At 72.1% G+C, this 213,325-nt stretch carries 227 protein-coding genes and 54 pseudogenes (2 of these 281 cut by a window edge); 125 read left to right on the top strand and 156 right to left on the bottom strand.

Features of this window, described 5'->3' with window-relative positions; genetic code table 11:
- The 3 genes from ACQ86J_RS25230 to ACQ86J_RS25220 form a co-directional block, all read left to right on the top strand.
- Positions 1 to 257: the 3' portion of a hypothetical protein gene (locus tag ACQ86J_RS25230; protein ID WP_431267686.1), read on the top strand. It extends 37 nt beyond the left edge of the window; the window shows 257 of its 294 coding nt (coding positions 38–294); its start codon lies beyond the left edge, outside the window; it ends in the stop codon at positions 255 to 257.
- Positions 254 to 835 carry a helix-turn-helix domain-containing protein gene (locus ACQ86J_RS25225; RefSeq protein WP_431267685.1) on the top strand — a complete coding sequence of 194 codons (582 nt, stop codon included), beginning with the start codon at positions 254 to 256 and terminating at the stop codon, positions 833 to 835. Before ACQ86J_RS25230 ends, ACQ86J_RS25225 begins: the two co-directional genes overlap by 4 nt.
- A 145-nt stretch (positions 836 to 980) precedes the next feature.
- Positions 981 to 1,949, top strand: a complete 969-nt coding sequence (locus ACQ86J_RS25220) for a helix-turn-helix domain-containing protein (RefSeq protein WP_431267684.1) — start codon at positions 981 to 983, stop codon at positions 1,947 to 1,949.
- Positions 1,950 to 1,959: 10 nt separating this feature from the next.
- On the opposite strand, the gene ACQ86J_RS25215 is transcribed toward ACQ86J_RS25220, so the two are convergent.
- The 3 genes and pseudogenes from ACQ86J_RS25215 to ACQ86J_RS25205 all read right to left on the bottom strand — a co-directional run bounded on the left by ACQ86J_RS25215 (position 1,960) and on the right by ACQ86J_RS25205 (position 4,390).
- Positions 1,960 to 2,508 (bottom strand): AI-2E family transporter, encoded by a 549-nt coding sequence (locus ACQ86J_RS25215; protein ID WP_431272527.1) that lies wholly within the window; start codon positions 2,506 to 2,508, stop codon positions 1,960 to 1,962.
- A gap of 707 nt (positions 2,509 to 3,215) precedes the next feature.
- A pseudogene (locus ACQ86J_RS25210) lies at positions 3,216 to 3,773 on the bottom strand (3-oxoacid CoA-transferase subunit B); the annotation flags it as partial.
- Between the two features lie 2 nt (positions 3,774 to 3,775).
- Positions 3,776 to 4,390, bottom strand: a complete 615-nt coding sequence (locus tag ACQ86J_RS25205) for a CoA transferase subunit A (RefSeq protein WP_431267683.1) — start codon at positions 4,388 to 4,390, stop codon at positions 3,776 to 3,778.
- A gap of 431 nt (positions 4,391 to 4,821) precedes the next feature.
- On the opposite strand from ACQ86J_RS25205, the gene ACQ86J_RS25200 reads away from it, so the two are divergent.
- The 12 genes and pseudogenes from ACQ86J_RS25200 to ACQ86J_RS25145 all read left to right on the top strand — a co-directional run bounded on the left by ACQ86J_RS25200 (position 4,822) and on the right by ACQ86J_RS25145 (position 16,631).
- Positions 4,822 to 6,204, top strand: coding sequence for a bifunctional enoyl-CoA hydratase/phosphate acetyltransferase (locus ACQ86J_RS25200; protein WP_431267682.1), 1,383 nt, complete (start codon positions 4,822 to 4,824; stop codon positions 6,202 to 6,204).
- 5 nt (positions 6,205 to 6,209) lie between these two features.
- Positions 6,210 to 7,379: an acetate/propionate family kinase gene (locus ACQ86J_RS25195; RefSeq protein WP_431272526.1), complete on the top strand. Its 1,170-nt coding sequence runs from the start codon at positions 6,210 to 6,212 to the stop codon at positions 7,377 to 7,379.
- A gap of 10 nt (positions 7,380 to 7,389) precedes the next feature.
- Entirely contained in the window at positions 7,390 to 8,187 is a 798-nt protein-coding gene (gene fabI / locus ACQ86J_RS25190) for an enoyl-ACP reductase FabI (protein WP_431267681.1), read from the top strand.
- 30 nt (positions 8,188 to 8,217) lie between these two features.
- Positions 8,218 to 8,679 (top strand): hypothetical protein, encoded by a 462-nt coding sequence (locus ACQ86J_RS25185; protein WP_431267680.1) that lies wholly within the window; start codon positions 8,218 to 8,220, stop codon positions 8,677 to 8,679.
- Positions 8,679 to 9,589, top strand: a pseudogene (locus ACQ86J_RS25180) (DUF3141 domain-containing protein). The gene ACQ86J_RS25185 and the pseudogene ACQ86J_RS25180 overlap by 1 nt, the downstream one beginning before the upstream one ends.
- 7 nt (positions 9,590 to 9,596) lie before the next feature.
- A complete protein-coding gene (locus ACQ86J_RS25175; RefSeq protein ID WP_431267679.1) occupies positions 9,597 to 10,811 on the top strand; it encodes a DUF3141 domain-containing protein in 1,215 nt (404 codons plus the stop codon).
- Positions 10,808 to 12,324, top strand: a pseudogene (locus ACQ86J_RS25170) (pyruvate formate lyase family protein). Before ACQ86J_RS25175 ends, ACQ86J_RS25170 begins: the two are co-directional and overlap by 4 nt.
- A gap of 7 nt (positions 12,325 to 12,331) precedes the next feature.
- Positions 12,332 to 12,851 (top strand): annotated as a pseudogene (locus tag ACQ86J_RS25165) (pyruvate formate lyase family protein); the annotation flags it as partial.
- A 73-nt stretch (positions 12,852 to 12,924) separates the two neighbouring features.
- Positions 12,925 to 13,395: a glycine radical domain-containing protein gene (locus ACQ86J_RS25160; RefSeq protein ID WP_431267678.1), complete on the top strand. Its 471-nt coding sequence runs from the start codon at positions 12,925 to 12,927 to the stop codon at positions 13,393 to 13,395.
- On the top strand, positions 13,395 to 14,996 hold the full coding sequence (locus ACQ86J_RS25155) for a radical SAM protein (protein WP_431267677.1): 1,602 nt from the start codon (positions 13,395 to 13,397) through the stop codon (positions 14,994 to 14,996). Before ACQ86J_RS25160 ends, ACQ86J_RS25155 begins: the two co-directional genes overlap by 1 nt.
- Positions 14,984 to 15,835: a TrkA C-terminal domain-containing protein gene (locus tag ACQ86J_RS25150; RefSeq protein WP_431267676.1), complete on the top strand. Its 852-nt coding sequence runs from the start codon at positions 14,984 to 14,986 to the stop codon at positions 15,833 to 15,835. Before ACQ86J_RS25155 ends, ACQ86J_RS25150 begins: the two co-directional genes overlap by 13 nt.
- A gap of 10 nt (positions 15,836 to 15,845) precedes the next feature.
- A complete protein-coding gene (locus ACQ86J_RS25145) occupies positions 15,846 to 16,631 on the top strand; it encodes a formate/nitrite transporter family protein (protein ID WP_431267675.1) in 786 nt (261 codons plus the stop codon).
- A 141-nt stretch (positions 16,632 to 16,772) separates the two neighbouring features.
- Here ACQ86J_RS25145 and ACQ86J_RS25140 read toward each other — a convergent pair.
- Positions 16,773 to 17,546: pseudogene (locus ACQ86J_RS25140) on the bottom strand (IS5 family transposase).
- 183 nt (positions 17,547 to 17,729) lie between these two features.
- Positions 17,730 to 18,804: pseudogene (locus ACQ86J_RS25135) on the bottom strand (IS3 family transposase); the annotation flags it as partial.
- 281 nt (positions 18,805 to 19,085) lie between these two features.
- Here ACQ86J_RS25135 and ACQ86J_RS25130 point away from each other — a divergent pair.
- The 7 genes and pseudogenes from ACQ86J_RS25130 to ACQ86J_RS25100 form a co-directional block, all read left to right on the top strand.
- Positions 19,086 to 19,766 carry a hypothetical protein gene (locus ACQ86J_RS25130; RefSeq protein ID WP_431267674.1) on the top strand — a complete coding sequence of 227 codons (681 nt, stop codon included), beginning with the start codon at positions 19,086 to 19,088 and terminating at the stop codon, positions 19,764 to 19,766.
- 270 nt (positions 19,767 to 20,036) lie between these two features.
- Positions 20,037 to 20,195 (top strand): helix-turn-helix domain-containing protein, encoded by a 159-nt coding sequence (locus ACQ86J_RS25125; RefSeq protein WP_431267673.1) that lies wholly within the window; start codon positions 20,037 to 20,039, stop codon positions 20,193 to 20,195.
- A 212-nt stretch (positions 20,196 to 20,407) separates the two neighbouring features.
- Positions 20,408 to 20,986, top strand: a complete 579-nt coding sequence (locus ACQ86J_RS25120) for a hypothetical protein (RefSeq protein WP_431267672.1) — start codon at positions 20,408 to 20,410, stop codon at positions 20,984 to 20,986.
- A gap of 258 nt (positions 20,987 to 21,244) precedes the next feature.
- Positions 21,245 to 22,030: a tyrosine-type recombinase/integrase gene (locus tag ACQ86J_RS25115; RefSeq protein ID WP_431267671.1), complete on the top strand. Its 786-nt coding sequence runs from the start codon at positions 21,245 to 21,247 to the stop codon at positions 22,028 to 22,030.
- Positions 22,027 to 22,860, top strand: coding sequence for a hypothetical protein (locus tag ACQ86J_RS25110; protein WP_431267670.1), 834 nt, complete (start codon positions 22,027 to 22,029; stop codon positions 22,858 to 22,860). The genes ACQ86J_RS25115 and ACQ86J_RS25110 overlap by 4 nt, the downstream gene beginning before the upstream one ends.
- Positions 22,847 to 23,128 carry a hypothetical protein gene (locus tag ACQ86J_RS25105; protein ID WP_431267669.1) on the top strand — a complete coding sequence of 94 codons (282 nt, stop codon included), beginning with the start codon at positions 22,847 to 22,849 and terminating at the stop codon, positions 23,126 to 23,128. Before ACQ86J_RS25110 ends, ACQ86J_RS25105 begins: the two co-directional genes overlap by 14 nt.
- Positions 23,128 to 23,928: pseudogene (locus tag ACQ86J_RS25100) on the top strand (recombinase family protein); the annotation flags it as partial. The gene ACQ86J_RS25105 and the pseudogene ACQ86J_RS25100, both read left to right, overlap by 1 nt.
- Before the next feature lie 849 nt (positions 23,929 to 24,777).
- Here the strand turns inward: ACQ86J_RS25100 and ACQ86J_RS25095 are convergent.
- The 3 genes and pseudogenes from ACQ86J_RS25095 to ACQ86J_RS25085 all read right to left on the bottom strand — a co-directional run.
- Positions 24,778 to 25,317 carry a TspO/MBR family protein gene (locus ACQ86J_RS25095; RefSeq protein WP_431272525.1) on the bottom strand — a complete coding sequence of 180 codons (540 nt, stop codon included), beginning with the start codon at positions 25,315 to 25,317 and terminating at the stop codon, positions 24,778 to 24,780.
- A 56-nt stretch (positions 25,318 to 25,373) separates the two neighbouring features.
- Positions 25,374 to 25,898, bottom strand: coding sequence for a phytoene/squalene synthase family protein (locus tag ACQ86J_RS25090; protein WP_431267668.1), 525 nt, complete (start codon positions 25,896 to 25,898; stop codon positions 25,374 to 25,376).
- Positions 25,899 to 25,953: 55 nt separating this feature from the next.
- Positions 25,954 to 26,424, bottom strand: a pseudogene (locus ACQ86J_RS25085) (phytoene/squalene synthase family protein); the annotation flags it as partial.
- A gap of 326 nt (positions 26,425 to 26,750) precedes the next feature.
- Between ACQ86J_RS25085 and ACQ86J_RS25080 the strand changes: the two are divergent.
- The 4 genes from ACQ86J_RS25080 (at position 26,751) to ACQ86J_RS25065 (ending at position 30,004) form a co-directional block, all read left to right on the top strand.
- Positions 26,751 to 27,695 carry a hypothetical protein gene (locus ACQ86J_RS25080; protein ID WP_431272524.1) on the top strand — a complete coding sequence of 315 codons (945 nt, stop codon included), beginning with the start codon at positions 26,751 to 26,753 and terminating at the stop codon, positions 27,693 to 27,695.
- A gap of 795 nt (positions 27,696 to 28,490) precedes the next feature.
- Complete coding sequence (locus ACQ86J_RS25075; protein WP_431267667.1) at positions 28,491 to 29,063, top strand: methyltransferase domain-containing protein; 573 nt, start codon at positions 28,491 to 28,493, stop codon at positions 29,061 to 29,063.
- Positions 29,038 to 29,328, top strand: a complete 291-nt coding sequence (locus ACQ86J_RS25070) for a hypothetical protein (RefSeq protein ID WP_431267666.1) — start codon at positions 29,038 to 29,040, stop codon at positions 29,326 to 29,328. Before ACQ86J_RS25075 ends, ACQ86J_RS25070 begins: the two co-directional genes overlap by 26 nt.
- 181 nt (positions 29,329 to 29,509) lie before the next feature.
- The gene (locus tag ACQ86J_RS25065) at positions 29,510 to 30,004 is read left to right on the top strand and encodes a (R)-mandelonitrile lyase (RefSeq protein WP_431267665.1); all 495 of its coding nucleotides are present in this window, start codon (positions 29,510 to 29,512) and stop codon (positions 30,002 to 30,004) included.
- A gap of 233 nt (positions 30,005 to 30,237) precedes the next feature.
- On the opposite strand, the gene ACQ86J_RS25060 is transcribed toward ACQ86J_RS25065, so the two are convergent.
- The 22 genes and pseudogenes from ACQ86J_RS25060 to ACQ86J_RS24955 all read right to left on the bottom strand — a co-directional run.
- A complete protein-coding gene (locus ACQ86J_RS25060; protein ID WP_431267664.1) occupies positions 30,238 to 31,281 on the bottom strand; it encodes a DUF3422 family protein in 1,044 nt (347 codons plus the stop codon).
- Between the two features lie 73 nt (positions 31,282 to 31,354).
- A pseudogene (locus tag ACQ86J_RS25055) lies at positions 31,355 to 31,477 on the bottom strand (hypothetical protein); the annotation flags it as partial.
- 68 nt (positions 31,478 to 31,545) lie between these two features.
- Positions 31,546 to 32,418 carry an alpha/beta fold hydrolase BchO gene (bchO, locus tag ACQ86J_RS25050; RefSeq protein WP_431267663.1) on the bottom strand — a complete coding sequence of 291 codons (873 nt, stop codon included), beginning with the start codon at positions 32,416 to 32,418 and terminating at the stop codon, positions 31,546 to 31,548.
- 79 nt (positions 32,419 to 32,497) lie between these two features.
- Positions 32,498 to 34,237, bottom strand: a complete 1,740-nt coding sequence (locus tag ACQ86J_RS25045) for a magnesium chelatase subunit D (RefSeq protein ID WP_431267662.1) — start codon at positions 34,235 to 34,237, stop codon at positions 32,498 to 32,500.
- The gene (locus ACQ86J_RS25040; RefSeq protein ID WP_431267661.1) at positions 34,234 to 34,611 is read right to left on the bottom strand and encodes a hypothetical protein; all 378 of its coding nucleotides are present in this window, start codon (positions 34,609 to 34,611) and stop codon (positions 34,234 to 34,236) included. Before ACQ86J_RS25040 ends, ACQ86J_RS25045 begins: the two co-directional genes overlap by 4 nt.
- Entirely contained in the window at positions 34,595 to 35,266 is a 672-nt protein-coding gene (locus ACQ86J_RS25035) for an ATP-binding protein (protein ID WP_431267660.1), read from the bottom strand. Before ACQ86J_RS25035 ends, ACQ86J_RS25040 begins: the two co-directional genes overlap by 17 nt.
- Before the next feature lie 77 nt (positions 35,267 to 35,343).
- Entirely contained in the window at positions 35,344 to 35,700 is a 357-nt protein-coding gene (locus ACQ86J_RS25030; protein ID WP_431267659.1) for a high-potential iron-sulfur protein, read from the bottom strand.
- Between the two features lie 16 nt (positions 35,701 to 35,716).
- Complete coding sequence (gene hemA, locus ACQ86J_RS25025; RefSeq protein ID WP_431267658.1) at positions 35,717 to 36,928, bottom strand: 5-aminolevulinate synthase; 1,212 nt, start codon at positions 36,926 to 36,928, stop codon at positions 35,717 to 35,719.
- Between the two features lie 77 nt (positions 36,929 to 37,005).
- Positions 37,006 to 37,833 (bottom strand): putative photosynthetic complex assembly protein PuhE, encoded by an 828-nt coding sequence (gene puhE, locus ACQ86J_RS25020; protein WP_431267657.1) that lies wholly within the window; start codon positions 37,831 to 37,833, stop codon positions 37,006 to 37,008.
- A gap of 1 nt (position 37,834) precedes the next feature.
- Entirely contained in the window at positions 37,835 to 38,902 is a 1,068-nt protein-coding gene (gene acsF, locus ACQ86J_RS25015; protein WP_431267656.1) for a magnesium-protoporphyrin IX monomethyl ester (oxidative) cyclase, read from the bottom strand.
- The gene (locus ACQ86J_RS25010; protein WP_431267655.1) at positions 38,899 to 39,207 is read right to left on the bottom strand and encodes a hypothetical protein; all 309 of its coding nucleotides are present in this window, start codon (positions 39,205 to 39,207) and stop codon (positions 38,899 to 38,901) included. Before ACQ86J_RS25010 ends, acsF begins: the two co-directional genes overlap by 4 nt.
- Positions 39,207 to 39,656, bottom strand: a complete 450-nt coding sequence (gene puhC / locus ACQ86J_RS25005; protein WP_431267654.1) for a photosynthetic complex assembly protein PuhC — start codon at positions 39,654 to 39,656, stop codon at positions 39,207 to 39,209. Before puhC ends, ACQ86J_RS25010 begins: the two co-directional genes overlap by 1 nt.
- Before the next feature lie 16 nt (positions 39,657 to 39,672).
- On the bottom strand, positions 39,673 to 40,215 hold the full coding sequence (gene puhB / locus ACQ86J_RS25000) for a photosynthetic complex putative assembly protein PuhB (RefSeq protein WP_431272523.1): 543 nt from the start codon (positions 40,213 to 40,215) through the stop codon (positions 39,673 to 39,675).
- Positions 40,149 to 40,328 (bottom strand): hypothetical protein, encoded by a 180-nt coding sequence (locus ACQ86J_RS24995; protein ID WP_431272744.1) that lies wholly within the window; start codon positions 40,326 to 40,328, stop codon positions 40,149 to 40,151. Before ACQ86J_RS24995 ends, puhB begins: the two co-directional genes overlap by 67 nt.
- Positions 40,325 to 41,097: pseudogene (gene puhA, locus ACQ86J_RS24990) on the bottom strand (photosynthetic reaction center subunit H). The gene ACQ86J_RS24995 and the pseudogene puhA overlap by 4 nt, the downstream one beginning before the upstream one ends.
- 18 nt (positions 41,098 to 41,115) lie before the next feature.
- Entirely contained in the window at positions 41,116 to 42,543 is a 1,428-nt protein-coding gene (locus ACQ86J_RS24985; RefSeq protein ID WP_431267653.1) for an MFS transporter, read from the bottom strand.
- A 4-nt stretch (positions 42,544 to 42,547) separates the two neighbouring features.
- Positions 42,548 to 43,462, bottom strand: coding sequence for a ferredoxin:protochlorophyllide reductase (ATP-dependent) iron-sulfur ATP-binding protein (bchL, locus tag ACQ86J_RS24980; RefSeq protein WP_431267652.1), 915 nt, complete (start codon positions 43,460 to 43,462; stop codon positions 42,548 to 42,550).
- A gap of 9 nt (positions 43,463 to 43,471) precedes the next feature.
- Entirely contained in the window at positions 43,472 to 44,677 is a 1,206-nt protein-coding gene (locus tag ACQ86J_RS24975; RefSeq protein WP_431267651.1) for a nitrogenase component 1, read from the bottom strand.
- 164 nt (positions 44,678 to 44,841) lie between these two features.
- Positions 44,842 to 44,943 (bottom strand): annotated as a pseudogene (locus ACQ86J_RS24970) (hypothetical protein); the annotation flags it as partial.
- A gap of 70 nt (positions 44,944 to 45,013) precedes the next feature.
- Positions 45,014 to 46,306 (bottom strand): ferredoxin:protochlorophyllide reductase (ATP-dependent) subunit N, encoded by a 1,293-nt coding sequence (locus ACQ86J_RS24965; RefSeq protein ID WP_431272522.1) that lies wholly within the window; start codon positions 46,304 to 46,306, stop codon positions 45,014 to 45,016.
- The gene (gene bchF / locus ACQ86J_RS24960) at positions 46,303 to 46,683 is read right to left on the bottom strand and encodes a 2-vinyl bacteriochlorophyllide hydratase (protein WP_431272521.1); all 381 of its coding nucleotides are present in this window, start codon (positions 46,681 to 46,683) and stop codon (positions 46,303 to 46,305) included. Before bchF ends, ACQ86J_RS24965 begins: the two co-directional genes overlap by 4 nt.
- A 64-nt stretch (positions 46,684 to 46,747) precedes the next feature.
- Positions 46,748 to 46,897, bottom strand: a pseudogene (locus ACQ86J_RS24955) (2-vinyl bacteriochlorophyllide hydratase); the annotation flags it as partial.
- Between the two features lie 392 nt (positions 46,898 to 47,289).
- Between ACQ86J_RS24955 and ACQ86J_RS24950 the strand changes: the two are divergent.
- The 17 genes and pseudogenes from ACQ86J_RS24950 (at position 47,290) to ACQ86J_RS24870 (ending at position 57,449) form a co-directional block, all read left to right on the top strand.
- Complete coding sequence (locus ACQ86J_RS24950; RefSeq protein ID WP_431267650.1) at positions 47,290 to 47,823, top strand: hypothetical protein; 534 nt, start codon at positions 47,290 to 47,292, stop codon at positions 47,821 to 47,823.
- Positions 47,718 to 48,053, top strand: coding sequence for a cobalamin-dependent protein (locus tag ACQ86J_RS24945; RefSeq protein WP_431267649.1), 336 nt, complete (start codon positions 47,718 to 47,720; stop codon positions 48,051 to 48,053). Before ACQ86J_RS24950 ends, ACQ86J_RS24945 begins: the two co-directional genes overlap by 106 nt.
- A gap of 60 nt (positions 48,054 to 48,113) precedes the next feature.
- The gene (locus ACQ86J_RS24940) at positions 48,114 to 48,458 is read left to right on the top strand and encodes a hypothetical protein (RefSeq protein WP_431267648.1); all 345 of its coding nucleotides are present in this window, start codon (positions 48,114 to 48,116) and stop codon (positions 48,456 to 48,458) included.
- A complete protein-coding gene (locus ACQ86J_RS24935; RefSeq protein ID WP_431267647.1) occupies positions 48,394 to 48,798 on the top strand; it encodes a hypothetical protein in 405 nt (134 codons plus the stop codon). Before ACQ86J_RS24940 ends, ACQ86J_RS24935 begins: the two co-directional genes overlap by 65 nt.
- 84 nt (positions 48,799 to 48,882) lie before the next feature.
- Positions 48,883 to 49,545 (top strand): helix-turn-helix domain-containing protein, encoded by a 663-nt coding sequence (locus ACQ86J_RS24930; protein WP_431267646.1) that lies wholly within the window; start codon positions 48,883 to 48,885, stop codon positions 49,543 to 49,545.
- Positions 49,546 to 49,547: 2 nt separating this feature from the next.
- Positions 49,548 to 49,883 (top strand): annotated as a pseudogene (locus ACQ86J_RS24925) (UbiA family prenyltransferase); the annotation flags it as partial.
- A gap of 49 nt (positions 49,884 to 49,932) precedes the next feature.
- Complete coding sequence (locus ACQ86J_RS24920; protein ID WP_431272520.1) at positions 49,933 to 50,436, top strand: UbiA family prenyltransferase; 504 nt, start codon at positions 49,933 to 49,935, stop codon at positions 50,434 to 50,436.
- Positions 50,433 to 50,723 carry a PucC family protein gene (locus ACQ86J_RS24915; protein WP_431272519.1) on the top strand — a complete coding sequence of 97 codons (291 nt, stop codon included), beginning with the start codon at positions 50,433 to 50,435 and terminating at the stop codon, positions 50,721 to 50,723. The genes ACQ86J_RS24920 and ACQ86J_RS24915 overlap by 4 nt, the downstream gene beginning before the upstream one ends.
- On the top strand, positions 50,675 to 51,823 hold the full coding sequence (locus tag ACQ86J_RS24910; RefSeq protein WP_431267645.1) for an MFS transporter: 1,149 nt from the start codon (positions 50,675 to 50,677) through the stop codon (positions 51,821 to 51,823). The genes ACQ86J_RS24915 and ACQ86J_RS24910 overlap by 49 nt, the downstream gene beginning before the upstream one ends.
- Positions 51,756 to 52,526 carry a geranylgeranyl reductase family protein gene (locus ACQ86J_RS24905; protein WP_431267644.1) on the top strand — a complete coding sequence of 257 codons (771 nt, stop codon included), beginning with the start codon at positions 51,756 to 51,758 and terminating at the stop codon, positions 52,524 to 52,526. Before ACQ86J_RS24910 ends, ACQ86J_RS24905 begins: the two co-directional genes overlap by 68 nt.
- Positions 52,496 to 52,942 carry a hypothetical protein gene (locus ACQ86J_RS24900; RefSeq protein WP_431267643.1) on the top strand — a complete coding sequence of 149 codons (447 nt, stop codon included), beginning with the start codon at positions 52,496 to 52,498 and terminating at the stop codon, positions 52,940 to 52,942. The genes ACQ86J_RS24905 and ACQ86J_RS24900 overlap by 31 nt, the downstream gene beginning before the upstream one ends.
- 27 nt (positions 52,943 to 52,969) lie before the next feature.
- Positions 52,970 to 53,971: a hydroxymethylbilane synthase gene (hemC, locus tag ACQ86J_RS24895; protein ID WP_431267642.1), complete on the top strand. Its 1,002-nt coding sequence runs from the start codon at positions 52,970 to 52,972 to the stop codon at positions 53,969 to 53,971.
- Between the two features lie 75 nt (positions 53,972 to 54,046).
- Complete coding sequence (locus ACQ86J_RS24890) at positions 54,047 to 54,745, top strand: substrate-binding periplasmic protein (protein ID WP_431267641.1); 699 nt, start codon at positions 54,047 to 54,049, stop codon at positions 54,743 to 54,745.
- A complete protein-coding gene (locus tag ACQ86J_RS24885; RefSeq protein WP_431267640.1) occupies positions 54,730 to 54,894 on the top strand; it encodes a hypothetical protein in 165 nt (54 codons plus the stop codon). The genes ACQ86J_RS24890 and ACQ86J_RS24885 overlap by 16 nt, the downstream gene beginning before the upstream one ends.
- A gap of 3 nt (positions 54,895 to 54,897) precedes the next feature.
- Positions 54,898 to 55,569 (top strand): amino acid ABC transporter permease, encoded by a 672-nt coding sequence (locus ACQ86J_RS24880; RefSeq protein WP_431267639.1) that lies wholly within the window; start codon positions 54,898 to 54,900, stop codon positions 55,567 to 55,569.
- Positions 55,570 to 55,650: 81 nt separating this feature from the next.
- Positions 55,651 to 57,165 carry an SDR family NAD(P)-dependent oxidoreductase gene (locus ACQ86J_RS24875; protein WP_431267638.1) on the top strand — a complete coding sequence of 505 codons (1,515 nt, stop codon included), beginning with the start codon at positions 55,651 to 55,653 and terminating at the stop codon, positions 57,163 to 57,165.
- Positions 57,114 to 57,449 (top strand): putative quinol monooxygenase, encoded by a 336-nt coding sequence (locus tag ACQ86J_RS24870; protein WP_431267637.1) that lies wholly within the window; start codon positions 57,114 to 57,116, stop codon positions 57,447 to 57,449. Before ACQ86J_RS24875 ends, ACQ86J_RS24870 begins: the two co-directional genes overlap by 52 nt.
- Here the strand turns inward: ACQ86J_RS24870 and ACQ86J_RS24865 are convergent.
- The 6 genes and pseudogenes from ACQ86J_RS24865 to ACQ86J_RS24840 all read right to left on the bottom strand — a co-directional run bounded on the left by ACQ86J_RS24865 (position 57,436) and on the right by ACQ86J_RS24840 (position 63,114).
- Positions 57,436 to 58,326, bottom strand: coding sequence for a polysaccharide deacetylase family protein (locus ACQ86J_RS24865; protein ID WP_431267636.1), 891 nt, complete (start codon positions 58,324 to 58,326; stop codon positions 57,436 to 57,438). The genes ACQ86J_RS24870 and ACQ86J_RS24865 overlap by 14 nt on opposite strands.
- A 49-nt stretch (positions 58,327 to 58,375) precedes the next feature.
- Positions 58,376 to 58,981 (bottom strand): glutathione S-transferase family protein, encoded by a 606-nt coding sequence (locus tag ACQ86J_RS24860; protein ID WP_431267635.1) that lies wholly within the window; start codon positions 58,979 to 58,981, stop codon positions 58,376 to 58,378.
- Between the two features lie 10 nt (positions 58,982 to 58,991).
- Positions 58,992 to 59,417 carry a DbpA RNA binding domain-containing protein gene (locus tag ACQ86J_RS24855; RefSeq protein ID WP_431267634.1) on the bottom strand — a complete coding sequence of 142 codons (426 nt, stop codon included), beginning with the start codon at positions 59,415 to 59,417 and terminating at the stop codon, positions 58,992 to 58,994.
- A complete protein-coding gene (locus tag ACQ86J_RS24850; protein ID WP_431267633.1) occupies positions 59,414 to 60,463 on the bottom strand; it encodes a DEAD/DEAH box helicase in 1,050 nt (349 codons plus the stop codon). Before ACQ86J_RS24850 ends, ACQ86J_RS24855 begins: the two co-directional genes overlap by 4 nt.
- A 61-nt stretch (positions 60,464 to 60,524) precedes the next feature.
- A pseudogene (locus ACQ86J_RS24845) lies at positions 60,525 to 60,728 on the bottom strand (DEAD/DEAH box helicase); the annotation flags it as partial.
- 73 nt (positions 60,729 to 60,801) lie between these two features.
- A pseudogene (locus tag ACQ86J_RS24840) lies at positions 60,802 to 63,114 on the bottom strand (helicase-related protein).
- Positions 63,115 to 63,420: 306 nt separating this feature from the next.
- On the opposite strand from ACQ86J_RS24840, the gene ACQ86J_RS24835 reads away from it, so the two are divergent.
- Complete coding sequence (locus ACQ86J_RS24835; protein WP_431267632.1) at positions 63,421 to 64,332, top strand: DMT family transporter; 912 nt, start codon at positions 63,421 to 63,423, stop codon at positions 64,330 to 64,332.
- A 146-nt stretch (positions 64,333 to 64,478) separates the two neighbouring features.
- Here the strand turns inward: ACQ86J_RS24835 and ACQ86J_RS24830 are convergent, their stop codons facing one another.
- Positions 64,479 to 65,192 (bottom strand): metallophosphoesterase, encoded by a 714-nt coding sequence (locus tag ACQ86J_RS24830; protein ID WP_431267631.1) that lies wholly within the window; start codon positions 65,190 to 65,192, stop codon positions 64,479 to 64,481.
- Positions 65,193 to 65,279: 87 nt separating this feature from the next.
- Between ACQ86J_RS24830 and ACQ86J_RS24825 the strand changes: the two genes are divergently transcribed.
- The 4 genes from ACQ86J_RS24825 (at position 65,280) to ACQ86J_RS24810 (ending at position 68,169) form a co-directional block, all read left to right on the top strand.
- Positions 65,280 to 65,735: a MaoC family dehydratase gene (locus ACQ86J_RS24825; protein ID WP_431267630.1), complete on the top strand. Its 456-nt coding sequence runs from the start codon at positions 65,280 to 65,282 to the stop codon at positions 65,733 to 65,735.
- On the top strand, positions 65,732 to 67,582 hold the full coding sequence (argH, locus tag ACQ86J_RS24820) for an argininosuccinate lyase (protein WP_431267629.1): 1,851 nt from the start codon (positions 65,732 to 65,734) through the stop codon (positions 67,580 to 67,582). Before ACQ86J_RS24825 ends, argH begins: the two co-directional genes overlap by 4 nt.
- Positions 67,583 to 67,694: 112 nt before the next feature.
- Positions 67,695 to 67,898: a GFA family protein gene (locus tag ACQ86J_RS24815; protein ID WP_431267628.1), complete on the top strand. Its 204-nt coding sequence runs from the start codon at positions 67,695 to 67,697 to the stop codon at positions 67,896 to 67,898.
- A gap of 7 nt (positions 67,899 to 67,905) precedes the next feature.
- A complete protein-coding gene (locus ACQ86J_RS24810) occupies positions 67,906 to 68,169 on the top strand; it encodes a GFA family protein (RefSeq protein WP_431267627.1) in 264 nt (87 codons plus the stop codon).
- Here the strand turns inward: ACQ86J_RS24810 and ACQ86J_RS24805 are convergent.
- The 17 genes and pseudogenes from ACQ86J_RS24805 to ACQ86J_RS24725 form a co-directional block, all read right to left on the bottom strand.
- Complete coding sequence (locus tag ACQ86J_RS24805; protein ID WP_431267626.1) at positions 68,156 to 69,118, bottom strand: Bug family tripartite tricarboxylate transporter substrate binding protein; 963 nt, start codon at positions 69,116 to 69,118, stop codon at positions 68,156 to 68,158. The genes ACQ86J_RS24810 and ACQ86J_RS24805 overlap by 14 nt on opposite strands.
- 16 nt (positions 69,119 to 69,134) lie before the next feature.
- Complete coding sequence (locus ACQ86J_RS24800) at positions 69,135 to 70,178, bottom strand: Ldh family oxidoreductase (protein WP_431267625.1); 1,044 nt, start codon at positions 70,176 to 70,178, stop codon at positions 69,135 to 69,137.
- Between the two features lie 53 nt (positions 70,179 to 70,231).
- Entirely contained in the window at positions 70,232 to 70,420 is a 189-nt protein-coding gene (locus tag ACQ86J_RS24795) for a hypothetical protein (RefSeq protein ID WP_431267624.1), read from the bottom strand.
- A 225-nt stretch (positions 70,421 to 70,645) separates the two neighbouring features.
- Entirely contained in the window at positions 70,646 to 71,011 is a 366-nt protein-coding gene (locus ACQ86J_RS24790) for a nuclear transport factor 2 family protein (protein WP_431267623.1), read from the bottom strand.
- Between the two features lie 75 nt (positions 71,012 to 71,086).
- Positions 71,087 to 72,292 (bottom strand): lactonase family protein, encoded by a 1,206-nt coding sequence (locus ACQ86J_RS24785; RefSeq protein ID WP_431267622.1) that lies wholly within the window; start codon positions 72,290 to 72,292, stop codon positions 71,087 to 71,089.
- 71 nt (positions 72,293 to 72,363) lie between these two features.
- Positions 72,364 to 73,473 carry a CaiB/BaiF CoA transferase family protein gene (locus ACQ86J_RS24780; RefSeq protein WP_431267621.1) on the bottom strand — a complete coding sequence of 370 codons (1,110 nt, stop codon included), beginning with the start codon at positions 73,471 to 73,473 and terminating at the stop codon, positions 72,364 to 72,366.
- Positions 73,470 to 74,747 (bottom strand): fumarylacetoacetase, encoded by a 1,278-nt coding sequence (fahA, locus tag ACQ86J_RS24775; protein ID WP_431267620.1) that lies wholly within the window; start codon positions 74,745 to 74,747, stop codon positions 73,470 to 73,472. Before fahA ends, ACQ86J_RS24780 begins: the two co-directional genes overlap by 4 nt.
- A gap of 13 nt (positions 74,748 to 74,760) precedes the next feature.
- The gene (locus ACQ86J_RS24770; protein ID WP_431267619.1) at positions 74,761 to 75,405 is read right to left on the bottom strand and encodes an HpcH/HpaI aldolase/citrate lyase family protein; all 645 of its coding nucleotides are present in this window, start codon (positions 75,403 to 75,405) and stop codon (positions 74,761 to 74,763) included.
- Positions 75,386 to 75,622: an aldolase/citrate lyase family protein gene (locus tag ACQ86J_RS24765; RefSeq protein WP_431267618.1), complete on the bottom strand. Its 237-nt coding sequence runs from the start codon at positions 75,620 to 75,622 to the stop codon at positions 75,386 to 75,388. The genes ACQ86J_RS24770 and ACQ86J_RS24765 overlap by 20 nt, the downstream gene beginning before the upstream one ends.
- A gap of 11 nt (positions 75,623 to 75,633) precedes the next feature.
- A complete protein-coding gene (locus ACQ86J_RS24760) occupies positions 75,634 to 76,803 on the bottom strand; it encodes a CaiB/BaiF CoA transferase family protein (RefSeq protein ID WP_431267617.1) in 1,170 nt (389 codons plus the stop codon).
- A gap of 23 nt (positions 76,804 to 76,826) precedes the next feature.
- Positions 76,827 to 77,687 (bottom strand): FAS1-like dehydratase domain-containing protein, encoded by an 861-nt coding sequence (locus ACQ86J_RS24755; RefSeq protein ID WP_431267616.1) that lies wholly within the window; start codon positions 77,685 to 77,687, stop codon positions 76,827 to 76,829.
- A 6-nt stretch (positions 77,688 to 77,693) separates the two neighbouring features.
- The gene (locus tag ACQ86J_RS24750) at positions 77,694 to 78,665 is read right to left on the bottom strand and encodes a Bug family tripartite tricarboxylate transporter substrate binding protein (RefSeq protein WP_431267615.1); all 972 of its coding nucleotides are present in this window, start codon (positions 78,663 to 78,665) and stop codon (positions 77,694 to 77,696) included.
- A gap of 115 nt (positions 78,666 to 78,780) precedes the next feature.
- A pseudogene (locus ACQ86J_RS24745) lies at positions 78,781 to 79,967 on the bottom strand (TRAP transporter large permease); the annotation flags it as partial.
- Positions 79,964 to 80,461: a TRAP transporter small permease gene (locus ACQ86J_RS24740; protein WP_431267614.1), complete on the bottom strand. Its 498-nt coding sequence runs from the start codon at positions 80,459 to 80,461 to the stop codon at positions 79,964 to 79,966. The pseudogene ACQ86J_RS24745 and the gene ACQ86J_RS24740, both read right to left, overlap by 4 nt.
- Complete coding sequence (locus ACQ86J_RS24735) at positions 80,462 to 81,457, bottom strand: TRAP transporter substrate-binding protein (RefSeq protein ID WP_431267613.1); 996 nt, start codon at positions 81,455 to 81,457, stop codon at positions 80,462 to 80,464. It abuts the gene before it with no gap.
- Between the two features lie 88 nt (positions 81,458 to 81,545).
- Complete coding sequence (locus ACQ86J_RS24730; RefSeq protein ID WP_431267612.1) at positions 81,546 to 82,313, bottom strand: maleate cis-trans isomerase family protein; 768 nt, start codon at positions 82,311 to 82,313, stop codon at positions 81,546 to 81,548.
- On the bottom strand, positions 82,310 to 83,209 hold the full coding sequence (locus tag ACQ86J_RS24725) for an ABC transporter substrate-binding protein (RefSeq protein ID WP_431267611.1): 900 nt from the start codon (positions 83,207 to 83,209) through the stop codon (positions 82,310 to 82,312). Before ACQ86J_RS24725 ends, ACQ86J_RS24730 begins: the two co-directional genes overlap by 4 nt.
- A gap of 39 nt (positions 83,210 to 83,248) precedes the next feature.
- Here ACQ86J_RS24725 and ACQ86J_RS24720 point away from each other — a divergent pair, with 39 nt between their 5' ends.
- A complete protein-coding gene (locus ACQ86J_RS24720) occupies positions 83,249 to 84,085 on the top strand; it encodes a DUF1932 domain-containing protein (protein WP_431267610.1) in 837 nt (278 codons plus the stop codon).
- 136 nt (positions 84,086 to 84,221) lie between these two features.
- Here the strand turns inward: ACQ86J_RS24720 and ACQ86J_RS24715 are convergent, their stop codons facing one another.
- From ACQ86J_RS24715 to ACQ86J_RS24705, 3 genes are read right to left on the bottom strand one after another with little or no spacing between them, the layout of a single operon-like run.
- Positions 84,222 to 85,187: a tripartite tricarboxylate transporter substrate-binding protein gene (locus ACQ86J_RS24715; protein ID WP_431267609.1), complete on the bottom strand. Its 966-nt coding sequence runs from the start codon at positions 85,185 to 85,187 to the stop codon at positions 84,222 to 84,224.
- 2 nt (positions 85,188 to 85,189) lie between these two features.
- Entirely contained in the window at positions 85,190 to 85,981 is a 792-nt protein-coding gene (locus ACQ86J_RS24710) for an enoyl-CoA hydratase/isomerase family protein (protein ID WP_431267608.1), read from the bottom strand.
- A gap of 42 nt (positions 85,982 to 86,023) precedes the next feature.
- A complete protein-coding gene (locus ACQ86J_RS24705; RefSeq protein ID WP_431267607.1) occupies positions 86,024 to 86,446 on the bottom strand; it encodes a VOC family protein in 423 nt (140 codons plus the stop codon).
- Between ACQ86J_RS24705 and ACQ86J_RS24700 the strand changes: the two genes are divergently transcribed.
- The 5 genes from ACQ86J_RS24700 to ACQ86J_RS24680 all read left to right on the top strand — a co-directional run bounded on the left by ACQ86J_RS24700 (position 86,445) and on the right by ACQ86J_RS24680 (position 89,049).
- Positions 86,445 to 86,774 carry a hypothetical protein gene (locus ACQ86J_RS24700; protein ID WP_431267606.1) on the top strand — a complete coding sequence of 110 codons (330 nt, stop codon included), beginning with the start codon at positions 86,445 to 86,447 and terminating at the stop codon, positions 86,772 to 86,774. The two genes, ACQ86J_RS24705 and ACQ86J_RS24700, sit on opposite strands and share 2 nt — an antisense overlap.
- 34 nt (positions 86,775 to 86,808) lie before the next feature.
- Positions 86,809 to 87,597 carry an aldolase gene (locus ACQ86J_RS24695; protein WP_431267605.1) on the top strand — a complete coding sequence of 263 codons (789 nt, stop codon included), beginning with the start codon at positions 86,809 to 86,811 and terminating at the stop codon, positions 87,595 to 87,597.
- 39 nt (positions 87,598 to 87,636) lie between these two features.
- Positions 87,637 to 88,140 carry an alpha/beta fold hydrolase gene (locus ACQ86J_RS24690; protein ID WP_431267604.1) on the top strand — a complete coding sequence of 168 codons (504 nt, stop codon included), beginning with the start codon at positions 87,637 to 87,639 and terminating at the stop codon, positions 88,138 to 88,140.
- Positions 88,119 to 88,586, top strand: coding sequence for an alpha/beta fold hydrolase (locus ACQ86J_RS24685; protein WP_431267603.1), 468 nt, complete (start codon positions 88,119 to 88,121; stop codon positions 88,584 to 88,586). The genes ACQ86J_RS24690 and ACQ86J_RS24685 overlap by 22 nt, the downstream gene beginning before the upstream one ends.
- Before the next feature lie 91 nt (positions 88,587 to 88,677).
- A complete protein-coding gene (locus ACQ86J_RS24680) occupies positions 88,678 to 89,049 on the top strand; it encodes a hypothetical protein (protein ID WP_431267602.1) in 372 nt (123 codons plus the stop codon).
- Between the two features lie 9 nt (positions 89,050 to 89,058).
- Here the strand turns inward: ACQ86J_RS24680 and ACQ86J_RS24675 are convergent, their stop codons facing one another.
- The gene (locus ACQ86J_RS24675) at positions 89,059 to 89,586 is read right to left on the bottom strand and encodes an NUDIX hydrolase (RefSeq protein WP_431267601.1); all 528 of its coding nucleotides are present in this window, start codon (positions 89,584 to 89,586) and stop codon (positions 89,059 to 89,061) included.
- 1,012 nt (positions 89,587 to 90,598) lie between these two features.
- On the opposite strand from ACQ86J_RS24675, the gene ACQ86J_RS24670 reads away from it, so the two are divergent.
- The 3 genes from ACQ86J_RS24670 to ACQ86J_RS24660 are packed head-to-tail and all read left to right on the top strand — an operon-like array spanning position 90,599 to position 92,983.
- Positions 90,599 to 91,117: a hypothetical protein gene (locus tag ACQ86J_RS24670; protein ID WP_431267600.1), complete on the top strand. Its 519-nt coding sequence runs from the start codon at positions 90,599 to 90,601 to the stop codon at positions 91,115 to 91,117.
- Between the two features lie 26 nt (positions 91,118 to 91,143).
- A complete protein-coding gene (locus ACQ86J_RS24665; protein WP_431267599.1) occupies positions 91,144 to 92,184 on the top strand; it encodes a patatin-like phospholipase family protein in 1,041 nt (346 codons plus the stop codon).
- 4 nt (positions 92,185 to 92,188) lie between these two features.
- Positions 92,189 to 92,983, top strand: a complete 795-nt coding sequence (locus ACQ86J_RS24660) for a hypothetical protein (RefSeq protein ID WP_431267598.1) — start codon at positions 92,189 to 92,191, stop codon at positions 92,981 to 92,983.
- Positions 92,984 to 93,689: 706 nt separating this feature from the next.
- On the opposite strand, the gene ACQ86J_RS24655 is transcribed toward ACQ86J_RS24660, so the two are convergent.
- Positions 93,690 to 94,736, bottom strand: a complete 1,047-nt coding sequence (locus ACQ86J_RS24655; RefSeq protein ID WP_431267597.1) for an AI-2E family transporter — start codon at positions 94,734 to 94,736, stop codon at positions 93,690 to 93,692.
- Between the two features lie 115 nt (positions 94,737 to 94,851).
- Between ACQ86J_RS24655 and ACQ86J_RS24650 the strand changes: the two genes are divergently transcribed.
- The 13 genes and pseudogenes from ACQ86J_RS24650 to ACQ86J_RS24590 all read left to right on the top strand — a co-directional run bounded on the left by ACQ86J_RS24650 (position 94,852) and on the right by ACQ86J_RS24590 (position 106,066).
- A complete protein-coding gene (locus ACQ86J_RS24650; protein WP_431267596.1) occupies positions 94,852 to 96,312 on the top strand; it encodes an alpha/beta hydrolase in 1,461 nt (486 codons plus the stop codon).
- Between the two features lie 331 nt (positions 96,313 to 96,643).
- Positions 96,644 to 97,585 carry an efflux RND transporter periplasmic adaptor subunit gene (locus tag ACQ86J_RS24645; RefSeq protein ID WP_431272518.1) on the top strand — a complete coding sequence of 314 codons (942 nt, stop codon included), beginning with the start codon at positions 96,644 to 96,646 and terminating at the stop codon, positions 97,583 to 97,585.
- Positions 97,582 to 98,469: pseudogene (locus tag ACQ86J_RS24640) on the top strand (efflux RND transporter permease subunit); the annotation flags it as partial. The gene ACQ86J_RS24645 and the pseudogene ACQ86J_RS24640, both read left to right, overlap by 4 nt.
- Positions 98,459 to 99,319 (top strand): annotated as a pseudogene (locus tag ACQ86J_RS24635) (efflux RND transporter permease subunit); the annotation flags it as partial. The pseudogenes ACQ86J_RS24640 and ACQ86J_RS24635, both read left to right, overlap by 11 nt.
- 343 nt (positions 99,320 to 99,662) lie before the next feature.
- Positions 99,663 to 100,661: an efflux RND transporter permease subunit gene (locus ACQ86J_RS24630; RefSeq protein WP_431267595.1), complete on the top strand. Its 999-nt coding sequence runs from the start codon at positions 99,663 to 99,665 to the stop codon at positions 100,659 to 100,661.
- Positions 100,658 to 101,140 carry a Na+/H+ antiporter subunit E gene (locus tag ACQ86J_RS24625; protein WP_431272517.1) on the top strand — a complete coding sequence of 161 codons (483 nt, stop codon included), beginning with the start codon at positions 100,658 to 100,660 and terminating at the stop codon, positions 101,138 to 101,140. The genes ACQ86J_RS24630 and ACQ86J_RS24625 overlap by 4 nt, the downstream gene beginning before the upstream one ends.
- Positions 101,133 to 101,687, top strand: a complete 555-nt coding sequence (locus ACQ86J_RS24620; protein ID WP_431267594.1) for a monovalent cation/H(+) antiporter subunit G — start codon at positions 101,133 to 101,135, stop codon at positions 101,685 to 101,687. The genes ACQ86J_RS24625 and ACQ86J_RS24620 overlap by 8 nt, the downstream gene beginning before the upstream one ends.
- Positions 101,684 to 102,625, top strand: coding sequence for a hydrogenase subunit MbhD domain-containing protein (locus ACQ86J_RS24615; RefSeq protein ID WP_431267593.1), 942 nt, complete (start codon positions 101,684 to 101,686; stop codon positions 102,623 to 102,625). Before ACQ86J_RS24620 ends, ACQ86J_RS24615 begins: the two co-directional genes overlap by 4 nt.
- Complete coding sequence (locus ACQ86J_RS24610; protein ID WP_431267592.1) at positions 102,622 to 102,945, top strand: NADH-quinone oxidoreductase subunit K; 324 nt, start codon at positions 102,622 to 102,624, stop codon at positions 102,943 to 102,945. The genes ACQ86J_RS24615 and ACQ86J_RS24610 overlap by 4 nt, the downstream gene beginning before the upstream one ends.
- A complete protein-coding gene (locus ACQ86J_RS24605) occupies positions 102,942 to 104,438 on the top strand; it encodes a complex I subunit 5 family protein (RefSeq protein WP_431267591.1) in 1,497 nt (498 codons plus the stop codon). The genes ACQ86J_RS24610 and ACQ86J_RS24605 overlap by 4 nt, the downstream gene beginning before the upstream one ends.
- 147 nt (positions 104,439 to 104,585) lie before the next feature.
- Positions 104,586 to 105,035: pseudogene (locus tag ACQ86J_RS24600) on the top strand (proton-conducting transporter membrane subunit); the annotation flags it as partial.
- 91 nt (positions 105,036 to 105,126) lie between these two features.
- A complete protein-coding gene (locus ACQ86J_RS24595; protein ID WP_431267590.1) occupies positions 105,127 to 105,792 on the top strand; it encodes a proton-conducting transporter membrane subunit in 666 nt (221 codons plus the stop codon).
- Positions 105,793 to 105,883: 91 nt separating this feature from the next.
- On the top strand, positions 105,884 to 106,066 hold the full coding sequence (locus ACQ86J_RS24590) for a hypothetical protein (RefSeq protein ID WP_431267589.1): 183 nt from the start codon (positions 105,884 to 105,886) through the stop codon (positions 106,064 to 106,066).
- Positions 106,067 to 106,130: 64 nt separating this feature from the next.
- Here the strand turns inward: ACQ86J_RS24590 and ACQ86J_RS24585 are convergent, their stop codons facing one another.
- The 8 genes and pseudogenes from ACQ86J_RS24585 to ACQ86J_RS24550 all read right to left on the bottom strand — a co-directional run bounded on the left by ACQ86J_RS24585 (position 106,131) and on the right by ACQ86J_RS24550 (position 110,245).
- Positions 106,131 to 106,520 (bottom strand): lipid A-modifier LpxR family protein, encoded by a 390-nt coding sequence (locus ACQ86J_RS24585; RefSeq protein ID WP_431267588.1) that lies wholly within the window; start codon positions 106,518 to 106,520, stop codon positions 106,131 to 106,133.
- Positions 106,521 to 106,608: 88 nt separating this feature from the next.
- A pseudogene (locus ACQ86J_RS24580) lies at positions 106,609 to 106,917 on the bottom strand (lipid A-modifier LpxR family protein); the annotation flags it as partial.
- A 5-nt stretch (positions 106,918 to 106,922) separates the two neighbouring features.
- A complete protein-coding gene (locus tag ACQ86J_RS24575) occupies positions 106,923 to 107,183 on the bottom strand; it encodes a lipid A-modifier LpxR family protein (RefSeq protein WP_431267587.1) in 261 nt (86 codons plus the stop codon).
- Between the two features lie 5 nt (positions 107,184 to 107,188).
- Positions 107,189 to 107,698, bottom strand: a complete 510-nt coding sequence (locus ACQ86J_RS24570; protein ID WP_431267586.1) for a DUF1269 domain-containing protein — start codon at positions 107,696 to 107,698, stop codon at positions 107,189 to 107,191.
- A 13-nt stretch (positions 107,699 to 107,711) separates the two neighbouring features.
- Positions 107,712 to 108,065 carry a hypothetical protein gene (locus ACQ86J_RS24565; protein ID WP_431267585.1) on the bottom strand — a complete coding sequence of 118 codons (354 nt, stop codon included), beginning with the start codon at positions 108,063 to 108,065 and terminating at the stop codon, positions 107,712 to 107,714.
- A 127-nt stretch (positions 108,066 to 108,192) separates the two neighbouring features.
- A pseudogene (locus ACQ86J_RS24560) lies at positions 108,193 to 108,357 on the bottom strand (asparaginase domain-containing protein); the annotation flags it as partial.
- Between the two features lie 25 nt (positions 108,358 to 108,382).
- Positions 108,383 to 108,664 (bottom strand): annotated as a pseudogene (locus tag ACQ86J_RS24555) (asparaginase domain-containing protein); the annotation flags it as partial.
- A gap of 93 nt (positions 108,665 to 108,757) precedes the next feature.
- A complete protein-coding gene (locus tag ACQ86J_RS24550) occupies positions 108,758 to 110,245 on the bottom strand; it encodes an MFS transporter (RefSeq protein ID WP_431267584.1) in 1,488 nt (495 codons plus the stop codon).
- 30 nt (positions 110,246 to 110,275) lie between these two features.
- Between ACQ86J_RS24550 and ACQ86J_RS24545 the strand changes: the two genes are divergently transcribed.
- Positions 110,276 to 110,410, top strand: coding sequence for a hypothetical protein (locus ACQ86J_RS24545; RefSeq protein WP_431267583.1), 135 nt, complete (start codon positions 110,276 to 110,278; stop codon positions 110,408 to 110,410).
- Here the strand turns inward: ACQ86J_RS24545 and ACQ86J_RS24540 are convergent, their stop codons facing one another.
- From ACQ86J_RS24540 to ACQ86J_RS24530, 3 genes are read right to left on the bottom strand one after another with little or no spacing between them, the layout of a single operon-like run.
- The gene (locus ACQ86J_RS24540; RefSeq protein ID WP_431267582.1) at positions 110,411 to 111,049 is read right to left on the bottom strand and encodes a glutaminase; all 639 of its coding nucleotides are present in this window, start codon (positions 111,047 to 111,049) and stop codon (positions 110,411 to 110,413) included.
- Positions 111,034 to 111,411 carry a glutaminase gene (locus ACQ86J_RS24535; RefSeq protein WP_431267581.1) on the bottom strand — a complete coding sequence of 126 codons (378 nt, stop codon included), beginning with the start codon at positions 111,409 to 111,411 and terminating at the stop codon, positions 111,034 to 111,036. Before ACQ86J_RS24535 ends, ACQ86J_RS24540 begins: the two co-directional genes overlap by 16 nt.
- 53 nt (positions 111,412 to 111,464) lie before the next feature.
- Positions 111,465 to 112,058, bottom strand: coding sequence for a hypothetical protein (locus ACQ86J_RS24530; RefSeq protein ID WP_431267580.1), 594 nt, complete (start codon positions 112,056 to 112,058; stop codon positions 111,465 to 111,467).
- 349 nt (positions 112,059 to 112,407) lie between these two features.
- Here ACQ86J_RS24530 and ACQ86J_RS24525 point away from each other — a divergent pair, with 349 nt between their 5' ends.
- A complete protein-coding gene (locus tag ACQ86J_RS24525) occupies positions 112,408 to 113,187 on the top strand; it encodes a helix-turn-helix transcriptional regulator (RefSeq protein WP_431267579.1) in 780 nt (259 codons plus the stop codon).
- A gap of 21 nt (positions 113,188 to 113,208) precedes the next feature.
- Here ACQ86J_RS24525 and ACQ86J_RS24520 read toward each other — a convergent pair whose 3' ends face one another.
- The 15 genes and pseudogenes from ACQ86J_RS24520 to ACQ86J_RS24450 form a co-directional block, all read right to left on the bottom strand.
- Positions 113,209 to 113,559 carry an SLC13 family permease gene (locus ACQ86J_RS24520; protein WP_431267578.1) on the bottom strand — a complete coding sequence of 117 codons (351 nt, stop codon included), beginning with the start codon at positions 113,557 to 113,559 and terminating at the stop codon, positions 113,209 to 113,211.
- Complete coding sequence (locus tag ACQ86J_RS24515; protein WP_431267577.1) at positions 113,451 to 114,065, bottom strand: SLC13 family permease; 615 nt, start codon at positions 114,063 to 114,065, stop codon at positions 113,451 to 113,453. The genes ACQ86J_RS24520 and ACQ86J_RS24515 overlap by 109 nt, the downstream gene beginning before the upstream one ends.
- The gene (locus ACQ86J_RS24510) at positions 114,062 to 115,042 is read right to left on the bottom strand and encodes an SLC13 family permease (protein WP_431267576.1); all 981 of its coding nucleotides are present in this window, start codon (positions 115,040 to 115,042) and stop codon (positions 114,062 to 114,064) included. Before ACQ86J_RS24510 ends, ACQ86J_RS24515 begins: the two co-directional genes overlap by 4 nt.
- A gap of 40 nt (positions 115,043 to 115,082) precedes the next feature.
- On the bottom strand, positions 115,083 to 115,775 hold the full coding sequence (locus ACQ86J_RS24505; RefSeq protein WP_431267575.1) for a MarC family protein: 693 nt from the start codon (positions 115,773 to 115,775) through the stop codon (positions 115,083 to 115,085).
- Positions 115,776 to 115,812: 37 nt separating this feature from the next.
- Positions 115,813 to 116,277 (bottom strand): hypothetical protein, encoded by a 465-nt coding sequence (locus tag ACQ86J_RS24500; RefSeq protein ID WP_431267574.1) that lies wholly within the window; start codon positions 116,275 to 116,277, stop codon positions 115,813 to 115,815.
- A gap of 179 nt (positions 116,278 to 116,456) precedes the next feature.
- A pseudogene (locus ACQ86J_RS24495) lies at positions 116,457 to 117,805 on the bottom strand (AbgT family transporter).
- A 150-nt stretch (positions 117,806 to 117,955) separates the two neighbouring features.
- On the bottom strand, positions 117,956 to 118,987 hold the full coding sequence (locus ACQ86J_RS24490) for a M20/M25/M40 family metallo-hydrolase (protein WP_431272516.1): 1,032 nt from the start codon (positions 118,985 to 118,987) through the stop codon (positions 117,956 to 117,958).
- Positions 118,948 to 119,337, bottom strand: a complete 390-nt coding sequence (locus ACQ86J_RS24485; RefSeq protein WP_431267573.1) for a hypothetical protein — start codon at positions 119,335 to 119,337, stop codon at positions 118,948 to 118,950. Before ACQ86J_RS24485 ends, ACQ86J_RS24490 begins: the two co-directional genes overlap by 40 nt.
- A gap of 286 nt (positions 119,338 to 119,623) precedes the next feature.
- Entirely contained in the window at positions 119,624 to 120,844 is a 1,221-nt protein-coding gene (locus ACQ86J_RS24480) for a patatin-like phospholipase family protein (protein WP_431267572.1), read from the bottom strand.
- Positions 120,845 to 120,860: 16 nt separating this feature from the next.
- Complete coding sequence (locus tag ACQ86J_RS24475) at positions 120,861 to 121,229, bottom strand: hypothetical protein (RefSeq protein WP_431267571.1); 369 nt, start codon at positions 121,227 to 121,229, stop codon at positions 120,861 to 120,863.
- Positions 121,226 to 121,807 (bottom strand): hypothetical protein, encoded by a 582-nt coding sequence (locus tag ACQ86J_RS24470; protein ID WP_431267570.1) that lies wholly within the window; start codon positions 121,805 to 121,807, stop codon positions 121,226 to 121,228. The genes ACQ86J_RS24475 and ACQ86J_RS24470 overlap by 4 nt, the downstream gene beginning before the upstream one ends.
- Positions 121,808 to 121,930: 123 nt before the next feature.
- Positions 121,931 to 122,584, bottom strand: a complete 654-nt coding sequence (locus ACQ86J_RS24465) for a hypothetical protein (protein ID WP_431267569.1) — start codon at positions 122,582 to 122,584, stop codon at positions 121,931 to 121,933.
- 14 nt (positions 122,585 to 122,598) lie between these two features.
- Positions 122,599 to 122,748, bottom strand: a complete 150-nt coding sequence (locus ACQ86J_RS24460) for a hypothetical protein (protein ID WP_431267568.1) — start codon at positions 122,746 to 122,748, stop codon at positions 122,599 to 122,601.
- Positions 122,749 to 122,756: 8 nt separating this feature from the next.
- Entirely contained in the window at positions 122,757 to 122,885 is a 129-nt protein-coding gene (locus ACQ86J_RS24455) for a hypothetical protein (RefSeq protein ID WP_431267567.1), read from the bottom strand.
- 16 nt (positions 122,886 to 122,901) lie between these two features.
- Positions 122,902 to 123,306, bottom strand: coding sequence for a Rap1a/Tai family immunity protein (locus tag ACQ86J_RS24450; protein ID WP_431267566.1), 405 nt, complete (start codon positions 123,304 to 123,306; stop codon positions 122,902 to 122,904).
- A gap of 280 nt (positions 123,307 to 123,586) precedes the next feature.
- Between ACQ86J_RS24450 and ACQ86J_RS24445 the strand changes: the two are divergent.
- Both ACQ86J_RS24445 and ACQ86J_RS24440 read left to right on the top strand, forming a co-directional pair.
- A pseudogene (locus ACQ86J_RS24445) lies at positions 123,587 to 124,105 on the top strand (MYG1 family protein); the annotation flags it as partial.
- Between the two features lie 101 nt (positions 124,106 to 124,206).
- Positions 124,207 to 124,575 carry an MYG1 family protein gene (locus ACQ86J_RS24440; RefSeq protein WP_431272515.1) on the top strand — a complete coding sequence of 123 codons (369 nt, stop codon included), beginning with the start codon at positions 124,207 to 124,209 and terminating at the stop codon, positions 124,573 to 124,575.
- Positions 124,576 to 124,780: 205 nt separating this feature from the next.
- Here the strand turns inward: ACQ86J_RS24440 and ACQ86J_RS24435 are convergent.
- A pseudogene (locus tag ACQ86J_RS24435) lies at positions 124,781 to 124,963 on the bottom strand (septal ring lytic transglycosylase RlpA family protein); the annotation flags it as partial.
- Positions 124,964 to 125,778: 815 nt separating this feature from the next.
- Here ACQ86J_RS24435 and ACQ86J_RS24430 point away from each other — a divergent pair.
- The 5 genes and pseudogenes from ACQ86J_RS24430 (at position 125,779) to ACQ86J_RS24410 (ending at position 129,252) form a co-directional block, all read left to right on the top strand.
- Positions 125,779 to 127,660, top strand: a pseudogene (locus ACQ86J_RS24430) (ABCB family ABC transporter ATP-binding protein/permease).
- Positions 127,661 to 127,756: 96 nt separating this feature from the next.
- Positions 127,757 to 128,023: a hypothetical protein gene (locus ACQ86J_RS24425; protein ID WP_431267565.1), complete on the top strand. Its 267-nt coding sequence runs from the start codon at positions 127,757 to 127,759 to the stop codon at positions 128,021 to 128,023.
- A gap of 110 nt (positions 128,024 to 128,133) precedes the next feature.
- Positions 128,134 to 128,439: a 50S ribosomal protein L28 gene (rpmB, locus tag ACQ86J_RS24420; RefSeq protein ID WP_431267564.1), complete on the top strand. Its 306-nt coding sequence runs from the start codon at positions 128,134 to 128,136 to the stop codon at positions 128,437 to 128,439.
- Between the two features lie 304 nt (positions 128,440 to 128,743).
- Positions 128,744 to 129,028, top strand: coding sequence for a hypothetical protein (locus ACQ86J_RS24415; protein WP_431267563.1), 285 nt, complete (start codon positions 128,744 to 128,746; stop codon positions 129,026 to 129,028).
- Complete coding sequence (locus tag ACQ86J_RS24410; RefSeq protein WP_431267562.1) at positions 129,025 to 129,252, top strand: ATP-binding protein; 228 nt, start codon at positions 129,025 to 129,027, stop codon at positions 129,250 to 129,252. The genes ACQ86J_RS24415 and ACQ86J_RS24410 overlap by 4 nt, the downstream gene beginning before the upstream one ends.
- Positions 129,253 to 129,282: 30 nt before the next feature.
- Here ACQ86J_RS24410 and ACQ86J_RS24405 read toward each other — a convergent pair whose 3' ends face one another.
- The 10 genes and pseudogenes from ACQ86J_RS24405 to ACQ86J_RS24360 form a co-directional block, all read right to left on the bottom strand.
- The gene (locus tag ACQ86J_RS24405; RefSeq protein ID WP_431267561.1) at positions 129,283 to 129,717 is read right to left on the bottom strand and encodes a hypothetical protein; all 435 of its coding nucleotides are present in this window, start codon (positions 129,715 to 129,717) and stop codon (positions 129,283 to 129,285) included.
- Positions 129,657 to 130,607, bottom strand: coding sequence for a DUF6212 domain-containing protein (locus tag ACQ86J_RS24400; protein WP_431267560.1), 951 nt, complete (start codon positions 130,605 to 130,607; stop codon positions 129,657 to 129,659). Before ACQ86J_RS24400 ends, ACQ86J_RS24405 begins: the two co-directional genes overlap by 61 nt.
- A 22-nt stretch (positions 130,608 to 130,629) precedes the next feature.
- Positions 130,630 to 130,917, bottom strand: a pseudogene (locus ACQ86J_RS24395) (hypothetical protein); the annotation flags it as partial.
- 60 nt (positions 130,918 to 130,977) lie between these two features.
- Positions 130,978 to 131,271, bottom strand: coding sequence for a hypothetical protein (locus tag ACQ86J_RS24390; protein ID WP_431267559.1), 294 nt, complete (start codon positions 131,269 to 131,271; stop codon positions 130,978 to 130,980).
- A complete protein-coding gene (locus ACQ86J_RS24385; protein ID WP_431267558.1) occupies positions 131,268 to 131,756 on the bottom strand; it encodes a glycosyltransferase in 489 nt (162 codons plus the stop codon). Before ACQ86J_RS24385 ends, ACQ86J_RS24390 begins: the two co-directional genes overlap by 4 nt.
- 276 nt (positions 131,757 to 132,032) lie before the next feature.
- A complete protein-coding gene (locus tag ACQ86J_RS24380; protein WP_431267557.1) occupies positions 132,033 to 132,959 on the bottom strand; it encodes a hypothetical protein in 927 nt (308 codons plus the stop codon).
- A gap of 1,017 nt (positions 132,960 to 133,976) precedes the next feature.
- The gene (locus ACQ86J_RS24375; protein WP_431267556.1) at positions 133,977 to 135,029 is read right to left on the bottom strand and encodes a hypothetical protein; all 1,053 of its coding nucleotides are present in this window, start codon (positions 135,027 to 135,029) and stop codon (positions 133,977 to 133,979) included.
- Between the two features lie 82 nt (positions 135,030 to 135,111).
- Positions 135,112 to 135,668: pseudogene (gene rsmD, locus ACQ86J_RS24370) on the bottom strand (16S rRNA (guanine(966)-N(2))-methyltransferase RsmD).
- A 43-nt stretch (positions 135,669 to 135,711) separates the two neighbouring features.
- Positions 135,712 to 136,555: pseudogene (locus ACQ86J_RS24365) on the bottom strand (pseudouridine synthase).
- Positions 136,548 to 137,202 (bottom strand): annotated as a pseudogene (locus ACQ86J_RS24360) (gamma-glutamyl-gamma-aminobutyrate hydrolase family protein). The pseudogenes ACQ86J_RS24365 and ACQ86J_RS24360 overlap by 8 nt, the downstream one beginning before the upstream one ends.
- Before the next feature lie 110 nt (positions 137,203 to 137,312).
- Between ACQ86J_RS24360 and ACQ86J_RS24355 the strand changes: the two are divergent.
- From ACQ86J_RS24355 to ACQ86J_RS24340, 4 genes and pseudogenes are all read left to right on the top strand, one after another.
- On the top strand, positions 137,313 to 137,756 hold the full coding sequence (locus ACQ86J_RS24355) for a nucleoside deaminase (protein ID WP_431267555.1): 444 nt from the start codon (positions 137,313 to 137,315) through the stop codon (positions 137,754 to 137,756).
- Positions 137,757 to 137,990: 234 nt separating this feature from the next.
- The gene (locus ACQ86J_RS24350) at positions 137,991 to 138,212 is read left to right on the top strand and encodes a hypothetical protein (RefSeq protein WP_431267554.1); all 222 of its coding nucleotides are present in this window, start codon (positions 137,991 to 137,993) and stop codon (positions 138,210 to 138,212) included.
- A pseudogene (locus ACQ86J_RS24345) lies at positions 138,209 to 138,685 on the top strand (Bug family tripartite tricarboxylate transporter substrate binding protein); the annotation flags it as partial. The gene ACQ86J_RS24350 and the pseudogene ACQ86J_RS24345, both read left to right, overlap by 4 nt.
- 16 nt (positions 138,686 to 138,701) lie before the next feature.
- A complete protein-coding gene (locus tag ACQ86J_RS24340) occupies positions 138,702 to 139,349 on the top strand; it encodes a tripartite tricarboxylate transporter substrate-binding protein (RefSeq protein WP_431272514.1) in 648 nt (215 codons plus the stop codon).
- 317 nt (positions 139,350 to 139,666) lie between these two features.
- Here ACQ86J_RS24340 and ACQ86J_RS24335 read toward each other — a convergent pair.
- From ACQ86J_RS24335 to ACQ86J_RS24325, 3 genes and pseudogenes are all read right to left on the bottom strand, one after another.
- Positions 139,667 to 140,126 (bottom strand): annotated as a pseudogene (locus tag ACQ86J_RS24335) (DNA polymerase III subunit chi).
- Positions 140,127 to 140,157: 31 nt separating this feature from the next.
- The gene (locus ACQ86J_RS24330; RefSeq protein ID WP_431267553.1) at positions 140,158 to 140,652 is read right to left on the bottom strand and encodes an ankyrin repeat domain-containing protein; all 495 of its coding nucleotides are present in this window, start codon (positions 140,650 to 140,652) and stop codon (positions 140,158 to 140,160) included.
- Positions 140,653 to 140,749: 97 nt separating this feature from the next.
- Positions 140,750 to 142,252, bottom strand: coding sequence for a leucyl aminopeptidase (locus ACQ86J_RS24325; protein WP_431267552.1), 1,503 nt, complete (start codon positions 142,250 to 142,252; stop codon positions 140,750 to 140,752).
- A 112-nt stretch (positions 142,253 to 142,364) separates the two neighbouring features.
- On the opposite strand from ACQ86J_RS24325, the gene cysQ reads away from it, so the two are divergent.
- The 6 genes and pseudogenes from cysQ to ACQ86J_RS24295 all read left to right on the top strand — a co-directional run bounded on the left by cysQ (position 142,365) and on the right by ACQ86J_RS24295 (position 147,767).
- Positions 142,365 to 143,132 (top strand): 3'(2'),5'-bisphosphate nucleotidase CysQ, encoded by a 768-nt coding sequence (gene cysQ, locus ACQ86J_RS24320; RefSeq protein WP_431267551.1) that lies wholly within the window; start codon positions 142,365 to 142,367, stop codon positions 143,130 to 143,132.
- Positions 143,129 to 144,103: an L-threonylcarbamoyladenylate synthase gene (locus ACQ86J_RS24315; RefSeq protein ID WP_431267550.1), complete on the top strand. Its 975-nt coding sequence runs from the start codon at positions 143,129 to 143,131 to the stop codon at positions 144,101 to 144,103. The genes cysQ and ACQ86J_RS24315 overlap by 4 nt, the downstream gene beginning before the upstream one ends.
- 69 nt (positions 144,104 to 144,172) lie before the next feature.
- A pseudogene (locus tag ACQ86J_RS24310) lies at positions 144,173 to 144,655 on the top strand (acyltransferase family protein); the annotation flags it as partial.
- A gap of 74 nt (positions 144,656 to 144,729) precedes the next feature.
- Positions 144,730 to 145,386, top strand: a complete 657-nt coding sequence (locus ACQ86J_RS24305; protein ID WP_431267549.1) for a hypothetical protein — start codon at positions 144,730 to 144,732, stop codon at positions 145,384 to 145,386.
- A gap of 52 nt (positions 145,387 to 145,438) precedes the next feature.
- Positions 145,439 to 146,662, top strand: a complete 1,224-nt coding sequence (locus ACQ86J_RS24300) for an ABC transporter substrate-binding protein (RefSeq protein WP_431267548.1) — start codon at positions 145,439 to 145,441, stop codon at positions 146,660 to 146,662.
- 28 nt (positions 146,663 to 146,690) lie between these two features.
- On the top strand, positions 146,691 to 147,767 hold the full coding sequence (locus ACQ86J_RS24295) for an NAD(P)-dependent oxidoreductase (protein WP_431267547.1): 1,077 nt from the start codon (positions 146,691 to 146,693) through the stop codon (positions 147,765 to 147,767).
- Here ACQ86J_RS24295 and ACQ86J_RS24290 read toward each other — a convergent pair.
- From ACQ86J_RS24290 to ACQ86J_RS24275, 4 genes are all read right to left on the bottom strand, one after another.
- Positions 147,650 to 148,276: a calcium-binding protein gene (locus ACQ86J_RS24290; RefSeq protein ID WP_431267546.1), complete on the bottom strand. Its 627-nt coding sequence runs from the start codon at positions 148,274 to 148,276 to the stop codon at positions 147,650 to 147,652. The two genes, ACQ86J_RS24295 and ACQ86J_RS24290, sit on opposite strands and share 118 nt — an antisense overlap.
- 174 nt (positions 148,277 to 148,450) lie before the next feature.
- On the bottom strand, positions 148,451 to 148,786 hold the full coding sequence (locus ACQ86J_RS24285; RefSeq protein WP_431267545.1) for a YdhR family protein: 336 nt from the start codon (positions 148,784 to 148,786) through the stop codon (positions 148,451 to 148,453).
- Between the two features lie 29 nt (positions 148,787 to 148,815).
- Positions 148,816 to 149,070: a VOC family protein gene (locus ACQ86J_RS24280; RefSeq protein ID WP_431267544.1), complete on the bottom strand. Its 255-nt coding sequence runs from the start codon at positions 149,068 to 149,070 to the stop codon at positions 148,816 to 148,818.
- Complete coding sequence (locus tag ACQ86J_RS24275; RefSeq protein WP_431267543.1) at positions 149,067 to 149,198, bottom strand: VOC family protein; 132 nt, start codon at positions 149,196 to 149,198, stop codon at positions 149,067 to 149,069. The genes ACQ86J_RS24280 and ACQ86J_RS24275 overlap by 4 nt, the downstream gene beginning before the upstream one ends.
- 105 nt (positions 149,199 to 149,303) lie before the next feature.
- On the opposite strand from ACQ86J_RS24275, the gene ACQ86J_RS24270 reads away from it, so the two are divergent.
- The 9 genes and pseudogenes from ACQ86J_RS24270 to ACQ86J_RS24230 all read left to right on the top strand — a co-directional run.
- Positions 149,304 to 149,651 (top strand): tripartite tricarboxylate transporter substrate-binding protein, encoded by a 348-nt coding sequence (locus tag ACQ86J_RS24270; protein ID WP_431267542.1) that lies wholly within the window; start codon positions 149,304 to 149,306, stop codon positions 149,649 to 149,651.
- Positions 149,652 to 149,715: 64 nt separating this feature from the next.
- On the top strand, positions 149,716 to 150,480 hold the full coding sequence (locus ACQ86J_RS24265; protein WP_431272513.1) for a tripartite tricarboxylate transporter substrate-binding protein: 765 nt from the start codon (positions 149,716 to 149,718) through the stop codon (positions 150,478 to 150,480).
- Between the two features lie 70 nt (positions 150,481 to 150,550).
- A pseudogene (locus ACQ86J_RS24260) lies at positions 150,551 to 150,646 on the top strand (hypothetical protein); the annotation flags it as partial.
- Positions 150,636 to 150,869: pseudogene (locus ACQ86J_RS24255) on the top strand (hypothetical protein); the annotation flags it as partial. The pseudogenes ACQ86J_RS24260 and ACQ86J_RS24255, both read left to right, overlap by 11 nt.
- A 76-nt stretch (positions 150,870 to 150,945) precedes the next feature.
- Positions 150,946 to 151,533, top strand: a complete 588-nt coding sequence (locus tag ACQ86J_RS24250) for a DUF7168 domain-containing protein (RefSeq protein ID WP_431267541.1) — start codon at positions 150,946 to 150,948, stop codon at positions 151,531 to 151,533.
- 10 nt (positions 151,534 to 151,543) lie between these two features.
- Positions 151,544 to 151,975 (top strand): hypothetical protein, encoded by a 432-nt coding sequence (locus ACQ86J_RS24245; RefSeq protein WP_431267540.1) that lies wholly within the window; start codon positions 151,544 to 151,546, stop codon positions 151,973 to 151,975.
- Between the two features lie 43 nt (positions 151,976 to 152,018).
- Entirely contained in the window at positions 152,019 to 152,222 is a 204-nt protein-coding gene (locus ACQ86J_RS24240; RefSeq protein ID WP_431267539.1) for a ketopantoate reductase family protein, read from the top strand.
- Position 152,223: 1 nt separating this feature from the next.
- Positions 152,224 to 152,415: pseudogene (locus ACQ86J_RS24235) on the top strand (ketopantoate reductase family protein); the annotation flags it as partial.
- Positions 152,416 to 152,458: 43 nt separating this feature from the next.
- Positions 152,459 to 152,959, top strand: a pseudogene (locus ACQ86J_RS24230) (ketopantoate reductase C-terminal domain-containing protein); the annotation flags it as partial.
- Between the two features lie 219 nt (positions 152,960 to 153,178).
- Here ACQ86J_RS24230 and ACQ86J_RS24225 read toward each other — a convergent pair.
- A complete protein-coding gene (locus tag ACQ86J_RS24225) occupies positions 153,179 to 153,754 on the bottom strand; it encodes a pyridoxamine 5'-phosphate oxidase family protein (RefSeq protein WP_431267538.1) in 576 nt (191 codons plus the stop codon).
- Positions 153,755 to 153,942: 188 nt separating this feature from the next.
- On the opposite strand from ACQ86J_RS24225, the pseudogene gpmI reads away from it, so the two are divergent.
- The 8 genes and pseudogenes from gpmI (at position 153,943) to ACQ86J_RS24185 (ending at position 160,205) form a co-directional block, all read left to right on the top strand.
- A pseudogene (gene gpmI / locus ACQ86J_RS24220) lies at positions 153,943 to 155,480 on the top strand (2,3-bisphosphoglycerate-independent phosphoglycerate mutase).
- 31 nt (positions 155,481 to 155,511) lie between these two features.
- Positions 155,512 to 156,651: a hypothetical protein gene (locus tag ACQ86J_RS24215; RefSeq protein ID WP_431272743.1), complete on the top strand. Its 1,140-nt coding sequence runs from the start codon at positions 155,512 to 155,514 to the stop codon at positions 156,649 to 156,651.
- Entirely contained in the window at positions 156,539 to 156,808 is a 270-nt protein-coding gene (locus ACQ86J_RS24210; RefSeq protein WP_431272512.1) for a murein hydrolase activator EnvC family protein, read from the top strand. Before ACQ86J_RS24215 ends, ACQ86J_RS24210 begins: the two co-directional genes overlap by 113 nt.
- A gap of 86 nt (positions 156,809 to 156,894) precedes the next feature.
- Positions 156,895 to 157,434, top strand: a complete 540-nt coding sequence (locus ACQ86J_RS24205; protein WP_431267537.1) for a S41 family peptidase — start codon at positions 156,895 to 156,897, stop codon at positions 157,432 to 157,434.
- Positions 157,435 to 157,442: 8 nt separating this feature from the next.
- Complete coding sequence (locus ACQ86J_RS24200; protein WP_431267536.1) at positions 157,443 to 158,276, top strand: S41 family peptidase; 834 nt, start codon at positions 157,443 to 157,445, stop codon at positions 158,274 to 158,276.
- 40 nt (positions 158,277 to 158,316) lie between these two features.
- Positions 158,317 to 159,057: pseudogene (locus ACQ86J_RS24195) on the top strand (divergent polysaccharide deacetylase family protein); the annotation flags it as partial.
- Positions 159,058 to 159,170: 113 nt separating this feature from the next.
- Positions 159,171 to 159,398, top strand: coding sequence for a divergent polysaccharide deacetylase family protein (locus tag ACQ86J_RS24190; protein ID WP_431267535.1), 228 nt, complete (start codon positions 159,171 to 159,173; stop codon positions 159,396 to 159,398).
- Positions 159,399 to 159,701: 303 nt separating this feature from the next.
- Complete coding sequence (locus ACQ86J_RS24185; protein ID WP_431267534.1) at positions 159,702 to 160,205, top strand: RNA pyrophosphohydrolase; 504 nt, start codon at positions 159,702 to 159,704, stop codon at positions 160,203 to 160,205.
- Positions 160,206 to 160,779: 574 nt separating this feature from the next.
- Here the strand turns inward: ACQ86J_RS24185 and ACQ86J_RS24180 are convergent.
- From ACQ86J_RS24180 to ACQ86J_RS24160, 5 genes and pseudogenes are all read right to left on the bottom strand, one after another.
- The gene (locus tag ACQ86J_RS24180; protein ID WP_431272511.1) at positions 160,780 to 160,959 is read right to left on the bottom strand and encodes a hypothetical protein; all 180 of its coding nucleotides are present in this window, start codon (positions 160,957 to 160,959) and stop codon (positions 160,780 to 160,782) included.
- 153 nt (positions 160,960 to 161,112) lie between these two features.
- A pseudogene (locus ACQ86J_RS24175) lies at positions 161,113 to 161,924 on the bottom strand (molybdopterin molybdotransferase MoeA); the annotation flags it as partial.
- A 108-nt stretch (positions 161,925 to 162,032) separates the two neighbouring features.
- Positions 162,033 to 162,541: pseudogene (gene mobB, locus ACQ86J_RS24170) on the bottom strand (molybdopterin-guanine dinucleotide biosynthesis protein B).
- A gap of 73 nt (positions 162,542 to 162,614) precedes the next feature.
- Positions 162,615 to 163,649: a formate dehydrogenase subunit gamma gene (locus ACQ86J_RS24165; protein WP_431267533.1), complete on the bottom strand. Its 1,035-nt coding sequence runs from the start codon at positions 163,647 to 163,649 to the stop codon at positions 162,615 to 162,617.
- On the bottom strand, positions 163,646 to 163,897 hold the full coding sequence (locus tag ACQ86J_RS24160; RefSeq protein WP_431267532.1) for a hypothetical protein: 252 nt from the start codon (positions 163,895 to 163,897) through the stop codon (positions 163,646 to 163,648). Before ACQ86J_RS24160 ends, ACQ86J_RS24165 begins: the two co-directional genes overlap by 4 nt.
- 188 nt (positions 163,898 to 164,085) lie before the next feature.
- On the opposite strand from ACQ86J_RS24160, the gene ACQ86J_RS24155 reads away from it, so the two are divergent.
- The gene (locus tag ACQ86J_RS24155; protein ID WP_431267531.1) at positions 164,086 to 164,259 is read left to right on the top strand and encodes a hypothetical protein; all 174 of its coding nucleotides are present in this window, start codon (positions 164,086 to 164,088) and stop codon (positions 164,257 to 164,259) included.
- Here the strand turns inward: ACQ86J_RS24155 and ACQ86J_RS24150 are convergent.
- The 11 genes and pseudogenes from ACQ86J_RS24150 to ACQ86J_RS24100 all read right to left on the bottom strand — a co-directional run bounded on the left by ACQ86J_RS24150 (position 164,246) and on the right by ACQ86J_RS24100 (position 171,670).
- Entirely contained in the window at positions 164,246 to 166,069 is a 1,824-nt protein-coding gene (locus ACQ86J_RS24150; RefSeq protein WP_431267530.1) for a formate dehydrogenase subunit alpha, read from the bottom strand. The two genes, ACQ86J_RS24155 and ACQ86J_RS24150, sit on opposite strands and share 14 nt — an antisense overlap.
- Before the next feature lie 296 nt (positions 166,070 to 166,365).
- A pseudogene (locus ACQ86J_RS24145) lies at positions 166,366 to 167,184 on the bottom strand (molybdopterin-dependent oxidoreductase); the annotation flags it as partial.
- Between the two features lie 4 nt (positions 167,185 to 167,188).
- Positions 167,189 to 167,419 (bottom strand): hypothetical protein, encoded by a 231-nt coding sequence (locus ACQ86J_RS24140; protein ID WP_431272742.1) that lies wholly within the window; start codon positions 167,417 to 167,419, stop codon positions 167,189 to 167,191.
- 29 nt (positions 167,420 to 167,448) lie between these two features.
- Complete coding sequence (locus ACQ86J_RS24135) at positions 167,449 to 168,009, bottom strand: TorD/DmsD family molecular chaperone (RefSeq protein WP_431267529.1); 561 nt, start codon at positions 168,007 to 168,009, stop codon at positions 167,449 to 167,451.
- A 550-nt stretch (positions 168,010 to 168,559) separates the two neighbouring features.
- A pseudogene (locus tag ACQ86J_RS24130) lies at positions 168,560 to 168,613 on the bottom strand (hypothetical protein); the annotation flags it as partial.
- A gap of 193 nt (positions 168,614 to 168,806) precedes the next feature.
- Complete coding sequence (locus ACQ86J_RS24125; RefSeq protein WP_431267528.1) at positions 168,807 to 168,953, bottom strand: hypothetical protein; 147 nt, start codon at positions 168,951 to 168,953, stop codon at positions 168,807 to 168,809.
- Positions 168,929 to 169,336, bottom strand: coding sequence for a DUF3305 domain-containing protein (locus tag ACQ86J_RS24120; protein WP_431267527.1), 408 nt, complete (start codon positions 169,334 to 169,336; stop codon positions 168,929 to 168,931). Before ACQ86J_RS24120 ends, ACQ86J_RS24125 begins: the two co-directional genes overlap by 25 nt.
- Positions 169,333 to 170,004: a DUF6352 family protein gene (locus tag ACQ86J_RS24115; protein WP_431267526.1), complete on the bottom strand. Its 672-nt coding sequence runs from the start codon at positions 170,002 to 170,004 to the stop codon at positions 169,333 to 169,335. The genes ACQ86J_RS24120 and ACQ86J_RS24115 overlap by 4 nt, the downstream gene beginning before the upstream one ends.
- A complete protein-coding gene (locus ACQ86J_RS24110) occupies positions 169,998 to 170,351 on the bottom strand; it encodes a DUF6352 family protein (RefSeq protein WP_431267525.1) in 354 nt (117 codons plus the stop codon). The genes ACQ86J_RS24115 and ACQ86J_RS24110 overlap by 7 nt, the downstream gene beginning before the upstream one ends.
- Positions 170,344 to 170,880: a DUF6505 family protein gene (locus tag ACQ86J_RS24105; RefSeq protein WP_431267524.1), complete on the bottom strand. Its 537-nt coding sequence runs from the start codon at positions 170,878 to 170,880 to the stop codon at positions 170,344 to 170,346. The genes ACQ86J_RS24110 and ACQ86J_RS24105 overlap by 8 nt, the downstream gene beginning before the upstream one ends.
- A gap of 166 nt (positions 170,881 to 171,046) precedes the next feature.
- Positions 171,047 to 171,670 carry a biotin/lipoate--protein ligase family protein gene (locus ACQ86J_RS24100; protein ID WP_431267523.1) on the bottom strand — a complete coding sequence of 208 codons (624 nt, stop codon included), beginning with the start codon at positions 171,668 to 171,670 and terminating at the stop codon, positions 171,047 to 171,049.
- Positions 171,671 to 171,892: 222 nt separating this feature from the next.
- Here ACQ86J_RS24100 and ACQ86J_RS24095 point away from each other — a divergent pair, with 222 nt between their 5' ends.
- From ACQ86J_RS24095 to ACQ86J_RS24080, 4 genes and pseudogenes are all read left to right on the top strand, one after another.
- The gene (locus ACQ86J_RS24095; protein ID WP_431267522.1) at positions 171,893 to 172,258 is read left to right on the top strand and encodes a hypothetical protein; all 366 of its coding nucleotides are present in this window, start codon (positions 171,893 to 171,895) and stop codon (positions 172,256 to 172,258) included.
- Positions 172,183 to 172,830, top strand: a pseudogene (locus tag ACQ86J_RS24090) (DUF362 domain-containing protein); the annotation flags it as partial. The gene ACQ86J_RS24095 and the pseudogene ACQ86J_RS24090, both read left to right, overlap by 76 nt.
- Positions 172,831 to 172,861: 31 nt before the next feature.
- Positions 172,862 to 173,560 (top strand): annotated as a pseudogene (locus ACQ86J_RS24085) (4Fe-4S dicluster domain-containing protein); the annotation flags it as partial.
- A gap of 73 nt (positions 173,561 to 173,633) precedes the next feature.
- Positions 173,634 to 173,918 carry a hypothetical protein gene (locus tag ACQ86J_RS24080; RefSeq protein WP_431267521.1) on the top strand — a complete coding sequence of 95 codons (285 nt, stop codon included), beginning with the start codon at positions 173,634 to 173,636 and terminating at the stop codon, positions 173,916 to 173,918.
- A gap of 2 nt (positions 173,919 to 173,920) precedes the next feature.
- Here ACQ86J_RS24080 and ACQ86J_RS24075 read toward each other — a convergent pair whose 3' ends face one another.
- Positions 173,921 to 174,349 carry a GFA family protein gene (locus ACQ86J_RS24075; RefSeq protein ID WP_431267520.1) on the bottom strand — a complete coding sequence of 143 codons (429 nt, stop codon included), beginning with the start codon at positions 174,347 to 174,349 and terminating at the stop codon, positions 173,921 to 173,923.
- A 180-nt stretch (positions 174,350 to 174,529) separates the two neighbouring features.
- On the bottom strand, positions 174,530 to 175,858 hold the full coding sequence (locus tag ACQ86J_RS24070; RefSeq protein WP_431267519.1) for a dihydroorotase: 1,329 nt from the start codon (positions 175,856 to 175,858) through the stop codon (positions 174,530 to 174,532).
- 169 nt (positions 175,859 to 176,027) lie between these two features.
- On the opposite strand from ACQ86J_RS24070, the gene ACQ86J_RS24065 reads away from it, so the two are divergent.
- Complete coding sequence (locus ACQ86J_RS24065; protein WP_431267518.1) at positions 176,028 to 176,159, top strand: hypothetical protein; 132 nt, start codon at positions 176,028 to 176,030, stop codon at positions 176,157 to 176,159.
- Here the strand turns inward: ACQ86J_RS24065 and asnB are convergent.
- The 5 genes and pseudogenes from asnB to ACQ86J_RS24040 all read right to left on the bottom strand — a co-directional run bounded on the left by asnB (position 176,156) and on the right by ACQ86J_RS24040 (position 181,705).
- Positions 176,156 to 177,912 (bottom strand): annotated as a pseudogene (gene asnB, locus ACQ86J_RS24060) (asparagine synthase (glutamine-hydrolyzing)). The gene ACQ86J_RS24065 and the pseudogene asnB overlap by 4 nt on opposite strands.
- Positions 177,912 to 178,965, bottom strand: a pseudogene (locus ACQ86J_RS24055) (glycosyltransferase). Before ACQ86J_RS24055 ends, asnB begins: the two co-directional pseudogenes overlap by 1 nt.
- The gene (locus ACQ86J_RS24050) at positions 178,962 to 179,978 is read right to left on the bottom strand and encodes a glycosyltransferase (RefSeq protein WP_431267517.1); all 1,017 of its coding nucleotides are present in this window, start codon (positions 179,976 to 179,978) and stop codon (positions 178,962 to 178,964) included. The pseudogene ACQ86J_RS24055 and the gene ACQ86J_RS24050 overlap by 4 nt, the downstream one beginning before the upstream one ends.
- A 25-nt stretch (positions 179,979 to 180,003) precedes the next feature.
- Entirely contained in the window at positions 180,004 to 180,789 is a 786-nt protein-coding gene (locus ACQ86J_RS24045) for a glycosyltransferase family 2 protein (RefSeq protein WP_431267516.1), read from the bottom strand.
- A pseudogene (locus ACQ86J_RS24040) lies at positions 180,786 to 181,705 on the bottom strand (glycosyltransferase family 9 protein). Before ACQ86J_RS24040 ends, ACQ86J_RS24045 begins: the two are co-directional and overlap by 4 nt.
- A gap of 76 nt (positions 181,706 to 181,781) precedes the next feature.
- Between ACQ86J_RS24040 and ACQ86J_RS24035 the strand changes: the two are divergent.
- The 4 genes from ACQ86J_RS24035 to ACQ86J_RS24020 all read left to right on the top strand — a co-directional run bounded on the left by ACQ86J_RS24035 (position 181,782) and on the right by ACQ86J_RS24020 (position 183,535).
- The gene (locus tag ACQ86J_RS24035; RefSeq protein WP_431267515.1) at positions 181,782 to 182,120 is read left to right on the top strand and encodes a hypothetical protein; all 339 of its coding nucleotides are present in this window, start codon (positions 181,782 to 181,784) and stop codon (positions 182,118 to 182,120) included.
- On the top strand, positions 182,003 to 182,554 hold the full coding sequence (locus ACQ86J_RS24030) for a YgfZ/GcvT domain-containing protein (protein ID WP_431267514.1): 552 nt from the start codon (positions 182,003 to 182,005) through the stop codon (positions 182,552 to 182,554). The genes ACQ86J_RS24035 and ACQ86J_RS24030 overlap by 118 nt, the downstream gene beginning before the upstream one ends.
- A gap of 77 nt (positions 182,555 to 182,631) precedes the next feature.
- Entirely contained in the window at positions 182,632 to 183,069 is a 438-nt protein-coding gene (locus tag ACQ86J_RS24025; RefSeq protein ID WP_431267513.1) for a DsrE family protein, read from the top strand.
- A 97-nt stretch (positions 183,070 to 183,166) separates the two neighbouring features.
- Complete coding sequence (locus ACQ86J_RS24020) at positions 183,167 to 183,535, top strand: methyltransferase family protein (protein WP_431267512.1); 369 nt, start codon at positions 183,167 to 183,169, stop codon at positions 183,533 to 183,535.
- A gap of 172 nt (positions 183,536 to 183,707) precedes the next feature.
- On the opposite strand, the gene ACQ86J_RS24015 is transcribed toward ACQ86J_RS24020, so the two are convergent.
- The 7 genes and pseudogenes from ACQ86J_RS24015 to ACQ86J_RS23985 all read right to left on the bottom strand — a co-directional run bounded on the left by ACQ86J_RS24015 (position 183,708) and on the right by ACQ86J_RS23985 (position 191,173).
- Entirely contained in the window at positions 183,708 to 183,887 is a 180-nt protein-coding gene (locus tag ACQ86J_RS24015) for an SDR family oxidoreductase (RefSeq protein ID WP_431272510.1), read from the bottom strand.
- Positions 183,887 to 184,582, bottom strand: coding sequence for an SDR family NAD(P)-dependent oxidoreductase (locus tag ACQ86J_RS24010; RefSeq protein ID WP_431267511.1), 696 nt, complete (start codon positions 184,580 to 184,582; stop codon positions 183,887 to 183,889). The genes ACQ86J_RS24015 and ACQ86J_RS24010 overlap by 1 nt, the downstream gene beginning before the upstream one ends.
- A 110-nt stretch (positions 184,583 to 184,692) precedes the next feature.
- Positions 184,693 to 187,363 (bottom strand): annotated as a pseudogene (gene ppdK, locus ACQ86J_RS24005) (pyruvate, phosphate dikinase).
- Between the two features lie 82 nt (positions 187,364 to 187,445).
- Positions 187,446 to 189,599, bottom strand: a pseudogene (glyS, locus tag ACQ86J_RS24000) (glycine--tRNA ligase subunit beta).
- Positions 189,592 to 189,993 carry a type II toxin-antitoxin system VapC family toxin gene (locus ACQ86J_RS23995; protein ID WP_431267510.1) on the bottom strand — a complete coding sequence of 134 codons (402 nt, stop codon included), beginning with the start codon at positions 189,991 to 189,993 and terminating at the stop codon, positions 189,592 to 189,594. The pseudogene glyS and the gene ACQ86J_RS23995 overlap by 8 nt, the downstream one beginning before the upstream one ends.
- Complete coding sequence (locus ACQ86J_RS23990) at positions 189,990 to 190,250, bottom strand: type II toxin-antitoxin system VapB family antitoxin (RefSeq protein ID WP_431267509.1); 261 nt, start codon at positions 190,248 to 190,250, stop codon at positions 189,990 to 189,992. The genes ACQ86J_RS23995 and ACQ86J_RS23990 overlap by 4 nt, the downstream gene beginning before the upstream one ends.
- A gap of 38 nt (positions 190,251 to 190,288) precedes the next feature.
- The gene (locus tag ACQ86J_RS23985) at positions 190,289 to 191,173 is read right to left on the bottom strand and encodes a glycine--tRNA ligase subunit alpha (RefSeq protein WP_431267508.1); all 885 of its coding nucleotides are present in this window, start codon (positions 191,171 to 191,173) and stop codon (positions 190,289 to 190,291) included.
- A gap of 72 nt (positions 191,174 to 191,245) precedes the next feature.
- On the opposite strand from ACQ86J_RS23985, the gene ACQ86J_RS23980 reads away from it, so the two are divergent.
- Positions 191,246 to 191,650, top strand: a complete 405-nt coding sequence (locus ACQ86J_RS23980) for a ketosteroid isomerase-related protein (protein WP_431267507.1) — start codon at positions 191,246 to 191,248, stop codon at positions 191,648 to 191,650.
- Positions 191,651 to 191,818: 168 nt separating this feature from the next.
- Here ACQ86J_RS23980 and ACQ86J_RS23975 read toward each other — a convergent pair whose 3' ends face one another.
- Positions 191,819 to 192,625 carry a S49 family peptidase gene (locus tag ACQ86J_RS23975; protein WP_431267506.1) on the bottom strand — a complete coding sequence of 269 codons (807 nt, stop codon included), beginning with the start codon at positions 192,623 to 192,625 and terminating at the stop codon, positions 191,819 to 191,821.
- Positions 192,626 to 192,727: 102 nt separating this feature from the next.
- On the opposite strand from ACQ86J_RS23975, the gene ACQ86J_RS23970 reads away from it, so the two are divergent.
- Together ACQ86J_RS23970 and ACQ86J_RS23965 are read left to right on the top strand one after the other, a co-directional pair.
- Complete coding sequence (locus ACQ86J_RS23970) at positions 192,728 to 193,357, top strand: isochorismatase family protein (RefSeq protein WP_431267505.1); 630 nt, start codon at positions 192,728 to 192,730, stop codon at positions 193,355 to 193,357.
- Positions 193,358 to 193,371: 14 nt separating this feature from the next.
- The gene (locus ACQ86J_RS23965) at positions 193,372 to 194,115 is read left to right on the top strand and encodes an SDR family NAD(P)-dependent oxidoreductase (RefSeq protein ID WP_431267504.1); all 744 of its coding nucleotides are present in this window, start codon (positions 193,372 to 193,374) and stop codon (positions 194,113 to 194,115) included.
- 20 nt (positions 194,116 to 194,135) lie between these two features.
- Here ACQ86J_RS23965 and ACQ86J_RS23960 read toward each other — a convergent pair whose 3' ends face one another.
- From ACQ86J_RS23960 to ACQ86J_RS23915, 10 genes are all read right to left on the bottom strand, one after another.
- Positions 194,136 to 194,432: a DUF1330 domain-containing protein gene (locus ACQ86J_RS23960; RefSeq protein WP_431267503.1), complete on the bottom strand. Its 297-nt coding sequence runs from the start codon at positions 194,430 to 194,432 to the stop codon at positions 194,136 to 194,138.
- Positions 194,433 to 194,450: 18 nt separating this feature from the next.
- Positions 194,451 to 194,744, bottom strand: coding sequence for a DUF1330 domain-containing protein (locus ACQ86J_RS23955; protein ID WP_431267502.1), 294 nt, complete (start codon positions 194,742 to 194,744; stop codon positions 194,451 to 194,453).
- An 87-nt stretch (positions 194,745 to 194,831) separates the two neighbouring features.
- On the bottom strand, positions 194,832 to 195,950 hold the full coding sequence (locus ACQ86J_RS23950; RefSeq protein ID WP_431267501.1) for an NADH:flavin oxidoreductase/NADH oxidase: 1,119 nt from the start codon (positions 195,948 to 195,950) through the stop codon (positions 194,832 to 194,834).
- The gene (locus ACQ86J_RS23945; RefSeq protein WP_431267500.1) at positions 195,947 to 196,507 is read right to left on the bottom strand and encodes a DUF2272 domain-containing protein; all 561 of its coding nucleotides are present in this window, start codon (positions 196,505 to 196,507) and stop codon (positions 195,947 to 195,949) included. The genes ACQ86J_RS23950 and ACQ86J_RS23945 overlap by 4 nt, the downstream gene beginning before the upstream one ends.
- Complete coding sequence (locus ACQ86J_RS23940; RefSeq protein WP_431267499.1) at positions 196,477 to 196,668, bottom strand: hypothetical protein; 192 nt, start codon at positions 196,666 to 196,668, stop codon at positions 196,477 to 196,479. The genes ACQ86J_RS23945 and ACQ86J_RS23940 overlap by 31 nt, the downstream gene beginning before the upstream one ends.
- Positions 196,669 to 197,191: 523 nt before the next feature.
- A complete protein-coding gene (locus tag ACQ86J_RS23935; RefSeq protein WP_431267498.1) occupies positions 197,192 to 197,530 on the bottom strand; it encodes a hypothetical protein in 339 nt (112 codons plus the stop codon).
- Entirely contained in the window at positions 197,464 to 198,363 is a 900-nt protein-coding gene (locus ACQ86J_RS23930; RefSeq protein ID WP_431267497.1) for an MFS transporter, read from the bottom strand. The genes ACQ86J_RS23935 and ACQ86J_RS23930 overlap by 67 nt, the downstream gene beginning before the upstream one ends.
- 279 nt (positions 198,364 to 198,642) lie before the next feature.
- Positions 198,643 to 199,245, bottom strand: a complete 603-nt coding sequence (locus ACQ86J_RS23925) for a nitrile hydratase subunit alpha (RefSeq protein ID WP_431267496.1) — start codon at positions 199,243 to 199,245, stop codon at positions 198,643 to 198,645.
- Positions 199,242 to 199,514 carry an SH3-like domain-containing protein gene (locus ACQ86J_RS23920; protein WP_431267495.1) on the bottom strand — a complete coding sequence of 91 codons (273 nt, stop codon included), beginning with the start codon at positions 199,512 to 199,514 and terminating at the stop codon, positions 199,242 to 199,244. Before ACQ86J_RS23920 ends, ACQ86J_RS23925 begins: the two co-directional genes overlap by 4 nt.
- Before the next feature lie 93 nt (positions 199,515 to 199,607).
- Positions 199,608 to 199,907, bottom strand: coding sequence for a nitrile hydratase (locus ACQ86J_RS23915; protein ID WP_431267494.1), 300 nt, complete (start codon positions 199,905 to 199,907; stop codon positions 199,608 to 199,610).
- 395 nt (positions 199,908 to 200,302) lie between these two features.
- Here ACQ86J_RS23915 and ACQ86J_RS23910 point away from each other — a divergent pair, with 395 nt between their 5' ends.
- Positions 200,303 to 200,590: a hypothetical protein gene (locus ACQ86J_RS23910; protein WP_431267493.1), complete on the top strand. Its 288-nt coding sequence runs from the start codon at positions 200,303 to 200,305 to the stop codon at positions 200,588 to 200,590.
- Here the strand turns inward: ACQ86J_RS23910 and ACQ86J_RS23905 are convergent.
- The 4 genes and pseudogenes from ACQ86J_RS23905 to ACQ86J_RS23890 form a co-directional block, all read right to left on the bottom strand.
- Complete coding sequence (locus tag ACQ86J_RS23905) at positions 200,541 to 201,023, bottom strand: hypothetical protein (RefSeq protein WP_431267492.1); 483 nt, start codon at positions 201,021 to 201,023, stop codon at positions 200,541 to 200,543. The two genes, ACQ86J_RS23910 and ACQ86J_RS23905, sit on opposite strands and share 50 nt — an antisense overlap.
- A 53-nt stretch (positions 201,024 to 201,076) precedes the next feature.
- A pseudogene (locus tag ACQ86J_RS23900) lies at positions 201,077 to 201,895 on the bottom strand (GNAT family N-acetyltransferase).
- 6 nt (positions 201,896 to 201,901) lie between these two features.
- Positions 201,902 to 202,394 (bottom strand): annotated as a pseudogene (locus ACQ86J_RS23895) (Fur family transcriptional regulator); the annotation flags it as partial.
- 199 nt (positions 202,395 to 202,593) lie between these two features.
- A pseudogene (locus ACQ86J_RS23890) lies at positions 202,594 to 203,069 on the bottom strand (MucR family transcriptional regulator).
- A 16-nt stretch (positions 203,070 to 203,085) separates the two neighbouring features.
- On the opposite strand from ACQ86J_RS23890, the gene ACQ86J_RS23885 reads away from it, so the two are divergent.
- On the top strand, positions 203,086 to 203,415 hold the full coding sequence (locus ACQ86J_RS23885) for a sulfurtransferase TusA family protein (protein ID WP_431272741.1): 330 nt from the start codon (positions 203,086 to 203,088) through the stop codon (positions 203,413 to 203,415).
- Between the two features lie 96 nt (positions 203,416 to 203,511).
- On the opposite strand, the gene ACQ86J_RS23880 is transcribed toward ACQ86J_RS23885, so the two are convergent.
- The 6 genes from ACQ86J_RS23880 to ACQ86J_RS23855 form a co-directional block, all read right to left on the bottom strand.
- Positions 203,512 to 203,682, bottom strand: a complete 171-nt coding sequence (locus ACQ86J_RS23880; RefSeq protein ID WP_431272740.1) for a hypothetical protein — start codon at positions 203,680 to 203,682, stop codon at positions 203,512 to 203,514.
- A 286-nt stretch (positions 203,683 to 203,968) separates the two neighbouring features.
- Positions 203,969 to 204,622 (bottom strand): tRNA (adenosine(37)-N6)-threonylcarbamoyltransferase complex dimerization subunit type 1 TsaB, encoded by a 654-nt coding sequence (gene tsaB, locus ACQ86J_RS23875; protein WP_431267491.1) that lies wholly within the window; start codon positions 204,620 to 204,622, stop codon positions 203,969 to 203,971.
- Positions 204,623 to 204,824: 202 nt separating this feature from the next.
- Positions 204,825 to 205,607 (bottom strand): endonuclease/exonuclease/phosphatase family protein, encoded by a 783-nt coding sequence (locus tag ACQ86J_RS23870; protein ID WP_431267490.1) that lies wholly within the window; start codon positions 205,605 to 205,607, stop codon positions 204,825 to 204,827.
- A 129-nt stretch (positions 205,608 to 205,736) separates the two neighbouring features.
- A complete protein-coding gene (locus ACQ86J_RS23865; protein WP_431267489.1) occupies positions 205,737 to 206,411 on the bottom strand; it encodes a fumarylacetoacetate hydrolase family protein in 675 nt (224 codons plus the stop codon).
- A 417-nt stretch (positions 206,412 to 206,828) separates the two neighbouring features.
- The gene (locus ACQ86J_RS23860; protein WP_431267488.1) at positions 206,829 to 207,635 is read right to left on the bottom strand and encodes a gamma-glutamyl-gamma-aminobutyrate hydrolase family protein; all 807 of its coding nucleotides are present in this window, start codon (positions 207,633 to 207,635) and stop codon (positions 206,829 to 206,831) included.
- A 109-nt stretch (positions 207,636 to 207,744) separates the two neighbouring features.
- A complete protein-coding gene (locus tag ACQ86J_RS23855; protein WP_431267487.1) occupies positions 207,745 to 208,398 on the bottom strand; it encodes a LolA family protein in 654 nt (217 codons plus the stop codon).
- Positions 208,399 to 208,593: 195 nt separating this feature from the next.
- On the opposite strand from ACQ86J_RS23855, the gene ACQ86J_RS23850 reads away from it, so the two are divergent.
- The 4 genes and pseudogenes from ACQ86J_RS23850 (at position 208,594) to ACQ86J_RS23835 (ending at position 212,763) form a co-directional block, all read left to right on the top strand.
- Complete coding sequence (locus tag ACQ86J_RS23850) at positions 208,594 to 209,730, top strand: hypothetical protein (protein ID WP_431267486.1); 1,137 nt, start codon at positions 208,594 to 208,596, stop codon at positions 209,728 to 209,730.
- 261 nt (positions 209,731 to 209,991) lie between these two features.
- Positions 209,992 to 211,089 (top strand): hypothetical protein, encoded by a 1,098-nt coding sequence (locus tag ACQ86J_RS23845; protein WP_431267485.1) that lies wholly within the window; start codon positions 209,992 to 209,994, stop codon positions 211,087 to 211,089.
- Positions 211,008 to 211,292, top strand: a pseudogene (locus tag ACQ86J_RS23840) (PAS domain-containing protein); the annotation flags it as partial. The gene ACQ86J_RS23845 and the pseudogene ACQ86J_RS23840, both read left to right, overlap by 82 nt.
- A 238-nt stretch (positions 211,293 to 211,530) precedes the next feature.
- Entirely contained in the window at positions 211,531 to 212,763 is a 1,233-nt protein-coding gene (locus ACQ86J_RS23835) for an HWE histidine kinase domain-containing protein (protein WP_431267484.1), read from the top strand.
- A 92-nt stretch (positions 212,764 to 212,855) separates the two neighbouring features.
- Here ACQ86J_RS23835 and ACQ86J_RS23830 read toward each other — a convergent pair whose 3' ends face one another.
- On the bottom strand, positions 212,856 to 213,325 hold the 3' portion of the coding sequence (locus ACQ86J_RS23830; protein ID WP_431267483.1) for a DUF4412 domain-containing protein. Its footprint extends 130 nt past the window's final position; the window shows 470 of its 600 coding nt (coding positions 131–600); its start codon lies off the right edge, out of view — the gene reads right to left on this strand; its stop codon occupies positions 212,856 to 212,858.

Genomic DNA, 213,325 nt, shown 5'->3' with positions numbered 1-213,325 from the left:
GCCGTGTGTCGCCGGTGTTGCTGCACGGCGTGGTTCCCGTCGACCGGGTTTGCGCCGTGTTCCCGATTACACCTTTCTTGATCAACGGTCGCTCCGCTGCGCCGCCCATGCTGGCGGTGCTCGGCGGAGGCGCAGTTTTGGACTGCACCAGCCACTCGGAGGCGGGTTTGGCCGTGGTGTCGCTGCATGTCGAACTCGCGCAGCGCACGCTCGAACTGCCGGGCCGATCCCCCGTCCCGGGCCCGGGGATGAGGTGATTCTTGCCTGCGATCCGGAACTTTGGTCTCAATCGATCCAACTGATGCAGTCGGCAGCCGAGGTGGCGGCCGAGGATGCGGCGGTGTTCGAGGTTGCAGAGGCACGACGCTCGCTAAGGTCCTCCGTCCTGGAAATGCTGCAGGATCTGCTGGGCGGTTTGTCGGGTGGTACGCGCCCGCGTGTTCTGCGCGCACCGGCCGAGCAGCACCGGCTGGTCGATGCGGTCGAAAACCTCCTAGGCGCCGATCCGGCGCAAGTGCCGACAGCGATCGGTTTGGCGGCAGCCCTCGGGATGTCCGTGCCGCGCCTGCGGCGCGTCATCCGCGCGCGCTACGGGATGAGTCTGCAGCGCCTTCTTCTGCTCCGTCGGCTGATACGGTTCGCCAAGGCGCTGCGTTCAGCCGGCCCAAGTGGCCCAACGTTGCAGCAGATCGCGTCGACCCACGGTTTCTCGGACCTCAGGGAACTCGAACGGGAATATCGGAAGGTCTTCTCCGCGGGATTCGAGCAGTTCGACAGGGATAGATGTGCACCGGGCACGGGGTGTGCGGCTATGCTGTCGCTTGCAGCAGACTGACTGAAGCGGCAACGGATGCGCTATGACTGAATAGTGATAGCGCTGCATTGATGCACGTCAATAAGGTACAGATGAGAGTGCGTCACTGACGCCGCAGGGCTGCGATATGGAGACGATGCAGTCTTCCCTTCCTTAGGAGACGGCCATGCTCCACGATGCCGTTCATACTCATTTGTTCAGCGAACCGCAGGCTGTCCAGGCGGCACAGCCTGGGCTTGATCTCCAGATCGTACCGCTGGGCGGCGGTCCCTTTACGGTCGAACTAACAACAATGGAACTCGGCGACATTTCCCTGCACGTCGGGCACGCTTCGCCCTTCTTGGGATTTGCCAAGACCAAGGCAGACTGCGCTTTGTTGCAGGTGCCAGTCGGTAACCTCGAGACGCTGCTGCTCAACGGTGTCGTCTGCAATCCGAAAATCGTGGGCATCTACGCTTGTGACACCGAACTATTGCGATCCAACTCACAGTCGAACATTTTCACATCGCTGATCCTACCCTTCGGATCGGTCGAGCGACTCCTGGAGCCACCGCCTCGATCGAAGTTTCTCCGTCCGGGCAACTATGCCCTGCTTCAGGCTGAATCGGGCATCCGGGCGCGCTACGAACGTATGGTGCTCGCCGCACGTGAAGCGGCACGCTCTCTCCCGGATATCTTCAAGCTCGAGCAATCACGGCTTGCGTTGCGTGAAGCCTTGGTGCAGGCGGCGCGTGACCTGATCAACCCGGACCATGCTTCGGAAGCCCGCATGCCGCGTAACTGTCGGGCCTTGCGGCGCATCGTGGTCGCGGCTGACGAGTATCTGCGTCTGCATATGGACAGGCCGATCTACACCGAGGAACTCTGCGACGCGCTTGCCGTCTCGGCATCGAGCCTGGCGGACGCGTTTCGGGCCGCTTTCATGGTCAGCCCACACCGCTTCCTGAAGTTGCGTCGGATGAGCATGGTGCGGGCGGCGTTGCAGTCGCGCGACGGGCCGATACCGCTGGTCAAGTCCGTTGCCCTCGGGCATGGCTTCTGGCACCTGGGACAATTCGCGCACGACTACCGCGCGACCTTCGGCGAGTCGCCCTCCGAAACACTGGAGCGTGCGCACGGTCGGCAAGGCGCCTGACAGCATCCTATCACGTGTCGGGCCCTGCCGCCGCACCGCGCCAGGCGCGGACCAGGGTGAAGGCGATCGCCAAAAGCGCCGGCCCGACGAACAGGCCAAGGAAGCCGAAGGAGAGGAAGCCACCGAAGACACCGAGGATCACCAGCGTCAAGGGCATCTCCATGCCGCGGCTGATCAGCCATGGCCGGATCAGGTTGTCGCTTAGGGTGACAAATAGGAGGCCCCAGGCGAGCATAAAAATGCCCCAGCCCTGGTCGCCCTGGTGGAACAGCCACCAGGCAGCGCCGCCCCAGACCAACGGCAACAGCACCGCACCGATCTGGCTGATGGCGAGCAGCAGCACGAGAAAGCCGAGCGCGACCGGTGCAGGAACACCGGCGATGCGGGCGCCGAAAGCCATCAGGATCGCCTGGATGAAGGCCGTGCCTACGACTCCATAAGCAACGCTGCGCAATGCGCTGCCGGCAGCCTCAAGCGCCTCGGCGGCGGTGCCTCCACCCAGGCGCCGCACCATGTCTTGCATGGTCGCCGCGAGCGCTTCACCTTTGGCCCAGAACACTCCAGCGATGATGATCGCCAACAGGAATGCAGCGCGCTGTCCGCCAGCGCATGCGCCGCGGCCAGGATGCTCCCGCGCAGCCAGTCCGCATAGGGTTCGAGCAAAGCGTGCAGGCTGCCTCCAGCGGCGGCCGCCTGGCTCCACAGGCCGGTCAGCGGCACGCCGACCAGGGGTATCCGGGCGGCCCAGTCCGGCGGAACGCTGGGTAATGCGATCAGGGCGGCTTCAGCGCCACGTGCCACCTCGGCAAGCCGCGCTGCAAGCCGCGGTGCGATGGCAAGCATCGGCAGGCCGATCGCCATCACCCCGCCGAGCGACAGCAGCGTGGCGGCGAGCCTGGGCGACAGCCCTGCACGCACCAGCAACTGGCGGAGCGGCCAGGTGGCGACCGCCAGGATGAGGGCGAAGAGGATCGCCGTGCCAAACGGCCGCAGGACGAGCGCGACACCGAGCAGCAGCAGGCCGACGAGCAGCAGAAGCACCGACCGCTCGACCAGCATGGTGGTGTTCGTGGCGGCTGACGGCTCCACGGCGGTCCTGCGTCTCCAGGAATTTCGTTCCGCGTCCATGTTGCTGCCCCTTGCCGTCAGCCGGCTGGCGCAGGCAATGCAGCACCGAGGTCGCATCTCCGGCACGCTGCCTGCGACCCGCAGCGGCGCGCCGGTGGCGGCGAGGATCGCCTCGACCGTGACGCCGGAGGCGCGCTCACGCAGTACCAGCCCGTCGTCGGTCGGCTCGATCACCGCCATGTCGGTCACGACGAGCGTGACGCGCCGCACGGCCGTGGCGGGCAAGGTGAGCTCGCGGACGATCTTGGGCCCACCCCGCGCGGTATGCTGCATGGCGATCACCACGCGCCGTGCCCCGGCGACCAGGTCCATCGCGCCGCCCATGCCGGCGACCATCCGACCGGGCACCATCCAATTCGCCAGCCGTCCCCCGGCATCCACCTGCAACCCGCCCAGCACCGTCATGTCCAGATGGCCGCCGCGGGTCAGGGCGCAGGAGGTGACGCTGTCAAAGCTCCAGGCACCGGGAAGCGCGGAGACGAAGCCGCCACCGGCATCGGTGAGATAAGGGTCCTCCATGCCCTCCGGCGGTCGGGCGCCGAAGCCGACGATCCCGTTCTCGCTCTGAAAGGCAACGCGGATCCTCGGCGGGACATGGCTGGCCACCAGCGTCGGCAGCCCGATACCCAGATTGACCAGCGTGCGGTCGTGCAGTTCAAAGGCTACCCGGCGGGCGATGATTTCCTTGGCGTCCATCCTCATCGCCTCCTCTCTACCAGGTGGTCCACCAGGATGCCGGAGGTGCGGACGGCATCCGGCGGGATGACGCCGACCGGCACGACCTCCTCCGCCTCCGCAATCACGCACTCTGCCGCCATAGCCATGATGGGGTTGAAGTTCGTGGCCGTCAGCCTGTAGGTGAGATTGAAGAGATGGTCGGCCTCGTGCGCATGGACTAGCGCGACATCAGCGCGCAGCGGCAGCTCAAGCAGGTAATCGCGCTCCTCGACCGTGATCACCCGCTTACCGTCGGCGACGATCGTACCGACCCCGGTCGGCGTCGGGATTCCGCCGAGCCCGGCCCCACCGGCGCGGATACGCTCCGCCAAGGTGCCCTGCGGCACGAGGTCCACCGTCATCGAGCCGTCCAGCATCCTACGCTGCACGACCGGGTTCGTACCGATATGCGAGACGATCACGCGGGTGACGCAGCCTGCATCGATCAGCCGGCCGATGCCGAGGTCGGGCCTCGCCGTGTCATTGGCGATCACCGTCAGGTTGCGCGCGATCCGGGCGACCAGCGCATCCAGTAATCGTTCCGGCGTCCCGACACCCAGGAAACCGCCGATCATCACGCTGGCGCCGTCCGGCATCAGTCGCGCTGCGTCCTCCGCCCTGATCGCCGATCGCATGCTGACTGCCGCCATGAACCGTGATCCCGATCGCTGCCGAGGATTGCGCAGGGGTGCCGCCCGTTCGGAGGCCGGCCTTCGTCGCGGGGCGTCAGGCTAGGTCTTCGGGCCGCCCAAGTCCCAGGCGAAAGCTATCGAAAACCACGCTATTCCACCCGGAATGCCTGGGCCGCCGAACGGCGGTTTTTTGACATTGGCTTCGCTTGCCGCACCGCGAAGCACTCCTGATGCTGCACGGCAACACGAGCCCACCGGTCATCTCCGCGACCCGGCAGAACGGATACGGACGCGCTTCCGTCACAACGCGACGGTCCCTGCATTGCGACGCGTCAGGCTTGCTCAGGGACACCATCAACGCCGGTCCCACGGGTAGATAACGGGAGCTGAAATTCGTGAACACCGACATCCGTGACGCGGAACAGCTTATCGGCCTGACGCGCGACAACATCGCCATCGGCATGACTGCCAGCATCGAGCATGTGTTGCAGGAGCGCAGCTTCGACCTCGTCGCGGCGCTGTTTGGCGTACCCAATCCGGCCCGCGACCTGCTGCCGGACGCGGCCAACGCCCTGCTCGTGCAGGGCATCCTGCTGGACTTCACCGCCCGGTGCATGCCTGGCCCGGGCTGCGATATCCTGTCGCAGGAATTGCGCTTCGTGGTCGACCCCTTGCCGGGCGATCGCATCACGGTGCAGGGCACGGTCACCGCCCGACCGAGCCAGGACAGTGCGATCATCGCCCTCCTGCTCGAATGCCAGCGCGGCCGCATCGCCGAGGGCAGCGTGACCGTCCGGCTGCCGGCCGAACAAATCGCGCTGCCGCTGGGACCTCGGCCCGACATCATCCTGCACCGCCACAAGCACCTGGAGACCCTGCTGCGGCGCAGCGCCGAGGCCGCGCCGCTGACCGCCGCCGTGGCCTGGCCTTGCGACCGGGACAGCCTGCTCGGCCCCCTGCAGGCGCGGGAACTAGGCGCCATGCGGCCCATCCTGGTCGGGCCGCGTGCCGCCATCGAGGCGGTGGCGGCAGCCGCCGATGCGCGCCTCGGGGATTGCGAGCTGATCGAGGCCGAGACGCCCCATGCCGCGGCGGCTGCCGCGGTGCGGCTCTGCCGCGAGGGTCGCGCCGGCGCGCTGATGAAGGGCAGCCTGCACACCGACGACCTGATGGCGGCGGTGGTGGCGCGCGATGGCGGCCTGCGCGGGGCGCGCCGCATCAGCCATGTCTTCGCCCTGGATGTCCCGTCCTACCACAAGGCGCTGTTCATCACCGACGCCGCGATCAACATCGAGCCGGACCTGATCACCAAGGCGGACATCATCCAGAACGCCGTGGAGATGCTGCATGCGCTCGGCAATGCCGCGCCGAAGGTCGCCATCCTCTCGGCGGTCGAGACGGTGAACCCGAAGATCCCCGGCACGCTCGATGCCGCGGCGCTTTGCAAGATGGCCGACCGCGGGCAGATCACCGGCGCGCTGCTGGATGGGCCGCTGGCCTTCGACAACGCCATCAGCCGTGCCGCCGCCGCCATCAAGAAGATCACCTCGCCGGTCGCCGGCGACGCCGACATCCTGGTCGCGCCGAACCTCGAGGCGGGCAACATGATCGCCAAGCAGCTCAGTTATCTCGCCGGTGCAGACAGCGCCGGCATCGTGCTCGGCGCCCGCGTCCCCGTCATCCTCACCAGCCGGGCGGACAGCGTTACCTCGCGGCTCGCCTCCATCGCCCTGGCGCGCCTGCTCCCGGCCGCCAACCAGCGGGAGGCGCAAGCATGAGCAACATGGCCGGCGTGGTTGGGGTGGTGAATGCCGGCTCCTCGTCGCTGAAATTCTCGCTGTTCGATGGCGACCACTGCTTCCTCGACGGCCAGGTGGATGGCATCGGCGTCCGGGTGGGGTTCCGGGCCAAGGATGCTGCCGGTGCCGTGGTCGCGGGCCCAGACCTGTCCTGGCCGGCTCCAAAGAGCCCGGCCGAGGCCTTGATGACGTTGCTGCCTTGGCTGCGCGAACGGCTCGAAGGCCGGCCGCTGACAGGGCTAGGGCACCGTGTGGTCCATGGCGGCGCCACGCATGAGCGGCCGGAGCGCGTGACGCCGGCGCTGCTGGAGGAACTCGGGCGGCTCTCGCCCCTGGCGCCGCTGCATCAACCGCACAACCTGGCGCCGATCCGAACCGCCCTGGAGAATGCGCCGGGCCTGCCGCAGGTCGCATGCTTCGACACGGCCTTCCACCACACCATGCCGCCGGTGGTGCAGGCCTATGCCATCCCGTCCCGCTTGGCCGCGAAGGGCATCCGGCGCTACGGCTTCCACGGGCTGTCCTATGAATACATCGCCTCCGCCTTGCCGAAGGCCGCGCCGGGGATCGCCGAGGGGCGCGTGGTCGTCGCGCATCTCGGCAATGGCGCCTCGCTTTGTGGCCTGCGGGCCGGGCGCAGCATTGCCACCACGATGGGGTTCTCGGCGCTCGACGGCCTGCCGATGGGCACGCGGTGCGGCGAGCTGGACCCGGCGGTGGTCCTGCACCTGCTGAACCAGGAAGGCATGACCATCTCGGAGGTGGAGGACCTGCTCTACCGTCGGTCCGGCATGCTCGGCCTGTCCGGCATCTCCTCAGACTTCCGCGGATTGCTGGCAAGCCGTGAGCCGGCGGCGCGCTTCGCCATCGAGGTCTTCATCCATCGCGTTGCGCGCGGCATAGGCTCGCTCGCGGCGGCGCTCGGCGGGCTGGATGGCCTGGTCTTCACCGCCGGCGTCGGAGAGAACGCGGCGCCGGTGCGGGCGATGGTCTGCGAGGCCTGTGCCTGGCTCGGCATCGAGCTCGATCCCGAGGCCAATGCCTCGCATGCCGGCCGCATCACCACCGCCGGCAGCCGCATCCCGGCCCATGTCGTGCCGACCAACGAGAACCTGATGATCGCACGGCACACACGTGCCGCATTGAGCGCCTGAGGAGGACAGCATGGCGGACGCCAAGCAGCAGCACGAACGGCTCCCGCCGGTCCTGACCGGGAAGAAGGCGCTGATCGTCGGCGTCGCCAACGAGCATTCGATCGCCTGGGGCTGCGCCCAGGCCATGCGACGTGCCGGCGCCGAGATCGCCATGACCTACCTGAACGACCGTGCGAGGCCGCATGTAGAACCACTGGCGAGGGCGCTCGACGTGGAGATCTTCCTGCCGCTCGAGGTCAGGGATCTCACGCAAGTCGACGGGCTCTTCGCCAGCATCGCCGAACGCTGGGGCGGGCTCGACATCCTGGTTCATTCCATCGCCTTTGCGCCACGGGATGCGCTGCAGGGGCGTGTCGTGGACTGTCCGCGCGATGGGTTCCTGGCCGCGATGGAAGTCTCCTGCTGGTCGTTCCTCGACCAGGCGCATCGGGCGGAACCCCTGATGCGGCAGGGCGGGACGATGATGACGATGTCCTATCTCGGCGCCAACGAGGTGGTGGACAACTACGGTGTCATGGGACCGGTCAAGGCCGCGCTGGAATCGTCCGTGCGCTACGTCGCGACGGAATTGGGCCCGAAGGGGATCCGGGTTCATGCCGTAAGCCCCGGGCCGCTGGCCACCCGCGCCGCCTCTGGCATCAAGGACTTCGACGACCTGATGACCAGGGTTTCGGCACGGGCACCGGCGCGGCGGCTCGTCACCATCGAGGAGGTCGGCGCCGCCTGCGTCTTTCTCGCCTCCGACTATGCCGCCGCCATGACCGGAGAGACCCTCTACGTCGATGGTGGCTACCACATCCTCGGTTGAGCCCTGGAAACCGGATCGGGAGAGCCTGACATGAACATCACCGGCAGCACCCTGAGCGCCGATGCCGTGCGCGCCTACCTGCATTCGAAGAAGGCGGAGGAGGAGGCCAAGCAGCGGGCCTTCGAGGCCTCGACCAAGATCGAGCTCGACAAGCTGCATGAGTCCTTCAATCAGCGCGAGGTGCAGCCGGAGGCGATGGACCGCATTGCCACACTGGTGCGGAAGACCATCGACATGGGGGAGAAGCAGGCGCTGGTGCTGCGTTTCCCATCCGACTGGCTGCCGGACCAGGGCCGCGCGATCACCAACCACGACAAGGATTGGCACACTAAGCTCGACGGCTTCCCGAAGCGTGCCTACGACTTCTTCAAGCGCGAGCTGGAACCGCGCGGCTTCCAAATCCGCGCGGAGATTCTTGAACTGGCCGGGCGGAATGCCCGGAGAGGTCGGGTTCTTCCTCCAATGGAAAGCGGCGGAGGAGACCTAGCGTGATGACCCGTGTACCGGTCTTCTCCGACTTCTTCGAATACGCGGTCGATGCCACGCAGCGCAGCCTGCTGTTCTGGGACACGCTCCGGGAGCGCGGCAACGAGTATCTGCGGCACGAGGCTGCGGGCAAGCCGCCGCTGCTGACCTTCGGCCGCGAGATGCTGCTCGACGGCCGCACGCTCGAGACGCCCTGCAATTACGCCCTGCTTCGCATCCTGCCCGGTGACGACGACCTGCCGACCGACCCGGCTCTTCGACCCTTCGTCGTCGTCGATCCGCGCGCCGGGCATGGTCCCGGGATCGGCGGCTTCAAGGCGGACAGCGAGATCGGCAATGCGCTGAAGCTCGGTCATCCCGTCTACTTCGTCACCTTCTTCCCGGAACCCGTGCCGGGGCAGCGGCTGGTCGACGTGATGCTGGCGGAGGCACGCTTCCTGGAATGGTGCGGGGACCGCCACCCGGATGCGCCGGGCGGTCCTTGTGTCATCGGCAATTGCCAAGCGGGGTGGGCCATCATGGGCCTCGCCGCGGTGCGGCCGAGCTGCCCGGCCCAATCCTGATCGCCGGCTCGCCGCTGTCCTATTGGGCCGGTGCGCCAGGGCTGAACCCGATGCGCTACACCGGTGGCCTGCTGGGTGGCAGCTGGCTGACGCATCTTGTCAGTGACCTCGGGAATGGCCGGTTCGATGGGGCCAATCTCGTGCTCAATTTCGAAGCGTTGAATCCGGCGAACACCTGGTGGTCGAAATACTACAACCTGCTTGACAAGGCTGATACCGAGCCGCCGCGCTTCCTCGAATTCGAGCGGTGGTGGGGCGGCTATTTCCTCATGAACCGCGAGGAAATCACCGCTATCGTCGACCAGCTCTTCGTCGGCAACAAGCTGGCGCGAGGCGAGGGTCACCTCGCATGACGGGACGATGCGGGTCGACCTCCGGAACATCCGCTCCCCGATCTGCGTCCTCTGTTCCTGGGGCGATGACATCACTCCGCCGCAGCAGGCGCTCAACTGGATCCTCGATCTCTATGCCTCGGATGACGACCTGGTCGCGCAGGCCCAGACGATCGTCTATTGCGTGCATCCCAAGGTCGGGCATCTCGGCATCTTCGTGTCTGGCGCTATCGCTCGGAAGGAGCATGCCGGATTCGTCGAGCTCCTCGATCTCATCGAGGCGCTGCCACCCGGCCTCTATGAGATGCTGATCGACGACAAGAAGCCGGGCATGCGGGCCGAGGCGCTGGTGACCGATCGCTACGTCACCCGCTTCGAGCAACGCAGCATCACCGACATCGCCGCGCTGTGCGGCGACCGTGAGGGCGAGCGTCCGTTCGAAGTGGTCAGGAAACTGTCCGAGGTGAATGCGGGGTTGTACGAGCAGCTGGCCGCTCCGGCAGTCCAGGCACTCTCGTCCGAACCCATGGCTGCCGCGGGGCGGCGCCTGCATCCGCTGCGGGTGCAACGCTGGGCGATGTCCGACTTGAATCCGATGGTCTGGCCTATTGCCGCAGCCGCGGCGATGGTCCGGGGCAGCCGGCGGGCTTGCGCCGAGGACAACCCCTTCCGGGCCATGGAACGCGACATGGCCCAGGGGGTTGAGCGGGCCATCGAGAATGCCTCGAACGCCCGGCACAAGGCGGTGGAGCAGGTTTTCGGCCTGCTTTACGACACGCCGCTGGCGCGGGCGGCGACGGGGCTTGCCGCTCAGTCGGCGCCGGTGCCGCTCGGCGCCGATCCATTGCGGCGCGACCTGGCGCGGCGTGAGGTGGAGGCGCTCAGGGCCGGCGCCGAAAAGGGTACGCTGCAGGACGGCATCGTCCGCATCCTGCTGTTGATGATGAACGAGAAGGGCGCCATCGACGAACGGACCTACCGGGCGCTGCAGGCCGTACGGAATGAGCTGCCCACGCGGCACAGGCCGACACCGGCGGAAGTGCATGAGGTCGCCCGGCGCCAGGCGCTTCTGCTGCGGACCGATCGTGCCGCCGCGGTGCGTGGCTTGTCGGAAATCTTCGCCGCGCCGAAAGACCGCCGAGCTGGCCGAGACGGTCTTGCGGAAGGCTGCCGCGCTGGTCGGCATGCGCATCGACGCAACTTCGCACGGACCGATGGCCGTGCTGTTGCACCGGGGCGATGATCCGCCTGCTGCGGAGCGGCCGACCGCGCGACGCGCCATCGATCCGGCCGCCTAGCGCGTCTAACCTTGCGCGCCCCGCAGGCAGGGAAAGACGAACCGGAGCGCGGCACTGGTCTGGTACGAGACCATTGCCAGGCAGTGTCTTTGTCTGCCGCATTCCTCTCCCCGACAAGCAACGAAGACGGGTTTTCTTGATAGAGTTGTTGCGCCTCTCCACCCGGCCAGGGCCTAACCTTGCTTCGTGGCGGCCCACCCGACCGGGTGTGCAGCCGTCAAGAAGACTGGCAATGCCAAGGGGTGGAAGCGACATGGAAGGCGTGAACCTGACGCCTGCCGAGCACGGCGGGCGATGCTGGCACGGCTTTGAGGGCGGCCGCTGGCAGCGAGCGATCGACGTGCGCGACTTCATCCAGCGCAACGTCACCTCCTATACCGGCGACGAGGCCTTCGTGGTCGGCCCGACGGCCCGCACCCAGGCGGTCTGGGCGAAGCTGCAGCCATACTTCCAGGAGGAGCAACGCAAGGGTGTGCTGGATGTCGACGCGGCAGCGCCATCCACGCTGCTGGCGCATGCGCCGGGCTACATCGACCGCGACAACGAGGTGATCGTTGGGCTGCAGACCGACAAGCCGTTCCGCCGTGCCATCTTCCCGGCCGGCGGCCTGCGGATGGTCGAATCAGGCCTGAAGGCAGCCGGGTTCGAGGCTGATGCAGCGGTGCATGATGCCTTCACCAAATACCGGAAGACACATAACGACGGAGTCTTCGACGCCTATACGCCCGAGATCATGCGCTGCCGGAAATCCGGCATCATCACCGGCCTGCCCGACTCCTATGGCCGCGGCCGCATCATCGGCGATTACCGGCGCGTCGCGCTGTACGGCACCGATCGGTTGCTTGCGGCCAAGCGCGAGGAGCGGGCGCAGCTCGACGATATGTGGCCGAATGACGAGGTGATCCGCAGCCGCGAAGAACTTGCCGAGCAGATGCGCGCGCTGGCCGATCTGGCCGAGATGGGCCGACGCTATGGCTGCGATCTCGCCCGGCCGGCGGAGACTGCGCGCGAGGCGGCGCAATGGACCTACCTCGCCTATCTCGGCGCCATCAAGGAGGCGAATGGCGCGGCCATGTCGATCGGCCGCATTTCGACCTTCCTCGACATCTATATCGAGCGCGATCTGCGCAGCGGCACCTGGATGAATCAGGCGCGCAGGAACTCATCGATCAGCTGGTGCAGAAGCTGCGCATCGTCCGCTTCCTGCGGACGCCGGATTATGATGCGCTGTTCAGTGGCGACCCGTATTGGGCGACGGAATGCATCGGCGGCATGGACCTGGGCGGCCGCACGCTGGTGACGCGGAGCAGCTACCGGATGCTGCACAGCCTCACCAATCTCGGCCCCGCGCCTGAGCCCAACATCACGGTGCTCTGGTCGAAGAACCTTCCCGCGTCCTTCAAGCGCTACTGTCCTCCGCGTCAGCCGCGACACGTCGTCCCTGCAATACGAGAATGACGACCTGATGCGGCCCTACTGGGGCGACGATTACGGCATCGCCTGCTGCGTCTCCGCCATGCGGCTGGGAAGCCAGATGCAGTTCTTCGGGGCTCGGGTCAACCTGGCCAAGACGATGCTGTATGCGATCAACGGCGGGCGTGACGAGGTGACTGGCGAGCAGGTGGCGCCGCCCACCAGGCCGGTCACGTCCGAGATCCTGGACTACGAGGAGGTGTTCGGGGAATTCGACGCCATGATGGAGTGGCTCGCGCGCACCTATGTGCATGCGATGAACTGCATCCACTACATGCATGACAAATACTTCTATGAGCGCCTGGAGATGGCGCTGCACGACCGCGATGTCCTGCGGACCATGGCCTTCGAGGATCGCCGGGCTCTCGGTCGTGGCGGACAGCCTCTCGGCCATCAAGCATGCGAAGGTGCATGTCATCAGGGACGACACCGGGCTTGCGGTCGATTACCGCGTCGAGGGCGACTTCCCGAAATACGGCAATGCCGATAGCCGGGTTGACCAGATCGCCGCAGACCTAGTCTCGCGCTTCATGGCCAACATGGCGCAAGCACCCGACCTATCGCAACGCCAAGCACACGCAGTCCGTGCTGACCATCACCTCCAACGTGGTCTACGGCAAGGCGACCGGCAACACGCCCGACGGCCGCCGCAAGGGCGAGCCGTTTGGCCCCGGCGCGAACCCGATGCATGGGCGGGACAGTCATGGTTGGCTGGCCTCCTGTCTCTCGGTTGCCCGATTGCCCTATGCCGATGCCCAGGACGGCATCAGCTACACCGTCTCCGTCGCACCGAGCATCGCGCGCAAGGATGCCGAGGGCTCGCTGGACAATGCGGTGAAGGCCTTCGACATGTATTTCGGCCAGGGCGGCTTCCATATGAACCTCAACGTCCTCTCCAAGGAGACGCTGGAGGATGCCATGGAGCACCCGGAGAAGTACCCGCAGCTTCACGATCCGCGTTTCCGGCTATGCGGTGAACTTCGTCCGGCTGACGCGGGAGCAGCAGCTCGACGTGATCCGCCGGACCTTCCACGCATCCTATTAGGGAGGCGGTGATGCTGGAGGACGGCATGGTGGAGGTCGGCTGCCGGTACGACCTCCGGACCAGCAAATCGCCCGACGCCCCGCCTACCGAGGGCTACGAAGGGACGGGGGCGACACATGGCTGGGTGCACTCCTACGAGACCGGCTCCACGGTCGACGGTCCGGGCGTGCGGCTCATGCTTTTCATGTCGGGCTGCTTCCTGCGGTGCCAGTTCTGCCACAACCCGGACACCTGGCACCTGAAGGATGGCACGCGGATCGAGTTGGCGCACGCCGCGCGCAGGCTCGGCGATTTCGCGCCGGCGTTGCGCGCCATGGGCGGCGGCCTCACCATCTCCGGCGGAGAGCCGCTGGTCCAGCTTGGCTTCACCCGTGGCGTCTACGCCGCGGCGAAGGAGATGGGGCTGCACACGGCCCTCGACACGTCGGGCTTCCTCGGCCACCGCGCCGACGACGACTACCTCAGGAATGTCGACCTGGTGCTGCTGGACATCAAGAGCGGCGATCCGGACACCTATCGCCGGGTGACCGGCGTCGAATTGAAGCCGACGCTCCGCTTCGCCGAGCGCCTCGCCACCATGGGGAAGGCGGTCTGGGTCCGCTTCGTGCTGGTGCCGGGCCTCACCGATGATCCCGAGAATATCGCGAAGGGTGGCGCGCTTCGTCGCGCCGATGAAGAACGTGGAATGGGTGGAGGTGCTGCCCTTCCACCAGATGGGCGCCTTCAAATGGAAGGCGCTCGGGCTCGACTACAGGCTCGCCGATACCCCGGTTCCGACGGAGCAGCAGGTCCACGCGGCGCTGGATATCTTCCGTGCTGCCGGTTGCCGCGCGCGCTAGGGAGGGTAGGTATCATGCTCGCCGCCATCAGCGACCTGATCGGCACCCAGCCCATCCTCGCTTTGTTCCTTGCGATCGGTGTCGGCTACGCGGTGGGGCAGGTCAACATACTCGGCTTCTCGCTCGGCGTCGGCGCCGTGCTATTCGTCGGCCTGTTCCTCGGGGCGATCGCACCCAAGGCACAGGTCGCCGGCCCGATCGGCCTGGTCGGGCTGATCATGTTCCTCTACGGCATCGGCATCCTGTATGGCCGGCAGTTCTTCGAAGGCCTTTCGGGCGTCGGGCGGGTCTACAACCTTCTGGCCTTCGTCGCGGTGGTCTCCGGGCTGGTGGTGGCACTCGGCCTCGGCGCGATCTTCGACGTGAAGCTGGGCCACACCCTCGGCATCTTCGCGGGGTCGATGACCAGCACGGCCACGCTGCAGGCGGCGCTCGACACCATCGGCAACCGCGAGCCCTCGATCGGCTACTCCGTCGCCTATCCCTTCGGCGTCATCGGCCCGATCCTCTGCTTCTACTTCCTGACGCGGCGGGTGAAGCCGGTCTTCCCGCCCAAGCCCGCGCGCTTCCACATGGGGGAGGTGACGATCGAACGCCTGCCGGACGCTGGCGCAACGCTCGGCGCGGTCATGGCCACGTTGCCGGAAGGTGTGCAGGTCGCAGGCGTCCGGCAGGAGCACCACAATCGGCTGCCGGACCCGGAGAGCTCGAGCTGCATCCCGGCGATGCGCTCCTCGTCGCCGCGGATCGCGCAACGGCGGTGGACGAGGTAGCGACCGCGCTTGGCCGTATCGATCCGGGGCGGATCGGCAAGGACCGGGGCGACCTCAGCTATCAGCGGTTCTTCGTGTCCAAGCCTGCGCTCACCGGCAAGACGCTGGCCGAATTGCCAATGCCGGAGGACGTGCCGATCCATGTGCTGCATGTCCGCCGCTACGATGTGGATCTGGTGCCTTCGCCGGACCTGATGCTGGAGATCGGCGACCGCGTCGGCGTGCTCGTCGCGCCGGGGCAGGTGGCCGTGGCGCGGGCGCATTTCGGTGATACAGTGAAAGCCGCCGCGGACTTCAGTTATGTCTCGATCGGCCTTGGCATGGTCATGGGTGTGCTGCTGGGCCTGGTGCCCGTCCCGGTGCCGGGGGTCGGCACGGTCACGCTCGGCATCGGTGGCGGCCCGCTGATTGTCGCGCTGATCTTCGGGCGTCTCCGGCGCACCGGACCGCTGAGCTGGGTCATGCCGCTGCCGGCCAATATCGTGCTGCGGAATTTCGGCCTGACGCTGTTCCTGGCAACGGTCGGGATCAACTCCGGCCAGGCCTTCGTGACCACCGTGGCACAGACCGGGCCGCTCATGCTTCTGATCGGTGCCGCGGTGCTGCTGACGACGGTGGCGATCGTCCTTCTGGTCGGCTTCTACCTGCTGAAGATTCCTTCGACGACCTGCTCGGCATCGCCTCCGGCGCCACGGGCAACCCGGCCATCGTGGTCTATGCCAGCCGCATGGCGCCGACGGAGCGCCCGGATGTTGGCTATGCCGATGATCTTTCCTTCGGCGACGATCGTGAAGGTCATCGCGGTCCAGGTCGTCGGCCTGCTCGCGCTCGGCGGCTGACAGGTTCGGGATGGAGCCGGAACCGAAGGTGCTGGCGGGGATCGAGGGCAGGCTGCCGCCCGCGATCGCCGCCAAGGCGGAGGCGGACGGCGTCGCCAAGGCCGGGCAGGACGCCATCACCTTGCTGACCTTGGGGGTGCTGGGTGGCGCCTTCATCGCCTTCGGCGCGGTCTTCTCCAATGTTGCGCTGACCGGTGCCGAGGTCCTGCCTTTCGGCCTCGCCCGGGTTATCGCCGGCCTGGTCTTTACGGTCGGCCTCGCGCTGGTGCTGGTGGGCGGCGCGCAGATCTTCACCGGCGACGTGCTGATGGTCATGGCCTGGGCCAGCGGCAGGCTCGGCGGGCTTCGCGTGTTGCGTGCCTGGGGCTTGGTGTGGATCGGCAACCTCGCCGGGGCGCTTGGGACGGCCTCGCTGCTGCTGCTGGCAGGGCACCACCTGTTCGGCAGCGGCCAGGTCGGTGTGACCGCCCTTCGAACGGCGGAGGCCACGGCGGCGCTGCCTTTCGACCGGGCGTTCATCCTCGGCGTGCTCTGCAACACGCTGGTCTGCCTGGCCGTCTGGCTGTCGCTGTCCAGTCGCCAGCCGGCTCACCGCGTGCTCGTGATTCTGCTGCCAATCGCAGCCTTTGTTGCTGCCGGCTTCGAGCACGCGGTGGCTAACATGTACTTTATTGGCTACGGGCTTCTGGTTGATCAATCTCGCAAATACGGAGTTCCTGGCGTCTGGCACAGTCGACGCCAGACGCATACCCCAACCTTGGCCTCGCTAGCTTTGTGCGCAACCTTTTGGCGGTGACGCTCGGTAACGTCGCTGGAGGAGCCGTGCTGGTCGCAGGTGTCTATTGGCTGCTCTATCGGCGCCCGCAAGAGCTTACTATGCGGGGCTTCTGGTGATTGCGGTAAATGGGTATGGCCATTGCCGGAGACCTAGGCCTCGTTAGCGCCTGAGCCAGTCGGCGGTGGCGGCGAGGCAGAGCACGCCGAGGAAGGATGCGGCGGTCTTCTCGTAGCGGGTGGCGACTGCGCGCCACTCTTTCAGCCTCGCCCAGAGGCGCTCGACGCGGTTGCGGTTGTTGTAGATCGGCGCTGGGCAGGCGACTGGAGCCTCGTTGATCTTCGGCGGGATGGCGGGCCGCGTCCCGAGGTCCCAGAGGTGCTGGCGGAAGGCGTGGCTGCTGTAGCCTCGGTCGGCCACTACCCAGACCGGCACGCCGGGAAGGCGCGCGAGCAGCGGGATGGCATGGGGCAGTTCGTGCGCCTGGCCGGGTGCAAGAGCAAGAGGCAACCGCGCGGCCTGTCCCGTCGGCGATCACGCAGGCCTTGGTGCCATAGCCGCCGCGAGAACGGCCAAGCGCCTCACCTGCGCCCCGCTGCGCCGAAGTGTCGGCTTTTTGGCCGCCCCTGCCGCCTTCTGGTGAGCGCGGATCGAGGTGCCGTCGAGGAAGGCCATGCCGAGTTCGACGCCGCGTGCCTGCGCCACGGCGAGCAGTCGCTCCCACACGCCAAGGCGCGACCAGCGAATGAAGGTCTGCGCCGCCATCCACCACGGCCCGAACGCCTCAGGCACGGCGCGCCACTTCGCCCCGTTCGTGTGCCGCCCGATGATGGCCGAGAGTGTCCGCCGCAGGTTGCTCGGCGGGACCTTCGCGTGCGGGCGGCACGCCTCCACCAGCGGCTTCAGCACAGCCCATTGCTCATCTGTCAGAACCACTGCCGCCCCTTCACAAAGGCGGCACAACGCCAACACCGTCACAGCGTTCAAGTGCTAACGGGGCCTAACACGCTACGGAATGAGGTGGCCCCATCGGTCGAACAGTTCGACGGCCTGAATAAGCTCGGTCCTCGTCGTCAGGCGGCCAGTTTCTCTGCCTCGTCCGCCCCACAGGCCTCGCTGGGGCTTCGTCCCGCCAGCGCTATTTGGGCGTCCAGCATTATTATAGCCGATCCACTTTGACAACCCGGGCCGCACCTCCGAGCCGATTTTGAATGTATGCAGGTAGACGCACTCCTGTCCAAGGTTGCGCCACAACCGTTTAATGAAGACACCGTCCATACAGCGGCCGCGGCTGTTCATCGAGATGTGCACCCTGGCCCGCTGCAGCACACCGATGAACTGCGGCGAGGTGAACTGACTGCCTCTGGTTGGTATTGAGGATTTCCGGCTTCCCGAACTGCGCGAAGGCCTCCTCCAAGGCTTCAAGGCGGAACTCAACGTCCATGGTATTCGAAACTCGCCAGCACAGAATTTGAGCGTCGCCCATTCCATCACCGCGACCAGCTAGAGATAGCCGTGGCGCGAGGGCAGGTAGGTAACGTGGGCGCACCAGACCTGGTTCGACACCGTCGTTCGTGGCCGCTGTTAGATCGTCGCCAGGCCAAGCTTCGCGATGAGCCGCTGGATGCGCTTGTGGCACTCACGCCGGACGTGTCGTGCCATCTGCCGCGCGCCGTACCAGGGTGCTTACAGGAACTGCGCATCGATCAGCCCCATTAGCTCCAGGTTCAGCGGCGTCTCCCCAGCCGGGCGATGGTAAAACCCTGGCTGGCTGATCGAAACTAGCTCGCACTACTGTATGATAGATCACCGCTGACGCGCCGGCCCGATCATCTGATGCCGCTGATCAAGGCTCATCGACCGAAGGTTGGCCAAGAAATCCCGCTCCACCAGCCGCTGCCCGATTTTGGCATGCAGCTTGTCGACATCCGCCCCGGCCGCCTTGGCGCTCTCCTGCACCGCCGACTTGTCTGAGAACACCGGAGTCGACCCTTCCATGGCCTGTCGCTTCCACTCGCTGACCATCGTCTGGTGAATGCCGTGCTTTGCTGCCAGTTGCGCCGTCGTCAGCTTCACCCCGCAGCGCCTCCAGCGCCATCTTCGCGTTGAAGTCCGCCAAGTGCCGCGTCCGCTTGCCCGGTATCCGGGTCCGTCCTTCTCGCGGGCGATCCAAGCTTAAGCGCCTGCCCGACATCGGGGGTCCACCTCAGTTCCGGGTGGTGCCGGCGTCGCGGTCAACCTTCCACTACCAAGACCAGCTGTTTGTCGGCCGGCGGGCTTGGGTGCTGACTATTACCGAGCTTCAAACCGCCGCTACTGAGGCGAGCTCCATGATTCCCCGACCCTATTGTCCTCGGTCCTGCATACTTCGTCTATGTACCCGCTATCGTCACCTCAGCTGTCACTGTTGACTTGGCCCGCCACTGGCATCGAGACATACCGCAGCGGCCGCCTGTTGCCGAGGTGGAGACGCTTTTGCTCCAAGCATTCTGGCGCGGCGAGCTGGAGGCGACACTGCCCGGTGTGGCTGGTGCGCGCGACAGCGATCCGCGCGTGCGGGTGCTGAACAGCTGCCGGCATACGCCCCAGGATGCGGGATTGGTCGTAGTCGACCGGCCGGAGGACCTCCCACCTGCTGATGCCATCGAACAGCCAGACGGCTCGGCCGTGGTCGATCTCCGTCGGCGTGTCGTCTGGCCGGCCGATCCGACGCGGCAAACTCCGGAACTGCTGGCGACGGCCTGCGCCGTACTGGCCGAGGCGGAGTGGGACGACTACCACGACCTGACCAAGCCGGTGCTCGCCATGCTGGAGGTCGGCCGGGATGCCTTCGGCACGTTCCGCAGCGAGGCCGGCTTCACGCTGCCGCCTTTCTGGTTCAAGCCCGACACACAGCCTGCAACGGTCCAAGCACAAAACGCATGCCGCCTATGGCTGCGGGCCAAGGTCGCTGCGGGCGACAAGCAATACGGCAAGGCCGGCTACTTTCGGGAGGCCAAAAGGCGATCCCGCGGCTCTCCGTGCGCGCCTTCAATGACGCCTGGGCCGAGGAGACCCCGTCCAGTTGGCGCCAAGCGGGTACCCTGGCGAAGGCATCGAAATCGCGTCAGTGACATTGGGCTGCCGGCCGCAAACCCGCGGCCGGCTTGGCTTTGAATCGAATCACTGCACCTCCTGCAGTGTGCTGAGTATTGGGCGGCTGCGCTTTCGGTCATCTCGGGGTCGTGACCCATCTGCCCCGCCCCGCCCCGATTACCGAACAGACCTGCCCAGTCGAGCCGGCTGACACGCTGCGCCGGCTGGCCCGCGCCCTAGCGCGGCAGGCTGCGGCTGAGCTGTTCGCCGAGGTGCGTGCGGTGGCCAACCCGGAGCCAGCCGATGTCGCACAAACCACCGAGCCTCACTCACCCCAAGCCCGCGCACCCCTTGCTGACCGTCGCCCAGGTGGCCGGCCACTGCCAGGTCGCCGTGCGCACCGTACGCCGCTGGATCGCCGCTGATGAACTGCCAGTCCTGCAGCTCGGCCGCGCTATCCGTATAGTCGAGAGCGACCTCGAGCACTTCCTGCGCAAAGCCCAGCGATAATGTGCCGGCGTATCCGGCAGACAGTGCATGTCACTGTAAGTACCGCATCTTCCAATGCCTCGTGATTACTTATAAACCCCAGAGCGCGTTCATTTGTCATGCTAGATAATCACGATCCGATACTGCATCCGTCATGCGTCATCACGAGGACCCCCATGTCACCCCAACCCGCTTCACCAGCCCCTCGCACCCTCGCGGACCTGATCCAGTTCGTGGCGTCCGCGCCCGACCTCTCGGCCCGCCGCCGCCAAGAACTGCTCTCGGCGCTACGCACCATTGCCAAGCTGCTCGGCAGCGAGCCAGCGCTGATCCCGCTAGATCCGCGGCTGCTGGTCGCGCGCTTGGCCGAAATCGCGCCGGCGGCGCACGGCCTCAGCCGTGGCCGCTGGAACAACATCCGCAGCCTGCTTCGGGCAGCCCTCGACCTGGCTGAGCCCATGATGCCCGGCCGGCACCTCGAGGATCTGATGCCTGCGTGGCAGGTGTTGCTGGACGCGCTGCCTACCCGCCGTCAGCGCGCCATCCTCACCCGCTTCCTGCACCACTGCAGCGCCGCCGGCATCGCTCCGGAGATGGTGGACGAGGCGGTGATGGCGCGCTTCGGGGCGGCGCTCCAGCGAAGCCTGCTCAGCTCGCCCTCCACGCAGCTGCGCGATACGCGGGGCGCCTGGAACCGCGCCTGCCGGGAATGCCCGGGCTGGCCGGATTGGCCGGTCGATCCGGTCCTGCGCCCTGAAGGGTACATCCCGGCTTGGTCCGCCCTGGCGCCGAGCCTGGCGGCGGATGCCTAGGCCTACCTGGACCGGCTGGCCGGACGCGATCCTCTGGAGGAGCTGCCCTTCCGTCCGGTCAAGCCGGGGACGGTCGTCGCGCGCGATCACCAGATCCGTGTCGTCGCTTCGGCCCTCGTCCACCGCGGGCGCGATCCGGCCGCACTGCGCAGCCTCGCCGACCTGGTCGAGATCGACGCCCTCAAGGAGGCGCTCCGCTACTTACTCGACCGGCGCGGCGGTCAGAGCAGCAGCGCCATCGCCGACCTGCTCTCGACCGTGAAGGCCATTGCCCGGCACTGGGTCAAAGTGACCCCGGCGCATCTCGAGCAGATCAGCGCCCTGCAGCGCCGGCTCGAGGTGCGCAGCCGCACCCTGACCGAGACCAACCGGGCACGGCTGCGCCAGTTCGACGATCCGGGCAATATCCGCGCGCTGCTCGGCCTGCCGGCCCGGCTGCTCGCGCTCGCCGAGCGCATCCCGGCGCGGCAGCAACACCGCGCCGCGCTGCTGGTGCAGAGCGCAGTCGCCATCGAGCTACTGCTCATGACGCCTGTGCGGATCGACAACCTCGCCGCGCTCGACCTCGACCGGCACCTGCTGCGGCCGAACCGGCGCGGGGCCGGCCTGCACCTCGTCATTCCCGGCACCGCGGTCAAGAACCGTCAGGATCTCGAGTTCCCGCTGCCGGCCGAGAGCATCGCCCTGCTCGAGTGCTACCTGGAGGGCTACCGACCCGTACTGGCCACGGCCACCTGCCGGGCACTCTTTCCGGGGCGGGACGGCGGCCGCAAGGCGCGCGCCGTTTTGGGCCGCCAGATTAGCAGGGCGGTGTTCCAGCACACCGGCCTGCAGCTCCACCCGCACCTCTTCCGGCACATCACCGCCAAGCTCTACCTCGATGCCAATCCCGGCAGCTACGAGGTGGTCCGCCGCGTGCTCGGCCACCGCTCGATCGAGACCACCACCAGCTATTACACCGGCCTCGAGACCGCGGCCGCGGTGCGGCACTTCGATGCTACCATCCTCAAGCTGCGCAAACCGAATGGCGGGGACCGGACATGACCCGGCGCCTCGCCCGAGACCCGGCTCGACGCTGCCTCACGCTCGCCGAGTGGCCGCCCGTTGACCGGGAGCGCTGGCTGGCAGCGCTCCAGCCCGGCGATCTTCTCGAGCCTGGCGGCAGCCGGGCGCACTTCCGCCCGGCGACGAACCACAAGGTCAGCATCGGTTATGGCCGCTGGCTGGCTGGGCTGCAGCACCGCGGCGCGCTCGATGCCGCCGCCGAGCCCGGCTCGCGCATCACCCCTGCCGCGGTCGGCGCCTGGCTGGCCGAAATGCAGCAGGTCAACAGCACCCTGACGCAGATCTCGCGGCTGGAGGAGCTCTACCAGGCCGCCCGGGTCATGGGCCCCAGCACCGATTGGGGCTGGCTGCGCCGGCTTGCCGGCCGGGTCCGGGCCCGGCACCAGCCCGCCCGCGACAAGCGGGTGCGGCTGGTCGGGGCCGAGGACCTCTTTGCCCTCGGCTGCGACCTGATAGCCAAGGCCAGCGGCACGCCCCGGCAGAGGGCTGTGCAGTTCCGCGACGGCCTGGCCATCGCGCTGCTGGCCGCCCGGCCACTCCGCCGGCGCAATCTGGCCGGGCTCACGCTCGGCACCAGCCTGGTGCAGCGGGGCGGCGTGTGGTGGATCGTGCTCGAGGCCGCCGAGACCAAGACCCATGCCCCGCTCGAGATGCCCTGGCCGGAGGCGCTCATCCCGATGCTCGAGACCTGGCTCGCCGTGCACCGGCCAGCTCCTGTCCGGCCAGCGGGGGCGCTGGCACCGGGCGGCGGGCGCAGCCCTCTGGCTCTCGGCCGATGGCTCGCCGATGACAGGCATGGCGCTCTATGACCGTATCGTCGCGGCCACCAAGGCTGCCTTCGGCCAGGGCATCAACCCGCATCTCTTCCGCGACTGCGCCGCGACCTCCGTCGCCGTCGACGATCCTGCCCAGATCGGCATTGCCAGCCAGCTGCTCGGCCACCGCAGCCAGGCCACCACCGAGCGCTACTACAACCAGGCACACAGCCTCGAGGCGGCGCGCAGCATGCAGGCCAACTTGGTCCGCCTGCGGCATGGCCCTAGGCTGCCGCTCGATACGGTCGAGGACCCTGGTTGATGCGCTGCGCCCTCTACGCCCGCTACAGCTCGGACCAGCAGCGCGAGGCCTCGATCGAGGACCAGCTCCGCATCTGCCGGGTGCGCGCCGAGCGCGAGGGCTGGACCGTGGTCGAGGTCTTCACCGACGCCGCCATCTCCGGCGCCACCGCGCTTCGCCCCGGCTTCCAGGCGCTGCTCGCCGCCATGCGGGCCGGCACCGTCGACCTCGTCTTGGCCGAGAGCCTCGATCGCTTCAGCCGCGACCAGGAGCATATCGCCGGCTTCTACAAGCAGGCCCGCTTCGCCGGGGTGCAGGTGGTCACCCTGGCCGAGGGCGAGATCTCCGAACTGCATATCGGCCTCAAGGGCACCATGGGCGCCCTCTACCTCAAGGACCTCGCCGACAAGACCCGGCGCGGCCTGGAAGGGCGGATCAGGGCGGGTCGCGCGGTGGGTGAAATCCCCTATGGCTATCGAAAGGTGATCCGCCTCGGGGCCGACGGCGAGCCCGAGCGCGGCCTGCGCGAGATCGATGCGGCCGAGGCGGTCATCATCCGCCGTATCTTCACCGAGTACGCGGCCGGCCACAGCCCGCGCGCCATCGCCATCACGCTGAATGCCGAGGGCGTCACGGCGCCCAGTGGCGGCATCTGGTATAACAGCTCCATCCGGGGTCGGCCGCGTCGCGGCGACGGCCTGCTGCGGAACCAGCTCTATGCAGGCCGCCTGGTCTGGAACCGCCGACGCTCCCTCAAGGACCCGAACACGGGCAAGCAGCAGCGCCGCAACAACAGCTCATCCGACTTCGTGATCCAGCCGGTCCCGGATCTACAGATCGTCGACGATGCGCTCTGGGAGCGCGTGCAGACCCGCCTGGCGGCCGACGCAGATCTCCTGCTGGCCCATCCGGCAAGCCGGCCTACTGGCTGCAGCGGCGGCCGCAGCACCTCCTCTCGGGCAAGGTGGTCTGCGGCAGCTGCGGCGCCCTCTTCGAGCTACCTGGGGTGCCGCCATGCCCACCAGGGCGCCTGCGGCAACCGCGACACCGTCCGCCGGACACCACTGGAGCAGCGGGTCTGCGAGGCGCTCGGGCGGCAGCTGATGCAGCCCGAGCTGGTGGCCGACTTCGTCGCCGAGTTCACCGCCGAATGGAACAGGATGACGGCCGAGGCCGGGGCGGCTGCGGAAGGTCACCGCCGCGAGCTGCGAGGTATCGAACGGCAGATCGCCAACCTGGTCGATGCGATTGCTGACGGGCTCGCGTCGGCTGGCCTTCGGGCGAAGCTGAATGGTCTTCAGGCCAGAAAGGCGGAACTGGCGCGGCTGATGGCTGCCGCGCCGCATTCCGTCCCAGCGCTGCACCCGAACTTGGCCGAGGTCTACCGCAAGCGGATCGCGACACACCATGACGCCCTGAACGCCGGCGATGCGCCCGATGCCCTGGAGGCGGCCCGCGCCCTGGTGGACCGCGTTGTCATCCACCCGCCAGGAGACGGCGGCGGACCATCAGGGGTGGAGCTGATCGGCGATCTTCTCGCCATGCTGCGGGCCGGTGGCCTCGGCGAAGCGGGAGATCTGGACGCACACGCCACCGGCGTCCTCGTCATGTTCGCCAGTTCGGTAAAAGAGGGCCAGGGAGGATACCTCCTCCTGGCCTTTCCTTCGCCCCTACCGGTTCCGCCGCCACAACTCCTCCGACAGCAGCGCCGCAAAGCCGATCCAGGCGGCATAGGGCACCGCCAGCCAGGCCGCCGGCGGGTCCACCTTGCGCGCCGTCTCCACATAGGCCGCGGCATTCACCACCGTCGCCGCCGCCTCCAGAGTCGCCGCGCCGCGGAGACGCTTGCCGAAGCCGAGCCACATCCAGAAGGCGTTCAGCCCCTGGATGCCCCACCAATGCGCCAGCGCGCGGCTGCGTGCCGGGCTCGGCCGGGCATTCCACAGCCGCGCGCCGGAGACGGTCAGCGCGGCATAGAGCGGGCCCCAGATGGCGAAGGCGGCATCCGGCGGGTTGAAGGGCGGCTTCTCCAGGCGCTCGTAGTCCGCCGGCCGATCCGCCCATGCGCCGGGGAAGGCGACCAGCGCGCCGACAGCAGCGCCGAGGTCAGCACCGCGCCGCCGCAGACCACCAGCGCCGTGGCGATGTCGGCATCGCCGACCCGCCGCGGCGCCAGCGCCGCGCGCCGTCTCGACCAGGGATTGATCCATGCCACCCGCCTCCGCCGCCTCGACCGGCAGCGGAACGCGGCGCCAGGCGCGGAAGTTTAGCGCATGCCGCCGTTCAACGGCCGCTCCTGCTCCAGCCGGAGCATCAAGTCGAGCATCCAGCCGACCTGCTCGCCCAAGCGCCGCGCCGGCACCGGCGCATGGCCGCGGCGCGGCTCGGCCGCCACCGCCTCGACCAGGAAGCGCGTCTCGGCCAGGCAGGGCGCGTCGGTCGTGCCGGCCGGCAGGGCGATGGCGCCGAGGCTGCGCGCCAGCAGCGCCGCCTTGCGCCGCCCGGACACCACGGCGCGGCGGGAGACGCTGTCGAAGCCCTGCCGCGCGACCTGATGGCCGATCTCGGCATAGATCCACCGCGCGGCGCCGATGCCTGGGCGGCAGGCCAGCGGCAGCCGGGCGATCCCCGCCTCGGAGCGGCGGTAGAGCGCCGCCGCCTCCCCCAGCAGCCGCTGCACCACGCCGGCGAGGCGGGCGTCGAAGACCGGCGCGGCCAGCCAGGAATCCGGGTCGAGCCCCGCCTCCCGCATCCATGCGAGCGGCAGGTAGAGCCGCCCGGCGCCTTGCATCCTCGCCCACGTCGCGGGCGATGTTGGAAAACTGCATGGCGACGCCGAGGTCGCAGGCGCGGGCCAGCACCGCCGGCCGGCGCTCCTCCATCAGAAGCGCCATCATGGCGCCCACCGTCCCGGCGACCCGGGCGGCATAGGCGGTGAGGTCGGCCAGCGTCTCGTAGCGCCGCCCCGCGCGGTCCCAGGCGAAGCCTTCCAGCAGCGCCTCCGGCACCGCGCGGGGGATGCCGTAGCGGGCGATGACCGAGGCCAGTGCCCGGTCGGCGGCCATGGCAAGCGGCCGGCCCTCATAGGCCCGCTGCAGCCGGTCCTGCAGCTCGGCGAGCGCGGCGGGGCCGGGGTCGAGGTCGATGACGTCGTCGGCGACCCGGCAGAAGGCATAGAGCGCGGTGGCCGGCTCGGCGACCCGCCGCGGCAGCAGGCGGGAGGCGGCGTGGAAGCTCTTGGACCCGCCGGCCAGCAGCGCCCGGCAGGCGGCGAGGTCTTCGGGGCTGAGCACGGGCTCGGCACGGGACAGGCGCATCTTGGACCCCATCTGGAGGCGCGCGGTCTGCGCCGCGGCTGTCGGAAACCCGTTTCCGCGCTACCGTAAAGCCAGCCTGACAGTTGTGACCAGGGCAAAACGTCAAAGAATGAGGACAATCGGGTGCGACGCCTTGCCCTGACCTTGGTGGCCCTCCTGGCCCTCGCTGCCATCGCGCTCGGCCTCGGCGGCTGCGCGCGCCGCTGGACGGGCTGGCGGTGGCGCCGCTGGCGGTGGAGGAAATCCCCGTCACCCTCTACCGCCCCGCCGCCAGCGGCGCGGCGCCGGTGGTCGTCATCGCGCATGGCTTCGCCGGCTCGCAGCAGATGATGCAGCCCTTTGCCACCAGCCTGGCCCAGGCCGGCTTCATCGCCGTCACCTTCGACTTCCCCGGGCATGGCCGGAACCCCACGCCGCTCGCCGGCGGGCTGTCCGGACGACAAGGCGGCCTCGGGCGTGCTGCTGGAGGCGCTGGGCCGGGTGGTGGCGGCGGCGCGGCCGCTCGGCGACGGTCGCGTGGCGCTGCTCGGCCATTCCATGGCGGCCGACATCGTCATCCGCTGGGCCTTCGCCCGGCCGGAGGTGGCGGCGACCGTCGCCTTCTCCGGCTTCGGGCCCGAGGTGACGGCGACGCAGCCGCGCAACCTGCTGGTCGCGGCCGGGGCCTGGGAGCCGGCATTCCTTCAGGATGCGGCACGGCGGATCGTGGCGCTGGCCTCGCCCGGCCCGCCAGTGCCCGAGACGACCTATGGCGACTTCGCCGCCGGCACCGCGCGCCGCCTGGTGCTGGTGCAGGGGGTCGAGCATATCGGCATCCTCTATGCCCGGCAGAGCCTGGCCGAGGCCCGGGCCTGGCTGAACGCCGCCTTCGGCCGCAGCGGCGAGGGGATGCTGGATGCACGAGGCGGCGCGATCGGCCTGCTGCTCGGCGGAGCTGCTGGCGCTGGCCTGGCCGCTGTCCCGGCTGCTGCCGCGCGCCGCGGCGGCGCCGACGGGGGCGGCCTGCCCTGGCGGCGCTTCTGGCCGGTGGCGGTGCTGCCGGCCATCGCCACGCCGCTGCTGCTGCGGCCGCTGCCCACGCATTTCCTGCCCATCCTGCTCGGCGACTACCTGACGGTGCATTGCGCCGTGTACGGGGTGCTGACTGCGGCGGCGCTCTGGTGGGCGCGGCGGGGCGAGGCGCCGGGGCCGCGCGCGGCCCCGCTGGCCGTCGCCGCGGCGGCGCTGGCGATCGCCGCCTATGCGGTGCTCGGCCTCGGCTTGGCGCTTGACCGCTACGTGCTGTCCTTCCTGCCGGCGCCGCACCGCGCCTGGCTGGTGCCGCTGGTCCTGTTCGGCACCCTGCCCTGGTTCCTGGCCGATGAAATGGCGGTGCGCGGGGCCGGCGCGGCGCGGCTGGCCGCGCCGGCGACCAAGGCGCTGTTCCTGCTCTCGCTGCTCGGCGCCGTGGCGCTGGACCCGCCGCGGCTGTTCTTCCTGGTCATCATCGTGCCGGTGATGCTGGTGTTCCTCGTGGTCTTCGGGCTGTTCGGGCGGTGGAGCTTCCGGGCCACGGGATCGCCGCTGCCGGCAGCGCTGGCCAATGCGCTGGCGCTGGCCGTGGCCATCGCGGCGACGTTTCCGGTGGTGCCGGGGTAGAGCCGCGCGGGCGCGACGGGTGCTACCCGTGCCACTTTCGTACCGATGGGCGACCGACTTGTGGCCGGTTGCGACCGTGCCGAGCAGTGGCCACCGCGATAGGGAGGTGTACCGGCGCTCTCGACCCTGACCGGACATTCGCACTGGAGTTCTGCACCGCGTAAGCCACTGGCCTACAGGTATCCGGCCGGTGGTGCGAAAGTCTCGATTTCTGCAGCATGGCGGGAAGGTATGGTGCGCCATATCGTCGCCCGCGCAGCTTAGGGTCAAGCCTGCTCGCAGTGATACGAAGCTGACTGCCAGTGCACCGCGTTGTTCGATCCTCGCAGGCGTCTTGAAGAAGGGTGCGCGGTTCTGCTCAATCTGGTCGGAGCAGCACTCTTGGCGTGATCAAAAACAAAAAATGTCCCGATAAAAGGAAGCGCGAGATGAACGATGCCAAATCGAAGATCATCAATCACTACACGACAGACGGGCTACTTGAACGAATCGAAACAGCTCTACGAGCAGACGGTGCAGATCCAACGCATCCAACAGTCGACGCATTAGCACCGTACGATCATTTTCACGGCCGGGGGTTGGAAGCAACAAAGGACATGGCCGCACTGGTAGCTATACAGCCGACCGATCATTTGCTCGATGTTGGTAGCGGGCTTGGTGGGCCGGCACGCTGGTTCTCGGCACGTTTCGGTTGTTATGTCACCGGCATTGACTTGACGCCAGAGTTCTGCGCGATCGCGGAACACTTGACACACCTTATGGGCTTGCAAACTCATGTGCGTTTTCAGGTTGGCAACGCGCTTGCAATGCCTTTTGGAAATGGAATGTTTGAGGGAGCGTACTCCATGTTCGTTTCGATGAATATTCCCGACAAAATGCAGCTCTTATCGCGAGATTCACCGCGTGCTGAAGCCGGGTGGGTGGCTTGTGCTGTCGGAGATTGCCCGGAGCGGAGACGGCGAAGTCATGTTTCCCATGCCATGGGCTGCGACGGCGGCTGAAAGCTTCCTTTCAACAGTCGACGATACGCAGGAAATACTGAGAAGCGCAGGTTTCGAAGTCGAGCAAATTAAGAACGACCTTCAGCGTGCGTTCGAATCTGGAGCCCGATCGCGGGCAATGGTCGATCGCGGCGAAAAGCCGCCCTATCGGGCTAACGCGTTGATTCATGGTGACATTGCAGGCGCGACACTCGCGAATGTCGCTCGCGCTTATCAAGATGGCAGTCTTTTGCCGATCGAGATCGTCGCAAGCAAGCCATCATGATCGTTGTTGCGTCAGCGACGAAAGGTGGTTGAAGGCAAAGCCTCAGCCGATTCTCGCTGCATAGATCTTGAGCTTTCGCGCCAGCGACGGCCTTCTCGGCCTACCGCATGCGATGTCCGGTTTCCGCCCAGTGCAGACCTTTCGATCTCGTCTGGCGGCGCGCTCGTGACCCCCCTCCCCGTTGCGACACTCGCCTCCCGAATGGCAGGATGGGGTCTGGAGCGGGAACGCGTACCCCTCCCCGGCCTTGCTGTGCCAACACGACACAGGAACGCAGCCATGGACATCACCCGCGCGGGCACCCAGCCCTCCGGCCGCGGCCCCTCCGACTGGTTCACCGGCACCGTCCGGATCGACCCGCTGTTCAGCCCGCCTCGACCCCGCCCGGGCCGCCGGCGCCCTGGTCACCTTCGAGCCCGGCGCCCGCACCGCCTGGCATACCCACCCGCTCGGCCAGACCCTGGTGGTCACCGCCGGCTGCGGCCGGGTGCAGCGGGAGGGCGGGCCAGTCGAGGAGATCCGCCCCGGCGACGTCATCTGGTTCCCGCCCGGGGAGAAGCACTGGCATGGCGCCGCCCCCACCACCGCCATGTCCCACATCGCCATCCAGGAGAGGCTGGACGGCAAGGCGGTGGAGTGGCTGGAGCAGGTCACGGACGCGCAGTACGGCGGCTAACGGCGGCCGGGCGCGGCAGTATGCCGTTGCCATCGCGGCCCGATGCGTGCGATAGGAATATCGTCAACCCCAGAAGCATGTCCGGGATTCGGGCTTTGTCCGAAAGCCGCGTTCGGCATCGGCGGACAGACCGCTCAATTGCCTCAAGACCTCAACCCGGCCGCCGGGACCTGAGGCAGTCCGCGGCTTTCCCGGCGAAAGGCCCGGCCCGGCCTCAACCGATTTGAGGCAATTTATTCGCCCGCACGGCTCTTCCGCCGGCGCTTGAGGAAGCGCCGCACCTGCCGCAGCCCGAGCGCGACGACCACCGCGACCACCGGAATGGCGATGCCCGTCACCAGGTCGGGGTCGATCTTCCCCCACCTGCCTTGATGCCCTTCGCCACGTAGCCGACCAGCCCGACGACGTAGTAGGTCACCGCCGCGATCGACAGCCCCTCCACCGTCTCCTGCAGCTTCAGCTGCCGCTGCGCCCGCCGGTTCATCGAGGCGAGCACTTCCTGGTTCTGCCGCTCGCGCGTTAGGTCCACCCGGGTGGAGAGCAGCGCCGTCGCCCGGGCCACGCGGCGGGACAGCGCTCTCCTGCCGCGCCGCGACGGCCCGGCAGGTGTTCATCGCCGGGGCCAGGCGGCGCTCGGTGAACTCCTGCAGGGTCTGCACGCCTTCGATCCGCACCTCGCGCAGCTCGGCGATGCGGCGCTGGACCAGCTCGTAATAGGCATCCGCCGCGCTGAACCGGTACAGCGACTCGGCTTCGCGGCTCTCGACCTCGGCGGCCAGCCGGGTCAGCCGTTCCAGCAGATCGGGCTCGTCATGCTCGCCGGCCTGGACCAGGGCATTGGTGACCCGGGCAAGCTCCTGCTCCGACCGGGTCAGGAAGGGGCCGATCTCCCGCGCCAGCGGCAGGGCCAGCAGCGCCAGCATCCGGTAGGTGTCGATCTCCAGCAGCCGCTGCACCACCCGCCCGGCCTGGCGCGGCGCCATGCCGTGGTCCTGCACCAGGATGCGGCTGAAGCCGCCAGCGGGACCGACATTATGGATGCGGAAATCGGTGAAGGCATGCGCCATGCCGCCGGAGACCTGGCCGCCCGCCAGCACGTTGCCGGCGAAGAGCCGCTCGGAGATGGCGTCGAGGTCGGGCGGCGCCGCGGCGCGGACCAGCCCGACATGCGCCGCCACCATCAGCCGGCCGGGCAGCGCCGCCACCCAGTCGGCCGGTACGGTGGCGATGGCCGGCTCGGCGAAGGGGTCGTCCCCGGCCAGCGGCGTGAAGACCATGATGCGGTGGAATCTCGGTGTGGCTCTCCCATTTCAGCCGGAAGGGGCCGAAATCGGCGCTGAAATGGCTGGCGCCGGGCAGTGGCGGGGCGACCGCCATGCGCTGCGCCAGCTCCACCACCGCCTGCCAGGGCGCGTCGCGCCGCGCCGGGTCGCTCAGCAGCGCGAGGTAGGAGATGCGCAGCGGCGGCCCCATCGCCTCCGGCGGGCGGGCATGCACCTCGTCGTTGAGCTCGAGCCGCTGCGGGTGGGAATCGGGCAGGATCATGCGGTCACCGGCGCCAGCAGCCCGGCCTCCTCGGCCACGCGCAGCAGGATGCCGGCAAGCTCGGCCGGCCGCTCCTCATGCGCGAGGTGGCCGAGCGCCGGCAGGTCGATGATGCGGGTGCCCGGCACCGCCGCCCGGATGCGCCGCGCGTCGGAGGGCGGCACGGTGCGGTCATGCCCGCCCACCACCAGCACCAGGGGCACGGTGAGCGTCTTCAGGTCACGCAGCAGCGGCCGCAGCTTCCAATGCGCCATCATGCCGAGCGCCGCGGCGACATGCCCGGGCTGCCGCACCAGCCGGCCGTAGAGCTCGACCCCGCGCGCATCGAGGCTGGAGCCGGTGTCGCGCAGCAGGCGCTCCACCAGGCCGCGGTCGCCGGCCCGCCAGGCGAAGAACCAGGGCACCGCGGGGACGCCGGAGAGCAGCCGGGCGATCGGGGAGAAGATCTGCCCGGCCAGCCCCTCGAAGGGCAGCAATGCGGCGTTGAGCCCGACCAGCGCCCTTGGTGCCATGCCGCCATCGAGCGTCATCCGGGCGATCACCGCGGCGCCGGCGGAATGCCCGGCGGCGAGGTCGGGCCGCAGGCCGAGCGCGCGCAGCAGCGCGGTGACGCCGCGCGCCATGCCGGGCAAGGACAGCCCCTCGGCGCGCGGCCGCTGGGTGAAGCCATGGCCGGGCAGGTCGGGCGCGACCACGGTGAAATGCCGGGCGAGCAGCGGCAGCAGGTCGCGCCAGGAATGCGTCGCGGCGCCGGTGCCGTGGACCAGCAGCAGCACCGGGCCGGACCCGGCGACCTGGACGTGCCAGCGCAGGCCGCCGGCGGTGATCAGCCTGCTGGAAGTCCGGTTCGGCCAGTCGGGCGGAATCATGGGCCTTCGCAGGGGCTTTGCCCCCTGGACCCCCACCGGGGACCGGGTCGGTCCCCGGACCCCGACCTGGGCTCGCCGCTCATGCCGCCTCGGCCTTCACGGCACGCGAAAGCGTGGCGGCGTCGGCATAGGGGAGCGCGAGATACTTCGCGCCCATCTCGGCGGCCAGCCGGCGGCCGGCCTCGGCCGGGCGCGGGGAGACATCGACCAGGATGCTGGCGACGCGGGCGGCACGCAGCGCACGGGCGGCCTCCAGCGCCTCGGCCTCGGCCCGGGCACGGCCGCCGGCGCGGTCGCGCGCGACATTGGCGCGGCCATCGGTCAGCATGACCAGCAGCGGGGTCTGGCCCTTGCGCCGCACCGCATCGGCGAGCGCCAGCGCCGCATCTAGCGCCGCCGCGACCGGCGTCCCGCCGCCGCCGGGCAGCCCGGCCAGGCTGCGCTTGGCCCGCACCAGGGAACTGGTCGGCGGCAGCAGCAGCTTGGCCGCGGTGCCGCGGAAGGCGAGCAGCGCCACCTTGTCGCGGCGCACGTAGCAACCGGCCAGAAGCAGCTCGACCGCGCCCTTCGCCTCGCCCAGCCGGTGCAGCGCGGCGGAGCCGGAGGCATCGACCGCGAAGATCGTCGCCGTCTCCGACCGCTGGCGGAAGCGGCGGATGCGGAGGTCTTCCTTGCGAACCTCGATCCGTGCCCCGGACCGTCCGCGCAGCCGCTGCCAGGGCGCCGCCGCCCGCAGGGTCTCGACAAGGGCGAGGCGTGCGCCGCCGCGCGGCTCCCCGGCGCGGGTGCCGATCGGCCGACCGCGCCGCGGCGAGGCCTTCTGCGCCCCGGCCTTGCCCGGGGTGCGGGACCGCGCCGCCTCGGCCAGCTTGAGCCCGTCCAGCAGGTGGGCCGGCACCGCCGCCGCGGCGGCGGCGAGGATCATGTCCTGCAGCGCCTGCGGGTCGGGCAGGTCGTCCTCATCGCCCGGGTCGGGCGGCGGCTCGGGCGCCGGCTCCTCGGACTCGGCCTGCGGCTCCTCAGGGGCCGGCGCCTCGGCCGGCAGCACCAGCGCCCGCGGGCCCAGCACCAGCCGGGCGGCGAGCGCGGCGTCCTCTTCGGTGACCGCATCCCGCCCGGCCAGCGCCGCCGCGGCCCTGGCCGCTCGCAGCGCCAGCACCGGCGCCCGCAGCGTGCCGATGCCAAGCGCCAGCGCGGTGCCGCACAGCGCTTCGAGGATGTCGTCGCCGGCGGTGACGGCAGGCAGCAGCGCCCACGCTGCGGCCAGGTCCGGCACCTTGCCCACCGCGTCGCGCGGCGGGACGGCATGCAGGTCGAGCCGGAAGGCCAAGCGTTCCAGCAGCGCGGCGGGCGGCGCCTCCTCCGGCGCCAGGCCCTCGTCCAGCGCCACCACGGCCAGCCGCGCCGGGGCGCGCAGCGCCAGGCCGTCGCGTTCCGCCACCGCCTCCCCGGTGTCGAGCGCCATGGCGAGGTGGGCGGCGGTATTGGCAGTGACCCGCTCGGCCATGGCCAGCAGCAGCACGCCGCCATCCGCCTCGGCCAGCAGGCCGCGCTCGGCCACCGGCCGTCCTGCCGAAAGGGTGGCGGTCAGGTCGAGCCCACCGAGCAGCCGGCTGTCGCCGACCGCGAGCGGCACGCGGCGCCAGGGCGCGCCGGGCGGCAGCATGCCGCGCAGCAGGGCCAGCCAGGCGTCGCGCACCGGCCCCGGCATGGCGCGCAGCGAGGCGCCGCCGAGCCCGGCCGGGTCGATCGCCAGCAGCGCGGCGGCCTGCATGGCCTCCGCCCAAGGGGCCGGGTCGTCGGGCCCCGGCGTGGTCACGGGCCGAACAGCTCGGCGATGGCGCGCTCGACGCGGGTGCCGGCCACCGCCTCGTCCAACGGGTTGCGGCGCAGGCGGTGGCGCAGCGCCGGCGGGGCGACGCGGCGAAGCTCGGCATCGCCGACCGCGGCGCTGCCCTCGAGCGCCGCCAGCGCCCGGGCGGCGCGGATCAGGGTCAGCTCGCCGCGCAAGCCATCGGTCCCGAGCGCCATGCAGAGCTGCGCCGCGCGTTCGTAGGCCGCGTCGGGCACCGCAACCCGCGGCAGCGCCTCGCGCGCCGCCAGGATTCGGCCGCGCAATCCGGCCTCGGCGCCGCCCCATTGCGCGGCGAAGCCGGCGGGGTCGCGGTCATAGGCGTCACGGCGGCGGATCACCTCGATCCGGCTCGGCAGGTCGCCGGGGGTGCGGACCTCGACCGAAAGGCCGAAGCGGTCGAGCAGCTGCGGCCGCAGCTTCGCCCTCCTCGGGGTTGCCGGAGCCGACCAGGACGAAGCGGGCGGGGTGGCGGATGGAAAGCCCCTCGCGCTCCACCACGTTCTCGCCCGAGGCGGCGACGTCGAGCAGGAGGTCGACCAGGTGGTCCTCCAGCAGGTTCGCCTCGTCGATATAGAGGAAGCCGCGATTGGCCCGGGCCAAGAGGCCGGGCTCGAAGGCCTTCTCGCCATCGGCCAGCGCCCGCTGGATGTCGAGCGCGCCGACCACCCGGTCCTCGGTCGCGCCGAGCGGCAGGTCGACCACGGGAACGGGCGCCATGCGGGTCCGCAGCGGCCCCTTCGCCTGGCGGGCGCGGCAATCGTCGCAGAGCGCGCGCGCATCGGCGGGGTCGCAGCGATAGGGGCAGCCCTCGACCACGGGGATGTCGGGCAGGAGGGCGGCAAGCGCGCGGATGGCGGTGGACTTCCCGGTGCCGCGGTCGCCGAAGGCGAGCACGCCGCCGATCCCGGGGTCGACCGCCGCGACCAGGATGGCCAGTTTCATCTCGTCCTGGCCGACGATGGCGGAAAAGGGGAAGGGGACGCGCTGGCTCATGGGGCCCCATCCGGACGTCTAGGCTGCATAGTGGCTCCGGCGCGGCCATGGGGGCCGCGCCGGACCTAGTCTCAGCCTCAGGGCTTCGCCGCCCAAACCGCGCACCAACCTTCGGGGTTGATATTGCCGGCAACGATGGCGCAGGCATTCGGCGGCTGGAAATGCAGGCAGCCGCCGCACTTCTGGCCGTCTTTCGGCTTGTCCTGGTACATGACCATCGAGCCCTGCAGCTTGTCCTGCGCCTTGGCGGGGCGAATGGCGACCGGCGCCAGCGCGGCCAGGCCGGCAGCCTGCAGGACGGCGCGGCGGGCTTTCGGGGTCTTGTTGTCTGACGTCACCCTGGGAATCTCCTCTGGTGTCTCCGGCATCCGACAGTTTGGTGCGGATCTCGGCATTTGCAATCCATCCAGTCGCTGCTGGACGGGCGGCGGCAAGCCTCCCGCGCCGAACTCAGGCCGCCCGTTGCAGGCTGTAGCGCGACCAGATCTCGCCGAGGGCGAAGACCAGGTGGTCGATATCGGCGTCGGAATGGAGCGGCCCGGGAGTCAGGCGCAGCCTTTCCGTCCCGCGCGGGACGGTCGGGTAGTTGATCGGCTGCACGTAGATCCCGTACTGGTCGAGCAGCAGGTCACTGATGTCCTTGCAGATCACGGGGTCGCGCACCATCACCGGGACGATGTGGCTGGGGTTGTCGAGATGCGGCACCCCGATCGCGTCCAGCCGGCGGCGGACGGTCGCGGCACGCTCCTGCAAGGCGTCGCGCTCGGCATTGCTGGCCTTCAGGTGGCGGATGCTGGCCAGCACGCCGGCGGCGACCGCGGGCGGGATGGCGGTGGTGAAGATGAAGCCCGAGGCATAGCTGCGGACGAAGTCGCACATCGCCGCCGACCCCGCGATATAGCCGCCGACCACGCCGAAGGCCTTGGCCAGCGTGCCCTCGATGACGGTCAGCCGGTGGGCGACGCCGTCGCGCTCGGTGATGCCGCCGCCGCGCTTGCCGTAGAGGCCGACCGCATGGACCTCGTCCACATAGGTCATGGCGCCGTATTCGTCGGCCACATCGCAGAGTTCGGCGATCGGGGCGATGTCGCCGTCCATCGAGTAGACGCTCTCGAAGGCGACCAGCTTCGGCGTCTCCGGGTTCAGGTCGGCCAGCTTGCGGCGGAGATCCTCGGGGTCGTTATGGGCGAAGACCCGGCGCTCGGCGCGGCTGTGGCGGATGCCCTCGATCATCGAGGCATGGTTCAGTTCGTCGGACACGATCACGCAGCCCGGCATGCGCCCGGCGAGCGTGGACAGGCTGGCCCAGTTCGACATGTAGCCGCTGTTGAACAGCAGCGCGGCCTCCGTGCCGTGCAGGTCGGCGAGTTCCTGTTCGAGCAGCACGTGGTAGTGGTTGGTGCCGCCGATGTTGCGGGTGCCGCCGGCCCCGGCGCCGCACTTGTCCAGCGCCTCGTGCATCGCCTCGAGCACCTTCGGGTGCTGGCCCATGCCGAGATAGTCGTTCGAGCACCAGACGGTCACGTCCTGCGCGCCGCGCGGGCGGTGGTGGACGGCGCGCGGATAGGCGCCGGCCTGGCGTTCGAGGTCGGCGAAGACCCGGTAGCGGCCCTCGCGGTGCAGGGCGCCGATCTGCTTCTTGAAGAATGCCTCGTAGTTCATGCTACCTCCCCCTGGCCTCACCGGGCCTACTGGCAGGGCATCGACGACCGCACCGATGCTGGACACGCGGGCGCCGTTCATGCGGCGGGCGCCGGACCGGCGCGGAAGCGCGCCGGGTGGAGTTCGGGCTGCGCCGGCTTCGGCGCCTCCCGCGAGCGAAGGCCCCAATCCCACAGCGCCTCGGCCGGGATGGGGAGGACCAGGAACCAATGCTCCAGCGTCGCCAGCGCCGCGAGGGTGCCGAGGAAGGTGAAGCCGGCGGCCTGGAAATCGGTGGCGCCGGGCGCCAGGGCGCGATGGAAGAGCAGCGCGGTCAGCAAGGTCGCCAGGGTCACCGCGAAGGGGAAGAGCAGGTTCATCGGCCGGCGCAGGAAGAAGCTGCCGAGGTAGCGCAGGTGCGGCGGCAGGAAATTCTCGTTCAGGTTGCGCGCGCCGAGAAAGACATTGAGCTTGGCACTCTGCCGCATCCCCCAGATCAGCAGGTAGGTCCAGGTGCCAATCTGGTTCGGCTGGTCCCAGGTGGCGGCAACGACGGCGACCGCGCCGGCGATGATCGCCAGCTCGTGGTAGAGGATCGCCCGCAGCGCCAGGGTGAAGCGGCGCCAGCCCGTGGTATCCGGCGGACAGGGCGCCCGGGAGGGGCCGGTGGCATAGCCCATCAGGAAGGCCATTTCCTGCCAGGCCCAGGCAAGGAGCCCGCAGGAAAAGGCGCAGTAGGCGCCGAGCACGGAGGGATCCGCGGCGCTGGCGGACAGGCCCCAGAGCGCCGCGGCGAGGACCAGCGTCGCGCCGGCCATGCTGATGCGATAGGTCCGCGCCGGCAGCCCGTCCAGCCACAGGATCGCGCCGGTGCTGAACCACCAGATGAACAGCGCGAAGAGGGCGGGAAGGGCGAAGTCGGCCATGCTACCAGGCCGGCGCCATGCGGACATCGGCCGGCAGCGCCGCATGCTTGCCGGGTAGCAGGTAGAGCCGGGCGAAGGTCGCGCCGGCCGAGAGCTTGAGCCCGGTGCGGCGGAGCGAGGCGCCGAGGCCCGTCTGGCCCTTCAGCGCGCCGAGCTTCTCGGTGATCCCGAACAGCCGGTCGAGGCCGCGCCGGAAGGCCGGGCGGTCGGTATCGAGCGTGACCGGGAAGACCTGGGTGCAGATCGCCGTGCAGGTGCGGAAGACCCGGTGGTCGTATTCCGTCGGCGACATCCCCAGCGCCTTGTGGAATTCCGGCCGGGCATGGTCGCGCACGTACATTGTCGCGTAGACGGCCAGCTGGAAGAACTTGACCCAGAGCTTGTTGCGGCCTTCCAGCAGATGCGGGTTGGCGCGCATCAGCAGGGCGAAGGCCTCGCCGTGGCGGAACTCGTCGTTGCACCACTTCTCGAACCACATGAAGATCGGGTGGAAGCGCAGCTCGGGGTGCTTCTCGAACTGCCGGAAGATGGTGATGTAGCGGGCGTAGCCGATCTTCTCCGACAGGTAGGTCGCGTAGAAGATGAACTTCGGGGAGAAGTAGTGGTACTTCTTCGCCTTGGTCAGGAAGCCCAGGTCGACGCCGATCCCGATATCCTTCAGCGCGTCGTTGATGAAGCCGGCATGGCGCGCCTCGTCGCGGCTCATCACCCCGAAAAGGTCCTTCATATCGGGGTTCTTCACCCGCTTGCGGATCTCGGCGTACAGCACGCAGCCGCTGAACTCGGCGGTGACCGAGCTCACCAGGAATTCCATCAGCTCCTTCTGCAGCGGCTCCGGCAGGTCCGCCATGCGGAATTCGTCGAAGGCCTCGGAGCGGACGAAATGGCCCTTGTTGGGGTCCGACTTGAACTCCGCCATCAGCGCGTCCCATTGCGGGCGGATGCTGCTGACGTCGATGCGGTCCATCGCGTCGAAATCGGTGGTGTAGAAGCGCGGCGTCAGCACCGTGTCGGTGGTGGCCATGCGCGTGGAGTCGTTGAGCGCCCGCTTCGGGGTGACGGCGTTCATGGCGTTTCCCTCGGCTCGAATCCGCAGTGATACAGCTCGGTCAGTTCCAGGATGGCCGAGGCCTCGGTCCAGATCCGCTGCAGCCAGCCGGCGCGGTAGACCGTGGCGCGGCAGGTGAAGCTGATGGCCTGGCCATAGGGAATGCCGGCCGGGGCGCCATGCACCACCACGCGGTCGCCGGGGCGCAGCGCGATGCCCTCCGGGATGGCATGGGCATGCAGGCTGTCGAAGCTCTGCTCGATATCGACCGTGCAGGGCACCTCGACGGTGCGGCCGCCGGTCAGCCAGGCGAGGGCGCCGTTCATTACTTGATCTCCGGGGCGGTCAGCAGGCGGAGGAAGACGTCCTTGTTGGTCTCGCCGAAGGCGTTCAGCTCGACCTCGCGGCCCGTCGCGGTATCGGTCAGCATCACCCGCCCGTCGCGCCAGGCGGCCAGGCGGAACGGGACGTCACGGCCGAGATCGGCCTGCCGCCTGCCGCGCGCGAGCGCCCGCAGCGCGCCGCGGACGAAGCCGTTGGTTCCGGGATCGAAGACCATGACCTCGGCACCGGTCGCGGCCTCCCGGGCGACGATGGCACCGTCGGCGCGATCCTCGAAGCGCAGCGTGCGCTCGATCGCCGGGGCGGAGGTCGAGGCGCCGGCGCCGCCGACCAGGCCGAACAGGTCGGTGACGGCCAGGGTGAAGGCAAGCAGGCCGAGCCCGATCAGCAGCGGGGCGCGGGGGATCGAACGGACTGGACTGCGCACCGGCATGCTCCCCTCCCCTCGCTCAGGCCGCCTGCGGCTGCGGCAGGTCGGCATTGTCCGGCCTGGCGCTGGCGGGCGCCATGGCCTGCACCGGGACCGACGCGGCCCCGGCGAGGGCGCGGGCCAGGATCTGCGCCACAGCGCCGGCATCGGCGATGCCGCGCAAGGTCGGCTGCGGCCGCAGCAGGTGCCAGGGCCGCGCATGCGGCCAGAAGAACAGGTAGGACACGCGATGCGGCTTCAGCAAAGCGAGGCTGATATCGCCCGAGCCATCCGCGTGCAGCTTCGCCGCGGCCGAGGCGACGAGCGCATAGGGCAGGTTCACCGTCATCGACAGCGCGATGCCGAAACGCATCACCACGCGACGGTTGGTGATGGTGTAGGCGGTGGTCCGCACCACGCCCCAGGCGAAGACCAGGGCGATGCCGATCACCAGCATCGACGGCACGACGAACCAGAGCGCGTCCATTGCCGTGACGGGCAGCGAGGCGCCGGCCATCAGCACCGAGACGATGCGGGCGGCGACCAGCACGGCGAAATAGGTGGCAAGCCCCGGCAGGTGCAGCGCCCGCCGCGCGAAGGTCCGCGGGTCGGGCCGTCCCTGCCAGAGGATGACCTCCCCTCCGGCAGCTTCTCCGGCAGGCCCCAGACCGGCTCGTAGTCGTGTTCCTTGATCACAGCGCCGGCTCCTGCCGGTTCGGGGTGGCATACATGTAGCCGCCGGCGAAATAGGCGCTGACCTTGTCTTCCTCGAGCAGGGTGATCTGGTCGGGGTTCTTCAACGCCGGCGCGGCGAGGAACTGGTCGGCCAGCAGCGCGCTGGTATACGCCTCCCCCTTGCGGGCGTCGAAATTCACCAGGCCGATCGGGAAGACCACGCTGCGGGCATTCGCGCCGGGAACCGCGACCTCGATATAGCGAAGGATCACGTCGGAACGGTCGACCCAGAGATCCTTCACCGTGCCGACCACGCGCTTGTCGGCGGTCAGCATGTACCAGCCGCGCGGATCGATATCCTCATGCGCGATGCGATAATCCGGCGCGGCGCGCAGCGGGACGATCTTCGGCAGACTGGCATCGAAGGTCAGGTCGGGCACATCGGCGCGCAGCGCATAGGCCGCAGGGCCGACGCCATCGGCCAGCGGGTTGCCGAGCGGCAGCCGCGGCGCGCCGGGCACCTTGGCGGTCGGGGTCAGCAGACCGGTCAGGTCGCGCTCCTCGCGCCCAGCAACGGTCGGGCCGCCATGCGCCAGGTTCCAGATCTTCGGCTTCGGCGCGCTGCGCGGGTTGACCACGACCAACTCGCCGTTCTGCTCATGCACCAGGGGAAGCCTTCCCGCCTGTCCTCGTTGCGGAGATACATGACCAGGATGATGAAAGCGACGTAGAAGGCATACAGCGAGAAGAGCGCTGCGTCGAACTGCGTGGAATAGGCGATGTAGGTCATGACGCTTTTCTCCTCGCGCTAGGATGCGCCGCGCGGACCGGCCGTGAGGCCGAGCTGCACGTCTTCGGGTTGCAGGCTATTGCCCACCGGCCGCACCAGCGGGCCGATGGCGATGATGGTGGCGAACAGCAGGGCGATCTCGACCAGGTAGACCAGGCCGTAGCCGGTGACCGGGCCGGCCAGTGCCTCACCCAGCGCGCCGCGCATGGCGAAGCCGGAGATGGCGTCGCGCAGCAGGCCGCCGACCGCGATCGCGCTGCCGGCGAAGGTCGCCTGCACCGCGCCCCAGCTGCCGAGCGCCAGGCCGATCTGCGCCGGCGGGGCGGCGCGCATGCAGGCGGTCAGCGTAGCATGCGCGAAGAGCCCGCCGCCGAAGCCGATCAGCCCGGTGCCGAGCGCGAAGACGAAGCCGCTGCCGAGCGGCGCCGCGGCGATGACCGTGGTGAAGGCGAAGGCGCCGCAGAGCGCGCCGTTCGCCGCCACCCGGTGCGCGTCGCCGCCATCCGAGATGCGCCGCGCCGCGCGGATGAAGCCGACGATGCCCCCTGCCGCGAAGCCCGCCGTCAGCAACGTGGTCTGCGATACCGAGAGGCCGAGGATCTGCCCGCCATAGGGTTCCAGCAGCACGTCCTGCATGGCAAAGGCAAAGCTGCCGAGACCGGTCGCGGTCAGCCGGCGGACCCATTGGTCGGTCCGGCGCAGTTCGTCCCAGGCGGCCTGGAAGGCCGGCCGCTCGCGGTCCGGCCGCGTCGCCTCGGGGTTCCGCACCTCCTGCTTCCAGACGGCGACGAGGTTGAGCACGATGCTGACCACCGCGGCGCCCTGGATCACCTGGATCAGCCGCAGCTGGCTGAAATCCGCCAGCAGCGCACCGAAGATCAGCGCGCTCAACAGCATCCCCAGCAGCAGCATGACCGAGAGCATGGCGACGACCCGCGGCTGCTGCTCGACCGGCGAGAGGTCGGTGGCCAGCGCCAGGCCGACGGTCTGCACGGTGTGCATGCCAGCGCCAACGCAGAGGAAGGCGATGCCGGCGGCGACCTGGCCGACGATCGGCGGCGCGAAGGTGTCGCCCGAGAGGATGATCAGCGCGAAGGGCATCATCGCCAGCCCGCCGAAAATCCAGACCGAGCCGAGCCACACATAGGGCACCCGCTTCCAGCCCAGCACCGACTTGTACTGGTCCGAGCGGAAGCCGATCAGCGCGCGGAAGGGCGCGAAGACCAGCGGCAGGGAGACCATGACCGCGACCATCCAGGTCGGCACGCCGAGTTCGACGATCATCACCCGGTTCAGCGTGCCGATCAGCAGCACCGCGACCATGCCGACCGAGACCTGGAACAGCGAGAGCCGCAGCAGCCGGTCGAGCGGCAGCGTCTCGGACGCCGCATCCGCGAAGGGCAGCAGGTCCGGGCTCAGCTTCATCCAGGTGCGGGAAATCTTCATGGGATCAGTCGAACCCCAGCAGGTCGAAGATGTCGCGGTCCTTCATCGGCGAGGCCTCGAGCGCCGGCGTGCCGGCCCAGAGGCTTGCGGCGAGGCGGAGGTATTCGAGCTTCACCGCCTCCAGCTCCGGCGTGCTGTCCATCTCGAACAGAGTCGCCTTCTTGAGCCGGGAGCGGCGGATGACGTCGAGGTTGGGGAAATGCGCCAGGCTCCGCATGCCGGTCGCGGCGTTGAACTTGTCGATCTGGTCGGTGTCGTCGCTGCGGTTGACGATGACGCCGCCGAGCCGGACGTCGTAGTTCTTCGACTTCGCCTTGATCGCGGCGATGATGCGGTTCATCGCGAAGATGCTATCGAAGTCGTTGGCGGCGACGATGATGCCGCGGTCGGCATGCTGCAGCGGCGCCGCGAAGCCGCCGCAGACCACGTCGCCGAGCACGTCGAAGATGACGACGTCGGTCTCCTCCAGCAGGTGGTGCTCCTTCAGCAGCTTCACAGTCTGCCCCACCACGTAGCCGCCGCAGCCGGTGCCGGCCGGCGGGCCGCCGGCCTCCACGCACATGACACCGTTGTAGCCCTGGAAGACGAAGTCCTCGGGCCGCGATTCCTCGGCGTGGAACTGCACGGATTCCAGCACGTCGATGACCGTCGGGATCAGCGACTTCGTCAGGGTGAAGGTGCTGTCGTGCTTCGGGTCGCAGCCGATCTGCAGCACCCGCTTGCCGAGCTTGCTGAAGGCGACCGAGAGGTTGGAGCTGGTGGTACTCTTGCCGATCCCGCCCTTGCCGTAGACCGAGAAGACCTTGGCGGTGCCGATGGTCATGTTCGGGTCGAGATGCACCTGCACGCTGCCCTCCCCGTCCAGGCGAGAGGGGGCGCGGCCCCGATGCAGCGCGGCATGCGGCGTCTCGATCCTCATGCGGCCTCCTCAGCGGGAAAAATGGGCTTTGGCATCGTACAAGGTCTCCAGCGTGATGCTGGCGAGGCCACGCTCCCCGGCGAAGCGCTCGGTGTTGCGCCTTGCCTTGCCACGGACGAAGAACGGGATCTTCTTCAGCTCGGCCTCGGCCTCGGCAGTCCAGCCGGCAGGGCCAGCGGGCGCCTCGACCACGGCCGCGGGGGCCGGCGCCGCGGCGCCGCCGAGATGGGACGGTGCGGCTTCGGCGTGGAATTCGAAATCCTCGCGGAACATGCCTAGCAGGTGTTCCTCGAGCCCCATCATCAGCGGGTGGACCCAGGTGTCGAAGAGGACATTCGCCCCCTCGAAGCCCATCTGCGGCGAATAGCGCGCGGGGTAGTCCTGTACATGCACCGGCGCCGAGATCACCGCGCAGGGGATGCCCAGGCGCTTGGCGATGTGGCGTTCCATCTGGGTGCCGAGGATGAGCTCCGGCTGCGCCGCCTGGATCGCCGCCTCCACCTCGAGGTAGTCCTCGCCGATCAGCGGCTCGACGTCGTAGAGAGCAGCCGCCGCGCGGATGTCGCGGGCGAGGTCGCGGCTGTAGGTGCCGAGGCCGACGACCTTGAAGCCCATCTCCTCGGCCGCGACGCGCGCCGCGGCGACCGCATGCGTCGCGTCGCCGAAGACGAAGACCCGCTTGCCCGTCAGGTAGTTGCTGTCGACCGAGCGCGCGTACCAGGCGGCGCGCGCCTCCTCGGCGGCAAGCACCGGTACGGCGTCGATGCCCGCCAGCGCGGCCACTTCCTCGACAAAGGCGCGGGTCCCATTGGTGCCGATCGGGATGCTGCGCGTCGCCTTCTGGCCGAAGGTCCGAGTGAGCCAGGACGCCGCCTGCCCGGCGACCTCCGGATAGAGCAGCACGTTGAAGTCGGCCTCGCCCAGCCGCGCCAGGTCGGAAGGCCGCGCGCCCATCGGCGCGGTCACCCGCACCTCGATCCCCATGCGGCCGAGGAGGCCGGTGATCTCCCGCACGTCGTCGCGGTGGCGGAAGCCGAGCGCGGTGGGGCCGAGGATGTTGCAGACGCGGCCCGGGCCGCGTTGGGTGCCGGGCGGCGGCGCATGCGGCCCGGCCAGGGCGCGGACCAGCTGGTAGAAGGTCTCGGACGCGCCCCAGTTCTCCTTCTTGGAGTAGGAGGGCAGTTCCAGCGCCACCACCGGGATCGGCAGCCGCAAGGACCTTGGCCAGCCCGCCCGGATCGTCCTGGATCAGCTCGGCGGTGCAGGAGGAGCCGACGATCATCGCTTCCGGCTTGAAGCGCTCGTACCGCGTCCAGCGCCGCGGTCTTGAACAGCTCGGCGGTGTCGCCGCCGAGGTCGCGCGCCTGGAAGGTGGTGTAGGTGACGGGCGGGCGCGCGCTGCGCCGCTCGATCATGGTGAAGAGCAGGTCGGCATAGGTGTCGCCCTGCGGGGCGTGCAGGACGTAGTGCAGCCCCTCCATCCCGGTGGCGACGCGCATCGCCCCGACATGCGGCGGTCCCTCATAGGTCCAGACGGCGAGCTGCATCGCCCTAGACCTTCAGCTTCTGGCGCCGCACCAGCGGCCGCGCGAAGAGCTCGGCGAGATCGCCGGCCTGCTCGTAACCCTGGATCGGCGTGAAGACGAGCTCGATCGACCACTTGGTGGCGAAGCCCTCGGCTTCCAGCGGATTGGCCAGCCCGAGGCCGCAGACCACCAGGTCAGGCTTCTCGTCGCGGCAGCGGTCGAGCTGCCGGTCGACATCCTGGCCCTCGGACAGCAGAACGTCACGCGGCAGCAGCAGCAGCTCCGCCGCCAGATGCGCGCGGTGCAGATAGGGCGTGCCGATCTCGACCGGCCGCATGTCCAACTCGCGCGCCAGGAAGCGCGCCAGCGGAATCTCCAGGTGGCTGTCGGGAAAGAAAAAGATGCGGCGGCCGGCCAACGTTTCCCGGTGGCGGTCGAGCGCGATGCGTGCGCGCTGCTCGCCGGCCTCTGTCACCGCGCGGAAGCGTTCGGCCGGGACGCCCCAGGCCTCCGCCGCGGCGCGCAGCCAGCCGGTGGTGCCCTCGGCGCCCAGCGGAAAGGGCGCGGGCAGGTGGACGGCGCCGCGGGCTTCCAGCGCCCGGGCGGTATCCGCCAGGAAGGGCTGGGCCAGCAGCATGCGGGTATTGGGCCCGACCGCTGGCAGCTCCCGCGCCCGGCGGGGCGGCAGGAAGTCGACCGGGCCGATGCCGAGCGCGGCGAACAAGCGCCGCATCTGGTCCTCCACCACCTCGGCCAGCGCGCCGACCACAAGCAGCGCCGGCGCGGTGGCGATGGCATCCGGCATCTCCGGCACCAGCGCGGCGAGGCAGGCATCCTCGCCCTGGGTGAAGGTCGTCTCGATGCCGCTGCCGGAGTAGTTCAGCACCCGCACATCCGGCGAATGAGTGCGGTTCAGCCGCTGCGCCGCGCGGGAGAGGTCGAGCTTGATGACCTCGGACGGGCAGGAGCCGACGAGGAAGAGCAGCCGGATGTCGGGACGGCGTGCCAGCAGCTGGCCGACCACGCGGTCCAGCTCCTCATTGGCGTCGGCCAGCCCGGCCAGGTCGCGCTCATCGATGATGGCGGTGGCGAAGCGCGGCTCGGCGAAGATCATCACGCCGGCGGCGGACTGGATCAGGTGGGCGCAGGTGCGCGAGCCCACGACGAGGAAGAAGGCGTCCTGGATCTTGCGATGCAGCCAGATGATGCCGGTGAGGCCGCAGAAGACCTCGCGCTGGCCGCGCTCCCGCAGGACGGGGGCCTCGGTGCAGCCCGCCTGGTCGGCAGGCGACCGGCCGAGGGCTGCGAGGCTGCTCACTTCGAATAGCCCAGCGCGCCGGCATCGGCCTCGGCGCCGCGCCAGCCGCGCTCGTCGCGCCGGGCGGCCCGCAGCTTCATGACGAACTGCATGGCGTTGACGACATAGGCGGCATAGGCGGCGAGCGCGAGGAACATCAGCCCCTGGGCATCGCCGGTGCCGGTCAGCAGCAGGGCGAGGTAGGCGGTGTGCAGCCCCAGCACGAGCATGCTGAAGACGTCTTCCCAGAAGAAGGCACGGGCGAAGAGCCAGCGGCCAAACACCACCTTCTCCCAGATCGAGCCGGTGACCATGATGACGTAGAGCACGACTGTCTTGACCACGACCGAGGCGGTGGCGACCGCATAGCCCTCCCCCGTCGCCAGGAAGTTCAGCACCAGGCCGAAGCTGACCAGGAAGACCGCGAGATTGCAGCGGGGCGAGCACGCCCTGCACCAGGGTCCAGCGGGTAGCGTCGCGGCGCCGCCTTTCCTCCTGCGTATACAGCGGCCGGCGGGCCGGGGCGTGCCGAGCGTGACGGCCCGCGACAGTGCCCCAGGGGCAGGAATCGATCGGGGCAGTGAGCTTTGCCAGCACACCAGACGTAAACATCGCTTGACAACCCTCTGTCCCGAAGGTCCGCTCAGTCGTCGGTCCTGGGCCGGCCAACGCGACGCCCCTCTCCGCAGAGAGCCGGCAATCCCCTGGCAGATCCTTCCGGCGTTCCGGCATCCCTCCCGCAGCGACGATCTCGCTGTCAGGAAGGCTAGGTCGAGGCGTTCAGGAGTGTCAAGGTCGATTGACGTAAGCAGTGATTGACACCCAGTTCGCGGTCGGTCGATAAACTCCGCAACGGGGAGAGGCCCAATGGTGCCCTTGGGAGAGATCGTCGCATCCAGGCACCGGGCCGAGGCACCCTCGCCGGCCGGATGCATGCCGCCCGACGACGCGCGAAGCCTCTGGATCCTGCCCGAGCCGGGCCGCGCGAAGCCCAGCGCAATGCATTGTCCCGGGCGATCGAGGACACGGTCCTGCCGCGGCTGCTGCTGACCCGCGGCACCGCCACGCCCCGCACCGACCTGGACGCGGTCTATGGCGCCGCGCCGACCGCGGCGGATGTCGAATCCCTCTGCGCCCTGCTGGTGGTCGACGACCAGGCCGCCGCCCTGGCGCTGGTCGAGGGGCTGCGCGGGCGCGGCGTGACGCTGCCGCGCATCTACCTGGACCTGCTGGCCCCGGCGGCGCGCTGGCTCGGCGAGGCCTGGGAGGATGACCGGGCGGATTTCTCCACCGTCACCCTCGGCCTGATGCGGCTGCAGCACATGGTGCGGGACTACGACGATGCGCTGACCCGCGGGGTCCGGCCGCAATCCCGCACCCGCCGCGTATTGCTGCTGAACCCTCCGGGGAGCAGCACAGCTTCGGCCGCGACATGCTGGCCGCCTTCTTCCGCCAGGCGGGCTGGGATGTCTGGGACCCGCCGCCGCGGACCGCCCCGGAATTCGCTACGCTCATGCGGCGCGAGAGCTTCCAGGTGATCGGCCTCTCCGCCGCCTCCGAGGACCGGCTGGAGGCGATCGCCGCCTGCATCCGCGTGGTGCGCAAGAGCGTCCGCAACCGCGGCGCCGGCGTGATGGTGGGCGGTCCGGTCTTCAACGCCAACCCGCAATACGTCGCGCTGGTCGGCGCCGATGCGACCGCGACCGACGGCGAGCAGGCCACCCTGCAGGCGGAGCGGATGCTGTCGCTGATGGCCCATTGGGACTGAGCCGAATGGAGGTAGAAAGGGGGAGGACTGCGCTCCCAGCCGTGAAGGATATTGGCGCCCGTGAAGGCATTCAAAGCCCCGAAGACATCGCTGGGCGACCTGGATGCGGAAGCCGCGGCGCTTCTGATCACGGCAGCCGCGGACATCGCCATCATCGTCGATGCATCCGGCGCGGTCCGCGACGTCGCCTTCAACAGCGAAGGCCTGGGCGAGGAGTTGGCGGGCCAGGACTCCTGGCTCGGCCGGCCCTGGACCGAGACGGTCGCGCCGGACAGCCGGGCCAAGGTCGAGTCGCTGCTGGCCGAGTCCGGACGCTGTGGCGGGCCGGCAATGGCGGCACGTGAACCTGCTCTCGGCCCGCGGCGCCTCCGTCCCCATCCTGTTCTCCGCGGTGCGGATCGGTGATGGCAGCCGTGCCGTCGCCTTCGGGCGCGACCTCCGCCAGCTCTCGGCGCTGCAACAGCGCCTGCTCGAGGCGCAGCAGTCGCTCGACCGCGACTATTCCCGGCTGCGGCATGCCGAGACGCGCTACCGCATGCTGTTCCAGCTCTGGTCCGACCCGGTGCTGATCCTCGACCCCCAGGCCCAGAAAGTCACCGAGACCAACCAGGCGGCCGACCGGCTGCTCGGCCGCACGCCGCGCCGGCCGGCCGGGCGCGACTTCCTCGAGATCTTCGACCCCAAGGGCCGCGAGATCGGTCGAGCTCCTGCTGTCCGGCGTCCGCGCCACCGGCCGCGCCGATGAGGTCCGGGTGCAGCTGGAGGAGGACCAGAAGGACATCATCGTCTCCGCCTCCCCTTCCGGCAGGAGAGCACGACCTACCTGCTGGTGCGGCTCGGCATCCCGGTCGCCGATGCCAATGCGATCGTGCTGCCCAAGGCCAAGACCAAGCTGCTGAAGCTGGTCGAGAACGTGCCGGACGCCTTCGTCGTCACCGGCCATGACGGCCGGATCATGACCGCCAACGCCGCCTTCCTCGACATGGCGCAGCTGGCGAACGAGGACCAGGCGCTGGGCGAGCCGCTGGAGCGATGGCTGGGCCAGCCGGGCGTCGAGCTGGAAGTCCTGACCGCCAGCCTGCGCCAGCGCGGCCCGGTGCGCCTGTTTGCCACCACCATGCGCGGCGAGTATGGCGCCACGACCGAGGTCGAGATCTCTGCGGTCTCCGTCATGAACGGCGTCGGCCCCTGCTATGGCTTCGCCATCCGCGATGTCGGCCCGCGCGTCACCGCGCCGGCCCGCGCCTCCACCCGCACCCCGCGCTCCGTCGAGCAACTCACCGAGCTGATCGGCCAGGTGCCGCTGAAGGACCTGGTGCGGGAGGCGACGGACGTGATCGAGCGGCTCTGCATCGAGGCCGCCCTCGAACTCACCGGGGACAACCGCGCCTCGGCCGCCGAGATGCTCGGGCTCAGCCGGCAGAGCCTCTACGTCAAGCTGCGGCGCTACGGGCTCGGCGACCTGCCGGCCGACGGCTCCGAACAGGGATAGCCATGACCGCCACCGTCGCGCGACCGGCCCTGTCCGCCTGCCTCGAGCTGCTGAAGCCGGTGACCTGGTTCGCGCCGATGTGGGCCTATTCCTGCGGCATCGTCTCCTCCGGCCTCGGCGGCAACGGACGCTGGCACCTGATCGTCGCCGGCCTCCTGCTGACCGGACCGCTGGTCTGCGGCACCAGTCAGGCGATCAACGACTGGTACGACCGGCACGTGGACGCGATCAACGAGCCGCACCGGCCGATCCCCTCCGGCCGGATCCCAGGCGACTGGGGCTTCCGGATCGCCGTCATGTGGACCGCGCTGTCGCTGGCCGTCGCCACCATCCTCGGCCCCTGGGGCTTCGCCGCGACGGTGCTGGGGCTGGCGCTGGCCTGGGCCTATTCCGCGCCCCCTGCGACTCAAGCGGGATGGGTGGCTCGGCGGCACCGCCTGCGCCGCCTGCTACGAGGGCCTGCCCTGGATCACCGGCGCCGCGGTCATGAGCGCCGGCGCGCCAGATGCGCGGGTGCTGCTGATGGCCGGGCTCTACAGCATCGGCGCTATCGGCATCATGACGCTGAACGACTTCAAGGCGGTCGAGGGCGACCGCCGTACCGGCATCAACTCCCTGCCCGTCACGCTGGGTGTCGAGCGCGCGGCGCAGATCGCCTGCGCGCTGATGGCGGCGCCGCAGGTGGTGGTGGTCGGGCTGCTGCTGTCCTGGGGCGCGCCCTGGCACGCCGCGGCGATCGCCGCCTCCCTGCTGGCGCAGGTGGCGCTGATGCGCGTGCTGCTGGCGAGCCCGCGGGAGAAGGCGCCCTGGTACAACGGCACGGGCACCACACTGTACGTGCTGGGCATGCTGGTGACGGCCTTCGCGCTGCGGCCGGTGGTGCTGCCATGAAAAATCTTGGCTGGCTCGGCATCCTCCGGCTGGGGCTGGTGCAGACCGCGCTCGGCGCCGTCGTCGTGCTGACCACCTCGGCCATCAACCGCGTCATGGTGGTGGAACTCGCGCTGCCCGCGACCATCCCCGGCCTGCTGGTGGCGCTGCACTACGCCGTCCAAGCTCTCCCGCCCGGCGATGGGCCCATGGCTCCGACCGCGGCGGGCGGCGGACGCCCTGGATCATCGGCGGCATCATGGTGCTGGCGCTCGGCGGCTTCGCCGCCGCGGCGGCGACGGCCTTGATGGCGGAGAGCCTGGCGCTCGGCATCGGCCTCGCGGTGCTCGCCTTCCTCGCGGTCGGCGCCGGGGTGGGCGCGGCGGGCACCTCGCTGCTCGCCCTGCTGGCGACGCGGGTGGCGCCGAACCGGCGGGCGCCGGCGGCGACCATCGTCTGGCTGATGATGATCTTCGGCTTCATCGTCACCACGGCGCTGGCCGGCCGCTTCCTCGACCCCTATGCGCCGCAGCGGCTGCTGGCGGTGACCGGCACGGTCTGCGGCCTCGCGGTGCTGCTGGCGGCGGCCGCGCTCTGGCGCATGGAGCCGGCCGCGCCGGCGGCCGAGGCGCGGCCGGCGCCGCAGAGCCGCTTCCGCGACGCGCTGGCCGAGGTCTGGGCGGAGCCGGAGGCGCGGCGCTTCACCATCTTCGTCTTCGTCTCGATGCTGGCCTACTCGGCGCAGGACCTGATCCTCGAGCCCTTCGGCGGCCAGGTCTTCGGCCTCTCGCTCGGCGAGACCACGAAGCTCGCCTCGGCCCAGCACATGGGCGTCTTCGGCGGCATGATCCTGGCGGCGCTGGCCGGCGCCCTGGGCGGCGAGCGCCTCGGCTCGCTGCGTGCCTGGACCATCGGCGGCTGCCTCGCCTCGGGCCTTGCACTGGCCGCTTTGGCCTTCGCCGGCACGGTCGGCCCCGGCTTCCCGCTGCGGGCGGCCTATGTCGCGCTCGGCCTGGCCAACGGCGCCTTCGCCGCCGCCGCCATCGCCACGATGATGCAGTTGGCCAGCCGCGGCCGCGCCAGGCGCGAAGGCATGCGGGTCGGGCTCTGGGGCGCGGCGCAGGCGGTGGCCTTCGGGCTCGGCGGCCTGGCCGGCGCGGCGGCCAGCGACCTCGCCCGCAGCCTCATCGCCTCTCCCGGCTTGGCCTATGGCGCGGTCTTCGCGGGGAGGCGCTGCTCTTCCTGGCCTCCGCCCTGCTTGCCGCACGCATCGGCCGCCCGGCCGCGGCGACAGGCGATTTCGGCGCGCTCGCGCCATCCAGACCCTAGGGAGACGCTCCATGACGACCGAGATCTGGGACGTGGTGGTGGTGGGCGGCGGGCCTTCGGGCGCCACCGCGGCGCATGACCTGGCGCGCAGCGGCCGGCAGGTCGCGCTGCTCGACAAGGCCGGGCGCATCAAGCCCTGCGGCGGCGCCATCCCGCCGCGGGCGATCCGCGACTTCGACATCCCCGACAGCATCATCGTCGCCCGGGTCAATGCCGCCCGCATGATCGCCCCATCCAACCGCGAGGTGGACATGCCGATCGACGGCAATGGCTATGTCGCCATGGTGGACCGCGAGCATTTCGACGAGTTCCTGCGGGTCCGCGCGGCGGAAGCCGGGGCCGAGCGCCACACCGGCAGCTACGAGCGGATCGAGCGCGACGCCGACGGCGTGGCGGTCGTGGTCTATGCGACCAAGGCGGGAGAGGAGGTGCGGCTTCGCGCCCGCACCGTCATCGGCGCCGATGGGGCGAAGTCGAAGGTCGCCAGGCAGGAAGTGCCGATCGCCGCCACGGTGCCCTGCGTCTTCGCCTATCACGAGATCATCGAGGCGCCGCGGCCCGGCACCGGCAGCTACGATGCCAGGCGCTGCGACGTCTTCTACCAGGGCAAGCACTCGCCCGACTTCTATTCCTGGATCTTCCCGCATGGCGACACCGCCAGCATCGGCACCGGCTCGGCGGTGAAGGGTTTCCGCTGCGCGGCTCGATCGCCGAGCTGCGGAAGTCCACCGGCCTGGAAGGCGCCCGCACCTTGCGGCACGAAGGCGCGCCGATCCCGATGAAGCCGGCCAAGCGCTGGGACAACGGCCGCGACGTGGTGCTGGCGGGCGATGCCGCCGGGGTCGTCGCCCCGGCCTCGGGCGAGGGCATCTACTATGCTATGCTGGGCGGAAGGCTGGCGGCGGAGGCGGTGGAGGAATGCCTCGCCACTGGCCGCGCCACCGCACTCGGCCTCGCCCGCAAGCGCTTCATGAAGGCGCATGGCCGGGTCTTCTGGATTCTCGGGATCATGCAGTACTTCTGGTACTCGTCGGAGAAGCGGCGGGAGAAGTTCGTCTCCATCTGCCAGGACAAGGACGTGCAGCGCCTGACCTGGGAAAGCTACATGAACAAGGAGCTCGTCCGCCGCGACCCGATGGCGCATGTGCGGATCTTCTTCAAGGACCTCGCCCACCTGTTCGGCCTGGCGCGCGCCTGAGCCTGCCTTGACCGCCGGAGCCCGACAATGAGCCGCCTTCTTAGCCTCGATGCCCCCGCCGCCGGCCGCCACGGCCAGGGCCGCACCCTGCCCTTGCGCGTCGGCACCCGCGGCTCGCCGCTGGCGCTCTGGCAGACCCGGCATTTCCTCTCGATCATCAGCGGCTTCTGCCCGGTGCTGCGCGACGCCAAGGCCTTCGAGGAACACGTCATCAGCACCGAGGGCGACCGGGTGCAGGACCGGCCGCTGGCGGATATCGGCGGCAAGGGCCTCTTCGCCAAGGAGATCCACGAGGCGCTGCTGGACGGCCAGGTGGACTTCGCCGTGCACAGCCTGAAGGACCTGGAGACCGAGCTGCCGCCCGGCATCGTGCTGGCCTGCATGCTGCAACGCGAGGACCCGCGCGACGCCATCATCCTCGGCCCGGTCTGCGGCGCGCCCGACCGCGACGACCCGCTCGCCTGCATCCCGCATGGCGCGCTGGTCGGCACCGCTTCCGTCCGCCGCCAGTCCCAGGTGCTGGCGATGCGCCCGGACCTGCGCTGCGAGGTGATCCGCGGCAACATCCAGACCCGGCTCGGCCGCGTCCGCAACGGCGACTTCGCGGCGTCCTTCCTGGCACTGGCCGGGCTGCGGCGGATGGGGCTGGAACGCGAGGCCGGCGTGCTGCTCGACCCCGGCATGATGGTGCCCGCCGCCGGCCAGGGCATCGTCGGCGTCACGGTGCGCGCCGCGGATGTCGAGCTGCATGAGCTGCTCTCGGCCATCGAATGCCGCACCGCCCGCGCCGTCGCCACCGCGGAACGCGCCCTGCTCGGCGCGCTCGACGGGTCCTGCCGCACGCCGATCGGCGCCTTTGCGACATTGCGGCCGGACAATACCCTGCATCTCACCGGGCTGATCGCCCGGCCGGATGGCAGCTTCGTGCTGCGGCAGGTGATCGAGGGCCCGGCCGCCGATGCCGCGCGGCTGGGCAGGGAATTGGGCGATCGGCTGCGGCGGGAGGCACCGGCCGACATCCTGGGCTGATCCGCGCCTCCCCGCGGCTTGACGGCGGCCGCCAGCGTCCCGACGCTGGCGCATCGCTGCCCGATGGAGACCCGCGTGCCAAGACGCCTGCTGCTGGCTGCCGCCCTCGCCTTCCTTCCGCTTGCCGCGACCGCGCAGGAGGCGGACCACCCGGCCGCGAAGCCGATGGTCGTCGGCTCCGACTTCGGCGTCGCGCCCTGGATGGTGCGCGGCGCCAGCGGGCCCGAGGGCTTCGGCGTCGACCTGATGACCGAGATCGCGAAGCGCCTCGGCCGCCCCGGCGTCGAGATCGTCGACGTCAACTTCTCCGGCCTGTTCGCCGCGCTCTTCGCCAAGCGCTTCGAGTTCACCGCCAACCCGCTGAACATCACCGAGGAGCGTGCGACGCGCATGCTCTACACCGAGCCCTTCTTCGCCACCGGCAACGGCTTCATCGCCCGGCGCGGCGAGACGATGACCACGCTCGAGGAGCTGAAGGGCAAGGCGATCGCGGTCAACCGCGGCACCATCAGCGATACCTGGGCGACGGCGAATGCCGAGAAATACGGTTTCGAGGTGCAGCGCTACGACACCTTCCCCGACAGCGTGCAGGCGGTGCTGACCCGGCGCGCCTTCGCCGCGATCAACGAGATCCCGACGACGGTCTATGCCGCCAGCCAGAACCGGCAGATCACCGTCGCCTTCAAGGATTATACCGGCCGCACTTCGGCATCGCCTTCCGCCCCGAAAGCAAGGAGTACCGCAACAAGGTCGAGGAGGTGCTGGAATGCATGAAGCAGGACGGCTTCCTGGCGAAGCTGCATGAGAAATGGTACGGCGCGCCGCCCGATGCCGGCTCCTCCCTGACCACGGTCTTCCCCGGCTATGGCCCGCCCGGCCTGCCGGGCTTCGAGGACACGCCGCACACGCCGCACTGCAACTGAGCCGTGGACCGGCTCGCCGAGCACTACTTCAACCTCGAGGTCCTGGCGACCTACGGGCCGACCATCCTCGGCGGCCTGTGGGTGACGCTCGGGACCGCGGTGGCGGTGGTCGGGCTCGGCATCGGCTTCGGCCTGCTGCTGGCGGTGGTGCTGGCGGCGCGGCTGCCGGTGCTGCGGCAGCTGGTGACGGTGTGGGTCGAGCTGTTCCGCACCCTGCCGCAACTCGCCGTCATCATCGTGCTCTATTTCGGCCTGCCCTATGCCGGGCTCACGCTGTCGCCCTTCTGGGCGACGGTCATCGCGCTCGGCGCCGTGCTCTCGGCCTTCGCCGCCGAGATCTTTCGCAGCTCCATCCAGGCGCTGCCGGCGGGGCAATGGGATGCCGCCAAGGCGCTCGGCTTCCGCTTCACCGGCACCTTCTTCCTGGTGATCCTGCCGCAGGCGGTGCGGCTGGCAGTGCCGCTGCTGACCAACCGCGCCATCGCCATCACCAAGGGCACCGCGCTCGGCACCGCCGTCTCCCTGCCGGAGCTGCTGGGGCGGGCGCAGAGCGCCATGGCGATCGCCGCCAACCCCTCGCCGCTCACCCTCGCCGCGGCGCTCTACCTCGTGCTGTTCCTGCCCCTGGTGATCGCCAGCCGCTGGCTGGAGACGACGCGGGTGACGCCGCGATGATGCTGCAGGACCTGATCGACAATTTCCGCCGACTGGGCCTCTCTGGTCAAAGTCTGGCCGCTGCTGGCGCAGGGGCTGCTGGTGACGGTGGAGCTCTCCGCCGTGGCGCTGCCGCTCGGCCTCGGCTTCGGCCTGCTGATCGGGCTCGGCTGCGCCCTCGGCGGCCGCGCCGCGCGGATCGCGCTGCTCTGCTGGATCGACCTGTTCCGCGCCTTCCCGGTGCTGGTGCTGTTGATCCTGATCACCTATGCCCTGCCCTTCCTCGGGCTGACGCTGCCCACCTTCGCCGCCGCGGTCGCCGCGCTGGTGCTGAACAATTCCGGCTATTACGGCGAGATCTTCCGCGCCGGCCTGGCCAGCGTGCCGCATGGGCAGCGGGAAGCCGCGGCGGCGCTCGGCCTCTCTCCCTTCCGCGCCATGCTGCTGGTGGTGCTGCCGCAGGCGCTGCGGGCGGTCCTCGCCCCGCTCGCCTCGAACAGCCTGGAACTGGTGAAGGCGACCTCGGTCGCCGCCATGGTCTCCCTGCCGGAGCTGCTGCGCAGCGCCCGGGTGGCGCAGGAGCAGACCTACAACCCGACGCCGCTGATGGCGGCGGCGGTGCTCTATGTCGTGCTGCTTCTGGCCCTTCGCGCATCTGGTGGCGCGGCTGGAACGGCGCATGCTGCGCGGGAGGGTGCGATGAGCGGCAGGCTGGCAGGGCGCGTGGCGCTGGTGACCGGCGGCGCCTCCGGCATCGGCCGGGCGATCGCCGTACGCTTCGCACGGGAAGGCGCGGCGGTGGTGATCGCCGACATCACGGAGCAGGTGCGCGAAGGCGGCGCGCCCACGCATGCGATGCTGGCGGCGGAGGGCCTGCCGGTGAGCCAGGTCGCCGCCGATGTCTCGAACGAAGCGGATTGCGAGGCCGCCGTCGCCGCCACCCTCGCCCGCCACGGCCGGCTCGACATCCTAGTTAACGACGCGGCGATCGGCCTCGGCAAGCCGTTGCTCGACTGCTCGCGGGCGGACTGGGACCGCGTGCTGGCGGTGAACCTGACCGGCTGCTTCCTGATGTGCCGCGCCGCGGTGCGGCAGATGGTGACGGCAGGCGCCGCCGGCGGCTGGCCCGCCCGACGTGCGCGGGCGGATCGTCAACATCTCCTCGCAGCACGGCATGGTCGCCTCGCCGGAGGACATCGCCTATGGCACGTCCAAGGCCGGCGTCGCCTACCTGACGCGGCAGGTGGCGGTGGACTATGCGGCGCAGGGCATCCTCTGCAATGCGGTGGCGCCGGGCAAGATCCTGACCGGAAAGACCGGCCGGGCGGTGGAGCAGCGCTGGCTCGACTACTCGCAGTCCCGCACGCCCTGGCCACGGCTGGGACGGCCGGAGGACGTCGCGGGCGCCGCCCTCTTCCTCGCCTCGGACGACGCGCAATACGTCACCGGCGAGAACCTGATGGTGGATGGCGGCTGGATGGCCTTCTGAAGCCGATTACCCGCGAGGTCATCGATCCCGTGCCCCGCCCATGCTCCCCTGCGCGCCTCGCCGCAGGAGACGCGCCATGTCGGATGCCAGCCCGGAGCCTTTCACCGTCCTCATCACCCTGCAGGTGAAGCCGGGGCGGGAGGCGGAATTCCTCGGCCTGCTCGCGCCCGTGCTGAATGCGATGCGGCACGAGCCGAGCTTCCTCAACACCATCCTGCACCAGGATCCGGCCGATCCCTGCCGCTTCCTGCTCTACGAGACCTGGACCGACCGCCGCGACCTGGTCGAGGTGCAGATGCACCGTCCCTATCGCGCGGCCTTCGAGGCGCGCCTGCCGGCGCTGCTGGAGCGGCCCCGCCAGGTGGAGGTCTGGCAGAGTCTCCGCGCCGACTACGCCTTCAGGTCCGGCTGAGCCTGGCCTGTTCGCCGCGGTACCAGTCGAGCAGTTGCACGCCGTTCCAGTGCAGCACACCGGTCTTCTGTGCGACGTAATCGTAGAAGGCCTCGAGGTACTTGATGCGGTGCGGCTGGCCGGAGATGTAGGGGTGGATGGCGATCGACAGGATTTTCGCCCGCTCGGCGCCTTCCTCGTAGAGCCGGTCGAACTGGTCGATGGCGCGCTTGAGCAGATAGTCGCTCTCGTGGTGCTGCACGATCATCATCGGGATGTCGTTCAGCTCGACCGTATAGGGCAGCGTGACCAGCGGACCCTTGTCGGTGCGGATCGTGGTCGGCTCGTCGTCATAGACCCAGTCGCCGATGTATTGCACGCCGGCCTCGGCCAGCAGCTTCGGCGTCTCCCAGGTCTGGGTCAGCCCGGGGCCGAGCCAGCCGACGGGGCGCTTGCCCGTGAACGCCTCCAGCCGGTCCATCGAGCGGTGGATCATCGCCCGCTGGTCCGCCTCCTTGTGGATCGGGCCCTGTTCCCAGCTATGGCCCATGAACTCCCAGCCGGCCTCGCGCGCCTGCGCCGCGACGCGCTCGTAGTCCTCGACCACGCGGGCGTTGATCGACAGGGTCGGCGCGATGCCGAGCTTCTCGTAGAGCTTGAAGAAGCGCCAGACGCCGACGCGCATGCCGTATTCGTGCCAGGACCAGTTCGGCACGTCCGGCGACAGCACCTGGCCGGTCGGCGCCGGCAGCACCTGGCGGGCCATGGGCTTGTTGATGTCCCAGACCTCGAGGTTGACGATGGTCCAGACCGCGACGCGGGCGCCGCCGGGCAGCTTCAGCGCCGGGCGGTCGACGATGGCGGAATAGGGGACGCGCTCGCGCGGCTGCATGGCCATGCCTGGACCCTCCGGTGTTGCCGGGAGTCTGCCGTCGCCCCGGCCGATGTCAAATCCCGCTGACGGGCGGGATGGTGGCGGCGAAGCTGGGCCGCGCCGCCAGCCGGTCGAACCAGGCCGACAAAGCCGGCCGCCCCTCCCGCCAGGGCCAGGCGCGGTGGCGCCTCTCGGCATAGCCGAGCAGGCAACCGAGGGTGATCCGCGGCGCGTCGGGCGGCGCGCCGAGCGCCCAGCCGCCGGCGGCGACCTCGGCCTCCAGCGCATCGGCGACACGGTTGGTGCGGGTGGTCTCCAGTGCGATGACGCCAGGGGAGCGCTCGCCAGGCGGCCGGCGGAGCTCGCGGTTCCAGACCGCCATGCCGTCCATCGCCCCGAGCACGCGGCCGAAATCGGCCAGCGCCGCGCGCGGCACCAGCGGATAGGCGCCGCCGAGCGTGTCGAGGAAGGGCAGGATCAGCGCCGTCTCGGTCAGCGCCGTGCCGTCCGGCAGGACCAGGGTCGGCACCCGGCCGACCGGGTCGTGCGGCAGCAGGGTGGAGGCCGGGTCGCGGAGGGTGGTCTCCACCTCCTCGACCCGGTCGATCAGCCCGGTCTCGCGCAGCGCGACGCGCACCGCGCGGGCGAAGGGGGAGCCGGTGGAGTAGAAGAGGCGCATGCGCCGGAGGCTACGCGCAGACGCGCCCCCGGCACCATCCCTGCTCCGTCAGCGCACCGCGCGGCGGCGGATCTGCTCCAGCGCCGGCCGCGGGCCGCGCGCCGGCGGGCGGCGCAGCGGCGATTCTGATCACCGCGCCGCCCTGCAGCGGGAAGATGCGGATATGCGCATCCTCCTCGTCGCCCGGGCGCTGCGCCGCGGCGGCGAAGCGCTCGGCCACCCAGGGGGCGACCTCGAACTGCGTCTCGCGGTCCTGCACCTTGATCCGGCCGATCTCCTGCCGCGTCACATGGCCGCGGCGGCAGAGGAAGGGCAGCACCCAGCGCGGGTCGGCATTGCCGTTGGCCCGGCCGAGATTCATCCGGAACCAGACGCCTTCCTGCTGCGGGCCGGATTCGCGCGGCACCCGCGGCCCGGCGGGGCCACGATCGGTCACCGCGGCCAGCTCCTCGGGCGCCGCCAGCGGCGCGCAGCGCCTGGATCAGCGCCGCGGCCACGGCCTCGGGCGCGCGGTCCTCCAGCAGCTTGCGGGCCAGGGCCAGGTCGCCGTCGCCGGCATCCTCCCCGGTCTTCTCCAGCGCCTGCACCAGGATGCGGGCATCGTCCTGGGCGTGGATCGCCTCGGCCGAGGGCGCCGGGCCCCAGGTGGCGCGCAGCCGCGCGTCCATCAGCAGGCGCTCGGCGGCGCGGCGGCGGTTGTGCGGGACGAGCAGCACCGAGGTGCTCCTTGCGCCCGGCGCGGCCGGTGCGGCCGGACCGGTGCAGCAGCGTCTCCGGGTCGGTCGGCAGGTCGGCATGGATGACCAGGCCGAGATCCGGCAGGTCGATGCCGCGCGCGGCGACGTCGGTGGCGACGCAGACCCGGGCGCGGCCGTCGCGCAGCCCCTGCAGGGCGCGGTTGCGCTCGGCCTGGGACAGCTCGCCGGACAGGGCCACGGCGGCGAAGCCGCGCTCGGCGAGGTTGCCGTGCAGCCGGGTGACGGTGGCGCGGGTGCGGCAGAAGACCAGCGAGGCACGCGCCTCGAAGAAGCGCAGCGCATTGACCACGGCGCGCTCGGTCTCGTGCGGGGCGATCAGCAGGGCGCGGTAGTCGATGTCGCCATGCTGCGCGCCCTCGTCGCCGGCCGAGATCCGCAGCGCGTCGCGCTGGTACTGCTTGGCGAGCTGGGCGATGCCGCGCGGCACCGTCGCCGAGAACAGCAGGGTCCGGCGCTCGGCGGGCGTGGTCTCGAGGATCGCCTCGAGCTCCTCCTTGAAGCCCATGTCGAGCATCTCGTCCGCCTCGTCGAGGATGACGGCGCGGATCGCGCTCGGGTCGATGTTGCCGCGCTCCAGATGGTCGCGCAGCCGCCCCGGCGTGCCGGCGACGATATGCGCGCCGCGGGCCAGCGCCCGGCGCTCGGCGACCGGGTCGGTGCCGCCGACGCCGGAGACGACGCGGCCGCCGGCCGGGCCATAGAGCCAGGTCAGCTCGGCCTGCACTTCGCAGGGCCAGCTCGCGCGTCGGCGCGACGACTAGGGCGAGCGGCGCGCCGGCGGGCGGCAGGCGCTCGGCCTCGCCCATCAGCTCGGCGGCCATGGCGAGGCCGAAGGCGACGGTCTTGCCAGAGCCGGTCTGGGCCGAGACCAGCAGGTCGCGGCCGGCGGTCTCCGGCTGCAGCACGGCGGCCTGGACGGGGGTGGGCTTGGCAGAGCCGCGCTCGGTCAGCGCGGCGAGGAGCGTGGCGGGAAGGGCAGGAAAGGGCATCAGTGCGGTACTCGGCTCGGGGCGACGAGCGGCCCCTCGAAACGGAAGAAAGAAAAGGCGGGTGCGGGATGCATCAGGCGACCAGCTTCGAGCGGCGCTGCTGGCGCAGCACGTCCTCGATCCAGCGGTCCAGCCGCTCGGTCTCGCCATTGGCCTCGTCGCGCGCGACATAGGCCTGCGGGAAGCGCAGCGCCAGCCAGCGCCAGGCGACCAGCCGCTTGTGGGTCTTTCAGCGCGCTCCAGCTCGTCCCGGCTGGCGCGTTCCGGCGCCGGCAGGCGGCCGGCGGAGGGCGGCGAGACGGGCCGTCCGGCGCCGTGCTCGATCGCCCAGCGGGCGAGGCGCGCGGTGCCGTTGTCGCGTTCGTCCACCGGGCACATGGCGTAGGTCCAGCGCTCCAGCAGGGTCAGGCCGGCAACGCCGTCGATGGCGCCGGCGACCGCCATGGCCTGGGTCAGGTCGGCCAGACGGTAGTTCGGGTCGTCCGGCCGCAGCACGGCGCGCTTGATCCGCGCCAGCACGCCGAAGAGGCTGTCGGAGCCGATCTCCTGCGCCACGTTGGCGATGATGTCGGCATCCGGCTGGACCAGCGGGCGCGCATCCTCGGGCGGCAGCGGCGCGGCGTCCAGCATGCTGCGGATGAACTCGGGGCCGCCGCCGCCGGCCAGCACCGCCACGACGCCTTCCTCGAAGCGGCCGTAGCGACCGGCGCGGCCGCCGATCTGCTTGACCTCCTGGGTGTTCAGCTCGCGGCGCTGCTCGCCGTCGAACTTGCGGAGCGTCGAGAAGATCACCCGGCGGATCGGCAGGTTGAGCCCCATGCCGATGGCGTCGGTCGCCACCAGGATATCCGCATCGCCGTCGCGGAAGCGGGCCGCCTCGGCGCGCCGCACCTCGGGGCTGAGCGCGCCATAGACCACCGCGACGCGGCGGCCGCGGCGGACCAGCTCGGCCCGCATGTCGAGCACGTCGCGGCGCGAGAAGGCGACGATGGCATCGCCGGTCTGCAGGTCGCCGAGCGGAATGGGCGTCTTCGACGCGGTCAGCGGCCCCTTCCGCTTCAGGCTGATCTCCTCCATCGGGTCGCCGCAGAGCGCGGCGATCCGCCGCACCTGCGTCGCCGCCTCGGGCGCGCCGAGCACGAAGACGTCACGCGCCGGGGCGCCCATGATGGCGGCGGTCCAGGCGGCGCCGCGGTCGCGATCGGCCAGCATCTGCGCCTCGTCGATCAGCGCCACGTCCACCGGCAGGTGGAAGGGGCACATCTCGACGGTCGCGGCCAGGTGCCTGGCGCCAGCGACCGGCATGCGCTCCTCCCCGGTCGAGAGCGAGGTGGGCACGCCGCGGCTTTGCAGCGCGTCGCGGAATTCGTGCGCCAGCAGCCGCAGCGGGGCCAGTGCCATGCCGTTCTCCGCCTTGGCCAGGCGGTCGAGCGCAGTGTGGCTCTTGCCCGAATTGGTCGGGCCGGTGATCAGCGTGATGCGCCGGTTCAGCGCCCGCGCGGTGGCGAAGTGGCCGGCATAGCGATCCAGCGCCGCGACACGGGCGATGGCGGCGCTGGCGCCGCGACCGAGCTTGATCGGCGGCGCCGAGACGCCGGTGCGGCGCTTGGCGTCAAGGGCGGTCCTGTCGGCCTCCCGCCATTGCGGGACCAGGGCGCGCAGGGTGGCCAGCTCGGCGGGATCGAACTCCCACTTCTCCCGCCCGCCCTGACCCTTTTGGGGGATGCGGCGGGCGACCGGAACCAGCCCGGCGGCGACCCAGCGCAGCGCCTCCTTCTCACCGCAGCCGAGCAGGCCGGAGACGTCGCGGAACTCGACGAGGCTCTTCTCCCAGGTGCGGAGGCGCTGGACCTCCTCCCGGCGTTTGGCACGGGCGGCCGTCTCGGCCTCGCGCACCTCGCGGCGGCGGCGGGCTTCGGCGGCGCCGACCGATTCCAGGAAGGGCAGTGAGTCGTCGCCCTGCAGCCCGAAGGCGGCGGCAACCTCGCGCGCCAGCATGGCGTGGCGGTCGGGCGCCAGGGTGCCGGCGGCGACGCCGCTCGCCGTCTCGGACAGCTCGGCCACCAGGGCGTCGAGCGTCGCCTCGGGCGTCGGACCGAGCGCGCGGAAGCGGTGGCCGAGCGCCAGGTCGAGCGCGGCGAGCAGGGTCTCGTCGTCGGGCGTCAGCTCGGTGACCGTGGCGGCTGCGGCCTCGGCATCGGCGCGGCGGACCCAGGCGCGCCCGGCCTTGCTGGCCAGGTGGTTCAGCCGCGAGATCCAGTTGCGGCGGCGCACCTCGCGCAGCGCAGCGCAGACGGCAGCGGCATCGGCCGGCAGCCGCCGCTCGACGCGGCGGATCAGCGCGGGGCAGCTCACGCGCCTCGACCTCGAGGCCGGAGGCGATGATCGCCGCCTCGGCCGGCGAGACGGCATGCGGGGAGCTTCGTCCGGCGCATCCGCCAGATCGAGGGTAACATCATAGGGTGTGGTCAAACGTGGGACTCTCCGCGACCCCCTTGGGGGTTGCGCCATGAAACGGGCCAGACGGGCTGCCGGATGCAAGCCGTAGGCCGTTCATGGGCCTGTTTGGCGTATTAGGGGCGCAACACACCCCAGCCGGCATGCCGCTTATATAGTGTTCCTTCCCGGCGTTGCCAGGAAAAGCGTCACGCTGCATCGTGTGCAGCCATGCAATAAGCGGGCAGCAGAGCGCGTGAACGAGGATTCCAGGCCACCCCAGGTGGCCAGGGCCGCCACCTACCCGGCCCAGCGCATCCTGCTTGGGATAATTTTCATGTGTGCCTCGGGCCTGCTCTTCCCGGTGATGAGCAGCTTCGCCAAGCTGCTGGGCGCCGAGTATTCCAGCCTGCAGGTCTCCTGGGCCCGGGCCTTCGGCCATATCCTGTTCCTGCTGGCGGCCTTCCTGCCGCGCCACGGAATCGGCGTGCTGCGGACCCGGCGGCCGGGGGTGCAGTTCCTGCGCTCCTCGATGCTGTTCACCTCCAACCTCTGTCATTTCTTCGCCATCACCTTCATCCCGATCGCCAAGGCCGCCGCCATCAGCCTGACCGCGCCGCTGATCGTGGCGCTGCTGGCCTGGCCGATGCTGGGGGAGCGGACGACGCCGGGCCGGGTGGCGGCGCTGGGCTGCGGGTTCCTCGGCGTGCTGATCGTGATCCGGCCGGGGACGGCGCTGTTCCACTGGGCCTCGCTGCTCGTGGTCGGCAGCGCCTGTTGCTACGCGATGTACCAGATCCTGACCCGACGGGTGGCCGGGGTGGACAGCCCGGAGACCTCGGCGTTGTTCGAGCTGGTCGTTGGCGCCTTCGGGATGCTGCTGGTGCTGCCCTTTGTCTGGCAGACGCCGCAGGGCTGGGCCGACATCGCCATGTTCTGCGGCATGGGCGTGCTGGGGGCGACCGGGCATTACTGCGTCGCCAAGGCGCTGGGCTATGCGCCGGCCAACATCATCTCGCCCTTCCAGTACTTCCAGCTCATCGGCTCGGTCCTGGTCGGCTGGTTCATCTTCGGCGACTGGCCGGATGCGGGGGTGTGGATCGGCGCCGCGGTGATCATGGCGGCGGGGCTGTGGATCGGCTGGAGCCAGACGCGGAAGCGCGGGTAAGGCGGAGAGAAGGTATTCTCCTTCCGGCGCGGTGCGCCCGACCCCTCGTTAAGTTCTTGAAGACTGGTACTCGCCGCGCGGCGGGTGACAGACTCACGAAAGGAACTGGTGGGATTTGGGGAGGAACACCCTTCCCTCCCCAACCTTCAAGCCTGCAAGAATGCCAGCCGCTCATCCTCCAGCACCAGGCAGGTCAGCTCCCGCCCGAAGACCGCGCCAGTGTCGATCCCGATCCGGTTCGGCCGGACCACCGGGCCGCGGGTCGGCGAATGGCCATGCACCACCACGGCACCGAAATCTGCCTCGGAGTTCAGGAAGGCGTGGCGGATGCGTAGGAGATCGTCGGGCGACTGATCCTCCAGCGCCAGGCCAGGCCGCAGCCCGGCATGGACGAAGAGGTAGCCACCGAGCCGGTGATGCAGCGCGAGGCCCCGCACGAAGTCCAGATGCGCTGCGGGGATGGCGGCGGCCCAAAGCGCGGGGTCGCCATCCGCGTCCAGGCCCCAGCTCGCCAGCGCCTCCCGCCCCCCGCTGATCCGCCAGTCCGTCACCGCGGCGCGCTCGCCTTGCAAGGCGTCCAGCATGGTGCGCTCATGGTTGCCCATCAGGTTCACCACCGGCACCCCTAGCAGGGGCGAGCCGCCGGCCAGCCGCGCCACCACCCCGGCGCTGGCCGGGCCGCGATCGACATAGTCGCCGAGATGCACCAGCAGCGGCGCCGACACCGGCCGCGCCGACAGGTCGGCGGCCACCATCGCGTGAAGGCTGGCCAGCTGGTCGTCGCAGCCGTGGATGTCGCCGATCGCATAGACGCGGTGGCCGGGCGGCAGGCTTCCGGGGGCAGGCTGGAAATCGGGCATCACGCCGCATGATCCCTCGCCGAGCGCGTCTCGGCCAAGCCCAGCCGGGCATGCGAGGAATTCCAGCCAAGCAAGATGGAGGAAACCATGCTCGAAATCGAGACCATCGCCGACCTGCCGAAGCATATCGGCCAGAAGCTCGGCACCAGCGACTGGCTGGTGGTGGACCAGAAGATGATCGACCAATTCGCCGAGGCGACCGGCGACCACCAGTGGATCCATGTCGATGTCGAGCGCGCAAGGAAAGAGATGCCGGGCGGCAAGACCATCGCGCATGGCTACCTGACGCTATCCCTGCTGCCGAAGCTGAACCACGGCATCTGGAAGGTGAAGCAGCGCAGCCGCGGGGTGAATTACGGCTCGAACAAGGTCCGCTTCACCGCGCCGGTGCCGGCCGGCTCGCGCGTGCGCGCCCACCTCACCCTCAAGGCGGTGGACCCGATCCCGGGCGGCGCCCGCGTCACCATGGAGGCGACGGTGGAGGTCGAGGGCAGCGACCGCCCAGCGCTCGTCGCCGAGACCCTGTCGCTGGTCTACGAATGAACCCCGCGGGCGCGGAGGTCGGGCTGCGGGAGCGGGTGAAGGAACCGCCCTCCGCCCTGCTGGTCGAGAGCTACTACCGCCCCGCCGTCGCCCGCGCCCAGGCCGCGGTCTTCGACCACGAGATGTGGGCGCATTGCGCCCATGGCCTGATGCTGGAACGCCAGGGGATCGTCGGGCGGGAGGCGATCGCCGCCTGCCTCCGCACGGTGCTGGAGCTGGCGGCGCAGGGGCCGGAGAGCGTACCGGTCGACCACCGCTCGGAGGACCTCTATTCCTATGTCGAACGGCGGATCGTCCAGGCGCTCGGCCCCGATGTGGGGGGACGTCTGCATACCGGGCGCAGCCGCAACGACCTGAACGCCACCACCTGGCGCATGGCGCTGCGCGGCGACCTGGTGGCGGTGCAGCGCGCCCTGCTCGGCCTGCGCGGCACCCTGCTGCGGCTGGCGGAGGAAGACGCTGGCGTGGTGATGCCGGGCTATACCCATAGCCAGCACGCCCAGCCCGTCACCTTCGGCTACTGGCTGCTCTCGGCCGCCGACGTGCTGGCGCGCGACCAGGTGCGGCTGGCCGGCGCGCTGGCGCATGCCGACCGCTGCCCGCTCGGCGCCGGGGCGCTGACCACCACCGCCTTCCCGCTCGACCGGCACTACACCGCCGAACTGCTCGGCTTCCCTGCGCCGCTCGAGATCGCCTACGACGCCGTCAGCACGCATGACGACGGGCTGGAAGCCTGTTCGGCGCTGGCGGTGCTGGCGACCTTCCTGTCGCGGCTGGCGACCGACCTGATCTCCTGGTCCACCTGGGAATACGGCTTCCTCGAGCTGGCGGACCGGCACAGCGCCGTCTCCTCCATCATGCCGCAGAAGAAGAACCCGGCGGCGCTGGAGCATGTCCGTGCCGCGGCGGGGATGGTGCAGGGCGCGCTGACCGCGGCGCTCGCCTGCAACAAGAACACGCCCTTCGCCGATGTGGGCGATGCGGTGACCGCGGTGAACGAGCCGATCCTCGACGCCACGCTGCGCACCCGCCGCATCCTGGCGGTGATGGAGGAGGTCTTCGCCGGCCTCGCGCTGCGGCCGGAGCGCATGGCCCGCGCCGCCGCCGAAGGCTTCGGCAGCGCCACCGAATTGGCCGACGTCATCGTCCGCGAGAGCGGGATGTCCTTCCGCATGGCGCACAACGTGGTCGCGCTGGTGGTGCGGGACGCGCTGGCGGCCGGGCTGTCCGCGGATGCGATCCGCAGCGCCGACCTCCACCGCGCCGCAGCGACGCTGTTCGGCCAGCCGCTGGCGATCCCGGAAGCGGCGGTGGCCCAGGCGCTGGACCCGGCGGCGAATATCCGCGCCCGCACGGTGCTGGGCGGCCCCGCCCCGGGCGAGATGGCCCGCATGCTGGCGGCGCGGCGGAAGGCGCTGGCGGCGGACGCCGCGGCGCTGGAGGGCGTCGCCGGCCGGATCGCCGCGGCGCGCGACCTTGCCTGGCGGCGGCGCGGGAGATGGCCGGGCCCGGCGTCGGCTGACGCCCGGCTTTGTCAGGCGGCGGTCGCGCATTATGTGTACGGCACGGCGCCGCATCGGCTGCGGCCCGGGAAGGTGGACCATGTCGCTTCGTCGCGCTGCCTGGCTAGCCGCCACACTCGGCCTGGACCCTGGGCCTCGCCCCGCCCGCCGCCGAGGCGCGCGGCTGGTATGGTGGCGGCTTCGGCGTCTATTTCGGCCCGCCGGCCTATTGGGGACCGGGCCCCTACTACTACGCGCCGCCGGCCTATTACCCCCCGGCCTATTACCCGCCGCCGGTGGTGCTTGCGCCGCCCGCCTATTACCCCCGCCGATCGTCACCTATGAGCAGCCGCGCTACATCGTGCCGCCGGCCGATCCGACGCCGCCCGCGGCGCCGCCGCAGGCCCCGGCGCGGCGGCGCTAGCTGCACCGCACCCGCCCCGACGGAGGCCATGCGATGCGACTGCCGCAATCCGGCGGCTGCCTCTGCGGCGCGGTGCGCTACGAGATCACCCAGCCGCCGCTGGTCACCTATACCTGCCACTGCACCACCTGCCAGCGGCTGACCGGCAGCGCCTTCTCCTCCGCCGTCCTGGTCGCCGCCGAGGCGCTGCCGCTTCGCCGGCGCCGACTGGCAGTCCTTCGAGCGGCCCGCCGATAGCGGGCGGGTGGTCACCCGCTGGGTCTGCCGCGACTGCGGCACCTGGATCTGCAACGGCGCCAGGCCCGGCACGGCGCCGCCGGGCGGCCTCGTCGCGGTGCGGGCGGGCACGCTGGACGACACCGCCTGGCTGCGCCCGAGCGTGCATTTCTGGACCCGCAGCGCGCAGTCCTGGGTGATCCTGCCGGAAGGCGACACCCGCTTCGCCACGCAGCCGGAGGACGGCCTCGCCTGGCTGCGCTCCATCCGGCAGGACGCTAATCCAGGCTGATGCCGGCGCGGCGCACCACCTCCCCGTAGCGGGCGATATCGGCGCGGAGCAGCGCGGCGCCTTCGGCCGGGGAGCCGCCCTTGGCGTCGAAGCCGGAGTCGCGCAGCCGGGTCTTCAGCGCCTTGTCCCGCAGCGCCCGGTTCAGCGCCTCCGCCCAGCGCTGCACCGCCGCATCGGGCAGGCTGGCCGGGCCGAACAGCATGTACCAGAGGTCGATGTCGTAGCCGGCGATGCCGCTCTCGATCATGGTCGGCACGGCGGGCAGCTGGTCCGAGCGCCCGCGCGTCGTCACCGCCAGGCCGCGCAGCCGCTCGCCGCGGATATGCGGCAGCACCGTGGACAGCGTGTCGAAATTCACCTGCACCACATTAGCCGCCAAATCGACCGAGGCCGGGCCGCTGCCGCGATAGGGCACATGGACCATCCGCGTACCGGTCGCCAGCATGAAGAGCTCGGCCGCCATGTGCTGGCTGGTGCCGACGCCGTTGCTGGCGAAGTTCAGCGCGCCTGGGCTGGCCTTGGCCAGGGCGACGAAGCCCTGCACGTCCCGGGCCGGGGAGCTGGCTGGCACCGTCATCACCAGCGGCACGCTGGCGACCTGCGCCAGCGGCGTCACGTCGCGCAGTGGGTCGAAGGGCGGCGCCTTCATCGCCAGCGGCACCTGCACGTTGTTGCTGACGGTGCCGAGGGTGATGGTGTGGCCATCCGGCTTGGCCCGCGCCGTCGCCACCACTGCGATGGTGCCGCCGCCGCCGGTGCGGTTCTCGACCGCCACGGGCTGGCCCAGCTCCTCCGACAGCTTTGGCGCGATCAGCCGGGCCAGGATATCGGTGCCACCGCCGGGGGCGAAGCCGACCAGCAGGGTGATCGGACGGTTGGGGAAGGGTGCTTCCTGCGCCTGCACCCCGAAAGGCAGCAAGGCGGCGGCAAGCAGGATGCGTCGGAGCATGGCCCGTCCCTCCCCTTCAGGCCGCGAGCGGCGTGGCGCCGAGATCGCGCGCCAGCGCGTCGAGCTGGCTGCGCAGCGCCGGCGGGATGGGCACGCCCTCCGCCTCCCGCTTGAGGCGCGTCAGCCGGCTCTGCTCGCCCGGCAGCCAGATGCGGTCGACGCCTGGCAGCCGCTTGCTGCCGCGCAGGTCGCGCGAGAGCGCATCGACTTGGCGGCGGAACTCCGCCGGGTCGCCGAAAGCCGATATGTCGATCGCCAGCACCGCCTGCCCCGTATTCGTCACCGTGGTGTCATCGGCATTGAAGTCCACCACGTCGCGGCCCATCGCCGCGCCGTTCAGCGTGCCGGCGAGCAGGCCGAAGATCAGCGCCAGGCCGTAACCCTTGTAGCCGCCGATCGGCAGCAGCAGGCCTTCATTGGCGCGCTTCGGGTCGGTCAGCGGCTGGCCCTGGTGGTCGATCATCCAGCCCTCGGGCATGGCCTCGCCACGCTGCGCCTTGACCTTCACCTTGCCATAGGCGGCGACGGTGGTGGCCATGTCGAGCATGATGGGCGGCTCATCCCCGGCCGGCACCGCGACGGCGATGGGGTTCGTCGAGAGCAGCAGCTCAAGCCCGCCCCAAGGCGGCAGGTGGTTGGCGCTGCCGACCGCGAGGTAGAGGCCGATCATCCCGGCTTCCTGCACCATCCGCGCATAGAGGCTGGCGGGACCGGCATGGTTGCCATTTCGCACGCCGCACCAGGCGACGCCCTGCGTCCGCGCCTTCTCGATCGCGGTGCGCGCCGCCATGCTGGTGGCGAGGTGGCCGAGCCCGTTGTCGCCATCGATCAGCGCCGAGGCCGGGCGTTCCTCGACGATGCGCGGCACGGCGCGGGGGTTCATGCCGCCGGCGCGGAGGCGGCGGATGTATTGCGGCAGGCGGAAGACGCCATGGCCATCGGCGCCGATCAGGTCCGCCTGCGCCATCAGCCCGGCGACGGTGCCGGCATCCGCGGCGGGCACGCCCGCCGCCCGGTAGATGCCGGCGATGAAGTCGCGAAGCTGGGTCGTGGCTGACATTGCCTGCGGTCATGGATGGGCCTCCCTGACCGCCGAGCCTATACGTCGCGCGCTCAGGCGGCGAGGGGCGCGGAACGCCGCAGGCCGGTGTATTCCAGCTCCGCCAGCAATGCGACGACCAGCGCCTGGGCGACGACGAAGCTGCCGCCGAGCGCGGTCGGCGCGACCCAGCCGGAGACCAGCAGCAGCAGGCTGTCGAGCGCCCAGAGTGCGTTGCCGAGGATCACCACCCAGAAGAGCATCCGCGGCGAGGCAGGCCGCAGGCCGCAGGCCGAGCGCCGCGACGCAGGCGGCGAAAGCCAGCAGGAAGAGGCCGACCTCCCGCAGCATGACGGCGGGCAGGCCGAACCAGCGCGCCAGCGGCCCGGCCAGTAGCGCCAGCAGCAGCCCCATGGCAGCGCTGCAGGCCGCATCCGCCAGCAGCACGCGGCGAAGGACGTCGGAGGGGATGATGCGGTCCATGGCGCTCACCCCTTCGGCGCGAAGTCGATGAAGCCGGTGACGGCGGCGAGCCTTCCATCCGGCGCCACCACCGCCATGTCGGTGCCGCCGGCGACCGGCGCCGCGCCCGCCAGGCCGAGGTCCCAGCTGAAGCGCAGGCGATCATGATGCGCATCCGGCTCGCCGCGGCGGCTGAAGCGCAGCCCGGGGAAATGCCGCTGCGCGGCGGCGATCAGCGCATCGATGCCGGCATGGCCCTCGCCCTGCAGCATCGGGTCGCAATAGGCGGCGCGCTCGGTGAAGGTCTCGGCGATCAGCGCCTGCCGGCGCGCGGCATCGGCCTCGTTCCAGCAGGCGATGTAGCGGTCGATCAGCGGCGAATGCTCGGGCATCCCCTGGTTCCTCCAAGCGGCCCGGCGGGATGCCGGGCACGCGGGGAGGATTCCAGGCCGGGCGCGCCGCCGCGATTACGCGCGGGGTAAAGTGCCGGCCCCGGCGTAGACGATGCAGACCGGGCTCTTGCAGGCGAGGTTCTGCCCGGTCGGCGTCAGCTTCCCCGTCTTCGCATCGACGCGGAAGGCGACGATGTTGTCGCCCTGCTCGTTCGCCGCCTGCAGGAAGCGGCCATCCGGCGACAGGCCGATGAAGCGTGGGCCCTTGCCCTGGGTCGGCGTCCAGCGGACCGCGCTGAGCACGCCGGTCCGCGGGTCGGCGGCATAGGTCGTCACGCTGTCATGCCCGCGGTTGGAGCAATGGACGAAGCGGCCATCGGCGGAGACGGAGATTTCGGCGCAGGTGCTGTCGCCGTTGAAGTCCGTCGGCAGGGTGGTGATGGTCTGCACCGGCGCCAGCGTGCCCGCCTTGGCATCCCAGCGGCAGGTCGTGGTGGTGCTGTCGAGCTCGTTCAGCACCCAGGCGACGGGCAGCTTCGGGTGGAAGGCCATGTGCCGCGGCCCGGCCCCGGCGCGCGCCTGCGTAAATCCGTCGTTCCCAGCAGGGGTCAGGCGGCCACTGGCAGCGTCGAGCGAGAAGACGAAGATGCGGTCCAGCCCCTTGTCGGGGATGACGACGAAGCGGCCGGAGGGGTCGAAGACCACGTCATGCGGGTGGGAGATCGCCTGCTCCACCTTGTGCGGCCCCGGCTTGCCCGGCAGTTCCACAAGCTGCTGCTGGTCGGCCAGCGTGCCGTCCGGCTTGACGGGCAGCACGGCGACGGTGCCGCTGCCGTATTCGCCACGACCATCCAGCGGCCGGTGGGGTCGATCGCTTGGCGTACGCCGTTCTTCCCGCCGGTCGCGCCGCGGTTGAGCTTCGCGGACGCGGCCGCTGGCCGGGTCGACGGCATAGGATGTGGCGTAGTCGCCATCGCCGTGCACGGCATAGAGGAAGCGCTGGTCGCGGCTGAGATGCAGGAAGGAGGGATTCACCTGCTCCCCCAGCGTCTGCACATGCGTCCAGCCACCGGTGGCGGGATCGACGCGATAGACGCTGATCCCCTCGCCCCGTGCCTTACGCTGTGCCGTGGTGAAGGTGCCGACATAGGCAAAGAGGGATGCGGCGGGCGCTGACTTCCCTTGCGCCGCCTTGCCCGGCTTCGCCGCCAGCAGCGCCGGCGCGACGAGTGCGGCCGACAGGACGACACGCCGCCCGGGCGCGTCCATGACCTGGTCCATGCTGTTTCCTCCCGAAGGCCGGTTCTCGGCCGACCGCCAGCATGCGGCGCGGGCAGACCAGGGCGCAATGCTCAGTCGGGCGGTGCTTCGCCCAGGCGCGGCGCGCCGTGGCGGATGCGCGGGCGTTCGCCATCGAAGGAGAGCGGCATGGCGACCAAGGAGAAATCCTCGCCCGGCACCGGCTGCAGCATCTCCATCGCCGCGGTCTGCGGCTCCGCCAGCACCTCCGGGATGGAGTTGACAGGGGAACACGGCACGCCGGCGGCGATCAGCGTCTCGGCCAGCGCGGCACGCGGCCGCGCGCGCAGCAGCGCAGCGATCTCCGGCAGGAGCACGGCCTGGTTCGCCAAGCGTTGCCGATTGGTGGCGAAGCGCGGATCCGCCGGCCAGTCCCGGCCGAGCACATCGGCGAGTTTGCGGAACAGCCGGTCATTGCCGCAGCAGATCAGCAGCGGCCCGTCGGCGCAGTCGAAGGCCTGGTAGGGGACGAAGTTCGGGTGGCCGGAGGCATGGCGTTCCGGCAGCTTGCCCTGGTTCACATAGGCACTGATCTTCTGCCCGCCCCACATCAGCGCCGTCTCGAACAGGGACGTGTTCACCACGCAGCCGCGCCCGGTGCGCGCGCGCTGCTGCAGCGCGGCGAGCGCGCCGATGACGGTCCACATGCCCGTCCCCTGGTCGACCACGCTGGCGCCCATCCGCACCGGCGGGCCGCCCGGCTCGCCGGTGATGGAGGAAAGGCCGGCAAAGGCCTGGAACAGCGGCTCGTAGCCCGGGCGATGCGCGAGCGGGCCCTTGTGGCCGAAGGCGCCCATGGCGCAGTAGATCAGCCGAGGATGCCGCGCGGTCACGACCTCCGGCCCGATGCCCAGCGCCTCCGCCACGCCGGGGCGGAGATTGTGCACCAGGATGTCGGCATCATGCAGCAGCCCGTGCAGCGCCGCGACACCGCCCGGCAATTTCAAGTCGAGCGTGACGCTGCGCTTGCCGCGGTTGAACTCGTGGAAGTTCAGCGCGTCGCCATGGCGGAAGGCGGGGCCCATCTGCCGCGCATCGTCGCCGCCATCCGGCTTCTCCACCTTGACCACGGTGGCGCCGAGATCGGCCAGGATGGCACCGGCGAAGGGCGCGGCCAGCACCTGACCGAGCTCGACGACCTTGATCCCCGCCAGCACGCTCATGACGCGGGCAGGACGGTGCCGCGGCACTCGCCGAAGCCGATGGTGACATAGCCGTCCCGCCTCGCCTGAGCGCGGAAGATCACCATGTCGCCATCCTCGAGGAAGCGCCGCTCCTCGCCATTCGGCAGCGCGATCGGTTTGCGCCCGCCCTGGGTGATCTCCAGCAGCGCGCCGAACCCGTCCTCGGTGGGGGAGGAAATGGTGCCGCTGCCGAAGAGGTCGCCCGGCGCCAGGTTGCAGCCGCCGCAGCTGTGGTGCGCTAGCATCTGCGCGAAGGTCCAGTAGAGATGGCTGGTGTTGGACAGCGAGAGGCGGAACGGCCCACCCTTCTGCGTCTGCAGCAACACCTCCACCGCCAGGTCGAGCGCGCCCTTTGCCTGGTCCTCCTCGTCCCACAAGTAGTCCAGCGGCTTCGGATCGCCGTCCGGCCGCTTCGCCTGGGCGATGCGGTAGGGCGCCAAAGCTTCCGGCGTGACCACCCAGGGACTGATCGAGGTGTGGAAGTTCTTCGCCAGGAAGGGGCCGAGCGGCTGCGCCTCCCAGCCCTGGATGTCGCGCGCCGACCAGTCGTTCAGCAGGCAGAAGCCGGCGATGTGGTCCGCCGCCTCGCCAATCGGGATCGGTTCGCCCTGCGCGTTGCCGGCGCCGACCCAGATGCCGAATTCCATCTCGTAGTCGAGGTTGCGGCTCGGGCCATAGGTCGGCACCGCTTCGTTCGCCGGCTTCCGCTGTCCCTTCGGGCGGCGGACATCGCTGCCGGATACGCGCACCGAGGAGGCGCGACCGTGATACGCGACGGGAACATATTTATAGTTGGGCAGCAGCGGATTCTCCGGCCGAAACAGCTTCCCGGCATTGCTGGCATGGTGGATGCCGGCGAAGAAATCCGTGTAGTCGCCGATCCGCGCCGGCAGATGCAGCGTGCAGTCCGCGGCGTCATGCAGGTTCGGCCGCACCGCCGCTTCTTGCGCGCTGCCTTCCGCCAGCAGGTCGGACAGCGCCGCGCGCAAGGCCCGGCGCGGCCCGCCACCGAGGGCGAAGAAGGCGTTCAGCGCATCGCCCGCAGCCGCCTCCGCCGCACGCCGCGCGTCGCCTGTCAGCAGCGATGCGACGGCGTTGAGGTCGAGGATGCTGTCGCCGATCGCCACGCCGCCGCGCGCCGCGCCCCCATTCGGGCTGAAGATGCCGAGCGGCAGGTTCTGGATCGGAAAATCTGCATGCCCGTTGGCGGAGGCGACGAAGCTGCGCCGCTTCGGGTCGTGAGTCGCATCCATGCTCGTCTCCTCCTCACCGCACCCGTGCCAGCAGCCGGCGCGCGCGTTCCACGACAGGCAGGTCGATCATCGCGCCCTCGAAAGCGACGGCGCCGGCGCCCTTGGCCAGCGCCTCCTCGAAGGTGGCGATCAGGCGGCGAGCGCGGTCGGCCTCGGCCGGCGCCACGCCGTACTCCTCGTTGATGATGGGCACATGCAGCGGGTGGATGCAGGAGGTGCAGGCGAAGCCCAGCTTGCGCGACCGCTGCAGGGCCTTCCGGTAGCCATCGAGGTCGTTGAAATCGGCGAAGGCGCCGACGGCACCCAGCGGCAGGATGCCGGCCGCGCGCGTCGCCGCCAGCAGCATCATGCCGAAATGGTACATCAGGTCGGCGCCCGGCACGGCTTCCAGCTCGGTCGAGAGGTCCTCGCTGCCCACCGCCATCGCAGCCATGCGCGGATCGGCCGCGGCGATGGCGTAGAGGTGCGGCAGCGCCTGCGGCGTCTCCACCAACGCGATGAAGCGGGTGCGACCGATGGGCAGACCGAGCGCCGCCTCCCGCGCGCCGACCACCTCCGACAGCAGCCTGATATGCTCTGGCCCCATCACCTTTGGCAGCATCAGCGCCGTCACCTCGGGCCGCACCGCGGCGGCGATGTCAGGGACGGCGATCTCCAACTGACGATTGATCTCGCACGGCGACCTCGGCGCCACCCTGGCCGACGACGGCGGCCGCCGCCGGCAGCGCCGCGCGTGCTGCGTCCTTCTCCGGCGGCGGGATGCTGTCCTCGAGATCGAGGATGATGACATCGGCGCCGCGGGTATGCGCCTTGGCGACGAAGCGCTCGGCGGTCACCGGTACGAAGAGCAGGGAGCGCCAGTTCGGCAGCGTCATTGGCATGGTCCTCATTGGGCGGCGCCGGCGTCGCGCAGCGCGGCGATCTCGGCCGCACTGTAGCCGGCCTCCGCCAGGATGGCGTCGGTCTGCGCGCCGGGGCGCGGGGCCGGCAGCGTCTCCTCGCGCATGCCGCCGGCGAAGGTCACCGGCGTGCGGGTGCGGCGGATCCGGCCCTCGGTCGGGTGGTCGTCGAATTGCCAGAAGCCGACATCCTGCAGATGCGGGTCATCCAGCAGGTCGTCGAGGCTGTTGTAGCGCGCGGCGGGAACATCGGCTGCGGCGAAGATCTCCAGCCATTCCTCGGTGGTGCGCCGCGCCAACCCTTCGACGCGGATGCGGAAATACGCGGCGGCGTTCTCGGTGCGGGCGATCGGCGTGTCGAAGCGCGGGTCGTCCTTCAGCTCCGGCCGGCCGATCGCGTCGAAGAAGGCGAAGGCCTGCGGATTGCTGTTGGGCTGGACGGTGATGTAGCCGTCCTTGGTCGGCAACGGCCGGTAGTCGGGGCTCAGCAGGCGGGCATCGCCGGTCGGACCTTCCGGCGGGTCGAAGGTGGCGGCGCCGAGATGTTCCGAGGTGACGAAGCTCGCCGCAGTCTCGAACATCGGCACCTCGATCGCCTCGCCCTGCCCGGTCTTCTCCCGCCGATACAACGCGAAGCCGATCGCCTGCGCCGCGACCAGGCCGGTGATGTGGTCGGTCATCACCATTGGCACGAAGCGCGGCTCGCCGGTTGCGCGTTCGAAGGTGCCGGCGACGCCGGACAGCGACTGGATCACCGGGTCATAGGCCGGGCGCCCGGCATAGCGCCCGCCCTCGCCGAAGGCGACGATCCCGCAATGGATCAGCCGCGGATTCAGCGCCGCGAGCGAAGCGGGATCGAGCCCCGCGCGCGCCAGCCCGGCCGGGCGGACATTGGAGACGAAGACGTCCGCCTCCGCGATCAGCCGCTTCAGTGCCGCGAGGCCGGCCGGCTTCTTGATGTCCAGTGTGATGGCGCGCTTGTTGCGGTTGAAGTTGATGAATTTGCCGGACATGGCGGGGGAGCGCGAGCCGGCCGCGAGGTAGCGCAGGATGTCGCCGCCCGGCGCCTCCACCTTGATCACCTCGGCGCCCTGGTCGGCCAGCGTACGGGTGCAGATCGGCCCGACGACGACCGTTGTCAGGTCGACGACCTTCACCCCTTCCAAGGGCCCACCGGCCATTACGCAAACTCGCAATCGAGCTGGGCGCAGAGGTTGCCGTCGCGATCCTGCACCCAGGCCAGCACCTTGCCGTCCTGCGGCGCATGGCCGCACAGGGTGACGGTGTCGCCGACATAGATGGGCCGGGTCAGCCGCGCGGAGAAGCCGCGCAGCGTGCCCGGCGTATGCGCTACCGCCGCGTCGAGCAGCAGCTGCATGGTCAGGCCACCATTCTGCACGGTGTTCGGGTAGCCTTCCTCCTGCCGCGAATAATCCGCGTCGTAGTGGATGCGGTGCGCGTTCCAGGTGATGGCAGAATAGCGAAAGACCAGCGGCGCGCTGAGCTGCTTCGCGATGCTCCAGGCCGCCCCGGCCGGCGCCGGCACGGGCGCCCCGGTGCCGCTCTTCTCGCCCGGCTTCACCGCTTCGCGGTAGATGGCGTCGAACTCGTCCACCGCGATCACCTGGCCGGCACGTCGGATGGTATGACGCATGGTCAGCACGGTGATGAAGCCGGTGCGGGCCTGCTTCGGCACGATGGCAGCGACCTCCGCCGTCTTGCTGGCAATGTCGCCGACGCGAAGGCTGTCATGGATCGTCACCCGCCGCCCGGCGCCCATGCGGCGCGGCAGCGGGATCGGCGGCAGGACCACGCCCGGCTTCGGATGGCCGTCGGGACCGATCTCGCTCTGCTGCGGCGCATCGGCGAAGAACAGCGTGAACCAATGCGGCGGCAGCGGGTCGCCGCCTTTGAAGCTGGCCGGGTCCATGTCGAGCATGCCGGCGATGCGGCGCACCGCGGCCAAGCCGACATCCTCTTCCACCACGCGGGTGCGGCCGACCCAGGATTGCAGCTCGGGGCTCAAACTCTCGGACATCATGCGATCCTATTCGGCAACCAGGTTCAGGCGGCAGATCATGCCGCGCCAGCGCACACCGTCCCGGTGGGCGCGGGCGGCGAATTCCTCCGGCGCGTTCGGCGCAGCGGCATCGGCGCCGACCCGGGCATAGGCCGCGCGCACCACCTCGTCGCGCAGCGCGTCGTTCATGGCGGCGTTCAGCCGCTGCACGGCTTCCGGCGTGGTGCGGGACGGCACGGCGAGGCCGAAATAGGCGCTGGCCTCGAAGCCAGGGATGCTCTCCGCCATGGCCGGGATGCCGGGCCATTCGGGGCGGCGCGCCGGCGTCGTCAGCGCGACCGGACGCACCCCCGCGGCGCCGCGGATGGCCTCCGCCTCCGGCACGCCGAGGCAGCGCGCATGGACGCGGCCGGCCAGCATGTCGGCCATGGCCTGGGTACTCTGGCGATAGGGCACGTGCACCATCTCGAGGCCGAGCCGGGCGCCGATATCCTCCATGATCAGGTGGGTGATGGCACCGACGCTGGCCGAGGCATACGTGAAGCGGCCCGGATTGGCCTTGATCCAGGCCAGCACGGCAGAGAAATCGTCGCCGGGGATCGAGTTGTGCACGATCAGCATGTTCGCCGTGGTGCAGAACATCCCAACTGGCGTGAAGTCGCGCTCGGCATCGTAGGTGATGCCCTTGTAGAGCAGCGCGTTAAGTCCGCTGTTCGTACCGGCGCCGGCTACCAGGACGGTATAGCCATCGGGTGTGGCACGCGCGACCGTATCCGCCGCCAGATTGCCGTTGCCGCCCGGACGATTGTCCGCCAGCACCGGCTGGCCGAGCCGTGTCGACAGCGCCTCCGCCGTCACCCGGCTGACGATGTCGGTCTGGCCGCCGCCGCCGAAGGGCACCACCAGGCGGATCGGCCGTTCCGGCCAGGCGGCGCGGGCAATGCCCGGCGCGGCGAGCATGCCGCCGAGCACCAGGCGTCGCGTCGGGAAAGCGGTCATGGATGTCTCCTCGCGCGCATCCTAGCGCCCCGCCGGCTGGAGGAAGAGGGCGAGATCCGGGGATGTAGGTGGTCAGGAACAGCACGATCAACATGACCAGGATCTGCGGCCAGATGGCGCGGGAGATGCGCGCCAGCGACAGGCCGCTCATCGCCATGCCGATGAAGAGGCAATAGCCGATCGGCGGCGCTGCCATGCCGATAGACACGTTCGTCACGATGATCGCACCGAAATGGATCGGATCCACGCCGAAGCGGTTGGCGATGGCGATCAGCATCGGCCCGAGGATCACCATGATGGCGATCTCGTCCATCACCGCCGCCAGCAGGAAGAAGGCGATGTTGAGTGAGGCCAGAGCCAGCCAGCGTTCCTGGATGTTGTCCGCCATCCAATGCGCGAAGCGGAGGCGAGCTGTTCCTGCGCGACCAGGATGCCGAAGCCGGCGGAGACCGCGATGATCGCGCAGACGATGGCGCTGGTGCGCATCGCGCCGGCGAAGATCGCCGGCAGCATCGGCAGCGTCAGCTTGCGCTCGACCAACAGCCCGACCAGCAGCGCATAGACGCAGGAGATCGCCGCGGCCTCGGTCGGGGTGAAGATGCCGCCATAGATGCCGCCGAGCACGACCAGCGGCGAGGCGAGCGCCCATTTGCCCTCGTGGAAGGAAGCCCAGGTCTCGGCCAGCGTCGCGCGGGGCAGCTTCGGCACCTTGTTGCGCTTCGCATGCACCCAGCAGATCACCAGCAGGCCGCAGGCCAGCGCCAGACCGGGCACGATGCCGGACAGGAAGAGCTTGCCGATCGACAGCTCGGCGACGATGCCCCAGATGACGAAGGCGATGGAGGGCGGGATGAGCGGCCCGAGCACGCCGGCCGAAACCGCGATGCTGGCGGCGAAGCCGCGGTCGTAGCCGGCCCGCGCCATGGCGGGGATAAGGATGGAGCCGATCGCCGCCGTGGTCGCCGGCGCGCTGCCGGAGATGGCCGAGAAGACCACCGCCGCCAGCACCGCGACCATCGCCAGCCCGCCGGTGCGGTGCCGCACCAGCGTGCCGGCCAAGTCGACCAGCCGTTGCGACAGGCCGCCGGCGGTCATCAGCTCGCCCGCCAGCATGAACAACGGGATCGCCAGCAGGCTGGATTGCTGGCTGCCGCTGATCAGCGCCTGGGCGAGGAAGGCGGGCTCGATATCGGCCAGCAGCAGCGCCGCGGTGATCGCCAGCGCGATGGCGATGGCGAAGGGGAAGCCAAGCACGACGAGCCCGGCGAAGCCCGCGGTCAGGCACCAGGAGATCGGGCTCATGCCAGCGGCTGCTCCGCCGGCGGCAGCGCGCCGCCGGGGCGCAGCATGCGCTCGAGCCCGAACAGCGCCATCAGCAGGCCGGCGATGGGCGCCAGCACGTTGAGGATCTCGATGGGGTAGCCGATCGCGGCCGAGACGCTGCCCGAGGTGATGTCGAGGAAGCGCCAGCCGCTCCACGCCAGGAACAGGCCGAGCGCCGCTGTCACCGCATCCGTCGCGCGCTCCGCCAGGATGCGGAGCCCGCGCGGCAGCAGGTCGGGCAACAGCGTCAGCCGTACATGCCAGCCCTCATGCACGCCGAGCGCGAGGCCGCCGAGCACCGACCAGCTGAACAGCAGCACCGCCAGTTCCTCGGACCAGCTCGGCGTGTCGCCGAAGACGTAGCGCATCACCACCTGGTAGGTGATGGCGGCCAGCATCAGCGCGGCGGCCAGCGCGATGCTGGCGCGCGTCACCCAGGCGATGCCGCGCGCCAGCGGGGAGAGCAGCGGCACCTATTCCACCGCCGCCAGGGCGTCCTTGATCACGTCGGCGCCGATCTGCCCCTTGAAGCTCTCGTACATCGGCAGCACGCCGCGGCGGAACGCCGCCTTGTCCGGCACCTCGTTCACCTGCATGCCGTGCTTCGTGAGACTCTCGCGGAAGACCACCTGCGCCGCGGCGTTCGAAGCGCGCTGCAGCCTGGTCGCCTCGGCCCCCGCCTCGGTCACCGCCGTTTTGAGGTCGGGGGGCAGCCGATCGAGGCTGCGCTTCGCGATCAGCAGCCCGATCATCGAATAGATGTGGCCGGTCAAAGAGAGGTACTTGGTCACCTCGTACAGCTTGTTCTGGTCGATAATGCCGAGCGGGATCTCGAGCCCGTCGATCGCGCCCTGCTGCACCGCGGTGAAGGTCTCGCCCCAGGCCATCGGCACCGCATTGCCGCCGAGGCTCTTGTACATCTCGATATAGATGGGGCTCTGCAGGACGCGGGATTTGATGCCCTTGAGGTCGCCCGGCGTCACGATCGGCCGGACGTTGTTGATCATGTGGCGGAAGCCGCCTTCCATGTAGCCGAGCGGCACGATGCCCTTCGATTCCAGGCGCTGCTTCAGGGAGGCGCCGACGGTCCCGTCCAGCACCTTCTGCGCCTGTGCCTCGGAGCTGAAGAGAAAGGGCATGTCGTTGACCTGGAAGGCCGGCTCGACCTGGGCGATCACAGCATTGGTGATGACGCCCATGTCGACGGTGCCGAGCCGCATGCCGTCGACCAGCGGGCGCTCGTCGCCGATGGCGCGGTTGGGGTAGAGCTGCACCTCGATCCGGTCACCCACGCGGTCCGCCAGCGCCTTCTGGAAGGCGCGGGCGCCGACCGCATAGGGATCCTGCGCGCCGTCGCCGCTAGTCCAGCCGATGCGAAGCACGGTCTTGCCCTGCGCGCGCAGGATGGCGGGCGCGAGGCCCATGGCGAGGGCGGCGGCGCCGAGGCCGCGGCGGCTGATGCTGGTCATCGGATCGTTTCCCCAATGGCCGGCTTGGTGCCGGCGCGTGGCCCAATGATACGGCCTCGCGCCGCCGCAACAAGTCGCTACGACGCCATCAGCCGCCCGTAACCTGGAACCGCGTCCGAATCCCGAGCCGCCGCAGCGCATGCCAGGCCATGACCTGGTTGCTGGTGATGACCGGCCGGCCGAGCGCCGCCTCCAGCCCGTCAATCAGCCCGGCGGAGCGGATGGCGGTGCAGCTGACGAAGCAGGCCTCCGCCCCCGGCGCGGCGCTCATGGCGTCGCGGGCTTGCCCGGCGATCGCGGCGGGCGGGATGTGCGCCATCTCGCCATTGGTGTTGACGCCGAGGCAGGAGCCGCCCGCGACCTCGATGCCATGCGCCGCCAGCCAGGCGACCTCGCGCGCATGGACGGCTTCGATATAGGGCGTGACCAGCACCAGCCGCCGCACGCGCAGCACCTCCAGCGCCGCCAGGATGCCGTCGGCGGTGCTGCAGGCCGGCAGGCCGGATGCCGCCTCGATCCGCGACCGGATGCCGCCGGCGCGGTCCGGCGCGAAGGTGGAGACGGCGGTGCAGTGGAAGCCGATCAGTGCGGGCCGCGCATCGGCCAGCAGGCGGGAGGCGGGCTCAAGTGCATCCAGCATCGCCTCCAGCTCGGCCTCGGAACTGCCGGTCAAGGCGAGCCGCGTGACCAGCGCGACGACGCCGGCGGGCAGCATGGCATGGATCTCGGGCTCCGCGACGCTGTTGCCGGAGGGCACGAGCAGGCCGATGCGGGCGCGGTCGCCGTAGTCGATGGTCCCGGCCCCGATGACCGGAGCGCCGGAGGCGTGGAGGGCTGAATCGGTGCCGCCACTCACAGCGAGGCCCTCGCCGCGGCCAGCCAGCTGCGGTCGATGTAATCGGCGGCGCGGCGCGGACGCTGCGGCAGGTCGCGGATCAGGCTGCTGATCTCGATGAGCGCCTGCACGCCGGCCTCGCTCGCCTCCCCGTCGCGCGGGAAGATGCGGTCGCGGGTATAGTCCTCCCAGGCTCGGTCGGCGTAGCGCTGCGCGATGCCGCTCTCCCGCATGGCGATGCGGCTGGCGGTTGCCTGGTCCGTATAGAAGCGCTCATGCGCCCGCAGGAAGCCGCGGCAGAAGCGCAGCACCAGGTCGCGGTGCGCCGCTGCCCAGCCGGCATCGACGTCGAGGCTGGTGAACTGGAAATCCGGCACCTCGTCGCGCGGGTTGCCGAGGCTGGTGAACCCCTCGTCCAGCGCGATCTGGTCGAGCGGCGCGCCCTGCAGCCCGGCATCGATCCCGCCCGAGCGCAGCAGGTCCCAGCGCGCCAGGATCGGACCGCAGGGGACGAGCTCGTAATCCCCCGGCCAGTGCAGCCCATGCCGCGCCAGCAGCTTGATAATGAGCGAGGAGGACCCCGCCCGCAGCGAGGAGACGCCGATCCGCTTGCCGCGCAGCCCGGCGTAATCCTGGATGCCGGCGCGGGCGATGAAGGAGAAGGGCAACCTATTGACGTTGCCGCCGATGATCCGCTGCGCGCCGCCCGCCTCGGCCTCCAGGATCACGTGCTCCGTCACGCCATAGGCGAGCTGCGCACGGCCGTCCCGCAGCCGGTCGTTCACCTCCTCGATTCCCTCGATATGGTCGATGCGGACATCGAGCCCTTCCGCGGCGAAGAGCCCGGCATGCAGCCCGATCCAGCAGGGCAGGTTGAAGTAATTGCAGGACACGACGGCGAGCGTCAGCTGGTCCATGATGGCGTTCCCCAGTTTTGGGCAGAAGGGAAGCACAGCATGGCCGTCATCGCCATCATCGCCCAGGGCGCCATGGGCGCCGGCATCGGCCGCCGCCTGTCGCAGCGCGGCGCCACGGTGCTGACCAGCCTGGTCGGCCGCAGCGCCGCCAGCGCGCAGCGTGCCGCCGCGGCCGGGATGCGCGACGCTATCGCGGCCGAGCTCGCCGGCGCCGACATCTTCCTCAGCGTCCTGCCGCCGGCGGAGGCCAAGGCCTGTGCCGCCTGGCTGGCGCCGGCCCTCGCCGCCGCGCCACGGAAGGCGGTCTACGTCGATTGCAACGCCATCAGCCCGGCGACCGCGACGGAGGTCGCCGCCATCATCGCCCCGACCGGCGCCGCCTTCGTCGATGGCGGCATCATCGGCGGCTCGCCGCGGGAGGATGGCTATACGCCGGTGCTCTACGTCTCGGGGCCCGAGGCCGACCGGCTGGCACCGCTCAGCGAACACGGGCTCGATGTCCGCGTCACGCCGGGCCCGGTCGGCGCCGCCTCCGCATTGAAGATGTCCTATGCCGGCATCACCAAGGGGCTGGTGGCACTGTCCTCCGCCATGATGCTGGCGGCGACGCGGGCCGGCGCGGCCGAGGGCTTTCGGACGGAACTCGCCCGCAGCCAGCCGCAGCTGCTCGCCTGGTTCGGCCGCATGGTCCCGCCAATGCCGGACAAGGCCTATCGCTGGGTCGGCGAGATGGAGGAGATCGCCGATTTCACCGGGCCGGAGGCGGCGGCGATCTACCAGGCGATCGCCGGCTTCTATGAAGGCATGGCGGCGGACCAGGCCGGGACGGGGGAGAAGGCGGCGGCACTGGCGGCCTTCCTGAAGGATCCGGCATGAAGGCCGGGGAGCAAGGTATTCTCCCCCGGGCCCCCTCATCTATTTTTCCGAGTCTGGCACTCGTCGCGCGGCGAGTGCCAAGGCCACAGAAAGGAAGGGAGGGGCTTGGGGAGGGAATACTTTTCCCTCCCCAACCTTACCCCTCTTCCGGCTTGAAGCCGGACGCCGCCACGATCGGCCCCCAGCTCTCGCGCTCGCTGCGGATGCGCTCCACGAAGGCCGCGGGCTCCATGATCTCGGGCGCGGATCCCAGCTTGGTCAGCACCTCCTGCACCTCCGTCGTGCGGGACGCGGCGGCCAGCGCCGCATGCAGCGGCTGCACCACGCCGGCCGGCGTGCCGGCCGGCAGCAGCACGCCGAACCATTCCTGCTTGGTCAGCGCCGGGAAGCCCAGCTCGGCGAAAGTCGGCACTTCTGGCAGGCGGGGGATCCGCTGCGGCGCGCTCACCGCCAGGATCCGCATCTGCCCGCCGAGATGGAAGGGCGTCGGCTCCGACAACACGTTCATCCCGGCAGTGATGACACCGGCCAGCACATCCGTCATCACCGGCGCGCCGCCGCGATAGGGCACGTGGTTCATCGGCAGGCCGGTCTCGCGGGCGAATCCCACGCCCATGAAATGCGGCATGGTACCGGGCGAAGGGCTGGCCCAGGCGATCTGCTGTTGCCCCTTCCCCCAGGCGATGAACTCCGCCAGCGTCTTCGCGGGATGGTCGGCGCGCACGGTGAAGGCAAAGGGGAAGGCGCAGACGGTTGTCACCGGCACGAAGTCGACCAGCGCGTCGTAGCGCAGCGACTTGTAGAGATGCGGGTAGATCGTCAGCATCGAGGCCGGGGTCTGGATATAGAGGCTGCCATCGGCCGGCGCGGCCTTCGCCGCCTCCAGCGCGATCCGGCCGCCGGCGCCCGGCCGGTTCTCCACCAGCACGTTGGCATTGAGCGGCGCCCGCAGCCTCTCGGCATAGGTGCGGGCGACGATGTCGGAGGAACCGCCCGGCGGCCAGCCGAGCAGCGCCTTGATGGTGCGCTGCTGCGCCAGGGCCGGCGCGGCGGGCAGGGCGCCGAGCCCCACCAGGGCGGCGCGGCGGGAGAGGTGGATCATCGTCAGCGTCCCTTGAAGACCGGCTTGCGTTTCTCGGCGAAGGCGCGCTGCGCCTCCTTGGTGTCCTCGGTGCCCGACAGCGCCACGGTCTGCGACTGCTCGTAGCGGTAGCCCTCGTGCAGCGGCATGTCCTCGACCAGGGTGAAGGACCGCTTGGCCGCGCGCACCGCCAGCGGCACCTTCTGCGCGATCTCGCGGGCGATGCCCTGCGCCGTCTCCAGCGCTTGCGCGCCGGGCACGCAGGCGGAGGCGACGTTCATCCGGTACAGCTCCGGCCCGGTGATGCGGCGCGCGGTGAACAGCATTAGCCGCGCATCGGACTGGCCGAAATGGCGCAGCACGTGCTTCACGCCGCCGGCAAGGCCCACATCGACCTCGGTCATCGACATGAAGCTGTCCTCGCTGACCACGACGATGTCGCAGCACAGCGCGAGCACGGCACCGGCGCCGATCGCCGCGCCGTTCACCGCGGCGACGATCGGCTTGTCGCATTCGATCAGGCTGTCGAAGCAGGCGCGGACCAGGCGGTTGTGCCGCGGATAGGCGCCTCGGACCTCGGTCATCCCAGGCCGTTCCTTCAGGTCGGCCCCGGCCGAGAAGGCGCGGCCGGCGCCGGTCAGCACCACGGCGCGCACCTCGGGGCTATCGTGCAGCACGTCGAAGAGCCGGCAGGTCTCCTCCCGGAACTTACCGTTCTGGGCGTTCACCGGGGGACGGTCGAGCGTGACGGTGGCGACGAAATCCGTGACCTCGACGCGATAGCATTCGAGGCCCTCAAGCCCTGGCAGCGGCATGGCCTTTTTCCCTGGACGTTCGGAAAGCGGTTTACCCGAGCCTCACCAGACCGGCCAGAGCCCCGGTGTGGCCAACTCCAGCAGGTGTCCGTCCGGGTCGCGGAAATAGACGCTGGTGCTGCCGCGCGGCCATTGCGTGCGGCCCTCGATGGCCACCCCCTGCGCCGCCAGCCGCGCCTCCCAGCCCGGCAGGTCCGCCGCCGCCACGGCCAGGGCGCAATGCACCGGCCCCTGCCCGTCATGCGGCGGGATGGTGCCGCCGGGCAGGTGGACCGTCGTGGTGGTGCTGCCGCGCAAGAACAGCAGCAGCGCGCTGCGGCCGCCGACCGGATAGGCGGTGAGCCGTTCATCGGCGAACATTGGTGAAAGCCCCAGCGCCGCCTCGTAGAAGGCCCGGGCGCGCGGCATGTCGTCCACGTAGAGCGCGGTCTCCAGCACGCCGGCAAGCGGTGGGGCATCGGCCATGCCGCATCCTTCCGCCTGCCGCGCCCTGGCGCAAGCCGGGCCGCATGCCGATATGTCGGACGTGCTCCGGACCCTTCTCCTCGCCGCGCTGCTGCTGCCGGGCCTCGCCGCCGCGCAGCCCATCCTGCAGGACCCGCCCGCCCCCGCCAGCCCGGCCGAGCGACAGCGGCAGCTCGAATCCTTCTGGTCGCGGCAGCAGCAGAAGGAAGCCGAGGACCGCTTCTGGAACGGACCGAAGGAGGCCCGCCGCAACCTGACCCGCGACCAGTTCGAACGCTGGGACTACCAGCGCTACCGCCGCCAGGGATGGCGAAGCTACCCGTACTAGGGCTAGCCTCCCGGCAAACGACCGGGAGCCGATCATGGCCCATGCCTTCGGCGGCGCCGCCGCGCCCGCCATCCTGCGCAACAGCGACCTCGACGCCGATGCGGTGCGGCAGGCCCGCATCGATCTCGCCGCCTGCTTCCGCATGGCGGCGAAGCTCGGCTTGCATGAGGGGATCTGCAACCACCTGAGCTTCGTCGTGCCCGGCCGGGACGACCTGTTCCTGGTGAACCCCTATGGCTGGGCCTTCTCGGAGATCACCGCCTCCCGCCTGCTGGTCTGCGACTTCCATGGCCATGTCGTGGCCGGGGAAGGCGTGCCGGAGGCGACGGCCTTCTACATCCATGCCCGGGTCCACAAGAACCTGCCGCGCGCCAAGGCGGCCTTCCACACCCACATGCCGAACGCGACGGCGCTGACCATGCTGGATGGCCCGCCGCTGGTCTGGGCCGGGCAGACCGCGCTGAAATTCTACGGCCGCACCGTGGTCGACGAGGAATATGGCGGCCTTGCCCTGGACGAGGCGGAGGGCGACCGCATCGCGGCCAGCATCGGCGAGGCCGACATCGTCTTCATGCGCAACCACGGCGTCATGGTGCTCGGCCCTTCCATCGCCGAGGCCTGGGACGACCTCTATTACCTCGAGCGCGCCTGCGAGGTGCAGCGCCTGGCCATGACCATGAACCGCCCGCTGAAGGTCGTGCCGCCCGCGATGGCGCGGAAGACCTACGACCAGATGCGGGAGGGCGACCGGGAGAGCGCCCGGCTGCACCTGGAAAGCGTGAAGCGCATCCTCGCCCAGGAAGCGCCCGACTTCGCGCGCTGACGCTGCCCCGCCGGGCCGGCGACCACCAGGACCATCGCCATGCAGATCCGCCACCGCACCGTCACGACCAACGGCATCCGCATGCATGTCGCGGAGGCGGGCGAGGGCCCCGCCGTGCTGCTCTGCCACGGCTTTCCCGAGGCTTGGCATTCCTGGCGTCACCAGATGCTGGCGCTGGCCGAGGCCGGCTACCGCGCCATCGCGCCCGACATGCGCGGCTATGGCGGGACCGAGGCGCCGGCCTCGGTCGCCGACTATACCATCCTGCACCTGGTCGGTGACATGGTCGGGCTGCTGGACGCGTTGGGGCTCGACCAGGCGGTCATCGCCGGGCATGACTGGGGGCGCCGGTCGCCTGGAACGCCGCGCTGCTGCGGCCGGACCGCTTCCGCGCCGTCGCCGGCCTTTCCGTCCCCTATGCGCCGCGCGGACCGGCCAGCCCCTTCGACCCGCTGCGCCGCGCCGGCCGCCACCGCTTCTACCAGATCTACTTCCAGGCCCCGGGCGTGGCGGAGAACGAGTTGCGGCGCGACCCGGCGGTGACGTTGCGGCGGACCTTCTTCACCCTGTCCGGCGACGTGCCGGAGGCGCAGCGCTGGAACCCTGACCTGCCGGAGGGTGGCTTCCTGGCCAGCCTGGCCGAGCCCGCCGCCCTGCCCGCCTGGCTGCCGGAGGCCGAGCTGGCGCTCTATGCCGAGACCTATCGCCGCACAGGCTTCCGTGGCGGGCTCAACTGGTACCGCAACATCGAGCGGAACTGGATGCTGATGGCCCCCTTCGCCGGCGCCCGCATCCAGGTCCCCGCCCTGTTCGTCGCCGGCCGGCGCGACCCCGTCCTCGGCTGGGCCGGCCGGGCGATGGAGGCGCTGCCGCAGGCAGTACCGGGACTGCTCGGCACCGTGCTGGTCGAGACCGCCGGCCATTGGGTGCAGCAGGAAGCCGCGCCGGAGGTCAATGCCGCCCTGCTGGGGTTCCTCAAGGGTCTTTGAGGCAAAGGGCCACAATCCGCCGGCTTCCCGCCATGATCCCGGCGCGATCCGGGCGCTTCATATGTTGAACCGACCCAGGAGGGTCCGACAGATGAAGTCTCGTATCGCCGCCGCCGCGCTTCTCGCCACCGCCCTCACCGCGACACCCTCGATCGGGGGGGCGCAGGCCCAGGGCTGGCACCGGGGTGGCGGCCCCGGCTGGGGTGGCCCGCCGCCCCGTGCCTACCACCACCATGGCGGCAACGGCGCCGGCGTCGCCGCCGGCATCATCGGCGGCCTGGCGCTGGGCGGGCTGGCGCTCGGCGCCGCCGGGCTGCTCGCCCCGCCGCCGCCCCCGGTCTACTACGCCCCGCCGGCCCCGGCCCCCTATTACGCGCCGCCGCCGGTCGGCTACTACGCCCCGCCGCCGGCCTATTACGCCCCGCCGCCCGCGGTGGTGTACCGCCCGGCCTACGGCTGGTAGCCGCGGGACTCACGCCCCCTGCTGCAGCCCGGCGCGGAGGGCGATCCCCTCCGCCCCGGTCGGATCGATCAGCCCCTCCCGCAGGAACAGGTCGATCAGCACCAGGTTGACGTTGAACTTCACTGCTTCGGTGTCCCGCACAGCATCGAGCACCCGCGCCACCGGCCAGAGCTCGAAGCGCTCCACTTCGTCGTCGTTCGGCCTCGGCTGGAATTCCTCCGGCAGGTCGAGGTCGAAGCAGTGCAGCAGGTCCCGGCGCATCCCGCCTTCCTCCCGCATCACGTAGGAAATGCGGCCGACCCGACGGGCCTGGATGGCGAGGTCGGCGGGCAGGCTTGCCTCCTCTGAGGCCTCCTTCACCAGGGTCTCCTCCGCGCCCATCCCGGCCGGGATGCCGCCGGCGACCAGGTTATCCAGCTTGCCCGGCGCAACCGCCTTGGACTTGCTGCGCCAACCCACCCAGAGATGCAGCCCGTCCGGTCGCCGCACCCGCCCGTTCACATGCACGCCCTGCGCGGCGATGCCGAAGGCCGGCAAGGCGCCGCGGTCGAGCGCGGCGAGGCTCGGGCCCTCCGGCGTGGCGCGGATGTCGAAGGGTTCGTCGCGCAGCCCTGAAATAGCCCCGCGCGGAAAGGCTGCGGGCGATGCCGGCCAGCGCCTCTGTTCGCGCGCCGGGGCTGCGGAGGCGGCCCGCCAGCGCCGCGCCCGCTGCGTCGAAATGGATGTCGCGCGGGAAGAAGGTCAGCGCCCGCGCGAGATCGGGGCCGAGCCAGCCGACCTGGGCCGCGCCGATGCGAAGGGGATCAGCCCGGCGGGGGAGGCCAGGTCGTTGCAGGCATCGATGTGGCGCTGGAAGGGGCTCATGGGTCGAGGCACGCCGGATGCGGGTTGCGGGCGACAGGAGAGGCCGGGATGGGTGCCGCCCTTCCCTGACCCTCCTTTACGCCGCCGCGCCGCCCCCAGATAGCCGGACCTGGACCGCCGCGATCGCCGGTCGGGTCGAGCGTTTCGATGCCCCGTCTTCGGCCGTGTCTTCCGCCAGGCCTGCGGCGCGACGCTGAGCGAGGCCTGTACCGCTTTCGGGGTCTGGTTCCCCGAACCGCCGGTGCCGGGCGGCACCCCGAACGCCGCCGATGACGCCGGCATCGTCAGCCGCCTGGGCTCGGTGCCGGGAGCCATGCCTCCCTGCGATCGATGCCCGCCGGACCAGGTTCCCGCCTGCGGACCGAAGGGAAGGCCCACGAAGATGGGACCATCCCACGCTGAGCATGACAGGTCGCCCGCCTGGCTGCCGCGGCGGCCGGCCCTGCCGACCGCCGCGGCGGAATGCCTGGCCGCTGGCTGGGACGGCCGGACCAGCCGCGGGACGGCTGGCGGGTTCTCCGGTCCGGCACCCGCCCCTATCCTGCGGCAGCATGGCAGGCGCCCGGCGCCTTCGCCCGTGCCGCCGGCCGTGCCGTCCCGCCCCGAGGGAGGGGCGTGGCATCCGCCCGTCCCGCCGCTGAGCCGGCGGCCAAATCAGTTGCAAAATCGCAGGGAGCAAGGGCCGATGAGCCTCGCCTTCGCCACCGAACTTCGGCTGCTGTCGGAAGACGAGCTGGACCCGATCTGCCGCAGCCACTTCCCGCTGCTCGATGAACTGCCGCGCGAGGCGGTGCAGGAGCTGGCGCGCTGGCTGCGCGCCCGCCGCGACCGCGCGCGCGATCTGATGGCCGACCACCGCCGCGCCAAGCGCGGCAAGTCGGCCGCGGCGATGCCGATCGCCGATGGCGATCGCGGCCTCGCCGCCAAGAAGCAGGTCTTCGCCGCCGGCCTCAAGCGGGTGAACGGCCGGCTGGATGCGCTGCTGGCGCTGGAGAAGCGTGCGCGCAACACCGAACGCCTGCGCGCCGCCCTGGCCCGCCGGCAGGCCGAGGCGCCGCACCATCCGGCGGCCGGCCACGGCGCGCATCGCGGCACGCGGCCGAAGCCCAGCCGGAAGCCGCGCCCGACCATCCATGCCGCGCGGATCGGCAGCGTCTCGCAGGCCGGCCGCAACGCCCAGGCCCGACGCGACGCGCGCGGCTGACCCGACCAACCCACGGAGAGCACCCCATGGCGAAATCCCCGGCCCCGGCACCGCGCGGCCGCGTGCTCGTGGACCTGGCGCTGCAGGGCGGCGGATCGCATGGCGCCTTCACCTGGGGCGTCATCGACCGGCTGCTGGAGGAGGACTGGCTGGAGATCGAGGGGATCTCCGGCACCTCGGCCGGCGCGATGAACGCGGCGGTGATGGCCAGCGGCTATGCCAGGGGCGGCGCGGCCGGGGCGCGGGCGGACCTCGCGGCCTTCTGGAAGCGGGTCTCCGACGCCGCGCGCTTCAGCCCCTTCCAGCGCGGGCCGCTCGACCGGATGCTGGGCCGCTGGACGCTCGACAACTCGCCCTCCTACCTCGTGGTGGACCTGCTGGCGCGGCTGATCTCGCCCTACGACATGCCGAGCTTCGGCGGAAACCCTCTGGAGCAGGTGCTGCGCGAGAGCGTGGACTTCCGGGCACTGGCCGAGGGGCCGATCAAGGTCTTCGTCACCGCCACCAACGTGCATACCGGCCGCGGGCGGATCTTCCGCAAGGGCGACATCACGCCGGCGGCGCTGATGGCCTCGGCCTGCCTGCCGCAGATGTTCCAGGCGATCGAGATCGACGGCGAGTCCTACTGGGATGGCGGCTTCGCCGGCAACCCGACCCTGGTGCCGCTGATCAACGAACTGGTCTCGGACGACACCATCCTGATCCCGATCAACCCGATCGAGCGGCCGGGCACGCCGCGCAGCGCGCGCGACATCCTCGACCGGGTGAACGAGATCTCCTTCAACGCCGTCGCGCTGAAGGAGCTGAAGATGCTGGCCCTGCTGCGCAAGGTGGCCGATGCCGGCGGCAGCGAGGGCGCGGCCTGGGCCCGCATGCGCATGCACATGGTCCGCAACGACGTGATGGTGGAGCTCGGCGCCTCCTCCAAGCTGAATGCGGAATGGGACTTCCTGACCATGCTGCGGGACGCCGGACGCAAGGCAGCCGGCGCCTTCCTGGCCGAGCATGGCGCCGCGATCGGCCAGCGCTCCACCGTCGATTTCGACCGCCTGCTGGACGGGGTCTGAGGCCATGGGGCTGTTCGGCATCCTGCTCGGCCTCGGCCTGCTCGTCTGGCTGGCCTATCGCGGCTGGAGCGTGCTGCTGCTGGCGCCCGCCGCGGCGATGGTCGCCGCCGCCTTCGCGGCGGAGCCGCTGCTGGCGCATTGGACCGAGACCTTCATGGGCGCGGCGGCGCGCTTCGTCGCCCAGTTCTTCCCGATCTTCCTGCTCGGCGCCCTGTTCGGGAAGCTGATGGAGGACAGCGGCGCGGTCACCGCCATCGCCGATTTCATGACCGCGAAGCTCGGGATACGGCGGGCGGTGCTGGCGGTGGTGCTGGCCGGCGCCATCGTCACCTATGGCGGCGTCAGCCTCTTTGTCGCCTATTTCGTGCTGGGCCCGATGGCGATGGCGCTGTTCCGCGCCGCCGACATCCCGCGCCGGCTGATGCCGGCGGCCATCATGGTCGGCAGCTCGACCTTCACCATGTCGGCGCTGCCGGGCACGCCCGCCATCCCCAACACCATCCCAATGCCCTTCTTCGGCACCACCCCTTCGCCGCGCCCGGTCTCGGCGTCGTCGCCTCCGGCATCATGCTGGGGATCGGGATGTGGTGGCTGCGCCGGGCGGAGGCGCGGGCCCGCGCCCGCGGCGAGGGCTTCGGCGACGACCGGCCCGGCGCCGCCGAGGCCGCGGCGGCCGATCCGGTGGTGCGCGAGCGTGCCGTGGCGGCGCGGGAATTCGACCCGGCCGAGATCCGCCACGGCGAGCAGGCGCCGGACGCCCCGCCGCCGGCCCTGGCCTTCCTGCCGCTCCTGGTGGTGATGCTGACCAACCTGGCGATGTCCTTCGTCGTCCTGCCCAACCTCGACACCGCCTTCCTGGAGGAGCCGCGCTGGGGCGGCGTGACGCTGGCGGCGGTCGGCGGCGTATGGGCGGTGGCGACGGCGCTGCTGGCCGGCATTCTGACGCTGCTGGCGACCAGCGGGCGGCGCATCCCGGCGCTGCGCGCCTCGGTCGATGCCGGCGCCAATGCCGCCGTCCTGCCGGTGGTCAGCGTCGCCAGCCTGGTCGGCTTCGGCGCGGTGGTCGCCGCAATGCCGGCCTTCGAGGCGGTGCGGGACTGGGTGCTCGGCATCGGCGGCGGGCCGCTGCTGTCGCTGGCCGTCGCCACCAACCTGCTGGCGGCGCTGACCGGCTCGGCCTCCGGCGGCCTGACCATCGCGCTCGAGGCGCTCGGCCCGACCTACATGGCGATCGCGGCGGAGCAGGGGATCGATCCCGGCCTGCTGCACCGGATCGCGGTGATCGGCGCCGGCACGCTGGACATCCTGCCGCACAACGGCGCGGTGATCACGCTGCTCGCGGTCTGCGGCTGCACCCACCGGGAGAGCTACCTCGACATCGTCATGGTGGCGATCGTGAGCTTGGTCGCCGCGCTGGCGGCGGTGATCCTGCTCGGCGGGCTGGTGGGGTCCTTCTGACGCCGCGCGCCATGGGCAACCGCCCCGGCGCCGGAGGCCGGGGCCGGTCAGCCCGGCGGCGGGGCGGCCGCGGCGGGCAGCCGCCCCGAGAGCAGCTCCGCCACCCAGCGGCTGCCCTCGAATTCCTCGCACAGGGCCAGCGCCAGGATCAGCCCCGGCACGCCGATGAAGGCGCCGGGGATGCCCCAGAGCAGCGCGCCGAGAAAGACCGCGACCAGCACCATGAAGGGCGAGAGCGCCAGCCGCGCGCCGGCGAGGCGCGGCTCCAGCGTGCTGCCCGAGAGGAACTGGATGGCCTGCAGCGCGGCGAAGACCGTCACCGCCGCCTGCCAGCTGCCGAATTGCAGGGCGGCGAAGAAGGTCGGGAAGAGGATCGCCAGCAGCGGGCCGATGAAGGGGATGTAGTTCAGCACGAAGGCGATCACCCCCCATTCCGCCGCCAGCTCCAGCCCCATCAGCCGGGCGAAGCCCCAGACCGCGAGGCCGGTGGCGACGCTCATCACCGTGCGCACCAGCATGTAGGCGCGCAGCTTGCCGGCGGTGCGGGTCAACGCCCGCAGCACCCCGGCGGCCGCCGGGCCGTCCTGCCCCAGCCGCGCCAGCTGCCGGCCGGCGACGCCGACCTCGAGCAGGCCCAGGATGACGAAGACCAGCGTGAGGCCGAGGAAGCCGAGCACCCCCTGCAGCTGCAGGATCACCGCCTGGGCGATGCGGACCAGCTGGCGCATGTCGAACTCGCCGGCCAGCGCGGCCGCGGCGCCGATGCCGCGCGCCTCCAGCCAGTCGAGCTTGGCGGCATAGAGCGCCTGGAGCTGCGCCGCATTGGCGATCACCCAGCGGGCGACGCGCCCGAACCCCCAGCCGATGGCGAGCGCGAGCAGCACCAGCACGACCAGCGTGACCAGCACCGCGACGAGCAGCCCCACAAGCTTCGGCGCCCGCGCCTGCACCGCCCGCTGCACCGGCCAGGCCAGCGCGATGGCGAAGAGCGCGAAGGCGACCGGCGCCAGCACCGCCTCGGCCAGGTGCAGCGCCACGGCGGCGAGGATGGCGGTGCACAGGCCGAGCATCCACCGTGAAGCATGATCCGTCATTCTCGCCGCCTTCCAGTTGCGCACAGGCTTGTGCAGCCGGTGCGGATGCGCAAGCAAGGCGCCCGGAATTGAGCGGTCGCCGGGACGGCAGGACCGCAAAGGGGACGTGATGCGCATGCCTGTCTGGATCCGGCGCCTGCCGCGTCGCCTCGCCCTCGGGGCGGCGATGCTCGTGGTCGCGCTGCTGGCCCTGCGAATTTGGGACAGCCAGCGCGGCCCGCCGCTCGCCCCCTGGCATCTGGTGGTGCCGGAGGAGTTGCGTGCTGCGGCGCTGGATGCCGCGGACTGGCCGGCCTACCTGGCCTCGGAGGCGGCCGCCTTCGCCACCGTGCGGCAGAAGGTGACCGAGGCGCTGGCGCCCGAGGACCAGGTCCCGGCCAACCGCTACTTCGCCGGCAGCCCGCTCTACCCGGCGAATTTCGCGCAGGACTGGAACCGCTCCTTCGTGCTCGAGCCCACGGGCGGCGAGCCGCTGGGGGCGGTGGTGCTGCTGCACGGGTTGACCGATGCGCCCTTCAGCCTCCGCCACATCGGCGCCCGCTACCGGGACCGCGGCTGGGTCGTGGTCGGCATCCGCCTGCCGGGGCATGGCACCGTGCCGGCGGGACTGACCGACGTGACCTGGGAGGACTGGCAGGCGGCGACCCGCCTGGCGGTGCGGGAGGCGCGCCGGCGCGTCGGGCCGGACCGGCCGCTGCATATAGTCGGCTTCTCCAATGGCGGGGCGCTTGCGGTGCAATACGCCCTCGACGCGGTGGTGGACCCGCGCCTGCCGCGGGCGGACCGGCTGGTGCTCGTCTCCCCCATGATCGGCATCACCGCCTTCGCCCGCTTCGCCGGCCTGGCCGCGCTGCCCGCCTATTTCCCGCGCTTCGCCAAGGCCGCCTGGCTCGGCATCGTGCCGGAGTTCATCCCCTTCAAGTACAACTCCTTCCCGGTGAACGGCGCCTGGCAGTCGCACCGGCTGACCGCGGCGCTGCAGGCGCAGGTGCAGCGGCTGGCGGCGGACGGGCGGCTGGCGCAGTTGCCGCCCATCCTCACCTTCCAATCGGTGGTGGACTTCACCGTCAGCACCCGGGCGGTGGTGGCGGCGCTGTACGACCGTCTGCCGGCGAAGGGCAGCGAGCTGGTGCTGTTCGACATCAACCGCAACGCCAAGCTCGGCCCGCTGATCACCCCGGCCACCAACGCGGCGCTCGACCGGCTGCTGCCCGCGGGGGCGCGGGCCTACCGCGCGACGGTCATCGCCAATGCCGGGCCGGGGCAGGCCGAGGCGGTCGAGCGGGTGACCGAGGCGGGGACGACGGAGGAGAGCGTCCGGCGGATCGGCCTCGCCTGGCCGCGCGACGTCTTCTCCCTGTCGCATGTCGCGCTGCCCTTCCCGGCCAGCGACGGGCTCTATGGCCTCGACCCCGACCCGGCCGACGCGCTCGGCGTCCAGCTCGGGGCGCTGGCGGTGCGCGGGGAGCGCGGGGTGCTGACGGTCAGCCCCGAGGCGCTGACCCGCGTCTCCTCCAATCCCTTCTTTCCCTATTTGCTGGCGCGAATCGAGGAAGGGATCGCGCCGGCCCGCTGAGGCCCCGGCCCGCCGCCGGGCGCTTTGGGACGCATGGCGCAGGGGCGGGACGCCGGGCTGATCCCAACCCCCGAGCGGGTCATTAGCTTGCGCCCTGGCGGCGGCCCGGCGCTGCCCTGCCCTCGAGCGCAGACCGGGATGAGGGAAACCACGATGCGCCCCCCGCGCCGCACGGCGAAAGCCCCGTCCCGCAAGCGGCCGCGCGCCCTGCTTGCTCTCCTGCTGCCCTTCATGCTGGTCGCCTGCGACGACGACGCGCCGCCGCCCGCGCCCGAGATCAGGCCGGTGCGGGTGGTGACCGTCGCGCCGCGCACGGGCGGCGACGTCTTCCCTGACCGGGACGGTCGAGGCCGAGACGCAGGCCAATCTCGCCTTCCGCATCGACGGGCGGATGGTGGAACGGCTGGTCAATGTCGGCGACCGGGTGTCCGGCGGCCAGCTCGTCGCGCGGCTCGACCCCACCAACGAGGAGAACAGCCTGCGCGCCAGCCGGGCCGAGCTGACCGCGGCGCGGGCCCGGCTGACCGAGGCCCGCAACAACTACCAGCGCCAGCGCGAGTTGCTGCAGACCGGCTTCACGACCCGGGTGCGCTACGACGAGGCGACGCGCACCCTGCGCAGCGCCGAATCGGCGGTCGACGCGGCGCAGGCGCAGGTGAACCTGGCCGAGACCCGGCTGGGCTACACGCGGCTGGAGGCGGACGCCGCCGGCACCGTCACCGCCCGTGGCGCCGAGACCGGCGAGGTGGTGCAGCCCGGCCGCATGATCGTGCAGGTGGCGCGGGAGGGTGGCCGCGACGCGGTCTTCGACGTGCCGCCGACGCTGAAGGACCGGGCGCCGGAGCATCCGGTGATCGAGGTGTCGCTGACCATGGATCCCAAGGTGCGGGCCACCGGGCGGGTGCGCGAGGTCTCGCCGCGTGCCGATCCGGTGACCGGCACCTTCCGCGTCTGGGTCGGGCTGGACGAGCCGCCGCCCGGGCTCAGGCTCGGCTCGACGGTCACCGGGCGCATGGAGATCGGCGGCGGCGCGGCGACCGAGGTCCCGGCCTCGGCGCTGACCCGGTCCGGCGGGCAGCCGGCCGTCTGGCTGGTCGATCCGCAGACCCAGACCGTCGCGCTGCGGCCGGTGGACGTGCTGCGCTTCGACCCGGCGCGGGTGCTGGTCGGCGGCGGGCTGGAGACCGGCGACGTCGTCGTCACCGCCGGCGTGCAGGCGCTGCGGCCGGGCCAGAAGGTGCGGCTGCTCGGCCAGCAGAGCGCCGCGCGATGATAGGCCCCAACCTCTCCGAATGGGCGATCAACCGGCGCTCGCTGGTCGTCTATTTTATGATCGTCTCGGTGATCGCCGGGGCGCTGGTCTTCCTGCGACTCGGCCGCAACGAGGACCCGGCCTTCACCTTCCGCACCATGATCGTCGGCGCCGCCTGGCCCGGCGCCACGGTGCAGGAGACGCTGCTGCAGGTGACCGAGCGGCTGGAGCGGACGCTGCAGGAGACGCCGAACCTCGACACGCTGCGCAGCTACACCGTCGCGGGCCAGACCACCATCTTCGTCGACCTGAAGGGCTCCACCCCCGCCGCGGTCGTGCCGGACATGTGGTACCAGGTGCGCAAGCGCATCGGCGACATGCGCCAGACCCTGCCGCAGGGGGTGCAGGGCCCCTTCTTCAACGACGATTTCGGCGACACCTTCGGCATCATCTACGGCTTCACCGCCGACGGTTTCAGCCAGCGGGAGCTGCGCGACCATGTCGAGGATGCGCGGTCCCGCCTGCTGCGGGTGCCCGACGTCTCCAAGGTCGAGATCCTCGGCGCCCAGGACGAGCGCATCTTCATCGAATTCTCGACCGAGCGGCTGGCCGGACTCGGCCTGAACTACTCTGCGCTGATCGCCGCGCTGCAGGCGCAGAACCTGGTCCAGCCGGCCGGCGTCGTCGAGACGGGGCGCGAGCGCCTCTCGGTCCGCGTCTCCGGCGCCTTCGAGACCGAGGCCGACATCCTCGGCGTGAACTTCGCGGTGGACGGGCGGCTGCTCCGCCTGGGCGACATCGCCGAGGTCCGCCGCGGCTTCGCCGACCCGCCGCAGCCGATGTTCCGGGTGAACGGGCAGCCCGCCATCGGCCTCGCGGTGGCGATGCGCGAGGGTGGCGACATCCTGGCGCTGGGGCGGAACATCCGCGCCGAGATGGCCGCGATCACCGCCGAGCTTGCCCATCGGCATCGAGCCGAAGCTGGTCGCCGACCAGGCGGCGACGGTGGACACTGCCATCGGCGAGTTCACCGAGAGCCTCTGGCAGGCAATCCTCATCATCCTCGTCTGCAGCTTCCTCAGCCTCGGCGTCCGCCCGGGCGCGGTGGTGGCGGCGGCCATCCCGCTCACGCTCGCGGTGGTGTTCCCGCTGATGCTGCTGGCCGGCATCGACCTCCAGCGCATCTCGCTCGGCGCCCTGATCATCGCCCTCGCCCTGCTGGTGGACGACGCGATGACGACGGTGGACGCGATGATCCGCCGCCTCGCCGCCGGCGACACGAAGGAGCGGGCGGCGACCTTCGCCTACAGCAAGCTCGCCGCGCCCATGCTCTCGGGCACGCTCATCACCATCGCCGGCTTCGTGCCGATCGGCTTCGCCGCCTCCTCGGCCGGCGAGTACACCTTCTCGATCTTCGCCGTGGTCGGCATCGCGCTGGTCGTCTCCTGGCTCGTCGCCGTGCTCTTCGCGCCGCTGATCGGCATGGCGGTGCTGAAGGCGCCGAAGGCGGGGCCGCCGAAGCCGCCCGGCCCGCTCATGCGCGGCTACACGGGGCTGCTGAACACGGCGATGCGGTTCCGCTGGATCACCATCAGGATCACCATCGGGGCCTTCGTCCTGGCCCTGCTCGCCCTGCCTCTGGTGCCGCAGCAATTCTTCCCAAGCTCCGACCGGACGGAGCTGACGGTGGACATGACGTTGCCGCAGAACGCCTCGATCGGGGCGAGCGAGACCGCCGTGGCGCGGCTTGATGCCTGGCTGGCGAAAGACCCGGATGTCGAGCGTTGGAGCACCTATGTCGGCCGCGGCGCCATCCGCTTCTACCTGCCGCTCAACGTGCAGCTCGCCAATCCCTTCTTCGCCCAGGCGGTGGTGGTGGCAAAGGACCTGCCGGGGCAGGAGCGGCTGCACCGCCGGCTGGAGACGCTGCTGGCCGAGGAATTTCCAGCCGCGATCGCCCGCGTCTCCCCGCTTGAGCTCGGGCCGCCCGTCGGCTGGCCGCTGCAGTACCGCGTGGTGGGGCCGGAAGTGGAGACGCTGCGGGAGATCGCCTTCCGCGTCGGCGACGCCGTGGCCAAGGATCCCGGGGTCGCGGCACGTGAACTTCGACTGGATGGAGCCCTCCCGCCAGCTCCGCGTCCAGGTGGACCAGGACCAGGCGCGGCAGCTCGGGGTCAGCTCCGCCAGCCTGGCCGCGTCGCTCGACGCCGCCGTCACCGGCTCCGCCATCACCCAGGTCCGGGACGACATCTACCTGGTGCCGGTGATCGCCCGCGCCCTGCCGGAGCAGCGTCTGTCGCTCGACACGCTCCGCTCGCTGCAGATCTCCATCCCCGGCGGGCGCACCGTCGCGCTCGAGACCTTCGCCACCTTCTCCTACGAGCAGGAATACCCGCTGGTCTGGCGCCGCGACCGCGTGCCCACCCTGACCGTGCAGGCGGACGTCCTGCCCGGCGTGCTGCCGGACGGCGTGGTGGCGCGCCTTGCCCCGACGATCGCGCAGATCAACGCGACGCTGCCCAAGGGCTACCGCATCGAGCTCGGTGGCATCGCGGAGGAGAGCGCCGACTCCCGCGCCTCGGTCATGGCCGTCGTGCCGGTCATGATCGTGCTCATGCTCACGGTGCTGATGTTCCAGCTCCAGAGCTTCCAGCGCCTGTTCGTGGTGCTGGCGGTGCTGCCGCTCGGCATCGTCGGCGTGGTGCTGGCGTTGCTGGTCTTCGGCCGGCCGCTGGGCTTCGTCGCCATCCTCGGCATCCTGGCGCTGATCGGGATGATCGCGAAGAACGCCGTCATCCTGATCGTGCAGATCGAGGACGACCGCGCGGCCGGCCGCGACGTGCGGGACGCGGCGGTGACCGCGGCCTCGGGGCGGTTCCGGCCGATGATGCTGACCGCGCTCTCGACCGTGCTCGGCATGGTCCCGATCGCGCCCACCGTCTTCTGGGGGCCGATGGCCTTCGCCATCATGGGCGGGCTGCTGGTCGCCACCCTGCTGACGCTGGTCTTCCTGCCGACGCTCTACGTCACCTGGTTCGGCGCCCGGGCGCCCGATCGGCGGCACGCCCCGGTCCCGGCCCCGGCGGGGGCCGAGTGAGCGGGGCCGCCGCCTGGCGGGGCCTCGGCTTTCTCGGCCTCTGGCTCGTGCTGGCCGGACCCGGCGCCGCGGGCCTGCTGGTCGGCCTGCCCGCGGCGGCCCTGGCGGCCTGGACCAGCCTGCGCCTCCTGCCGCCTGCCGGCCGCGGGCTGCGGCCCTGGCCGGCACTGCGGCTGGCCGGGGAAGTCATGCGGGCCTCGGTCACCGCCGGCCTCGACATCGCCTTCCGCGCGCTCGACCCGCGGGGTCGCGTCCGGCCCTGCGAGGTCGCGGTGCCGCTCCGCCTGCCGCCTGGTCCGGCGCGCGACGGCTTCCGGCTGCTGGCCAGCCTGCAGCCGGGCACCCTGCCCGCGGGGCTCGACGCGGAGGGGCGGCTGGTGGTGCATGCGCTCGATGCCGGCCTGCCGGTGGCGGTGGAGACGCGCGCGGCCGAGACGCTCTTCGCCGCCGCCGCAGGCCATCGGCTCCGCCATGGCTGAGGCGCTGGTCCTCGCCGGCCTCGTCATCCTCGCGGCGGTCGCCGTCGGGCTGTGGCGCGTGCTGCGCGGCCCCGACCCGGCGGATAGGCTGATGGCGGCGCAGCTGCTCGCCACCGGCGGCATCGCCGTCCTGCTGCTGCTCGGCGGCGCCACGCCGGCAAGCGGCGTTGCTCGATGTCGCGCTGGTGCTGGCGCTGCTCGGCGCCTTCGCCTCGGTCGCCTTCGTGCTGGCCGCACGGCTGGTCGGCTCGCGATGAGCGCCGCGCTGCCGCTGCTCGGCCTGCTGGCCATCGCCGCCGGGGCCTGCTTCTTCGTCGCCGGCACCGCCGGGCTGATTCGCTTCCCCGACGTGCCGAGCCGGCTGCATGCCCTGACCAAGGCCGACAACCTCGGCCTTGGCCTGGTGGTGCTGGGGCTGCTGCCCTTCGCGCCGGGCTGGCTCTTCGGCCTCAAGCTCCTGCTGGTCTGGGCGCTTGTGCTGCTGTCCGGCGCCACCACGGCGCAGCTGATCGCCGAGCAGGTGCGCCGGCCGGAGCCGCCGGCGTGACCCTCGACTGGCTGCTGGACGGGCTGCTGGCCGCGCTGGTGCTGGCCGCCGCCGGCTGGACCCTGGCGGCGCCGGCCGCCTTCCCTGCCACCATCGGCTTCGTCGGCCTCGGCCTGCTGCTGACCCTGGCCTGGGTCCGGCTGGGCGCGCCGGACGTGGCGCTGACCGAGGCGGCGATCGGCGCCGGCGCCACCGGCGTGATCCTGCTGCTGGCGGTGGTCCGGCTGCGCGGCGGGGAGGCGGAGGTCGCGGCCGCCGCGCCCGGCCGGGCGACGCGGATCGCCGCCGGCCTGCTGGCCGGCACGGTCGGCCTCGGCCTGGCGCTGGCCGTGCTGGCGCTGCCGGCCCCGGCGCCCGGCCTGGCGGCGGAGGCGGCGTCCCGCACCGCGCCGCTCGGCCTCGGCAACCCGGTGGCGGCGGTGCTGATGGCCTTCCGCGGCCTGGATACGCTGCTGGAATCGGTGGTGCTGGTCTTCGCCGTGCTGGCGGTCTGGTCGATGGCGCCGGACCGTCACTGGGGCGGCCGGCCGGGGCCGCTCCTGCCGCGGCAGGATGACGGGCCGCTGGCGCTGCTGGCGCGGCTGCTGCCGCCCCTCGGCCTCGTCATCGGCATCTATGTCGCCTGGGTCGGCACCGACGCGCCGGGCGGGAAATTCCAGGGCGGCACCATCCTCGCCGCCATGTGGCTGCTCGCCTGGATGGCGGGGCTGGTGCAGCCGCCCTCCATCGCCGACCGGCGCGTGCGGCTGATGCTGGCGGCGGGGCCGCTGGCCTTCCTCCTGATCGGGCTGGCCGGCTTCGCGATCGCCGACGGCTTCCTCGCCTATCCGCCGGGCCTGGCCAAGCCGCTGATCCTGGTGATCGAGGCGGCGATGACCCTCTCCGTCGCCGCCGCCCTGGCCCTGCTGGTCGCCGGCCCGCCGGAGCGCGCGGCATGAGCGGCCCGCTGGTCTTCGGCCTGACCGGCGCGGCGCTGGTCGGCCTCGGCCTGTTCGGCCTGGTGGTGCAGGCTGTGGTGCTGCGGAAGATCCTCGCCTTCAACCTGCTGGGCGCCGGCGTCTTCCTGCTCTTCGGCGTGGTGGCGCGGCGCGGCGGCAGCCCGGGCGGCGGGGCGGATGCGGTGCCGCAGGCCATGGTCATCACCGGCCTCGTGGTCGCCTTCGCCGCGACGGCACTGGCGGTGGTCATGGCGCTGCGCATGCACCAGATCACCGGCGCGGCGACCATCGCCGAGCCGGACGAGTCGGCCGAGGCATGAGCCTGGCCACACCCCATGGCAGCCTGCTGGTGCTGGCGCTGGTCCTGCCGGTCGGCGGCATGCTGGCGGCCTTCGTGCTCGGCGGCCGGGTCGCGGAGCGCATCGCCCTCGCAACGCTCGGCCTCGGCGCCCTGCTGGCCCTGCTGATCGCCGCGGCGGTCCACCGGGCCGGGGCGCCGCTGGCCTATGCGGTCGGCGGCTGGGCCCCGCCGCTCGGCCTCGCCCTGCGAGCCGATGGCGTGGCCTCGGCGATGCTGCTGACCTCGGCCCTCGTGCTCGGCGCCGTCGCTCTGTTCGGCCGGGTGGAGCATGCGACGCCGTCCGGCGTCGCAGAGGCCCGGGCGCCCTTCGCCTTCTGGTGCTTCCTGCTGGCGCTCTCGGCCGCGCTCGCCGCAGCCTTCCTGGGCGGTGACCTGTTCAACCTGTTCGTCGCGCTGGAGATGCTGACCTTCGCGGCGCTTGCCCTCGCCTGCCTCGAGGGCAAGCCGAGCCAGTTCCGCTCCGAGCTGCGCTACCTGCTCTTCGCCCTGATCGGCTCGGTGCTCTACCTCCTCGGCACCGCGCTGCTCTATGGCGGCTACGGTACGCTGGACATCACCCTGCTGGCCGGGGCGGCGCGGGCGGATGCGCCGACCCTGCTGGCGGCGGCGCTGATGACCGCCGGGCTCGCGGCCAAGATGGCGCTCTTCCCGCTGCATCTCTGGCTGCCGCCGGCGCATGCCGGGGCGCCGCCGGCGGCCTCCGCCGTTCTGTCCGGGCTGGTGGTCAAGGCCTCCTTCGTGCTGCTGCTGCGGCTGTGGTTCTGGGTGATGCCGCCGCTGGCTGCCGCCGCCGCGGCGCCGCTGCTGGCGACGCTCGGCGCCGCGGCGATCCTGGTTGGCAGCCTGGTGGCGCTGCGCCAGGCGCGGCTGAAGCTGCTGGTCGCCTACTCGACCGTGGCGCAGATCGGCTACCTCTTCCTGATGTTCCCGCTGGTGCTGGCCGGCGATGCCGAGACGTCGTCCCGCGCCTGGATGGGCGGCATCCTGCAGGCGGGCTCGCATGCCTTCGCCAAGGCGGCGATGTTCCTCGCGGCCGGGCTGATCGCCGGCGCGCTGGGGCATGACCGCATCGCCGGGCTGGGCGGCGCGGGGCGGGCGGTGCCGGTCTGCGTGCTCGCCTTCGGGCTCGCCGGCCTGTCGCTGATGGGCATCCCGCCGAGCGGCGGCTTCACTGCGAAATGGCTGCTGCTCACCTCGGCCCTCGGCACCGGGCAATGGTGGTGGGCGCTGGTGATCGTCGGCGGCGGCGTGCTGACCGGCGGCTACGTCTACCGCGTGCTGGCCGGGTCGCTGACCGCACCGCCGGTGGCCGAGGCGCCGCCACCCGCGGCAATGCCGCGCGGGCCGCAGCTGGTGGCCCTGGCCCTGGCGCTGGTCTCGGTCGGGCTGGGCCTGCTGCCGCTCGCCTCCTTCGGCCTGGTGCAGGTGGGGCGGCTGGGGGCCGGGCCGTGACGGGGTCACAGCTTCTTCTAATGGCCAGCTTCGGTGCGCCGCTCGGCCTGCTGCTGGCCTGCCTGTGGAAGGCGCCGCGGCGGCGCCTGCCTGGGCTGCTCTGGCTGGCGCCGCTGCCCGCGCTGGCCGCGGCGCTGCTGGCGGCGGATGGCCCGCCCCTCGTCATGGACCCCGGCCGGCTGCGCTTCACCCTGGCGCTGGACGCGGCCTCGGCCCTGCTGCTCGGCGCCGTCGCGCTGCTCTGGAGCGCGGCCGGCGCCTATGCTGCAGGCCTATCTGGGCCGGGAGCCCGGGGCGCAGCGCTTCGCGCTCTGGTGGCTGGTCACGCTGTCCGGCAGCCTCGGCGTGTTCGTCGCGGCCGACCTCGTCAGCTTCTACCTTGCCTTCGCCCTGGTGAGCCTGCCGGCCTTCGGGCTGATCGTGCAGGACGGCACGCCGCGCGCCCGGCGGGCCGGCGAGGTGACGCTGCTGCTGGCGGTGCTGGGGGAGGTCGCGCTGCTGCTCGGTTTCGCGCTGCTGGCCGATGCCGTGCCGGGGCCGAGCCTCGCCATCGCCGATGCGCTGGCCGCGCTGCCGGGATCGCCGGCACGCGGCGTCGCGCTGGGGCTGCTGGTTGCCGGCTTCGGCCTCAAGGCCGGGCTCGTCCCGCTGCATCGTCTGGCTGCCGCTGGCGCATCCGGCCGCCCCCATGCCGGCCTCGGCCGTGCTGAGCGGCGCCATCGTCAAGGCCGGCATCGTCGGCCTGCTGCGCTTCCTGCCTATGGACGGGACGTCGGCGGATTGGGGCGCCGTGCTGGCCGGGCTCGGGCTGCTGACGGCTTTTTGGGGCGTCGGCTGCGGCATCGTGCAGGCCAACCCGAAGACGGTGCTGGCCTACTCGACGGTCAGCCAGATGGGCGTGACCATCGCCGCGCTGGGCATGGGCCTGGCGCTGGCCGTGCCCGGCACCGCCATGGCCGTCGCCTTCTACGCCACCCACCATGTGCTGGCGAAGGGTGCGCTGTTCCTCGGCGTCGGCGTCGCGGCGATGCCCGGACGCCGCCGCTGGATCCTGGTGCTGCTGCCCGCGCTGGTGCTCGCCCTCGGCTTCGGCGGGATGCCGGGCACCGGCGGGGCGCTGGCCAAGGCGGCGGTGAAGCCGCAGCTCGGCGCCGGGCTGGTCGGGGCGCTCGCGGCGCTCTCGGCCACGGGCTCCACGCTGTTGATGCTGCATTTCGTCCGCCGCCTCGCCGCCACGCCGGCCGTGGCGGCGCGGCCGGTGCCGGCGCTGCTGGCCCTCTGGCTCGGCATGGCCGGCGCGGCGCTGCTGCTGCCCTGGGCGCTGTACCGGCCGCTCGGCCTCGGCGATCCCTAGGACCTCCTCGGCAAGGAGCCCGGCGCGGCGCTCTGGCCCGTGCTGGCCGGCGCCTGGCCTGTCCGCGGCCCTGACCCGCTGGGGCGACGCCTTGCCGCTCGTGCCGGAAGGCGACCTGCTCCGCGCTGTCGGCCGCCTCCGCCGCCTCGGCGAGACCATCGGCACGGCGGCCGCGCGGCTGGAAGCGGGGCTGCGCGCCTGGCCGGCGGCCGGGCTTGCGCTGCTCGCGCTGGTGCTGGCCCTGTCGTGTGCGATGCTCGCCGCGGTGCGTTGACGCCGTTGCCCCGTCTACCGGGCGCGCCCGCGATCCCGCTCGGGGACGCGGGACGGCGCGGCTTTCAGAAGCGGAAGGCGAGGCTGACCGAGCCGAACTGCGCCAGCTCGCGCTGGGCGGTGAACTCCCTGGTGCGCAGCGTGTAGGTCATGGTCAGCCGCGCCCAGGGCATGATCATCGCCGCGCCGAGGCTGGCATCGGCCACCACCGGCTCCTTGTCCACATGCCGGCTGTCCCGCCAGGTGTTGCCGTCGAGGAAGATGTCCCGCCCCACCACCCGGCCGTCGAGGCCGGCGAAGGCATACCAGCCCCAGCCGCCATCGGGCTCGAAGAAGACCGAGCCGGCCGTCGCCGGCCGCGCCCGCGGCGGGCCGAAATCCGCATCGAGCTTCGTGCCCACGCGGAACATGACCCCGCCGCTCGCATAGGTTCTGAACGTTGCCGAGGCTGCCATTGAGGTTGGGCACGATGCCGAACGCCAGGCCGTCGGTGCCGAGCGGCGCGTTCACCCGCCACTGGCGCGAGAGGACGAGGTTCACCCCCGGCTCGTCGTGCAGCTGCTTGCTCCAGCCATAGGCGCGGTCGATGCCCAGGATGTCGTGCGTGGTGTTCTGCACCTGCCGGCCGAGCGCCGAGGGCCCGACCACGCCGACCTGGAGCTCGGCACTGCCGAAGCTGCGGTCGTTCGAGGAGACCAGCGAGACGGTGCCGTAGAGCCAGCCGGCATAGGGCCGGTCCTTCGGGTCCAGGTCGCGGGTCAGCGTATCCTCGGGCGTGAACTTCTTCTGCCCGAAGGCAAGGCCCCAGCGCGGCGTGCCGCCTTCCGGAAACAGCAGCCCACCCTGAGTCACGCCGCTCAGCCAGGCCGGCGGATTGTAGGGGAGGAGCGCCAGGCGAAGAGGAAGCCGTTGGTGTAGTACTTGTCGGTGCCGCCGAAGGTGTCGTTCTCCAGGATGAAGGCGAAGGTCCCGGCCCGATCGGCCGGACGTGGGGTGATGTCCTGCGCGAGCGCGGAACGCATGGATGCGGCGGGCAGCAGGGCGCAGGCCAGCAGCCAGGACGTGCGGATGGCCATCTTCGGCATGGCGGTCGGCGGCGGCCGCGGCGCGGCCGCCACTCCGTTCAGGCAGCGGTCGCGGCGGCGGCCTGCGCCCCGGCCAGCGCCTCGCGCAGCGCCTCCTCCTTCGTTTCGTCGAAGGAGCTGCGCATGACGGTGCCGCCGGCGCCCTGCAGCTCGGCTATGACCTTGTCGGCGGTCATCTTGCGGATCAGCAGGAACAACGCGGCATGACCGGCCTCAAGGCTCTTGGACACGTCGCGCATGAACTGGTCGTTGATGCCGACATCGGAGAGCTTGCCCCCGAGCGCGCCGGACGCCGCGCCGATCGCGGCGCCGAGCAGGGGCGAGAGGACGATCAGCCCGAGCAGCGAGCCCCAGAGCGCGCCGGACGCGGCGCCGGCGGCGGCCGGCGAGAAGAGCTGGTTCAGCTTCACCTGCCCGTCCGGCTGCTTCACCGCGACGACGGCGTCGCCGAGCTCGATGAGGTATTCCTTCTGCATGCCGAGCAGGCGGCTGCGCACCTGCTCGGCCTGGGTCTCGGTCGGAAAGGCGATGACGAGGAGATCGGCCATGATTGGTGTTGTCCTAGGTGTTGCGGGTTACTGGTAGGGCGCGAAGGCCGCGGCGGCGCAGGGCTGGCCGCGGCCGTTGCGGACGCGCGAGGCCGAGCAGCAGCCGCGCCTTCAGGCCGGAGAGGATGCCGGCCGGGATGAGGCCGCGGCCGAGCAGGTCGATTTCCCCGCCGGCATAGCCATAGGTGCCGGTAAAGACCGGCCCGGTCAGGCAACGGCTGGCGAGCACCACCGGCATGCGGGCAGCAAGCTCGCCGAGCAGCGGCGCCGCCTCGGCCGGGACATGGCCGGCGCCCATGCCCTCGATGACCGCGCCGGCATAGCCGAGCTGCGGCAGCACCTCGAGCAGCCTTCCGTCCTCGCCCATGGCCCAGTGCAGCAGCGCGACGCGGCAGGGCGAGGCCGCCATAGCTCGGCAGGCCGGGCAGCCGCGGCGGCCGGGCGTAGATGCGCGGGCGGCCTTCCGCGACCACGCCGATCGGTCCGGCGAGCGGCGAGGCGAAGGCGGAAGGCAGCGCGGTATGCGCCTTGCGCACGAAGCGTGCGGCGTGGATGTCGTAGTTCAGCACCACCAGCGTGCCGAGGCCGCGCGCCTCGGCCGAGGCCGCGGTGCGGACCGCCGGCCAGCAGGTTCGCCGGCCCGTCGGCGCCCGGCGCATCGGCGCCGCGCATCGCCCCCGTCACCACCACAGGCTGGTCGCCGCCGAGCAGCAGGTCGAGCAGGAAGGCGGATTCCTCGATGGTATCGGTGCCCTGCACCACCACCGCACCGGCGAAATCCTGGGCGAAGGCCTCTTCGATCCGCTGCGCGACCTCGACCAGGTTGGCGGGCGAAAGCGAGGGGCTCGGCAGGCGGAAGGGCGAATGCGCCACCACCTCCGCCACCTCGGCCAGCGCCGGGACAGCCGCGACGAGGTCCTCGGCGCCGAGCTTCGGCGCGATGCCGCCTGCCTCGCCCGGCAGCATGGTGATCGTGCCGCCGAGCGAGAGGACGAGGATGCGTGGCCGCGCCATTTCAGCCGCGCTCCCCGGCCGGCGTGGCCGGGTCGAGGCGTGCCGTCACCATCGGGGATTTCCTCCGGCTTGTAGCCGGGCAGCCGGCTGGCGGGCAGGATGGTCAGCAGGGCGAGGCAGGCCATGATCAGCAACCCGATCTTCAGCGCGCGCAGCCGGGCCGCGGCATTGACCTCGACCGCCGCCGCCGCCTGCTCGGGCGAGGCGGTGGTGCGGGACATGACCTCGCGCAGCCGGTCGTTCGAGACGAAGTTGATGCTGTCGAGATCGACCTGCGCCTGGATCTCCGGCGGCTGCTGCGGGTTCTCGGCAACGGCGCGCCAGCACGTTGGCGCTGAGCAGGCCGACAAGCAGCGCCCCGGCCACCGCGGTGCCGACGCCGGCGGCCAGGTTCTGCGCCGTCCCGCGCAGCGAGCCGACATCGCCCGCCAGTTCCTTCGGCGCGGCGGTGACCAGCACGTTGAACACCAGGGTCACCAACGCCCCCTGGCCGAGGCCGAAGAGGATCAGCCCGGTCATCACCACCGGCGCGCTCCAGTCGTTGTGCACGACCACGGCCAGCCAGAGCAGCGCCAGGGTGCAAAGGCCGAAGCCGGCCATGCCGATCACCCGCGGGGTAAAGCGGCGGTAGAGCCGGACCACCAGCATGGCGGTGAAGAAGACCGTCAGGTTGAAGGGCATCATGGCGATCGCCGTCTCGATCGGCGTCCGGCCCTGGACGATCTGAATGTAGAGCGGCACGGCGAAGTTCAGCATCGCCTCCAGCGCCACCACGCTGAACATCGCGATCACCGCCGCCCGTTCCTGGTTCGAGGTGACGACGCGCAGGTCGAGCAGCGGCGTGCCGCCGCGCGCCTGCACCCGCCGGCACCAGGCGACGAAGACCTGCAGCAGCACGAGGCCGGTGACGATCATCAGCGGCGCCGGCGACATGCCGAGCACGTCGAAGGGCGCGCCGGGCCGCGCGGTGCCGAGGCCCCAGCGGTTCAGGTTGTTGAAGCCGAAGACGGTCAGGATGATGGCCGCCGCGGCGAGCACGACGCCGACCAGGTCGATCCGCACCTCCGGCCGGGCCGCCTGCGGCTTCAGCCGGAAGCTGAGGAAGAAGACCAGGGCGCAGACCAGGATCAGCAGGCCGAAGACCGGGCGCCAGCCGATGAAGGTGCCGAGCATGCCACCGATGAGGAAGGCCGCCACGCCGGCGCCGGCCCGGGCCGAGCCCAGCGCGCCCACCGCGGTCGCCTGCTGTTCCCCGCGATAGTGATGCGCGATCAGCGCCACCAGCGCCGGCACGTTCGCCGCCGCGGCGAGGCCGGCCAGCAGCTGTGCCGCGAGCATGACCGGCGCCGCCGGCGCGAAGGTCATCAGCACCTGCGCCGCGCCGAAAGCCAGCACCACGTAGCGGAAGAGGGCCGTGGCGCCGAAGCGCTGCACCAGCTTCGCGCCCAGCATGACGAAGCCCGCGACCGCGAGCGAATACATGACGATGCCGGTGGCGATGGTGGTGGGCGGGACGCCGAAGCTCGCCACCATTCCGGAGAGGAGACCGGCAGCGCGGCGACGTTGAAGGACATGATCGCCTGGCCGAGCGCAATGGCGATCATCGGCACCCAGCTTTCGCGGACCGCGGCGGCAGGCGGCGGCGCCAGCGGGCTGGACTGGACGTTCATGGCCTTGGTTCCTTCCCTGTGGTGTTGATCAGGCCGGGCGCGACGCGAAGAGGTTCAGCCCCAGCTGCTCCGACAGGAACCGGGTGGCGAGCTGGCCGCGGACGCTGTTGCCGGCCTCGTCCAGCGGCGGCGAGAAGGTGCCGAGCCCGCCCTTGCCGGGCGCGATGGTGACGAGGCCACCGGCGACCCCGCTTTTTCCCGGCAGGCCGACCTCGTAGAGCCAGTCGCCGGATTGCTCGTAGAGACCCGCGGTGGCCATCACCGCCAGCACGCGCCGGCAGCGGTCGGCATCCAGCACGCGCTCCCGCGTCACCGGGTTCACGCCGCCATCGGCCAGGGTCGCCCCCATCACCGCCAGGTCGCGGGCGGTGACGTTGACGGCGCATTGCCGGGTGTAGAGGTCGGTCGCCTCGTCCGGGTCGCAGTACATCCGGCCATAGCCCTGCAGCAGCCGCGCGATGCCCTGGTTGCGCTGGTTGGTCGCGGCTTCCGAGGCATAGACGGCCTCGTCCATCGCCAGGCCGCGGCCGGCGAAGCGCGAGAGGCCGTCCAGCAGGAAGCACCACTTCTCCGCATGGCTGCGGCCCGGCACCAGGCTGGTGGTGGCGATGGCGCCGGCATTCACCATGGGGTTCATGGTGCGGTCGGCGTTCAGCTCGATCGCCATGACGGAGTTGAAGGGCAGGCCGGTCGCGTTGACGCCGATGCTCTCCGCGCCCGCCCGCCGCCCAGCGCCTGGCAGACCAGGGCGAAGACGAAGGGCTTGGAAATGCTCTGGATGGAGAAGGCGCGGTCCGCCTCCCCGGCCGCATGCAGCGTCCCGTCCACCCCGGCGACGCAGAGGCCGAACCAGTCGGGCGAGGCCACGGCAAGAGCCGGGATATAATCGGCGACCTTGCCCTCGGCGATCGGGGCGTAGCGCTCCCGGGCCGCGCGAACCAGGCCGTCGACCGCCGTCGCGTCCGGCAGCCGGCCGGTGGAAACCACGGCGGGGCCGGCCGCTTCCTCGAGGTGCAACAGACGGTGCATAAGCGCTGTCTCCGTGGGCGAGCGGGCCGGCCCGCGGGACCGGCCCCGGGCGACTACTGAAGGACGACCTCGCCAACCAGCTGCAATCCCTGCCGCTTGTTGAAGGTCAGCGCCTTCAGCTGACTCTCCGGCGTCTGGATGACGGCAACGCCACCGCCCGTGTCGACTGCGACGATCCTGCTGGCCGGGAAGCGGGCCTGCATGGCGTTCAGCAGCATGACCTCGAGCATGCCGCGCGGCGTATTGCCTTCGCTGACGCGGCGCAGCACCTCGGCGCGGAGGTCGGGCGCCAGACCGTTGCGCCCGGCTGCCCGGGATTCGCGCGATCCCATGCTGGACTGCGCGGCGGCCGGCAGCGCCGGGGCGAGGCCGGCAAGCCCGGCCAGAACGATCGTCGAACAGCGAGACAACATCGGATCTCTCCGCGTTTGGTTGCGTCGACGCAGGCTTCCCTGAACCGTGGGGGGATCAGCCTGGCTGGTGCGGTCGGCGCGCCGCGCGGACGCTAGCGCCCGGCGCCGCCGAAAGGATTGGCCTGGCATCCCCACCATGAACCTGTCGTCCCAAACCAGCAGGTTCGGCTTGCTGGACGTCGCCGAACCGGTTTCCGTGCGGCCGCCGATATTTGCTGCAGGCAGCAATTCCACGGAAGGCGCCAGGAATGCACACCGCGATCCTCGCCCGGACCCAGGACGCCGGGCTACTCTCGACGCCTGCCTTCGCCGTTGCCGCGCGGGATTCCAGGCTGCGGCCGGCGCATGTCTTCTCAACGGCCACGGTCACCCCGGCGCAGCAGTTCGAGGGCCTGGCAGGTACAATGCGGCCCCGTGATCAATCTTGTCGCACCGCTCGGCGAGGCCGTTGGCTATCGGGCGCACTGCACCGCCTGGAAGCTCGGCCCCTTCGCGTTGACCAGCATGTCGGCAGCCGCCGCCGCGCTACCGGCGGACCCAGGCGCAGATCCGACGCGACGCAATCGACCACTGGGTGATCCGCGTGGCGCGCCGCGGCGTGCAACGGATTTGGACCGAAGCGGGCTCCGCCGTCCTGCAGGCCGGCCTGCCCTGCATCCTCTCGCTCGGCAGCGCCTTCGAGGCCGAACGGTCCGATCTCGACTGGGTCAGCCTGGTCGTGCCGCGCGACCTCTATCCCAGCCTCGCCCCGAGCATCGACCGCAGCCTGCACCAGCCGCTCGAGGGCAGCCTCGGCGTCCTGCTCGGGCAGTATCTCGAGATGATCGACGCGCAGCTCTGCCACGTGACGGAGGCCGAACTGCCGCGGCTGGTCACGGCGACGCGGGCCATGGTCGCCGCCTGCATCGCGCCCCCGGCCGGCACGCTGGAGGCCGCGGCCCCGCTGCTCGACCATGCGCGGCTGGAGCGCGTCCGCCAGGCGATCCGGCAGAACCTGCGGTCCCCGACACTGACGCCGAAGCGGATCTGCCGGCTGGTCGGCATGTCGCGTTCGCAGCTTTACCGGCTGTTCGAGCCGATGGGCGGCGTCGCCCGCTACATCCAGTCCGAGCGCCTGCGCGAGGCGCACCGCGCGCTGGCCAATCCCGACAACCAGCGCGGCATCCACGAGGTCGCCGAGGATCTGGGCTTCTTCGACGCCTCGGCATTCAGCCGGACCTTCCGTCGCGAATATGGCTGCACGCCGAGCGAGGTGCGCTCGGCGGCCGTTGCGGGACTGAGCGACGCCTCCCCGAGGCGGCCGGGCCGGACGGGGCCGGCAGGAAGCCTCACGGATCTGCTGCAGCTGCAGCGCCGGCCGTGATCGCCGTCCTGCCCGGGGCGATCAGCGCAGCGGCAGCAGCCAGGGCACCAGAAGCAGGCTGATCGCCATCACCACCAGCGTGAAGGGCACGCCGACCTTGACGAAGTCGCTGAAGCCGTAGCCGCCTGGCGCGACCACCAGCGTGTTCACGGGCGAAGAGACCGGCGTCATGAAGGCCGAGGAGGCGGCAAGCGCGACGATCATGGCAAAGGGATAGGGCGAGGCGCCGACATCCGCCGCGATCGCCAGCGCGACGGGTGCCATCAGCACCGCCGTCGCGGTGTTCGAGATGAACATGCCGAGCCCCGCCGTGATGACGAAGAGCACGCCGAGCAGCAGGTGCGGCGCGGCGTCGCCGGCGACCGCAAGCACGGCGTCCGCCGCGAGATCGACGCCCCCGTGCGCTGAAGCGCGACCGAGAAGGGCAGCATGCCGACGATCAGCACCAGGCTCTTCCAGCTGATGGCGCGGTAGGCGCTGGGCAGGTCCACGCAGCCGGTCAGGCCCATCAGCAGGCAGCCGATCAACGCGGCATGCGCATTGGGCAGCATGCCGCTGACCATCATCCCGACCGTGACCAGCAAGGCAGCCACTGCCTGCAGCGCACGGCCTGGCGCGGGCAGCACCTCGTCGAATTCGGCCGGCAGGTTCAGCAGCACGAGGTCGCGGTTGCCGCCCCGCAGCTCGGCGATCTCCGACCAGAAGCCGAAGAGCAGCAAGGTGTCGCCGACCTGCAGCTTCTGCCGCAGCAGGTCCGGACCGACGATCGCCCGGCCGCGGCGCAGGCCGACCGTGGTCAGCCCGTCCTCCGAGCGCAGCCGCGCCTGCAGCAGCGTCTGGCCCACCAGGCTCGGATTCGGCCGGAACCAGCGCTTCAACCATCCCGACCTCCTGCGCCAGGCTGGCGAAGTAGCGGCTGTCGTCGCCCGGCGGCAGCGGCTGCAGGCCGTGCCGGGCGAAGAGCTCGGCATGCGGCACCTGGGTCTCCTGCACGTCGGCCAGCAGGACGTCGCCGGCCTGCAGCGCCTCGGGACGCCGCGGGATGCAGCAGGTCCCGGCCAAAGCGCCGGCGCCGCTCCACCGCCAGGATGTTGATGCCTTCGGCGCGGAGCGGCAGCGCGCTCAGCGTCAGCCCGACCAGCGCGGAATGCTCGGGCACCGCAAGGCGGTACTCGCGGTCCGGCAGGGCGTAGAGCTCGACCCAATCGGCCAGCCGCGCCCGGCGGGGAACGGGCGCCGGGGCCGCTCTGCCGGCCAGCAGCCGGCGGGCCACCAGCATGTAGGCGATGCCGGCCAGCAGCAGGGGCAGACCGAAGGGGGTGAAGGAGAAAAAGCTGAAGCCCTCGACGCCCTGGCGCTGCAGCTCGGCATTCACCACTAGGTTCGGCGCGGTGGCAACCAGGGTGAGCATGCCGCTGAGCAGCGCGGCCACCGAGAGCGGCATCATCAGCGCGCGGGCCGAGGCACCGGTGCGTTGGCAGAGCCGCAGCACGATCGGGATGAAGATCGCCACTACGGCGGTCCCGCTCATCACCGCGCCGAGGCCCGCGGCGACCAGCATGAGCAGGACGAGCAGCCGCGTCTCGCTGCTGCCCGCCTTGTCGCCGAGCCAGTCGCCGACCTGGCGGGCGACGCCGGTCCGCACCAGCCCCTCCCCGATCACGAACAGGGCCGCGATCAGCACGATGCTCGGGTCGCTGAAGCCGGCCAGCGCCTCCTGCACCGTCACCGTGCCGGTGAAGGGCAGCAGCACGATCATGATCAGCGCCACCGCATCCATGCGCGGGCGATTGATGATGAACATCGCCACCGCGGCGCCGAGCAGCAGCAGCACGAGGAGGAGGTCGGTGGTCATGTGCGGGCCCTTCGGCCGGGATGTGGGTGGCAGGCGGCGGTCATCCGCCGCGCGCCCAGGGCAGGGACCGGAGCACCTCGGTCACGCCGGTCAGCATGATCTGCGCGCCGATGCAGAGCAGCAAGAAGGCGGCGAGCTTGGAGGCGATCAGGGTGCCCTGCGGGCCGAGCCGGCGGACCAGCGACGCAGCATAGGCATAGGCGAGCCAGACCGAGGCGGCGACCGTGGCGGCGACGAGGATGGCGGTGACGGCGCCGACCATCAGGTCGCCGAGGCCGGCCGCGCCGCGCTCCGCCCCGAGCGCGATCGAGGCTGCGATGGAGCCGGGCCCGGTGGTCAGCGGCAGGGTCAGCGGGAAGAAGGCCATCCGCTCCACCGGCGCGGTGTCGAGCGCGGCGGGCGCGCGATCGTCCTTGCGGCGCGCCTCCGGCTCCTCGTTCAGCATGCGCCAGCCGGAGACGGCAACGGCGAGGCCGCCGGCGATGCGCAGCGCCTCGAGCGACACGCCGAAGAAGCCAAGCACGCGGGAGCCGAGGAAGAGCGCCACCACCAGCACGGCGAAGCTGTTCAGCGCGATGGCCCGCGCCAGCCGCGATCTCTGCCGCGCCGTCAGCCACTGGGTCATCCCGTGGAAGACCAGGGCGCCGCCCAGCGGGTTGATGATGCTGATCAGGGCGGAATAGCCGAACAGCCAGTCCGAGAGCAGCTTGGCGACGAGGAAGCCGTCGATCATCGCCGCGCCCGCCCGGGCCCGGCGCGGCCCGCCGCGGTCAGCGCAGCTCGATGGTGATGCCGCCCTGGGCGAAGCGCAGCTGCCCGCCGGCACGCTCGGTGCGGAGGCGCAGCTCGACGCCGGCCGGGTTGCGCAGGAAGCGCGTCTGCGGCCCGCCCTCGCCGCCCACGGGGCGCGGCGCGGCGCGCTCCTCGTAGCGGCCAGGGAAGTCCTCCAGCCGGCGCAGGTTGAACACCTCTCCGCTCGCCGAGAGGGTGGCGATGCCGAGGCTGCCGGATCCCAGCCCGCGGACGGAGAAGGACAGCTCCTCGCCGCGGAAGCGAAGCCGCCCGCCGCCCACCGCGGCGCCGACCGCCAGGATGCCGATGCGGACCTGCTCGATCTCGATCGAGGCATCCGGGTTCGGGTCCGGCCGCCGCGATTGTGCCCGGGCCGGACGGGGTGTCAGGCCGGGCAGCAGGCAGAGGCCGGCGATGACGGCACGGCGGTGGCGCGGGATCATGCAGGTCTCCCCGATGCGGCGCCGGCTGCAGGGCGGGCGGCGCCGCGCCGGCGGAACGGGCGCGTAGCATGGCGTGCCGCGCGCTCACAGGCCCCAGGGCAGGCCAAGGATGAACCAGGCGACGAAGAGCAGCGTCCAGCCGACGCAGATGACCGCCACATGGGGCAGCATCAACGCGATCACCGTGCCGACCCCGCTTCCTTCTGGTAGCGCTGCGCGAAGGTGACGATCAGCGCGAAATAGGCGTTCAGCGGCGTGACGGTGTTCATCGGGCTGTCGCCGACGCGGTAAGCCGCCAGCACCACCTCGGGGTCGACGTTCAGCTTCATCAGCAGCGGGATGAAGATGGGAGCGAAGAGCGCCCATTTCGCCACGGCGCCGGTGATGATCAGGTCGATGATCAGGGTGACGAGGATGAAGCCGACCAGCAGCCAGAGCGGCCCCAGATTGGCATCCTTCAGCACACCGGCAAGGCCGACGGCGGCCAGCGTCGCCATGTTGCTGTAGTTGAAGAAGGCGAGGAATTGCGCGATGACGAAGAGCAGCAGGATCAGCCCGGCCAGGCTGGCGATCGCCTTCTGCATGGCGCCGATGATGCCGCTGGCGCCATGCAGCGTTCCCGCGCCGATCCCGAAGGCGGCGCCCGAGACGCCGAAGATCAGGGCGATCGAGACGATCAGGCTGGCCATGAAGGGCGAGACGCCGATGATCGCTCCCGTCTCGGGATGGCGCAGCGGCGCGCCGGGCGGCAGCGTCAGCAGCGCGATGAAGGCGATCACCGCCAGCATGCCGTAGAGCGCGAAGCGCAGGCCGCGCGATTCAGCGGGGCTCAGCACGCCCTCCGCCGCATCGGGGCGCTCGCCGGCATAGGCGCCAAGCCGCGGCTCGACCACGCGGTCGTTCACTAGGCCGATCAGCAGCACCAGCAGGGCGACGGAGGCGATAGAGAACCAGACATTCGCCGCCAGGTCGATGAACCGGTTCGGGTCGAGCAGGTGGATGGCGTCGTTGGTGATCTCGGTCAGGATCGCATCGGTCGGCACGATCATGACGTTGACCAGGAAGGCGGAGGCGACCGAGGCGAAGCCCAGCGCCAGCCCGGCCAGCGGATGGCGGCCGATGCTGACATAGGCGGCAGCGGCCAGCGGGATCAGCACGAGGTAGCCGGCATCGGCCGCGATCGAGGACACGATGCCGACGAAGGCGAGGATGTAGGTGAGCGCGCCGGCCGGCGCCGCGGCGACCAGCTTCTTGATCAGCGCCTTCACCAGCCCGGATCCTCGGCGATGCCGACGCCGAGCATGGCGACGATGATGACGCCGACCGCGTTGAAGGCCATCAGGTTCTGGACGACGCCGGTGAACATGAAGCGGATGCCGTCAAGCGTCAGCAGGCTGTTCGCCATGGCCCGCCGCGTCAGCAGCTTGTCCGTCTGCGGGTCGATCACCTGGTAGGTGACGCCGAGCCCGAAGGCGTAGAGCAGGTGCGAGAGGAGCACCACCCCGACGATCAGGTAGACGAAGATCATCACCGGGTGCGGCACCCGGTTGCCCACCCGCTCGATCGTGTCCAGCACCCGCTGCATCAGCGTCGCCGGCGGCGCGTCCGGCGCCACGGCATGCCCCGTATCCATTGCGTCTCCTCCGGGCGGCCGCACCGGGCCGCCAGCCTGCCCGACCTACTTCGCCAGCGCGTCCAGGATGCGCGCCCAGGACCGCATTCCCTTGTGGAAGCTGGTCACGTCGTACTTCTCGTTCGGGCTGTGGATGCGGTCGTCCTCCAGCGCGAAGCCGGCAAGGATCACGTCCATCCCGAGCGCCTTCTTCAGCTCGGAGGTCACCGGAATGGACCCGCCGCCGCCGATGAACACCGCGGGCTTGCCCCATTCGTCGCTGAGCGCCTGGCGGGCCTTGGCGAAGGCGGGGTCCTCCACCGGGAAGCGGATGGCGGTGCCGGAGCCATGCTCCTTGAACTCGGCGCGGCAATCGGCCGGCAGGCGCGCCAAGACGTGCTCGCGGAAGGCCTTCCGGACGGCATGCGGATCCTGGTCGAAGACCAGGCGGAAGGAGACCTTGGCCGAGGCGGTGGCGGGGATGACGGTCTTGAAGCCCTCGCCCTGGTAGCCGCCGCCCATGCCGTTGATCTCGGCGGTGGGACGCGACCAGACCATCTCGAGCGCGCTGCGGCCTGCCTCGCCCGCCGGCACGGAAAGGCCGACCTCGCCGAGCAAGACCTTCGGGTCGAAGCCGAGCGTATCCCACTGCGCCTTCAGCGCCGGCGGCAGCTCCGGCACGCCGTCGTAGAAGCCCTTCAGCGTCACCCGGCCGTCGGCGTCGTGCAGATCGGCCAGGATGCGCGCCAGGACGCGGTTCGGATTGGCCGCGGCCGAGCCGTAGAAGCCGGAATGCAGGTCGCGGTCCGCCGCATGGATGAAGACTTCCTCGCCGCAGAGGCCGCGCAGCATGGTCTGGATCGCGGGCGTGCGCGGATCCCACATGTTGGTGTCGCAGATCAGGCCGATATCGGCCTGCAGTTCCGCCTTGTTCTGCTGCAGGAAGGGCGGCAGATTGACGCCGCCGCTCTCCTCCTCGCCCTCCAGCAGGATGCTGACGGGGATGGGCAGGCTGCCATGCACAGCCTTCCAGGCGCGGCAGGCCTCGATGAAGACCATCACCTGGCCCTTGTCGTCGGACGCGCCGCGCGCCTTGATGATCCGCGTGCCGTCGGCGCGGGTGGCGACGCAGGCTCGAAGGGATCGTGGTCCCAGAGCTCGAGCGGATCCACCGGCTGCACGTCGTAATGGCCGTAGAACAGCGCGGAGGGCCCGCTGGCACTACGGTCATGCGCCACCACCATGGGATGGCCCGGCGTGTCGCGCACCGCGGCATCGAAGCCGATGGCGGCGAGGTCCGCCGCATGCCATTCGGCGCAGGCCCGGCATTCCGCCGCATAGGCCGGGTCGGTGGAGATGGAGCGGATGCGCAGCAGGGCGAATAGCCGCTCGAGCGCAGGCTCGAGATTGGCGTCGATATGCGCGAGGACATCGTCGAGCCCGCTCACGGACAGCCCTCCCCGCCCTGGACGGGGCCCACCGGGCCGACTCCACGGTCCCGCGGACGAGGCGTCCGGTCGATGCGCGGCATTGCGTCTCCTCCTGCGTCCTTGCGCGCTGTCCGCACGGCGATTGCGGATGCCATCCCTGCGCGGGACGCCAGCCGGCCATGTGGCAGCGAGGCAGGATAGGCGGCGTTCCGCGGCCCTGCATGGGCGGGGAATGCCGGCGCTGTGCATCGCGTCCCAGGGTGGCGTCGCCTGCCGCTCGGCGTCGCCTCCGCGCGGGGCCCGTCTACCGGCCCGGCGTGCGATCGGCGGTCGCGGCCAGGGTGCCGACCGCAGGCGGCTCCTCCACCCAGGCCCTGCCGGCCAGAACCTTCTGCGCGCCGTAGTCGAACAGCGCGCGCATATAGGCCTGGTCGAAGGGCTCCCGCCGCTCGGTCCGGAACTCCGATCCGATGAAGCTCAGGCGGAAGTCCAGGCCGTCGCGCCGCGCCGTGAGGTAGATGCGACTGATGTCGCCGACGCCGCTGAAATGCAGCAGCGTGGCGATCGAGCGGCTGGCGATGGTGACCAGGCCGCGGTTGACGTTCGCGCCCTCCACATCCATGCGGCCGTTGCGGATGACCCAGACGGTGCGCCGTCGGGACGCCGCGGCGGCGCCGGCCAGGCTGCGGGCGTCGAGCGCCGGCGGATAGAGGAAGACCTGGGTCGCGGCGCCGCCGTCCACATGCATCTCCTGATGCGCCTGCCCGGCATGCTCGACATCGATCAGCACCGGTGGGAAGGCGCCGGGGATGGAGGCCGAGGCGAGCAGGATGCGCCGGAACAGGGTCAACGCTTGCGGATGGCCGCTGGCCGCGATGGCGCCGATGTTCCAGACCACCGGGCGCTGCAGGTCGAGATTGGTGGTGCCGATCAGCAGCAGCCGGCCGCGCGCGTATTCGCGCGCGATGGCGGCCAGCATCCGCTCGTCGGCCTGCCGCTCGATCAACCGGTAGAGCGGGGAGGTGTCGGCGAGCGACAGGCCGAACAGCAGGGCCAGGGGTATCCGGCGCAGCAGCAGCACGTCGCGTGGCGCAAGCTCGGTGAAGACTTCGCGCAACTGCGGGTCGTAGTCCGGCCCGAGGAAGGCGAAGGGTGCGATCAGCGCGCCGGCGGAGATGCCGGTGACGATGTCGATCCCGGGCGGTCGCCGGTGGCGGTCCAGCCCGTCAGCACGCCGGCGCCATAGGCGCCGCTGTCGCCGCCGCCCGACAAAGCGAGGAAGAGTCGGCGGCAGCGCGCCGGAGGTCCGGGCGCGCTGCCGCTGCAACATCATGGCCGCTTCGCGCCGCAGCGGCTCCGGCGCGCCGTCAGGCCAGAAGCGGGCATTGGTGATGCCGAGGACCGGCAGCTCCGCCGTGACCTCCACCGGCGGTGCCTCGAGCCGCAGGATGCTGGCGCAGCCGCCCAGCCCCGCCAGCAGGATGACCGCCAGCACGGTGGCGAGGCGGCGGCACAGCTGCGGCATCGCGGACGCATTCCTTTCAGGCGCCGCGATCCGGCCCGCCGCCCCAGAATCGGGCGACGGCGCCCATCAGGACGCGGTTGGCAATGCCATGCCCGACGCCGCCCGGTCCAGCGCCGCGGCGCCGCCGAGACAGGTCGCGCCGCGTGAACAGGTATTCCAGCCCGATGTCGAGCCAGCCGTTCGAGACGCCGCCGTTGCGCTCCTCGGCGAAGGGGCTCCAGATCAGGTTGGCGAAGGCCTGGTGCAGCTCCTGGTTCAGCGACAGGGCGGCAGCGGAGCCCGGGGCGTAGTCCAGCGCATAGCCAGGGTAGTCCTGCCGCGCATAGGAATAGGCGAAGCTGCTGCGCAGCTGCGGCAGCCAGAAGCGGCGCCAGGCGGCGGTCATGCGCCCCAGGCCGGCAGCGGGTCCAGCCGCAGCCCTTGCGCGGCGGAGGCGAGGCCGAGATCTCGAGGTAGCGTCCTGCCCCCGGTATTGCCGAAGAAGTAGCGGCCGATGCCCTCACCGTAGAAGGCCATGCCGATCAGCTCGTCCGCCCCGAAACCGGGCGAGACGACGCGCAGCGGCATCCGGACATGCCCGGCGAAGCCCCAGGCCGTGGCGTCGCGCCGGCCGCCGGCAGCGGCGGTGCCGGCGGTCTCGACCGTCAGGTTGCGGAGCATCCCGCGCAGCCCGTACTCCCACCCGGCATCGGCATAGGTCAACCGGCCCAGCAGGTCGGGCCAGGTGTTGAAGGCCGGGCTGGCGCCGTTGTTCAGCGTGCTGCCCGGGTTGAACAGGCCGGTGCCGGAGACGTAGCTGGTCTCCGGCGCCTCCAGCGAGACCTGGCCGGTCAGCCCCGGTGCCAGCCGGCCGGTGACGCGCAGCTGCGCCTGTCGCACGAAGGACTGGTTCAGGTTGGTCGCATCGATGATGGTCTCGAACAGCCCCTCGTTCCACAGGCTGTTGGCCTGGCCGACCAGCACGCGGAAATCGGGCGTGCCGAGCTCCGCCCAGGCCTGCCGCAGGCGGAAGACGGCGCTTGGAGGAGGTCGGCGAGCCGCCGCCGAAATCGCCCTCGAGCCGCGTCTCCAGCGTGCCCCAGCCGGTCAGCGTGCGGGTGTCGACGCCGAAGCGGCTGAACCGGGCGCCCATGCCGAATCTCGCCACCCTGCCGGTCGGCCGCGCTGCCGGTCAGCGGGATCAGCGCGGGCGCCGGTGCATCGGTCTGGTTGCGGCCATTGGCATCGGTGAAGGCGGTGAGCTTGGCGAAGCCGTAGAGCCGAATTCTGGGTGTCCGCGCCGGGGACGCGGAAGGCGATGCCGGGCAGGTCGGCGCGCAGCGCGTCGCCGCCCTCGCCGACGAAGTCCTGGCGGCCCATCGGCTCGGGCGCGTCGAGGCCCTGCACCGGGGCGGTGACCGCGTAGGCGGCCTGACGGGCCTGCTCCGCCTCCCGCTGGGCGGCGCGCGCCTGGTCGGCGGCCGCGCGGGCCTCGCGCGCGGCGTCCTGCACCGCGCGCGCCTCGGCCGGTGGGGCGGCGCGCGCCGGTGCGGGCGCCGCCGCTATGGCCGGCGGGCGGCGGGCGGCGCGGGTCTCGAGCTGCTCGAGCCGCTTGCGCATGTCGTCGAGCTGGCGGCGCAGCTCGGCGATGGTGGCGGCGTCGCTCGCGGCGGTCTGGGCCTGGGCGGCCGGCATGCCGCCGGCGATCAGCGCAAGGACGCCGAGGCCAAGGGCCCGCGCCCTGCGAAGGCGGGAGGGCATGCGCCCGCCCGGCCTCAGCGCGGCGGCGGGGCGGAGGCGCGCCCGGCGGCGACGCCCTGCTGGAAGGACCGCTCCCGGGCTTGCTGGTGGCGGTCCCAGGCGAAGCCGCCGGCACCGCCGACGCCGGCACCGATCGCCGCGCCGAGCCCGGCATTGCCCGCCATCGCGCCGATCAGCAGCGCCGCCGGCGCGCGCCCGCGGCGCCGGTCATGGTCCGCTGGGTGGTGGGATCGAGGTCGGCGCAGGCCGGCAGCGCGAGGCTCGCGACGAGGAGGCCGACGGTGAGGAGACGCTGAGTCACGGTGGATCCTCCGGTTTCAGCGGCGGGTGGAGCGCGGGGCGGGCGCCGCCGCGGCCGGGCAGGGATAGGTCGCAGCCGCCCAGCGCAGCATGCCGTCCACCGCCTGCTCCCCGCCCAGCTGCGGGTTGGCCTTCGCCCAGGCGACGAAGGAGGCCTGCGCCGCATCGAAGCTCGGCGAGGGGTCGGGCAGGCAGAAGATCGCCGTGCGGTTGGACGACATCTCCCGGTGGTACTGGCCGGCGCCGGCCATGAAGCCGCGGCAGAACCCGACGGCGACGGCACCGGCCGGCTCGCGCGCCTCGCTGGCGCAGGCTTCGGCAAGGGTGGCGGTGGTGATCCCGCGGGCCGGCGTCTGGGCCGCGACCGGCTGCCCGATCAAGAGGGCTGCCGCCGCGGCAGCTGCGAACATCGCTTGGCGCATCCCAATCTCCTGTCCCGCCTGCAGGGCGCCGCATCGGGCATCCCCCGAACCCGGCGCATGCGCCAGGCCCTGGGGCAGGTTGCCTTCAGGCCGGCTGGCGCCTTCGCCATGCCCGCCCTTGCCGCCGATGCAAGACTGCCGCCCGCGGTGGCGACGCTAGTCTTCGGTGCAGGGGCGCAGCAATCTTGCAGGGTGTTCCAGGGCTGTGCCCTGCGTCTCGAATCGCCCGGGAGGCGCCGGCATCGACGCGGCGGGCTGGCCGGGCTAGGCAGCCGCCCGAATGCGCCGCATCGGCGGCGCCCCTGCCCGATCGGACGATTCACGCATGACGCGCTCCCCGCCGCTGCCCATCCTCGCGACCCATGGCGGCAAGTTCCATTGCGACGAGGTCTTCGCCTATGCGGTGCTCTGCGCGGCGCTCGGCCTGGCGGAGCCCGGCCGCGACCATGAGCTGCGGCGCACCCGCAGGCCCGAGCTGCTCGAGACCGCCCACATCGTCTGGGATGTCGGCTTCGCCTTCGACCCGGCGGCGAACCGCTTCGACCACCACCAGCGCGGCGCGCCGCTGCGGCCCGACGGCACGCCCTTCTCCTCGGCCGGCCTAGTCTGGCAGGCCTATGGCGAGAAAGCGGTCGCCGCCCTGCTGCGCGAGCACGGTGCCGAGGGCTTCGCCGCCGCCATCGCCGCCGAGCTCGACGAGGGCCTGGTGCGGCGGATCGACGAGATCGACAACGGCGTGGCCGATGCCCGGCGGGACACGCTGGGGCTGGCGACGCTGGTCGGCGAGTTCAACCCGACCTGGGACGACCCTGCGGGGTCCGGCCCCACCGCCGGCGACGCCGCCTTCCTGGAGGCGGCCGGCTTTCGCCCGCCGGCGTGCTGCGCCGCCGGGTGGACGAGATGCGGGCGCGCCGCGCGGCCGAGGCCAGCGTGCTGGCGGCGCACCGGGCGGGCGAGGACCCGCGGCTGCTGGTGCTGGACCGCGGCATGCCGTGGAAGAACGTGGTCTTCGCCCACGCCCTGCCGGTGCTCTTCACCATCTCCCCTGCCTCGAACGGCAACTGGATGGTGGACACGATGCCGCCCGAGCCGGGCTCCTTCGACCAGCGCCTGCCCTTGCCGGCGGACTGGGCGGGGCTGGAGGCGGCGGCGCTGGCGGAGCGGTCCGGCGTGGCGGATGCCGTCTTCGTGCATCTGCGGCGCTTCGTCGGCGCGGCGAAGTCGCGGGAGGGAGCGGTCGCGATGGCACGGTTGGCGATGGCGGGCTGAGGCGGCGGCGGAAGCGCCGCACCACCAGGGCGGCCGCCCGCGGGATCCGGGACCGGGCGCGGGTTCGCCGCCGGGGCGGCATTGGCCCCGCTAGCGCAGCCCGCCTCGCCTCCGCCGCCGCTCGGACGTCCCGCGGCTCCGGCGCCTCGGCCACCTCGACCGGCATGACCTCGACCGGCGCCACGCCCTGCCGGACCATCCCGAGATGCTCGGCGAGCCGTGGCGTCAGGTCGACGATCCGGCCCTGGATATAGGGGCCGCGATCCTCGACGGTGGCGGTCGTCGCCCGCCCGTTGCTGAGGTTCTTGACCAGGACGGTCGTGCCGAGCGGCAGCGTGCGGTGAGCGACCACGGCGGAACGCGGATTGAACCGGCGGCCATTCGCCATCTTCCGCCCGGTGAATCCCGGACCGTAGTAGGAGGCCTGGCCACGCTGGGGCGATCCGGCGGGGCGCACCCATTCCGTCCCGGCCGCGCCCACCACCGCCTCGGTGCCCGGTGGCGGCGCGCTGGCCTGCGGTGCCGCGGCCGCCGCCAGGTCCGTGACGGGCAGTTCCGCCGGGTGCGGGGCACAGCCGATCACCAGGGATGCGAGGCCGAGCGCGGCGCCGCCGGCGACCGCGCGTCGCGCGGATACCAGGGCGTGCCGCAGCCTCGCCCGTGGCGCCCGGCGGAACATCCGGATGGAAAAGCGGGTCCGCTTCAAGGTGTTACGACAGAGGCAAGTCGCCATTCGGTCTGGTCCTCGATCATAGATCCCGCCCGCCACGCCATAGCGGAAGCGATCGGGAGCATCGCAACAGATCGCAATGGTCTTGCGGCAAGAGCGCAAATCTTGAAGCCGCGTTGCGCATCCAGAGAAGATCGCCCAGCGAATCGATAGGACGATATTACTTCAATACCAGCCGCAGCACGTATTCTACAAAGTGTCACCGCGCGAGGTCTATATGTCCTGATCCGGCCCCGTCAATCCGCGGGCCGGATTGGCATCGTCTTCAGGATCCGGACGATCCGGCGAATGCCGGCGGAGCGACCCCGGCCCAAGCGCCTGCGCGCCTGCACCCGATGGCCGGTTAGCGGCCGAAGCTGGACCAGGGATCCCCCTTGCGGCCGTGCCCCCGCCCCCTGCCCGCCACCCGGCCCCGTTCCCCCTTCCGCCATTCCGCCCTATCTCCTGGTGCCGCCCCCGGAGAGCCCCCTGCCTTGCGCACCAACCAGGCCGCCGAACGCAGCCACTCGGCAGACCCTGCTCAATCTCCTCCCTGGCTCTGGCCGGCCAAGGAGCCCGGCCTGCGGCTCCGCGTCGTCGTCGCCGTCGCCTGCCTGGTCGCCTCCAAGGCCGCCAACGTCCTGGTCCCGCTGGTCTATGCCCGCGCCGTCGATGCGCTGGCGCCGAAATCCGGCCCCGGCGCGATGCTCGCCATCCCGGTCGCGCTCGTCATCGGCTACGGCCTGCTGCGCATGGCGTCCTCGGCGTTCGAGGAGCTGCGCGCAACGCCGTCTTCGCCAAGGTCCAGGCCCGCGCCGCGCGGCGCATCGCGCTCTCGGTCTTCGGCCACCTCGGCACGCGCTGTCCATGCGCTACCACATGGACCGGCAGACCGGCGGCCTGTCCCGCGTGATCGAGCGTGGCACGCGCGGCATCACCTTCGTGCTCAACTTCCTGCTCTTCAACATCATCCCGACGATCCTCGAGATCTTCCTCGTCGCCGGCATCCTCTGGGGGATGTTCGACTTCTCCTTCGCCGCGGTCACCCTGCTGACCATCGGCCTCTATGTCGCCTTCACCCTGATGTTCACCAACTGGCGGCTGCGCTTCCGGCGGGAGATGAACCAGCAGGACCAGGACGCCAACACCAAGGCGATCGACAGCCTGCTGAACTACGAGACGGTCAAGTATTTCGGCAACGAGGACCATGAGGTCCGCCGCTACGACGCCAGCCTGACCCGTTACGAGACCGCCTATGTCCGGTCCGAGACCACGCTGAACATGCTGAACAGCGGCCAGGCGGCGATCATCGCGCTCGGGCTCACGGGGGTGATGCTGCTGGCGGCGCAGGGCGTGATCGGCGGGCGGATGACGGTCGGCGACTTCGTGCTGGTGAACACCTACCTCATCCAGCTCTACCTGCCGCTGAACATCCTCGGCTTCGCCTACCGCGAGATCAAGCAGGGCCTGACCGACACCGAGGCCATGTTCACCCTGTTGGGCGAGCCGCAGGAGGTCGCCGACGCGCCGGACGCGACGCCGCTCCTCGCCGGCCCCGGGGCGCTGGCCTTCGAGGATGTCCGCTTCGCCTACCGGCCGGACCGGCAGATCCTGAAGGGCGTCTCCTTCGCCGTGCCGCCGGGCCGGACCCTGGCTATCGTCGGGCCGACCGGGGCGGGCAAGTCCACCATCTCCCGCCTGCTCTTCCGCTTCTACGACACCACGGGCGGCCGCATCCTGGTCGACGGCCAGCCGATCGAGCGGGTCACCCAGCACAGCCTGCGGGCCGCGATCGGCGTGGTGCCGCAGGACACCGTTCTGTTCAACGACACCATCCGCTACAACATCGCCTATGGCCGCCCAGGTGCCTCGGAGGAGGAGGTGATCCAGGCCGCCAGGCTCGCCCAGGTGCACGACTTCGTCATGCGCCTGCCGGATGGCTACCGCACCATGGTCGGCGAGCGCGGCCTGAAGCTCTCCGGCGGGGAGAAGCAGCGGGTCGCCATCGCCCGCACCATCCTGAAGGACCCGCGCATCCTGATCCTGGACGAGGCGACCAGCGCGCTCGACACGCGGACCGAGCAGGAGATCCAGGCGGCGCTCCGCCAGGTCTCCGCCAACCGCACCACGCTGGTTATCGCCCATCGCCTGTCGACGGTGGTCGAGGCGGACGAGATCATCGTGCTGCAGGACGGCCGCATCGCCGAGCGCGGGACCCATGCCGCGCTGATCGCCGCCGATGGCCTCTATGCCGAGATGTGGCGGCGCCAGTCGGAAGCGGTCGCCATGGCGGAGGCCGCTGCGGCGGCCCAGGTTGCCGCCGACCTCGACCAGCCGCGGGTCGGCCGCGCCGCGGCGGTCGCCGCGCCGGGCTGACGCTCCCGCTGGACGCAACGCTGGGTTGCGCCGCGCCGGCGGGGGTTTCACGCTGGCCCGGCCCGCCCTATCTGCACCCGGACAGGAGGGCGCTGCATGCAACTCGACCCCCAGGGCGTGGCCCCGGATGACCTCAGCCATGCCGGCTCGGTGGTGGACAAGGCGATCGAATACATGATCGACCAGAAGATCGCGCCGGTCTCGGTGGCTTCGGCGCTGCTCGGCGGCGCGCTCGGCCTGCTGGCCCGCACCATGGACGACCGCGCCATCGCCGGCGTGCTGCGCAACGCGCTGATGTCGGTGGAAAGCGGCGAGCTGCGCGAGATGCGCGACCAGCTGCCGGGCGGCGGCCAGCACCAGTAACCTCCGCCGCGCTTGACTCTGCCCGCCCCGCGGGCCATACGCCGCAACCTTCATCGACCACCCGCGCGTGGCGGCCACCGCCGCGCGCTGCTGTTTTCGGGATTAGCATCATGGCCCGCCGCTGCGGCATCACCGGCAAGGGCGTCCTGACGGGTAACAACGTCAGCCACGCCAACAACAAGACGCGTCGCCGCTTCCTGCCCAACCTGCAGGACACGTCCTTCTTCTCCGACGTGCTGGCGACCAGCATCCAGCTGCGCCTGTCGGTGAACGGCATCCGCACGATCGAGCACAATGGCGGCCTCGACGCCTTCCTGCTCGGCACGCCGAACCGCAACCTGCCCGAGGAAGCCCAGGTCCTGAAGCGCCGCATCGCCCGCGCCCAGGCCAAGAAGGCGGCCTCCGCCGCGGCCTGAGCCGCCGCACAAGGCTTCCTTAACCCCGAGACCGATAGAAGCCGGGCCCATGCCCGGCTTTTTCTTGCCTGCCTCCTCCTCTCGCCCCTGCTTGCCCTGGCCATGCTGCGCAGCCGCCGCCTCGCCCGCGCGCTCGGTGCGGCGGAGGCGGCGGCGGATGCCGCCCGTCGCCAGGCGGAAGGCCGCGGTCGCTGCCTCGGCCTGGTGGCGCAGGAACTCCAGGGGCCGGGCCTCGCCCTGCTCGGCCAGTCCGCCAGCCTGCCGGAGGCCCCGGGGGCTCGAGGTCGCCGCGGCGGCGCAGCAGATGCTGCGGCTGTCGGACGACATTGCCGAATACCTGGCGGTGGAGTCCGGGCCGCGCCGCCTCGCGCCGGAACTGCTGCCCCTCGTGCCGCTGCTGGAAGACGCGGTGGCGGAGGTCGCCATCCGGCTCGGCCCCGGGCGGCGGGACTGGCGGCTGGCCGGCGGCTTCGCCGGCCTGATCCTGCAGGCCGACCGCCGCGCCCTGCATGGCGCCCTCACCCAGATCCTCGCACGCGCCGCCCGCATGACCTGGAGGGCGACCAGATCGACCTCCGCCCGGTGGTGACCGAGGAGGTGCTGGCGATCGTGGTGGAGGAAGAAGGCGCCGGCCTGCCCGCCGCCGACCTCGCCGCCGGGGCGCCGGCCGGCACGCGCGGCCTCGGCTTCGGCCTGGCGATCGCCCGGTCGCTGGTGGAAGCGCATGGCGGCAGCCTGGCGTTGGAAGCCCTGCCCGGCATCGGCGGCCGGATCTGGCTGACCCTGCCGCGGGACAGGCTGCTGGCCGCCTGAGTGACTGCCGGGGGACGGCCATGGCCGGAGCTAGCCGGCCGCCTCCACCAGCGTCACCGCTGCCGCCAGTTGCCGGGCGCTGGCGATCCAGCGCTCATATTCCTCCGGGTCGGTGGTGGCGTCGCGCGCCGCGGTCGTGACCACCGCCGGCAGCAGCCGCAGGATGGTGGCCAGGGTTGCCCGGTCGCGCTCGCTCGCCAGGGTCGCGGCGAAGCCGCCGGCCAGCGCCGCCTCGGTCAGCTGCATATAGGGGCCGGCGGCATCCGATGGCCCCGGCGGCCAGGTCTCGAACAGCACCGGCCAGTCCGGCCGCAGCCGGAATTCCAGCGACGGCACGCTCCCGTTCACCGCCAGCTTGCAGCGCAGCCGCGGCCAGGCATGCCCGCCGGCGCGGACGCCCTCGATCAGCAGGTCGATATGCCGGTAGCTGCCGCCCGGCACCAGGTAGCGCTCCAGCAGCCGCACCGCGGCGGCGACCGCGCCTCGGCCGGGGCGCCGGGCAGGATGCGCAGCGGCGGCGGGGCGCGGCGGGCGGCCTCGGGCGGCGGCTGCACCGCGCGCGTGCCGAACAGCCGGGCGACCTCCACCCGCAGCACCTCCTCCGGACCCGTCGCGGCATTGCGCAGCACCAGCGCCACCACCGCCCGCCGCGGCGGGTCGGGCGGCAGGCCGAGCGCCAGCCGGCAGGTGCCATCGGCGAAGACCCCGTCATGCCAGCCGGACCAGCGCGCCCCGGGCGCCGTGGTGGAAAGCTCGGCCACCGCGCCGATCGTCGTCCCCTCCGGCTGCAGCCAGAGCGCGGCCTGCAGCCAGGCGGCATCCCCCAGCGCCACCGCCAGCTCGGCCTGCAGCAGGTCCAGCCCGTTCAGCGGCACCGCCGGCAGCACCACCAGCGCCTGCTCGCCGGGCGCCAGGCTGGCCACCAGCCGGGCCGGCTGGCTGCCGATCGCCACCCGCTCCACCCGGCCTTCCGGGATGCGGGCGGCGTTCCAGATCTGCTGGGGCAGCTCGGCCGGGGCGCCGGTCGGCGGCGCCGGCAGGCCGATCGCCTCGCCATCCCAATAGGGCGACTGCACCAGCCGCCGCCCCGGCATCGCGGTCCATAGCGCGCAGGCGAGGGCCCGGCCCTCCCCGCCGCTCCCGGCGATGGCCACGGCGCTGCCCGGCGCCACCGGCTCGGCGCCGAGCGACAGCGCCAGCCGGTCGAAGGCCTCCAGCTCGGCCTTCACCTCCAGCCAGGCGGTCTCGCGCAGCGGCCCGATCGGCTCCGGCAGGTCGAGCGTCAGCCAGCCTCGCCGCCAGCGATCGCCCGGGCAGGACCCAGGCGCCGGCGATCCGGCCGCTCTCGGCGCCATAGAGCCGCACCCGCAGCACCGCCTCGACCCCTGCCAGCGCCTCCCTCAAATGCAGCGCGATGGCGGCCAGCCCCTCCAGCTTCACCCCGAGCGCCTGGCCGAGCGCCAATCGACCCTCCCTGCGCCGCCGTCGCGTGCCCGCCGGCGGAAGGTTCGGCCGAGGCGACCAGGATCGGCACCGCTGGCGGCTGCAGGTGCAGGGCGGCGCGGCGCAGCGCGGCCTGGGAGACGCGCAGCGCCTCGCGTGCTCCTGCCGCAGCGCGGCCAGCCCCTGCTGCGCCGCCATGCCTTCCTCGGCGCTGGCGGCCAGCGCCGCGACAGCGCGGGCGGCGAGCGCCGGCAGGGCGGCGGCGCCGGTGGCGGCCCTCGATCACCGGCGGCACGGCCTGGGGCGCCGCCTCCCGCCACCAGCCGAGCAGCGGGGCCGCCGCGGCAGCGCCTCGGCGCGACGATGCCGAGCACCTGGCCGGGCGCGGCGCAGCGGAATGCCGGGATCCCCGGCCGGCGCCCCCGGCGGATGCAGCAGCCCGTCCGCCGCCAAGGCCCATTGCGCCAGGCCAGGCAGCGCCAGCGCCTCGGGCGCTGCCACGCCGGGCAGCAGGATGAGCTTCGGCCGGCCGTCGCAGAGCGCGGCAAGCTGGCCCGGGGCGACCATCGGCGTCATGGCATGCCCCCGGGCGCGATCCAGGCCGGCGCATGCATCGCCGCATCCTCGATCACCGGCACCGGCGCGCCGCCCGGGACCAGCGCGTCCAGCCGGGCGAGGAAATCCTGCATGCATGTCTCCCAGTCCAGGGCCGCGGCCCGGGATGCGGCAGCGGCGGCCATCGCCCGCAGCGCGGCGCGATCGGCGGCGAGCCGCCGGATGGTCGCGGCGAAGCGGGCGATGATCGCCTCCTCCGGTAGCCCGGCCGGCACCAGCACGCCGTCCGCCCCGTCCGCCACGACCTCGGCCACCGCCCCGACATCGGTGGCGGCGACGGCGCAGCCCAGCCGCTGCGCCTCGATGATCACCAGCGGCACGCCCTCGAAGCTGGAGGGCAGGACCAGCAGGTCGGCCCAGGCATAGAGCGCATCGAGTGCGGCGGGGTCCTGCACCGGCGGCTCGACCGGCACTTCCAGCAGCGGCCGGGCGCCGTCGGCCAGCACCTCGGCGTCCCACCACGCGCCAGGCCACATCCGGCCCGCGCGTCGCGGCGATCGTCGCCGCCAGCCGGTCGATCCCCTTCTGCACGTCGAGCCGGCCGAGGAAGAGCACGCGCAACGGCCCCTCCTCGTCATGCGCGCCTCCAGCGCCTCGGCGATGCGCCTGGGCGCCGTCGCATTAGCCCGGCGCATTGCGCACCAGCACGAGCTTGTCGCGCGGCAATCCCTGGCTCGATGCACCAGCGGCGCAGCGCCTCGGAGATCACCAGCACGCCGTCATCAGGCATGTTCGTAGGCCGCCAGCGCATGCGGGTTGCCATGCGGCTCGTCCCAGGGCGTGCGCTCCACCTGAGGTGCAGCGCGCCGAAGACCTTGACCCCGAGCCGCCGCAGCGGCGCGACCAGCGTGGCAGCCGACCGCATGGGTGTTGACCACGGCATCGCACTGCGCCAGCAGGTCGAGTCGCATCCGCCGCCGCCGGATCGGCCCCCATGCGGGAGGTGATGCCGCCGAAATAGCCGGTGTCGATCCCAGCCGGTCCTCGCCGAGGCCCGCTGGAACAGCGTGACGCTGTCGAAGCTGAGGCGGTGATCTCCGGCCCCAATCCATCCGCAGGGCGCCCGCCACAACCAGGCGCGTCCGCCAGCCGCGCGCCCGCAGCACCTGCGCCTGGCGCATCACCACCTTCTCCAACCCGGCGAAGGCGAACAGCGGCAGCAGGAAGCCGATGTCGCGCTCCCCGCCGCCGGCAGGATGGGCAGCGTGGCGCCGAGGCCGATGGCGGCGCGGGCCTCGGCCGCCATGCCGCTGCGCCGGCCGCGCCAATCGGTCCGCCACGGCCCGGGCAGGCCGGCGGTCGCCGCGCGGAGCTTCGCCAGGGCGGCGATCTCCGCCTGCAGCAGCCGCAGCGCCCCGGTGCCGGCCGCCGGCACCGGGCCGGGCGAGGCCGAGCCGCAGCCGGGCGATGCGCGGCAGCGGCACCTCGCCATCGAGGCTCACCAGCTCGGGCGAGGAGCGGGTCGGCGGCAAGCGCAGCAGGCGCTCGCTGCCCAGCAGCAGGATGCGCCGCTGCCAACGATCGCCGCGTCCGGCTCCTCGGCTTGCTCGAAGGCCAAGCTCCGGCCGGTCCGCCGCGACGATCTCCAGCGCCACCAGATCGTGGTCGCGCAGCAGCCGCCTCCGCCCACCACAAGCAGCATCGGGCAAGCCCCTGGTCGCGCAGCAGGCCGAGCGGCTCGGCCTCGGCGAAGAGGCAGATCGCCGGCGCATGCACCGCGCCCGGCGCCTGCCCGGCCGCCAGCAGGCGCCGGCGGAAGGCGGGCGCCTCGACCGTCCCGGCCCGCGCCGGGTCGAGAAAGAGGCCGACGCCCGGCCGGTCGACCTCAAACAGCGCGAAGCGCGGCGCCTCGGCGGCTTCGAGCGCCGCCAGCGCGCGCGGCGCGCAGCGAGCGGCGCGTGGCGCTCGCGCAGCAGCCGCAGCAGGTGGTCGCGCTGCCGCTCCGCGGCCGAGAGCATGCTCTCGGGCCGGCGGCGGTAGAGGAAGCCGGCCGCCGGCAGGTGCTGGCCGCGGAAGCCGGCCCGGGCGGCCTGCAGCCAGGAAGTCCCAGTCCTCGAAGCCGGCGCGCATGGTGGCGGTATCGAAGCGCAGGCCGCGCTCGAAGACCTCCCGCCGCACCAGGCTGCCGGCCTCGCGGTAGTTCTGCACGATTAGCTGCAGCAGGGAGAAATCGCCGCCGCAGGCGCGGTTCTGCGCCGCGCCGAACTCGTCGATATCCGGGTAGAACCAGCCGATCCCGGGCGGGGCGGCCCGCAGGGCCTCCCGGGCCTCGCGGCCAGGAAGCCCGGCAGCAGCCGGTTGTCGGCGTCGAGGAAGAAGACCGCCCGGGGCATCCGGGAAGGCGGCGAGCGCAGATCCGATGCCGGTGCTGCGCGGCCGAGAGCCCCGGTTGCGCTGCCGCAGCAGGAAGACCCGGCCGGGCCGCGCCGCGGCGTATTGCAGGGCCGCGGCGGCGGTCGAGGGCGAGGGGCAGCCGTCATCGACCACCACCGCGGCGACGGGCGGCGCGCCCTGCTGCGCCAGCACCGAAGCCAGGGCTTCCGGCAGCAGCCCGGCTGGCGCCAGGCGGGGATCACCACGACGATCGCCACCGCCGCCGGATCCTGCTGCGCCGCGGGCGGAAGGGTGCCGGCCACCGGCAGGGAATCAGGCAAGGGCGACCCGCATCAGGCTGAAATAGCGGCGGAGCATGGCGGCCTCATCCAGCGCGACGGCGGTCCGGTAGGCCGCATCCACGGCGGCCCGGGCGGATGCGGATCGTTCAACCTCACGGCTGCATGATCCGTCAAGTGCGCGACGCCGCCCGCCGGTGCGATGGCGGCAAGGCGTGGCGCCTCGACCCCGAAGGCCTCCAGCGCATCGCCCGAGGCGATCACCGGGCAGCACCGCGCCGCCGCTTCCAGGAAGACCAGCGGGCAGCCTTCGAGGTCGGGAGGGCAGCAGCAGCGCATCCGCCGCCAGCAGCCAGTCCGGCACGTCATGGACATGGCCAGGCAGGCGCAGCGGCCCGCCGCGCCGGCCGGCCGGGCTGGCCAGCAGGGCTGCGCGCAGCGAGCCCTCGCCGAGCGCGGCGAGGGTGGCGCCGGCCATCGCCTCCAGCCGGGTGGCGATCTCCGGCAGCAGGTCGGCACCCTTCGATCCTCGAGCCGCCCGGCGAAGACCAGCAGCTTCGCCGCGGGCGGCAGGCCGAGCCGGCGGCGCTGCCGCTCCCGGGCGGCGGCGCGGCCGGCCGGGTCCTCCGGCGGCACCGGGACGCCGTTCGGCACCACGGTGAAGCCGGCCTCCGGCAGGCCGAGCAGCGCCGCGGCACGGGCGGCGACCAGGGCGGCGACGGCGGCCCAGTGGATGCGCGCCGCGGGCAGCGCGGCGAGGACGGCCTGGGCCGCCCCTGGCAGCGGCGGCTCGGGCTCGCGCGGCGCCAGGTGGTGGATGACCAGCGCCGGCGGCCCGGCCGCCGGCAGCCCGCGGAACAGGCCGAGACCATGGGTCGGCCAGGGCAGCGGCAGGATGACTAGGTCGGGGCGCGTCTCGGCCAGAGCCCCGGCCAGCGCCGCCTCCTGGCGGTCCATATTGGCATCGAGGGCCGCTCCGGGCCGCCAGCCGAGCGGCGCCCGCAACCGGCGCACGGCGCTCGGCCGGCCGAGCATGGCGGCGAAGCCAGGATCGAGCGCCGGCTCCAGCGCCACCGTCACCGCGACCCCCGGCCGCGGCCAGCGCATCGGCCAGGGCGGCGGTGTGCCCTCTCCGTCCCGCCCAGCCCCATGGAGGGCAGCGCGACCAGGGCGCGGCCGAGGCCGGCGGTCACGCCGCGGCTTCCAGCACCAGCAGCAGCGCCGGGCCATGCGCGCGGTCCGCCAGCAGGGTGAAGCCCGGCGGCAGGGCTCCCGGCGGCACGCCGTATTCGGCGCAGACCGGGGCGCCCGGGGCGATCCAGCCGGCCGCCGAGAGCGCGGCCGGCGCCGCCTCCATCAGCTCCTCCCGGTAGGGCGGGTCGAGCAAGACCAGGTCGCAGGGCGCCTGGGCGCGGGGCGGCTTCGTCGCATCGGCCGGCAGCACGCGGCAGCGCGCCTCCTCCCGGCAGGCGGCGATGTTGGCCGCAGCGCGCGCCAGCGCGGCGCGGTCGGTCTCGAGGAACGTCCGCCGGCGGCGCCGCGCGAGAGGGCTTCGAGGCCGAGCGCGCCGGTACCGGCGAAGGCGTCCAGCACCCGGGCGCCCTCGATCCGCCCCGCGCCCGCCCAGGGGGCGTGCCAGAGCATGTCGAACAGCGCCTGCCGCACCCGGTCGGCGGTCGGGCGGGTGGCCTGGCCGGCGGGGGCGACGAGGCGCCGGCCGCGATGCTGCCCGGCGATGATGCGCAAGGCCGGGCCGCCCTAATCCTGCCCGGGCGGTTCGGCGGGCGGCTCAGCCGCGGCGCGGTCGGCCCTCGCCTCGGCCTTCACCTTGCGCAGCCGCTCCTGCGCCGGCGTATCGGTCTTGAGGCCGATGGTCGCGCAGCACCTTCGGATTGACCTCCTCGACGCTGCCGCGGGTCAGCGATCCCAGCTGGAAGGGGCCATAGGCGGTGCGGATGAGGCGGGAGACGTTGAGGTTCAGGTGCTGCACGACGCGGCGCACCTCCGCGGTTCTTGCCCTCGTGGATCGCCACCGTCAGCCAGGCATTGGCGCCCTGCCGGCTGTCGAGCCCGGCCTCGATCGGCCCGTAGCGCACGCCCTCGACGGTGATGCCCTGGGCGAGCCCGGCCAGCAGGCGCTCATCGACGAAGCCGTTGACCCGCACCCGGTAGCGGCGGAGCCCGACGCCATTGGCCGGCAGTTCCAGCCGGCGCGCCAGCCCGCCGTCGTTGGTCAGCAGCAGCAGGCCTTCGGAGTTCAGGTCGAGCCGGCCGACCGAGACGCGCGCGCGGCAGGCCGGGCGGCAGCGCCCTCGAAGACCGTGCGGCGGCCCTTCTCGTCCTCGTGGGTGGTCACCAGCCCGACCGGCTTGTGGTAGCGGAACAGCCGGCTGCGCTGGGCATTCGCCACCACGCGGCCATCCACCGTCACCAGGTCGCCCGGCTGGATGAAGGTGGCGGGGGTCTCGACCACCCGGTTCTCCAGCTTCACCCGCCGCTCGGCGATCAGCTTCTCCGCGTCGCGCCGGCTGGCGACGCCGGCGCGGGCCAGCCGGCTTGGCGATGCGCTCGCCGCGCTCGGCCGGCTCTGAACCGGCTTGCTCGACAATGTCGTCGTCGTCGAGGTCATCCATGCCGGCAGGCCTGGACGAAGGCCTGGAAGATCAGCGGGTCGGCGGGGTCCACGGCATATTCCGGGTGCCACTGGACGCCGAGGGCGAAGCGGTGGCTGCGGGATTCGACCCCCTCCACCACCCCGTCCGGGGCGAGGGCGTTCACCACGGCGCCGTGGCCGGGGGTGGCGACCGCCTGCGGTGGGCGCTGTTCACCGCCATACGGTCGGTGCCGACGACGCGGGCCAGCAGCGTGTCCGGCGCGATGGCGATGGGATGGCCGGGCCTCGGTCCGCGGGTTGGGCTGCTCGTGCTCCAGCGCATTCGCCACGGTGTCCGGGAGTGCTGGATCAGCGTGCCGCCGAGCGCCACCGCCAGCAACTGCTGGCCGCCGCAGATGCCGAGCACCGGCATGTCGCGGCCAAGGCGCCGCGGGTCACCGCGAGCTCGAAATCCGTCCGGCCCGCCTTCAGCGTGACCGTCGGGTGGGTCTCGCCGCCGCCATAGAGCGCCGGGTCGACGTCGAAGGCGCCGCCGGTGATGACCAGCCCGTCGATCTCGTCGAGATAGGCCTCGGCAAGCGCGGCATCATGCGGCAGGGCCACCGGCAGGCCGCCCGCGGCGGCGATGGCGGAGAAGTAGTTCTTGCGGAGGGCGTACCAGGGCAGCTTGGAGTAGCCGCCGGGCTCCTCCGCATCCAGGGTGACGCCGATGACGGGCGGGTGCGCATGCGGCGGCGTTGCTAGACCTGATCGGCGTGCCGGTACAAGGTCGCGCGATGCCATCCCCCATCGAACTTGCCCTGGCGGAGGCCCGCGCCGCCGCCGCGCGAGGAGGTGCCGGTCGGCGCGGTCGATCACCGATGCCGCCGGGGCGGTGCTGGCCCGGGCGGGGAACGAGGTCGAGGCAGCGCCCACGACCTTCGGCCCATGCCGAGATGCTGGCGTTGCGCGCCGCCGCGGCCGGGCGCGGCCAAGGTTACCTGGCCGACTGCACGCTGACGGTGACGCTTGAGCCCTGCCCGATGTGCGCCCAGGCGGCGAGCTTCTTCCGGGTCAGGCGGGTGGCCTTCGGGGCCTATGACCCTAAGGGCGGCGGGGTGGAGCATGGCGCCCGGATCTATGCGGCGCCGTCCTGCCACCACGCGCCGGAGGTGGTCGGCGGCCTGCGCGAGATCGGATTGCGCTTCGCTGCTGCGCGCTTCTTCGCGGCGCGGCGCTGAGGCTGCGCGGCGGTCAGCCGGGCTGCCGCGCTCCTCGACCCCGGTGAGCGGCGGTGGCGGCTGCTCGGCCTCGGCGACCTCGGCCGGGGGCTGTTCCGGCTCCTCGGCCGCCGCCGTGGCGGCAATCGCGGTACCGGCCAGGCTGGCGGACAGCAGCAGCCGGCGCAGGAAGTCGGACCAGGGATCGGCGCGCTTTTCCAGTGCAGCTCACCTCCTGCTCGTCCCGAAAGGGGCATGTCGCCGATCGACATGCGCGGTATCCCCGGTTGCAGCGTGAGTATCGCACAACTGCCGTGGCGTAATCGCGGCAGAAACAATACCGAATGTTACCAGGGAGCCTTTTCCGCCAAGGGCTTGAATCACATGGCGGTGATTGCTGCGGCGCAGCATCGTCCCGCTGCAGGCGACGTCCTGCCCCTGCTGGGCCTAGAAGCCCGTCGTCGCGCTCCGCAATGACCGAGGATCCTGCATCCATGACCGCCCGCCGCCGGCTGCTCGCCGCCTCCCTCATCCTCCCCGGGATTGCGCGGGCGCAGACCCCGGCGAAGGTGCCGGAGGCCTGGCCGAGCCGGCCGGTTCGCATACTCCTGGCCTACCCGCCGGGCGGCAGCACCGATGTGCTGGCGCGCACCCTGGCCGAGCGGCTGGCGGTCGCGATTCCCGGCGCGAGTTTCGTGGTGGAGAACCGCCCAGGCGGCGCCGCGGTGGTCGGCACCCTGGCGGCGGCCCAGGCGGCGCCGGACGGCTATACCCTCGCGCTCGGCAACAACCAGACCCATGCGGCGAATGCGGCGATGGTGCGCGACCTGCCCTATCGCCCGGTCGAGGACTTCGCCCCGATCGGAAGGCTGGCCGAGGTGCACCATGCGCTGGTGGTGCCGGCCAGCTCCCCCGCCCGAACGCTGGCGGAGCTGGCGGCGCGCGGGAAGGGCGGCCGGCTGACCTATGCCTCCTCCGGCGTCGGCTCGGCCAGCCATGTCATCGCCGAGCTTCGTCCGGCGGGAGGGGCTGGAGGCGACGCATGTGCCCTACCGGGGAGGCGCCCAGGCGGTGACCGACACCATCGCCGGCACGGTCGACTTCTTCGTCTCCACCTGGCCGCAGGTGGTGGCGCTGGTGCGGGACGGGCGGCTGCGCTGCCTTGGCATCGGCGCTTCGGCCCGGCTGGCGGAACTGCCGGATGTCCCGACCTTCCGCCGAGGCCGGCGCGCCGTACATGGCCGTCGACGCCTGGTTCGGCCTCTGGGCCCCGGCGCGGACGCCGGAGCCGGTCGTCGCCCGGCTCTCGGCGGCGCTGCCGCGCATCCTGGCGGAGGCGGAGATGGCGGCGAAGCTGGCCGGGCTCGGCTTCACCCCGGCGCCGCTGCCGGCGGCGGGATCGCCGCCTTCCAGCGGGCGGAGGTGGCGCGGTGGCGGGCACTGGTGGAGCTGACGGGGATCCGGATCGAGGGTAAGCGAGGGAAGGCCGGGGAGAAAGTATTCTCCCCCGGACCCCCTCTTCTATTTCTGAGAGTCTCGCACTCGCCGCGCGGCGCAGCCGACTCACAAAAAGAAGGGAAGGGTTCGGGGAGGGAATACTTTCTCCTTCCCTGACCTACAAATACTTTCCGCGCTCGAGGATCTCGAGCGTGTACTCCCGGTAGCTCATCCCAAGCTTCTCCGCCCTGGCCAGGCGGCTCAGCGCCACCTCGCGCGGGACCGTCCAGGCGCGCTTGCTGGCCGGCGCCAGAGATGCAGCCGCCCGGTCTCATCCGGGTCGAGCGGCGGGCCGCCATTGTGGCCGATGCGCGGCGGCGGCAAGTCCGGCACCGGCAGGGGCGGCAGGCGATGGCGGCGGCGGCGGCGACACGGGATCATGGCGGGGCTCCCCGGGGCGGCAGGATCCCAGCAAGCCTCGGGCCAGCCTGGCCTCACGCCTTCTTCTCCCAGCCGCGCTGGCCCTGCTGCCAGTAGGACAGCGCGTGTCCCGCCGCCTTGGCCGCCGCCCAGCGCCGCCGCGCCGCCGCCACCGCCGCCTCGTCGCCGCCGTCGAAGAGATCCAGCACCCGGTCGAAGGCGGCCAGCCGGGCGCTTTCCGCCCCATCCAGCAGCACCAGGAAGCGGGCGCCATTCGGTGCGCCCGCCTCCGGCGCATCCTCGGCCGAAAGCCAGACCGGCTGCTGCGGCGCATGGCCGGCCGCCTTGCTGCCATGCGGCAGCCGGTCGGGGTCGGTCGAGAGCCAGAGCGCCGCATCCAGCGCCGCCACCCGCTCCTCCGAGCCGCAGAGCACGAAGGCGCGGCCGCCGCCGGCCAGCACCCGGCCGAGCAGCCTGGGCAGCGCCTGATCGAGCGGCGTGCCGGGTCAGGTGGTAGAAGGCGATCTCGGTCATGCGCGTGCCCCCGCTTAGCACGCGCGGGACGTCAGTGCGTAGCCGCCGCCAATTGCGCGGCCGTCCCGGCCGCGCCCATCCACGCCGCCGCCGCGGCGGCGGTATGTCCGGCACCATCCTGCAGGGCGGGGTCGGCGCCGCTGGCCAGCAGCAGCTCGACGATCCCGGTGCGGTCGAACATGGCGGCGACCATCAGGGCGGTCCGGCCGCCCTCGCCGCGCCCGTCCACCTTGGCGCCGTGCTCCAGCAGCAGGCGGGTGATCGCGACATCGCCGCGGAAGGCGGCGGCGGCCAGCGGCGTCTGGCCGCGGTCGTTGGCGAGGTCGGGATCGGCCCCGCCCGCCAGCAGCGCCGCGACCGCCGCGGCATGGCCGTGATAGGCGGCCAGCATCAGCAGGCTGTCGCCCTTCTCGTTCCGCAGGTTCGGCGGCACGCCATGCTCCAGCACCGCGGCCAGTCCCGGCGCATCGCCGTCCCGCGCCGCCTGGAAGACCCGCCGCGCGAAGGCCAGCCTCTCCTCGTCCATTCCCGCAGCCGCCATGCGTCACCTTCCGTGCCGGAAGGTCAACGCCGGGCGGCGGCGCGTGTTGCCGCGGGGCTCGTTCGCCGTGACCGGGAGGCGCTCAGCCCTCGTAGTGGTCCGCCACCAGCCGGTCGAGCAGCCGCACGCCGAAGGCGGTGGCGCCCTTCGGCGCCGTCGGCAGGTCCTTCGCGCTCCAGGCCGTGCCGGCGATGTCGAGATGGACCCAGGGCATCGGCCCGGCCTTGGTGTCGACGAAGCGCTGGATGAACTGCGCCGCGGTGATCGACCCGCCTGGCCGCCCGCCGACATTCTTCATGTCGGCGATGTCGGACTTGATCTGCTTGTCATAGGCATCGCCAAGCGGCATCCGCCAGCAGGCCTCGCCCACCGCCTTGCCGGCCGCGGCGACCTGCTGCGCGAGCGTGTCGTCGTTGCTGAACATGCCGGCATGCTCGTGGCCCAGCGCGACGATGATCGCCCCGGTCAGGGTGGCGAGGTCCACCATGAAGCGCGGCTCGAACCGGTCCTGGCAGTAGTGGATGACGTCGGCCAGGACCAGCCGGCCCTCGGCATCGGTGTTGATCACCTCGACGGTCAGCCCGGCCGCGGTCTTCACCACGTCCCCCGGCCGCTGCGCGTTGCCGGATGGCATGTTCTCCACCAGGCCCACCAGCCCGACCGCATCGACCTTGGCGCGGCGGCCGGCAAGCGCCGCCATCAGGCCCACGACCGCGCCGGCGCCGGCCATGTCCCACTTCATGTCCTCCATCCCGCCGGCCGGCTTGATCGAGATGCCGCCGGTGTCGAAGGTCACGCCCTTGCCGATGAAGGCGACCGGCTTGCCGGAGGCCTTCTTGCCCTTCGGCCCGCCGGCGCCGTTCCACTGCATCACCACGAGGCGCGGCTCCCGGGTGGAGCCCTGGGCGACGCCGAGCAGCGCGCCCATGCCGAGCTTCCGCATCTCCTTCGGCCCGAGCACCTCGACATCCACGCCGAGCTTCTCGAGTTCCTTGCAGCGCTCGGCCATCTCCTCCGGGTGCAGGATGTTCGGCGGCTCGGAGACCAGGTCGCGGGCCAGGAAGACGCCGTCGGCGACGGCCCGCATCGGCGCCCAGGCCGCCTTGGCGGCGGGCGCGGCATCGGTGGCGAAGGCGACGCGCTCGAGCTTCGGCTTGTCCTCCTCCTTCTCCGCCGTGCGGTAGCGGTCGAAGCGGTAGCTCTTCAGCAGCAGGCCGAGCGCGAAGGCCGCGGCCTGGGCCGGGGCCAGGCCCTCGGCGGCGACGGTCGCCTCCCGCTCGGCGCTGACCTGCGCCAGGGCGGCGCCGCCGGCGGCTTCCAGGCCGTCCGCGGTCAGCTCCCCGGCCTTGCCGAGGCCGATGGCGATCAGCTTGGCCGCGCCGCCCTCGGGCGCCGGGGCCCAGATGGTGCAGGTCTGGCCCTTGCGGCCCTTGAAGCCGGCGGCGGCCAGCGCCCGGGCGACGGCGCCGCCCGCGGCCGCGTCGATCGCCTGGGCGAGGCCCACCAGCGCCGCCTCCTCGGCCAGCGGCAGCACCAGCGCGCCATGGCGCGGCAGGGCAGGCTTCACGAAGGCGATGTCGAGCATGGGCGGAGGTTGTCCCTTGTTGGCGAGCGCGGGCCGAGGATAGCACCGGCCGGCCGTACCGCCAGCGGGCCGCCCCGGTTCTGCCGCGCGCCCCGCCCTGCTACACCGGGGCATGACCGATCCTGGACTGCTCGACCTCGCCGCCGGCCTCGCCCGCCGCGCCGCATTCGCCATCGAGGCGGTGAAGCGCGCCGGCTTCGCAGTGGAGCGCAAGACCGACGAGAGCCCGGTCACCGAGGCCGACCGCGTCGCCGAGGCGCTGATCGTCGAGGCGCTGCGGGCGGCGACGCCCGCCTGGCCGGTGGTGGCGGAGGAGGAGGTCGCGGCCGGCATCGTCACCGCCGCGGCGCCGCGCTTCTGGCTGGTCGATCCGCTCGACGGCACCCGCGACTTCGCCAAGGGGCGGAGCGAGTACGCCGTCTGCATCGGCCTGGTGGAGGCGGGCCGCGCCATCCTCGGCGCCATCGCCCTGCCGGCGACCGGCGAGGTCTTCGGGGGATTGCTCGGCCATGGCGCATGGAAGGAGGACGCCGCGCCGCGGCGCCCGGTCCGGGTCCGCGCGGTGCCGCCCGAGGGGCTGACCGTGCTGGCCAGCCGCACCTATGCCGACGACCCGCGCATGCTGCCCTTCCTCGCGGGCCGGCCGATCGCCGAACGCCGCCCGGTCTCCTCCGCGCTGAGATTCTGCCGGGTGGCGGAAGGCGTGGCAGACCTCTATCCGCGCTTCGGCGGGACGATGGAATGGGACACCGCCGCCGGCCAGGCGCTGGTCGAGGCCGCCGGCGGCAGCGTGACCCAGGTGGACGGCAGCCCGCTGCGCTACGGCAAGCCGGGCTGGCGCAACCCGGATTTCGTCTGCCATGGCGGGCCCGGCGCGTGACCGAGCAGCTCGGCCCCGGCGACGTCGCCCGCGCCGCCGCCCTGCTGCGGCAGGGCGGGCTGGTCGGCTTCCCGACGGAGACGGTCTACGGGCTCGGCGGCGACGCGACGGATGGGAAGGCCGTCGCCGGCATCTTCGCCGCCAAGGGCCGGCCGCATTTCAACCCGCTGATCTGCCACTATCCCTCCGCCGAGGCGGCCTTCGCCGATGTCCGCGCCGATGACCGGGCGCGGGCGGTGGCGGCGGCCTTCTGGCCCGGCCCGCTGACCCTGGTGCTGCCGCGCCGCACGGCCTGCCGGGTGGATTTGCTGGCCGGGGCCGGGCTCGACACCCTGGCGGTCCGGGTGCCGGCCAATCCCCTCGCGCTCGAACTGCTGCACCAGGTTGGCCGGCCGGTGGCGGCGCCCTCGGCCAACCGTTCCGGCGCGGTCAGCCCGACCACGGCGGCGCATGTGCTGGAAGGGCTCTCCGGCCGCATTGCCGCGGTGCTGGATGGCGGCCCCTGCCCGGTGGGCGTCGAGAGCACCGTGCTGGACCTGACCGGGAAGGGCGCGGTGCTGCTGCGCCCGGGCGGCGTGCCGGCCGAGGCGCTGGAGGCGCTGCTCGGCAGGCTCGGCCGCGCCCTGCCCATCACCGCGGCAGCGGCGACGCAGAGCCTGCGCTCGCCGGGGATGATGCTGTCGCACTACGCGCCCGGCCTGCCGGTGCGGCTGGCCGCGACGCAGGTCGCGCCGGAGGAGGCGCTGCTGGCCTTCGGCCCGGCCCTGCCCGGCGCCGCGGTCGCCTGGAACCTCTCCCCGTCAGGCGACCTGGCCGAGGCCGCGTCCCGCCTCTTCGCCGGGCTCCGCTGGCTGGATGCCCAGGGCGCGGCGCGCGGCTGCACCGGCATCGCGGTGATGCCGGTGCCGGAGACCGGCCTCGGCGCCGCCATCAACGACCGGCTGGAACGCGCCGCGGCGCCGCGCGGCTGAGGCCCGGCCGGTTAACAGGGCCGTAGCCGCTTCACGGCATCCTGGCGGCCCACCGCGGACGGATCCCCCATGTTCCCTGCCACCGCCAGCGCCCCGCGGCATGGCTGGCTCGGATCCCTGCGCGGCATCGCCGCGGTGCAGGTCTTCCTGCTGCACCTGCTCGGCGCCTTCTGGCTGCCTGCGGTGACCGGGGAAGGCCCGGCTGGGCTCGCCACCTGGCTGGCCCGCTCGCCGCTCGCCCTGCTCTGGGACGGGGAGAGCGCGGTCGCGCTGTTCTTCCTGCTCAGCGGCGCGGTGCTGGCGGGCGCCTTCAGGCGCCAGCTTGACGCGCCCGGCGCGGCGCTGGCGGCACGGCTGCTGCGGCTCGGCCTACCCGGGGCGCTGGCCTGCCTGCTCGCCTTCCTCACCTTCCACGCCTTCCCAGAGGCGCACCTTGCCGCCGCGGCGCGGCTCGGCGCCTCCTGGCTCGGCGGCAACTGGACCGGGGACGGCTCGTTCGCCTCCCTGCTGTGGGAGGCGGGCCCGGGCCTCCTCCTCGGCTTCATCCCCGCCCTGCCGCCGCTGCCCGGCATCGCCAGCGCCTATAACGGCCCGCTCTGGACCATGGCGGTGAGCTGCGCGGCTCGGTGCTCGTGCTGCTGCTCCTGCTGGTGCGGCGGCGCTGGCCGGCCGCCTGGGGCTGGGTGGCGGCGCTGGCGCTCGGCTTGCTCTGGCGCAGCGAATACGCGGCCTTCCTGGTCGGCGCGCTGGGCAGCCTGGCGGCGCCGCGGCTCGGCCCGTTGCTGCCGGCGCGCGGGCAGGGCGGGCTGGCGCTCGCCGCCGGGCTGGCCGGGGCGGGGCTGAGCTGGCTGGCGCTGCGCGGGGTGCCGGACGGCCTCGTCCCGCCCGGCGGCTGGCTGCCGGCGCTGTCGCCGGCCGACCTGTCGCGGGCGCTCGGCACCATGCTCGGCTTCGCCGCGGTCGCCGCCGCACCGGGGCTGCGGCGGCGGCTGGAGGCGCGCTGGCTCGGCTGGCTGGGCCGGCTGTCCTTCCCGCTTTACCTGGTGCACTGGCCGATGATCCTCGGGCCCGGCGCCGCGGCCTTCCTGGCGCTGGAACCTGTGCTCGGCGCGGATGGCGCGCGGCTCGGCGGCATGGCGGTGGCCAGCCTCGCCTCGCTGCTGCTCGCCCTGGCCTTCCGGCCGCTGGATGCCGCCGCCATGCGCTGGTCGCGCGGGCTGCGCGAGGCCCTGGCGCGGCCGCTGCCGGATGCGGCGGCTTGCGCCGCCCCGTCCCGGGTATAGGCTCGGCTCGGAAGGCGCGCGCAACGACGCGCCATCGGTCCAGGAGGAAACGATGTCCAAGCCCAGGGCGCCCCGGCTTCGGGGCGCGGCCGCCGCGCTCGCGCTCATGCTCGCACCGCATCTCGCCGCCGCGCAGCTCTCGGACGAGGTGGTGCGCATCGGCGTGCTGACCGACCTGTCCGGCCCCTATGCCGATTTCGCCGGCCCCGGCTCCGTCCTCGCCACCCGCATGGCGATCGAGGACCATGGCGGCAGGGTGCTCGGCAAGCCGGTCGAGGTGGTCAATGCCGACCACCAGAACAAGCCGGATGTCGGCGGCGCGCTCGCCCGGCGCTGGATCGACACCGACCGCGTCGACATGATCATCGACATGCCGAACAGCTCCGTCGCGCTGGCCGTGCAGCAGGTCGGCCGCGAGCGGAACCGCATCATCATCAACAGCTCGGCCTCGACCACGGAACTCACGGGCCGGCAATGCTCGCCGGTCGGGTTCCACTGGACCTCCGACAGCTATGCGCTGTCCTCCGGCACCACCCGCGCCGTGATGCAGCAGGGCGGCAAGTCCTGGTACTACCTGACAGTCGACTACGAAGGCGGCTACGCGCTCGAGCGCGGCTCGGAAGGCGTGGTGAAGGCCGAGGGCGGCACGGTGCTCGGCCATGCGCGGCATCCGCTCAACACCTCGGACTTCTCCTCCTTCCTGCTGCAGGCGCAGGCGTCCAAGGCGCAGGTCGTCGCGCTGGCCAATGCCGGCACCGACACCATCAACGCCATCAAGCAGGCGGGCGAATTCGGCCTGACCAAGGGCGGCCAGCGGCTGGTCGGCATGTTCGTCAACGTCAACGACGTGAAGGCGCTCGGCCTGCAGACCGCGCAGGGCGTGGTGACGGTGGAGGCCTGGTACTGGGACCAGTCCGACGAGACCCGCGCCTTCGCCGCCCGCTTCGCCGAGCGCAACCGCGGCACGGTGCCGAGCCAGTACCAAGCCGGCATCTACAGCGCGGTGCGGCACTACCTGAAGGCGGTCGAGGCCGCGGGCACGGACGAGGCGATGGCGGTCGCGGCGAAGATGCGCGCGCTGCCGGTGAACGACGTCTTCACCAGGAACGGGGTGGTCCGCGCCGATGGGCGGCACGTGCACGACCTCTACCTGGTCGAGGTGAAGAAGCCGGCGGAATCGAAAGGCCCTTGGGACCTCTACAAGGTGCTGGCGACGGTGCCGGCGGCGCAGGCCTTCAAGGCGCCGGACGCGGCCTGCCCGCTGGTGAAGCCGTGACCCCCTCGGCTTCGTCGGCCTCGGCGCCATGGGGGCGCCGATGGTCCGGCGGCTGCTCGGCGCCGGGCACCGGGTGCTGGTGCACGACGTGAGCATGGCCGCCGTCGCGGCCGCGGTCTCGAAAGGGGCGGAGGGACGCACCAGCCCCGCCGCCGTCGCCGCCGAGGCGGCGGTCGTGCTGGTCAGCCTGCCGACGCCGGACGTGGTGCGGGCCGTGGCGCTCGGCCCGCAGGGGCTGGTCGAGGGCGGCGCCATGCGGGTCTATGTCGACCTCTCCACCACCGGCGCGCAGGTGGCGGTGCAGGTCGCGGAAGGCCTTGCCGCACGCGGCGTCGCGGCGCTCGACGCGCCGGTCTCGGGCGGCGTCGCCGGGGCGGAGGCGGGCACGCTCTCGGTCATGGCGGCGGGCGACCGGACGGCCTTCGAGCGCGTGCGGGCGGTGCTGGAGGCGATAGGGTCCAACACCGTGCTGGTGGGGGAGAAGGTCGGGCTTGGCCAGACCCTGAAGCTGGTGAACAACCTGCTGGCGGCGACCACCTGGGCCGCGGCCTGCGAGGCGCTGGCGATGGGTGCCAAGGCCGGGCTGGACCCCGAGCTGATGGTGAACGTCATCAACAAGTCCTCCGGCCGAAGCTTCCCGACGGAGAGGTTCGCCGCCGGCCCGGTGCTGACCCGGCGCTTCGACTTCGGCTTCCGGATGGAGCTGATGGCCAGGGACATGCGGCTGGCCTTGCAGGAGGCCGAGGCGCTGGGCCTGGTGATGCCGACCAGCCGGGCGGCGCAGATGCTGTACGGGTTGGCGATGTCGGGCGGCCAGGGCAAGGGCGACGTGACCGAGCTGGCGCGGATCACCGAGGGCTGGGCGGATGTGGAGATCAGCCGCCAGCCGGCGGAACGAGGGCTGAGGCGAAGCCGGGGAAGCCTACCCCGGCCCTCCTCTCGGCGCAGTCCAGTGGCGGCGCCGACAGGACTCCGCCGCACGCCGCGTCAGAGCAAGAAGTCGCTCGCGTGCAGGTCGTACCGGCCGTGCAGTTCGATCTCCGCCACGAGCTGGCCGGTATTGAAGCCGATCCGGACGATCGTCTCGTTGCCTTCAACGTCATAGCGGACCTGCAGCCCGCCCTTGAAGTCACCGCCGCCGAACGGGGCCGTGCCGATGAACTCGAGACGCCCGTCCGCCACGTCCAGGACCCGGAAGCCCTGCAGGTTCATGACGTCGATCGGCGATTTCTCCGGCCCCGCCTGGAAATCGCTGATCAGGTCGCGGGTCGCCGCATCCGTGCCGCTGTCACCCGGCGCGAAGATGAAGACATCGCTGTCAGAGCCACCCGAGAGCGTATCGGCGCCCGCGCCGCCGATGATGCCGTCGCTGCCCTCGCCGCCATAGATCCGGTCGTTCCCCTCGTCGCCCCGCAGCTTGTCGTTGCCGGCCTCGCCGAAGATGAGGTCGTTGCCCGGCCCGCCACTGGCGGCATCAGTGCCGTCGCCGAGGCGGATGAGGTCGTCGCCTCCCAGGCCATAGACTTCGTCGTCACCGCCAAAGGTCAGGATCTGGTCGCGTTCGTCCGTCCCCGTGAGGACATCGCGGATATCCGTGCCCAGGAAGATGGCCATCCTTGTTTCCTCCATGTCCCGCGGGGCTTTTTCCCCGCGCGACATGAATGGATGAAAAGGCATCTGGTCATCTTTGATTAGAATCAAATAATATAATGGAAGAACCTGGGCGGATATTCTTCTCTCCGGCTCGAGACTTCGTCGCTGGCCGTGCCGCCGGTCGATCCGCCGGATCTATTCGGCCGCCAACTGCCCGAAGTCGATCGGCGCCCGCGTGATCTCGCTCATCCGCCGCCGCACCGCGAAGACCCGCACCGAGAGCTCGGTGATGTCCGGGTTGGCCTTCATGCGGGCGACGATCGGCCCGGCCGCATAGGCCTCGGCCGAGGCGCGGTCGGCAAAGAGGTAGATGCCGCCCGCCAGCCGCTCCGCGTCGCCGTCCAGCCAGATCTTCCAGAGCAGGCCCGGCACCTCGAGGAAGGGCTTCGCCCGGTCGTCGGTGTAGCGTGCCTCCCACTCGGCCTTCGGCATCTCCGGCCGGCGGTAGTTGATCTGGACGATGTGCTGCATGCTGGGGCCCTCCGCCTCGGGAAAACGCCTCAGGCCGGCGTCCGCTCCAGCAGCTCGATCGAGATGTTCTGCGGCCCCTCGATGAAGCAGATCCGCACGCCGGGCCGGGCCTGCTTCGGCTCCATGGTGAACCTCACGCCCTTGGCCTTGAGCTCGGCCACCGCCGCGTCCAGCCCCTGCACCGCCAGGCCGAAATGGTCGATGCCGTTGTAGGGAGAGGTGGGCGGCGCCGCGACGCGGCTGTCGGAGGCCGAGATGAAGAGGTCGAGCCCGCCGAGCTTCATGTCGATCCGGGCGCATCGCCCTCGACGCGGCGGGCGATCTCGGCGCCGAGCTTGTCCTGGAACCAGGCGGCGGTCGCCTCGAGGTCCGGGCTGCGCAGGTGGATGTGGTCGAAGCCGTAGCGGGCCATGGGGTTCCTCCGTCCGTCCTTGCCCGAGCCTAGGCCGGATGGCCTCCGGCTGGACAGGGGCGCCGGGCCGGGGAGCATCCGGGCAACGAGACCCGGGGAAACGCCATGCCGCCCATCGCCCGCCGCGCCTTGCTGGCCGGTGCCGCCCTGCCCCTCGCGGCGCATGCCCAAGGCACGCCGCTCCGCATGGTCGTCCCCTTCGCCCCCGGCGGCGCCACCGACATTGCCGCCCGGCTGGTGGTCCCCGCCCTGGCCGAGGCGCTCTCCCGCCCCGTGGTGATCGAGAACCGCGGCGGCGGCGGCACGCTGATCGGCGCCGAGGCGGTGGCGACCGCCGCCCCCGACGGCAACACGATCGGCTTCTTCACCGTCACCACCGCGGCCCTGGCCGCCGGCGCTGCACCCGAAGCTGCGCTTCGACATCCGCCGCGCCTTCGCGCGCGCTGTCCCTGATCGGCACCATGCCGATGCTGCTGGTGGTCGGCCCGCATGTGCCGGCGCGGACGCTGGCGGATTCCTGGCCCTGCTGCGCGACGGCCCGAAGCCGCTGACCTATGGCTCGGCCGGGCCCGGCTCGATCAACCACCTCTCGGCGCATATGCTGGCGATGCGCGCCGGCGGAAAGGCCGAGCACGTCCCCTATCGCGGCGCCGCCCTGGTGGTGCTGGACCTGATCGCCGGCAATGTGGACTTCCTGGTGGAGGGCATCGCCTCCCTGCACGGCCATGTCCGCGCCGGCGCCCTGCGCGGCCTGGCGGTGACCGGGGAAGCGCGGAGCGCGCTGCTGCCGGACGTCCCGACCGCGATGGAGGCCGGCCTCGCCGGTTTCCGCATCCTCAACTGGTTCGCCGGCTTCGCCCCGGCCGGCACCGCGGCGGCGCCGCTTGCGGCAGGGCTGCAGGGCGCCGTGCGCGGCGAAGCGGTGGCGGCGAGACTGGTCGAGAACGGCATCGACCCCGTGGGGTCGGATGCCGCGCACGCTGGAGCGGTTCTGGGACGCCGAGATCGCGCTCTGGCGTCCGGTGGTCCAGGCGGCGGGCGTCTCGCTCGACTGATGCGGATCCGCGACGCCACGCCGGCCGATGCCGCCGCCGCCTGCGACGTGCTGCGGCGGTCCATCGCGGAACTCCTGCACCGCGGACCACGGCGGCGACCCGGCGGTGCTCGCCGCCTGGCTGGCCAACAAGACGCCGATGAACGTCGCGGCCTGGATCGACGCGCCGGGCAACACGCTGCTGCTAGGCCGAGGCCGCCGGCCGGGTGCTCGGGGTCGCGGCCATGACCGCGGCGGGCGAGGTCCACGCTGAACTACGTGGCGCCCGAGGCCCGCTTCCGGGGGCGTCAGCCGCGCCCTGCTGGCAGCCATCGAGGCACGCGCACGACAGGCCGGGCTCGACCGCTGCACCCTGCACGGCACCGCGACCGCGCGCCGCTTCTATGCCGCCGCCGGCTATGCCGAAACCGCCCCGCCCGAGGGCCGCTTCGGCACGCCATCCGGCATCCCCATGGCCGAAGTCCCTCGGCAGGCCCGGGCGGCCCCCTCGACGCCGCGCCGCTGCCGCCCGGGCACCTCTCGTCCCATGGACCAGCAGACCGAACCTCGCCAAGGTGAAGGGCCGCATCCGGGCCCTGGCCGCCCGCACCGTGGAGCGCGGCTGCTCCGAGGCCGAGGCGCTCGCCGCCGCCGCCAAGGTCGGCGAGCTGCTCGAAGTCTATGGCCTGTCGATGTCCGAAGTGGAGCTGCGCGATGAGGCCTGCATCCAGCGCCGCGTCACCGTCCCCGGGCCGCAGCGCCTGGCGCTGCGCTGGCTCTACCCAGGCGCTGCTGCGCTTCACGGAATGCCGCGGCTGGACCGATGGCCGGGCCGATTTCGTCCTGTTCGGACCCGAGCCCGACGTGCAGATGGCGGAATACCTGCTGCGCGTCGCGGAAGGCGCGCTGGCCCATGAGGAAGGCCGCTACCGCGCCACGCCCGACTACCTCCGCAGCAAGGCGACGCCGCAGACCCGCCTCCGCAGCTTCCGCTACGGCTTCGCCGACCGGCTCGGCAAGCGGCTGGAGGCGATGATCGAGGCCCGCGCCGCGGCGGCCGAGGCGCGGCGCGAGGCCGCGGCACCGTCCCGGGCGAAAGCCTCGACCGCCCTGGTCCTCGCCAAGGAGAGGAAGGTCGAGGAAGGCTTCCGCGGCCTCGGCGTCCGGCTGAAGACGGTCTACTCCACCGCCACGGTGCGCGACCGCGGCGCCTATGGCCGCGGCCAGGCGGCCGGCGGGCGGGTCGGGCTGGAACGGCCGGTGGGGGCCGGGCCATCGGCCGGGAAACTGCCCCGGGGATGAGGCGCAGGGCATGAGCCGGGACGACGCCGCGGCGCGGCGGCTCTATGCCTGGGAGGATGCCGAGGTCGGGCCGCGCGATGCCTCCCGCGTCCCCTTCGCGCAGTTGCAGGCCCTGGTCGACCATGTCTGGGCGGCCGAGGGGCTGCGCTTCCCGCCGCGCGTGCGCCCGCTGCCCCGCCAGGCCCGCACCACCGTGGCGCGGGCGACGCGGCTGGCGATCGAGGCGCCTCCGGAGCTTCCCACCTGGGTCCTGCTGCACGAGTTGGCGCATTGCCTGACCAGCACGGCGGAGGGCGGCAGCGACGGCCACGGGCCGCGTTTCGTCGGGATGTACCTGCAGCTGCTGGTACGGCATGCGCGGATGCCGGAGGCGGCGCTGGTCGCCTCCTCCGCGCCGCCGGGATCCCTCGATCCCGCGGCCCGGCCGGCCTTCCTGGCCTAGCCGGCCGCCGCTACCCTGCGCCCGAAATGCGGAGGAAACATCGATGCGTCCCAGGATCGCCTTCGTCGGGGCCGGCGCGGTCGGCGGCTATCTCGGCGGCCATCTCGCCCGGCTGGGCCATGACGTCACGCTGATCGACGCCTGGCCGGCGCATGTCGAGGCGATCCGCGCGCAGGGCCTGAAGCTTACCGGCATCGAGGAGAGCCAGAACGTCACCGTCCAGGTCCCGGCGCTGCACCTGTTCTGACGTGCAGTCGCTCTCGAAGCAGCCGCCCATCGACATCGCCTTCGTCTCGGTGAAGTCCTACGACACCACCTGGGCGACGCAGGTCATCGCGCCGCACCTAGCGCCGGGCGGCTTCGTCGCCAGCCTGCAGAACTGCATCAACGAGCCCGCCATCGCCGCGGTGGTCGGCTGGGGCCGCACCGTCGGCGTCATCGCCGGCACCTATTCCGGCGAGCTTGGTGGCCCCCGGCGAGGTCATGCGCGCCACCGTGCCGCTCGGCGGCACCCAGCGCGTGGTCTATGCGGTCGGCGAGCCGCATGGCCGCATCACCGCCCGCGTCGAGATGATCCGCGACATGATCGCCGCCATCGACAGCGTCCAGGCCACGACCAATCTCCTGGGGCGAGCGCTGGATCGAAGCTCTGCGTCAACGTCATGCGCAACGGGGTCAGCGCCGCCACCGGCCTGTCGGGCAACGAGTGCGACCGCGACGACCGCATCCGCCGCTTCTCCATCCGGCTCGGCGCCGAGGCGGTGCGGATCAGGCCAGGCGCTCGGCTATGCGCTGGAGCCGATCCAGAAGATCGCGCCGGAGGTACTGGCCGCCGCCGGCGCCGGCGATGCCGCGGCGCTCGACAAGGCGGAAGGCACCATCCTGGCGACGCTCGCCGCCGGCCAGCGCAGCGCGAAGCAGCGGCCCTCCATGGGCCAGGACATGATGAAGGGGCGGCAGACCGAGATCGACCAGATCAATGGCTTCGTCGTGGCGGAAGGCGCCAAGGCCGGGCTCGTGGCCCCCGCCAACGCCGCGCTGACCCGCGATGGTGAAGCGGGTCGAGCGTGGCGAGATCGCGGCGCGGGCGGAGAACGTCACCGGGATCAACGCCTGAGGGAAGAACGGGGGAGAAGGTATTCTCCCCTGTGCCCCCTCATCTATTTTTCTGGGTCCGGTATCCACCGCGTGGCGGCACCGACTTCACAAAGGGAAGGGTGGGGCTTGGGGAGGGAATACCCGTTTCCCTCCCCAACCTTCCCTCACCCCCGCCTTCTTGGTGAAGTCCACCTTGTCGTTCGCACCGGGATGCGGCGGCTCGCCGGTCGTCACCGCCTTCAGGTAGCCATAGGCATGCACCAGCGTGCTGGACGGGCTGTCCCAGTATTCCGCGCCCTCGCACTCCACCCGGATCAGCGCGATCTTCGGGTCTTCCGGCCCGGCCGGGAACCAGACCCGCAGCGGCTCGGACCACAGCGCCTTCTGCTTCGCCGCATCCTTGATCGTCTCGGCGCTGCCGGAGATCGAGACGTAGTTCTGCGAGGAGGGGTCGGAATAGGCCAGCAGCACGCGGCCGTCGTTGTTGGCTTCGCCTGTCACCGGGCTGCCGGCGGTGGCGAAGAACCACAGCACGCCGTCGAATTCCTTGTTGACGGAGCGCATGGGACGGCCGCGGAAGCGGCCCTGGTCGTCCTGCGTCACCATCATGGCGATGTCGATATCCTTGATCATCTCCCAGACCTTGCGCTTGGCCTCGGCATCGCTGCGGGTCTCGGGCATCGTCTCGCTCTCCTGTCCGTGGGTGGGTCGCGGCCCCAACGACCGGGCGGCGGGGCGGTTCCAGCCGGCGCTTGCCCCCACCGGAGGACGGCAGTAAGGCCGGGAGCTCGACCGGTGCCGGCCCGAGCACCGGTCGGGGCATCGTCGAGCCGGCGATTCACGCCCAGGGCCAGCCGAGGAGACCTCCCATGCCGCAGCCGCGCCCCGTCATGCTCGTCATCCTGGACGGCTGGGGCTGGCGCGAGGACCCGGCGGACAATGCCGTGCGCCAGGCCCGCACCCCGAGTTTCGACGCGCTGTGGCAAGCCGGCCCGCGCGCCTTCCTGCACACCTCGGGGCATGAGGTCGGCCTGCCCGACGGCCAGATGGGCAGTTCCGAGGTCGGCCACCTGAACCTCGGCGCCGGCCGGGTGGTGATGCAGGACCTGCCGCGGATCGATGCGGCGGTGGCGGACGGCTCGATCGGCACGCTGCCGGCGCCGGCGGAGCTCGTCCGCAAGCTGAAGGCCTCGGGCGGCACCTGCCACCTGATGGGCCTGCTCTCGCCCGGCGGCGTGCACAGCCACCAGAAGCATGCCGCGGCGCTGGCGAAGGCGGTGACGGCAGAGGGCGTGCCGGTGGCGCTGCACCTCTTCACCGATGGCCGCGACACCCCGCCGCGCGCCGCGCCGGACTACCTGCGCACCCTGCTGGCCGACCTGGGCGACATGCATGGCAGGGCGGGCGGCATCCGCATCGCCACCGTCTGCGGCCGCTACTACGCGATGGACCGCGACAACCGCTGGGAGCGCGTCTCCCAGGCCTATGACGTCATGGTCTCGGCCAAGGGCGCGCGGGCCGCCGACCCGGTCGCGGCGGTCGCGGCCGCGCATGCCAAGGACGTCACCGACGAGTTCGTCCCCGCCACCGTCATCGGCGACTACCAGGGCATGCGGGACGGCGACGGCATCCTCTGCTTCAACTTCCGCGCCGACCGCGTCCGGGAGATCCTGGCCGCGCTGCTCGACCCCGCCTTCCAGGGCTTCGCGCGCAGCAAGGTGGTCCGCTTCGCCGGCGCCGCCGGCTGACCCAGTATTCCACCGACCTCGACGCCTTCCTCGGCACGCTCTTCCCGCCGAACCAGCTGAAGGACATCCTCGGCGAGGTCGTCGCCCGCGCCGGGAAGACCCAGCTGCGGATGGCCGAGACCGAGAAGTACCCGCACGTCACCTATTTCCTGAACGGCGGCGAGGAGCGGCCCTATGACGGGGAGGACCGCATCATGGTCCCCTCCCCCAAGGTGGCGACCTACGACCTGCAGCCGGAGATGTCGGCCCCCGGCTGACCGGACAAGGCCGTCGCCGCCATCGAGTCCGGCAAGTACGACCTGATCGTGCTGAACTTCGCCAACCCCGACATGGTCGGCCATACCGGCGTGCTGGCCGCGGCCATCAAGGCGGTGGAGACGGTGGATGCCGGGCTCGGCCGCATCGCCACGGCGGTGAAGGCGCAGGGCGGCGCCCTGCTGGTCACCGCGGACCACGGCAATTGCGAGATGATGCGCGACCCCATCACGGGCGGGCCGCACACCGCCCATACCACCAACCCGGTCCCCGTCTTCCTGATGGGCGGCCCGGCCGGGGCGGTGCTGCACGAAGGCAAGCTGGCCGACGTGGCGCCGACCCTGCTGAAGCTGATGGGCCTGCCGCAGCCGGCGGCGATGACCGGGAAGGCGCTTGTCGCCTGACCCGGCCCCGCGGCGGAGCCGCGTTCGGACGATGCCGCGGCGGAGCCGCCTCGATGCCATGCCGGGGCGGCACCGCGCCCGCCCGGTGATGCCTTCCCTGGCGGCGGCGCTGGGCCTCCTTCTCGCCTGCCCCGCCCTGGCCCAGCCCACCCCCCAGGCCCTGCACGAGGCCCAGCGCGCCGCCGCCGCGGAGCGCGAGGCGGCCGAGGCCGCCACCCGGGCCGCCGCCGCCGCCGCTGCCGAGGAGCGCCGCCTGGCCGAGCGCCGGGTCGAGGGCGCCCGCCGCGCCCAGGCCGCCGAGCAGCGGGTCGCCGAGGCCGAGGAGCGCGCCCGCGCCGCCGCCGCCGCCGCCGGCCATGCCCAGGCCGTGCTCCAGCGCCGTGCCGCCGCCCTGGCCCCGGCCATCCCGGTGATGCTCCGCCTCGCGCTCTGGCCGGCGGAATCGCTGCTGGCGGTGCCGGGCGAGGCCGAGGACGCGCTGCGCGGCCTGCTGGTGCTGCAGGGCATGTCGCGGGAGATGGCCGCCGAGGCCGCCGGCCTGCGCGCCTCCGGCGCCGAGGCGGCCCGCCGCGCCGCGACCGCCACGACCGAGGCCGCCGCGCTGCGCGGCGCCCGAGGCCGCCGCCCGCACCGCGGCCGAGGCGCTGGAGGAGGACCTGGCCGAGGCCCGCCGCCGCCGCGCCGGCGCCCGCGATGCCGAGGCCGAGGCGGCCCGCCGCGCCGAGGAGAGCGCCGCCCGGGCCGGCGACCTGGAAGGCGCGCTCGCCCGGCTGCGGCGGGAGGAAGCCCGCCGCGAAGCGGCGGAGAAGGCGCGCGAGGCGGCCGAGGCGAAGGCCCGTGCCAGGGAGGCGGCGCGCGAGGCCCGCCGCGGCCGCGCCCCGGAACGGCCGCCGGAGCGGGTCCAGGATGCCGTTGCCCACCCCGCCCCGCCGGATCCCCCCACGCCGCGCGGCGCCCGGCCGATGCCGGCCGCCGGTCAGGTCACGCGGGCCTTCGGCGCCGCCGGGGAAGGCGGCGCGGCACGGGGAATGACCGTCTCGGCCCTGCCCGGCGCCCGGGTGGTCAGCCCCTGTGGCGGCAAAGTCGTGTTCGGTTCATCCTTCAGAAGCTATGGGCTGTTGTTGATTGTGGATTGCGGCGACGGCTACCATTTCGTGCTGGCCGGGCTTGATCGGCTGGATGCCTCCCCGGGGCAGCGCGTGCTGGCCGAGGAGCCGGTCGGGCAGCTTGGTGCCGCGGAGAAGGGCGGCAGGGCTCCACTCTACCTGGAGTTGCGCCGCAACGGGCAGCCGGTGGATCCACGGGATTGGTTTACCGCCAAAGGGTAAGGCGGAGGGTATGAACCGGTAAGGTTCGCGGTCGGATAGGTATCTCGCGGCCAGCATGGCCGAAACGCAGGGAATGGGTTGGCCGCATGAAGCGCAGGGTTCGGACGGTGGCGGCGGTGGCCGGGGCCTTCATGGCCGGGGTCGTGGTCGGCCCCATGGTGGCGGCCTGGGCCCAGGATGGTGGCCGGGCGGACGCTTATCGCCTGCTCAACCTGTTCGGCGACGTGTTCGAGCGCGTCCGCGCCGAATATGTCGAGCCGATCAACGACCGCGACGCGGTCGAGAACGCCATCAACGGCATGCTCACCGGGCTCGACCCGCACAGCTCCTACCTGAACCAGCGCTCCTACCGCGACATGCAGGTGCAGACCCGCGGCGAGTTCGGCGGCCTCGGCATCGAGGTGACGCAGGAGAACGGCTACATCAAGGTGATCTCGCCGATCGACGACACCCCGGCCGCCCGGGCCGGCGTCAAGGCGGGCGACCTGATCACCAACCTCAACGGCAACTCCGTGCAGGGCCTGACCCTGCAGGAGGCGGTCGAGCAGATGCGCGGCGAGCGCGGCACCGCCATCAAGATCACCATCCGGCGCGAGGGCGCCGACCGGCCGATCGAGCTCTCCTGACCCGGGAGGTGATCCGCCCGCAGGTCGTCCGCTTCCGGCTGGAGGGCGGCGACATCGGCTATGTCCGGCTGACCTCCTTCAACGAGCAGACCGATGTCGGCCTGCGCAAGGCGATCCAGGCGATGCGCAGCCAGGCCGGCGCGGCCGGGCTGAAGGGCCTGGTGCTCGACCTCCGCAACAACCCGGGCGGACTGCTCGACCAGGCGGTGCAGGTCTCGGACGAGTTCCTCGACCAGGGCGAGATCGTCTCGACCCGCGCCCGCCGGCCCGAGGACGCGCAGCGCTGGAACGCCAAGTCCGGCGACATCGCGCAGGGCGTGCCGCTGGTGGTTCTGATCAACGGCGGCTCGGCCTCGGCCTCCGAGATCGTCGCCGGCGCGCTGCAGGACCACCGCCGGGCGATCGTCCTCGGCGTGAAGTCCTTCGGCAAGGGCAGCGTGCAGACCGTGATGCCGATCCCCGGCAACGGCGCGATACGGCTGACCACGGCGCGCTACTTCACCCCCTCGGGCCGCTCGATCCAGGCCACCGGGATCGAGCCGGACATCGAGGTGCTGGCCCAGCGCCAGGAGGCGACGGCCAGCATCCCGCGCGAGCGCGAGGCCGACCTGCGCCGCGCCCTGCGGAACGAGGGCGGCGTGCAGCAGCCGGCCGGCGCCGCCATCCCCAAGCTGGAACTGCCCCCCGGCATCGCCGAGAAGGTCAACCGCCTGCCGCCCGAGGGCGCGCCGGCCTTCGACCCGACCAAGCCGGAAACCGACTTCCAGCTGCAGCAGGCGACCCAGCTGCTGCGCAACCTGGCCGCGGTGCAGACCCCGTCGCGCCGCGCCGCCTCGCGCTGACGGATCGCCGGGCCGCCCGGCCTTGCCCGCGGACGGGACCATGATGGGCGGCAGCCTCGCCGCCGCGGTCCGGCGGCGGCTGTCTGGCTGGCGCGGGCTCGGCCTCTTCTGGGCCGTGGTGCTCGCGCTGGTGGGCGGCGGCGCCGGGCTGCTCGCCTGGCTGGGGCCGCCGCCGGCCCTGCCGGCCCTTGCCGAGGCGGCCTCCCCCGGCGCCTCCGCCGCCGGTGCCGACGCACCGCCCGCCACCGCGCCCGAGCCGGTGCCCATCGTCGAGGCCACCCTGCGCGGCGCCGCCCGGCCGGCCGGGCCGAGCCCGGCGGCGGAGCCGGCGCTGCTGGAATCCGGACCCTATGGCCGGCTGCCGCGGATCGGGCCGGATGGCCGTTCCTCGATCCGCGCCTATGGAAGGCCCTTCGACCGGCAAGACCCGCGCCCACGGGTCGGCCTCGTCATCGGCGGGCTCGGCATGAATGCCGCGGTGACCGAGGACGCGATCCGCCGCCTGCCCGGCGCGGTCGGCCTGGCCTTCAGCCCCTATGCGCCGCGGGTCGAGCTGCTGCTTGACCAGGCCAGGGCCAAGGGGCAGGAGCTGCTGCTGGCGCTGCCGCTGGAGCCGACCGGCTATCCCCTGAACAACCCGGGCGACCGGGCGCTGCTGACCGGGCTGACGCCGTCCGAGAACGGCGACCGGCTGCTCTGGGCGCTGTCGCGCTTCACCGGCTATGTCGGCGCGATCGGCGCCCTCGGGCCGATGCGGGGCGAGCGCTTCGCCCAGATGGGCGAGGCGATGGGCGCGCTGCAGGCGACGCTGCATGCCCGCGGGCTGCTCTACCTCGACCCCGCCCCGGCGCGGCGAAGGGGCCGGACCGGGCCTGGGGCCGCGCTGTCGACCTGGTGGTGGACGAGCCCGCCACCCGCAGCGAGATCGAGCTCAAGCTGGCGAAGCTGGAGGCGCTGGCGCGCGAGCACGGCGCGGCGCTGGGCTATGCCGGGGAGGCCTCCCCGGTGCTGGTCGACCGGGTCGCCGCCTGGGCCGGCGGGGTGGAGTCGCGCGGCCTGGTGCTGGCGCCGGTGACCGCGATGCTGCGGCGGCCCGAGGTGGAGCCGACGCGGGCGCGCTGAGCGGCCCTTAGGGAATAAAGCGGCTAAAGCCTGAAATCCCGCCTAATTCCCGCCAATCCGGTTGAGGCCGTTGCGGCCCGGCCGGCGCCGGGGCCAGGAATTCCGCGGCCTGCGGCCCGGCCGGATTTTGGATCCTGCAGTCGAGGAATTGAAGCGGCCGCGCCGGGCGCGGCCAGGCCGCGCGGGCGTAGCGTTGACGATATTCCTATACACGCACGACCCTGCGGAGGCCAGGCTTTTCCCGGCCGGTCGCCCGCCTGCCCGATCTCCGGTAGAGGGGCGGCGGAACCGCGGAGACCCGCCATGGACCAGCCTGCCCCCCTGGACTACCGCCCCTGCGTCGGGGCCGTGCTGTTCAACCGCGACGGCCTGGTGCTGGTCGCACGCCGGGCCAATTTCCCCAATGCCGAAGGCGCCGCGGGCGGCTGGCAGCTGCCCCAGGGTGGCATCGACGGGGCGGAGGACCCGGCCGTGGCGATCTTCCGCGAGCTGGAGGAGGAGATCGGCACCGCGCGCGCCGAGATCCTCGCCGAGCATCCGGACTGGCTGACCTACGACCTGCCGCCCGCGCTGGTCGGCCGCGCCCTGCACGGCCGGTACCGCGGCCAGAGGCAGCGCTGGTTCGCGCTGCGCTTCCTCGGCGAGGACGGCGACATCCGGCTCGACCTCGACCCCCATCCGGAATTCGACGCCTGGCGCTGGGCGCGGCTGGAGGAGCTGCCGGGGCTGGCGGTGGCGTTCAAGCGGGCGATCTACGAGGTCCTGGCGCGCGACTTCGCCCGGTTCGCCGCGCCCCAGGGCCGCTAGAGCAGATGGCGTGAACGCGTGAACGCCTGAAGCTGCCCTGGGACAACGAGCTGACGGCGTGCGGCGTTCGTCCTTGAACGCAGATCGCCGCAGCGGCGGGCGCCGGTCCGGTTGCCGGCCGGCCAGGACGGCGCCGCGGAAGGCGGCCGAGGGCGAACGCCGGCCGTCCCGGCGCGTTGGCACCGGCGCGGCTCCAGCTGTCCGGGTCCTCACCGCGGCTGCCCTGGACCGTGCCGGGGCGTGGGCCCTGGTGAGCCGGCGATCCAGGTGGCCGTCCGGGACGGCCGCCGGCGCCCTGATCATCAAGACCCCGATACGATCCTGCTCCTCACGGGGCTGTCGAGCATATTGGTTCGCTACAGGGACTATTTTAACAGGCGTCCGATACGGTCGGGAGGCAAGGATGCGGAAGCCAGTCATGCGGAGCGGTTGCGCCAGGAACCTGACCGTGCTCGCGGCCGCGCTCGGCGGCGCGGTCGTCATGACCCTGTTCGCGGTGGCGTCGCTGCCGGTCATGCTGGCCCAGCGCCTGTTCCTCGACCACGGCGCCTGACCCGACGGGTCGCCGGAAGGCTCAGAACATCGCCGCGAAGGGCAGCACCCGCACCGCGTCGCCCGGCGCCACCGCCAGCACCTCCTCGGGCAGCTCGACGAAGGCGTCGCTCTCGGTCAGCGAGGTCAGCAGCCCCGCCCCCTCGCGGGCGAATTTCTCCGCCGCCGGCAGCGCCGGGCCCGGCCGCAGCCGGACCCGCACATATTCCCGCCGGCCGGCCTTCTTGCGGTAGGCGAAGGCCGCCTCGGCGGTGAAGCGCGGCAGCGGCTCCGCCGCCGCGCCCGCCAGCCGCAGCACCAGCGGCCGGGCCAGGTGCAGGAAGGTGACCACCGCCGCCACCGGGTTGCCCGGCAGGCCCAGCACCGGCGTCCCGTCGATCACCCCGAGCGCCGCCGGACGCCCCGGCTTCACCGCCAGGCGCCAGAAGACCAGCCGGCCGCCCTGCTCGATCGCGGCGCGGACATGGTCCTCCTCCCCGGTGGAGACCCCGCCCGAGGTCAGCAGCAGGTCGTGGCGTCCCGCCGCCTCCCGCAATGCCGCGGCGCTCGCCTCCGCCCGGTCGGGCAGGATGCCGAGGTCGCATGGCTCCACCGGCAGCCGCGCCAGCAGGGCGAGCAGGGTGAAGCGGTTGCTGTCATGGGTCTGCGCCGGGCCGAGCGGCGTGCCGGGCGAGGCCAGCTCGTCCCCGGTCGAGAAGACGCCGACCCGGATGCGCGGAGCGACCGGCAGCCTGGCGCAGCCGAGCGCGGCGGCGAGGCCGATCTCGGGCGCGCGCAGCCGGCGGCCGGCCGGCAGGGCGAGGGCGCCCTGCGCCACGTCCTCCCCCGCGGGCCGGGCATTGGCGCCGGGCCTCAGCCCGGCCGGGACCAGGACGGCGCCGGCCTCCAGCGCCGCATCCTCCTGCATCAGCACGGTGTCCGCGCCGGCCGGCATCGGCGCCCCGGTGAAGATCCGGGCGGCGGTGCGGGGGAGAGCGGCGGCGGCGCCTGGCCGGCGGCGACCCGGCCCTCGAGCCGCAGCGCGGTCGGGCCGGCGGCGCCGAGGTCGGCATGGCGGAAGGCGTAGCCGTCCACGGCGCTGTTGTGGAAGGGCGGCAGCGGCTGCGGCGCCAGCAAGTCGCGCGCCAGCACCCGGCCGAGCGCCGCGGCCAGCCCGACCTGCTCCACCCCCGCGACCGGCGGGACGCGGTCGGCGATCAGCGCCTCGGCCGCCTCCACCGAGAGCAGCGGGCCGCCGAAGGCGAAGCAGTCATCCGAGAGCTGCGCCAAGGCGCGTCACCCCTGCCAGGCCGCGAGATCCACGGCGAAATGCTGCACCAGATCGGCGATGGACCCGATATCGTCCAGGGGCGACCAGGGAAGATCCGCCTCCGGCCGGACATCGCTGGCCACCGCGGCGACATGCGGATCGTCGGGGTGGATCCAGGGCTTGCCGTTGGCGGCGCGGTGCACCTCGACCTTCGGGTGGCTGTCGCGCTTGAAGCCCTCGACGATCACCAGGTCGACGGGCGACAGGCGGGAGAGCAGGAAGCGCAGGTCCGGCTCCGGCGCGCCGCGGTTCTCGGTCATCAGCGCCCAGCGGTGCTCGGAGGCGACCAGGACCTGCCGGGCGCCGGCCTCGCGGTGCAGCCAGCTGTCCTTGCCCGGCGTGTCGACGTCGAAGCGGTGATGCGCGTGCTTGAGCGTGGAGACGCCGACCCCCGCGCGGCGAGGCAGGGGATCAGCCGGGTGAGGAGCGTGGTCTTGCCGGCCCCGCTCCAGCCAGCGAGGCCGATGAGCTTCATGCCGGCGACAGTAGAGCAGATCGCCGCCGGGCGGCAGCGCCCGGGGCCGGAATCTGCGCCGGTCCGGCTTCGCTCAGGCCGGCGGCACACGCCCTGGGCGTTTCCACCCAGGACGACCGCAGCCTAGTCCGCCCCGGCGGCGCGGGCGCCCGGGGGCGGCGCGGGCCGGTGGCCCCGCCGCACCTCGTCGACCCAGAGCCCGTGATGCTCCTTCGCCCAGTTGAGGTCGACCTGGCCGGAGGCCATGGCGTCGATCGCCCCCTCCATGCCGATGGAGCCGATATAGATGTGGGCCAGCATGGCGGCGACCATCAGCACCGCCAGCACGCCATGGATCATGTGGGCGAGCTTGCATGCCGGCGATGTCGGTGAGGGCGAAGGGGAAGATCAGCATGTAGCCGGAGGCGGCGACCACGCCGCCGCCGATCACGGTCAGCCAGAAGACGCCCTTCTGCCCGGCATTGAACCGCCCGGCGACGGGATGGCCGCGGCCGATGAAGCCGCCGCCCAGCTTCAGCCAGTCGATGTCGCGGCGGTCGGGGATGTTGTCGCGCGCCCAGAGCAGCAGCATCAGGACGACGCCGAGGGTGAAGGGGAAGGCGAGGAAGTTGTGCGCCAGCTTCCCCCAGGCGCTGACCGCGGCGAAGGCCTCCGGACCCAGCAGCGGCAGCAGCAGGTGCCGGCCGAAGGTGAGGTTGAGGCCGGAGAGGCCGAGAATGATGAAGCAGCTGGCCACCATCCAGTGGTTCGCCCGCTCCAGCAGGTTGAAGCGGGTGATGGTGCGGCCGGAGGCGCCGCCGGCGATGGGGATGCGGCCCCTGATGCCGAGGAAGGCCGCCAGCGCGGCGAGCACGCCGAGGATGGCGACGCCGCCGACCCAGGTGAGGGTGGTGTTGTGGAAGTCGCGCCAGGCCTTGCCCTGCGGCTGGATCAGGCTGGCGGCGCGCGCGTCGGGGATGGAGACGCGGCCCTCGATCCTGCCGCCCTGCAGCGTGCGCTGCAGCTCCATCTCCTCGGCCGAGACGGGGACGCGGCCGGGCGATTGGGCCTGCGCCGCGCCGGCCGCGAGCGTGACGGCGACCAGCGCCGCGAGGAGGTGGCGGATCATGCGCTCAGCTCCTGCTTGTAGGCGGTGCGCCAGCCCCAGGCGCCGGAGCCGTAGCCGCGGCGCTGCACGCGTTCCTTGTAGATGCCGGCGATGATGTCGCCGTCGCCGGCGAGCAGCGCCTTGGTCGAGCACATCTCGGCGCAGAGCGGCAGCTTGCCCTCGGCGATGCGGTTGGCGCCGTACTGGATGTACTCCACCGCCGAGTTGTCCTGCTGCGGCCCGCCGGCGCAGTAGGTGCACTTGTCCATCTTCCCGCGGCCGCCGAAATTGCCGACCTTCGGGTATTGCGGCGCGCCGAAGGGGCAGCGCGTAGAAGCAGTAGCCGCAGCCGATGCAGAGGTCCTTGTCGTGCAGCACGATCGCATCGGCGGTGGTGTAGAAGCACGACACCGGGCAGACCGCGGCGCAAGGCGCGTCGGTGCAGTGCATGCAGGCCATGGAGATCGAGCGCTCGCCCGGCTTGCCGTCGTTGATGGTGACGACGCGGCGGCGGTTGATGCCCCAGGGCACCTCGTGCTCGTTCTTGCAGGCGGTGACGCAGGCGTTGCACTCGATGCAGCGGTCGCTGTCACAGAGGAATTTCATCCGGGCCATGATCAGGCTCCCTTGATCTGGCAGAGGGTGACCTTGGTCTCCTGCATGAAGGTCACGGGGTCGTAGCCATAGGTGGTCAGCGCGTTCACGCTCTCGCCGAGCACGATCGGGTCGGTGCCGGCGGGGTAGTGCTTGCGGCGATCCTCGCCCATGAACCAGCCGCCGAAGTGGAAGGGCATGAAGGCGACGCCCTGCGCCACCCGCTCGGTCACCAGCGCCTTGACGCGGGCGCGGCTGTTGCTCTCGGGCCCGGTCACCCAGACCCAGCCGCCGTCGCGGATGTTGCGCGCCGCGGCGTCGGCCGGATGGATCTCGACGAACATGTCCTGCTGCAGCTCGGCCAGCCACTTGTTGGACCGGGTCTCCTCGCCGCCGCCCTCGTATTCCACCAGGCGGCCGCTGGTCAGGATGATGGGGAAGTCCTTCACGACCGTGGCGCTGCGCGCCTGCACGGACTGGCCGAGATGCGGCATGCGGAAGCCGCGGCGGTCCGGCAGGGTCGGGTACTTCGCCACCAGGTCGGGCCGCGCGGTGTAGATCGGCTCGCGGTGCACCGGCACGGGGTCGGGCAGGTTCCAGGCGACTGCCCTGGCCTTCGCGTTGCCGTAGGGCACGCAGCCATGCTCCATCGCCACGCGGACGATGCCGCCCGAGAGGTCGGTGGCCCAGCTCGCGCGGTCGATATTGGCGCCAAAATGCGTCTCGAGGCTCGCCGTCTCGGCCGCCGTCAGCTCGCCGAACCAGCCGAGCCGCTTCAGCACGGCCACGGTGAATTCCGGATAGCCGTCCTGGATCTCGGAGCCCCTGGAATAGGAGCCCTCGGCCAGCAGCGTCTGCCCGTTGCGTTCCACGCCGAAGCGGGCGCGGAAGGTGCCGCCGCCCTCCTTCACATGGAGGTTGGTGTTGTAGAGCACGTGGCTGCCGGGGTGGCGCATCTCCGGCGTGCCGAAGCAGGGCCAGGGCAGGCCGTAGAAGTCGCCGGCGATCTCGGCCGGCGCGCCCGGCTTCGCCCGCAGCGTCACGAGGTCGAACCTGTCCTGGTGCCGCATGTGCAGCTTGAGCCGCTCCGGCGACTGGCCGGTATAGCCGATCGACCAGAGCCCGCGGTTCATCTCGCGCAGGATGCTCTCGGCGGCCACGCGGCCGTCCTTCACCTCGATCCCGGCGAACATCCGCTCGCCGAAGCCGAGCCGCCTGGTCAGCGCGTGGATCACGTCGTAGTCGTTGCGGCTCTCGAAGATCGGCTCCACCACCTTGGCGCCCCATTGGAGCGAGCGGTTGGAGGCGGTGCGGCTGCCGTCCATCTCGAAGCTGGTGCAGATCGGCAGCAGGTAGGTGCCGTCGCGCCGGTTGGAGATCTGGCTGAAGGTGGTCGGGTGCGGGTCGGCGACGACCAGCAGGTCGAGCTTCTCGAGCCCCTTCACCATCTCCGGCATGCGGGTGACGGTGTTGCCGCCATGGCCGAAGACCATCATGGCCTTCAGGCTGCTGGGCTGCGCGACATAGGCCTGGCCATCGGCCTCGGTCTTGTCGCGCTCGCCCGGCATGATCACCGCGTCGAACCAGCGGGTGGAGGGGATGCCGGGCGCCTCCATCAGCGCCTTGGAGCCGAAGCGGGAGAGCAGCCAGTCGTACTCGACGCCCCAGACCCGCGCCCAGTGCCGCCAGGCATTCTCGTCGAGGCCGTAATAGCCGGGCAGCGTCGTGACATCGAGGCCGAGGTCGGTCGCGCCCTGCACGTTGCAATGGCCGCGGAAGATGTTGGCGCCGGTGCCGTTGGACCCGACATTGCCGGTCGCCAGCAGCAGGATCGAATAGGCCCGCACATTGGCGGTGCCGACCGTCTTCTGTCGTCGCGCCCATGCACCAGATCAGCGTCGAGGGCTTCTGCGTGGCGAAGGTGACGGCGACGCGCTTCAGCTGTTCGCCCGGCACGCCGGTGACGCGCTCGACCTCCTCCGGCGTCCACTTCGCCACCTCGGCGCGGACCTCCTCCATGCCATGGACGCGCTGGCGGATGGATTCCTTGTCTTCCAGCCCGTTCTGGAAGATGTGCCAGAAGCATGCCCCAGATCAGCGGGATGTCGGTGCCCGGGCGCAGCCGGACATACTCGGTCGCATGCGCCGCGGTGCGGGTGAAGCGCGGGTCGATGACGAACAGGTTGGCCCGGTTCAGCTCCTTGCCGCTCAGCACATGCTGCAGGGAGACCGGATGCGCCTCGGCCGGGTTGCCGCCCATGACGATCATCGTGCGGGCGCGGCGGATGTCGTTGTAGCTATTGGTCTGGGCGCCGTAGCCCCAGGTGTTCGCCACGCCCGCGACGGTGGTGGAGTGGCAGATGCGCGCCTGGTGGTCGACCGTGTTGGTGCCCCAGAAGGCGGCCAGCTTGCGGTAGAGGTAGGCGGCCTCGTTGGTGAACTTGGCGCTGCCCAGCCAGAACACGCTGTCCGGGCCGGAGGTCTCCCGGATGGTGCCGAGCTTCGCCGCGATCTCGTCGAGCGCGGTGTCCCAGGAGATCCGCTGCCACTGCCCCGCCACCAGCTTCATCGGGTATTTCAGCCGGCGGTCGCCATGCACCAGCTTCCGCACGCTGGCGCCCTTGGCGCAATGCGTGCCGCGGTTGATCGGGCTGTCCCAGCTCGGCTCCTGGCCGACCCAGACGCCGCCCTGCACTTCCGCCGTCACGGTGCAGCCGACCGAGCAATGGGTGCAGATGTTCTTCACCCGCGTGACCGGCTTCGCATGGTCCAGCACGCCGGTCGCCGCGCCGCTGGCCGCCGCCCGCCCGGCGCCGAGCGTGCCGAGCGCCGCCAGCCCCGCGCCGCCCAGCCCGGCCCGGGTCAGGAACCCGCGCCTGTCCAGGCCGCCCGAGGACAATCCCGCATAGGTTGACGACAGCCGCGCGCGGGTGGCCCGCGCATCCGAGCGCTTGATCAGCATGGGCTCAGCTTTCGTAGGCGTTGGTGCGGTAGAAGGCCTTCACGTGGTCGCTCTCGCGGTAGCGGGCGGCCAGGCGCTGCGCCTCGCTTTCCTTGCGGGCATCCTTCGCCGGCACCGCGTCGGCGCGCTGCGCCTCGGCCGTGCCGATCCCGGCCGCCGCCGCCGCCGTCCCGAGGCCGAGCGCACGGAGCAGTTCGCGCCGCTCGGAGACCTGCCCATCCCTCGTCCCGCTCATTGCCTGCCTCCCCGGTCTCGATGCCCTGTTCATTGCGGCAGTTCCGCCGCCGCTTGCTCGATCTCGACGGCGACGCGCCCGAGCGTGCCGACGGACCGGTAGAATCGCGCCGCCCCGGCCTTCTCCAGGTCGGCGAAGAACCGCGCCGCCCAGGGCCGCATGTGCTGCGCGAAGAAGGGCCCGGCCTCCTCCGGCCGGCCCAGCCGGCCCTCGATCAGCCCGGAGAGCGTCTCGCAGAGGAAGGCGATATGGTCCTCCGGCTCCGCCACGCCCTCGGTCCGGGCAATGCCGAGCCGGGCGAGGTCGCCGCGCAGCTCGGCCAGCGGCCGCTCGTGCAGGAAGCCGGTGAGGTAGTAGGAGGCATAGGGCAGCAGCTCGCCGCGGCCGACGCCGGTGAAGAGGTCGAAGAACTCGCGCTCCAGCGCCGCCGGCTCGGCCGCCGCGGCGGCGCGGGCCAGGCTGCCGAGCGCCTGGCCGAGCGGTGTCGCGTCGCCGGCCAAGCCGGACAGCCCGCGCAGCAGGCCGACATCCGGAACGGAGGCGAGCAGCCGGGCGAGGAGGCCGAAGAGCTGTGCCCGCTCGGCGTCCACGGCATCCCGATCGACTGCACCTATCGCCACCATCACATCCCGACTTGTTGCGCGATAATGACCGTTTCGTGCGCCCGCGCCCTACCTGAGCTTGCCGGTGAGGTTTGGCAAGATGGCTGTTTCGCAGCCGCGAAATCATTGCCCGCCTGCACGGCGTCGGCGGCTGGCCGGCCCGGCGGCTCAGGCCGGCCGGGCGCCGCGCCGTGCCGGCGCGCCGGGCGGGCTGCGGGCGGCTCGGGCGGCGGCGGCTCGGGCGCCGTCTCGGCCGGCGCCGGCCCGGTCGCGGCAAGCGGCACCGGCGGCCCGGCCGGGTGCTCGGCGACCAGGGCGGGCGGCGGCCCGGCGCCGTGGCGGGCGGTGCCGCCGGCGCCGCCTCGGGCACCTGCCCGTCGGCTGCCGCCTCGGGCGCCTTCTCCTCCTCGACCAGCCCGATCGCCTGGGCCAGCAACCGCTTCACGTCGCCGCCGAGCTCGAGCGAGAAGCCGGCCATGCCGTCCGGGGCGTTGTAGTCCCAGGCATAGTCGGCTGGGCCGACATAGTCGCGGATGGCGGGGTCGAGGGTCCAGGCGCGGCGCAGCGCCGCGCTGCGCAGCGCCGCCGGCACCTGCGGCCGGAGGAAGGGGTGATGTCGCTCTCGGCGGTCAGGCTCTCGACCGGCGGCAGGCTGGCGGGGTCAGATTCCGGCAGGGCTTCCGCCGGGGCTCCGGCGGGGACCTCCGGTGCCGGCTCCGGCGCCGGCGTGGCGATCGCCCCGCGCTTGCGGCGCGACCAGCGGCTGAGGAAGCCCTCGCTCCCGCTCATCCGGCCTGCTCCTCCGGCTCCGGCCTGCCGCCGCGGGCCAGCGCCTCGGGGTCGGCGCGGTCGCGGCGGCGCTTGTGGACGCTGCGCTCGACATGGTGCTCGGCGACGAAGGCCTCGGTCACGGCGCGCAGGCCGGGCGGCATCGGCAGCGCCTCCAGCAGGTCGTTGCCGGCATCGGCATAGACATGCGCCTCCCCGCATCGACGGTGACGAGGTGCAGCGCGAAGCCCGGCGCCGCCTCCGCCTGGCGCAGCACCACCCAGGCGGAGGGCGCGGCGGAGGTCAGGTTGTCGCGGTAGTTGGTGGTGTCGGTCGGGTGCAGCGCCACCTCGGCATGGCCGGCCAGGAACAGGGTGCGGCCCTCGGCCTCGCGCAGCACGGTCCAGGGCGGCGCCTCGGGCGCGTCCTCCAGCACCTCGACCGCGCGCCAGGACCATTCGGCCCAGGGCGTCACGCCGGGGCGCCGCTCGACCAGCACCGCCACCGGGATGCGGAGGGAGCCGGGGACCTCGAGCCGGCCGCTCATGCGCCCTCCCCCGGCAGGGCCAGGGGCAGGCCGACCAGGTTCTGCGGCTTCAGCCGCACCCGCTGCGCCGCATCCATCGCCAGCGCCAGGTAGACCGGCCGTCCCGCCGCCCGTGGCAGCACGCGCGACATCTCCGCGAACTCCAACACGCCCAGCCAGAGAATGCGCGCCAGCCGAACCTGTTTCACCGCCCTGCCCTGCCAGAGATCATTGGCGATGGCTGTGGCTTCCGGGTCGAGCCCGACATGCCAGGTCCAGTTGCGGTCCTCGATCACCGGCACCGGGCGGATCGCCACCCGCTCCCCCATGACATGCAGGACGAAGCGTTCCAGGGCGCGGGCCAGCCCGTGCTGGCCGGGCCGGTCCTCGGCGATGTCGAGGGCGAGGTCATGCGCGTCCGACCGGGCGCGGTAGGAGGCGGCGTTGGCCTCCGACAGCACCTCCAGCTCCACCGCGCGCGGCGCCGCCCCGGCCTCGGTCAGCAGGCGGCCGAGGCTGCCGAGGTCGCCATCGGCGGCCCGGGCGTCGAGGACCTCCTCGTCCGCCAGCAGCGTCGCGCCCTGGTGGATGGCGGCGCGCTGGGGGCGGAAGAAGAGCTCGGCGGCCCGCAGCGCATAGGGGTCGGCCTCCCCGTCCAGGGCGGCGCGGGAGACCAGATGCGTCAGCATCTGCAGGAACAGCGGCGGGATCCCCGCACGTCGCCGCGGAACAGCGCCAGCCAGGCGGCCTCCAGGCTCGGCTGCGCCTGCACCCGGTCGCGGAAGCCGAGGAAGACCTGCCAGTTCTCCCGCGCATCGGCATCGGCGAGCGCCGCCACCTGCGCCGGCGGCACGGCGCGCAGCGGGTCGGCCAGCAGGCTCGTGTGCAGCGCCAGTTCGGCGTCGCAGGCCTCCTCCGGCGGGACCAGCTCCGGCCGGGCGAGGAAGGCGCGCCAGAGGTCGGGGGTCGGCAGCAGCCGGCCGGCGGGATCGCAGTCGCAGAAGAGATGGCCGGAGGCCACCCAGAAATCATCCATGCGGGGGCAGCCTGGTCAGGTCGGGGCGCTCGGGGTCCTCGCCCTCGGTCTGGAGGATGGCGAAGACCGGCAGGGCGCCGAAGTCGCTGTGCGGCGTCTCGCGCCGGTGCAGGGTGCGGAAGCGCTCGCGGACGGCGCCCTCCTCCACCACCCGGGCCAGCGCCAGGACGGTGCCGGGCGGGTGGTCGCAGAGCGAGGCGGCGAAGCCGATCTCCTCCTCCGCCGCGGCGCGGGCGGCGGCGGCGTCCGGCGCGCCATAGGCGGCCAGGATATGCCCGGCCAGCGCCGCCACGGCCTGCTCGCGCTGCCCGGGGGTCGCTTCCGCCACCTCGACCAGGGTGGACCAGCCGAAGGAGCCGAGGCCGAGGAAGCCGGCGCGGGATTCCTGCCGCCGCTTGCCCGTCAGCGCCGCCGGATCCTCGTCCCAGAAGGCGAAGCTGCCGGGCACCGCCCATTCGCCGGGCTCGGCCGCGGCGGTGAAGACGACGAAGTCGGAGGGGTCGAGGCGGAGGGTGCGGGGGAGCTTCATGGGGTGCGCAGGAAAGACTGGGGAGGGAAACAGGTGTTCCCTCCCCGGGCCCCTCCCTTCCCTTTTGTGGGTCGGGACCTTCCGCGTGGCGAGTGCCGGACTCGGAAAAAAAGATGAGGGGGTCCGGGGGAGAATACCTTCTCCCCCGGCCTTGCCTTGCCGCACCTCACGCCAGCGCCTCCCGCAGAGACCGGCTGATCCGCACCCCGTCCCGATCCAGAACCAGGTCGCCCGTCGCCGGATCGATCCCGCGCCGCTGGCCCGGGACCTCGCGTTCGTCGATCAGCCGCGCCAGGAAGTGCTCCGACAGCCGGCGCGGGCCGCGCGCCTGCCAGTCGTCGAGGCCGGCCATCAGGTGCCGCGCCCAGCCCGCGGTCAGCTCGGCCGCGGTCAGCCCCTCCCAGCCCTCCTCGGCCAGGCCAGTCAGGTCGGGCCGCTCGCCCGGCTCGACCGGCAGGGTCAGGGCGATCCGCGCCTCCATCCCCACCACCAGCCAGGCGGGGATGTCATCCTCCGCGCAGCCGGGCGGGGCGGCCAGGCGGACCGCGCCGCAGGCCGCGCCATTGACCCGCAGCGTGCCGGGCCAGGCAGATTCCACCGGGATCTCCGGCGGGCCGTCCGCCGCCAGCGCATCGGCCAGGGCGTTGGCGGCGGCCAGGAAGGCGAGCCGCGCGGCCGAGAGCGGCAGTTCCGGCTCCAGCACCACCGCCGCCTCCGCCCGGCCGGAGGAGCGCACCCAGGCCAGCGTACCGGCCCCTCGCGTCGGCGCCAGGGCCAGGGCGCGCGCCATCGCATCGCCGCCCTCGCGCAGCGGGACGGGGTCGAAGACGCTGGGCAGGTCGGGCAGGTCGGGGGTCAGGGTCGGCAGCGGCTCCGGGCCATGGGTCGCAAGCGGCTGAGCGGCGGCATATATGCGCCCTGCCCCGCCGCGCCCAGGCGGAGGCCCCGAGGAGAATGACTTTCGGATGACCGAGCGGGACCGGCACGTCGCCCCGGAAGGACGCGGAACACTATGCTTCGTCTGCAGCTGCGAGGACACGATGGTCCTCGACGGCCGGGCGCTCGCCCACGGCTGCGCTGCCCGGGGGGCGAGCTGCGCACCGCCGAGCAGCTCTGCCGCGCCCAGCTCGACCGCTTCCTCGGCGCGCTCGGGGAAGGCCGCCCCGTCACCGTCGCCTGCACCCAGGAGGCGCCGCTCTTCGCCCAGGAGGCCGAGGCGGCGGGCAGCACGGCGCCGCTCGACTTCGTCAATCTGCGGGAGCAGGCCGGCTGGGCGCGGAGGGCGCGGCGGCCGGGCCGAAGATGGCCGGGCTGCTGGCCGCCGCGGCGGTGCCGCTGCCGCCGGTGCCGCTGGTCCCGCTGCGGAGCGAGGGGGTGACGCTGGTGCTCGGCCGCGACGCCGGCGCCATCGCCGCCGCCGAGCGGCTGGCCGACCGGCTGGACCTGACCGTGCTGCTGACCGGGGCGGAGCCGGTCGCCCCTGTGCGGACCGCCGGCTTCCCGGTGCTGCGCGGCCGGGCGCGCAACGCGACCGGCTGGCTCGGCAATTTCGACGTCACCGTGGACGGCTACGCGGCGCCGAGCCCGGCCTCCCGCGACACCTATCGCTGGGGCCCGGCCAAGGACGGCGCGGCGAGCCGTTGCGACATCATCCTCGACCTGACCGGCGGCGCGCCGCTGTTCCCGGCGCATGAGGTGCGGCAGGGCTATCTCCGCGCCGACCCGGCCGATGCGGCGGCGGTGGAACGCGCGGTCGCCGCGGCCGCCGGCCTGGTCGGCGAATTCGACAAGCCGCGCTTCGTCAGCTTCGACGCCGGCCTCTGCGCGCATGGCCGCAACCGGCGGACCGGCTGCACCCGCTGCCTCGAGCTCTGCCCGACCGGGGCGATCACCCCCGGCAAGGACAGCGTCCTCATCAGCGCCGAGATCTGCGCCGGCTGCGGCGCCTGCGCCGCGGTCTGCCCGACCGGCGCCGTGACCTATGCCCTGCCGCCGCCGGCGACGAGCCTGGCCCGGCTGCGCGCCCTGCTGGCTGGGCTTCGCCGAGGCCGGCGGGCGCGACGCGGTGGTGCTGCTGCACGACGCGGCCCATGGCGAGCCGCTGATCGACGCCCTCGCCCGCCACGGCGAGGGCCTTCCCGCCCGGGTCCTGCCGCTGCGGCTGAACGAGGTGGCGCAGGCCGACCTGGCGATCCTGCTCGCGGCCTTCGCCTGGGGCGCGGCGGGGGTGCGGGTGCTGCTGCCGGCCCGGCGTGGGCACGGGACGGAGGGACTGTTCCGCAACCTCAACTACGCCGCCGCGGCGCTGGACGGGCTCGGCCTGGCCGCTGCCCTGCCGCGCGCCGCGGCGATCGAGACCGACGACCCCTTCACCATGGGGGAGGCGCTGGCCCCGCCGCTGGCGCTGCGCGGCGCCGTGGCCCCGGCGCAATTCCTCGCCCTCGGCACGCCGCGGGAGGTGCTGCGCCTGGCGCTCGGCGCGCTGCGCGATCCCGCGGCGCCGGAGGTGGTGCCGATGCCGGAGCGCGCGCCCTTCGGCCTCGCCCGCGTCGCGGCGGATGGCTGCACCCTCTGCCTCGCCTGCACCATGGTCTGCCCGACCGGCGCCTTCAGCGCCAATCCGGAGACGCCGGAGCTTCGCTTCCTCGAGGATGCCTGCGTGCAATGCGGCCTCTGCGCCGCGACCTGCCCGGAGAAGGTCATCACGCTCGAGCCGCGGCTGAACTTCACCGCGGCCGCGGCGCAGCTCGGTGGTGGTGAAGGCGGAGCCGCCGGCGCATTGCACCGTCTGCGCGAAGGCCTTCGGCACCCGCAGCAGCATCGACCGGGTGAAGGCGAAGCTCACCGCCTCCGGCCACTGGATGTTCGCCGACCCGGCGCGCCTCGCGGTGCTCGAGATGTGCGAGGATTGCCGCGCCATCGCCGCCACGCAGTCGCAGGTCGACCCCTATGCCGGCCCGCCGCGCCCGGTGGTGAAGACGACCGAGGACTGGCGGCGGGAGGCGGAGCGGGCGAAGGCCGGCCGGCTCGACGGCTAACCCTACTCGGGCACCATCTCGCCCGAGCCGCCGAACTCCGCCGGGAAGTCCTTCAGCTTCGGCAGCCCGTCCTTCATCCGCAGCACCGTCTCGCCGTAATCGACGTGCACGGCCGGCTGGAAGGCGAGGTCCGGGATGGTGGCGGCGAAGACGTCCACCATCTGCAGCGGCGGGTGCTGCGCCATCAGGTGGCCGCCGCACTTGCTGCAGAATTGCCGGTGGCTCATCTCGGTCTTGGCGAAGGTCGCCACGTGCTCGGCACCCTTGGTGACCTTCACCGCATCCGGCGACCAGAGGCTGAAGGCGTTCACCGGCCCGCCCGACCAGGACCGGCAGGACCGGCAGTGGCAGTAGCCCATCGCATTCGGCGCCCCGGTCACCTCGATCTCGACCGCGCCGCAGAAGCAGGCGCCTTTGTAGGAGCCACTCATCGGTTCGTCCTCCCCTATGCGGCGCGGAGCCTGGCAGGCTCGGCACGTGCCGCAGCGTGCGCCAGGGCATCGCGTCGACGAAAACACGGGAACGCGATGACGGCTGGCCGGCACCCGACCCGCAAAACGAAACGGCGGGGCTTGGGGAGGGACTGCCTGTTTGCCTCCCCAACCTTCCTGTCAGCCCCGCGCCTCGAGGAAGGCCACGCCCTGGCCGCGCGGCGCGCCGATCACCTCGTCCTCGCGCATCGCCACCTCGCCGCGCAGGATCGCCATCACCGGCCAGCCCGTGCAGCCATGCCCGGCGAAGGGCGTCCAGCCGCAGGGCGAGACGATCCAGTTCTCCTCGATCGTCCGCTGCTTCTTCATGTCGACGATGGTGAAGTCGGCGTCGTAGCCGGCGGCCAGCCGCCCCTTGCCCGTCACGCCATAGACCCGGGCCGGGCCGGCGCACATCAGGTCCGCGAGACGCGAGAGCGAGAGCCGCCCGGCGCTGACATGGTCGAGCATCAGCGGCACGATGGTCTGCACCCCGGTCAGCCCCGCGGCGCAATCCGGCCAGGGGCGTTCCTTCGCCGCGCGGCTGTGCGGCGCATGGTCGGACCCGACCACATCCACCCGCCCGTCGGCGACCGCCGCCCAGGCCGCGTCCATGTGGCGCTGGTCGCGGATCGGCGGGTTCATCACCGCATAGCCGCCGAGGCGGTCATAGGCCTCGTCGGTCTGGGTCAGGTGGTTCAGCAGCACCTCGACCGTGCAGAGGTCGCGGAAGTCGCGGAGGTAGTCGAGCTCCTCGGCCGTTGACACATGTAGGATATGCGCGGGACGCCCGGTCTTCCGCGCCAGCGCCATCAGCCGCCGGGTGCCGAGGAAGGCGCATTCCACGTCGCGCCAGACCATGTGGTTGCGGTGCGGCATGCCGGAGGTGGATTGCGGCTTCCGCTCCTGCAGCCGGTACTCGTCTTCCGAATGGTAGCAGATGCGGCGCCGGCCGCTGCGCATCACCGCTTCCAGCGAGGCATCGTCGGCCACCAGCAGGTCGCCGGTGCTGCTGCCGGCGAAGACCTTCACCGCGCAGACATTGGGCTGCATCTCCAGCGCGGCCAGCTCGCCGATATTCCTCATGCTGGCGCCGACATAGATGCCGACATCGACCCAGGCGCGGCCATCCAGGTAGCCGCGCTTCCAGTCCAGCCGCTCCCGGTCGGTGATGCTGGGCGCGGTGTTCGGCATGTCGAAGACCGCCGTCAGGCCGCCGAGCAGCGCGCCCCTGGTGCCGTGCGACAGGTCCTCCACCGCCGGGTCGCCCGGGTCGCGCAGATGGACATGCGCGTCGATCAGCCCCGGCAGCACATGCAGGCCGCGGCAATCGACCTCGTTCGCCGCATGCGCGGCGCGCAGGTCGCCGAGCGCGGCGATCCGCCCCTCCCGCACGCCCACATCGGTGGTCTCGACGCCCCAGGGCAGCACGCAGGCGCCGCCGCGCAGGATGAGGTCGTAGCTGGTCATGGGGCGGGGATCCTCCTCTCGGGTGCGGGCCCCAGCCTATAGCCCAGCCCGCCGCGCTGGCGGTAGCCATGGTCACGCTGGCGGACCATCCGGCAACCGCCGCGGCGAAGGCCACGTTTTTCCTCCAGCCCCGCGCAGGACGGGTGCGATGCAAAGGGAAGGCACGGCCATGGCATACGACACGAACAGGACGGGCTACCTCAACCGGCTGGAGGCCGAGGGCAACCGCGCGGTCCTGATGGTCGGCGCCGCCGCCATCGGCAGCGTCGTGCTGATGTTCCTGATCGAGAAGGTCTTCTAGCGCGCCAGCGCCTCGAAGACGTCGCCCTCGCTCCGCCGCCCCTCGACATGGCGGCGGTGCCAGAGCGCGTAGAACAGCAGGTGCCAGGCGGCGAAGCCCTTGTGCTTGTCGCCGCCGGCATGGCGGAACAGCGACGCCACCCGGTCCGGCCGGGCGATCTCGGCGATGCCGGCCTGGGCCGCGACCAGCGGGCCGAGCCGGTCGCCCACCTTCTCGATCCAGGCGCCGACCGGCACGGTGAAGCCCTGCTTCGGGGCGAAGGGGTCGCTGCCGGCATGTGCTGCGCCAGCCATTGCCGCAGCAGCCATTTCCCGGTGTGGCCCTGCACCTTCAGCGCATCCGGCAGGCGGAAGGCGGCGGCGGCGACGCCGGCATCCAGCAGCGGCGTGCGGCCCTCGACCCCATGCGCCATCAGGCAACGGTCGAGCTTGATCAGCAGGTCGTTCGGCAGCCAGTCGGCGATGTCGAGCGCCTGCGCCGCCTGCAGCCTCGTCCGCCCGGGCGTCGCCGCCGCCGCCTCGGCCGCGCCGATGCCGTCGCGCCAGCCGGTCGGCGGCGCGCGCAGCACGTCCACGCGGTCGAAGCTGCCATGCCCGCGCGGCGCCTTGCCGCCCAGCCACCAGGGCCGCATCGCCGCGCGGTAGCGGCCATAGCCGCCGAACAGCTCGTCGCCGCCCTCGCCGGAGAGCACCACCTTCACCTCCTGCCGCGCCCGCTGCGCCAGGAACCAGGTGGGGATGATGGCGTAGTCGGCCGCCGGGTCGTCCATGGCGGCGACGATCTTCGGAAGCTCGCGCCAGACCATCGCCTCGGTGACGGCGACGGTGACGTGCCGCGCGCCGGCCGACTTCGCCAGCGCCGCGGCCTGGGCGCGCTCGTCGGCCGCGCCGGGCACGTCGAAGCCGGCGGTGAAGGTGAGAACTGGCCGCTCGTTGAGCCGCGCCATCATCGCCAGCACCGTGGCGCTGTCGACGCCGCCCGACAGGAACATGCCATAGGGCACGTCGCTGCGCTGGTGCAGCAGCACGCTCTCCTCCAGCGCCGCGTCCAGCCGGGCGAGCGCGGCCTCGGCGGTGATGCTCTCCGGCCCGCCTTCCGGCAGCGCGGCGCGGCGGCGCCGCTCGGTCACCGCGCCATCGGCGATGACGATGGTCTCGCCGGGCAGCACGCGGGTGATGCCCTCGAAGATGGTCTCGGCGCCGGTGGTGGATCGCAGCTGCAGCAGCTCGGCCCGCGCCGCGGCGCGGACGCGCGGCCGCACCAGCCCGGCGGCGACCAGCGCCTGCGGCTCCGACGCGAAGGCGATGCCGCCCGGCACTTCCGCGGTGTAGAGCGGCTTGATGCCGAAGGGATCGCGCGCCAGCACCACCTGCCGCGCCGCGCGGTCCTGCACGGCGATCGCGTACATGCCGCGCAGCCCCTCGGCGAAGCCGATGCCGTCGCGTCGCCAGAGATGCAGCGGCGGCTCGCAGTCGCTCTGCGTCGCGCAGCGAAGCTGGTTCGCCGCGCGCAGCTCGCGGTAGTTGTAGACCTCGCCATTGGCGACCAGCGCGGCCGGGCCGGCGAAGAGCGGCTGGTCGCCGGTGACGAGGTCGATGATCGCGAGCCGGGTATGCGCCAGCGCCACGCTGCCCGCGACATGGTGGCCGGCGCCGTCCGGGCCGCGATGCGCCAGCGCGCGGGTCAGCGCCTCCAGCGCCGTGCCGTCCGGCGTGAGCCCCTGGCGCAGGGCGAGGCCGGCCAGGCCGCACATCAGCGGGGCTCCACGGCTTGGATGAACTCGCGCCAGCGGGCGAGGACCGGCGCCTCGGCATGGGCGCGGAGGAATTCGGCGCGGCCGGCGGCGGCAAGGCCGGCCGCGCGGGCCGGCCCGTCGAGCAGCCCGGCGATGGCGGCGGCCAGCGCGGCGGGGTCGTCCTTCGGCACCAGCAATCCCGTCTCCCCGTCGCGGATCAGCTCGACCGGCCCCTGCGCCGCGGCGGCGACGACCGGGCGGGCGGCGGACCAGGCTTCCAGCACCACATTGCCCAGCGGCTCGTGCCGCGACGGGCGAGACGAAGACGTCGCAGGCGGCCAGCAGCGCCCCGGTATCCCGCCGCCAGCCGAGGAAGGCGACGCGCCCGGCCAGGCCGAGCTCCGCCGCCAGGCCTTCCAGCGCGGCGCGCTCGGGTCCCTCCCCGGCCAGCGAGAGATGCGCGCCGGGCAGCCGCGCCAGCGCCCGCAGCAGCGTATCGAACCCCTTGTTGGCATGCAGCCGGCCGAGCGCGAGCAGACGCGGCGCCCCGGCCGGCGCCGGCAGCGCGGCGGGGGCGAGGCCGGCGAAGTCATGCGCGAAATTGGGCACGAAGTGGGTGCGCGCGGCGGGCCAGCCCTGGCCGATGATCCAGTCGCGCAGGTCCCGCGTATTGCCGACCAGGTGGTCGCAATGGCGGTAGTACTTCAGGTCGTAGTAGCCGCCGAGCCGGCCGACCAGGGTCCAGGGCGCGCCGCGCCGCTTCACCGCGCCGGCATGGCGCCCCGCCCGGTTGGCCCAGGCCACCACCACGCGCGGCGCGTGGGCGGCCAGCGCCCGGCCGAGCCGCGGCCGGGTCACCAGATCGAAATAGCCGCCCATGGAGCAGCTCCACCGGCTGCAGCCCGCCGTCCCGCAGCCGCCGCGCTCGCCCCGCCTCCCGCCGGATCACCGCCAGCACCTCCTCCCCGCGGCATGCTGGGCCAGGACGAGGCGCTCGTAGAAGGCCTCGGCGCCGCCCATGGCGGCGCCGGCCATCACATGCGCGATGCGCAAGGGGGCGATGGTGGTCATGCCAGGGCTTCGAAACGGGCGGCGACCTCGTCCCAGCCCGGGCCGGGGCCGCGCGCCAGGGCGGCGCGGTGCATCGCGGACCAGGCAGCATCCTCCGACAGCAGGCGGATCGCCGCCACGGCCGCGGCCGCGTCGCTGCGGGCGACGACGCCGGTCACGCCATCCGCCACCCGCTCCGCCACCGCGCCGAGCGGCGTGACCACGGCGGGCAGGCCGGTCGCCTGGGCCTCGGCCAAAGCGAGGCAGAAGGTCTCGCCGGGATCGCCGCGATAGAGCATCAGGCGGGCCTCGCTGAGCCGGGCGGCCAGGACGGGCCGCGGCAGGGGATCGAAGACGCGGACACCCTGGCCGGCCATGCCGGCGGCCCGGGCGAGCACCGGCGCCGCGCGGGCGGCGAGGCGGGCATCGCCGCCATAGGTGGCCGCCCCGGTGTACAGGTGCAACTCCGCCAGCGGCAACGCCGGGTGGATGCGGGCGGCCCAGAGGTCGAGCAGCCAGTCGAGCCCGCGCAGCCGGGTTGGAGGCGAAGATGGCGACCGGCGGCGGCGGCGGCCGGGGGCCACCGGCGCGTCGAAGGGCGGCGCCAGGGCCAGCGGGATCTCGGCCGGGCGCAGCGGCAGCCAGGCCGGCAGGCTGGCGGAATGCGAGGGGCCGAGGGTGACGACGCGCGGCCAGGCGGCCAGCAGCGGCAGCAGGTGGCGCGGCTTGCGCAGGTAGTTGCCCGGGTTGTGCAGCCAGAGCACCCGCCGCCCGCGTGGCAGCGCCCGGAACAGCCGCGGCAGGCGGTTGGCGACGACGAGGCCGGCCGGCGCCCCGCCGGGCGCCAGCGGCGCCCAGCGCAGCCCGTCGCGGGCCTCGGCGGGCCCGGTGCCGGCGCGCAGTTCCACCTCGTGCCCGCGCCGGGCGAAGGCCGCGGCAAGCAGGGCGAAGGCGGTCTCGACGCCGCCCAGCGGCCGGTCGCCCAGCACGCCCGCGCCGAGCCGCGGGCCTTCGGTGGCCAGGACTATGCGCATCCGCGCGCCTCCGGCACGACCCGCATCAGCCCGGCGGGGCCGGCCGGTGCCGCTCCGGCTCGAGCCTGGCCTTGAGGTGGGAGAGCAGCGGGAAGAGCCCGGCGCAGAGCGCGATCAGCAGGCCCCAGCCGCCCTCCCTGTAGCCCCTGCGCCCGACATAGCACTTGATCCAGCGGGAGACGCAGCGCCGCAGGTTGTCGGGCAAGGAGCCGATCTTCCCCGCCGCCAGCAGGTCGGCCGCCTTGGCCGAGGAATACTTGTCGAGCCGCCGCAGCATGTCGGAGATGTCGCGGTCCACCTCGTGCCGGATGCCGTGCGCGGTGATCCGCGCGCCCTCGGTGCCGGTCCAGTCGAGCCCGGGATGGACGCGCTGGCCGCGCCAGTGCTTGGCGCCGCGGCGGAACAGGATGGGCTTGAGCGTGGTGCCGAAGCTGCCGCCCCAGCCATGCAGGATCAGCCGCTCGCCGACGTAATTGTCGATCCGCACCCGGTGGAAGGCGTGCGGGGAGGCCGCGACGACGCGCCTGACCTCGGCCCAGAGCGCAGGCGGCACCCGCTCGTCGGCGTCCACTTCAAGGATCCAGTCGCCGCTGCAGGCGGCGATGCCGGCATTGCGGCGCTCGCCCTCCAGCTCCCAGCCGCCCTCCAGCAGGCGGGCGCCATGGGCGCGGGCGATCCCGGCGCTGGCATCGGTGCTGCGGTCGAGCACGACGAGGATCTCGTCGGCCTCGGCCAGGCTCGCCAGGCAGGCCGGCAGCCGGGTTTCCTCGTTCCGGGCAACGACGAGCGCCGAGATGCGGGGCAGGGTCACGCAGGCACCTTCGCCGCCAGCAGCCGCTCCGCCGCCGCCAGCGCCAGCTCGAGCGTCAGCCCCGGCATGCTGTCGAGCCCGGGACTGCCCGGCGCGACGGCCGTCGCGGTGCGGCGCCCGGCGGGCGCATAGGCCTCGACCGGCGAGGGGCCGAAGAGGCCGAGGGTCGGCGTGCCGGTCGCGGCCGAGAGGTGCATCAGCCCGCTGTCATTGCCGACGAAGAGGGCGCAGCGCGCCAGCACCGCCGCGACCTCCGGCAGGGAGAGCCCGCCGACCAGGTCCACCGCCTGCTCGCCCAGCGCCGCCAGCACCGGCGCGGCCATGGCGCGTTCCTGCGCCCCCGGCCCGCCGAGGATGGCGGCGCGCGCCCCTCCAGCGGCGCGCCCGGCGCTGTCAGCGCACGGAACAGCGCCACGAAGCGCTCGGCCGGCCAGACCTTGCGATCCCAATTGGCGGTGGGGCCGAGGCCGATCCACGCGCCTTCGCCGGGCAGCAGCGCCGCCGCCCGCGCCCGCTCCGCCGGGCCGAACCAGGCGACCGGCAGCGGCGGCGGGTCGAGGCCGAGCAGCGCACCGAGATGCGCGAGGCGATGCCCCGGCTGCCGCCCGCCGCGCAGCACGTAGCGCCGCTTCGCCCGCACCAGCCAGGAAAAGGCCGAGCCCCGCAGGTCCACCACGATGTCCCAGCGCTGCCCGGCCACCTCGCGCCACAGCCTCCACCAATGCGCCCGGAAGCGGCGCTTGGTCAGCACGATGGTCCAGGCGCGGTTGGGCATGCGGGCGAAGACGCCCTCGGCCACCGGGCCGCAGGCCACCACCACCTTGGCGTGGGGGTAGGTCCGGATCAGGTGGTCCAGCAGCCCGGTGGACAGCACGGCATCGCCGATCCGGGTGGAGGTGATGAAGAGGATGCGCACGGCGCCGCGCCTGTAACACGCCGGCACGCCGATGGGCACCCGTTGCAGCCGGCGGGGGATCGCCCACCTGCACACCATGCCGATCGCGTATCTGCCCGATAGGGGCGTGGTGGAGGTGACGGGCGAGGACCGCGCCGCCTTCCTCCAGGGCCTGGTCACCAACGACGTCGCCGGGGCCGGCCCCGGCACGGCGGTCTTCGCCGCGCTGCTGAGCCCGCAGGGCAAGTGGCTGGCGGAGTTCCTCATCCTGGCGGAGGGGAGCGGCTGCTACTGGATGTCGAGCGGGCGCAGGCGCCGATGCTGGCGCAGAAGCTGTCCCGCTTCCGGCTGCGGTCGAGGGTCGCGGTCCGCGACGCCTCGGCGGATTTCGCCGTGCATGCCGGCTGGGGCGGTGCGCCGGTCCCGGCCGGCATGATCGCCGCGCCCGACCCGCGGCTGCCGGAGGCCGGCTGGCGCGCCCTGGCGCCTGTGCCATTGCCGACTGACGCGACGCCGGAGGACTGGGACCGGCACCGCCTGGCGCTCGGCCTGCCGGAGGGCACGCGCGACCTGGTGCCCGAGCAGACCGTGCTGCTCGAGGCCGGCTATGACGAGCTGCACGGCGTCTCCTGGGCCAAGGGCTGCTACATGGGCCAGGAGCTGACCGCGCGGACCAAGTATCGCGGCCTGCTGAAGCGCCGGCTGGTGCCGGTGGCGGTGGCGGGCCCGCTGCCCGCCCCGGCACCCCGGTGCTCGCGGGCGGGGCGGAGGTTGGCGAGATGCGCTCCGGCCGCGACGGCATGGGCATCGCGCGATTGCGGCTGGAGGCGCTGGACGGCCGCCCGCTGGCCTGCGGCGAGGCGGCGCTGACCCCCGCATCCCCGGCTGGATGGTGCTGCCGGCGCGCGAGCCGGCGGTGTAGGCTGCTGCCCAGGAGGACCGAACCCATGCAACGTCGCCGCCTTGCCGCCGGGATTGCCCTGGCCGCCGCCCCCGCGGGCATCGCCGCCGCGGCGCCCATCCGCCAGCGCGTCGTCTACCATGTCGGGGACGAGGGCGGGCCGGACCACGCGCATTGGCGCACCGCGCTCGGCAACATGCGCAACCATCTCGACGTGGTCGGGGACGGGCTGGAACTGGTCTGCCTGCTGAACTCGACCGGCATCCGCCTGCTGCTGGACGCCGCGGGCAATCCCGAGCTCGGCGCCGATGTCACCGCGCTGCGCCGCCGCGGCGCCCGCTTCCTGGTCTGCGGCAACAGCCTGCGCGGCCAGAAGGTCGCCCGCGAGGCGCTGCTGGCGGTGCCGGAGGGCGACGTCGTCCCGGCCGGAGTGGTCGAGCTGACCCGGCTGCAGCAGGAAGGCTTCGCCTATATCCGCCCCTGACGACCACGGCCCCGACCTGCACGGCCCCGGCGTCCGGGTCCCGCCACCGATCCTGGTCGGGCTGCTGGTCGGGACCGGCTGGCTGCTGCGTCGCGCCGTGCCGGTGCCGGTCAGCACGCCGGCCCCGAACCTCGCCGCGCTGCTGATGGCGCTCGGCATGGCGCTCTCGGTCTGGACGGTGGCGACGATGGTCCGCGCCGGCACCGACCCGCGGCCGGACAAGCCCGACAAGGCGCTGCTGGAACGCGGGCCCTTCCGCCTCAGCCGCAACCCGATCTACCTCGGCTTCCTGGCGGTGACGGCTGGCTTCGCGCTGCACTGGGGCGACCTCTGGCCCTGGCTGGCGCTGGTGCTGTGCTTTCTGGTGCTGGACCGGCATGTGGTGGCGCGGGAGGAGACGTATCTGCGGGCGCGGTTCGGGGCGCCGTATATGGCGTATATGGGGCGGGTCAGGCGGTGGATCTGAAGAAAGGTCGAGGAGGGAAAAGCATTCCCTCCCCGAACCCCACCCTTCCTTTTTCTGAGTCGGCCGCCGCCACGCGGCGAGTGCCAGACCTCACAGAAATACCAGACTCACAGAAATAGATGAGGGGTTGGACGCATGCGTCCAACGGGGGAGGATACCTTCTCCCCCAGCCTTACGCGTTGACCACGCTCCCGCCATTCGGGTGCAGCGTCTGCCCGTTGATGTAGGAGCTGTCGCTCTCGGCCGCGAGGAAGATGTAGCTCGGCGCCACCTCGTCCGGTTGGCCGGCGCGGCCCATCCCGGCGCTCTCGCCATGCTTCGCCGTCTTCTCCTCGTCGAAGCTCGCCGGGATCAGCGGGGTCCAGATCGGCCCCGGCGCCCACCGCGTTCACCCGGATCCGCTTCTGCTGGAACAGCGCCTGGGACAGGCTGCGGGTGAAGGCGAGGATCGCCCCCTTGGTGCTGGCATAGTCCACCAGCTTGCGGGCTGCCCTTGAAGGCGGTGATCGAGGTGGTGTTGATGATCGCGCTGCCGGCGGGCATGTGCTTCAGCGCCGCCTTGGTCACCCAGAACATCCCGAGGATGTTGGTGCGGAAGGTGCGCTCCACCTGGGCCTCGGGGATCTCGGCGAAATCCTCGCAGACATGCTGCTCGGCGGCGTTGTTCACCAGGATGTCGATGCGCCCGCCGAGGGCCTGCGCCGCTTGGTCCACCGCCTCGCGCGCGAAGCCCGGATCGCCGACATCGCCGGCGATCGTCACGCAGGTGCGGCCGGCGGCCTCGACATGCCGCTTCGTCTCCGCGGCATCCTCGTGCTCATCGAGGTAGAGCACCGCGACATCGGCGCCCTCCTTGGCGAAGCCGATGGCGACGGCCCGGCCGATGCCGCTGTCGCCGCCGGTGACGAGCGCGATCTTGCCGCTGAGCTTCCCGCTCGCCTTCCAGTGCTCCATGCGGTCCTGCGGCTGCGGCCGCATCTCCGCCTCGGTGCCGGGCTGGTGGTCCTGGCGCTGCTTCGGCTGCGGGGTCTGCTGGTCGTCCGGCATGGCGATGTCTCCCGTGATCCCGGGCCAACGGGGGCCGGGGCGCGCGGGTTGCCGGGGGCTGCGGAACGAGGCGCCCGGCGCGGCGGCCTTGCCGCGCCGGGCCAGCACGCTCAGGCGGTGCGGTCGCCGCCGCCGCCGGTCAGCGCCGCTTGCGCCGCCGCCAGTCGGGCGACGGGCACCCGGTAGGGCGAGCAGGAGACGTAGTCGAGCCCGGCCTCCTCGCAGAACTGGATCGAGGCCGGGTCGCCGCCATGCTCGCCGCAGATGCCGAGCTTGAGGTCGGGCTTCACCGAGCGGCCCTTCTCCTTGGCGATCTTCACCAGGGCGCCGACGCCGTCGATGTCGATCGAGACGAAGGGGTCCTTCGGCATGATGCCCTTCTCGACATAGAGCGGCAGGAACTTGCCGGCATCGTCGCGTGACAGGCCGAAGACCGTCTGGGTCAGGTCGTTGGTGCCGAAGCTGAAGAAGTCGGCGACCTCGGCGATCCTGTCCGCGGTCAGTGCCGCGCGCGGCAGCTCGATCATCGTGCCCACGTAGTACTCGATGTGGTGGCCGGTCTCGGCGAAGACCTCCTGCGCCACCTTGTCCACCTGGTTGTGGGTGATCTCGAGCTCCCGCCGCGTGGCGACCAGCGGGATCATGATCTCCGGCACCGGCGCGGCGCCGCTCTCCTTCGCCACCTCGACGGCGGCCTCGAAGATGGCGCGGGCCTGCATCTCGTAGATCTCGGGGTAGGAGATGCCGAGCCGGCAGCCGCGGTGGCCGAGCATCGGGTTGGCCTCGGCCAGCTCCGCCGCGCGGCGCTGCATGGTGGCGACGTCGGTGCCGAGCGAGCCCGCCACATCGGCGATCTCCGCCTCGGAATGCGGCAGGAACTCGTGCAGCGGCGGGTCGAGCAGCCGGATGGTGACGGGCAGCCCCACCATGATGCGGAAGAGGTCGGCGAAGTCCTTCCGCTGGAAGGGCAGCAGGCGGGACAGCGCCTCGCGCCGGCCGGTCTCGGTCTCCGACATGATCATCTGCCGCACCGCGCCGATGCGCGCCGGGTCGAAGAACATGTGCTCGGTGCGGCAGAGCCCGATGCCCTCGGCGCCGAATTGCGCGCGGTGTCGGCATCGAGCGGCGTCTCGGCATTGGCGCGCACCTTCAGCCGGCGCACCTTGTCGGCCCATTCCATCAGCGCGGCGAAGTCGCCGGAGAGCTGCGGCTCGACCATCGCCACGGTGCCGACGAAGATCTCGCCGGTCGCGCCGTCCAGCGTGATGGTCTCGCCGGCGCGGACCACCTGGCCGCCGGCCTGCAGCGCCTGGGCGCCATAGTCCACGGTGACGCCGCCGGCCCCGGCGACGCAGGGCCGGCCCATGCCGCGGGCGACCACCGCCGCGTGGCTGGTCATGCCGCCGCGGGTGGTCAGGATGCCCTTGGCGGCGTGCATGCCGTGGATGTCCTCGGGGCTGGTCTCGATGCGGACCAGGATGACGCTCTCGCCCTTGGCGGCGCGCAGCTCGGCCTCGTCCGCCGAGAAGACCACCGTGCCGCAGGCGGCGCCGGGGAGGCCGGCAGGCCCTTCGACAGCAGCTTGCGCGGCGCCTTGGGGTCGAGCGTCGGGTGCAGCAGCTGGTCGAGGGCGGAGGGATTGACCCGCTTGATCGCCTCGGTCTCGGAGATCAGGCCTTCCCGCGCCATGTCGACGGCGATCTTGAGGCTGGCGGCCGCGGTGCGCTTCCCGTTGCGGGTCTGCAGCATGTACAGCTTGTTCTGCTGCACCGTGAACTCGATGTCCTGCATGTCCGTGTAGTGCTGCTCGAGCTTCGCACGGACCGCGACGAGCTCCTGGTAGGCTGCCGGCATGGCGACCTCCATGCTGGTCTCGTTCGGCTTGGCCTTGAGCTGCGCCATCGGCTGCGGCGTGCGGATGCCCGCCACCACGTCCTCGCCCTGCGCGTTGATCAGGTACTCGCCGTAGAAGATGTTCTCGCCGGTGCTGGGATCGCGCGTGAAGCGAGACGCCGGTCGCGCAGTCCTCGCCCATGTTGCCGAAGACCATGGCCTGGACGTTGACCGCGGTGCCCCAATTGGCCGGGATGTCGTGCAGCCGGCGATAGGTGTTGGCGCGTGCGTTCATCCAGGAGCCGAAGACGGCGCCGATCGCGCCCCAGAGCTGCTCTGACGGGTCCATCGGGAAGGGCTTGCCGGTGACCTCGGCCACCATCTCCTTGTAGCCGTCCACCACGCGGTGCCAGTCCTGCGCGGTCAGGTGGGTGTCCTCCACCACGCCGCGGTCGAGCTTCACATGCTCGATGATCTCCTCGAACCGGTGGTGGTCGACGCCGAGCACGACGCTGCCATACATCTGGATGAAGCGGCGGAAGCTGTCCCAGGCGAAGCGCGGGTCGCCCGAGGCGGTGGCGAGGCCTTCCACGGTCTGGTCGTTCAGGCCGAGGTTGAGGACAGTGTCCATCATGCCCGGCATGGACACCCGGGCGCCGGAGCGGACCGAGACCAGCAGCGGCTTGTGGGTATCGCCGAATTTCGCGCCGACCGCGCCCTCGATCAGCGCCAGCGCCTGGCCGACCTGGTCGCGCAGCTCCGGCGGGTACTGCTTCTGGTGGTCGTAGTAGTAGGTGCAGACCTCGGTCGTGATGGTGAAGCCGGGGGCACGGGCAGGCCGATGCTGGCCATCTCGGCCAGGTTGGCGCCCTTGCCGCCCAGCAGGTTGCGCATCTCCGCCTTGCCTTCGTTATGGCCGGCGCCGAAGCTGTAGACCCACTTGCTCATCGGCGATGTTCCCCTTGGCTTCCGGATGCCGGGCGTTCGGCGCAGCCTTGCATGAGCGCGGCGTCAATGCACCCGGAGTGTTTCAACCTTCGATTTTCGAGACATCCGCGACCGCATCCATGGCGGCGCAGAGCTTATGCAGCAAACGCAGGCGATTGGCGCGGAGTTGCGGGTCCGCATCGTTTACCACGACCTGGTCGAAGAAGGCATCGACCGGGGCGCGCAGGCTGGCAAGCTGCGCCATCGCCGCCAGGAAGTCCTCCGCGGCCAGGGCGGCGCGGACGGCGGCGTCGGTGCCGGCCACCGCCTCGCCCAGCGCCCGTTCGGCGCCGGTGACGAAACGCGCGGGGTCGACCGGACCGTCATGCGGGCCGTCCTTGCGGGTCTCTCATGCGCAGTATGTTGGCGGCCCGCTTGTAGGCCGCCAGCAGGTTGGCCCCGTCCGGGGTGGCGACCATGGTGGCCAGCGCGTCCGAGCGGGCCAGCAGCCGCACCAGGTCGTCATCCGGCGCGGCGCCGAAGACGGCGGTGAGGATGTCGTGCCGGGCGCCCTCGGCGCGGAGCTGGACGCGCAGGCGCTCGACCAGGAAGTCGAGCAGCCCGGCGGCGAAGGCGGCGACCATCGGCGGGTGGGCCGACCCGGCGGGCGGCTGCCAGCCGGCCTTCATGGTCTCGGCCGCGACGGCCATGCCGAATTCCGGGCTGGCGGTGGTCCCGGTGGATTGCGGGTAGCCGAAGAAGGCCTCCCCGATCAGCCCGGCCAGCGGCAGCCGCAGCCCGTTCTCCCGGATCAGCCGGATGATGCCGAGCGCGGCGCGGCGCAGCGCATAGGGGTCGCCCGATCCGGTCGGGCGCTCGTCCACCGCGAAGAAACCGACCAGCTGGTCGAGCTTGTCGGCCAGCGCCACCGCCACCGCGACCGGCTCGGCCGGCACCGCGTCGCCCGGGCCGAGCGGCCGGTAATGCATCCCGACCGCCTCCGCCACGCGGGGGTCCTCGCCGCCGGCCAGCGCGTAGTAGCGGCCCATCACCCCCTGCAGCTCGGGGAACTCGCCGACCATGCCGGTCGCCAGGTCCGCCTTGGCCAGCTTCGCCGCCCGCGACGCCAGGGCGGGGTCGGCGCCGACCAGCGGCGCGACCAGCCCGGCCAGCCGTTCCAGCCGCCGCACCCGCTGGCCCTGGGTGCCGAGCCTGGCGTGGAAGACCACGTCCTCCAGCTTCGCCAGATAGCTCTCCAGCGGCTGCTTCAGGTCCTGGTCCCAGAAGAAGCGCGCATCCGACAGCCGCGCCCGCAGCACCCGCTCGTTCCCGGCGACGATCGCCGCGCCGCCGTCGCGCGGGGTGATGTTGCTCACCACGGCGAAGCGCGCCGCGGCCCGGCCATCCTTGTGGCGCAGGGCGAAGTAGCGCTGGTTGACCCGCATCGAGGTCCGCATGACCTCGGGCGGCAGGTCCATGAAGGCCGCGTCGATGCGGCCGAGCAGCGGCACCGGCCATTCCACCAGCCCGGCGACCTCGGCCAGCAGGCCGCGGTCGGGCACCACCTCCAGCCCCTCGGCGGCGGCCAGCGCATCGATGCCGCGCTCGATGATCCGCTCGCGCTCGGCGGCGTCGGCGATGACGAAGCGGGCGCGCAGCCCCTCGGCATAGTCGGCGAAGGACCGCACCGGGAAGGGCTCGGTTCCCGCCAGCACGCGATGCCCCTCCGTCAGACCGGCGGCGCTTAGCCATGCACCGCGTCCTCGCCTTGCGCCAGCGCAAAGGGCACCGGCTGGCCGTCGAGCACGCAGAGGATGCGCTGCAGCGGCCGCACCCAGGCGAAGTCGCTGGTGCCCCAGCGCATCGACTTCGGCCAGGCGAAGCCGCGCAGCAGCCCGGGCAGCTTCGCCGCCACCAGGGCCGCGGCCTCCATCACCTGGCCCGGCTTCCGCAGCAGCCAGAACTGGCCTTCCTGGACCAGCTGCTCGCGCATCGCGCCATGCTTGCGGAGGAACCCGTCCAGCGCCGCGTCGGGGGCGCCGATGCGCGGCCCGCGCTCCTCCTTGCCCGGGGTCTCGGCGCGCGCCGCGATCTCGCCCAGCGCGGCGATGCGGCGCGGGCCGAACAGCGGCCGCGGCGCCTGGGTCATCAGCGGCGCCAGGGCCTTCTGCAGCGCCGCGCACAGCTCCTCCGCCGCCCGCGCCTGCATGCGGGCCGGGATTTCCTCGGAGAAGAGCTCGATCAGGAGTTCAGGCATGGGGCTGGAGCGCGGCCTTTACGTCGGTCTTGGAGAAGTCGTCGCCCTTGAACAGCAGCGGCTCGCCGCGCGACCTGGCCAGGGCATAGGCGAAGCAGTCGCCGAGGTTGAGGCCGGCGGGGTGGCGGCCCTTGCCGAAGCGGCGCCAGCCATCGGCGGCCACGGCGGCGTGCTCGGCGGTGAAGGGGATGACCTCGACACGGCCTGCCGCGAGCAACCGCTCCAGCCGGTCCCGCACCGGGGGGCCGGCCCGTCCTTCCGCCACCATGCAGGCCTCCACCAGGGTCGCGGCCGAGATGGAGACGGAGGCCGCCTGGGTGAGCGCCTCGCCAAGCCGGGGGGCGTCCGGCTCGTCGCGCAGGATCGCCATGATGGCGGAGGTATCGATGATCACCGGGGCAGCCCGTCCTCGTCGTAGAGGTCGGAATGGTCGCTGCTGGTCCCGGGCGGGAACAGCTGCGAGGCTTCCTTGGCGATCGCCATGATGCGTTCGAAGCGGAGGCGCTTCTCCTCGTCCCGGCCGACCCGCTCGCGGGCCAGCCTGTCGTTCACCGCGCGGCGGATGGCGTCGGTGGTGGAGGTGCCCAGCAGTTCCGCCAGCGCCTTGGCGTCGGCGATCAGCGCCTCGTCCTTGATGTTCAGCTGGCCCATCGGGGCCTCCATGGTAGAATACCGGACATCGTTCTACCCTAGCCGCCGCCCTTGATCCACGCCTCGCAGCAGCCCTTCGCCAGCGCGCGGACCCGGCCGATATAGGCGGCGCGCTCGGTCACGCTGATGGCGCCGCGGGCGTCCAGCAGGTTGAAGCGGTGGCTGGCCTTGATGCACTGGTCGTAGGCCGGCAGCGCCAAGCCCTGGCGCAGCAGGTCGGCGCATTCCTCCTCGGCGTCCTGGAAGTGGCGGAACAGCTTCTCCACGTTCGCGTGGGTGAAGTTGTGGTGGCTGTACTCCACCTCGGCCCGCTTGAAGACCTCCCCGTAGGAGACGCCCTGGCCGTTGAAGTCGAGGTCGTAGACGTTCTCGACGCCCTGGATGTACATCGCGAGGCGCTCGAGCCCGTAGGTCAGCTCGCAGGACGGGACCTCGCAGGGGATGCCGCCGACCTGCTGGAAATAGGTGAACTGGGTCACCTCCATCCCGTCGCACCAGACCTCCCAGCCGAGGCCCCAGGCGCCGAGCGTCGGGCTCTCCCAATCGTCCTCGACGAAGCGGATGTCGTGCACCAGGGGGTCGAGGCCGATGGCGCGGTAGCTGCCGATCAGCGCCGATTGCGGGTCGGCCGGGCTCGGCTTCAGGATCACCTGGTACTGGTAGTAGTGCTGCAGCCGGTTGGGGTTCTCGCCGTAGCGTCCGTCGGCCGGGCGGCGGGAGGGCTGGACATAGGCCGCGCGCCAGGGCTTGGGGCCGAGCGCCCGCAGCGTGGTCGCCGGGTGGAAGGTGCCGGCGCCGACCTCCATGTCGTAGGGCTGCAGGATGACGCAGCCTTCGGCCGACCAATAAGCGTGCAACCGGAGGATGAGCTCCTGGAAGCTGGGGGGCTTGGCGGGGGGCTGGAGAGTGGCGGCGGTCGACATGCGGCGGCTTTTGCCATGCCGGCGCCGCCGAACATAGTGGGTGCCGCCCCAGGGGAGAGAGGAAGGACGCCCATGACCGACACGGAACGCCTGATCCGGGCCTATTACGCCGCCTTCGACGCCGGCGACCGGGAGGCCATGCTGGCGCTGCTGGCCGAGGAGGTGGTCCACGACATCAACCAGGGGCCGCGCGAGGCGGGCAAGCCGGCCTTCCGCGCCTTCCTGGCCAAGATGGACCAATCCTACCGGGAGGCGATCCGCGACCTGGTGGTGATGGTGGACAGGGCCGGGCGCCGCGCCGCGGCGGAATTCCGGGTGGAGGGCGAGTACCTGGCGACCGATCCCGGCCTGCCGGAGGCCAGGGGGCAGCGCTACAGCCTGCCGGCCGGCGCCTTCCTCGAGGTGGATGGGGGACGGATCACGCGGGTCAGCACCTACTACAACCTGCCGGACTGGATCCGGCAGGTCGGGGGATGAGGAAGATCGGGGAGGGAAGACCATTCCCCCCGAACCCCTTCCTTTTCGTCAGTCCGGCACGCGTCACGCGGCGGGCGCCGGAACCAGAGCACCAGACTCACAGGAAAAATGGAGGAGGGTTGGACGCACTGCGTCCAACGGGAGGATACCTCCTTCCTGGCCTTGCCTTCACAGCCCCAGCCTCGCCCAGGCCGCCCGTTCCTCCACCGCCGCCAGCAGCGCCTCGGCCGACAGGCCCGGCAGCAGCCGCCGCAGCAGGGACGGCCGCGGCCCGCCCACCGGGATCAGCCGCACCGTGTCGCCGAAGCGCCGCTTCGCCTCCCCCGCCGCATCGCCGAGCCGGTCCGCCAGGCCGAGCTCCACCGCGCGGCGGCCGGGCCAGAAGCGGCCGGTAAAGAGCGCCTCCGGCGGCGCCTTCAGCCGCGCCCCGCGCCGCGCCGTGACCCAGGCGCGGAATTCGCCGTGCAGGTCCTCGAGCAGCGTCCCGAGGCGCGCCGCATCCTCCGGCGTCTCGGGGCGGAAGGGGTCCCAGAAGCTCTTCTCCGTCCCCGCCGTGCGCAGCCGCCGCTCCACCCCGAGCCGCTCCAGCGCGCCCTGGAAACCGAAGCCGGAAGCGATGACGCCGATCGAGCCGAGGATGGAGGAGGGATCGGCGACGATCTCGTCCGCCGCGCAGGCGATCCAGTAGCCGCCCGAGGCCGCGGCATCCTCGACGCAGGCGATGACGGGCAGTTTTTTCTCCTCGGCCAGGCGGCGGATGCGGGCGGCGACCAGGCTGGACTGCACCGGCGACCCGCCGGGCGAGTTGATGGCCAGGAAGACCGCCGAGAGGCGCTTCAGGCCGAAGGCGCGGTCCAGCACAGGGCCGGTGGCGGCGAGACTGATGCCGCCGCCGAAGCCGGGGCGGGCGGCGATGGCGCCGGAGAGCCGGACCAGCGCCACGCGCGGCCGGCGGTCGAGGAAGGGGATGTTCATGCCCCGCAGAGATGCCCCTGCGCGTGCCGCCATCAAGCCATGCCGCCTGGGCGGCCGCACACCATGCGGCTAGCCTCGGCGGCGCAGCACGGGGGACCAGGGATGACGCATCCCGAGATCGGCATCTACGCGGCGCAAGGGATGGGGCAGAGCAGCGGGCTCGGCCTGGCGCCGGCGCTGGTCATCGTCGACTTCGTGGTCGGCTTCACCGACCCGGCGCATTTCGGCGGCGGCAACATCGCCGCGGCCATCGGGCGGACCGTGCCGCTGCTGGCCTTCGCCCGCGAACAGGGCTGGCCGGTGGTGCACACCCGCGTGGTCTATGCCGAGGACGGCTCGGATGCCGGCGGCTTCACCCGCAAGGTGCCGACTCTGCGCAAGCTGACCGAGACGAGCCCGCTCTCGCAGATCGTCCCGGAACTCGCCCCGGCGCCGGGCGAGCTGGTGCTGCGCAAGCGCAATGCCTCCGCCTTCTTCGGCACGGAGCTGGCGGGGTGGCTCTCGATGCGGCGGGTGGATACGGTGGCGGTGGCGGGCTGCACCACCTCCGGCTGCGTGCGGGCGACGGTGGTGGATGCGCTGCAGCACAATTTCCGCACCCTCTGCCTCGAGGATTGCGTCGGCGACCGGGCGATCGGACCGCACCAGGCGAACCTCTTCGACATGGGGCAGAAATACGCGGACCTGATGACATCGGCGGCGCTGATCGCCGCCTGGCGCGCACGGGATTGAGGGGGAGGACGGGGATGTTCGATTTCAAGGGCAAGCGCGTGGTGGTCTGCGGCGGCAGCCGCGGCATCGGCCGCTCGACCGCGCTGGGCTTCGCGCGGGCAGGCGCATCGGTCTCCATCTGCGCCCGCAGCCCGGGGCCGCTGGAGGCGACGCGGGCGAAGCTCGCAGCGCTCGGCGTCACCGCGCATGCCGCCGGCTGCGACCTCGGCGACCGCGACGCCGTCGCGGCCTATGTCGCCGCGGCCGCCGAGGCGCTGGGCGGGATCGACGTGCTGGTGAACAACGCCTCCGGCTTCGGCAGCCAGGATACCGAGGAGCACTGGGCGCAGGGGCTTTCGGTGGACGTCATGGCGACGGTGCGGGCGACCCATGCGGCGCTGCCCTTCCTTGAGGCGGCCAAGGGCTGCATCGTCAACGTCTCCTCGATCTCCGGCTACCGGCCGAGCCTGCGGACGCCCGCCTATGCCGCGGTGAAGGCGCTGCTGATCAACTACACGCAGTCCCAGGCAGCGATGTATGCGGCGAAGGGCGTGCGCGCGAATGCGGTGGCGCCCGGCAGCATCGAATTCCCCGGCGGGTCGTGGGAGGCGCGGAAGACCTCCGACCCGAAGCTCTACAACGGCATCCTCGCCAGCATCCCCTTCGGCCGGCTCGGCACGCCGGAGGAGGTGGCGGAGGTGGCGATGTTCCTCGCCTCCCCCGCCGCGCGCTGGGTGACCGGGCAGACCATCATCGTCGATGGCGGGCAGATGCTGTAGGCGGCCCGCGCCGGGGTCGTTCAGCCCGGCGCATGGCCTTCGACGATGGCCACGTCGCCGTCCGCGGCCTCCTGCCGCAGGGCGATCAGCGGCGCGTAGTCGGCGCTGTGGTAGAAGGTCTTCAGCCCCTCCATCGTGGGGAATTCGAGCACCACGACGCGTTCCAGGCTCGGTGCGCCCTCGACCGGCGTCACCGCGCCGCCGCGGATCAGGTAGCGGCCGCCGAAGCGGGCGATCATCGGCGCCACCTGGTCGCGGTAGGCGGCGAATTTCGCCGGGTCCTTCACCCGGATGTTGGCGATGAGATAGGCGGCCATGGTTCGTGTCCTTCCCTGTCAGGCGGCCGGCGCGCCTTCGGCCAGGATGACCTGCGACACCGTGCAGGCCTGGCGCAGGTCGCGCAGCGGCGCATAGTCCGGGCTGTCCCAGAAGGCGCGCAGCGCCGGCATGTCGGCGAATTCGATGACGGCGACGACCTCGCCCGGCTCGCCCTCCACTACCTGCGCCGGGCCGCCGCGGACCAGGTAGCGGCCGCCGAAGCGGTCGATCAGCGGCCCGACCTGGCGGATGTACTCGCCGAACCGCGCGGGGTCGGCGACCTTCACTGTGGCAATCAGATAGGCGGACATCGCACGGCTCCTTACACCCAGGCCAGGGTCCGGGGGCTCGCCTGAGCCCACGGAGGGAAGCTTGCCGGGCAATGCCCCCGATCGCGATTACAGGCTGGGGAGCGGCGCCCCGATCGACGCATCCCGCCCCATCTTGCCCAAGGTCGCCCAGCCCCGCTCGTATTGCGGCGGCACCCGCAGGCCCTCGGTCCGCCCCAGCGCCGAGGCCGCATGGATCGGCCAGTAGGGGTCGCGCAGCAGGGCACGGGCCAGCAGGATCAGGTCAGCGCGGCCCTCGCTGAGGATCGCCTGGGCCTGGGCCGGCTCGGTGATCATCCCGACCGCGGCCACCGCGATCCCGGCGCCGGTCTTCACGGCTTCCGCCCCCGGCACCTGGTAGCCCGGGCCGAGCGCGATCTTCTGCGCCGGATGCAGCCCGCCGGAGGAGACGTCGATCATGTCGACGCCCAACGCCTTCAGCCGGCGGGACAGCTCGACCGTCTCCTCGGTGGTCCAGCCGCCCTCGACCCAGTCGGTATGGGAGACGCGGACCCAGAGCGGGATCTCGTCCGGAATGGCGGCGCGGGTTGCGCGGCTCATCTCCAGCACGAAGCGGGCGCGGCCGTCGAGGTCGCCGCCCCACGCATCGTTGCGGCGGTTCGACAGCGGCGAGAGGAGTTGGTGGCCGAGATAGCCGTGCGCCGCATGCAATTCGATGACGCGGTAGCCGGCCCGCACGCTGCGCTGCGCCGCGGTGGCGAAGGCGGCGATGGTGGCGAGGATCTCGGCCTCCGTCATGGCGCGCGGGGTGGCGTAGTCGTCGAAGGCCTCGGCCGAGGGGGCGAGCGGCACCCAGCCGCGCTCGGCCGGGGCCGGGCCGCCCTCCCAGGGGGCGTTGCGGCTGGCCTTGCGGCCGGCATGCGCCAGCTGGATCGCCGGCACCGCGCCCATCGCCGCGATCCCGGCGGCCAGGCGGGCATGCGCGGGAAGCTGCGCATCCTCCCAGATGCCGAGGTCGTCGGGCGAGATGCGGCCCTCCGCGGTCACCGCCGCGGCCTCGGTCATCACCATCCCCGCGCCGCCGACGGCGCGCGACATCAGGTGCTGCAGGTGCCATTCGGTCGGGCGGCCGTCGCCGCCGCAGCAATACATGCACATCGGCGAGACGCCGATGCGGTTCTTGAAGGTCACGCCGCGCTGGACCAGCGGCTCGAACAGGTCGGTCATGGGATCGTCTCTCTCCAGGGCGGCAGCCGCCCGAGGCGGTTCTCGAAGATGGCGAACCAGGCGGGGGCGCCCGGCGGCTCCGGCAGAAGATACCCGGAAGCGTCCGCCGCGAAACGGGTGCGGGTGACGGCGTCCAGCACGTTGCCGCCGATGGCGTCCACGTAGCCGGGCCCGGCCTCGACCACGATGTCGCAATGCATCGGCCGGAAGCGGCCCTCATCCGCCTCCCGCTGCCGCCAGTCGCGGATCGGCGCGCGGCCGCGATCGGCGCAGAGCAGGTCGCCCGGGCGCGGCGGCACCTCGAAGGGGCTGCGCGGCAGGAAGGGCGCGGTGGCGGGGAAGCGGGCGGCGTCCAGGATCAGCGCGTCGACATAGGCCGAATGCGCGGCGTCGCCGGGGAATTCGCGGCGGTCGATGCCGGCCGTCTGCATGACGTAGCTGATGAAGGCGGCGGACCAGAAGGGCTCCTGCCAGAGCGCGGCACCCTGCGGGTCGCCGGCCAGGGCCGCGGCGTAGAGCCGGCGGTTCAGCGCGATCGCGCCTTCGTCCTGCGGCACGGCCCGCCAATAGGCGAGGATGCGGGGAAATTCGCCGGCTCGCTCTCCGCCCGGCTGCTGGGCGGGCGCTGGCCGGGGGTGACCGTCAGGTGGCCCCATTCCGCCCATTCGGCCAGGACGATCCGCAGCATCCGCTCCCGCGCCGCGGGCGGGTAGGGCAACAGGGGTTGCGGCAACGGGCGCGGCGCCGCGCATGCACCAAGGAGCAGCAGCAGGACAAGGAGGGCAGCGCGCAGCGGTACCGCATGGCGGCAGACAGATGGACTCAGGTTCATGCAGCATCCATGATCACGCCACCGTGAAGATCGTATACAAATCACGTTCAGGCGATGCCTTGGACGTCTCCTCCCAGTGATCTTCTGCCGCAGCCTGGGGCTGGGCACCGCGATCACCACTTGGGCCGGTGGGCAACCACCGGCCCTTTTTGCGCGCGGCAAGCCGTTCCGGGCTTGGCAAGCGTATCGGTTAACCACGGATTCATGTATTTTCCGGTCGTTTTTCCTTGGACCTCACGCTCGCGTGAGATAGATTGTACACGTTCAGGCGATGCCTTGGACGTCTCCTCCCAGTGACCTTGCGCTGCGGCCTGGGGCCGGGCGCGGATCACCGCTTGGGGCCGGTGGGCAACCACCGGCCCTTTTTGCCGGGAAGGCCGCGCGGTACCGGCCGCTGCGGCGAGCCGGTCTACAACCGCCGCCGCACCAGGCTCAGCGCCCCGGCCGCCAGGGCGAAGCCGATCGCCGCGAGCAGCGCCACGCGCGCCCCGCCGGCGCCCGCGACCTGGAAGCACAGCCCGACCACCGTGGTGCCGAGCGTCGTGCCGAGCAGCCGCGCCGTCGCCTGCATGCCCCCCGCGCTGCCGGCGCGCGCCTTCGGCGCCGAGCCCAGCATGGTGCGGTTGTTGGGCGCGGAGAAGGTGCCGAACCCCGCTCCGCACAGCGCCATCATGCCGCCGATCAGCAACCCGTTGCCCAGCAGCGGCAGCCCGGCCACCACCGCCAGCCCCGTGGCCAGCGCCGCCATCCCGCGGCGCAGAGCCAGGCGGTCGGGATGCGGTCCGCCAGCCGCCCCGCGACCGGCGCGCCGAAGGCCATGCCGAGCGGCCAGGGCGTCATGATCAGGCCGGTGCCGCCCTGGCTGATCCCGGCCTCCTGCAGCAGGAAGGGCAGCGAGACGTAGCTGGAGTACCAGGCGGAGAAGGCGCAGATGGACGCGGCGACCGAGAAGGCGATCACCCGGATCCGCAGCAGGTCGAGCGGCAGCAGCAGCGCCGTCTGGCTGAGCTGGCGCTGCACCAGCAGCACCCCGGCGCCGACGCCGCCGGCGATCAGCAGCAGCGCCGGGATCGTCGCATGCAGGACGAGATCGACGCCGAGGAAGAACAGCCCGAAGCTAGCGATGTTCAGCGCGGCGCTCGCCCAGTCGAAGCGCCGGCCGGTGCCGGGATGGTCGGGCAGCGACCGCCAGCCGATGACGATGCCGAGGATGCTGACCGGCACATGCACGGCGAACAGCCCCTGCCAGGGCGCCACGGTCAGGATCGCGGCGGCGAGCGAGGGCGCCGAGGCGCCGGCGGTCGCCACCACCATGCTGTTGATGCCGATGGCGCGGCCGAGCTGCTTCAGTGGGTAGATGTGGCGGATCATCCCCGCCGTCAGGCTCATCACCGCGGCGGAGCCGAGCCCCTGCAGGATGCGGCAGACCAGCAGCGCCTCGAAGCCCGGCGCCATGGCGGAGCCGAGCGAGGCGAGGCCGAACAGCGCGAAGCCGCCGAGGAAGACCGGGCGGAAGCCGAGCTTCTCCCCGAGCGAGGCGAGCGGCAGCAGCGTGGTGACGACGGTGAAGCTGGTAGGCATTCAGCAGCCAGGTCGCATTGGCCGGGGTGATGCCGAGCGTCCGCGCGATCCCCGGCAGCGCCACGTTCAGCATCGAGCTGTCGAGCACGGTGATGGCGATGGAGAGCGAGACGGCGGCGACCGCCCAGGCGCGGCGCGGCTGCGGCAGGCCATCCTGTTCGGCGGCCGCCCCGGGGGCGCGAGCTGACTCACCGGCGCGCCGCCCGGGCGCGCACGCCGCGCAGTTCGCCTTCTGCTTGGATGCCGTCCTCCCGGAAGCTCTGGGCGCCGCGGCCGAGGCTACTCGGCGGCGGCGGCCATCGGCAGCACCGGCAGCGCAACCCCGACCAGCGCATCGCGCGTGACCAGCGCCGCCAGCTGGTCCTCGGACCAGCCCTCGGTGCCTTCGGGCCGCATCGGCAGCACCATCCAGCGGTAGTCGGCGGTGCTGTCGACGACGCGGATCTTCGTCCCCGGCGGCAGGCTGGTGCCCCATTCCGCCAGCACGCCGCGCGGGTCGCGGATGGCGCGCGAGCGGTACTCGAAGCTCTTGTACCAGCTCGGCGGATAGCCGAGCACGGCGCGCGGGTAGCAGCTGCAGGGCGTGCAGACCACGAGGTGGTGCAGGCCGGGCTTGTCCTCCAGCACGCCGAGCGGCGGGGCGCCGGCCATGGAGACGCCCATCGCCTCGGCGGCCTCGGCGCCGTTCGCCAGCAGCTTCGCCCGCCAGGCGGGGTCGAGCCAGGCGCGGGCGACCATGCGGGCGCCGATCTCGGGGCTGGCGCGGTCGGTGCTGGCCTGGCGCTCGGCCAGCTCGGCCTCGGTGACGACGCCCTTGGCGATCAGCGCGGCGAGCAGCTTCTCCAGCCGGGCGATGGACTCTGCGCGGGCGGGGGCGCTCATGCGGCCTTCCTTTCCGGAGTGGCGGGTTCGAGCCAGTGCTCGAAGATCTCGACCAGCGCGGTGTCGCCCGGCTCGCCCTCATGGAACAGCAGCGGCTGCTCGAACAGCACGTGGTAGAGCACGCGTTGCGGCGCCGGGCGGGCGAAGGCCAGGTCCTCCGGGTTCGGGAAGGCGCCGAGCACCGCCTCGATCCTCCCCTGGCGGCCGCGCAGGTAGTGCGGCGTGCGGATATGGCAGGGGCCGCGGCGCTCCGGCCAGTCGTCCCTCACCCGGACGGAGTCGCCCGGGGCGAAGCGCGCCCCGGCCGGCGCCGACCGTGCCTCGTGCTGGCCAGGAATCGCCGGCGACGCGGCCCGGCGCGCTCACCGCAGGTCCTCCGCCGCGACCACGCCCTTCTCGACCATCAGCGTGCAGATCGAGGTCATCCAGCGCTCGTAGTAGGTCAGCGCGAAATACTCGTCCTCGGGGATCGATTCGATCCCCCGGCGCAGCTCGTCGACCGTCATCAGCTTCTTCGCCGCCAGCACCTGCCGCAGCGCGTCCACCCGCTTGCCGAAGGCGTCGGGCGGCGCCTCGTCGCGCTCGACCGGGCTGCAGCGGAAGCGGCTGAGGCCGCCCATGTCGTGGATGGCGGGGGTCTTGTCAGGGACAGCGTCGCTCATGCCGGGAAGGCTAAGGCGGACGACCGGCCTCCGTCCAGGGCATGCGTCAAACGGGAGCGACCGGCGTTACCGAAGCATGGCCCCGCAACACCGGAGACCCCGCATGCGCCTGCCGCTGATCCCGCCCGCGCAGCTCGACGCCGCGCAGGCGCCGCTGCATGCCGACATGAAGGCCGGCATCGAGAAGAACTTCAAGGGCTTCGCCACCATCGCCCCGGACGGCGCGCTGGAAGGCCCGTGGAACCCCTGGATCCACTGGCCGCGCATCGGCGGGCCGATCTGGGAACTGACCAAGACCCTGTCCTTCGAGACCAAGCTGCCCCGCCCGGTGCGGGAGGTGGCAATCCTGGTCACCGGCGCGGAAATTCCGCGCGGCCTACGAGATCTACGCGCATGTGATCGCCGCCGAGCAGCGCGGCCTGCCGGATGCGAAGATCGCCACCATCGTCGCCGGCCAGCGCCCCGCCGACCTGACGCGGGAGGAGGCGGTTGCCTACGACATCGCCGCCGCGCTGGTCGCCGGCGGCGTGCTGCCGGAGATCACCTGGAAGCAGGGGGTGGAGGTCTTCGGCCAGGATGCCGCGGCCGAGCTGGTCTATTTGGTCGGGCTCTATTGCCTGGTCTCGGTCACGCTCAACGGCTTCGACGTGCCGATCCCCGAGGAGGACCGGCAGGCGGGCTGAGCGCGGCGCCGAGCACGGCGCAGAGGGCGAGGAAGGTCAGCACGGCATTGGCGGCGTGCGACCATTCCCACTGCGCCCGCAGCGCCTCCCAGTCCTCCGGCAGGCGGGTCCAATTGGCGGTCGTTTGGTTGGCCGGCAGCGTCCAGTGGAAGAAGGCCGCCAGCCCCGCGGCCAGCAGCAGGGCGGCGACCAGCGCCGGCCAGGGCGAGGCGGGCGGCGCCTGGCGCAGCGCCAGGCCGAGGCAGGCGAGGATGGCGCCGATCGGGAAGGCGCCGGCCATGGCCCAGCCGGCATAGGCGCCCTGGGCGGCGAGGTAGGCGTCGCGACCCATCGCCAGCTTGTTCGGCAGGGCCAGCAGATGCGCCCCGGCCGGCACCAGGGCGAGGGCGGTCAGCAGGACCGCGAGGAAGGCGAGCGCGCGCTGTCCGGGCATGCCGCCCGGACGCCGCGGCAGGCGGCGGAGTTCCCCGGTGAGGGACCGGGCGCCTACTCCGAAAGCCCGACGCCGTTCGCCCGCTCGTAATGCTTGGCGTATTTGTCGGTGACCAGCTCGGTCTTCACCACGATGCAGACATCGGTGGTGTTGAACTGGTGGTCGAGCACCGCGCCGTCGCCGACGAAGCCGCCGAGCCGGAGGTAGCCCTTCACCAGCGGCGGCAACTCCTGCACCACCGCCCGCAGGTCGAGCGTGGCGGGGTCCAGCCGGTCCATCGGCACGTAGCGGTCGGCCACCGCGCGCGGCCGGATCGCCGGCGGCGCCAGGTGATGCGCGTGCAGGTAGGTCAGCGCCGGCGCCAGCGCGTCGAGATTGGTGCCGTGCAGGCTGGCGCAGCCGAACATCAGGTCGATCTTGCGGTAGAAGACATAGGCCGCAATGCCGCGCCACAGCAGCTGCAGGGGTGCCGCGGGTGCGGTGGTTGGCATCGACGCAGGAACGGCCGAGCTCGAGGATCTCCCCCGGCAGGGCGAGCAGCGGGGCGATGTCGTATTCCGCGGCGGAATAGAAGCGGCCGATGCTGGCGGCGGCCTGGCGGCGGATCAGCCGGTAGGTGCCGACGACGGCCTGCGGCCCCTCCCCAGGTCATGGTCGATCACCAGCAGGTGGTCGGCCACGGCGTCGAACTCGTCCCGGTCTCGGCCGCTGGCCAGGGTCGCGGCATCCGGATGCGCGCCCATCTCCTCGTAGAAGATGCGGAAGCGCAGCGCGAGCGAGGCGTCGATCTCCGCCGCCGTCTCGGCCAGCCGGACGCCGAGATTGCCGGCCCGCAGCTCGCCGAAGCCGGCCTCCGCCGCGATGCCGCTCATGCCGGGTCGCGCCCGTTGCGCCGCCCGCGGGGCGCGCCGGGCCGGCGGTTCGGGCTTCGGCTCGGGGAAGCGGCGGCCGAACAGCTCCAGCCGGTGGTCGACCAGCTGGAAGCCGAGCCGGGCCGCGATCTCCTTGGCCAATGCCTCGTGCCGGGCATCGGCGAGATTCGATCACCTTGCCGGTGTCGACATCGATCAGGTGGTGGTGCGGGCCATGCTCGGTCGGTTCGTAGCGGGCCCGGCCGCCGCCGAAATCATGCCGTTCGAGGATGCCTTTCTCCTCGAGCAGCCGGACGGTGCGGTAGACGGTGGCGATCGAGATATGCGCGTCGCGCTCATGCGCGCGGCGGTAGAGTTCCTCGACATCCGGGTGGTCGGCACTTTCCGACAGCACGCGGGCGATCAGCCGGCGTTGCCCGGTCATCTTTAGGCCGCGGTCGATGCACAGCCTTTCGATGCGGGAGATGCCCTCGCGGTCGGTGGAAGCGGGGGTGTCCATGCGGCTCGGTCGCGGTCCTTGATGGTCGGGGGCCGGCAGGCCCGGCCCCTTTGGTTCAATCAGGACCGGGACCATAGCCTTCCACGGCGCGGGCCACCATGGCGGAGACAGGACGGCCATGCCGGAAAGCGGCGGCCCGGCCGCGGACGCGGCCTAGGCCTGGTCGGCGGGACCGCCGGGTGGCCCGCCGCCGGCCGGATCAGCCGAGCTTGGTCGGGGTGGTGATGGCGGCGGCCACGGCATCGCGCCGGGCGCCCCGCGCCGGCCGGCCGCGCGGCTTGGTCCCGAGCCCGATCTTCTTGGCGAGCGACGACCGATGCTTGGCGTAGTTCGGCGCGACCATAGGATAGTCGGAGCCGAGCCCCCAACGCTCCCGGTACTGCTCGGGGGTCATGTTGTAGGAAGTCTGCAGATGCCGCTTCAGCATCTTCAACTTCTTACCATCCTCCAGACAGATCAGGTATTCGGGGTAATCGACTTCTTGACGGGCACCGCAGGTTGCGGACGCTCCGGCTGTGGCTTTGAAGCCGGCATGCCGACGGAGGTTAGCGTGCGGTAAACCTCGGTGATCAGGTTCGGCAGGTCGGCCAGCGCCACCGGATTGTTGGAAACATGCGCCGCGACGATTTCAGCGGTCAGTCCCAGCAGGTCAGCAGAGGGTGTATCATCGGCCATGTGACGCATCTTCCCGTTGTCTATCGCCGAGCTATACTGCCGGCCCAAGCCGTTTCGCAATGCGTTTCGGCGATTCGTCGCGCATTATCGGTTGGAATCTGTTTGCATGCAAGAACTGAGCGGCGATCGGCAGCTTGACATCACCGCCGACACTTGCCCGATGACCTTCGTGCGCACACGACTCGCACTTGACCGCATGAAAAGCGGGAAACGCTGCTCGTTCGGCTGCGCGGGGAGGAACCGGCCCGCAACCTGCCGCGTACCGCCGCCGAACAGGGCCATGCCGTTCTGGCGCAGCGCGAAGGCAACGACGGCATCATCAGAATTGCTGCTGCGGAAAGGCTGAGCCGCGGCCCGAGCCGGCAGTCCCGGCGAGCATATGACTGCCGGATTGCAGGCTCATTACTTCCGGACGCCGGCGGGCCGCACCGCCCGGGGCAGGTCAGGCGGCCGGCTCCGCCCCAGGCCCGGATGCCGCGTCCAGGTCGCGCCGCATCACCAGCGCATCCGACCCGTCGGGGTAGTAGCGGCGCCGCCGGCTGACCTCGGCGAAGCCGAGCCCCTGGTAGAGCCCGCGCGCCGCGGCGTTGCCCGCGGCGACCTCCAGGAACATCGCCGCCGCCCCGCGCAGCGCCGGCGCCGGCCAGCGCCGCCGCCATCAGCGCGCCGCCCAGGCCGCGCCGCCGCGCGGCCGGTAGCACCGAGAGGGTCAGGATCTCCGCCTCCCGCCCGCCGCGCGGGCCAGGACGAAGCCCGCTCCCGGCGACCAGATGCCATAGGCGCCGGGCAGCTCGAGCATCAGCCGGATGGCGTCCGCCCCCAGGCCTCGGCCGGCGGAAAGGCGGCGGCGTGCAGCCCGGCCAGCGCCGCCGCATCGGCCGCGCCGGCCGCGGCGAGGTTCACGCCGGCAGCCGCACCGCCGGCGGCTCGACATAGAGCGGCCGGGCCGCCAGCGCCGGGATGCGCCCGGCGAGGCGGAGGGCGGCGACCCGCGCCGCGGCGGCGGCATCCGGCTGGCGGCTCTCGCCCACCACGACGTCGGCGCCGCGCGCCCGCAGCGAGGCGGCGACCGCCTCGGCCGCATCGCCCACCAGGGTGACGGGTCCGCCGGGCAGCGGCAGGGCCTCGATGTCGCAGGCCTCGGGCGCGGCCGCCGCGGTCGCGGCGCCGGCGGCGAAGCGTTCCAGCACCACCCGGCCGCGCCTGGTATCCACCACCGACCAGACCGCGCCCTGACGCGCGGCGAGCCCGGCGACCAGCGCCTCCCCGGTCGTCACGCCGAGCGCCGGCAGGCCGGCCGCCAGCGCCAGGCCCTGCGCCAGAGCGAGCGCGGCGCGGATGCCGGTGAAGCCGCCGGGCCCGACCACCGCGGCCACGGCGTCGAGGTCGGTGGCGGCGACCCCGGCCTCCCGCAGCACTGCCTGGGCCATCGGCGGCAGGGTGGCGGCATGGCCGCGCTCGCCGTCCAGCAGGCGATGGGCCCGCACCACGCCATCCGCCAGCAGGGCGGCGGAGCAGCGGGCAAGCGAGGCATCGAGGGCGAGGATCCACACGGGACGGGCTTCCTGTCCCGGTCCGGATGCCGGGTGGCCCATCTTATCGCTCACAGGTCTGTGATGCCATGGTAGACATTGTGCGACCCGGTTCGCCTACAGCGCGAGCTCGATCATGCAGGGCACATGGTCGCTGGCCTGGGCCCAGCCCGCGCCGGCTTGTGGATGGCATGGCGGGTGAGCGCGCCGGCGAGGTCCGGGCTCACCCAGACATGGGTCCAGCCGGCGGCCGCGGTCCGAGGTCTCCCAGTCCTTCGCCCGGTAGGACCACCATGTCGTAGAGCTTCTGGTCGTGCGGCACGAAGTGGCGCAGCGCGTCGTGCCAGCCGGCGGAGTGCTGCCAGCCGGTCAGCGCCTCGACCTCGACCGGCGTGTGGAGACGACGCCGAGCATCTGCTTGTGGCTCCAGACGTCGTGCTCGAGCGGGGCGATGTTGAGGTCGCCGACCAGCACGCTGCGGGCTTTCGCGCCGCGCGCCCTCGACCAGGCGGTCGCCTCGGCGAGGAAGTCGAGCTTGTGGGCGAACTTCACGTTGGCCTCGCGGTCCGGCGTGTCGCCGCCGGCGGGGACATAGAAGTCGTGCAGCTCGACCGGCCCGCCCGGCGCATCCACCGCCACGGCCAGGTGCCGGCAATCGCCCTTGCCGCACCAGTCGGGATCGCCGTCCAGCACCTGCAGCGGCCGGCGCGACAGCACGGCCACGCCGTTGTAGCCCTTCCATGCCCTTGTGGGCGATGTGCGGGAAGCCGAAGGCGCGGAGGTCGTCGAGCGGGAAAAGCTCGTCCGGGCACTTGGTCTCCTGGAGGCACAGGACGTCGGGGTCGAGCGCCTTGACCAGTTCGGCCAGCAGCGGCCGGCGCAGGCGGACGGAGTTGATGTTCCAGGTGGCGATGCGGAGGTAGCCATCCGCCCGCGCTACCCGCTCCCGCCCCACGGAGCAAGCAAGCTTGGGGAGGAAAAAGCATTTCCTCCCCGTTGGACGCATGCGTCCAACCCCACCTTGCTTTCTCCGAGTCTCGCATTCGCCGCGAAGCGAGTGCCGACCCACAGAAATAGAGGAGGGTCCAGGGAGGATACTTCCTTCCTGGCCTTGTCATTCAGACGATCCGCGTCGTCACCGTGCCGACGCCCTCGACGAAGCCACTCCAGCAGGTCGCCCTTCTGCACTGCGGCGACGCCTTCCGGCGTGCCGGTCACTGATCAGGTCGCCCGGCGCCAGGCGCACGAGGTGCGAGAGGTTGAGATCACCTCCGGCACCGACCAGATCAGCTTCGAGAGGTCGGAGGTCTGGGTGACCTTGCCGTTCACCTTGAGCTCGATCTTCCCCTTGGAGACATCGATCCCCTTGGCCGGCACCAGCGCGCCCATCGGCGCCGAATGGTCGAAGCCCTTGCCCATGTCCCAGGGACGGCCGGTCTTCTTCGCCTCGTTCTGCAGGGTCGCGGCGGGTCAGTGTCGAGGCCGGCACAATAGCCCTAGAACATGCTTGAGCGCGTCCTCGACGCTGATGATTTGCCCCGGCCGAGCCGATGGCGACCACCAGCTCCATCTCGTGGTGCAGCGACTTGGAGGCCGGCGGATAGGGCATGTCGGCATCGTTCACCACCAGCGCATCGGCCGGCTTGGCGAAGTAGAAGGGCGGCTCGCGGGTCGGGTCGAGGCCCATCTCGATCGCGTGCTCGGCGTAGTTGCGGCCGACGCAAAAGATGCGGCGGACCGGGAACATCTGGCGGCTGCCCTGGATGGGCAGGGCGGCGATGACCGGCGGAGCGATGACGTAATCGGACATGCCGCTTGGAACTCCCATGAATCGAGTATGGCGGCTGACATCAGCAGCGGCCCCGCCGGGCCGAAAGGCCGCTCGGCCTGGACCATCACTTCAAGTATTGCCGCTAAGTGCCGGAAAATCGTAGCAAAGCAAAAAAAAGCGCCCGGACAGGGGGTGTCCGGGCGCCGTGTTGTATGCTTCCGATCGGATAGGTCGGGCGAGCCGGCAGGGGAAACCGGCCTCCGCCACCAGCCCATTATAGGCGGGCCGGCCTGTGGATATTAGCGGGCCGGGAGCGAAGAAGCAAAGCCTTTGCGCGGCACAGCCATGCGAGTCGGCGATATCGCGCCTGAGTCGCGCACCTGTGACCCGCCACAACCGAAACCGCGGCTGGCGCGGCCGCACCGTGGCGGTTCGGTGACACGTCCCGCCGCGGCCCTATTCGGCCGCCTGGGCAATCGCCGGCGCGTCCGCCCGCTGCGATCCCGCGACCCGGCGGGCCGCCCAGGCGGCACAGGCCTCGCCGAAGCGCTCGAACAGGGCGCGGCTGACCGCGTCCCGCTCCCAGTCGTATTCCGGGTGCCACTGGATGCCATGGGCGAAGCCCGGCGCGTCCTTCACCCGCACCGCCTCGATCGTGCCGTCGGGCGCCCAGCCCTCGGCCACCAGGCGCGGCGCCAGGCGGGCGATGCCCTGGTTGTGCAGCGAGTTCACCGGCAGGTCGCCTGCCCCGCCCGCGAGGTTCGCGATCAGGCTGCCCGGGGCCAGCCGGACGGCATGCGCCTTCGCGACGCGGATGCGCGGCAGCTTCTGGTCCGACGGGGTCGAATGGTCGATGCGGCCGGGCAGGTCCTGGATGCGCTGGTCCAGGCTGCCGCCCAGCGCCACGTTCAGCTCCTGGAAGCCGCGGCAGATCGCCAGCAGCGGCACGCCCGCGCTGATCGCCGCGCGGATCAGCGGCAGGGTGGTGGCGTCGCGCTGCAGGTCCTCGGGCGTGCCTTCGGCATGCGGCGGGCCTTCGTAGAAGTCGGGGCAGACATTGGACCGGCTGCCGGTCAGGATCAGCCCGTCCAGCCGCGGCAGGATCTGCGGCGCCAGCGCTTCGCCGGCCGCCGGCAGCAGCACCGGGATGCCGCCGACCGGGCCGAGCACGACGCGGACATAACTGTCGGAGGCTGCGTGGTTGGGCGTGGCGAAGATGCCGAAGGCCTTCACGCAGCAGGAAATGCCGATGAGCGGTTTCATCACGGGTCCAGCTTCATCCCCGAATGCGGCATGATCAAGACGCCGCGGCGAAAGGTGATGCAGTTTTCACGCCAAAACCTCGCCGCTTCCTTGATCCGGAACAGATGGGTCACGGGATGCCGAGTTCCTCGCGGAAGCGCGGGTCGTTGAAGTCGAACAGCATGTTTGGGAAGCGCCCGCCGAACTCGGTCTGGTACAGGCTGACCCGCGTCTCCTGCCCCTGCGCGTCCACCACCGCCCATTGCTTGAGCTCGACCGGCTCCTGGCCGAAGACGAGCGTCAGGCTGCCCTCGGCCGGCCGGCCGGTGCGGAACAGCGTGATCCGCAGCAGCCCGGCGCTGCGCTCCACCCGGCTGACGGTGACGTCGCCGGCCAGCTTCAGGTCGTCGCGCAGCAGCATCCCGAGCGGCGTGGCGCCCAGCGGCAGCGTGGTCGCCTGCTTGAGCTGGCGGTCGAAGTAGAAGAACTGGCCGTGGCTGGCGACCAGCAGCAGCGGCTCGGGCGGGTCGTATTCGAAGCGCATCTTGCCGGGCCGGACGATCCAGCCCGTGCCCTCGGCCGAGGCGCCGTTCTGGGCGATCTGCACGAAGCGCGCCTTCAGGCTGGACAGCCGGTTCAGCCAGGCCTCGGCGCGGGCGACATCGGCCCGGTCGCGGTCGGAGAGCGGGCGCGGCTGCTGCGCGGCGGCCGGGGTGGCCAGCGGCGCCAGCGCGGAGGGGGCGAGGAGCAGGGCAGGCAGGGCAAGCAGGGGGCGGCGGCGCATCCCACCCCATGTGGACCCGCCGGCGGCCCGGGGAAAGCCCCCGGCCGGACGGAGCATGCCTGCATGCTGCGCGTCACGTGACGCGACGTGACGGGGAGGTGACCCCCGCCCGGCCCCGAGGCATGGGACGCAGCAGGCCCAGAAGCGTTTCGGAAAAGGCGCCCCGTGGCGGGGCGGCGCGACTGGGACACCCCGATGGCCGGCCCGATGTCCCCTTCCCCGTCCCATGCACCGCCCGGCGTGGTGCCCCTGCAGGCCGCGCCGCGCGGCACCGCCCGAGACGCGGCGGCGGCGCCGAAGGCCGTCGTCGCCCTTGCCGCCGGGCGGGACCCGGTGGCGCTGCTGCGCGGGCTCTGCGCCCTGGCGGTGCAGCGCAACACGGATGGGCTGTTCCTGGCGCCCGGGGCCTTCGGCCTGGTGCTGGTGCCGAACGGCCCGGCCGCGGCGGTGGAAGGCGCGCTGGACAGCCTCGGCCCCTCCCTCCCCTTCCCGGTGCGGGTCACGCCGCCGGTCCCCGCCGGCGACTGGGCGCTGCGCGCCGGGCTGGACGCGGCGCTGCACTGGGCCGGGCCGGACGGCGTGCTGCTGACCACCGAGGCCGGGGCGGTGCCGGAGGCCGGCTGGGTCGCCCGGGCCGTTGCGGCGCTGGCCGAGCCGCAACTCGACGCGGTGCTCGGACAGGTGGTGCCGCCGGCGGGGACGGCCGCCGCCGATGCAGCCGGGCGTTATGCGGCGGCGCTGGCGGCGCTGGCGGCGCGCATCGATCCCGACACCGCCGATGCCGCGCCGGCCCATGGCCAGGCGGCAACGGCCAGCTTCGCCCTGCGCGGCGCCGTGCTGCGCGACCTCGGCGGCCTGCCGATCGGGCCGCAAGGCGGCCTTCCCGGCCTGCTGGCGGCGCTGCGCCGGCGCGACGGCCGGATCCGCCATCTCGAGGGGATGCGGGTGGAAGCCAGCCAGCCGCCGCAAGCGATCGAGCCTGCCATGGCCGCATGGCGACGGCTGCGCGCCCGGCGCGCGGTGCGCGGCTTCTGGGCCGCCGGCATCGGGGTCTTCGAACGCGAAACGCCGGGATTCCGCCGCTGGGCGGCACGGCTCGGCCTTTCGGCCGGCGCGCTCGGCGCGGCGCTATCGGCCCGCCGCTTCGGCGAGGCCTGGGCGGCGGTGACGGCGGTCAGTCCGGTGCTGGCGGCGCCCTGGCTGCCGCCCGCCGCCCTGCCGCGGGAGATCCTGCGCGCCCGGCTGCTGCTGGCCGCCGCCCACGTAGTGGTGGGGCCGGCGGGCCAGCCGGCGGCGGAGCCGGTCCGGCAGGTGGCCCCCAGAGGCGGCTGAACCGCAGGGCCAGGCCCCGGCGGCCCGCCCGAGGACCAGATTACACGCATGGCGGGTGCATCCGTAATTTTTCACCATCGAAGCTTGCTTTGTTGCATGATAGAGCATGGACCTCCCCTGCCGACCCGGTATCCTTCGGCCTGATCCCCGCCCGTTGCAGGCGTCGCGGCGGGGCGACCGGGCAGAGGGACGCGGATGCCGGCATCGCTTTCGGACCCTCCGGATGATCCCACGCGCGGCGCCTGGCAGCGCCGCCAGGCCGTGTCGCCCGGCCTCCGCGCCACCCTGCTGATCCTGATATTGCTGCCCGGCCTCGCTCTGGGCGTCCTGACCACCATCCAGCTGCGGCGCGGCCCCGACCTGGAGGAGGCGGAGGCGCCGCCCGGCCTCGCACGCAGGCTCGCGACCGTGGTCGACCGGGCGGTCGAGGCGCGGATCGCCGGCCTGCTCGCCCTGGCGGCCTCGCCGCAGCTGGATGCCGGGCCGGACGACCTCGGCGGCTTCGCCCTGCATGCCGGTCGGGTCGCCGCCGCGCTGGGCAGCCCGATCGGCCTGCTCGACCGCGACCTGCGGCCGGTGCACGGCACCACGCCGCCGCACCAGGTGCCGGCCGCAGCGGCCACCCTCGCCTTCGCCACGCTGCGGCCGGCCGTGGCTCCTGGACGCGACGCTCAGGGCAGGGGCCCGCCCGCCCTGCTGGTCCTGGTCCCGGTGGTCCGCCAGGGCGGCGCGGACCTGCTGCTGGCGACCCGGCTGGCACCGGCCGACCTCGCCCGCATCCTGGCCGCCGAGGCGCTGCCCGCCGGCACCAGCGCCGCGCTGGTGGACGAGGCCGGCACCGCCGTCGCCCGGCCGGCCGCGCCGGGCGGGGCCACCGAAGGCGCCCTAGCGGCGCCGGACGTGCCGCCGGCCGGCCAGCATCGCCTCGGCCAGCCAGCCGGCTGGGCGGTAACGGTGGCGGGGCCGGCCGGGGGCCCGCCCCGACGGCCCCGGGCCTCCTGCTCGGCGGGCTGGCGGCCTGCGGCCTCGTCGTGCTCGCCGCGCTGCGGCACGGGGTGGTCGGCCCGATCGAGGCCTTGCGCCGCCAGGCCGCGCGGCTCGCCGACCCGGCGGCCTCTGGCCCGCGGCCGTCCCCGCCGCCCGGCCCGTTCCGCGTCGCCAAGCTGGAGCAGCTGCGCCGCAGCCTGGCGTGGGCCGAGGCGAGGCTGCAGGCGAGCGCCCTGGAGGAACGCCGGTCCCGCGAGGCACAGGCCGCCCGTGAGCGGCGCTTCCGCCGGATGGCCGAGGCCGGCAACCTCACGCTCTGGCTGGCCGACCCGGACGGCCAGGTGCTGGAGGCGCAGGGCTGGAGCCAGATGACCGGCCAGTCGGCCGAGGCGCTGCGCGGCGAGGGCTGGCTCGACGCGCTGCACCCGGAGGATGCGGCGGCGACCCGGGCGATCTGGCGGGAGAGCTGCGCGGCGCGGCAGCCGGTCTCGGTCGAGTACCGCATCCGCACCCGGCTCGGCACCTGGCTCTGGGTGCGCGCGCGCGCCGTGCCGGTCCTCGACGAGGCCGGCGATCTGGTCGAATGGGCCGGACTGGTCGAGGACGTCGATGCCCGACGGCGCGCCGAGGCGGCGATGCGCGACCTGGTCGGCACCCTCGATCTCGCGGCGGTGCTGGAACGCGACCTGGGGGGCGGATACGCTTCTGGTCGGCTGGTTGCGAGCGGCTCTATGGCTGGACCGCGGCGGAGGCGATCGGCGCGACGACGCACGACCTGCTCGGCCCCGCCTTCCCTGAGCTGGACGCCCCCCCATGGCAGGCCAGGGCGCCGCACCGGCCATCGCCGCGGCGCTCGCGCGGCACGGCGAATGGAGCGGCGAGCTGCGCCAGCGCACCCGCACCGACGGCGAAGTGGTCGTGCTCTGCCGCATGGTGCTGCGCCCCGGCACCGGCGACCGGCCCGATACGGTGCTGGAAGCGATGATGGACGTGACCGCGCTGCGACAGGCCGAGGTCGCGCTGCGCGAGAGCGAGGGCCGGGTGCTGCGGGCACTGGCCGCCGCCCGGGTCGGCGCCTGGGAATGGGACCTCTCGAACGGCCGCGTCACTGGCTCTCCCGGGCGGGAGGAGGTGCTGTATGGCCGGCCGGCCGGCTTCATGCGGCATGCCAGCGACATCCTGACCGTCGCGCATTCCGACGACCGGCCGGCATTGGCCGAGGCGATGCGCCGGGTGCAGCAGGGCGAGACCGAGGATTACGAGGCCGAGTTCCGCATCCTCCGGCCGGATGGCGTGCAGCGCTGGCTGCGCTCGCTCGGCCGCGCCACGACCAGCGCGGACGGCAGCGTCCGGCGGGTCAGCGGCGTCTCGATCGACGTGACCGAGCAGCGCGCGGTGCGGGAGCGCGGGACGCTGCTGGCGCGCGAGGTGGACCACCGGGCGAAGAACGCACTGGCGGTGGTCCAGTCGGTGCTGCGGCTGAGCTCGATGGAGGAGCCGCGGGCCTATGCCGCGGCGGTCGGCGCCCGGGTCTCGGCGCTGTCGCGGGCGCATTCGCTGCTGGCACAGGAGGGCTGGGACGGCGCCGACCTGAGGCTGCTGATCGAACGCGAGCTGGCCTCGCAGGAGCTGGACGCCGCCGCGGTCACCCTGGAAGGGCCGCCGCTGCGGCTGGCGCCGACCGCGGTGCAGCCGATGGCCATGGTGCTGCACGAGCTGGCGAGCAACGCCATCCGGCACGGCGCGCTGTCCCGCCCCGGCGGCCGGCTGCAGATCACCTGGCAGCCGCGCCGGCGCAAGGGCGAGGACGGCACGTTGCGGCTGATCTGGCAGGAGACCGGGGTGCCGATGCCGGCCGCAGCGTCCGGCCTGGTGGCGCCGGAGCATCGCGGCTTCGGCTCCCGCGTCATCGCGGCGACGGTACGCGGCCAGTTCGGCGGGGCGCTGGCGCTCGACTGGACCACGGACGGGATGCATTGCGAGATCGCCATCCCGCTGGAGCGCTGGCTCACGACCTGGCCGGCGGAAGCCGCCAATTCCGCTTGAAGGCGGGCCTTCTGGCGGACCGCGGGAGTGCGTGGGAGGGGCGCGCGAAGGCCCGCGCGCGTGACCCTGGCAGGGAACGACGCGGCGGAGCGTCAGCGCGGCGCCGCGAGGCCGGGCGGGACCAGGCCGGGCGGCAGCGGCATCGACCGGTAGCCGGGCGGCGCCTGGAAGCGGGCCGGGTCCTGCGGGGCATAGACCACCTTGGTCGCCTCCACCGCGCCGGTCCTGCTGCCCTGGCCGCCGCTGCTGCGCAGCATCACGCCATCCGCGGTCAGGCAGGTCTCTCCCCGCTTGTCGCCGTCCTCGTAGCGCCAGAGCGTGCAGCGCAGCCCGGCGACGGTGTCGCTGCCGCCCTTGGTGAAGCGCGCCCCGGCGGGTGGCTCGGTCGGGATCGACAGGCCACCCGGGCCGGTATTCGCCGGCAGCTCCAGCACCGCGCGCTGCTGCTCCATCACCACCAGCATGCGCCTCGCCGCCTGGTCGATCACCGACCAGCCCGGCGCGCCCTCGGCATCGACGCGCAGCTTCCGCTCGGCGACCAGCCAGGCCATGCGGAGCTCGT

The organism is Dankookia sp. P2, assembly GCF_050632255.1.
In the GTDB taxonomy this organism is placed as follows: domain Bacteria; phylum Pseudomonadota; class Alphaproteobacteria; order Acetobacterales; family Acetobacteraceae; genus Paracraurococcus.
Note: the sequence above shows the minus strand (reverse complement) of the source record. Positions and strands in the feature narration are given on the sequence as shown.

What these genes read in the sequence shown, in the direction of transcription:
- ACQ86J_RS24155 (WP_431267531.1), top strand. Translation starts at nt 164,086, where the DNA reads ATGGAGATCGAGCGCTCGCCCGGCTTGCCGTCGTTGATGGTGACGACG.
- ACQ86J_RS24700 (WP_431267606.1), top strand. Translation starts at nt 86,445, where the DNA reads ATGCCGCATCCTTCCGCCTGCCGCGCCCTGGCGCAAGCCGGGCCGCAT.
- ACQ86J_RS24985 (WP_431267653.1), bottom strand. Translation starts at nt 42,543, where the DNA reads ATGAAGATTTCCCGCACCTGGATGAAGCTGAGCCCGGACCTGCTGCCC.
- ACQ86J_RS23880 (WP_431272740.1), bottom strand. Translation starts at nt 203,682, where the DNA reads ATGTTCCTGGAGGTCGCCGCGGGCAACGCCGCGGCGCGCGGGCTCTAC.
- ACQ86J_RS24010 (WP_431267511.1), bottom strand. Translation starts at nt 184,582, where the DNA reads ATGCCGGACGACCAGCAGACCCCGCAGCCGAAGCAGCGCCAGGACCAC.
- ACQ86J_RS24295 (WP_431267547.1), top strand. Translation starts at nt 146,691, where the DNA reads ATGGGGGCGCCGATGGTCCGGCGGCTGCTCGGCGCCGGGCACCGGGTG.
- ACQ86J_RS24050 (WP_431267517.1), bottom strand. Translation starts at nt 179,978, where the DNA reads ATGCGCATAGTCCTGGCCACCGAAGGCCCGCGGCTCGGCGCGGGCGTG.
- bchL (WP_431267652.1), bottom strand. Translation starts at nt 43,462, where the DNA reads ATGAGGATCGAGACGCCGCATGCCGCGCTGCATCGGGGCCGCGCCCCC.
- ACQ86J_RS23905 (WP_431267492.1), bottom strand. Translation starts at nt 201,023, where the DNA reads ATGCCCGGACAGCGCGCGCTCGCCTTCCTCGCGGTCCTGCTGACCGCC.
- ACQ86J_RS24110 (WP_431267525.1), bottom strand. Translation starts at nt 170,351, where the DNA reads ATGGATGATTTCTGGGTGGCCTCCGGCCATCTCTTCTGCGACTGCGAT.
- ACQ86J_RS25070 (WP_431267666.1), top strand. Translation starts at nt 29,038, where the DNA reads ATGCCATGGGCTGCGACGGCGGCTGAAAGCTTCCTTTCAACAGTCGAC.
- ACQ86J_RS24035 (WP_431267515.1), top strand. Translation starts at nt 181,782, where the DNA reads ATGCCGATCGCGTATCTGCCCGATAGGGGCGTGGTGGAGGTGACGGGC.
- ACQ86J_RS24025 (WP_431267513.1), top strand. Translation starts at nt 182,632, where the DNA reads ATGCAACGTCGCCGCCTTGCCGCCGGGATTGCCCTGGCCGCCGCCCCC.
- ACQ86J_RS25220 (WP_431267684.1), top strand. Translation starts at nt 981, where the DNA reads ATGCTCCACGATGCCGTTCATACTCATTTGTTCAGCGAACCGCAGGCT.
- ACQ86J_RS24480 (WP_431267572.1), bottom strand. Translation starts at nt 120,844, where the DNA reads ATGCCGCAGCTGTGCCGCCGCCTCGCCACCGTGCTGGCGGTCATCCTG.
- ACQ86J_RS24565 (WP_431267585.1), bottom strand. Translation starts at nt 108,065, where the DNA reads ATGGGCGAGGACGGAAGGCTGCTCGAGGTGCTGCCGCAGCTCGGCTAT.
- fabI (WP_431267681.1), top strand. Translation starts at nt 7,390, where the DNA reads ATGGCGGACGCCAAGCAGCAGCACGAACGGCTCCCGCCGGTCCTGACC.
- ACQ86J_RS24325 (WP_431267552.1), bottom strand. Translation starts at nt 142,252, where the DNA reads ATGCTCGACATCGCCTTCGTGAAGCCTGCCCTGCCGCGCCATGGCGCG.
- ACQ86J_RS24415 (WP_431267563.1), top strand. Translation starts at nt 128,744, where the DNA reads ATGCTGCGGCTGTCGGACGACATTGCCGAATACCTGGCGGTGGAGTCC.
- ACQ86J_RS24535 (WP_431267581.1), bottom strand. Translation starts at nt 111,411, where the DNA reads ATGCACCGTCTGTTGCACCTCGAGGAAGCGGCCGGCCCCGCCGTGGTT.
- ACQ86J_RS23985 (WP_431267508.1), bottom strand. Translation starts at nt 191,173, where the DNA reads ATGTCGACCGCCGCCACTCTCCAGCCCCCCGCCAAGCCCCCCAGCTTC.
- ACQ86J_RS24550 (WP_431267584.1), bottom strand. Translation starts at nt 110,245, where the DNA reads ATGGTGGCGAGCTTCGGCGTCCCGCCCACCACCATCGCCACCGGCATC.
- hemC (WP_431267642.1), top strand. Translation starts at nt 52,970, where the DNA reads ATGAGCCGCCTTCTTAGCCTCGATGCCCCCGCCGCCGGCCGCCACGGC.
- ACQ86J_RS23870 (WP_431267490.1), bottom strand. Translation starts at nt 205,607, where the DNA reads ATGCGTCCAACGGGGAGGAAATGCTTTTTCCTCCCCAAGCTTGCTTGC.
- ACQ86J_RS24595 (WP_431267590.1), top strand. Translation starts at nt 105,127, where the DNA reads ATGCCGGCCTCGGCCGTGCTGAGCGGCGCCATCGTCAAGGCCGGCATC.
- ACQ86J_RS24125 (WP_431267528.1), bottom strand. Translation starts at nt 168,953, where the DNA reads ATGCCGCCCGGCCTGCGCGCCGTGACCGAGGCCTTCGTCGCCGAGCAC.
- ACQ86J_RS24250 (WP_431267541.1), top strand. Translation starts at nt 150,946, where the DNA reads ATGAGGCCTGCATCCAGCGCCGCGTCACCGTCCCCGGGCCGCAGCGCC.
- ACQ86J_RS23950 (WP_431267501.1), bottom strand. Translation starts at nt 195,950, where the DNA reads ATGACCGACCTGTTCGAGCCGCTGGTCCAGCGCGGCGTGACCTTCAAG.
- ACQ86J_RS24215 (WP_431272743.1), top strand. Translation starts at nt 155,512, where the DNA reads ATGCCGCGGCGGAGCCGCCTCGATGCCATGCCGGGGCGGCACCGCGCC.
- ACQ86J_RS24610 (WP_431267592.1), top strand. Translation starts at nt 102,622, where the DNA reads ATGAGCGGCCCGCTGGTCTTCGGCCTGACCGGCGCGGCGCTGGTCGGC.
- ACQ86J_RS24650 (WP_431267596.1), top strand. Translation starts at nt 94,852, where the DNA reads ATGCCTGTCTGGATCCGGCGCCTGCCGCGTCGCCTCGCCCTCGGGGCG.
- ACQ86J_RS23990 (WP_431267509.1), bottom strand. Translation starts at nt 190,250, where the DNA reads ATGGGCCAGCTGAACATCAAGGACGAGGCGCTGATCGCCGACGCCAAG.
- ACQ86J_RS25195 (WP_431272526.1), top strand. Translation starts at nt 6,210, where the DNA reads ATGGCCGGCGTGGTTGGGGTGGTGAATGCCGGCTCCTCGTCGCTGAAA.
- argH (WP_431267629.1), top strand. Translation starts at nt 65,732, where the DNA reads ATGAACCCCGCGGGCGCGGAGGTCGGGCTGCGGGAGCGGGTGAAGGAA.
- ACQ86J_RS25205 (WP_431267683.1), bottom strand. Translation starts at nt 4,390, where the DNA reads ATGCCGGACGGCGCCAGCGTGATGATCGGCGGTTTCCTGGGTGTCGGG.
- ACQ86J_RS24715 (WP_431267609.1), bottom strand. Translation starts at nt 85,187, where the DNA reads ATGATCCACCTCTCCCGCCGCGCCGCCCTGGTGGGGCTCGGCGCCCTG.
- ACQ86J_RS24425 (WP_431267565.1), top strand. Translation starts at nt 127,757, where the DNA reads ATGCAACTCGACCCCCAGGGCGTGGCCCCGGATGACCTCAGCCATGCC.
- ACQ86J_RS24670 (WP_431267600.1), top strand. Translation starts at nt 90,599, where the DNA reads ATGAGCCTCGCCTTCGCCACCGAACTTCGGCTGCTGTCGGAAGACGAG.
- ACQ86J_RS24910 (WP_431267645.1), top strand. Translation starts at nt 50,675, where the DNA reads ATGGTGCTGGCGCTCGGCGGCTTCGCCGCCGCGGCGGCGACGGCCTTG.
- ACQ86J_RS24285 (WP_431267545.1), bottom strand. Translation starts at nt 148,786, where the DNA reads ATGCAGCACATCGTCCAGATCAACTACCGCCGGCCGGAGATGCCGAAG.
- ACQ86J_RS25075 (WP_431267667.1), top strand. Translation starts at nt 28,491, where the DNA reads ATGAACGATGCCAAATCGAAGATCATCAATCACTACACGACAGACGGG.
- ACQ86J_RS25095 (WP_431272525.1), bottom strand. Translation starts at nt 25,317, where the DNA reads ATGGATCAATCCCTGGTCGAGACGGCGCGCGGCGCTGGCGCCGCGGCG.
- ACQ86J_RS25145 (WP_431267675.1), top strand. Translation starts at nt 15,846, where the DNA reads ATGGAGCCGGAACCGAAGGTGCTGGCGGGGATCGAGGGCAGGCTGCCG.
- ACQ86J_RS24375 (WP_431267556.1), bottom strand. Translation starts at nt 135,029, where the DNA reads ATGCGCTGGCCGCGGCCGGGGGTCGCGGTGACGGTGGCGCTGGAGCCG.
- ACQ86J_RS24355 (WP_431267555.1), top strand. Translation starts at nt 137,313, where the DNA reads ATGCCATCCCCCATCGAACTTGCCCTGGCGGAGGCCCGCGCCGCCGCC.
- ACQ86J_RS24390 (WP_431267559.1), bottom strand. Translation starts at nt 131,271, where the DNA reads ATGACGCCGATGGTCGCCCCGGGCCAGCTTGCCGCGCTCTGCGACGGC.
- ACQ86J_RS24500 (WP_431267574.1), bottom strand. Translation starts at nt 116,277, where the DNA reads ATGATCCCGCGCCACCGCCGTGCCGTCATCGCCGGCCTCTGCCTGCTG.
- ACQ86J_RS24240 (WP_431267539.1), top strand. Translation starts at nt 152,019, where the DNA reads ATGCGTCCCAGGATCGCCTTCGTCGGGGCCGGCGCGGTCGGCGGCTAT.
- ACQ86J_RS23975 (WP_431267506.1), bottom strand. Translation starts at nt 192,625, where the DNA reads ATGAACATCCCCTTCCTCGACCGCCGGCCGCGCGTGGCGCTGGTCCGG.
- hemA (WP_431267658.1), bottom strand. Translation starts at nt 36,928, where the DNA reads ATGAACTACGAGGCATTCTTCAAGAAGCAGATCGGCGCCCTGCACCGC.
- ACQ86J_RS25090 (WP_431267668.1), bottom strand. Translation starts at nt 25,898, where the DNA reads ATGCAAGGCGCCGGGCGGCTCTACCTGCCGCTCGCATGGATGCGGGAG.
- ACQ86J_RS24750 (WP_431267615.1), bottom strand. Translation starts at nt 78,665, where the DNA reads ATGACCGCTTTCCCGACGCGACGCCTGGTGCTCGGCGGCATGCTCGCC.
- ACQ86J_RS25110 (WP_431267670.1), top strand. Translation starts at nt 22,027, where the DNA reads ATGACCCGGCGCCTCGCCCGAGACCCGGCTCGACGCTGCCTCACGCTC.
- ACQ86J_RS24915 (WP_431272519.1), top strand. Translation starts at nt 50,433, where the DNA reads ATGAAAAATCTTGGCTGGCTCGGCATCCTCCGGCTGGGGCTGGTGCAG.
- bchO (WP_431267663.1), bottom strand. Translation starts at nt 32,418, where the DNA reads ATGATTCCGCCCGACTGGCCGAACCGGACTTCCAGCAGGCTGATCACC.
- ACQ86J_RS24140 (WP_431272742.1), bottom strand. Translation starts at nt 167,419, where the DNA reads ATGAGCGGGACGAGGGATGGGCAGGTCTCCGAGCGGCGCGAACTGCTC.
- ACQ86J_RS24075 (WP_431267520.1), bottom strand. Translation starts at nt 174,349, where the DNA reads ATGAGTGGCTCCTACAAAGGCGCCTGCTTCTGCGGCGCGGTCGAGATC.
- ACQ86J_RS24070 (WP_431267519.1), bottom strand. Translation starts at nt 175,858, where the DNA reads ATGACCAGCTACGACCTCATCCTGCGCGGCGGCGCCTGCGTGCTGCCC.
- ACQ86J_RS24340 (WP_431272514.1), top strand. Translation starts at nt 138,702, where the DNA reads ATGCCTCCTCCGGCGTCGGCTCGGCCAGCCATGTCATCGCCGAGCTTC.
- ACQ86J_RS23955 (WP_431267502.1), bottom strand. Translation starts at nt 194,744, where the DNA reads ATGTCCGCCTATCTGATTGCCACAGTGAAGGTCGCCGACCCCGCGCGG.
- ACQ86J_RS24065 (WP_431267518.1), top strand. Translation starts at nt 176,028, where the DNA reads ATGGCATACGACACGAACAGGACGGGCTACCTCAACCGGCTGGAGGCC.
- ACQ86J_RS25155 (WP_431267677.1), top strand. Translation starts at nt 13,395, where the DNA reads ATGCTGGAGGACGGCATGGTGGAGGTCGGCTGCCGGTACGACCTCCGG.
- ACQ86J_RS24660 (WP_431267598.1), top strand. Translation starts at nt 92,189, where the DNA reads ATGGGGCTGTTCGGCATCCTGCTCGGCCTCGGCCTGCTCGTCTGGCTG.
- ACQ86J_RS24905 (WP_431267644.1), top strand. Translation starts at nt 51,756, where the DNA reads ATGACGACCGAGATCTGGGACGTGGTGGTGGTGGGCGGCGGGCCTTCG.
- ACQ86J_RS24510 (WP_431267576.1), bottom strand. Translation starts at nt 115,042, where the DNA reads ATGACCACCGACCTCCTCCTCGTGCTGCTGCTGCTCGGCGCCGCGGTG.
- puhC (WP_431267654.1), bottom strand. Translation starts at nt 39,656, where the DNA reads ATGCCGGTGCGCAGTCCAGTCCGTTCGATCCCCCGCGCCCCGCTGCTG.
- ACQ86J_RS24460 (WP_431267568.1), bottom strand. Translation starts at nt 122,748, where the DNA reads ATGGCGGGCAATGCCGGGCTCGGCGCGGCGATCGGTGCCGGCGTCGGC.
- ACQ86J_RS24710 (WP_431267608.1), bottom strand. Translation starts at nt 85,981, where the DNA reads ATGCCGCTGCCAGGGCTTGAGGGCCTCGAATGCTATCGCGTCGAGGTC.
- ACQ86J_RS24620 (WP_431267594.1), top strand. Translation starts at nt 101,133, where the DNA reads ATGGCTGAGGCGCTGGTCCTCGCCGGCCTCGTCATCCTCGCGGCGGTC.
- ACQ86J_RS24780 (WP_431267621.1), bottom strand. Translation starts at nt 73,473, where the DNA reads ATGAGCGTGCTGGCGGGGATCAAGGTCGTCGAGCTCGGTCAGGTGCTG.
- ACQ86J_RS24095 (WP_431267522.1), top strand. Translation starts at nt 171,893, where the DNA reads ATGCTTCGTCTGCAGCTGCGAGGACACGATGGTCCTCGACGGCCGGGC.
- ACQ86J_RS24720 (WP_431267610.1), top strand. Translation starts at nt 83,249, where the DNA reads ATGGCCGTCATCGCCATCATCGCCCAGGGCGCCATGGGCGCCGGCATC.
- ACQ86J_RS23925 (WP_431267496.1), bottom strand. Translation starts at nt 199,245, where the DNA reads ATGAGCGCCCCCGCCCGCGCAGAGTCCATCGCCCGGCTGGAGAAGCTG.
- ACQ86J_RS23865 (WP_431267489.1), bottom strand. Translation starts at nt 206,411, where the DNA reads ATGTCCGATTACGTCATCGCTCCGCCGGTCATCGCCGCCCTGCCCATC.
- ACQ86J_RS24120 (WP_431267527.1), bottom strand. Translation starts at nt 169,336, where the DNA reads ATGAGCGGCCGGCTCGAGGTCCCCGGCTCCCTCCGCATCCCGGTGGCG.
- ACQ86J_RS24475 (WP_431267571.1), bottom strand. Translation starts at nt 121,229, where the DNA reads ATGACCGCCGCCTGGCGCCGCTTCTGGCTGCCGCAGCTGCGCAGCAGC.
- ACQ86J_RS24860 (WP_431267635.1), bottom strand. Translation starts at nt 58,981, where the DNA reads ATGCGCCTCTTCTACTCCACCGGCTCCCCCTTCGCCCGCGCGGTGCGC.
- ACQ86J_RS24830 (WP_431267631.1), bottom strand. Translation starts at nt 65,192, where the DNA reads ATGCCCGATTTCCAGCCTGCCCCCGGAAGCCTGCCGCCCGGCCACCGC.
- ACQ86J_RS24450 (WP_431267566.1), bottom strand. Translation starts at nt 123,306, where the DNA reads ATGCGCCAAGCGATGTTCGCAGCTGCCGCGGCGGCAGCCCTCTTGATC.
- ACQ86J_RS23965 (WP_431267504.1), top strand. Translation starts at nt 193,372, where the DNA reads ATGTTCGATTTCAAGGGCAAGCGCGTGGTGGTCTGCGGCGGCAGCCGC.
- ACQ86J_RS24655 (WP_431267597.1), bottom strand. Translation starts at nt 94,736, where the DNA reads ATGACGGATCATGCTTCACGGTGGATGCTCGGCCTGTGCACCGCCATC.
- ACQ86J_RS24300 (WP_431267548.1), top strand. Translation starts at nt 145,439, where the DNA reads ATGTCCAAGCCCAGGGCGCCCCGGCTTCGGGGCGCGGCCGCCGCGCTC.
- ACQ86J_RS24865 (WP_431267636.1), bottom strand. Translation starts at nt 58,326, where the DNA reads ATGGCCATGCAGCCGCGCGAGCGCGTCCCCTATTCCGCCATCGTCGAC.
- ACQ86J_RS24870 (WP_431267637.1), top strand. Translation starts at nt 57,114, where the DNA reads ATGTCGGATGCCAGCCCGGAGCCTTTCACCGTCCTCATCACCCTGCAG.
- ACQ86J_RS24440 (WP_431272515.1), top strand. Translation starts at nt 124,207, where the DNA reads ATGCGGGCGCGCCGCGCGGCCGAGGCCAGCGTGCTGGCGGCGCACCGG.
- puhE (WP_431267657.1), bottom strand. Translation starts at nt 37,833, where the DNA reads ATGGCCGACTTCGCCCTTCCCGCCCTCTTCGCGCTGTTCATCTGGTGG.
- ACQ86J_RS24160 (WP_431267532.1), bottom strand. Translation starts at nt 163,897, where the DNA reads ATGGACAAGTGCACCTACTGCGCCGGCGGGCCGCAGCAGGACAACTCG.
- ACQ86J_RS24330 (WP_431267553.1), bottom strand. Translation starts at nt 140,652, where the DNA reads ATGGACGAGGAGAGGCTGGCCTTCGCGCGGCGGGTCTTCCAGGCGGCG.
- ACQ86J_RS23930 (WP_431267497.1), bottom strand. Translation starts at nt 198,363, where the DNA reads ATGCCTACCAGCTTCACCGTCGTCACCACGCTGCTGCCGCTCGCCTCG.
- ACQ86J_RS24570 (WP_431267586.1), bottom strand. Translation starts at nt 107,698, where the DNA reads ATGGCCGATCTCCTCGTCATCGCCTTTCCGACCGAGACCCAGGCCGAG.
- ACQ86J_RS24765 (WP_431267618.1), bottom strand. Translation starts at nt 75,622, where the DNA reads ATGACGCTGCCGAACTGGCGCTCCCTGCTCTTCGTACCGGTGACCGCC.
- ACQ86J_RS23855 (WP_431267487.1), bottom strand. Translation starts at nt 208,398, where the DNA reads ATGCGCCGCCGCCCCCTGCTTGCCCTGCCTGCCCTGCTCCTCGCCCCC.
- ACQ86J_RS24805 (WP_431267626.1), bottom strand. Translation starts at nt 69,118, where the DNA reads ATGCTCCGACGCATCCTGCTTGCCGCCGCCTTGCTGCCTTTCGGGGTG.
- ACQ86J_RS24350 (WP_431267554.1), top strand. Translation starts at nt 137,991, where the DNA reads ATGTCGCCGATCGACATGCGCGGTATCCCCGGTTGCAGCGTGAGTATC.
- ACQ86J_RS24755 (WP_431267616.1), bottom strand. Translation starts at nt 77,687, where the DNA reads ATGATGTCCGAGAGTTTGAGCCCCGAGCTGCAATCCTGGGTCGGCCGC.
- ACQ86J_RS24165 (WP_431267533.1), bottom strand. Translation starts at nt 163,649, where the DNA reads ATGATCCGCCACCTCCTCGCGGCGCTGGTCGCCGTCACGCTCGCGGCC.
- ACQ86J_RS23980 (WP_431267507.1), top strand. Translation starts at nt 191,246, where the DNA reads ATGACCGACACGGAACGCCTGATCCGGGCCTATTACGCCGCCTTCGAC.
- ACQ86J_RS24725 (WP_431267611.1), bottom strand. Translation starts at nt 83,209, where the DNA reads ATGGACCAGCTGACGCTCGCCGTCGTGTCCTGCAATTACTTCAACCTG.
- cysQ (WP_431267551.1), top strand. Translation starts at nt 142,365, where the DNA reads ATGACCGATCCTGGACTGCTCGACCTCGCCGCCGGCCTCGCCCGCCGC.
- ACQ86J_RS24800 (WP_431267625.1), bottom strand. Translation starts at nt 70,178, where the DNA reads ATGTCAGCCACGACCCAGCTTCGCGACTTCATCGCCGGCATCTACCGG.
- ACQ86J_RS24115 (WP_431267526.1), bottom strand. Translation starts at nt 170,004, where the DNA reads ATGCTGACGCATCTGGTCTCCCGCGCCGCCCTGGACGGGGAGGCCGAC.
- ACQ86J_RS23970 (WP_431267505.1), top strand. Translation starts at nt 192,728, where the DNA reads ATGACGCATCCCGAGATCGGCATCTACGCGGCGCAAGGGATGGGGCAG.
- ACQ86J_RS24105 (WP_431267524.1), bottom strand. Translation starts at nt 170,880, where the DNA reads ATGAAGCTCCCCCGCACCCTCCGCCTCGACCCCTCCGACTTCGTCGTC.
- ACQ86J_RS25010 (WP_431267655.1), bottom strand. Translation starts at nt 39,207, where the DNA reads ATGAACGGCGCCCTCGCCTGGCTGACCGGCGGCCGCACCGTCGAGGTG.
- ACQ86J_RS24280 (WP_431267544.1), bottom strand. Translation starts at nt 149,070, where the DNA reads ATGAAGCTCGGCGGGCTCGACCTCTTCATCTCGGCCTCCGACAGCCGC.
- ACQ86J_RS24540 (WP_431267582.1), bottom strand. Translation starts at nt 111,049, where the DNA reads ATGGCGATCGAGCTGAACGCCGACCGCACCATGAACCCCATGGTGAAT.
- ACQ86J_RS25080 (WP_431272524.1), top strand. Translation starts at nt 26,751, where the DNA reads ATGATGCAGCCCTTTGCCACCAGCCTGGCCCAGGCCGGCTTCATCGCC.
- ACQ86J_RS24785 (WP_431267622.1), bottom strand. Translation starts at nt 72,292, where the DNA reads ATGGACCAGGTCATGGACGCGCCCGGGCGGCGTGTCGTCCTGTCGGCC.
- ACQ86J_RS25175 (WP_431267679.1), top strand. Translation starts at nt 9,597, where the DNA reads ATGCGGGTCGACCTCCGGAACATCCGCTCCCCGATCTGCGTCCTCTGT.
- ACQ86J_RS23850 (WP_431267486.1), top strand. Translation starts at nt 208,594, where the DNA reads ATGGCCGGCCCGATGTCCCCTTCCCCGTCCCATGCACCGCCCGGCGTG.
- ACQ86J_RS25060 (WP_431267664.1), bottom strand. Translation starts at nt 31,281, where the DNA reads ATGGTCTTCACGCCGCTGGCCGGGGACGACCCCTTCGCCGAGCCGGCC.
- ACQ86J_RS24185 (WP_431267534.1), top strand. Translation starts at nt 159,702, where the DNA reads ATGGACCAGCCTGCCCCCCTGGACTACCGCCCCTGCGTCGGGGCCGTG.
- ACQ86J_RS24505 (WP_431267575.1), bottom strand. Translation starts at nt 115,775, where the DNA reads ATGATCGACGGCTTCCTCGTCGCCAAGCTGCTCTCGGACTGGCTGTTC.
- ACQ86J_RS24605 (WP_431267591.1), top strand. Translation starts at nt 102,942, where the DNA reads ATGAGCCTGGCCACACCCCATGGCAGCCTGCTGGTGCTGGCGCTGGTC.
- ACQ86J_RS24400 (WP_431267560.1), bottom strand. Translation starts at nt 130,607, where the DNA reads ATGGCGCCGAGAGCGGCCGGATCGCCGGCGCCTGGGTCCTGCCCGGGC.
- ACQ86J_RS24815 (WP_431267628.1), top strand. Translation starts at nt 67,695, where the DNA reads ATGCGACTGCCGCAATCCGGCGGCTGCCTCTGCGGCGCGGTGCGCTAC.
- ACQ86J_RS24030 (WP_431267514.1), top strand. Translation starts at nt 182,003, where the DNA reads ATGCTGGCGCAGAAGCTGTCCCGCTTCCGGCTGCGGTCGAGGGTCGCG.
- ACQ86J_RS24735 (WP_431267613.1), bottom strand. Translation starts at nt 81,457, where the DNA reads ATGACCAGCATCAGCCGCCGCGGCCTCGGCGCCGCCGCCCTCGCCATG.
- ACQ86J_RS24585 (WP_431267588.1), bottom strand. Translation starts at nt 106,520, where the DNA reads ATGGCAGCCTCGGCAACGTTCAGAACCTATGCGAGCGGCGGGGTCATG.
- ACQ86J_RS24290 (WP_431267546.1), bottom strand. Translation starts at nt 148,276, where the DNA reads ATGGCCATCTTCCTGGGCACGGATATCCGCGATGTCCTCACGGGGACG.
- ACQ86J_RS24225 (WP_431267538.1), bottom strand. Translation starts at nt 153,754, where the DNA reads ATGCCCGAGACCCGCAGCGATGCCGAGGCCAAGCGCAAGGTCTGGGAG.
- fahA (WP_431267620.1), bottom strand. Translation starts at nt 74,747, where the DNA reads ATGGATGCGACTCACGACCCGAAGCGGCGCAGCTTCGTCGCCTCCGCC.
- ACQ86J_RS24690 (WP_431267604.1), top strand. Translation starts at nt 87,637, where the DNA reads ATGCAGATCCGCCACCGCACCGTCACGACCAACGGCATCCGCATGCAT.
- ACQ86J_RS23915 (WP_431267494.1), bottom strand. Translation starts at nt 199,907, where the DNA reads ATGAGCGACGCTGTCCCTGACAAGACCCCCGCCATCCACGACATGGGC.
- ACQ86J_RS24825 (WP_431267630.1), top strand. Translation starts at nt 65,280, where the DNA reads ATGCTCGAAATCGAGACCATCGCCGACCTGCCGAAGCATATCGGCCAG.
- ACQ86J_RS25035 (WP_431267660.1), bottom strand. Translation starts at nt 35,266, where the DNA reads ATGAGCCAGCGCGTCCCCTTCCCCTTTTCCGCCATCGTCGGCCAGGAC.
- ACQ86J_RS24100 (WP_431267523.1), bottom strand. Translation starts at nt 171,670, where the DNA reads ATGGCGCGCGCCCTGGCCCTGGCGCCGACGCGAGGGGCCGGTACGCTG.
- ACQ86J_RS25105 (WP_431267669.1), top strand. Translation starts at nt 22,847, where the DNA reads ATGGCGCTCTATGACCGTATCGTCGCGGCCACCAAGGCTGCCTTCGGC.
- ACQ86J_RS24705 (WP_431267607.1), bottom strand. Translation starts at nt 86,446, where the DNA reads ATGGCCGATGCCCCACCGCTTGCCGGCGTGCTGGAGACCGCGCTCTAC.
- ACQ86J_RS24205 (WP_431267537.1), top strand. Translation starts at nt 156,895, where the DNA reads ATGAAGCGCAGGGTTCGGACGGTGGCGGCGGTGGCCGGGGCCTTCATG.
- ACQ86J_RS24790 (WP_431267623.1), bottom strand. Translation starts at nt 71,011, where the DNA reads ATGCCCGAGCATTCGCCGCTGATCGACCGCTACATCGCCTGCTGGAAC.
- ACQ86J_RS23960 (WP_431267503.1), bottom strand. Translation starts at nt 194,432, where the DNA reads ATGGCCGCCTATCTCATCGCCAACATCCGGGTGAAGGACCCGGCGAAA.
- ACQ86J_RS24695 (WP_431267605.1), top strand. Translation starts at nt 86,809, where the DNA reads ATGGCCCATGCCTTCGGCGGCGCCGCCGCGCCCGCCATCCTGCGCAAC.
- ACQ86J_RS25185 (WP_431267680.1), top strand. Translation starts at nt 8,218, where the DNA reads ATGAACATCACCGGCAGCACCCTGAGCGCCGATGCCGTGCGCGCCTAC.
- ACQ86J_RS24945 (WP_431267649.1), top strand. Translation starts at nt 47,718, where the DNA reads ATGCTGGCCGCCTTCTTCCGCCAGGCGGGCTGGGATGTCTGGGACCCG.
- ACQ86J_RS24665 (WP_431267599.1), top strand. Translation starts at nt 91,144, where the DNA reads ATGGCGAAATCCCCGGCCCCGGCACCGCGCGGCCGCGTGCTCGTGGAC.
- ACQ86J_RS23935 (WP_431267498.1), bottom strand. Translation starts at nt 197,530, where the DNA reads ATGGCGGCGCTGGCCACGGGGCTGGCGGTGGTGGCCGGGCTGCCGCTG.
- ACQ86J_RS24270 (WP_431267542.1), top strand. Translation starts at nt 149,304, where the DNA reads ATGCCGCCCATCGCCCGCCGCGCCTTGCTGGCCGGTGCCGCCCTGCCC.
- ACQ86J_RS24680 (WP_431267602.1), top strand. Translation starts at nt 88,678, where the DNA reads ATGAAGTCTCGTATCGCCGCCGCCGCGCTTCTCGCCACCGCCCTCACC.
- acsF (WP_431267656.1), bottom strand. Translation starts at nt 38,902, where the DNA reads ATGAACGCCGTCACCCCGAAGCGGGCGCTCAACGACTCCACGCGCATG.
- ACQ86J_RS24245 (WP_431267540.1), top strand. Translation starts at nt 151,544, where the DNA reads ATGAGCCGGGACGACGCCGCGGCGCGGCGGCTCTATGCCTGGGAGGAT.
- ACQ86J_RS24795 (WP_431267624.1), bottom strand. Translation starts at nt 70,420, where the DNA reads ATGCTCTTCTGGGTGGTGATCCTCGGCAACGCACTCTGGGCGCTCGAC.
- ACQ86J_RS23835 (WP_431267484.1), top strand. Translation starts at nt 211,531, where the DNA reads ATGGCAGGCCAGGGCGCCGCACCGGCCATCGCCGCGGCGCTCGCGCGG.
- ACQ86J_RS23860 (WP_431267488.1), bottom strand. Translation starts at nt 207,635, where the DNA reads ATGAAACCGCTCATCGGCATTTCCTGCTGCGTGAAGGCCTTCGGCATC.
- ACQ86J_RS24465 (WP_431267569.1), bottom strand. Translation starts at nt 122,584, where the DNA reads ATGCCCTCCCGCCTTCGCAGGGCGCGGGCCCTTGGCCTCGGCGTCCTT.
- rpmB (WP_431267564.1), top strand. Translation starts at nt 128,134, where the DNA reads ATGGCCCGCCGCTGCGGCATCACCGGCAAGGGCGTCCTGACGGGTAAC.
- ACQ86J_RS24275 (WP_431267543.1), bottom strand. Translation starts at nt 149,198, where the DNA reads ATGGCCCGCTACGGCTTCGACCACATCCACCTGCGCAGCCCGGACCTC.